Annotated in this window: 215 protein-coding genes, 1 tRNA gene and 4 pseudogenes (2 of these 220 only partly in view); 80 read left to right on the top strand and 140 right to left on the bottom strand. The window is 63.1% G+C overall.

Features of this window, described 5'->3' with window-relative positions; all coding sequences use genetic code 11:
• The 4 genes from AC0NIE_RS17585 to AC0NIE_RS17570 form a co-directional block, all read right to left on the bottom strand.
• Positions 1-226 carry the beginning of an N-acetylmuramoyl-L-alanine amidase gene (locus AC0NIE_RS17585; protein ID WP_473485238.1) on the bottom strand. The gene continues 536 nt to the left of window position 1, outside the view, so the window shows 226 of its 762 coding nt (coding positions 1-226); its start codon is at positions 224-226; its stop codon lies off the left edge, out of view.
• Positions 223-942, bottom strand: coding sequence for a TerB family tellurite resistance protein (locus AC0NIE_RS17580; protein ID WP_473485387.1), 720 nt, complete (start codon positions 940-942; stop codon positions 223-225). The genes AC0NIE_RS17585 and AC0NIE_RS17580 overlap by 4 nt, the downstream gene beginning before the upstream one ends.
• Before the next feature lie 214 nt (positions 943-1156).
• On the bottom strand, positions 1157-1390 hold the full coding sequence (locus AC0NIE_RS17575) for a hypothetical protein (protein ID WP_473485237.1): 234 nt from the start codon (positions 1388-1390) through the stop codon (positions 1157-1159).
• Between the two features lie 32 nt (positions 1391-1422).
• Positions 1423-1626, bottom strand: a complete 204-nt coding sequence (locus tag AC0NIE_RS17570) for a hypothetical protein (RefSeq protein ID WP_123151969.1) — start codon at positions 1624-1626, stop codon at positions 1423-1425.
• A gap of 179 nt (positions 1627-1805) precedes the next feature.
• Between AC0NIE_RS17570 and AC0NIE_RS17565 the strand changes: the two genes are divergently transcribed.
• The 6 genes and pseudogenes from AC0NIE_RS17565 to AC0NIE_RS17540 all read left to right on the top strand — a co-directional run bounded on the left by AC0NIE_RS17565 (position 1806) and on the right by AC0NIE_RS17540 (position 11746).
• Positions 1806-5681, top strand: a complete 3876-nt coding sequence (locus AC0NIE_RS17565; RefSeq protein WP_473485236.1) for a hydantoinase B/oxoprolinase family protein — start codon at positions 1806-1808, stop codon at positions 5679-5681.
• Between the two features lie 61 nt (positions 5682-5742).
• Positions 5743-6306, top strand: a complete 564-nt coding sequence (locus tag AC0NIE_RS17560; RefSeq protein ID WP_473485235.1) for a hypothetical protein — start codon at positions 5743-5745, stop codon at positions 6304-6306.
• Between the two features lie 125 nt (positions 6307-6431).
• Positions 6432-7679 carry a BtaA family protein gene (locus AC0NIE_RS17555; protein WP_473485234.1) on the top strand — a complete coding sequence of 416 codons (1248 nt, stop codon included), beginning with the start codon at positions 6432-6434 and terminating at the stop codon, positions 7677-7679.
• Positions 7676-8362 carry a class I SAM-dependent methyltransferase gene (locus tag AC0NIE_RS17550; RefSeq protein WP_473485233.1) on the top strand — a complete coding sequence of 229 codons (687 nt, stop codon included), beginning with the start codon at positions 7676-7678 and terminating at the stop codon, positions 8360-8362. The genes AC0NIE_RS17555 and AC0NIE_RS17550 overlap by 4 nt, the downstream gene beginning before the upstream one ends.
• A gap of 423 nt (positions 8363-8785) precedes the next feature.
• Positions 8786-10438 (top strand): alpha/beta hydrolase, encoded by a 1653-nt coding sequence (locus AC0NIE_RS17545; protein WP_473485232.1) that lies wholly within the window; start codon positions 8786-8788, stop codon positions 10436-10438.
• A 103-nt stretch (positions 10439-10541) separates the two neighbouring features.
• Positions 10542-11746 (top strand): annotated as a pseudogene (locus AC0NIE_RS17540) (M14 family metallopeptidase).
• A 272-nt stretch (positions 11747-12018) separates the two neighbouring features.
• Here AC0NIE_RS17540 and AC0NIE_RS17535 read toward each other — a convergent pair.
• Positions 12019-13398 (bottom strand): serine hydrolase domain-containing protein, encoded by a 1380-nt coding sequence (locus AC0NIE_RS17535; RefSeq protein ID WP_473485230.1) that lies wholly within the window; start codon positions 13396-13398, stop codon positions 12019-12021.
• Between the two features lie 331 nt (positions 13399-13729).
• Between AC0NIE_RS17535 and AC0NIE_RS17530 the strand changes: the two genes are divergently transcribed.
• A complete protein-coding gene (locus tag AC0NIE_RS17530) occupies positions 13730-14521 on the top strand; it encodes a glycoside hydrolase family 25 protein (protein ID WP_473485229.1) in 792 nt (263 codons plus the stop codon).
• Positions 14522-14601: 80 nt separating this feature from the next.
• Positions 14602-15792, top strand: coding sequence for a lytic murein transglycosylase (locus AC0NIE_RS17525; RefSeq protein ID WP_473485228.1), 1191 nt, complete (start codon positions 14602-14604; stop codon positions 15790-15792).
• A gap of 168 nt (positions 15793-15960) precedes the next feature.
• Here AC0NIE_RS17525 and AC0NIE_RS17520 read toward each other — a convergent pair whose 3' ends face one another.
• Both AC0NIE_RS17520 and AC0NIE_RS17515 read right to left on the bottom strand, forming a co-directional pair.
• Positions 15961-17703 carry an adenylate/guanylate cyclase domain-containing protein gene (locus AC0NIE_RS17520; protein WP_473485227.1) on the bottom strand — a complete coding sequence of 581 codons (1743 nt, stop codon included), beginning with the start codon at positions 17701-17703 and terminating at the stop codon, positions 15961-15963.
• A gap of 389 nt (positions 17704-18092) precedes the next feature.
• Positions 18093-18986, bottom strand: a complete 894-nt coding sequence (locus AC0NIE_RS17515) for a LysR family transcriptional regulator (RefSeq protein ID WP_473485226.1) — start codon at positions 18984-18986, stop codon at positions 18093-18095.
• Positions 18987-19108: 122 nt separating this feature from the next.
• On the opposite strand from AC0NIE_RS17515, the gene AC0NIE_RS17510 reads away from it, so the two are divergent.
• A complete protein-coding gene (locus tag AC0NIE_RS17510; protein ID WP_473485225.1) occupies positions 19109-19840 on the top strand; it encodes an SDR family oxidoreductase in 732 nt (243 codons plus the stop codon).
• Between the two features lie 191 nt (positions 19841-20031).
• Here AC0NIE_RS17510 and AC0NIE_RS17505 read toward each other — a convergent pair whose 3' ends face one another.
• Positions 20032-21579 carry an acyl-CoA synthetase gene (locus tag AC0NIE_RS17505; protein WP_473485224.1) on the bottom strand — a complete coding sequence of 516 codons (1548 nt, stop codon included), beginning with the start codon at positions 21577-21579 and terminating at the stop codon, positions 20032-20034.
• Between the two features lie 155 nt (positions 21580-21734).
• On the bottom strand, positions 21735-22955 hold the full coding sequence (locus AC0NIE_RS17500) for an alanine racemase (RefSeq protein WP_473485223.1): 1221 nt from the start codon (positions 22953-22955) through the stop codon (positions 21735-21737).
• A 231-nt stretch (positions 22956-23186) separates the two neighbouring features.
• Between AC0NIE_RS17500 and AC0NIE_RS17495 the strand changes: the two genes are divergently transcribed.
• A complete protein-coding gene (locus tag AC0NIE_RS17495; RefSeq protein WP_473485222.1) occupies positions 23187-24104 on the top strand; it encodes a DMT family transporter in 918 nt (305 codons plus the stop codon).
• A 529-nt stretch (positions 24105-24633) separates the two neighbouring features.
• On the opposite strand, the gene metF is transcribed toward AC0NIE_RS17495, so the two are convergent.
• Positions 24634-25551, bottom strand: a complete 918-nt coding sequence (metF, locus tag AC0NIE_RS17490; RefSeq protein ID WP_123151982.1) for a methylenetetrahydrofolate reductase [NAD(P)H] — start codon at positions 25549-25551, stop codon at positions 24634-24636.
• Complete coding sequence (locus tag AC0NIE_RS17485; RefSeq protein ID WP_473485221.1) at positions 25551-26573, bottom strand: ArsR/SmtB family transcription factor; 1023 nt, start codon at positions 26571-26573, stop codon at positions 25551-25553. The genes metF and AC0NIE_RS17485 overlap by 1 nt, the downstream gene beginning before the upstream one ends.
• Before the next feature lie 144 nt (positions 26574-26717).
• On the opposite strand from AC0NIE_RS17485, the gene tsaA reads away from it, so the two are divergent.
• The 4 genes from tsaA (at position 26718) to AC0NIE_RS17465 (ending at position 29663) form a co-directional block, all read left to right on the top strand.
• Positions 26718-27239, top strand: a complete 522-nt coding sequence (tsaA, locus tag AC0NIE_RS17480; RefSeq protein WP_473485220.1) for a tRNA (N6-threonylcarbamoyladenosine(37)-N6)-methyltransferase TrmO — start codon at positions 26718-26720, stop codon at positions 27237-27239.
• Complete coding sequence (locus AC0NIE_RS17475; RefSeq protein WP_123151985.1) at positions 27236-27547, top strand: DUF2293 domain-containing protein; 312 nt, start codon at positions 27236-27238, stop codon at positions 27545-27547. Before tsaA ends, AC0NIE_RS17475 begins: the two co-directional genes overlap by 4 nt.
• 108 nt (positions 27548-27655) lie before the next feature.
• Positions 27656-28615, top strand: a complete 960-nt coding sequence (locus tag AC0NIE_RS17470; RefSeq protein WP_473485219.1) for an aminotransferase class IV — start codon at positions 27656-27658, stop codon at positions 28613-28615.
• A gap of 205 nt (positions 28616-28820) precedes the next feature.
• A complete protein-coding gene (locus tag AC0NIE_RS17465) occupies positions 28821-29663 on the top strand; it encodes an SDR family oxidoreductase (protein ID WP_473485218.1) in 843 nt (280 codons plus the stop codon).
• Positions 29664-29719: 56 nt separating this feature from the next.
• Here AC0NIE_RS17465 and AC0NIE_RS17460 read toward each other — a convergent pair whose 3' ends face one another.
• From AC0NIE_RS17460 to AC0NIE_RS17440, 5 genes are all read right to left on the bottom strand, one after another.
• Entirely contained in the window at positions 29720-30337 is a 618-nt protein-coding gene (locus AC0NIE_RS17460) for an MOSC domain-containing protein (protein ID WP_473485217.1), read from the bottom strand.
• Positions 30338-30482: 145 nt separating this feature from the next.
• Positions 30483-31604, bottom strand: coding sequence for a beta-ketoacyl-ACP synthase III (locus tag AC0NIE_RS17455; protein ID WP_473485216.1), 1122 nt, complete (start codon positions 31602-31604; stop codon positions 30483-30485).
• A 200-nt stretch (positions 31605-31804) separates the two neighbouring features.
• The gene (tam, locus tag AC0NIE_RS17450; RefSeq protein ID WP_473485215.1) at positions 31805-32575 is read right to left on the bottom strand and encodes a trans-aconitate 2-methyltransferase; all 771 of its coding nucleotides are present in this window, start codon (positions 32573-32575) and stop codon (positions 31805-31807) included.
• A 44-nt stretch (positions 32576-32619) separates the two neighbouring features.
• Complete coding sequence (gene ettA, locus AC0NIE_RS17445) at positions 32620-34269, bottom strand: energy-dependent translational throttle protein EttA (RefSeq protein ID WP_473485214.1); 1650 nt, start codon at positions 34267-34269, stop codon at positions 32620-32622.
• Between the two features lie 106 nt (positions 34270-34375).
• Positions 34376-35395 (bottom strand): ribonuclease T2 family protein, encoded by a 1020-nt coding sequence (locus tag AC0NIE_RS17440; RefSeq protein ID WP_473485213.1) that lies wholly within the window; start codon positions 35393-35395, stop codon positions 34376-34378.
• Between the two features lie 196 nt (positions 35396-35591).
• Here AC0NIE_RS17440 and AC0NIE_RS17435 point away from each other — a divergent pair, with 196 nt between their 5' ends.
• The 3 genes from AC0NIE_RS17435 (at position 35592) to AC0NIE_RS17425 (ending at position 39507) form a co-directional block, all read left to right on the top strand.
• The gene (locus AC0NIE_RS17435) at positions 35592-36527 is read left to right on the top strand and encodes an alpha/beta fold hydrolase (protein ID WP_473485212.1); all 936 of its coding nucleotides are present in this window, start codon (positions 35592-35594) and stop codon (positions 36525-36527) included.
• A gap of 158 nt (positions 36528-36685) precedes the next feature.
• The gene (locus AC0NIE_RS17430) at positions 36686-37861 is read left to right on the top strand and encodes a CaiB/BaiF CoA transferase family protein (protein WP_473485211.1); all 1176 of its coding nucleotides are present in this window, start codon (positions 36686-36688) and stop codon (positions 37859-37861) included.
• Positions 37858-39507: a thiamine pyrophosphate-binding protein gene (locus AC0NIE_RS17425; RefSeq protein WP_473485209.1), complete on the top strand. Its 1650-nt coding sequence runs from the start codon at positions 37858-37860 to the stop codon at positions 39505-39507. The genes AC0NIE_RS17430 and AC0NIE_RS17425 overlap by 4 nt, the downstream gene beginning before the upstream one ends.
• 116 nt (positions 39508-39623) lie before the next feature.
• Here AC0NIE_RS17425 and AC0NIE_RS17420 read toward each other — a convergent pair whose 3' ends face one another.
• The 6 genes from AC0NIE_RS17420 to AC0NIE_RS17395 all read right to left on the bottom strand — a co-directional run bounded on the left by AC0NIE_RS17420 (position 39624) and on the right by AC0NIE_RS17395 (position 44600).
• Complete coding sequence (locus tag AC0NIE_RS17420; protein WP_473485208.1) at positions 39624-40073, bottom strand: CHRD domain-containing protein; 450 nt, start codon at positions 40071-40073, stop codon at positions 39624-39626.
• Positions 40074-40237: 164 nt separating this feature from the next.
• The gene (locus AC0NIE_RS17415) at positions 40238-41209 is read right to left on the bottom strand and encodes an ABC transporter substrate-binding protein (RefSeq protein WP_123151994.1); all 972 of its coding nucleotides are present in this window, start codon (positions 41207-41209) and stop codon (positions 40238-40240) included.
• An 80-nt stretch (positions 41210-41289) separates the two neighbouring features.
• A complete protein-coding gene (locus AC0NIE_RS17410) occupies positions 41290-42426 on the bottom strand; it encodes an ABC transporter permease (protein ID WP_473485207.1) in 1137 nt (378 codons plus the stop codon).
• Positions 42423-43301 carry an ABC transporter permease gene (locus tag AC0NIE_RS17405; protein WP_473485206.1) on the bottom strand — a complete coding sequence of 293 codons (879 nt, stop codon included), beginning with the start codon at positions 43299-43301 and terminating at the stop codon, positions 42423-42425. The genes AC0NIE_RS17410 and AC0NIE_RS17405 overlap by 4 nt, the downstream gene beginning before the upstream one ends.
• On the bottom strand, positions 43301-43819 hold the full coding sequence (locus tag AC0NIE_RS17400) for an endonuclease domain-containing protein (RefSeq protein ID WP_473485205.1): 519 nt from the start codon (positions 43817-43819) through the stop codon (positions 43301-43303). Before AC0NIE_RS17400 ends, AC0NIE_RS17405 begins: the two co-directional genes overlap by 1 nt.
• Positions 43809-44600: an ABC transporter ATP-binding protein gene (locus tag AC0NIE_RS17395; protein ID WP_473485203.1), complete on the bottom strand. Its 792-nt coding sequence runs from the start codon at positions 44598-44600 to the stop codon at positions 43809-43811. The genes AC0NIE_RS17400 and AC0NIE_RS17395 overlap by 11 nt, the downstream gene beginning before the upstream one ends.
• 110 nt (positions 44601-44710) lie before the next feature.
• Here AC0NIE_RS17395 and AC0NIE_RS17390 point away from each other — a divergent pair, with 110 nt between their 5' ends.
• On the top strand, positions 44711-45115 hold the full coding sequence (locus tag AC0NIE_RS17390) for a cupin domain-containing protein (protein WP_292191675.1): 405 nt from the start codon (positions 44711-44713) through the stop codon (positions 45113-45115).
• A gap of 364 nt (positions 45116-45479) precedes the next feature.
• Here AC0NIE_RS17390 and hydA read toward each other — a convergent pair whose 3' ends face one another.
• The 4 genes from hydA to aptA form a co-directional block, all read right to left on the bottom strand.
• Complete coding sequence (hydA, locus tag AC0NIE_RS17385) at positions 45480-46931, bottom strand: dihydropyrimidinase (protein WP_473485202.1); 1452 nt, start codon at positions 46929-46931, stop codon at positions 45480-45482.
• A 64-nt stretch (positions 46932-46995) separates the two neighbouring features.
• A complete protein-coding gene (locus AC0NIE_RS17380; protein ID WP_473485201.1) occupies positions 46996-48246 on the bottom strand; it encodes a Zn-dependent hydrolase in 1251 nt (416 codons plus the stop codon).
• Between the two features lie 12 nt (positions 48247-48258).
• The gene (locus AC0NIE_RS17375; protein WP_473485200.1) at positions 48259-48660 is read right to left on the bottom strand and encodes an endonuclease domain-containing protein; all 402 of its coding nucleotides are present in this window, start codon (positions 48658-48660) and stop codon (positions 48259-48261) included.
• 142 nt (positions 48661-48802) lie between these two features.
• Positions 48803-50131, bottom strand: coding sequence for an omega-aminotransferase AptA (aptA, locus tag AC0NIE_RS17370; protein ID WP_473485199.1), 1329 nt, complete (start codon positions 50129-50131; stop codon positions 48803-48805).
• A 254-nt stretch (positions 50132-50385) separates the two neighbouring features.
• Here aptA and AC0NIE_RS17365 point away from each other — a divergent pair, with 254 nt between their 5' ends.
• From AC0NIE_RS17365 to AC0NIE_RS17355, 3 genes are all read left to right on the top strand, one after another.
• A complete protein-coding gene (locus AC0NIE_RS17365) occupies positions 50386-51015 on the top strand; it encodes a TetR family transcriptional regulator C-terminal domain-containing protein (RefSeq protein WP_473485198.1) in 630 nt (209 codons plus the stop codon).
• 211 nt (positions 51016-51226) lie between these two features.
• Complete coding sequence (locus AC0NIE_RS17360) at positions 51227-52066, top strand: SDR family NAD(P)-dependent oxidoreductase (RefSeq protein ID WP_473485197.1); 840 nt, start codon at positions 51227-51229, stop codon at positions 52064-52066.
• On the top strand, positions 52063-52251 hold the full coding sequence (locus tag AC0NIE_RS17355; RefSeq protein ID WP_473485196.1) for a hypothetical protein: 189 nt from the start codon (positions 52063-52065) through the stop codon (positions 52249-52251). Before AC0NIE_RS17360 ends, AC0NIE_RS17355 begins: the two co-directional genes overlap by 4 nt.
• A 72-nt stretch (positions 52252-52323) precedes the next feature.
• On the opposite strand, the gene AC0NIE_RS17350 is transcribed toward AC0NIE_RS17355, so the two are convergent.
• The 7 genes from AC0NIE_RS17350 to AC0NIE_RS17320 form a co-directional block, all read right to left on the bottom strand.
• On the bottom strand, positions 52324-52818 hold the full coding sequence (locus AC0NIE_RS17350; protein ID WP_473485195.1) for a DUF3592 domain-containing protein: 495 nt from the start codon (positions 52816-52818) through the stop codon (positions 52324-52326).
• 103 nt (positions 52819-52921) lie between these two features.
• Positions 52922-53299, bottom strand: a complete 378-nt coding sequence (locus AC0NIE_RS17345) for a DoxX family protein (protein WP_473485194.1) — start codon at positions 53297-53299, stop codon at positions 52922-52924.
• Positions 53300-53357: 58 nt separating this feature from the next.
• Positions 53358-53816: a carboxymuconolactone decarboxylase family protein gene (locus AC0NIE_RS17340; RefSeq protein WP_473485193.1), complete on the bottom strand. Its 459-nt coding sequence runs from the start codon at positions 53814-53816 to the stop codon at positions 53358-53360.
• Positions 53817-53828: 12 nt separating this feature from the next.
• On the bottom strand, positions 53829-54347 hold the full coding sequence (locus AC0NIE_RS17335) for an RrF2 family transcriptional regulator (protein ID WP_473485192.1): 519 nt from the start codon (positions 54345-54347) through the stop codon (positions 53829-53831).
• A 370-nt stretch (positions 54348-54717) separates the two neighbouring features.
• Positions 54718-56031: an NAD-dependent dihydropyrimidine dehydrogenase subunit PreA gene (gene preA / locus AC0NIE_RS17330; RefSeq protein WP_473485191.1), complete on the bottom strand. Its 1314-nt coding sequence runs from the start codon at positions 56029-56031 to the stop codon at positions 54718-54720.
• A gap of 2 nt (positions 56032-56033) precedes the next feature.
• Complete coding sequence (locus AC0NIE_RS17325) at positions 56034-57398, bottom strand: NAD(P)-dependent oxidoreductase (protein WP_473485190.1); 1365 nt, start codon at positions 57396-57398, stop codon at positions 56034-56036.
• A gap of 140 nt (positions 57399-57538) precedes the next feature.
• On the bottom strand, positions 57539-58255 hold the full coding sequence (locus tag AC0NIE_RS17320; RefSeq protein ID WP_473485189.1) for a gamma-glutamylcyclotransferase: 717 nt from the start codon (positions 58253-58255) through the stop codon (positions 57539-57541).
• Between the two features lie 173 nt (positions 58256-58428).
• Between AC0NIE_RS17320 and AC0NIE_RS17315 the strand changes: the two genes are divergently transcribed.
• Entirely contained in the window at positions 58429-59205 is a 777-nt protein-coding gene (locus AC0NIE_RS17315; RefSeq protein ID WP_473485188.1) for a VOC family protein, read from the top strand.
• A gap of 201 nt (positions 59206-59406) precedes the next feature.
• Here AC0NIE_RS17315 and AC0NIE_RS17310 read toward each other — a convergent pair whose 3' ends face one another.
• Positions 59407-59895, bottom strand: coding sequence for a hypothetical protein (locus AC0NIE_RS17310; protein ID WP_473485187.1), 489 nt, complete (start codon positions 59893-59895; stop codon positions 59407-59409).
• Between the two features lie 188 nt (positions 59896-60083).
• Here AC0NIE_RS17310 and AC0NIE_RS17305 point away from each other — a divergent pair, with 188 nt between their 5' ends.
• Positions 60084-60476, top strand: a complete 393-nt coding sequence (locus AC0NIE_RS17305; RefSeq protein ID WP_473485186.1) for a DoxX family protein — start codon at positions 60084-60086, stop codon at positions 60474-60476.
• Positions 60477-60495: 19 nt separating this feature from the next.
• On the opposite strand, the gene AC0NIE_RS17300 is transcribed toward AC0NIE_RS17305, so the two are convergent.
• Positions 60496-62937 carry a GcvT family protein gene (locus AC0NIE_RS17300; RefSeq protein WP_473485185.1) on the bottom strand — a complete coding sequence of 814 codons (2442 nt, stop codon included), beginning with the start codon at positions 62935-62937 and terminating at the stop codon, positions 60496-60498.
• A gap of 87 nt (positions 62938-63024) precedes the next feature.
• A complete protein-coding gene (locus AC0NIE_RS17295; RefSeq protein ID WP_473485184.1) occupies positions 63025-64563 on the bottom strand; it encodes a trimethylamine methyltransferase family protein in 1539 nt (512 codons plus the stop codon).
• Positions 64564-64781: 218 nt separating this feature from the next.
• Here AC0NIE_RS17295 and AC0NIE_RS17290 point away from each other — a divergent pair, with 218 nt between their 5' ends.
• Positions 64782-65372: a transglycosylase SLT domain-containing protein gene (locus AC0NIE_RS17290; RefSeq protein ID WP_473485183.1), complete on the top strand. Its 591-nt coding sequence runs from the start codon at positions 64782-64784 to the stop codon at positions 65370-65372.
• A 13-nt stretch (positions 65373-65385) separates the two neighbouring features.
• Here AC0NIE_RS17290 and AC0NIE_RS17285 read toward each other — a convergent pair whose 3' ends face one another.
• The 6 genes from AC0NIE_RS17285 to AC0NIE_RS17260 form a co-directional block, all read right to left on the bottom strand.
• Positions 65386-67602, bottom strand: a complete 2217-nt coding sequence (locus AC0NIE_RS17285) for a dipeptide ABC transporter ATP-binding protein (RefSeq protein ID WP_473485182.1) — start codon at positions 67600-67602, stop codon at positions 65386-65388.
• A 48-nt stretch (positions 67603-67650) separates the two neighbouring features.
• The gene (locus tag AC0NIE_RS17280; RefSeq protein WP_473485181.1) at positions 67651-68808 is read right to left on the bottom strand and encodes an ABC transporter permease; all 1158 of its coding nucleotides are present in this window, start codon (positions 68806-68808) and stop codon (positions 67651-67653) included.
• Between the two features lie 12 nt (positions 68809-68820).
• Complete coding sequence (locus AC0NIE_RS17275; RefSeq protein ID WP_473485180.1) at positions 68821-69855, bottom strand: ABC transporter permease; 1035 nt, start codon at positions 69853-69855, stop codon at positions 68821-68823.
• A gap of 228 nt (positions 69856-70083) precedes the next feature.
• Entirely contained in the window at positions 70084-71736 is a 1653-nt protein-coding gene (locus tag AC0NIE_RS17270; protein WP_473485179.1) for an ABC transporter substrate-binding protein, read from the bottom strand.
• 399 nt (positions 71737-72135) lie between these two features.
• The gene (locus tag AC0NIE_RS17265; RefSeq protein ID WP_473485178.1) at positions 72136-80052 is read right to left on the bottom strand and encodes a translocation/assembly module TamB domain-containing protein; all 7917 of its coding nucleotides are present in this window, start codon (positions 80050-80052) and stop codon (positions 72136-72138) included.
• Positions 80052-81980, bottom strand: a complete 1929-nt coding sequence (locus AC0NIE_RS17260) for an autotransporter assembly complex protein TamA (RefSeq protein WP_473485177.1) — start codon at positions 81978-81980, stop codon at positions 80052-80054. Before AC0NIE_RS17260 ends, AC0NIE_RS17265 begins: the two co-directional genes overlap by 1 nt.
• Positions 81981-82267: 287 nt before the next feature.
• Between AC0NIE_RS17260 and AC0NIE_RS17255 the strand changes: the two genes are divergently transcribed.
• The 7 genes from AC0NIE_RS17255 to AC0NIE_RS17225 all read left to right on the top strand — a co-directional run bounded on the left by AC0NIE_RS17255 (position 82268) and on the right by AC0NIE_RS17225 (position 94863).
• The gene (locus AC0NIE_RS17255) at positions 82268-87748 is read left to right on the top strand and encodes an alpha-2-macroglobulin family protein (RefSeq protein ID WP_473485176.1); all 5481 of its coding nucleotides are present in this window, start codon (positions 82268-82270) and stop codon (positions 87746-87748) included.
• Between the two features lie 198 nt (positions 87749-87946).
• On the top strand, positions 87947-90052 hold the full coding sequence (pbpC, locus tag AC0NIE_RS17250; protein ID WP_473485175.1) for a penicillin-binding protein 1C: 2106 nt from the start codon (positions 87947-87949) through the stop codon (positions 90050-90052).
• Between the two features lie 67 nt (positions 90053-90119).
• A complete protein-coding gene (locus tag AC0NIE_RS17245) occupies positions 90120-90776 on the top strand; it encodes a M15 family metallopeptidase (RefSeq protein ID WP_473485174.1) in 657 nt (218 codons plus the stop codon).
• 241 nt (positions 90777-91017) lie between these two features.
• Positions 91018-92046 (top strand): sulfate ABC transporter substrate-binding protein, encoded by a 1029-nt coding sequence (locus AC0NIE_RS17240; RefSeq protein WP_473485173.1) that lies wholly within the window; start codon positions 91018-91020, stop codon positions 92044-92046.
• A gap of 32 nt (positions 92047-92078) precedes the next feature.
• Positions 92079-92930: a sulfate ABC transporter permease subunit CysT gene (gene cysT / locus AC0NIE_RS17235; protein ID WP_473485172.1), complete on the top strand. Its 852-nt coding sequence runs from the start codon at positions 92079-92081 to the stop codon at positions 92928-92930.
• Complete coding sequence (gene cysW, locus AC0NIE_RS17230) at positions 92923-93807, top strand: sulfate ABC transporter permease subunit CysW (protein ID WP_473485171.1); 885 nt, start codon at positions 92923-92925, stop codon at positions 93805-93807. The genes cysT and cysW overlap by 8 nt, the downstream gene beginning before the upstream one ends.
• 15 nt (positions 93808-93822) lie before the next feature.
• Complete coding sequence (locus tag AC0NIE_RS17225) at positions 93823-94863, top strand: sulfate/molybdate ABC transporter ATP-binding protein (RefSeq protein WP_473485170.1); 1041 nt, start codon at positions 93823-93825, stop codon at positions 94861-94863.
• 13 nt (positions 94864-94876) lie between these two features.
• Here AC0NIE_RS17225 and AC0NIE_RS17220 read toward each other — a convergent pair whose 3' ends face one another.
• Positions 94877-95272 carry a PIN domain-containing protein gene (locus tag AC0NIE_RS17220; protein ID WP_473485169.1) on the bottom strand — a complete coding sequence of 132 codons (396 nt, stop codon included), beginning with the start codon at positions 95270-95272 and terminating at the stop codon, positions 94877-94879.
• A complete protein-coding gene (locus tag AC0NIE_RS17215) occupies positions 95269-95544 on the bottom strand; it encodes an antitoxin (protein ID WP_123152028.1) in 276 nt (91 codons plus the stop codon). Before AC0NIE_RS17215 ends, AC0NIE_RS17220 begins: the two co-directional genes overlap by 4 nt.
• A 251-nt stretch (positions 95545-95795) precedes the next feature.
• Between AC0NIE_RS17215 and AC0NIE_RS17210 the strand changes: the two genes are divergently transcribed.
• Together AC0NIE_RS17210 and AC0NIE_RS17205 are read left to right on the top strand one after the other, a co-directional pair.
• Positions 95796-96782: a sulfate ABC transporter substrate-binding protein gene (locus AC0NIE_RS17210; protein WP_473485168.1), complete on the top strand. Its 987-nt coding sequence runs from the start codon at positions 95796-95798 to the stop codon at positions 96780-96782.
• A gap of 255 nt (positions 96783-97037) precedes the next feature.
• A complete protein-coding gene (locus AC0NIE_RS17205; protein ID WP_029351604.1) occupies positions 97038-97487 on the top strand; it encodes an RrF2 family transcriptional regulator in 450 nt (149 codons plus the stop codon).
• Between the two features lie 41 nt (positions 97488-97528).
• Here AC0NIE_RS17205 and AC0NIE_RS17200 read toward each other — a convergent pair whose 3' ends face one another.
• From AC0NIE_RS17200 to AC0NIE_RS17155, 10 genes are all read right to left on the bottom strand, one after another.
• Complete coding sequence (locus AC0NIE_RS17200) at positions 97529-98056, bottom strand: gluconokinase (protein ID WP_473485167.1); 528 nt, start codon at positions 98054-98056, stop codon at positions 97529-97531.
• Between the two features lie 26 nt (positions 98057-98082).
• Complete coding sequence (locus AC0NIE_RS17195; protein WP_095493095.1) at positions 98083-99069, bottom strand: ABC transporter permease; 987 nt, start codon at positions 99067-99069, stop codon at positions 98083-98085.
• Positions 99066-100046: an ABC transporter permease gene (locus AC0NIE_RS17190; RefSeq protein ID WP_352960493.1), complete on the bottom strand. Its 981-nt coding sequence runs from the start codon at positions 100044-100046 to the stop codon at positions 99066-99068. The genes AC0NIE_RS17195 and AC0NIE_RS17190 overlap by 4 nt, the downstream gene beginning before the upstream one ends.
• A complete protein-coding gene (locus AC0NIE_RS17185) occupies positions 100043-101611 on the bottom strand; it encodes a sugar ABC transporter ATP-binding protein (RefSeq protein ID WP_473485166.1) in 1569 nt (522 codons plus the stop codon). Before AC0NIE_RS17185 ends, AC0NIE_RS17190 begins: the two co-directional genes overlap by 4 nt.
• 69 nt (positions 101612-101680) lie before the next feature.
• Entirely contained in the window at positions 101681-102805 is a 1125-nt protein-coding gene (locus tag AC0NIE_RS17180; RefSeq protein ID WP_123152034.1) for a sugar ABC transporter substrate-binding protein, read from the bottom strand.
• 298 nt (positions 102806-103103) lie between these two features.
• On the bottom strand, positions 103104-104132 hold the full coding sequence (gene gntR / locus AC0NIE_RS17175; protein ID WP_473485165.1) for an HTH-type transcriptional regulator GntR: 1029 nt from the start codon (positions 104130-104132) through the stop codon (positions 103104-103106).
• A gap of 235 nt (positions 104133-104367) precedes the next feature.
• Complete coding sequence (locus tag AC0NIE_RS17170; RefSeq protein WP_027154326.1) at positions 104368-104589, bottom strand: hypothetical protein; 222 nt, start codon at positions 104587-104589, stop codon at positions 104368-104370.
• Between the two features lie 121 nt (positions 104590-104710).
• Complete coding sequence (locus AC0NIE_RS17165) at positions 104711-105121, bottom strand: SRPBCC family protein (protein WP_473485164.1); 411 nt, start codon at positions 105119-105121, stop codon at positions 104711-104713.
• Positions 105118-105441, bottom strand: coding sequence for an ArsR/SmtB family transcription factor (locus AC0NIE_RS17160; protein ID WP_473485163.1), 324 nt, complete (start codon positions 105439-105441; stop codon positions 105118-105120). The genes AC0NIE_RS17165 and AC0NIE_RS17160 overlap by 4 nt, the downstream gene beginning before the upstream one ends.
• Before the next feature lie 193 nt (positions 105442-105634).
• Positions 105635-106807: an MFS transporter gene (locus AC0NIE_RS17155; protein ID WP_473485386.1), complete on the bottom strand. Its 1173-nt coding sequence runs from the start codon at positions 106805-106807 to the stop codon at positions 105635-105637.
• A gap of 235 nt (positions 106808-107042) precedes the next feature.
• On the opposite strand from AC0NIE_RS17155, the gene AC0NIE_RS17150 reads away from it, so the two are divergent.
• A complete protein-coding gene (locus AC0NIE_RS17150; protein ID WP_473485385.1) occupies positions 107043-107330 on the top strand; it encodes a DUF3175 domain-containing protein in 288 nt (95 codons plus the stop codon).
• 10 nt (positions 107331-107340) lie between these two features.
• On the opposite strand, the gene AC0NIE_RS17145 is transcribed toward AC0NIE_RS17150, so the two are convergent.
• Together AC0NIE_RS17145 and AC0NIE_RS17140 are read right to left on the bottom strand one after the other, a co-directional pair.
• Positions 107341-108117 (bottom strand): FadR/GntR family transcriptional regulator, encoded by a 777-nt coding sequence (locus AC0NIE_RS17145; protein WP_473485162.1) that lies wholly within the window; start codon positions 108115-108117, stop codon positions 107341-107343.
• Between the two features lie 102 nt (positions 108118-108219).
• A complete protein-coding gene (locus AC0NIE_RS17140; protein ID WP_473485161.1) occupies positions 108220-109116 on the bottom strand; it encodes an NAD-dependent epimerase/dehydratase family protein in 897 nt (298 codons plus the stop codon).
• Between the two features lie 155 nt (positions 109117-109271).
• Between AC0NIE_RS17140 and AC0NIE_RS17135 the strand changes: the two genes are divergently transcribed.
• Complete coding sequence (locus AC0NIE_RS17135; protein WP_473485160.1) at positions 109272-110204, top strand: NAD(P)-dependent oxidoreductase; 933 nt, start codon at positions 109272-109274, stop codon at positions 110202-110204.
• Between the two features lie 357 nt (positions 110205-110561).
• On the opposite strand, the gene AC0NIE_RS17130 is transcribed toward AC0NIE_RS17135, so the two are convergent.
• From AC0NIE_RS17130 to AC0NIE_RS17115, 4 genes are all read right to left on the bottom strand, one after another.
• Positions 110562-113027 (bottom strand): PAS-domain containing protein, encoded by a 2466-nt coding sequence (locus AC0NIE_RS17130; RefSeq protein ID WP_473485159.1) that lies wholly within the window; start codon positions 113025-113027, stop codon positions 110562-110564.
• An 81-nt stretch (positions 113028-113108) separates the two neighbouring features.
• Positions 113109-114206 (bottom strand): branched-chain amino acid ABC transporter substrate-binding protein, encoded by a 1098-nt coding sequence (locus AC0NIE_RS17125; protein WP_473485158.1) that lies wholly within the window; start codon positions 114204-114206, stop codon positions 113109-113111.
• A gap of 366 nt (positions 114207-114572) precedes the next feature.
• Complete coding sequence (locus AC0NIE_RS17120) at positions 114573-115370, bottom strand: FadR/GntR family transcriptional regulator (protein ID WP_473485157.1); 798 nt, start codon at positions 115368-115370, stop codon at positions 114573-114575.
• A 134-nt stretch (positions 115371-115504) separates the two neighbouring features.
• Complete coding sequence (locus AC0NIE_RS17115; protein WP_473485156.1) at positions 115505-116494, bottom strand: sugar-binding protein; 990 nt, start codon at positions 116492-116494, stop codon at positions 115505-115507.
• Between the two features lie 426 nt (positions 116495-116920).
• Here AC0NIE_RS17115 and AC0NIE_RS17110 point away from each other — a divergent pair, with 426 nt between their 5' ends.
• The 12 genes and pseudogenes from AC0NIE_RS17110 (at position 116921) to AC0NIE_RS17055 (ending at position 128247) form a co-directional block, all read left to right on the top strand.
• Positions 116921-117661 carry an ATP-binding cassette domain-containing protein gene (locus tag AC0NIE_RS17110; protein ID WP_029351636.1) on the top strand — a complete coding sequence of 247 codons (741 nt, stop codon included), beginning with the start codon at positions 116921-116923 and terminating at the stop codon, positions 117659-117661.
• A gap of 40 nt (positions 117662-117701) precedes the next feature.
• Positions 117702-118700 carry an ABC transporter permease gene (locus AC0NIE_RS17105; RefSeq protein WP_473485155.1) on the top strand — a complete coding sequence of 333 codons (999 nt, stop codon included), beginning with the start codon at positions 117702-117704 and terminating at the stop codon, positions 118698-118700.
• Between the two features lie 175 nt (positions 118701-118875).
• Positions 118876-119703 (top strand): AraC family transcriptional regulator, encoded by an 828-nt coding sequence (locus AC0NIE_RS17100; RefSeq protein ID WP_473485154.1) that lies wholly within the window; start codon positions 118876-118878, stop codon positions 119701-119703.
• A 121-nt stretch (positions 119704-119824) separates the two neighbouring features.
• Positions 119825-120268, top strand: a complete 444-nt coding sequence (locus AC0NIE_RS17095) for an SRPBCC family protein (protein WP_473485153.1) — start codon at positions 119825-119827, stop codon at positions 120266-120268.
• A 31-nt stretch (positions 120269-120299) separates the two neighbouring features.
• On the top strand, positions 120300-121094 hold the full coding sequence (locus tag AC0NIE_RS17090; protein WP_473485152.1) for an FAD binding domain-containing protein: 795 nt from the start codon (positions 120300-120302) through the stop codon (positions 121092-121094).
• Between the two features lie 50 nt (positions 121095-121144).
• Positions 121145-121627, top strand: a complete 483-nt coding sequence (locus tag AC0NIE_RS17085; RefSeq protein WP_192359772.1) for a (2Fe-2S)-binding protein — start codon at positions 121145-121147, stop codon at positions 121625-121627.
• A 14-nt stretch (positions 121628-121641) separates the two neighbouring features.
• The gene (locus AC0NIE_RS17080; RefSeq protein ID WP_473485151.1) at positions 121642-123009 is read left to right on the top strand and encodes a xanthine dehydrogenase family protein molybdopterin-binding subunit; all 1368 of its coding nucleotides are present in this window, start codon (positions 121642-121644) and stop codon (positions 123007-123009) included.
• 1 nt (position 123010) lies between these two features.
• Positions 123011-124015 carry a xanthine dehydrogenase family protein molybdopterin-binding subunit gene (locus tag AC0NIE_RS17075; RefSeq protein ID WP_473485150.1) on the top strand — a complete coding sequence of 335 codons (1005 nt, stop codon included), beginning with the start codon at positions 123011-123013 and terminating at the stop codon, positions 124013-124015.
• 9 nt (positions 124016-124024) lie between these two features.
• Positions 124025-124906, top strand: coding sequence for an AAA family ATPase (locus AC0NIE_RS17070; RefSeq protein WP_473485149.1), 882 nt, complete (start codon positions 124025-124027; stop codon positions 124904-124906).
• Between the two features lie 92 nt (positions 124907-124998).
• Positions 124999-126135 (top strand): vWA domain-containing protein, encoded by a 1137-nt coding sequence (locus tag AC0NIE_RS17065; RefSeq protein WP_473485384.1) that lies wholly within the window; start codon positions 124999-125001, stop codon positions 126133-126135.
• A complete protein-coding gene (locus tag AC0NIE_RS17060; RefSeq protein WP_473485148.1) occupies positions 126132-127022 on the top strand; it encodes an amidohydrolase family protein in 891 nt (296 codons plus the stop codon). Before AC0NIE_RS17065 ends, AC0NIE_RS17060 begins: the two co-directional genes overlap by 4 nt.
• A gap of 104 nt (positions 127023-127126) precedes the next feature.
• A pseudogene (locus tag AC0NIE_RS17055) lies at positions 127127-128247 on the top strand (IS481 family transposase).
• A 258-nt stretch (positions 128248-128505) separates the two neighbouring features.
• On the opposite strand, the gene AC0NIE_RS17050 reads toward AC0NIE_RS17055, so the two are convergent.
• Entirely contained in the window at positions 128506-129948 is a 1443-nt protein-coding gene (locus tag AC0NIE_RS17050; protein WP_473488136.1) for a DHA2 family efflux MFS transporter permease subunit, read from the bottom strand.
• A gap of 243 nt (positions 129949-130191) precedes the next feature.
• Between AC0NIE_RS17050 and AC0NIE_RS17045 the strand changes: the two genes are divergently transcribed.
• Positions 130192-131193, top strand: coding sequence for an ornithine cyclodeaminase family protein (locus AC0NIE_RS17045; protein ID WP_473488137.1), 1002 nt, complete (start codon positions 130192-130194; stop codon positions 131191-131193).
• Entirely contained in the window at positions 131190-132671 is a 1482-nt protein-coding gene (locus AC0NIE_RS17040; RefSeq protein WP_473488138.1) for an HAL/PAL/TAL family ammonia-lyase, read from the top strand. Before AC0NIE_RS17045 ends, AC0NIE_RS17040 begins: the two co-directional genes overlap by 4 nt.
• 19 nt (positions 132672-132690) lie before the next feature.
• Here AC0NIE_RS17040 and AC0NIE_RS17035 read toward each other — a convergent pair whose 3' ends face one another.
• The 14 genes from AC0NIE_RS17035 to AC0NIE_RS16970 all read right to left on the bottom strand — a co-directional run bounded on the left by AC0NIE_RS17035 (position 132691) and on the right by AC0NIE_RS16970 (position 146943).
• Positions 132691-133494 carry a 3-methyl-2-oxobutanoate hydroxymethyltransferase gene (locus AC0NIE_RS17035; RefSeq protein WP_473488139.1) on the bottom strand — a complete coding sequence of 268 codons (804 nt, stop codon included), beginning with the start codon at positions 133492-133494 and terminating at the stop codon, positions 132691-132693.
• A gap of 95 nt (positions 133495-133589) precedes the next feature.
• On the bottom strand, positions 133590-133901 hold the full coding sequence (locus AC0NIE_RS17030; protein WP_473488140.1) for a MocE family 2Fe-2S type ferredoxin: 312 nt from the start codon (positions 133899-133901) through the stop codon (positions 133590-133592).
• Positions 133902-133945: 44 nt separating this feature from the next.
• Positions 133946-135022 carry a fatty acid desaturase family protein gene (locus AC0NIE_RS17025; protein WP_473488226.1) on the bottom strand — a complete coding sequence of 359 codons (1077 nt, stop codon included), beginning with the start codon at positions 135020-135022 and terminating at the stop codon, positions 133946-133948.
• Between the two features lie 103 nt (positions 135023-135125).
• On the bottom strand, positions 135126-136307 hold the full coding sequence (locus AC0NIE_RS17020; protein ID WP_473488141.1) for an aldose 1-epimerase family protein: 1182 nt from the start codon (positions 136305-136307) through the stop codon (positions 135126-135128).
• A gap of 16 nt (positions 136308-136323) precedes the next feature.
• A complete protein-coding gene (locus tag AC0NIE_RS17015; RefSeq protein WP_473488227.1) occupies positions 136324-137106 on the bottom strand; it encodes an ATP-binding cassette domain-containing protein in 783 nt (260 codons plus the stop codon).
• Positions 137103-138122, bottom strand: coding sequence for an ABC transporter permease (locus AC0NIE_RS17010; protein WP_473488142.1), 1020 nt, complete (start codon positions 138120-138122; stop codon positions 137103-137105). Before AC0NIE_RS17010 ends, AC0NIE_RS17015 begins: the two co-directional genes overlap by 4 nt.
• A gap of 46 nt (positions 138123-138168) precedes the next feature.
• Positions 138169-139104: a sugar ABC transporter substrate-binding protein gene (locus AC0NIE_RS17005; protein ID WP_473488143.1), complete on the bottom strand. Its 936-nt coding sequence runs from the start codon at positions 139102-139104 to the stop codon at positions 138169-138171.
• 63 nt (positions 139105-139167) lie between these two features.
• Positions 139168-140082 (bottom strand): sugar phosphate isomerase/epimerase family protein, encoded by a 915-nt coding sequence (locus AC0NIE_RS17000; protein WP_473488144.1) that lies wholly within the window; start codon positions 140080-140082, stop codon positions 139168-139170.
• A 26-nt stretch (positions 140083-140108) separates the two neighbouring features.
• Positions 140109-141221, bottom strand: coding sequence for a Gfo/Idh/MocA family protein (locus AC0NIE_RS16995; RefSeq protein WP_474047233.1), 1113 nt, complete (start codon positions 141219-141221; stop codon positions 140109-140111).
• A 35-nt stretch (positions 141222-141256) separates the two neighbouring features.
• Positions 141257-142348, bottom strand: coding sequence for an ABC transporter ATP-binding protein (locus AC0NIE_RS16990; protein ID WP_473488145.1), 1092 nt, complete (start codon positions 142346-142348; stop codon positions 141257-141259).
• A gap of 4 nt (positions 142349-142352) precedes the next feature.
• The gene (locus tag AC0NIE_RS16985) at positions 142353-143438 is read right to left on the bottom strand and encodes an ABC transporter ATP-binding protein (RefSeq protein ID WP_473488146.1); all 1086 of its coding nucleotides are present in this window, start codon (positions 143436-143438) and stop codon (positions 142353-142355) included.
• The gene (locus AC0NIE_RS16980; RefSeq protein ID WP_473488147.1) at positions 143435-144394 is read right to left on the bottom strand and encodes a carbohydrate ABC transporter permease; all 960 of its coding nucleotides are present in this window, start codon (positions 144392-144394) and stop codon (positions 143435-143437) included. Before AC0NIE_RS16980 ends, AC0NIE_RS16985 begins: the two co-directional genes overlap by 4 nt.
• Positions 144391-145251 (bottom strand): carbohydrate ABC transporter permease, encoded by an 861-nt coding sequence (locus tag AC0NIE_RS16975; protein ID WP_473488148.1) that lies wholly within the window; start codon positions 145249-145251, stop codon positions 144391-144393. The genes AC0NIE_RS16980 and AC0NIE_RS16975 overlap by 4 nt, the downstream gene beginning before the upstream one ends.
• A gap of 78 nt (positions 145252-145329) precedes the next feature.
• On the bottom strand, positions 145330-146943 hold the full coding sequence (locus tag AC0NIE_RS16970) for an extracellular solute-binding protein (RefSeq protein WP_473488149.1): 1614 nt from the start codon (positions 146941-146943) through the stop codon (positions 145330-145332).
• A gap of 370 nt (positions 146944-147313) precedes the next feature.
• On the opposite strand from AC0NIE_RS16970, the gene AC0NIE_RS16965 reads away from it, so the two are divergent.
• Positions 147314-148345 (top strand): LacI family DNA-binding transcriptional regulator, encoded by a 1032-nt coding sequence (locus AC0NIE_RS16965; RefSeq protein ID WP_473488150.1) that lies wholly within the window; start codon positions 147314-147316, stop codon positions 148343-148345.
• 135 nt (positions 148346-148480) lie between these two features.
• Positions 148481-148636 (top strand): SIP domain-containing protein, encoded by a 156-nt coding sequence (locus tag AC0NIE_RS16960; RefSeq protein WP_473488151.1) that lies wholly within the window; start codon positions 148481-148483, stop codon positions 148634-148636.
• On the opposite strand, the gene AC0NIE_RS16955 is transcribed toward AC0NIE_RS16960, so the two are convergent.
• The 9 genes from AC0NIE_RS16955 to AC0NIE_RS16915 all read right to left on the bottom strand — a co-directional run bounded on the left by AC0NIE_RS16955 (position 148633) and on the right by AC0NIE_RS16915 (position 157035).
• On the bottom strand, positions 148633-149070 hold the full coding sequence (locus AC0NIE_RS16955; RefSeq protein ID WP_473488152.1) for an aconitase X swivel domain-containing protein: 438 nt from the start codon (positions 149068-149070) through the stop codon (positions 148633-148635). The genes AC0NIE_RS16960 and AC0NIE_RS16955 overlap by 4 nt on opposite strands.
• Complete coding sequence (locus tag AC0NIE_RS16950; RefSeq protein ID WP_473488153.1) at positions 149067-150314, bottom strand: aconitase X; 1248 nt, start codon at positions 150312-150314, stop codon at positions 149067-149069. The genes AC0NIE_RS16955 and AC0NIE_RS16950 overlap by 4 nt, the downstream gene beginning before the upstream one ends.
• A gap of 98 nt (positions 150315-150412) precedes the next feature.
• Complete coding sequence (locus tag AC0NIE_RS16945; protein WP_473488154.1) at positions 150413-151477, bottom strand: ABC transporter ATP-binding protein; 1065 nt, start codon at positions 151475-151477, stop codon at positions 150413-150415.
• Entirely contained in the window at positions 151477-152265 is a 789-nt protein-coding gene (locus AC0NIE_RS16940) for an ABC transporter permease (protein WP_123152071.1), read from the bottom strand. Before AC0NIE_RS16940 ends, AC0NIE_RS16945 begins: the two co-directional genes overlap by 1 nt.
• Positions 152265-153134 carry an ABC transporter permease gene (locus AC0NIE_RS16935; protein ID WP_473488155.1) on the bottom strand — a complete coding sequence of 290 codons (870 nt, stop codon included), beginning with the start codon at positions 153132-153134 and terminating at the stop codon, positions 152265-152267. The genes AC0NIE_RS16940 and AC0NIE_RS16935 overlap by 1 nt, the downstream gene beginning before the upstream one ends.
• Before the next feature lie 41 nt (positions 153135-153175).
• Entirely contained in the window at positions 153176-154237 is a 1062-nt protein-coding gene (locus AC0NIE_RS16930; protein ID WP_473488156.1) for an ABC transporter substrate-binding protein, read from the bottom strand.
• A 55-nt stretch (positions 154238-154292) separates the two neighbouring features.
• On the bottom strand, positions 154293-155261 hold the full coding sequence (locus AC0NIE_RS16925) for a PfkB family carbohydrate kinase (RefSeq protein ID WP_473488157.1): 969 nt from the start codon (positions 155259-155261) through the stop codon (positions 154293-154295).
• A complete protein-coding gene (locus AC0NIE_RS16920) occupies positions 155258-156307 on the bottom strand; it encodes an ADP-ribosylglycohydrolase family protein (RefSeq protein WP_473488158.1) in 1050 nt (349 codons plus the stop codon). The genes AC0NIE_RS16925 and AC0NIE_RS16920 overlap by 4 nt, the downstream gene beginning before the upstream one ends.
• A 2-nt stretch (positions 156308-156309) precedes the next feature.
• Positions 156310-157035: a GntR family transcriptional regulator gene (locus AC0NIE_RS16915; RefSeq protein ID WP_473488159.1), complete on the bottom strand. Its 726-nt coding sequence runs from the start codon at positions 157033-157035 to the stop codon at positions 156310-156312.
• Between the two features lie 241 nt (positions 157036-157276).
• Between AC0NIE_RS16915 and AC0NIE_RS16910 the strand changes: the two genes are divergently transcribed.
• Positions 157277-157609, top strand: a complete 333-nt coding sequence (locus AC0NIE_RS16910) for a hypothetical protein (protein WP_473488160.1) — start codon at positions 157277-157279, stop codon at positions 157607-157609.
• Positions 157610-157683: 74 nt separating this feature from the next.
• Here AC0NIE_RS16910 and AC0NIE_RS16905 read toward each other — a convergent pair whose 3' ends face one another.
• The 4 genes from AC0NIE_RS16905 to AC0NIE_RS16890 all read right to left on the bottom strand — a co-directional run bounded on the left by AC0NIE_RS16905 (position 157684) and on the right by AC0NIE_RS16890 (position 159335).
• The gene (locus AC0NIE_RS16905; RefSeq protein WP_123152124.1) at positions 157684-157935 is read right to left on the bottom strand and encodes a DUF2934 domain-containing protein; all 252 of its coding nucleotides are present in this window, start codon (positions 157933-157935) and stop codon (positions 157684-157686) included.
• Positions 157936-158038: 103 nt separating this feature from the next.
• Positions 158039-158239 (bottom strand): hypothetical protein, encoded by a 201-nt coding sequence (locus tag AC0NIE_RS16900; protein ID WP_123152077.1) that lies wholly within the window; start codon positions 158237-158239, stop codon positions 158039-158041.
• A 99-nt stretch (positions 158240-158338) separates the two neighbouring features.
• Positions 158339-158644: a DUF1236 domain-containing protein gene (locus AC0NIE_RS16895; protein ID WP_473488161.1), complete on the bottom strand. Its 306-nt coding sequence runs from the start codon at positions 158642-158644 to the stop codon at positions 158339-158341.
• Between the two features lie 358 nt (positions 158645-159002).
• Positions 159003-159335: a hypothetical protein gene (locus tag AC0NIE_RS16890; protein WP_473488162.1), complete on the bottom strand. Its 333-nt coding sequence runs from the start codon at positions 159333-159335 to the stop codon at positions 159003-159005.
• A 223-nt stretch (positions 159336-159558) separates the two neighbouring features.
• Between AC0NIE_RS16890 and AC0NIE_RS16885 the strand changes: the two genes are divergently transcribed.
• A complete protein-coding gene (locus tag AC0NIE_RS16885; RefSeq protein ID WP_165848859.1) occupies positions 159559-159705 on the top strand; it encodes a hypothetical protein in 147 nt (48 codons plus the stop codon).
• Positions 159706-159909: 204 nt separating this feature from the next.
• On the opposite strand, the gene AC0NIE_RS16880 is transcribed toward AC0NIE_RS16885, so the two are convergent.
• From AC0NIE_RS16880 to AC0NIE_RS16845, 8 genes are all read right to left on the bottom strand, one after another.
• A complete protein-coding gene (locus AC0NIE_RS16880; protein ID WP_473488229.1) occupies positions 159910-160197 on the bottom strand; it encodes a GIY-YIG nuclease family protein in 288 nt (95 codons plus the stop codon).
• A gap of 122 nt (positions 160198-160319) precedes the next feature.
• The gene (locus AC0NIE_RS16875; RefSeq protein ID WP_473488163.1) at positions 160320-160613 is read right to left on the bottom strand and encodes a hypothetical protein; all 294 of its coding nucleotides are present in this window, start codon (positions 160611-160613) and stop codon (positions 160320-160322) included.
• Between the two features lie 269 nt (positions 160614-160882).
• Positions 160883-161173 carry a hypothetical protein gene (locus tag AC0NIE_RS16870; RefSeq protein WP_473488164.1) on the bottom strand — a complete coding sequence of 97 codons (291 nt, stop codon included), beginning with the start codon at positions 161171-161173 and terminating at the stop codon, positions 160883-160885.
• Positions 161174-161414: 241 nt separating this feature from the next.
• Positions 161415-161741 (bottom strand): hypothetical protein, encoded by a 327-nt coding sequence (locus tag AC0NIE_RS16865; protein ID WP_473488165.1) that lies wholly within the window; start codon positions 161739-161741, stop codon positions 161415-161417.
• The gene (locus AC0NIE_RS16860; protein ID WP_473488166.1) at positions 161738-161950 is read right to left on the bottom strand and encodes a hypothetical protein; all 213 of its coding nucleotides are present in this window, start codon (positions 161948-161950) and stop codon (positions 161738-161740) included. The genes AC0NIE_RS16865 and AC0NIE_RS16860 overlap by 4 nt, the downstream gene beginning before the upstream one ends.
• The gene (locus tag AC0NIE_RS16855) at positions 161935-162201 is read right to left on the bottom strand and encodes a hypothetical protein (protein ID WP_473488167.1); all 267 of its coding nucleotides are present in this window, start codon (positions 162199-162201) and stop codon (positions 161935-161937) included. The genes AC0NIE_RS16860 and AC0NIE_RS16855 overlap by 16 nt, the downstream gene beginning before the upstream one ends.
• A 1-nt stretch (position 162202) precedes the next feature.
• The gene (locus tag AC0NIE_RS16850; protein WP_473488168.1) at positions 162203-162421 is read right to left on the bottom strand and encodes a hypothetical protein; all 219 of its coding nucleotides are present in this window, start codon (positions 162419-162421) and stop codon (positions 162203-162205) included.
• Positions 162418-163215, bottom strand: coding sequence for an N-acetylmuramidase family protein (locus AC0NIE_RS16845; protein WP_473488169.1), 798 nt, complete (start codon positions 163213-163215; stop codon positions 162418-162420). The genes AC0NIE_RS16850 and AC0NIE_RS16845 overlap by 4 nt, the downstream gene beginning before the upstream one ends.
• Before the next feature lie 85 nt (positions 163216-163300).
• Between AC0NIE_RS16845 and AC0NIE_RS16840 the strand changes: the two genes are divergently transcribed.
• A complete protein-coding gene (locus AC0NIE_RS16840; protein ID WP_029351723.1) occupies positions 163301-163480 on the top strand; it encodes a hypothetical protein in 180 nt (59 codons plus the stop codon).
• A gap of 86 nt (positions 163481-163566) precedes the next feature.
• On the opposite strand, the gene AC0NIE_RS16835 is transcribed toward AC0NIE_RS16840, so the two are convergent.
• Positions 163567-163707 (bottom strand): hypothetical protein, encoded by a 141-nt coding sequence (locus AC0NIE_RS16835; RefSeq protein WP_473488170.1) that lies wholly within the window; start codon positions 163705-163707, stop codon positions 163567-163569.
• 498 nt (positions 163708-164205) lie between these two features.
• Between AC0NIE_RS16835 and AC0NIE_RS16830 the strand changes: the two genes are divergently transcribed.
• From AC0NIE_RS16830 to AC0NIE_RS16820, 3 genes are all read left to right on the top strand, one after another.
• Positions 164206-164436: a hypothetical protein gene (locus AC0NIE_RS16830; protein ID WP_473488171.1), complete on the top strand. Its 231-nt coding sequence runs from the start codon at positions 164206-164208 to the stop codon at positions 164434-164436.
• A 145-nt stretch (positions 164437-164581) separates the two neighbouring features.
• Complete coding sequence (locus tag AC0NIE_RS16825; RefSeq protein WP_473488172.1) at positions 164582-164752, top strand: hypothetical protein; 171 nt, start codon at positions 164582-164584, stop codon at positions 164750-164752.
• A 513-nt stretch (positions 164753-165265) separates the two neighbouring features.
• Entirely contained in the window at positions 165266-165814 is a 549-nt protein-coding gene (locus tag AC0NIE_RS16820; RefSeq protein WP_473488173.1) for an acyltransferase, read from the top strand.
• Here AC0NIE_RS16820 and AC0NIE_RS16815 read toward each other — a convergent pair.
• The 4 genes from AC0NIE_RS16815 to AC0NIE_RS16800 form a co-directional block, all read right to left on the bottom strand.
• The gene (locus AC0NIE_RS16815; RefSeq protein WP_473488174.1) at positions 165807-166520 is read right to left on the bottom strand and encodes a class I SAM-dependent methyltransferase; all 714 of its coding nucleotides are present in this window, start codon (positions 166518-166520) and stop codon (positions 165807-165809) included. The genes AC0NIE_RS16820 and AC0NIE_RS16815 overlap by 8 nt on opposite strands.
• Positions 166521-166592: 72 nt before the next feature.
• A complete protein-coding gene (locus AC0NIE_RS16810; RefSeq protein ID WP_473488175.1) occupies positions 166593-166775 on the bottom strand; it encodes a hypothetical protein in 183 nt (60 codons plus the stop codon).
• Positions 166776-166779: 4 nt separating this feature from the next.
• On the bottom strand, positions 166780-169962 hold the full coding sequence (locus tag AC0NIE_RS16805) for a hypothetical protein (RefSeq protein ID WP_473488176.1): 3183 nt from the start codon (positions 169960-169962) through the stop codon (positions 166780-166782).
• A gap of 157 nt (positions 169963-170119) precedes the next feature.
• A complete protein-coding gene (locus AC0NIE_RS16800) occupies positions 170120-170473 on the bottom strand; it encodes a VanZ family protein (RefSeq protein ID WP_473488177.1) in 354 nt (117 codons plus the stop codon).
• Between the two features lie 646 nt (positions 170474-171119).
• Between AC0NIE_RS16800 and AC0NIE_RS16795 the strand changes: the two genes are divergently transcribed.
• Positions 171120-171845, top strand: coding sequence for a hypothetical protein (locus tag AC0NIE_RS16795; RefSeq protein WP_473488178.1), 726 nt, complete (start codon positions 171120-171122; stop codon positions 171843-171845).
• 90 nt (positions 171846-171935) lie between these two features.
• Here AC0NIE_RS16795 and AC0NIE_RS16790 read toward each other — a convergent pair whose 3' ends face one another.
• The 8 genes from AC0NIE_RS16790 to AC0NIE_RS16755 all read right to left on the bottom strand — a co-directional run bounded on the left by AC0NIE_RS16790 (position 171936) and on the right by AC0NIE_RS16755 (position 180353).
• Positions 171936-172811 carry a hypothetical protein gene (locus tag AC0NIE_RS16790; RefSeq protein ID WP_473488179.1) on the bottom strand — a complete coding sequence of 292 codons (876 nt, stop codon included), beginning with the start codon at positions 172809-172811 and terminating at the stop codon, positions 171936-171938.
• On the bottom strand, positions 172811-173302 hold the full coding sequence (locus AC0NIE_RS16785) for a hypothetical protein (RefSeq protein WP_473488180.1): 492 nt from the start codon (positions 173300-173302) through the stop codon (positions 172811-172813). The genes AC0NIE_RS16790 and AC0NIE_RS16785 overlap by 1 nt, the downstream gene beginning before the upstream one ends.
• 2 nt (positions 173303-173304) lie before the next feature.
• Entirely contained in the window at positions 173305-173751 is a 447-nt protein-coding gene (locus tag AC0NIE_RS16780) for a hypothetical protein (RefSeq protein ID WP_473488181.1), read from the bottom strand.
• Positions 173752-174260: 509 nt separating this feature from the next.
• Entirely contained in the window at positions 174261-176702 is a 2442-nt protein-coding gene (locus AC0NIE_RS16775; protein WP_473488182.1) for a phage tail protein, read from the bottom strand.
• Complete coding sequence (locus AC0NIE_RS16770; RefSeq protein ID WP_473488183.1) at positions 176702-177295, bottom strand: phage connector family protein; 594 nt, start codon at positions 177293-177295, stop codon at positions 176702-176704. Before AC0NIE_RS16770 ends, AC0NIE_RS16775 begins: the two co-directional genes overlap by 1 nt.
• 630 nt (positions 177296-177925) lie before the next feature.
• Complete coding sequence (locus AC0NIE_RS16765; protein WP_473488184.1) at positions 177926-178180, bottom strand: hypothetical protein; 255 nt, start codon at positions 178178-178180, stop codon at positions 177926-177928.
• A gap of 215 nt (positions 178181-178395) precedes the next feature.
• Complete coding sequence (locus AC0NIE_RS16760; RefSeq protein ID WP_473488185.1) at positions 178396-179385, bottom strand: Coat protein; 990 nt, start codon at positions 179383-179385, stop codon at positions 178396-178398.
• A gap of 59 nt (positions 179386-179444) precedes the next feature.
• Positions 179445-180353 carry a hypothetical protein gene (locus tag AC0NIE_RS16755; RefSeq protein WP_473488186.1) on the bottom strand — a complete coding sequence of 303 codons (909 nt, stop codon included), beginning with the start codon at positions 180351-180353 and terminating at the stop codon, positions 179445-179447.
• 320 nt (positions 180354-180673) lie between these two features.
• Here AC0NIE_RS16755 and AC0NIE_RS16750 point away from each other — a divergent pair, with 320 nt between their 5' ends.
• Positions 180674-180988, top strand: coding sequence for a YMGG-like glycine zipper-containing protein (locus AC0NIE_RS16750; protein WP_095490674.1), 315 nt, complete (start codon positions 180674-180676; stop codon positions 180986-180988).
• Positions 180989-181226: 238 nt separating this feature from the next.
• Positions 181227-181592 (top strand): endonuclease domain-containing protein, encoded by a 366-nt coding sequence (locus AC0NIE_RS16745; RefSeq protein WP_473488230.1) that lies wholly within the window; start codon positions 181227-181229, stop codon positions 181590-181592.
• 98 nt (positions 181593-181690) lie between these two features.
• Here AC0NIE_RS16745 and AC0NIE_RS16740 read toward each other — a convergent pair whose 3' ends face one another.
• Positions 181691-182014: a Bbp19 family protein gene (locus AC0NIE_RS16740; protein ID WP_473488187.1), complete on the bottom strand. Its 324-nt coding sequence runs from the start codon at positions 182012-182014 to the stop codon at positions 181691-181693.
• Entirely contained in the window at positions 182011-183744 is a 1734-nt protein-coding gene (locus AC0NIE_RS16735) for a portal protein (protein ID WP_473488188.1), read from the bottom strand. The genes AC0NIE_RS16740 and AC0NIE_RS16735 overlap by 4 nt, the downstream gene beginning before the upstream one ends.
• A 125-nt stretch (positions 183745-183869) precedes the next feature.
• On the opposite strand from AC0NIE_RS16735, the gene AC0NIE_RS16730 reads away from it, so the two are divergent.
• On the top strand, positions 183870-184502 hold the full coding sequence (locus AC0NIE_RS16730; RefSeq protein WP_473488189.1) for a methyltransferase domain-containing protein: 633 nt from the start codon (positions 183870-183872) through the stop codon (positions 184500-184502).
• Between the two features lie 241 nt (positions 184503-184743).
• Here the strand turns inward: AC0NIE_RS16730 and AC0NIE_RS16725 are convergent, their stop codons facing one another.
• The 4 genes from AC0NIE_RS16725 to AC0NIE_RS16710 all read right to left on the bottom strand — a co-directional run bounded on the left by AC0NIE_RS16725 (position 184744) and on the right by AC0NIE_RS16710 (position 187927).
• Positions 184744-185313, bottom strand: a complete 570-nt coding sequence (locus AC0NIE_RS16725) for a hypothetical protein (RefSeq protein WP_473488190.1) — start codon at positions 185311-185313, stop codon at positions 184744-184746.
• A 31-nt stretch (positions 185314-185344) separates the two neighbouring features.
• Entirely contained in the window at positions 185345-186100 is a 756-nt protein-coding gene (locus AC0NIE_RS16720; protein ID WP_473488191.1) for a phage terminase large subunit family protein, read from the bottom strand.
• Between the two features lie 373 nt (positions 186101-186473).
• Positions 186474-187532, bottom strand: coding sequence for a terminase large subunit domain-containing protein (locus AC0NIE_RS16715; protein WP_473488192.1), 1059 nt, complete (start codon positions 187530-187532; stop codon positions 186474-186476).
• An 11-nt stretch (positions 187533-187543) separates the two neighbouring features.
• Positions 187544-187927, bottom strand: a complete 384-nt coding sequence (locus tag AC0NIE_RS16710) for a hypothetical protein (protein ID WP_473488193.1) — start codon at positions 187925-187927, stop codon at positions 187544-187546.
• A 503-nt stretch (positions 187928-188430) separates the two neighbouring features.
• Here AC0NIE_RS16710 and AC0NIE_RS16705 point away from each other — a divergent pair.
• On the top strand, positions 188431-188736 hold the full coding sequence (locus tag AC0NIE_RS16705) for a hypothetical protein (RefSeq protein ID WP_473488194.1): 306 nt from the start codon (positions 188431-188433) through the stop codon (positions 188734-188736).
• Positions 188737-188786: 50 nt separating this feature from the next.
• Here AC0NIE_RS16705 and AC0NIE_RS16700 read toward each other — a convergent pair whose 3' ends face one another.
• Both AC0NIE_RS16700 and AC0NIE_RS16695 read right to left on the bottom strand, forming a co-directional pair.
• Complete coding sequence (locus AC0NIE_RS16700) at positions 188787-189221, bottom strand: DoxX family protein (protein ID WP_473488195.1); 435 nt, start codon at positions 189219-189221, stop codon at positions 188787-188789.
• A 281-nt stretch (positions 189222-189502) separates the two neighbouring features.
• Positions 189503-190255 carry a tryptophan 2,3-dioxygenase family protein gene (locus AC0NIE_RS16695; protein WP_473488196.1) on the bottom strand — a complete coding sequence of 251 codons (753 nt, stop codon included), beginning with the start codon at positions 190253-190255 and terminating at the stop codon, positions 189503-189505.
• 160 nt (positions 190256-190415) lie between these two features.
• On the opposite strand from AC0NIE_RS16695, the gene AC0NIE_RS16690 reads away from it, so the two are divergent.
• Positions 190416-190886: an Lrp/AsnC family transcriptional regulator gene (locus AC0NIE_RS16690; protein ID WP_473488197.1), complete on the top strand. Its 471-nt coding sequence runs from the start codon at positions 190416-190418 to the stop codon at positions 190884-190886.
• A 79-nt stretch (positions 190887-190965) separates the two neighbouring features.
• Here the strand turns inward: AC0NIE_RS16690 and AC0NIE_RS16685 are convergent, their stop codons facing one another.
• Positions 190966-191439, bottom strand: a complete 474-nt coding sequence (locus AC0NIE_RS16685) for an Lrp/AsnC family transcriptional regulator (RefSeq protein WP_473488198.1) — start codon at positions 191437-191439, stop codon at positions 190966-190968.
• A gap of 112 nt (positions 191440-191551) precedes the next feature.
• On the opposite strand from AC0NIE_RS16685, the gene AC0NIE_RS16680 reads away from it, so the two are divergent.
• The 3 genes from AC0NIE_RS16680 to AC0NIE_RS16670 all read left to right on the top strand — a co-directional run bounded on the left by AC0NIE_RS16680 (position 191552) and on the right by AC0NIE_RS16670 (position 194002).
• A complete protein-coding gene (locus tag AC0NIE_RS16680; RefSeq protein WP_473488199.1) occupies positions 191552-192181 on the top strand; it encodes an RBBP9/YdeN family alpha/beta hydrolase in 630 nt (209 codons plus the stop codon).
• A 514-nt stretch (positions 192182-192695) separates the two neighbouring features.
• On the top strand, positions 192696-193205 hold the full coding sequence (locus AC0NIE_RS16675; RefSeq protein WP_473488200.1) for a hypothetical protein: 510 nt from the start codon (positions 192696-192698) through the stop codon (positions 193203-193205).
• 644 nt (positions 193206-193849) lie between these two features.
• Positions 193850-194002 carry a hypothetical protein gene (locus AC0NIE_RS16670; RefSeq protein WP_473488201.1) on the top strand — a complete coding sequence of 51 codons (153 nt, stop codon included), beginning with the start codon at positions 193850-193852 and terminating at the stop codon, positions 194000-194002.
• A 329-nt stretch (positions 194003-194331) separates the two neighbouring features.
• Here the strand turns inward: AC0NIE_RS16670 and AC0NIE_RS16665 are convergent, their stop codons facing one another.
• Positions 194332-194718, bottom strand: coding sequence for an ester cyclase (locus AC0NIE_RS16665; protein ID WP_473488202.1), 387 nt, complete (start codon positions 194716-194718; stop codon positions 194332-194334).
• A gap of 126 nt (positions 194719-194844) precedes the next feature.
• Here AC0NIE_RS16665 and AC0NIE_RS16660 point away from each other — a divergent pair.
• From AC0NIE_RS16660 to AC0NIE_RS16640, 5 genes are all read left to right on the top strand, one after another.
• Positions 194845-194918, top strand: a tRNA-Gln gene (locus AC0NIE_RS16660).
• 111 nt (positions 194919-195029) lie between these two features.
• Positions 195030-195212 (top strand): DUF3606 domain-containing protein, encoded by a 183-nt coding sequence (locus tag AC0NIE_RS16655; RefSeq protein ID WP_473488203.1) that lies wholly within the window; start codon positions 195030-195032, stop codon positions 195210-195212.
• A gap of 148 nt (positions 195213-195360) precedes the next feature.
• Positions 195361-195657 carry a type II toxin-antitoxin system HigB family toxin gene (locus AC0NIE_RS16650; protein WP_473488204.1) on the top strand — a complete coding sequence of 99 codons (297 nt, stop codon included), beginning with the start codon at positions 195361-195363 and terminating at the stop codon, positions 195655-195657.
• Positions 195657-196073, top strand: a complete 417-nt coding sequence (locus tag AC0NIE_RS16645; protein WP_473488205.1) for a helix-turn-helix domain-containing protein — start codon at positions 195657-195659, stop codon at positions 196071-196073. The genes AC0NIE_RS16650 and AC0NIE_RS16645 overlap by 1 nt, the downstream gene beginning before the upstream one ends.
• A gap of 254 nt (positions 196074-196327) precedes the next feature.
• A complete protein-coding gene (locus AC0NIE_RS16640) occupies positions 196328-196657 on the top strand; it encodes a GYD domain-containing protein (RefSeq protein WP_165848547.1) in 330 nt (109 codons plus the stop codon).
• Between the two features lie 127 nt (positions 196658-196784).
• Here the strand turns inward: AC0NIE_RS16640 and AC0NIE_RS16635 are convergent, their stop codons facing one another.
• The 4 genes from AC0NIE_RS16635 to AC0NIE_RS16620 all read right to left on the bottom strand — a co-directional run bounded on the left by AC0NIE_RS16635 (position 196785) and on the right by AC0NIE_RS16620 (position 201614).
• Positions 196785-198875 carry an EAL domain-containing protein gene (locus tag AC0NIE_RS16635; protein ID WP_473488206.1) on the bottom strand — a complete coding sequence of 697 codons (2091 nt, stop codon included), beginning with the start codon at positions 198873-198875 and terminating at the stop codon, positions 196785-196787.
• A gap of 318 nt (positions 198876-199193) precedes the next feature.
• Entirely contained in the window at positions 199194-200399 is a 1206-nt protein-coding gene (locus tag AC0NIE_RS16630; protein ID WP_473488207.1) for an NAD-dependent formate dehydrogenase, read from the bottom strand.
• A gap of 225 nt (positions 200400-200624) precedes the next feature.
• Positions 200625-201152 carry a hypothetical protein gene (locus tag AC0NIE_RS16625; RefSeq protein WP_473488208.1) on the bottom strand — a complete coding sequence of 176 codons (528 nt, stop codon included), beginning with the start codon at positions 201150-201152 and terminating at the stop codon, positions 200625-200627.
• A gap of 135 nt (positions 201153-201287) precedes the next feature.
• Entirely contained in the window at positions 201288-201614 is a 327-nt protein-coding gene (locus AC0NIE_RS16620; RefSeq protein ID WP_473488209.1) for a DUF1330 domain-containing protein, read from the bottom strand.
• Between the two features lie 178 nt (positions 201615-201792).
• Here AC0NIE_RS16620 and AC0NIE_RS16615 point away from each other — a divergent pair, with 178 nt between their 5' ends.
• Entirely contained in the window at positions 201793-202485 is a 693-nt protein-coding gene (locus AC0NIE_RS16615; RefSeq protein WP_473488210.1) for a winged helix-turn-helix transcriptional regulator, read from the top strand.
• A 75-nt stretch (positions 202486-202560) separates the two neighbouring features.
• On the opposite strand, the gene AC0NIE_RS16610 is transcribed toward AC0NIE_RS16615, so the two are convergent.
• On the bottom strand, positions 202561-203160 hold the full coding sequence (locus tag AC0NIE_RS16610) for a YdeI/OmpD-associated family protein (RefSeq protein WP_473488231.1): 600 nt from the start codon (positions 203158-203160) through the stop codon (positions 202561-202563).
• Between the two features lie 404 nt (positions 203161-203564).
• Here AC0NIE_RS16610 and AC0NIE_RS16605 point away from each other — a divergent pair, with 404 nt between their 5' ends.
• A complete protein-coding gene (locus AC0NIE_RS16605) occupies positions 203565-204176 on the top strand; it encodes a hypothetical protein (protein ID WP_473488211.1) in 612 nt (203 codons plus the stop codon).
• Positions 204177-204291: 115 nt separating this feature from the next.
• Positions 204292-205023, top strand: coding sequence for an SDR family oxidoreductase (locus tag AC0NIE_RS16600; protein ID WP_473488212.1), 732 nt, complete (start codon positions 204292-204294; stop codon positions 205021-205023).
• Here the strand turns inward: AC0NIE_RS16600 and AC0NIE_RS16595 are convergent.
• Entirely contained in the window at positions 204974-205921 is a 948-nt protein-coding gene (locus tag AC0NIE_RS16595; protein ID WP_473488213.1) for a LysR family transcriptional regulator, read from the bottom strand. The genes AC0NIE_RS16600 and AC0NIE_RS16595 overlap by 50 nt on opposite strands.
• Positions 205922-205943: 22 nt before the next feature.
• On the bottom strand, positions 205944-206846 hold the full coding sequence (locus AC0NIE_RS16590) for a S1C family serine protease (protein WP_095492299.1): 903 nt from the start codon (positions 206844-206846) through the stop codon (positions 205944-205946).
• Positions 206847-207108: 262 nt separating this feature from the next.
• On the opposite strand from AC0NIE_RS16590, the gene yghU reads away from it, so the two are divergent.
• Positions 207109-207975 carry a glutathione-dependent disulfide-bond oxidoreductase gene (gene yghU / locus AC0NIE_RS16585; protein WP_473488214.1) on the top strand — a complete coding sequence of 289 codons (867 nt, stop codon included), beginning with the start codon at positions 207109-207111 and terminating at the stop codon, positions 207973-207975.
• Between the two features lie 670 nt (positions 207976-208645).
• Here yghU and AC0NIE_RS16580 read toward each other — a convergent pair.
• Positions 208646-208876: a hypothetical protein gene (locus AC0NIE_RS16580; protein WP_473488215.1), complete on the bottom strand. Its 231-nt coding sequence runs from the start codon at positions 208874-208876 to the stop codon at positions 208646-208648.
• A 285-nt stretch (positions 208877-209161) separates the two neighbouring features.
• Between AC0NIE_RS16580 and AC0NIE_RS16575 the strand changes: the two are divergent.
• Positions 209162-209898: pseudogene (locus tag AC0NIE_RS16575) on the top strand (sulfotransferase family protein).
• Between the two features lie 350 nt (positions 209899-210248).
• Here the strand turns inward: AC0NIE_RS16575 and minE are convergent.
• The 4 genes from minE to AC0NIE_RS16555 all read right to left on the bottom strand — a co-directional run bounded on the left by minE (position 210249) and on the right by AC0NIE_RS16555 (position 212791).
• Entirely contained in the window at positions 210249-210521 is a 273-nt protein-coding gene (minE, locus tag AC0NIE_RS16570) for a cell division topological specificity factor MinE (protein ID WP_029351320.1), read from the bottom strand.
• On the bottom strand, positions 210518-211333 hold the full coding sequence (minD, locus tag AC0NIE_RS16565) for a septum site-determining protein MinD (RefSeq protein ID WP_095492283.1): 816 nt from the start codon (positions 211331-211333) through the stop codon (positions 210518-210520). The genes minE and minD overlap by 4 nt, the downstream gene beginning before the upstream one ends.
• 103 nt (positions 211334-211436) lie before the next feature.
• Complete coding sequence (minC, locus tag AC0NIE_RS16560) at positions 211437-212183, bottom strand: septum site-determining protein MinC (protein ID WP_473488216.1); 747 nt, start codon at positions 212181-212183, stop codon at positions 211437-211439.
• Between the two features lie 170 nt (positions 212184-212353).
• On the bottom strand, positions 212354-212791 hold the full coding sequence (locus AC0NIE_RS16555; RefSeq protein WP_473488217.1) for a hypothetical protein: 438 nt from the start codon (positions 212789-212791) through the stop codon (positions 212354-212356).
• 264 nt (positions 212792-213055) lie between these two features.
• Between AC0NIE_RS16555 and AC0NIE_RS16550 the strand changes: the two genes are divergently transcribed.
• Positions 213056-213769: an SOS response-associated peptidase gene (locus AC0NIE_RS16550; RefSeq protein WP_473488218.1), complete on the top strand. Its 714-nt coding sequence runs from the start codon at positions 213056-213058 to the stop codon at positions 213767-213769.
• Here AC0NIE_RS16550 and AC0NIE_RS16545 read toward each other — a convergent pair.
• Together AC0NIE_RS16545 and AC0NIE_RS16540 are read right to left on the bottom strand one after the other, a co-directional pair.
• Positions 213766-214026: a hypothetical protein gene (locus tag AC0NIE_RS16545; protein ID WP_292210749.1), complete on the bottom strand. Its 261-nt coding sequence runs from the start codon at positions 214024-214026 to the stop codon at positions 213766-213768. The two genes, AC0NIE_RS16550 and AC0NIE_RS16545, sit on opposite strands and share 4 nt — an antisense overlap.
• Positions 214027-214029: 3 nt before the next feature.
• Positions 214030-214290: a hypothetical protein gene (locus AC0NIE_RS16540; RefSeq protein ID WP_473488219.1), complete on the bottom strand. Its 261-nt coding sequence runs from the start codon at positions 214288-214290 to the stop codon at positions 214030-214032.
• Between the two features lie 137 nt (positions 214291-214427).
• Here AC0NIE_RS16540 and AC0NIE_RS16535 point away from each other — a divergent pair, with 137 nt between their 5' ends.
• Positions 214428-214607: a hypothetical protein gene (locus tag AC0NIE_RS16535; RefSeq protein WP_473488220.1), complete on the top strand. Its 180-nt coding sequence runs from the start codon at positions 214428-214430 to the stop codon at positions 214605-214607.
• 210 nt (positions 214608-214817) lie between these two features.
• Here AC0NIE_RS16535 and AC0NIE_RS16530 read toward each other — a convergent pair whose 3' ends face one another.
• Positions 214818-215699, bottom strand: a complete 882-nt coding sequence (locus AC0NIE_RS16530) for an AraC family transcriptional regulator (protein ID WP_473488221.1) — start codon at positions 215697-215699, stop codon at positions 214818-214820.
• Positions 215700-215901: 202 nt separating this feature from the next.
• Here AC0NIE_RS16530 and AC0NIE_RS16525 point away from each other — a divergent pair, with 202 nt between their 5' ends.
• Positions 215902-216657, top strand: coding sequence for an SDR family NAD(P)-dependent oxidoreductase (locus AC0NIE_RS16525; protein ID WP_473488222.1), 756 nt, complete (start codon positions 215902-215904; stop codon positions 216655-216657).
• A 431-nt stretch (positions 216658-217088) separates the two neighbouring features.
• On the opposite strand, the gene AC0NIE_RS16520 is transcribed toward AC0NIE_RS16525, so the two are convergent.
• Positions 217089-218813, bottom strand: a complete 1725-nt coding sequence (locus AC0NIE_RS16520; RefSeq protein WP_287177408.1) for an adenylate/guanylate cyclase domain-containing protein — start codon at positions 218811-218813, stop codon at positions 217089-217091.
• A 58-nt stretch (positions 218814-218871) separates the two neighbouring features.
• Between AC0NIE_RS16520 and AC0NIE_RS16515 the strand changes: the two genes are divergently transcribed.
• Entirely contained in the window at positions 218872-219102 is a 231-nt protein-coding gene (locus tag AC0NIE_RS16515; protein ID WP_473488223.1) for a hypothetical protein, read from the top strand.
• 155 nt (positions 219103-219257) lie between these two features.
• On the opposite strand, the pseudogene AC0NIE_RS16510 reads toward AC0NIE_RS16515, so the two are convergent.
• The 5 genes and pseudogenes from AC0NIE_RS16510 to AC0NIE_RS16490 all read right to left on the bottom strand — a co-directional run.
• A pseudogene (locus tag AC0NIE_RS16510) lies at positions 219258-219365 on the bottom strand (BA14K family protein); the annotation flags it as partial.
• A 395-nt stretch (positions 219366-219760) separates the two neighbouring features.
• A complete protein-coding gene (locus AC0NIE_RS16505; protein WP_023677295.1) occupies positions 219761-219910 on the bottom strand; it encodes a hypothetical protein in 150 nt (49 codons plus the stop codon).
• Between the two features lie 3 nt (positions 219911-219913).
• Positions 219914-220243 carry a DUF2934 domain-containing protein gene (locus AC0NIE_RS16500; protein WP_473488224.1) on the bottom strand — a complete coding sequence of 110 codons (330 nt, stop codon included), beginning with the start codon at positions 220241-220243 and terminating at the stop codon, positions 219914-219916.
• A 121-nt stretch (positions 220244-220364) separates the two neighbouring features.
• Complete coding sequence (locus tag AC0NIE_RS16495) at positions 220365-221036, bottom strand: BA14K family protein (protein ID WP_473488225.1); 672 nt, start codon at positions 221034-221036, stop codon at positions 220365-220367.
• Positions 221037-221425: 389 nt separating this feature from the next.
• Positions 221426-222228, bottom strand: the 3' portion of a protein-coding gene (locus AC0NIE_RS16490) for a KamA family radical SAM protein (RefSeq protein WP_473488232.1). The gene runs 301 nt beyond the window's last position; 803 of the gene's 1104 nt are visible here — the last part of the coding sequence; its start codon lies beyond the right edge, outside the window; its stop codon occupies positions 221426-221428.

The raw sequence follows: 222228 nt of genomic DNA, 5'->3' as shown, positions 1-222228 counted from the left end.
AGGCACGGTCGCTTTCCCTGACCATCTGGACGATGCGGCCGTCCTCATGGACGAGATAGTGCGACGAAACCTCGCTGGCCGGATCGCACAGCCATGCTTCGGCGCCGGCGCCGGTCTCCATGCCGGTGTAGTGCAGCACGACCATATCGGCGGTCCCGGGTCGTGGACCGAAATTCGGCGATACACTTACCTCGGCGCTCGGCTCGTCGGGCAGGAAGCCGCTCATGCGTGCCGCAGGCCTCGTTCGATCATCTCATAGGCCGCGTTGATTGCCGCTATCCTGCTGGTTGCAATCTTGATGAATTCCTGCGGCAGGCCGCGTGCGATCAGCCGGTCGGGATGGTTGTCCGAAACCAGCTTGCGATAACGCTTCCTGACCTCCTCGAACGTTCTTCCCCGCTCGATGCCAAGCACGACATAGGGATCGGCCGCACCCAGGTCGACGTGCCGGGCCAGAATGCTCTGGTAATGCGCCTCCTCGATCCGGAATATCTCGGCGATACGATGCAGGAACTGGCCTTCGCGCTCGTGGACCAGCCCGTCGGCCTTGGCGATATGGAACAGCCCGTCGAGAATGTCCTCCAGCATGACACAGTTTGAATGGCCAGAGCCGCAAAGCTGCGCCATGCGTTCGGCATAGGTCTCGAATCCGGCAATGTCGCGCTTGGCAAGATCGTAGAGCCGCGCGACATTGCGCGTCTGCTTCTTCGGCACTTCGAATATCTGCTGGAAGGCGCGCACCTCGTCCTGCGTGACGATGCCGTCGGCCTTGGCCATCTTGGCCGACAGCGCGATCATCGCCACCGAGAAGGCGACGCGCCGGCGCAGATCGGGATCGCCGGAGAAAACCGTACGCACGGCCTCGACGACGTCGGCGACACCCGACGAGGTTGAGGACGAAACGCGGGTGATGAAGTCGCCGAGGCGATCCCAAATCGACATGAGCATCTATTAGGGCTAACCGGCCACCGCTATCAAGCGAAGACAATGCCGCAGGGCCGGCCCAGCCGATTTCGTGGGATGCCTGAAGTAGGTGGCGCTAACCATCGATCATGGAAAACAAGCAGACGGCAGCCGCGACAGCGGCCATATCGCGAGAAAACCGCAGGCCTTGCGACATCTTGCCGTTCGTTGCCGCCCTGGCGGCGAGGTTCGGCTACGTCGTCTCGGGGAAACTGGCGCGGGAAATGCCGGGCAGGCAGGTGGTCTGCCAGGCGCTATCGCCCGCGTCAGCCAGGCATAATTGCTGCAAACCTTGGTTACCATTGCCATTTCGGCCCTTCTGCTGGGCGAAAAAGTGACGGGCGAAACCATACCATTCGCGCTTGCGGTGATGGCCATCGCCGCAAGGCGCGTGTCTTGAACCAGATGCTGGGAAGGCCGGCATCATGCCGGCCTTCCCTCAATCTTCAGTCAGATAAACTACTGCGCCGGCGCAGGAGCAGGCTCTGTCGGAGCCGGCTCGGCCGGCTTCGTGGCATCAGGAGCCGGCTGCATCGGCTGTTCAGCCGCCGGCGGATTGGTGCTCTGCGTGGTGGTGGCATCCCCGCCCGTGCCGCTGTCGCTGCAAGCCGCAACGCCAAGCAGGGCAAGCGCCGAAACCGACGCAAGAATGAGTTTCTTCATGACATCTCTCCTCTAATCACGCCCCCGCTACCGGTGACGATCGAGGGCAGAATGCACCAAGTGCCCTATGAGTTTCATAACGTTGCATTTCCGCGTGTAACATCATCTGCTTTTGCCGTTGCCGGTGAGGCTACTGCGAATTAACACATTGAATCAATAAAATGCCTGGGAGAGCTGCCGTGACTGCCAAATGGGATTTCTGGATCGACCGCGGCGGCACCTTCACCGATGTCATCGGCCGTGACCCGGAAGGCGGGCTGCACCCGCGCAAGCTGCTGTCCGAGAATCCTGAAGCCTATGCCGACGCCGCTATCCACGGCATTCGCGAGCTGCTGGACCTGAAATCCGGCGCTCCGATCCCGTCCGGCCTGATCGGCGACATCAAGATGGGCACCACCGTTGCCACCAACGCGCTTCTGGAGCGCAAGGGCGACCGTGTTCTGCTGCTCATCACCAGGGGATTTCGCGACGCGCTGAGGATCGCCTACCAGGCACGACCCGACATCTTCGCCAAGGAGATCATTCTTCCCGAGCAGCTCTACGAACGCGTCATCGAAGTCGACGAACGCGTGCGCGCCGACGGGAATGTCGAACGGCTGCTCGACATTGCCGCCTGCCGGCCGGCGATCGAACAAGCCAGGGCGGACGGCATCGACGCCGTGGCGATCGTCTTCATCCATGCCTGGAAATATCCCGATCACGAAAAGGCGGTTGCAAAGGTCTGCAGAAAACTAGGGTTTCGCCAAGTCTCGGTCAGCCACGAGGTCTCACCGCTCGTCAAGCTGGTCGGCCGCGGCGACACCACCGTGGTCGACGCCTATTTGTCACCGATTCTGGCAAGGTATGTGCAAAAAGTGGCGGGTGAACTGGGCGTTCTCTCCCCCCTCGAGGGGGAGATGGCCGCGCAGCGGCCAGAGGGGGTCGCCCAAGGCAGCGCGAGGCGTCAAGGAACGTCGAGCACTGCCGCAACGACCCCACCCGGCGGCTTCGCCGGCACCCTCCCCGCAAGGGGGAGGGAATCCCCCCGGCTCATGTTCATGATGTCGTCGGGCGGCCTCACCGCCGCCGACATGTTCCAGGGCAAGGACGCGTTGTTGTCCGGCCCGGCCGGCGGCGTCGTCGGCATGGTCGAGACAGCAAAACTCGCCGGTTTCGACAAGGTCATCGGCTTCGACATGGGCGGCACCTCGACTGACGTTGCCCATTATGACGGCGACTATGAGCGCGCCTTCGACACCGAGGTTGCCGGCGTGCGCATCCGTGCGCCGATGATGCGCATCCACACCGTCGCCGCCGGCGGCGGCTCGATCCTGCATTACGAGGCCGGCCGTTTCCGCGCCGGGCCGGATTCGGCCGGCGCCAATCCCGGCCCGGCCGCCTACCGGCGCGGCGGCCCGCTGGCCGTCACCGACGCCAATGTTATGCTGGGCAAGCTGCAGCCCGACTTCTTCCCGGCCATTTTTGGACCCCGCCAGAATGAACCGCTCGACGTGCAAACCGTGCGCGAGAAATTCGCAGCACTCGCCGCCGAAATCGGCGACGGCCGCTCACCGGAGGCGGTGGCCGAAGGGTTCGTCACCATCGCCGTCGAAAACATGGCCAACGCCATCAAGAAGATTTCCGTGCAGCGCGGCTACGACGTCACCGAATATCTCTTGAATTGTTTTGGCGGCGCCGGCGGCCAGCACGCCTGCCTCGTTGCCGACGCACTCGGCATGGAGGCGGTGCTGATCCATCCCTTCTCCGGCCTGCTGTCGGCCTATGGCATTGGATTGTCCTCGATTTTTTCGTCGCGCCAGCAGGCGCTGCTGAAACCGCTGGCGGAAGTGTCCAGGCCGGCAATCGACGAGCTCATCGCAACGTTGCGCAAAGCCGTCATCGACGAGCTTGCCGCGCAAGGCATTGCCGAGGACGCCGTCGCCTCCAAACCGGTGCTGCAGATCCGCTACGACGGCACCGACACCGCGCTGCCGGTGAATTTCGAGCACGGCTCGATCGCACGCGCCAAGGGCGATTTCGAAATGGCCCACAAGGCGCAGTTCGGCTTCGTCTATGACGACAAGCCGATGATCGTGGAATCGGTCGGCGTCGAAGGCATCGATACCGGCGGCACTGGCCGCGACGAAAGTGATTCAGCCGTTGAGGACATCGCCGCAAGCCCTTCGCAGAGTCGGAAAATCTTCGCCGACGGCACCTGGCGAGACGCCGGCATCTTCCGCCGCGAGGTACTCAAACCGGGGCACAAGGTTGTCGGCCCTGCCCTGGTCATCGAACCGAACCAGACCATCGTCGTCGAGCCGGGCTGGCAGGCCGGGATCACCGCCAAGAACCACGTGCTCTTGCTCCGCATCGAGAAAAAGCGCCGGCAGGCGGCGCTCGGCACCGAGGCCGATCCGGTCATGCTGGAGGTGTTCAACAACCTGTTCATGTCGATCGCCGAACAGATGGGCGTGACGCTGCAGAACACTGCCTATTCCGTCAACATCAAGGAACGGCTGGATTTCTCCTGCGCCGTCTTCGACCGCCATGGCGCGCTGGTCGCCAACGCGCCGCACATGCCGGTGCATCTCGGCTCCATGGACCGTTCAGTGGAAACCATCATCCGGCTGAACTCCGGCGACATCCACCCCGGCGACGTCTTTGCCCTCAACGCGCCCTACAATGGCGGCACGCATCTGCCTGATATCACGGTGGTGACGCCGGTCTTTTCCCTCCCCCTCGAGGGGAGGGTGGCCGCGAAGCGGCCGGGTGGGGTCACCGCAGACGGCACCGCAAGGGCGTCGAGCGCTGCCGCAGCGACCCCCACCGCCGCCTTCGGCGGCACCTCCCCCTCAAGGGGGGAGGAGATCCTCTTCTACGTTGCCTCACGCGGTCATCATGCCGACATCGGCGGCACCGCGCCCGGTTCAATGACGCCGCTCGCCACCGCGGTCGACGAGGAAGGCGTGCTGTTCGACAATTTCCGCATTGTCGATCGCGGCCGGTTCCGCGAGAAGGAACTGGAGACGCTGCTCACCGACCACCCTTATCCCGCGCGCAATCCGCACCAGAACATTGCCGACCTCAAGGCGCAGATTGCCGCCAACGAAAAGGGCGTTGCCGAACTGCGCAAGATGGTCGCGCATTTCGGCCTTGATGTCGTCGAGGCCTACATGGCTCACGTCCAGGACAATGCCGCCGAAAGCGTGCGCCGTGTACTGGAGCGGCTGCCCGACAGTTCCGTATACGAGTATCCGACCGACACCGGCCAAGTCATCAAGGTGAAGATCTCGGTCGGCCGGAAAAAGCGTGAGGCGACCGTCGACTTCAGCGGCACCTCGCCGGTCATGAAGAACAATTTTAACGCCCCCGAGCCGGTCGCCCGCGCAGCCGTGCTCTATGCCTTCCGCGTCATGGTCGAGGACATGATCCCGATGAATGCCGGCTGTCTGAGACCAATCAACATCATCATTCCCGAGGGTTGCATGCTGAAGCCGACCTACCCGGCCGCGGTCGTCGCCGGCAATGTCGAAACCTCGCAGCATGTCACCAATGCGCTGTTCGGCGCCATGGGCGCGATGGCCAATGCGCAAGGCACGATGAACAACCTCACCTTCGGCAACAAAAAGTACCAGTATTACGAGACGATCTGCTCCGGCTCGCCGGCAGGCCGGATGAACAACGGTCGCGGCTTTGCCGGCACCTCCGGCGTCCACACCCACATGACCAATTCGCGCCTGACCGACCCGGAAGTGCTGGAACTGCGGTTCCCCGTCCTGCTCGAGGATTTCCACATCCGCGAGGGCTCCGGCGGCAAAGGCAAATGGAGTGCCGGCGACGGCACCGAGCGCACCATCCGTTTCCTCGAAAAGATGGAATGCGCGATCCTGTCCTCACATCGCAACCGCCCGCCGCAAGGCCTGGACGGCGGCGGCGATGGCGAGGTCGGCTCGACCAAGGTCCGCCGCAAGGATGGCCGCATCGAAGTCCTCAAGGCTTGCGACCAGACGCTGCTCGAGGCCGGTGAAGCCGTCATCGTGACGACGCCGACGCCGGGTGGGTTTGGTAAACTGTAGGGTCAACCGAAAGATTGACAGGCCGCGTATGCACCATCAGGGTCATAGTTGGGGGCAAGCCATGTCGAATTCCGAAGAAGACGCTCAGAAAATGCGCTGGCGCGGCCGAGCGACACTCGCTGCTTTCTGTCTTTTGGTTGCTGCATCAGCGATGACTTGGCTTGTCATACCGCACCTGCCTACGGCCTACACATGTCCATTTCGCGATACTCCGGCCCTCCGCTGGCTATGGCCGGGAAATCAGGCGACATACAACCAGATCAGCCAATGGCACGGCACCCTCAATGATCAGTGCAATCTTTTCTCAACACGATCTATGCTGTCTGTATTTTTTGCCACGTTTAGTATCTTTTTTTATATAACTTCACTCTCGAAAGCTCAGATCACCATGAAGACAGGACCCGTGATCACCACGCTGGTGATGGCATTCATGATCGTAGGTCTTTTTTCAGGTGGCTTTAACGATCAGGCGACCGGTCGTGGCGCCTGGGCAGCATACCATACGACTGATTCGACCAACGTCCTTCTGTGGAAGACTTTGCCTCGCATGTTCGCCATCTACATTTTTGGTCCGGTCTGGATCACTCACTTGAGGGTTGCGTGGCTCCAGCAGTCTTCGGTGTAAGCTGCGGACGCATGGCTGGAGGTGCCAAATGATATTGCGAGCTACAGCAAGCCGGCTGCTGTCATCCATCTGTCATCGCTGAGCGCTACCCGCTTGCGGCAGAGCAAACGGGGAATCGCCTTGTCATGACGGATCTTTCCGGAGAACTGGTTTTTCGCCGCGGCAAGCAAGTTGGCAAGGCCGTCTACCAGAACCGCCCGCTGTCTAAGGCCGGCCTCTCCGAGCGGCTCTTCGCCTTGCTGTTTTCCGGCCTCGTCTATCCGCAAATCTGGGAAGACCCCGACGTCGACATGGAGGCGATGCAGCTTGGCCAGGGCCACCGCGTCGTCACCATCGCCTCGGGCGGCTGTAACATCCTTGCCTATCTCACCCGGTCACCCGAACGGATCGACGCCGTCGATCTCAACGCCGCCCATATCGCGCTGAACCGCATGAAGCTCGAAGCGGTGCGCCATCTGCCGTCGCAGGGCGACCTGTTCCGTTTCTTCGGCGCTGCCGAGACCCGTCACAATTCGCAAGCCTACGACCGTTTCATCGCGCCGCATCTCGACCCGGTCAGCCGCCATTACTGGGAATATCGCAACTGGCGCCGGCGCCGGCGCATCGCCGTCTTCGACCACAATTTCTACCAGACCGGCCTGCTCGGCCTGTTCATTGCCATGGGCCATCGCACCGCCAAATTCTTCGGCGTCGATCCGGCCGCCATCATGCAAGCCAAAAGCCTCGCCGACCAGCGCCGCTTCTTCGACGAGGAGCTGGCGCCGGTCTTCGAAAAGCCGCTGCTGAAATGGGCAACATCGCGAAAAGCCTCGCTGTTCGGCCTCGGCATTCCGCCGGCCCAGTACGATTCGCTGATCACCTCGGGCGACGGCACCATGGCCAGCGTGCTGAAGGCCCGGCTGGAAAAGCTCGCCTGCGATTTTCCGCTACAGAATAACTATTTCGCCTGGCAGGCTTTTGCCCGCCGCTATCCCAATCCCGGCGAGGCTGCGCTGCCCGCCTATCTTGAAAAGCGCAACTACGATACGATCCGCAACAATGTCGACCGCGTTGCCGTCCACCATACCAATCTGATCGAATTCCTCGCCGGCAAGGATGCCGGTTCGGTCGACCGCTTCGTCCTGCTCGACGCCCAGGACTGGATGACCGACGACCAGCTCAATGCGCTGTGGGCCGAGATCACCCGCACCGCGTCCACTCACGCCCGCGTCATCTTCCGTACCGCGGCCGAACCCAGCCTGCTACCCGGCCGGGTCTCGAATTCGCTGCTCGACCAGTGGAGCTATGCAGACGAGGCGTCGCGCGAATTCTCGGCCCGCGACCGTTCGGCCATCTATGGCGGCTTCCATCTTTATGTGAAGCAGTCCGCATGAGCACGACCGAACTGCCGGCAAGGCACGCCGAACCGCCGGCCAGCCATGCCGAACTGATGGACGGCGTCTATCGCTGGCAGCGCCATTTCTACGACCTGACCCGCAAATACTATCTGCTCGGCCGCGACCGGCTGATATCAGGGCTCGACGTGCCGGCCGGCGGCACGGTGCTCGAACTCGGCTGCGGCACCGGCCGCAACATCGTCCTTGCCGCCCGCCGCTATCCAGGCGCCCGTTTCTTCGGCCTCGATATTTCGGCCGAAATGCTGGAGACGGCCAGCGCCGCCATGGTCTGCGAAGGCCTGTCCGGCCGTGTCACGCTGGCACGCGGCGACGCCACTGATTTCGACGCAGAAGCGCTATTTTCTGTTGAAAGTTTCGACTGCATTTTTGTCTCGTATTCGCTGTCGATGATCCCCGGTTGGGAGAAGACGGTTTCCGCGGCACTTGCAGCCTTGTCGCCTGGCGGCTCGCTGCACGTCGTCGATTTCGGCCAGCAGGAAGCCCTGCCCCGCTGGTTCCGCACGCTGCTGCGCGGCTGGCTGAGAAAATTCCATGTCGAGCCGCGTGAAGCGTTGCGCGATGTCCTGGAATCGGAATCTGCAACAGTCGGCGCAAGCCTCCGATTCAGAACACTTTATCGCGGCTATGCATGGCTCGCCGTGGTCGGGCAGCGCAGCTAGTCAGGGTGTGTTGAAATTCAGGTCAAGCCGAGCCGGAGTCGAAGACGGGCAACTTCGCGCGTCAGGAGCGGATATTGCCATCCACCTCGCCACGCTCTTCACGAGAACGAACTCTGAATCGGATTAGACTAGACTTGGCGAACGCCGCTTGTGTCTTCCGGCGCGAAAGGCCAACGCTCAGCCGAGTATCCTCTTGACTCGTCCGGGCTTCCCGGTGCGGTCGCGCCATTTGCAAACATCGGCTCTCCAACAGCGACGGGGATTTTTGGCGATCGCAATGCAACTCAACCAGATATTGCGACTTGCCACACGGAGCAGCTGGAAATTTATCCTGCCCTCCTTCTACAAAACGCGAGAGCAAGCCATGATGGGCTAGTCGTATTCATCGCGAGACCGCTATCCCAGGAGATGCGAAGCGGCCAAATGCGTAACTGGGTGACAAAGTTCTGGCGCTCGCTTTCTGCCGGCGGCCTCGTCGCGGGCACGCTGTTCTTCGTAGCTTCTCTTACGCCGACCCTTGTTCCTCGAACCTATCTGACCCAGGGCGTGCTCTCCGGGGCATGTTTCGCCGCCGGATACGGCATCGGAGTCGCGTGGCGCTGGCTGTGGGCCTATATGGAGCTTCCGGAACCGCGTGAGCGGTTCCTGCTTGCTCTCAAGATCGCCGTCGCGGCCATTTGCGCAGCAATCGCCATCTTGTTTTTATGGTGGGCAGCGGAATGGCAAAATTCAATCCGTCAACTGATGCACCTCGAACCCGTGACGAGCGCGCATCCGCTTGAAGTCTGCGTCATCGCGATCGTCACGTTCCTGATGCTCATCGCGCTGGCCCGGCTCTTCAAACGCATCTCCCGTTTGATTTCAGAAAGGTCGGGCCGCTTCGTCCCCCGCAGGGTTTCGAATGTGATCGGTTTCACTGTCGCGATACTGTTGTTCTGGGCGGTCGCAAATGGCGTGCTCGTCCGCTACGCGCTCTACGTCGCCGATTCGTCCTTCGCAACGTTTGATGCCCTCGTCGAACCGGATCGAGCGCAGCCGACAGCTCCGCTCAAGACCGGCAGTGCCGCTTCCCTCGTCAGCTGGAAAGAACTTGGACGGGCAGGACGAGAGTTCATCGCGACGGGACCTACCGCTAGCGAGATAAGCACGTTCACGCAAAAGGATGCGCGCGAACCCATCCGGGTCTATGTGGGGCTTCGGGCGGCCGACACTGCCGAAGAGAGGGCGCAACTTGCCCTTGAGGAATCAAAGCGCGTCGGGGCCTTCGAACGCTCCGTACTGGTCGTCATCACGCCTACCGGAAGTGGCTGGATCGATCCCGCCTCGATGGATACGGTTGAATACCTCCACAATGGCGACGTGGCGAGTGTTGCCCAGCAGTACTCCTATCTGTCGAGCCCGCTATCGTTGCTGGTCGAGCCGGAATACGGCTCGGAAGCAGCAAGGGCTTTGTTTGCCGCAGTCTATGAATACTGGACGACGCTTCCCCACGACAGGCGACCCAAACTCTATCTGCATGGCCTGAGCCTCGGAGCGATGAACTCCGAGAGATCGGTGGAGCTTTTCGAGATCCTTGGTGACCCTGTCCACGGGGCGCTGTGGAGCGGTCCGCCCTTTGAGAGCAGAATTTGGCGCAGCATAACGGACCATCGCAATGCCGGTACGCCCGCTTGGTTGCCGCGGTTCCGGAACGGTTCGTTCGTCCGCTTCATGAACCAGAATGGCGAGACCGGTCCGGCGGACGCGCCTTGGGGTCCCATGCGCATTGTCTACCTCCAATATGCCAGCGATGCGATTACGTTTTTCGATTATCGCGACTTCTATCGTCGTCCCGAGTGGATGGACGCTCCACGCGGCCCGGACGTCTCGCCGGAACTGCGGTGGTATCCGGTGGTATCGATGCTGCAGTTGGCCCTTGACATGGCCGTCGCGACCAATACGCCGATGGGCTATGGTCATGTCTTTGCGCCCGAACACTACGTCGACGCGTGGCTCGCGGTGACTGATCCGCAGGGCTGGTCTGCCGACCAGATCGCGCGATTGAAGCAGTATCTTGCCGCTCGCGGCAGGATGTGATCGCCGCCTGCGACGAGTGCGTTATGCGAGCGGTTTGTTTACGAAAGTCTACACATTTGGCATTCGACTTTGGCTTTCCACACGACATAAGGAGATCCTCATCATGTCGGGCAAACCTAAAAAGGGCCTCGATCGCCGGGATCTAATTGTAGCATCCATTGCCTCGGTAGGCGCGGCGGCCGTCTTCGCGGCCAATGCTGGTTCTGCGAACGCCCAGGACTCAGCGGCTTCATCCGTTAGCCCGACACCGGGTGCGCCATCAGCAACGATCTATACCGGCGATGTGATCCAGGGGAAAAAAGTCGTCAGCGTGCTCGACGTCAAGGACCTGGAGCCCGGCAAGAAGCATTTTTTGTATTTTCAGGGCGTGCAGATGCCCACCGGACAGCACTGGTATGTGTCTGTGACGGTCGCTAGGGGGACAAAGCCGGGCAAGCGCGCTGTCCTGGTCAGTGGTGTGCATGGTGACGAGATGAGTTCTGTGCATACGGTCCAGACCGTGATGAACCAACTTGATCCGGCGGAGATGTCGGGCACAGTGATGGCGGTCACGGACGTGTCCCGTCCAGCCATGGAAAGCATGCAGCGCAGATGGCCCAATTCTGGCAGGGCATTGACCTGATCGACATGAATAGGGAATGGCCCGGCAACGAGAACGGTGCCAGTGCGGCCAGCCGCCACGCCGGTCTCCTGTTCAACCGGCTCCTTCGGCCGAACGCTGACGTCGCAATCGACTTCCATACCGGGACGACCGGATTCGATGCCTCCGCATTCAATATTGGCGACATGGATGTGCCCGAGATCAAGGCGATGCTGGAACTTTATCCAGTGGGCCAGATCTTCGACAATCCTGTGTATCCAAGCGTCCTTCATAACGCGTTTGTCGCCGCGGGTATCCCATCCTTTTGTCCGGAGGTTGGTGCTGCGCGTATCCTCGACCTTGAGATGATTCCCCTATTCGTTGAAGGCACGATGAACGTCCTCAAGCATCATGGCATCCTTGCCGGGCCAATGGGACGCACAGGCAAGGATGTGAATGTTTTTTGTCGGCAACAGTGCGTTCCCGATCCTTGCAACCCAGGCCGGGTTCGTCGAGCATCTGGTCAAGCTGAACGACAAGGTCGGACCCGGACAGAAAGTGGCCATTCAGCATACAGCTTCGGCGAGGTGGTTGCGGAGTACACCAGCAGCGTGGCTGGAGAGGTGGCGGGGCTGCGCAGCGATACGACGGCCGAGGCCGGCAATACCTTGGTATTTGTCCTTTTCCACAGGGCGGCGCCGGAGGGCGTCGAGACTTATCCCGAGTAGTTCACACCCTGCCGAGGCGGCTTAGGTGAACTGACGAGCGATCGCGGCAATCCAAACGCGTCGCCGAAGTGGTGCTCTATGGTGAAATTCGATATCGCCGGACTGGAGGCGGCGCCGACAGATTGAGCCTGACCGTGCTCGTAGGATCCGTACTCCAAAAACGACTAGCGATGGAGCGTCCGTTTCCCACCCAACTTGCGTCGTCCCGGCTCTCGGCGTCAAATGTCCGAGAAGGGTCCGAACTCGGTCGTTCAGGTGATTGGGTTTTGACCCTAATGCAGCGCCTTCGCCAGCGCCGCCACCATTGTCTGCGGCCGGTAGCCGAGCTTGGCCGGTGTCAGGCCGAGCCGCACCACCACCAGCTTCTCGGAGGGAATGATGGCGACCGTCTGCCCGTCATGGCCTTCCATCCAATAGGTATCCCGAGGCAGGCCAGCAGCGATGCCGGCGCCGGGGTTCTCCTCGTCGCCCGGCCCCTCGATCCACACCTGGCCCCTGCCGTAGACTTTCGAGGCGGGTGCAGCTTCCCGCATCCAGCCGACGAAACCGGCAGGCAGGATCTCCTTGCCGTTCCAGACGCCGTCCTGCAGCAGGAATTGGCCGAAGCGCGCCCAGTCGCGCGCGGTGGCGTAGAGATAAGACGAGCCGACGAAGGTGCCGTGCTCGTCGGCCTCCAGCACCGCGCTCTGCATGCCGAGCGGGTCGAACAGTGCGACCCGTGGCCACGCCAGCGCCTCGTCCTTATCTCCGATCGTATCCTGCCAGAGCCGCGACAGCATCACTGCCGTGCCGCTCGAATAGGAAAATACCTTGCCCACCTCGCCGGTCAGCGACTTGGATCCGGCAAAGCCCGCCATATCAGGCTCGAGGTAGAGCATCCGCGTCACGTCGGTAACGTCGCCATAATCCTCGTTGAACTCCAGCCCGCTCGACATCGCCATCATATCGGCGAGACTGATTGCAGCGCGGCCGTCGGCTTTCCAGGGTCCAAACAGGCCCTGGTTCGTCATCACCATCTTGCCGTCCTTCACCACCGTGCCGACGATCGCGGCATTTACCGTTTTGGTCATCGACCAGCCAAGCAGCGGCGTCTTCTCGGAAAAGCCGTTTCCATAGCGCTCGGCGATGAGGCGGCCGTTCTTGACCACTATCACCGCCCGCATACCGGCGCCGGTCATTGCAGGATCGTCGAGGATGTTCGCGATTTCGGGGTTCTGCGAGGCATCGACCTTGTCGCCCTCCGGCCAGAGTGCATCGAGCGGCGGCGCCGGTGTCAGCGCCGGCGCGGCGACTGCTTTGGCCGTGGCGATGTCGCCATCCGGAACCGAAGCACAGCCGAGCCCGTCTCGAATGACCGCGACGCTCTTGCCGAACACGCCGAACAGCCCCGCCCAAACCGTGCCCTGCTCCTTGTCGACGGAGACCCTCATCAGCCTGAGCAACGGATGGCCCGGCGCCTGCACGTCGACGGCGAGCACCTGGTCGGCATCGCGTCCGGCGAGAAAGACATTCGAGCAGACGATCTTGGCCGTATAACCCGAGCCGACGCGGATCAGTTCCGGCGGCGCGATGTAAAGCCAGGCGGCGAGTGCTGCGACCGCCAGCACGGCCAGCCCGAGCAGCCATTTCACTAGCCTCAGAACAATCCGCATTTTTCCAACTCCCCCGCACGCTCATCTATGTCATCGATTTGCCGCCATTGCTTCGGCAAAATCGCGGTTCTGGTCGAGCGCTGTCAACGGAATATCAACCATGATCGGCGATCACTGATGCATGTCACCCAAAAGCATGCCCCCGGGCCCGAACCGGGGGTGCGCAGCGGTTTTGGGATTACGACATGCATAACAAAGATTAAGGCGCGCCGAAGCGGCGCACTTTAAAAGATAGAGCGGTCCTGTGGGGCGATCGCTTGGGGGCACGGTCGAGGGACCACCTGCAGCAACAACCCATCAGCGGCCGGCTGAAACCGGTTCAGGAGTAGCGATGCGCCGTCTCGCGGCTTTCATCTTGCTGACGCTGCTGGGCGCTTGCTCGACCGTCGACGATCTTGCACCGTCGCTGCCGGGCGCCCCGACCGTTGCGGTGCGCGCACCCCGTTTTGACGACTCCGACCCGCATGAATGGGACAGCGGCGCGCCGTGGAGCTATGCCGTTCACGGCACCGACGTCTCCAAATACCAGACCTCGGTCGATTGGCCGGCGGCCAGGGCCAGCGGCATTTCCTTCGTTTTCATCAAGGCGACGGAAGGCGGCGATCGCTTCGACGCGTATTTCAACGAGCATTGGAGCCGCACGAAAGCCTCAGGAATCCCGCGCGCGGCCTATCATTTCTACTATTTTTGCACCCCGGCCGCCACGCAGGCGCGCTGGTTCATCCAGAACGTGCCCAAAGACCGCTCGGCGATGCCGCCGGTTCTCGACATGGAATGGAACCCGCAATCGCCGACCTGCAAGCTGCGCCCCAATGCGGCCACGGTGCGCAGCGAGATGAGCACATTCCTCGAAATCGTCGAAACCCACTACGGCAAGAAGCCGATCATCTACACTTCGATCGATTTCTTCGACGACAACGGCCTGTCGGTTTTCCGCGGCTATCCCTATTGGCTGCGTTCGGTGGCCGGCCACCCGCGCAAGAAATACGGCAGCCACCCCTTCACCTTCTGGCAGTACACCGGAACCGGTATTGTGCCGGGCATCCCAGGCCAGGCCGATATCAACGTTTTCAACGGCTCGGAAACAGCCTGGAACAAGTGGCTGCGGCAGAACACCCGTTGACACCGGGCCTGCCGCCTGCTTTTCGACACAGCCAAATGAAGGATGCTTGCAACCGCTGGTGATCTTCTTGGGGGATGGCGATGCGATTGCGCTTGGAAATTCTCGCGGCGCTGCTTCTGGCCGCTACGGCGGCGCCGGCGCTGGCACAGCAATGCGGCGGCGATTTCGAGGCATGGAAGCAGGGCGTAGCGGCGGAGGCCAGGAACGCCGGCGTCGGCACTGCCGGCCTTGAGGCGCTGGAAAAGGCCACCGCCGACAAAAAGGTGCTGGCGCGCGACCGCGCCCAGGGCGTCTTTACCCAGACCTTCATCGAGTTCTCGAACCGGATGATCTCGGCCTATCGGCTAAAGCAGGGCGCCGCCAATCTGAAAAAATACGCCGACGTCTTTGCCCGCGCCGACCAGGAATTCGGCGTCCAGCCGCCGATCATCGCCGCGTTCTGGGCGCTGGAAACGGATTTCGGCGCCGTGCAGGGCGATTTCCACACGCTGAACGCACTGGTCACGCTCTCGCATGACTGCCGCCGCCCGCAACTCTTTCGCCCGCAGATCACGCCGCTGCTGACCCTCATCGATCGCGGCGTCGTGCCGGCCGATGTCACCGGCGCCTGGGCGGGGGAAATCGGCCAGACACAGATGCTGCCGTCCGACTATCTCGGCCGCGGCGTCGACGGCGACGGCGACGGTCTGATCGACCTGCGCAGCAGCGCGCCGGATGTGATCATGACCACGGCCAACAAGATCATGTCGCGCGGCTGGAAACGTGACCAGCCCTGGATCGAGGAAGTCCGCGTGCCCGACGACATGCCATGGGACCAGACTGGCCGCACCAACAGGCTGCCGCTGACGCAGTGGGCTCAGTGGGGTGTCACCAACCCCAACGGCACGCCGCTTGTCGACAACGGCCTGAAGGCAGGTCTCGCGCTGCCCATGGGCCGCAAGGGTCCGGCCTTCCTCGTCTACGACAATTTCGACGTCTACCTCGAATGGAACCAGTCTTTCACCTATGCGCTGACCGCTGCAAATCTCGCCGCGCGGCTGGCGGGTGCGCCGCACTTCGACCCGCGCAATCCCGAACCCGGCCTCAACGGCGCCCAGATGAGGGCATTGCAGACAAAGCTCGAGGCCAAAGGCTATGACGTCGGAACGGTCGACGGCATCCTGGGCACCAACACCCGCGAGGCGATCCGCAAGGAGCAGATGCGGCTTGGCCTGCCGGTCGACGGCTGGCCGACGCCGGAGCTTTTGGCGAAGCTGCAGGTTAGTGAGTAGTGAGTGGTACTAGTGGTGAAAGCCTGACGCTTGGTACCCGACGCGCAGGGCAGTTCAGGGTGGAGAGTTCGCGTTGACGGTCTGAACGGGCAAGAAGCGACAGTTGCGGACGATCGGAAAGTCACGTCGTTTGTTGCGATGGTGATTTACCTACGAATGCCCATCGTTTCATTCCGGCAGGCCAGCGAGCCGCAACCCTTCGACGTATCGGGCAAGGAGAGCCTTATCCCGATATGGCGCGCGGGAGCTGTATCGCTCGATCGAGAATTCCGGATTGAGCTTGAGAAGTTCGCTAGCGGCGCGACGGGCGTCCTCCAAGCGACCAAGTTGGGCATATGTTGCCGCCAGCAAGCGGTAGGCGGAACCAAGGTCCGCCATCTTTTCCAAAAGGGACAGGGCTTCGAGGTAGTTTCCGGAAAGGTATTTGCTGGCCGCAATGTTCCAAAGGTACCAGTCGGGTCGGCTGGGATTGAGCCGTAAAGCCAGTTCTCCGATTCTGGTCGCGTCCTCGAGACGCCCGAGATAGCCCAAGGCATCGCAATATTCGGCGAGGAGATCGCAATTGTTGGGCGCAAGCTCGCGGCCGCGTTCGTAACAGCCTATTGCTCTTTCAGCTTCCCCCCGCCAGAGGTAAACGACGCCCAGCGCCCAGTGGACATTGGCGTCGTAGGGACTGAGTTCAAGGGCTTTGCTCGCCGAAGCGAATGCACTTGCCAGCGTGGTTTCCAGATCGACGCGCTCATTCCATTTCAGCCTGAGTATCTCGAGCCAGGCGAGTCCCAGGTATCCGCGCGCGTAGCCCGGATCGTCGTTGATCGCGGCGACGAACATCTCTCTGGCAAGTCTGAGGTCATCCGGATTCAAGCTCATCTCAAGATGCCTGCCGCGCAGGTAAAAGTCGTATGCCCTCAGTGCGGTTAGCGGTTTGCCGAGAACACGGTGGCGCTCGGCCTCCTCGATCTTGATGTTAAGGGCGGCCGGAATGGATTGGGACAGCTCGTCTTGGATGTAGAACACATCGACAAGGTCGAAATCGTATTTCTCCGCCCAGATGTGTTCATGTAACGCATTGGTCAGATTGGCATTGACCCGGACGCGATTGCCGAGCCGCCTCACGCTGCCCTCAAGAGTGTAATGCGTGGCCGGAGCATTCTGTTGCGGCTCTGAACGAGGCAAGCGAACGATCACGTTTAACCCGGAGAAGCGCGACAATGCGGCGACGATATCCTCGGTTATGCCGGCGGCGAAATACTCCTGGTCGGGATCGCCGCTCAAATTCACAAACCTCGAGACATAGAGAAGCGTTCTGTTCGACGCGATAGCAGGATTATTATCCTGAACGTTGAGCGACGGCGGTGCCATGAGGGCGGTGGGCGTGTGCTTGGATGGCGTGTCATCATCGATGATGACATTGAAAATCCGGAGCGGACGTTCAATGTTCTTCAACGCCTGCTCGCCCGCATCTTCGAAGCTGATATACAGGCGGTTGCCCACAGTATCGCGCACCGATGCCGAGACCGCGACGCCCCCAGGCCTGGCGATGCTCTCGATGCGCGCCGCCACGTTTACGCCGTCACCATAGACGTCTTCGTCTTCGAACAGGATGTCGCCGATATTAATGCCGATGCGAAATTCTATTTGCCGATCGCGACGGACGTTCGTGTTCCTCGTCCGCATCTCCCGTTGGATTTCGACCGCGCAGAGAACCGCTTCCTCGACGGCGCGGAACTCCACCAACATGCCATCGCCCATGAGCTTGATGATGCGGCCATGATGCAATGCGACCTTGACGTCCAATAGTTCCTGACGATGCTTCTTCAGGGCCGACAAAGTACCTTTCTCGTCAATTTCCATCAGCCGGCTGTAGCCGACTACGTCAGTGGCCATGATGACGGAGAGTTTCTGTTCCATCAGCGCTCCCCACTCCTACAAGCAACTAGATAACACATCCGCACCGCCGAAGCATCGAACTTGCGCGGCCGGAAATGGGAAGATGATTACACGATAGGTTCCTGAGGGCTGCGGAAATTTCGGCTGCCGGCATGGACAACTTATTGAAAGGCAATTCCGTTTTTGATTGTCGGCTTCGGGCTCAATCACGACCTTCCAGCAGAAGCATTTAAGGGCAGCACAGGGTCGGATCTTGCCGTTCATTGCGGGTACCAAGCGTTAGGCTTTCACCACTAGGTACTCACTGCTGACTACTGACTTATTCACTATTCACTATTCACTATTCACTAATCCGCCATCATCTCCAGGGCTGGCAAATCCCTGCGGCGCGTCACGTTCATCGAACAGCGTCACCGCCTGGCAAGCAGGAAGTCGATAAACACACGCAAGGCCGGCGGAACCTGCCGGGAGCTCGTATGATATAGATGAAAGCCCGGAAATCTGGGCGACCAGGCTTCGAGAAAACGGATGAGCTTGCCGGTTTCGATCCACGGCCGAACCTGGTAATCCAGCACGTAAGCCACGCCGATCCCATCCAGGGCCGCCCTGATCATCAGTTCCGTGTCGTTAACAGTCAGACCGCCGTTCACGGCTATTTCGAAAGCGCGCTGGCCTCGCGCGAACTCCCATCGATAGATGTTGCCGCCACCGGGCCACTGGAAATTGATGCATTGGTGATGGTGCAGGTCGGCGGGATGACGGGGCATGGGGTGATCCTCGAGATAGCTGGGCGCCGCCACCGCAGCCATCTCCATCTCGTCGCCGAGTTTCACCGCCACCATGTCCTTATGCAGCCGCTCACCAAGCCTGATTCCGGCATCGAATCGTCCCTCGACAATATCGGTCAGCATGTCGTCGACGATGATGGTGAGGGCAATATCGGGATAGGCACGGCGGAAATCGCCGAGGATGGGCACGATGAAACGCATGGCGGCGATGCGTGGAACATTGATGCGCAGCGAGCCTGCCGGTCGATCGCGTGATGCATGCGCGTCGGCGACAGCCCCTTCGAGTTCGCTGAATGCCGGAGCGAGGCGGGCAAACAGCGTTTCGCCTGCAGCGGTCGGCGACACGCTGCGGGTCGTGCGGTTGAGCAGCCGGACACCGACACGCTCCTCCAGCCCGCGTATCGTCTGGCTAAGCGCCGGCGGCGAAATCCTGAGCCTGGCCGCGGCGCGGACAAAGCTGCCTTCCTCGACGATCGTCGCGAACGCCTTCAGCTCGGAAAACTCGGTCCCTCGCATTATGTACCCCAGACTTAATAAGCCTGTTCGATCATAGGCCATTATCTGAGCAATAGCATGCCCCTAACTTCCACATGGAACCGCCGGTTGATTTGGAACGGCCGTAGCCAGACGAGACAGCTATGTATCATTCGCTTGAAGGCAAAATCGCGCTCGTGACCGGCAGTTCGCGCGGCATCGGCCGCGCCATCGCCGAGGGGCTCGCGACACACGGGGCGGCCGTGGTCGTCAATCATGTCGGTAACGAGAAAGCCGCTCAGGAAGCCGTTGCTGCGATCCGCGAGAATGGCGGCAAGGCCGTCGCCATTCAGGCCGATATCTCCAGCGTTTCCGACATAAGCCGGCTTTTCGATGAGACCGAAAAGCAGATGGGGGCGATTGACATCGTTGTCGCCAATGTCGGCGTCGCCGTCATAAAGCCGTTCGTCGAGGCCACCGAAGCCGACTTCGACCACGTCTTCGGCGCCAATGCCAAAGGCACCTTCTTCACGCTTCAGGAAGCGGCGCGCCGCGTGCGCGACGGTGGCCGTATCATCGCGGTTTCCACCGGTGGAACCAAGATGTTCTTCACCCAGACCGCCCTTTATCTCGGCAGCAAAGGAGCCGTCGAGCAGTTCGTCCGCGTCCTCTCGCGCGAGCTCGGACCGCGCTCCGTCACCGTGAATGCGCTTTCGCCGGGCTTTACCGACACCGACCTGCTCCCAGAGCGGGACCGGGCTGTGGCCGCCGGCATGTCGCCCTTTGGCAGGATCGGAGCGCCGCGCGACGTCGCCGATGTCGCGGTTTTCCTCGCCTCCGACGAGGCCCGCTGGCTGACCGGCGAAAACATCCAGGCCGGCGGCGGCGTGGCCTGACCGACCGCAGCCTATGCCCAAACCCACAAACGTTGTTCAGCGCGACGGCAAAAGCCGAGATCGAGATCGATCTCTGGTTACGGCAACCCGAGAACTATGCCGCCGCACTCAAACTCGTCGCAAAGCCCCGAACCAACGAGTATGACCCCGGAGCGGACGTCCGCCCGATTTCGACCGGGAGAATGATCGCGCTATGTTTGCGAATCCCCAGAGACAGCACTTCGGAACTGGTGCCGCAGAGTAGGCTTATGCACTTTGCCGACCGCGCTGCGGGGCAGAGCTTCCACGAACATCGCCGTGCGCGGAACCTTGTAGCGCGCCAAGGCGGTGGCGCAGTGTGCCAGCAGCTCGGCCTCTGTGACCGCCGCACCATTCTTTCTCACTACGATGGCGCAGCCCACCTCGCCCCAGCGCGAATCGGGCACACCTATCACTGCCGCCTCGGCCACCTCAGGATGGCTGTAGAGAACATTTTCGACTTCGGCTGGATAGACGTTCTCGCCACCGGAGACGTACATGTCCTTCCAGCGATCGACGATCGTGACAAAACCCTCCTCGTCGACCCGCACGGCATCGCCGGTGCGCAACCAGCCGCCCTCGGCGAAGGCGGCGCGCGTCGCTTCCGGCTGGTTCCAATAGCCCGGCGTGACGGCGGGACCACGGACCCAGAGCTCGCCGACCTCGCCCGGGGCGGCATCGCGCGCCGCATCGGCCACCACGCGCACTTCGACGTGCATGACGGGCTTGCCGGCCGAGTCCACCTTGCGCGCAGCATCCGCCGCCTCGAGATTGAGGATCAGCGGACCTGTCTCGGTCATGCCGTAGTTCTGTCTGAGTACTACACCTTTGCGCCGCCAGGTTTCGAGGAGCGGGACGGGAACGGGTGCCGCGCCGACGAAGGCACCCACGACGTTGGAGAGGTCAGCCGCAGCGAAATCCGCGTCCGCCGCCATGGCCTGGTAATGCGCCGGCACGCCGTGCAGATGCGTCACGCCAAGCATCGGATCGGCCAGCTGCCGCAGCGCCTCGCCGGCATCGAAGCGCCGTGTCACCGCGACAGTGCCGCCGGCATAGAAGGTGGGATTTGCGTAGATGTTGAGGCCAGCCGCGTGAAATAATGGCAGGACGCAGAGCAGCACGGTCTGCGGCGACAGCACGGCCACGCCAATGCAGTTCACTGCATTCCAGAAGTTCATGCCGTGGGTCGCGATGGAGCCCTTGGCCACGCCTGTCGTGCCGGAGGTGTAGAGTATCGTGCAGACGTCGTCATGCATGAGCCGGTGCGGCGCTGCGAGCGGCTGCGCCGCGGCGATGGCGCGCTCGTAGGGGCTCTCCTCAGGACCGCGCAGCAGGCGATGCACGATGCCGTGGCGGCGCGTCAGCTCATCGGCAACACCGGCAAACTCGGGGTCGTAGATGAGCACAGCGGGCGTGCAATCGGCTATGATGGCGTCCAGTTCGGGAAGCGCCAGCCGCCAGTTCAGCGGGACAAAAATGGCGCCGAGACGGAAGCAGGCGAATTGTAGCTCAAACGTGTCGGTCGAATTGTGCGCCAGCAGCGCTACGCGCACGCTGGGCGAGACGGCGCAGGCCTCCTGCAGGTGCCGCGCCAGGGTCGCGATGCGCCGATCAAACATGCGGTAGGTGAGGCGGCGGCCGTCTTCCAGATTTACCGCCGCGAGCGCCTCCGGCCGACGGGCGGCATGATGGGCGATCCAGTCATGGTGGCATGTGGACATTCTGGGCTATGTTGCACATGGGCTTAGGTTCGACAACGTGTCTGCATTTAGCACTTCCGCGACATGGAGGCAGTCGTGAAGAAGAAGCATCTTCAAATCGAAAGCAGACTTCCGTACGCGGCTGGGCCGTGCCGGTTTATGAGTTCACGAACTAACTAATCCGCCATCGTCTCCAGGCTGGCAAACCCCTGCGGCGCGTCGCCTTCGTCGAACGGCGTCGTCACCTCGACGAACGTGTCGGGATAGAAGCCGTTGAACCGTGTCCTCAGCGACAGCGAATAGGCGCCGATATGGCCGATCTCGATCCAATCGCCGGTATCGACCGTTTCCGGCAGCCAAAACGGCCGCGACAGGATGTCGACGGAATCGCAGGTTGCGCCGCAGACCTTGAACGGCACGATGGTCTTCTCCTCGCCATTGCGCGAGCGAATCGCCGGGTCTGGAATGAAGCGCGCCGGCAGCGTGATCTTGCCGGTCCACGAATCCGACAGCGACGCCCAGATGCCGTCATTGATGTAGAGCCGCTTGCCCTTGCGCAGCAGCACGCGAACGATCAGCGACAGGCAACGCGCCACGATCACCCTGCCCGGCTCCGCCACCAGCGGCATCTGGTCGAACTGGTATTCCTTCAAATCGCCGGACAGCCGCGACATGATCTGGCCGAGCGATGGCATCTCGATCTGCTTGCGGTTGGGATCATGGCCGTATTCGGCGGGAAAGCCGCCACCGACGTCGAGCCCGGCAATGTCGAAGCTGACGCGGTTGCGCACCCAGTCGGCCGAGGCCAGCGCCCGCTCATAGGTGTCGGGATCCTCGATCTGGCTGCCGACATGGAAGCACAGGCCGACCTTGTAGCCGGTCCGGTTCAGCCGTTCGGCCAGATCGACGGCATTGGCCGGCCCGGCGCCGAATTTCTTCGACAGTTCGTAGGCGGCCGATCCTTTGGTCTGGATGCGCACGAACACGGTGATCGCACCCGGATCGATATCGAGCGCCCGCACCACGCGGGTCAGCTTGGTGATCTCGTCCTCATGATCGAGCGAGATGACGCGGATGCCGTATTTCTCCAGCGCCAGCTTGATGTCCGACTGTGCCTTGACCGGATGCATGTAGAGCATCTCGGCGTCGGGCGAGACGGCGCGCACGGCGGCGAATTCGCCGGGCGAGGCCACGTCAAAGGCATTGACGCCAGCCTCGGCCAGCGCGTTCAGCACGATCTGCTCGCCGTTGGTCTTGACCGCATAGGCGGTCTTGCCGGGAAACATACCCATGAACTGCCTGGCGTCCGCCTTCAGCACCTGCGGGCGGAAGCAATAGATCGGATCGTCCGGGCGAAGCGCCAGCGCCGCTTCGCGCGCATTTTCGAATCGCTGCATGGACGAATCCCTTGACCTAGACTGCGCACAATTAATCCAACCTATGCGTGAATGAAAACAATTCTATGTCTCGCGGCCCAGACGCTGCGGCGCTACGCCAGATGACAGGCCAGACAACAGGAAAAGCTAGCCTACCGATCTGGTTTCGGGTGGCCCTTGCCGTCGAACAGGATATGGCCTGAACAGACGCCTGATTGGCTTGGCATTCAGAGCCATCTGGGAGGACGATCCATGGCGATCACAACCACGACTGCAATGCGCGGACCCATGGCCCTGAAAGACTGGGCACAGCTTCTGCTGCTCGGTGCGATCTGGGGTGGCTCGTTCTTCTTTGCCCGCCTTGCGGTTGCCGAGATTCCGCCGTTGGTGCTGGTGCTGTTTCGCGTCGCCATTGCGGCGCTGGCACTGCATCTCTATCTCGGCCTGCGCGGTCCGTCCTTCCGCCTCGCCTTGCCGCATGCCGGCCTGTTCTTTCTGCTGGCGCTCGTCAACAACGTCATTCCCTTCTCGCTGATCTTCGCCGGCCAGACTGAGCTTGGTGCCGGTGTCGCCTCGGTGCTCAATTCGACGACGCCGTTCTGGACGCTGGTCCTCGCCAACGCGCTGACATCAGACGAAAAGCTCTCCTGGAACAAGCTTGCCGGGATCGCGCTCGGCATCGTCGGCACGGCGGTGATGATCGGTCCCGGCCTGCTTGCCGGGCTGGGCGGGCCGGTCTGGGCGAAATTCGCGCTGGTCGGCGCGTCGCTGTCCTATGCGGTGGCCCTGATGATTGCCCGCCACTTGAAGGGCGTGCCGTCACCGGTCATCGCCACCGGACAATTAACCGCCTCGACCATCATCATGATCCCGGTCGTGCTGCTTGGCCACGGCACTGCCAACCTGTTTTCGGCCTCGCTGCCGGTCTGGGCAGCGGTGTTGGCGCTGGCCCTGCTGTCCACCGCCTTCGCCTACATTCTCTATTTCAACCTCGTCGCCTCGGCCGGTGCCACCAACGCCTCGCTGGTCACGCTGATCGTGCCGGCCAGCGCCATCCTGCTCGGTTGTCTGTTCCTGGGCGAGCGGCTCGAATTGTTCGAACTCGGCGGCATGGCGCTGATCGCGCTCGGCCTCGTCACCATCGACGGGCGCCTGTTCGGCCGACGTTAATGCATGTCGCCCAAAAGCACGCCCTCGGGCTTGAACCGAGGGTGCGCAGCGCCTTTGCGATAACGCGCAAACGACGCTCTAACTCGTTGAATCTTCGCATCGACTCGAAAATCGATTCCGATTCTCGGCGGCGGTAGCGCTGTCATATGCATTCTTGCCCCAGCTTCGTCACATTTTATGCACAGGTCCGAAGCGGGATTTTGCCGAAGAGTTTCAATACCTAACGGCAAATGGCCGGTCGTAAATTCCACAATGTCGTCGCATTGCAGCATATTTTCCGCTTGCCTGTGGCACAAATGACCCTAGACTCTGGCCATAGCTCTTTAAGAGGAGGCTATGACGTGGGACTCACGAGGCCAATCAACGCATTGATGATCTGTGCTGCTTTTGCATTCATCGGAGCCCTGATAATGGGCTTTCTTCCGTAGACCCGCCAAAGCAACGGAAGATCAGCACCGAATAGTCCAAGTCATCGAAAAGGCCGGGTTTTTACCCGGCCTTTTTGCATTTCCAGAGACTTGGCCGAGACTTACGCCGCAGCAGACCCCGCAGCTTCAGCCTCATGCGAGCGGATGCCGATCATGTGGCAGACGGCGAAGACCAGATCGGCCCGGTTCATCGTGTAGAAATGGAAATCGCCGACGCCGCGCTCGACAAGGTCCAGCACCTGCTCGGCCGCCACCGCGGATGCCACCAGCGCATGCGTCTGCGGGTCCGTCTGCAGCCCGTCGAAGCGCTCGGCCATCCACGCCGGCACCAGCGCGCCGCAGCGCGCCGAGAAATTGGCGACCTGGGTGAAATTGTGGACCGGCAATATGCCCGGCACGATCGGTATGTAGATTCCGGCCCGCCGTGCCCGCTCGACATAGCGCTCGTAGAGATCATTGTCGAAGAAGAACTGGGTGATCGCCCGTGTCGCGCCATTGTCGACCTTGCGCTTCAGCATGTCGATGTCGGTGGCGAAATCCGGGCTCTCCGGATGCTTTTCCGGATAGGCGGAGACCGAGATGTCGAAATCGCCGACACCTTTCAGCGCCCCCACCAGTTCGGCGCCATTGGCATAGCCGTCCGGATGCGGACGGTAGGCGGCGCCGACGCCCTCGGCCGGATCGCCGCGCAAGGCGACGAAGCGGGTGACACCCATGTCGGCGAATTCCTGAATGACTTCATCGACCTGGTGACGCGCCGCATCGACGCACGTCATGTGCGCCGCCGGCGTCAGCGCCGTTTCGTTGAGGATGCGCTTGACCGTGCGCGCCGTGCGCTCGCGCGTCGAGCCGCCGGCGCCATAGGTGACGGAGACGAATTTCGGCTTGAGCGGCTGCAGCCGGGTGACTGTGTCCCACAGCCTTGCTTCCATCTCGTCGCTCTTCGGCGGGAAGAACTCGAACGAAACTCTGACCTTGTCGCCAATGTCAGGGCGGCGGGAAAAGCGGAACTGGTTCATCAGGCGGTTTCCCCTATCGGATAGGCATTGGCCGGTTGTGCGTGGTTGGAAGGATCGGCGATCAGCATGCGCTGGTCACGGCCGAGCCACAGTTTGACGGTGAGCCTGGCCTCGTTGCCGCCGCGCGGCTCGAATTCCTGGCTGTCCTCGAGATCGAGCCCGGCCTCGGAAAACCACTCGGTGATCTGCCGGTCGGAAAAGCCGAGCCGCACATGCGCATGCACGTCGCGCAGGAATTCCAGTGCGTGCGGAGCGAAATCGACGATCACCAGCCGGCCTGCCGGGCGCAGCAGCCTTGCTGCCTCGCGGATGGCGCGGGCGGGATCGTCGAGATAGTGCAGCACCTGGTGGATGGTGACGAGATCGAAGGCGTCGCGCTCGACCGGTGGCGCAAAAATATCGCCCTGGCGCACCTGAGCATTCGAAATGCCGGCTTTGTCGAGATTGGCGCGCGCCACCGTCAGCATCTCGCGCGACATGTCGATGCCGATGCCGCGCCGGTAGAGCGGCGAAAAAATCTCGAGCAGCCGCCCGGTGCCGGTGCCAAGATCGAGCATCGACTGGAACGGCCGTTTGCCGACGAGCTTGAGCAGCGCCGCCTCTACGGCACGGTCCGGCACATGCAGCGAGCGGATATGATCCCAGCTTGCGGCGTTTACGGAGAAATATTCGGCGGCGCGATCCTGCCGCTTGCGCTTGACCGCTGCCAACCGCTCGAGGTCACGCTCGACCTGCGGATCGGCATCCCGGATGCCGGAGACCAGCCTGAGCACGAAATCCCGCGCCGCATCCGAATCCGACAGCCGGAAGAAGGCCCATGAGCCCTCCTGATAGCGGCCGATCAACCCCGCCTCCAGCAGCAGCTTCAGGTGGCGCGAGACACGCGGCTGTGACTGGCCGAGGATTTCGGTGAGATCGGAGACGGTCAGGTCGCCGCGCGACAGCAACGCCAGGATGCGCAACCGGCTGGATTCGGCCGCCGCCTTCAATGTATCTACCATGGTGTCGAGAGCGACATGCATGCGAGCATTCTCTTTGAAAAAGATATAAACATATGTTTATGTCGATTTTGATAGCCTTGCAAGCGCTATGTCGCTTCCGGACAAGAAAATGGCGCATGCGTGACGGATCGCGCAAAGCCGGAAGCAGGATCGGGGCGAAAATCCATGTTCGAGACGCGCAGCGGCGAAAAGCTTCTGGAAACCGATCCGGCCGATATGCCGCCGGACGGCCATGTCGTCTTCATAGGCCGCATTGCCTCGCCTTGGACCGCGCGGGAAACTTGCCCCAAGAACATGAAAGCCGCGCGGGAAACCGGACAGCAGGCGGTTCTCACGATCGACCAGCGCTATCGTAGCGGCCTGCTTGGGCTGGAGCGGGCCAGCCACGTCATCATCCTGTCCTGGCTGCACCACGCGCCGCGGACCCTGATTGTTCAGAAACCCCGCCATGCGACTGAACCGAAAGGCGTTTTTTCGCTGCGCTCCCCGGCCCGGCCGAACCCGATCGGGTTGCATATCGCCAGGCTCGTCGCCCTCGACATCGATACGGGCCGTATCGATATCGATGCCATCGACGTGCTCGACGGCACGCCGGTCATCGACATCAAGCCTTATTTCGCATCGACCGACGCCTTTGCCGAGGCGACCATTGCCGGACGGGACGGGCCGGGACGGGATGGGCAATGAGCGCGCCGACCGGCCGCCGCCGCGCCATCGCCAAGGCGCTGACAGCGCTTTTGCCGCTGGCGCCCTATGCCGACATGGAAAAGATCCGCGCCGACGCCGGCGCGGTGCATATGAAGAGCTTGCCGCCGACGATCGCGGTGTGGCTGGCGACCATCGCCCATATCCGACATGTGCACACCGACTACGAAAAACTGCTGGCCGAAGGCTACGACCGAGACTCGGCGCGCTTCTTCGTCATGGAACAGACCAACATCGTGCTGACCCGCTGGCGCGCCACGCGTCTGCTCGACGACGAGGAGGAAGAATAACAAGTTCCTCGATGGCCCAGCGGCAGGACCAGCCTGTGTCTTGTACCACCCGCCGTGCCGCTCTATCCCGCTATCTGGTCGGCGAAAAACGACCTGACGGAGGACGTGATGAGCAACTCGATCGATCCACATGCCAAACCACTGCCCTCGATCTCCGCCCATCACATAGACCCGCACTCCTATCCGGACGGCGTTGCCTTCCTGGACGGGCAATATCTGCCGATGTCGCAGGCCAAGATCTCGGTGCTGGATTGGGGCTTCCTGCATTCCGACGCCACCTACGACACGGTGCATGTCTGGGCCGGTCGCTTCTTCCGCCTCGACCTGCATCTCGATCGCTTCTTCGGCGGACTGGAAAAGCTGCGCATGACGATCCCGTTCGACCGCGATGGCGTGGCCGAGATCCTCGAAAATTGCGTGGCGCTGTCGGGTCATCGCGCCGCTTATGTCGAGATGCTGTGCACGCGCGGCACCTCGCCGACCTTCAGCCGCGACCCGCGCGACGCGGTCAACCGTTTCATGGCGTTCGCTGTTCCCTTCGGCTCGGTCGCCAATGCCGAGCAATTGCAGCGCGGCCTGCATGTGGCGATCAGCGACAAGGTGCGCATCCCACCGGCTTCGATCGACCCGGCGATCAAGAACTATCATTGGCTCGACCTGGTGCGAGGCCTCTACGACGCCTATGACCGCGGCGCCGAGACCGCGCTGCTCCTCGATTTCAACGGCAATGTCGCGGAAGGCCCCGGCTTCAACGTCTTTTGCGTGGATGACGGTAAACTGTCGACGCCGGCTGCCGGCGTGCTGCCCGGCATCACCCGTCGCACCGTCTTCGATCTCTGCGCGGAGGCAGGGCTTGCCGTTGCAGCGGCCGATGTCAGCGTCGCTGCGCTGCGTCGGTCCGACGAGGTCTTCATCACCTCGACCGCCGGCGGCATCATGCCGGTAACGATGATCGACGGTGTTCCGGTCGCGGACGGCAAGGTCGGCGCGATTACCAGGCGCCTTATGGCGATCTATTGGCAAATGCACGAAGACCCGGCCTGGTCGAGCCCGGTACGCTATCCCTGACCCATCCCTGGCCGACTGTTATGGCGCAGGCTCTCATCAACAAAACGTGCTCAACCTTGATAGGTCCGGAATGCTCCGTATATGCTGGAACGGAGTAGCCTCCGTTTAGACCATGATCCCCGAAAGTGGAATCCGGTTTTCGCTGGAGATCATGGTCAAGCAAGAACTCAAAATCAAAGCCCGCAAGGGCAAGAATTGGTGGATCATGACACACAAGGTTTGGTTTATTACCGGATCGTCGAAGGGTTTCGGCCGCGTCTGGGCAGAAGCAGCACTCGCCCGCGGCGACCGCGTCGCGGCAACGGCCCGCGATGCCGGCACGCTTGCCGACTTGGTCGACAAATATGGCGACCATATCGCCGCGATTAAGCTAGACGTCACCGACAAGACGGCCGTCGATGCCGCCATTGCCGAAGCGCATAACCGCTTCGGCCGGCTCGACGTCGTCATTAACAATGCCGGCTATGGCCATTTCGGGGCCATCGAGGAAGTCAGCGAACAGGAGGCCCGCGATCAGATCGAGACCAACGTGTTCGGCGCTCTCTGGGTGACCCAGGCCGCCCTGCCGATCCTGCGGGCGCAGAGGTCCGGCCACATCATCCAGATCTCGTCGATCGGCGGCGTCAACGCCTTCGCCATGATCGGTCTCTACCACGCCTCGAAATGGGCGCTGGAAGCCTTTAGCCAGTCGCTTAGCCTGGAGGTCGCGGAGTTCGGCATCCACGTGACGCTTGTCGAGCCGGGCGGTTTCTCCACCGACTGGGCCGGACCGTCCGCCAAGGTTTCGAAGCCGATCGCTGCCTATGAGCCGGCTCGTGCCGCGATGGCGGAGCGCCGCAAGCGCTCGGTGGCCGGTGATCCCGCCGCCACCGGACCGGCAATGCTTGAAATCGTCGATGCGGCCGAACCGCCGCTTAGGGTGTTCTTCGGCGATGGCGGCCTGCCGATGGCCAACCAGGAATATGCCAATCGCATCGCGCTGTGGGAAAAGTGGGATCACCTGTCCATCATGGCGCAGGGCGCGAACAAGAACCGCAAGGCCGCCTAAGACCGATCCGGAAATCGCTACGCCGCCATGGCGGCGTAGCCCCAGCCTCACCCGCCCTAAGCCCGGTAAATCCACTGCTCGGGCACACGCACCGAAATCTCCTCGCCGGTCGTGATGCGGCCTGGTTTTTCGACCCAGGCGACGAGGCCGCGCAACCGCTTTGCCGCCTTCGGGAACAGCAGCGCGCCGGCCTCGTGGTCGGCCATTCCGGCATTTTCGGCGACCGATCGCCCGGCGATGCGGCAAGGTCCGTTCTGCGCGTCGACCTTGATGGTGACGCCTCCCCTGAAGAACAGCAGCGTGCCGGACGGCAGCATGGAGAGATGCGGCAGGCCTTCGATCAACAGATTGGCGCCGATCCACTCCGGCTTGATCTCGGCGATGCCCATCCGCCGGGCAACGATCGCCAGCTCGTCCGCCGCCACAACAGACAGCTGCCGCTCGTTGCGCATCTCGGTGCCGCGTGGATACCAGGGCTCGCGCCCGCCGGAGCGCCGCGTCGCGCCGGCGTGGAAATCGCCGTCAATGCCGTCGAAGCCGAGCCGTAGTTCATCCACCGCGCGTGTCTCGAAATGATCTGATGGCGCGACGTAAACCGCGACCACCTGCGCGGCAAGCTTCCGCGCCGGGATGATTTCGACCGGGTTGTCGGTCTCGGGGAAGAGATCCGGCATAGGCTTCGCTCCTTGCGTGATGCCAAGCAATTAGCCGCAGTGAGCTCATCAGGTCCAGTCTAAAGCGCTGATGCCCCAATCAAGCAGACTGATGCGATTACACACCGGCGCCCGCTAATGCTGGTGCCGTTCGCGCCAAGACCGATCAGAGCATGCGCAATAGCGCCCCGCCAATCGAATAGCCGGCGCCGAAGGCGCAGAGCAGGCCGTAGTCGCCCGCCTTCATGTCGGCGTGGTTCTCCGACAGGGCGACGATCGCGCCGGCGCCGGCGGTGTTGCCGAGGCGCTCCAGCACCATCGGCGCGCGGTCATGGCCGACCTCGTGGCCGAACGACAGCTTCAGGATCATGGCGTTCATCCGGGCATTGGCCTGATGCAGCCAGAAGCGCCGGATCGCCTGCGGCGTCAGCCCGTGCTCGGCCAGGAACTCGACGATGAACTTGTGCCCGGCGACGGTGACTTCCTTGAACACCTTGTTGCCGACCTGCTTGATCAGGTTGCCTTCCAGATTGATCATATACGGATCGTCCTGGGCGGTGCGTGTGTAGTAGCCAAGATTGGTGCGGATGTTGTTGGACATCTGCGTCCAGGTGCGCGTGTCGAGCACCTCGAAGCGTCCCGGTCGCTTATCGCCCTGGGCAAGCCCCTCGACGACCATCGAGACCGAAGCATCGCCGAAGATGAAATGCGTCTGCCGGTCGCGGAAGTTGAGATGGCCGGTAATGATCTCGGGCGTCGTCACCAGCACGCGCCTGTGTGCGCCCGCCCGCACCAGATTGACCGCAATATGCAATGCCGCCGCCGCCGATGAGCAGCCAAGGCCCATGTCGAAACCAGCGCCCTTCGTGCCCATCGCCTGCTGCATCTCGATAGCGATCGCCGGATAGGGCCGCTGGTGATGCGAGGCCGAGCAGATCACCAGGTCGATATCCCCAGGCTCCAGGCCGGCATGGTCGAGCGCTTTCCTGGCCGACGCGATGCCGAACTCGGCTTCGAGCGACAGCGCATCGTCGGGCCGCACCGGAATCCGCGGCGCCATGCGGGTCGGGTCGAGAATGCCTTCCCGCTCGATCACATGGCGGGTCTGTACGCCCGAAGCATGGACGATGAAGGCACTGTCCGACTTCTGCAGCAGCGTCTCGCCCGAAGCCTCGCGGCGGACATTCTCCGTGTCGACCCAGGCATTGAAGCTGTCGACCAGTTCTTCATTGGTGATCGAAGGCTCGGGGATTTCAACGCCGATACCGCTGATGATGACGCGATGCATTTCCACCCCATGCGCAGGCGTTGCGGCTCTCATTTGGGCGCCGCGAAGGTTGGGCGCAACTGTTTTTCGTACCTGGTGGGTGTTTACGCCGGCTTAAATCAAATGCCTGAGGCAAAAGACCACAACCTTGCGTTGCCGAAATGCGCATGGTGCGGATCAAGCGCCGCCAGGCACTGCCTCTCTCGGTGTGGCTACCGTTTCTAAGCGGATCGCCGCGCGACTATGAACAGGCGCGGAAAACGCAGCAGCACCTTGCCGTTTGCCGTCTTCGAATAGGCTTGGGTTATTCTGGCAGTGTAGCGATTGAGGAAAAGCCGGCGCTCGTCCTCGTCGAGCGGATCGAGGAACGGCTTCAGCCCGGTCGACTTCAGCCATTCGACAATGGCTTCGGCACCGGCAAGCGGATGATTGTAGGCGGTGTGCCAGATGTCGAGCCGGTCGGAGAACGGCGACAAAAGATCGTAGTAGAACGACACCGGCGGCAGCGGCCCGCCCGCAGCACCCCTAAGCTTTTCGGCAAACGGCATTTCGGCCGCCGTCTCCCGCATCAGCCGGTGCGAGGGTTCGCTCATATTGTCGGGCATCTGCACGGCAAGCGCGCCGCCGGGCGCCAGAAATCCCATCAGCCGCTGGAAGATCGCCGGATGCTCCGGCAGCCACTGGAATACCGCATTGGCGAAGATCACATCGACCGGCTGTTCGGGCAGCCACGCCGCCGCATCCGCCAGCTCGAAGGTTACTTCAGGCAGACGCGCCCTCGCCTTCTCGATCATGTCAGGCGAGGTGTCGAAACCGCTGACCTGCGCGCTCGGCCAGCGCGCGACCAGCAATTCGGTAGAATTCCCCGGCCCGCAACCGATGTCGACCACCCGGCGCGGTGCCTCCACCGGCACCTGCGCGACAAGATCGCGCGACGGCCGCGTGCGCTCGTCCTCGAATTTGAGATATTGGGCGGCGGACCAGTCGGCCATTTCAGCTCCTCAGATCATTTGAGAATTCGCCGCCCCAAAAAAACCTACCGCGTCAGCCGCTTGTACGTCATGCGGTGCGGATTGACGGCATCGGGGCCGAGCCGGCGGATCTTGTCCTGCTCGTAATCCTCGAAATTGCCCTCGAACCATTCGACATGGCTGTCGCCCTCGAATGCCAGGATGTGCGTCGCCAGCCGGTCGAGGAACATGCGATCGTGCGAGATGATGACAGCGCAGCCGGCGAAGTTTTCCAGCGCGTCTTCGAGTGCCGCCAGGGTTTCCGTATCGAGATCGTTGGTCGGTTCGTCGAGCAGCAGCACGTTGCCGCCGGTCTTCAGCATCTTGGCCAGGTGCACGCGGTTGCGCTGGCCGCCGGACAGATTGCCGACCTTCTGCTGCTGATCGCCGCCACGAAAATTGAACGACGCGCAATAGGCGCGGGTGTTGGCCTCGAACTTGCCGAGCTTGACCACTTCGGCGCCGCCCGAGATTTCTTCCCACACGGTCTTGGTGGGGTCGAGCGCGTCGCGGCTCTGGTCGACGTAACCGAGCTTGACGGTCTCGCCGACGCGGATCGTGCCGGCATCCGGCTTTTCCTGGCCGGTGATCATGCGAAACAGCGTCGTCTTGCCGGCGCCGTTCGGGCCGATGACGCCGACGATGCCGCCGGGCGGCAGCTTGAAGTCGAAATCGTCGATCAGCAGCGTGTCGCCAAAGCCCTTCGACAGGCCCTCGACCTCGATCACCACATTGCCGAGCCGCTCGCCATGCGGAATGACGATCTGGCTGTCGCTCGGACGCCGCTTGTCGGCCGCATCCAACAGATCCTGGAACGCCTGGATGCGCGCCTTCGACTTGGTCTGCCGGGCTTTCGGGCTGGACTGGATCCACTCGCGCTCGCGGCCGATCGCCCGCTGGCGCGCGTCGTCCTCGCGGCCCTCCTGCTTGAGCCGCTTGGCCTTGGCTTCGAGATATTTGGTGTAGTTGCCCTCATAGGGAATGCCGCGGCCACGGTCGAGCTCGAGGATCCAGCCGGTGACGTTGTCGAGGAAGTAGCGATCGTGGGTGATGATCATCACCGCGCCCGGATAGGCGCGCAGATGCTTTTCCAGCCAAGCCGTCGTCTCGGCGTCGAGATGGTTGGTCGGTTCGTCGAGCAGCAGAAGGTCGGGCTGCCGCAGCAGCAACTGGCAGAGTGCTACGCGGCGGCGCTCGCCGCCCGACAGCTTGGTGACGTCGGCTTCCTTGGGCGGGCAGCCCAGCGCTTCCATCGCCATCTCGACCTGCTGTTCGAGATCCCACAGGTTCAGCCGGTCCATCTCGTCCTGGAGCTTGGCCGACTCGTCGGCCGTCTCGTCGGAATAGTTCATCATCAATTCGTTGTAGCGCTCGATGATCGCGGTCTTGGCGACGACGCCTTCCATGACGTTCTCGAACACGGTCTTGTTCGCATCGAGTGCCGGTTCTTGCGCCAGGTAACCGACGGTGGCGCCTTCGGCCAGCCATGCCTCCCCGCTCCACTCCTTGTCGATGCCGGCCATGATCTTGAGGATGGTCGACTTGCCGGCGCCGTTCGGCCCGAGGATGCCGATCTTGGCGTCGGGGTAAAAGGAGAGATGGATGTTCTCGAGCACCTTCTTGGTGCCATAGGCCTTGTTGAGGCCGGCCATGTGATAGATGAACTGGCGTGCCACGCGCGCTTTCCCTGAAAAGTCGACTGGATGTCGGATTGAATGGAAGTTGCGCGGTATGTAGGCGATGCCGCGCCGAACGGCAAACTGTTTTGGCATTTCGAACGTGTCACTGGAACTCGATCGGATCGACGGTGCCTTTCGGACAACCCGCATTGTTCGTCGGCACTGATGCCAGCAACAGCTCACTGAGCGAAGAGTTCGGACCGATCGGGCCGGTCAGGCCGAGCGTCAGTTCGCCGATCAGCCGCCTGCCGCTCGAATGGTCGTTCAAACAGGAGACGCGAACCCGCTCGCCCGCGCCGGGACCGAAAGCACTGTCGAAGGCGGCGCGGATCTGGTCGGAGGTCAGATCCCGGCCAATTTTTTGCGTGAAAAGATCGCGCACCGGTGAAGCATTCACCGCGCGCGTCAGGTTCAGCGCATCGGAAAAATACTCTTGCTGGCTCTTGCCGTAACAGGTGCCATGCTTGATCCACTCATGCCTGTCGAGAGCGGATGCGGTGCCTGGCATCACCTGATTGAGCTCCGACCGCGTGTTCGGCTCGAGCTCGACCGGCGGCAAATCCTGCCAGTGCGCCGGATTGTCGTTCGCCTTATCGGCCGCTGCCACCTGGCAATAGAAATTTTCGTTCGGCTGCGGCCACAGCCCATGCAAGGTGAAATGCGTCGCGTCAAAACCGGCCACGGTCTGTGCCTTGCATTCGGTCTTGCCGGGCCTGGTTTCGCAAAAGGCCGGCTGCCAGCTCAGCGCGAGGACATATTCGGGCTTTCCCGAAGCGGGCGCAACAGACCTCTCCCGGTCGGCTGGCGCGGGTGCTGTCGGCATCGTTGACGCGCCCGAGCCATGGCCGCAATCGACCTTCACCCAGCGGCGCTCCGGATCGGCCCCCGGCACGCGGATCAGATAGTGCGTGGGAGCATCCTTGTTGCCAGCCAGAAGCTCGTAGCTCTGTCCTGCATCGGTCGCGATATTTCCGGGGTTCTTGCCGCTCTTGATGGCCTGCGTCGCTGGACAGGTGGCGTCGGCCACGAAGGAGCCGCTCATCTTCACCTCGGCCCGCGCAGCACCCGTTAGCAACGCGGCGACAAGTGCCAATCCAAAAACAAGGCCTGTCAGCGTACGCATGGGTACTCTCCGGTTGCAAAATGCCGCGGCAACAAACCGCCGCCCTCTCTCGGTAGCAAATTCTCGATGTCAGAATTGCGATACCCCGCGTCGCGACACAAGAACGGCGCTGCGGAAAACACGGATTGACGCAAAACCGGCGTCGGCGCACACAAACGTCCGCAGGCGCAAAAGACGCGTTGGAGACGAAGCGAGAATGTCATTCAGCCAGCAGCGCGTGATGCGATCACCGACCGGCGCCGAGCTCAACCTTTATGTGAAACGCGCCGAGGGCCGCCCGCGCGCAGTCGTCCAGATTAATCACGGACTGGCCGAACACGCGGCGCGCTATGTCCGCTTCGCTACCTTTCTGGGCGAGCGCGGCTACCACGTCTACGCCCATGACCATCGCGGCCATGGCGCCACCAAGGCGCCAGATGCGCCACTCGGCCAGTTCGCTCAATCGGATGGCGGCGCCAAGGTCATCGCCGATGTCGCCGCCGTGCACGATCTGATCGCCGCCGAACATCCCGGCCTGCCCGTCATCGTCTTCGGCCATTCCATGGGCGGCCTCGTCGCGCTGAATTTCATGCTTCACCATTCGAACCGGCTGCACGCCGCCGCCATCTGGAACGCCAATTTTTCCGCCGGGCTGGCCGGCCGTGCCGCGCGAATCATCCTGGCCTGGGAAAAGTTCCGGCTCGGCTCCGACATGCCGTCGCGCATGCTGCCTAGACTGACCTTCCAAGCCTGGGGCAATGCCGTCCCCGATCACCGGACGCCGTTCGACTGGCTGTCGCGCGACGCAGCCGAAGTCGACAAGTACATCGCCGATCCGCTGTGCGGCTGGGATGCCTCGGTGTCGATGTGGCGCGACCTGTTCGGCTTTGTCTTCGACGGTGCCGACGACACTAACTTTTCCGGCGTCCGCAAGACCCTTCCGATCTGCCTGGTCGGCGGCGAAAAGGACCCCGCCACCGACGGCGGCAAGGCGGTCGCCCAGCTCGCTGGCCGCCTGCACAGGATGGGCTTTTCGAATCTCGTTTCAAAGGTTTACGCCGAGACCCGCCATGAAAGCCTGAACGAGGTGAATCGAGATATCATCATGAACGATTTCGCCGCATGGGCCGATAGGGTGCTGAAACAAGCGTGATCGACATTGGCATGGTCGGGTTGGCCCATTGCAAGAACCGTGACAGCAGCACGCGGGATTGATAGTGCATGTTGCCCAAAAGTGCGCAGCGGTTTTGGGATAACGACATGCATAAAAAGAAAACTAGAGCCTGCGTTCCCGATCAATCACGGTGATCCATGACCGAGCCTCCGCTGAAAGGCATCCGCGTAATCGAACTCGCCCGCATCCTGGCCGGGCCGTGGGCCGGGCAGCTGCTCGCCGATCTCGGCGCCGACGTGATCAAGGTCGAGAGCCCTGATGGCGGCGACGACACCCGCAATTGGGGTCCGCCCTTCGTCATGAGCCATGACGGCGAAAACCTTTCGGCCGCCTACTACCATTCCTGCAATCGCGGCAAGCGCTCCATCGCCATCGATTTCTCGACGCCCGGAGGTGCCGAGACCGTGCGCCGGCTGGTCGCGACATCAGATGTGCTGATCGAGAACTTCAAGCTCGGCGGCCTGAAGAAATATGGCCTCGACTGTGACAGCTTGCGCAAAATCAACCCGCGGTTGATCTATTGCTCGATCACCGGCTTCGGCCAAGACGGGCCCTATGCGCCGCGCGCCGGCTATGACTTCATCATCCAGGGCATGGCCGGCATGATGTCGATCACCGGCGAAGCCGGCCGCGAGCCGCAAAAGGCCGGTGTCGCCATATCGGACATTTTCACCGGCCTCTATTCGGTGATCGCCATCCAGGCCGCACTTCGCCACGCCGAGAAGACCGGCGAAGGCCAGCATATCGACATGGCGCTCTACGACAGCCAGATCTCGGCGCTCGGCAACCAGAACCTCAACTATCTGGTCTCGGGAAAATCGCCGGTGCAGATGGGCAATGCGCATATGAACATCGCGCCCTACGAAGTGGTGCCGGTGAAGGACGGCCACATCATCCTGGCGATCGGCAATGACGGCCAGTTCGCCAAATTCTGCGCCGCCGTCGGATTGGACGACCTGCCATCGAACCCCGATTTCGCCACCAACCCCGCCCGGGTCGCCAACCGAGCGAAGCTGCGCGAGCATATAATCGAGGCGCTGAAGACCTTCGATCGCGATCCGCTGCTGGCCAAGCTGGAGGCGGCAGGAGTGCCTGCCAGCCCGATCAACACGATCGGCGAGATGTTCGCCGACCCGCAGACCATCGCGCGCGGCATGCGGCTCGACCTCGACGACGGCCATGGCAATCTGTTGCCCTCGGTGCGCGCGCCGATGATCATGTCGGGCACGCCGCTGGTCTATGAGCGGCCCTCGCCGCGCCTCGGCGAACACACCAAAGAAATCCTTGCCGAACTGGAGAGGTCAGGAAAATGAAGACCGGCGGACAACTGATCGTCGATGCGCTCGAAGCCAATGGAACGGACCGTATCTATTGCGTGCCCGGCGAATCCTACCTTGCGGTGCTCGACGCGCTGCACGATTCGCCGATCCGCACCATCGTCTGCCGCCAGGAAGGCGGTGCCGCGATGATGGCCGACTGCCATGGCCGCCTGACCGGCAAGCCCGGCATCTGCTTCGTCACCCGCGGCCCCGGCGCCACCAACGCCTCGGCCGGCATCCACATTGCCATGCAGGATTCGGTTCCCGTCATCCTGTTCATCGGCCAGGTCGCCAGCCACGCCAAGCAGCGCGAGGCCTTCCAGGAGGTCGACTACGTCAGGTTCTTCGGCGATATCGCCAAATGGGTGGTCGAGATCGACGACGCCGCGCGCATTCCCGAATTCGTCACGCGCGCCTTCGCGGTGGCGACGTCCGGCCGTCCCGGCCCGGTCGTCATCTCGCTGCCGGAAGACATGCTGACCAGCTTGGCCGAAGCGCCGGAAGTCCTGCCCCACACGCCGGTCGAAACGCGGCCAGGCGAGGCCGAGATCGATGCACTGGAAAAGCTGCTCGGCAAGGCAAAGCGCCCCTTTGTCATCCTCGGCGGCACGCGCTGGGATGCGGCGGCCGTCGCGCGAATGCGGACGATCGCCGAAGCCTGGTCGCTGCCGGTCGGCTGCTCCTTCCGCCGCCAGATGCTGTTCGATCATCTTCACCCGAACTACGCCGGCGATGTCGGCATCGGCATCAACCCGAAGCTGGCCACCGCCATCAAGCAGGCCGACCTCGTGCTGCTGATCGGCGGCCGCATGGGCGAGATGCCGTCCTCCGACTACACGCTGCTCAAGAGCCCCTACCCCGACCAGACGCTGGTCCATGTCCATGCCGACGCCGGCGAGCTCGGCCGTGTCTATCGGCCGACGCTGGCGATCAACGCCTCGCCGTCCGCTTTCGTCGAAGCCTTTGCCGGGCGCAAGCCGGCCGCCACGCCGGCATGGGCTGATGAAACACCGAAGCTGCACGCAGCCTATCTCGACTGGTCGACACCACCCGAAAGCGGCCCCGGCGCCGTCCAGATGGGCCCGATCATGAACTATCTCGAAAAAATGCTGCCCGACGACGCGATCCTCACCAACGGCGCCGGCAACTACGCCACCTGGGTGCACCGCTTCCACCGTTCCCGCCGCTTTGCCACGCAGGCAGCGCCAACCTCCGGCTCGATGGGCTACGGCACGCCGGCAGCGGTCGCCGCCAAGGAATTGTTTCCCGAGCGCGACGTGATCGCCTTTGCCGGCGACGGCTGCTTCCTGATGAACGGGCAGGAGTTCGCCACCGCCGTGCAGTACGATCTGCCGATCATCGTCGTCGTCGTCAACAACGGCATCTACGGCACCATCCGCATGCACCAGGAACGCGAGTATCCGGGCCGTGTCGTCGCCACCGACCTAAAGAATCCCGACTTCGCGGCGCTCGCCCGCGCCTATGGCGGCCATGGCGAAACGGTCGAGAAGACGGCCGACTTCGCGCCGGCCTTCGAACGCGCCCGTGCCAGCGGCAAGCCGTCGATTGTCGAGATCAGGCTCGACCCCGAGGCGATCACGCCGACCCGGACGATGACCCAGATACGGGACAGGGCCTGAGCGCCAACGGCGTAGGCCGAGTTGCTTCGCGCCCCCCTCTGTCCTGCAGGCAGAGGGGGGGCGCTGTCCCGCAAACTTCGACAGGCTAATGCAGCGCTCCTTCGGGCGACGTTGCGCTACATCGCCGCTGCCTTCTCGATCTGCCCGCGGATCTCGCCATCCTTGTGGGCCGCCGTATGGATGTTGATGTAATATTTCCCGGCCATCAGGTCGGCAGCCTGCGCGTCGGTCAGGATCGCCGCCCCCTTGAACGGGCTTTTCGGAGCGCCCTTGAACGGGATGGCGACGCCGGCATTTTCACCCTTTGCTGCCGGACCGTGAATATGTCCGGCCGTCGCCGGTCCACTTAGACCAGAATACGTCACGTTCCAGGTCAGCTGTTTCGTGGCGGTGTTGAAGCCGAGATCGGCCTCGCCTTTGCCCTCTGTGGTGATGGGCGGATTCTCCTGAGCACCATCGAGCGTCGCCTTCATCTTCATCATGTCGGCCATGGCCGGTGAAGCGCACAGGAAGGAAGCCGAAACGGCCAGCGCCGAAAGCATCGGCGAGAAGGATTGCATGCGCATGGAAATCTCCGTTGTGGCGATGACATCCGCTGAGGCTGGATGCACCGCAACAACGGTTGTGGCGAGCGGATGTTTCCACCGGTAACGGCTATTTTACACCCCAAGCAAAAAGGGGCGGTCGCCCGCCCCTTTTCGAATTACAGCCCCCGAGGCGGTGATCGCCTCTACTTGATCGCCTTGTCGGTGATGGCGGTCGTGTAGGCGCCGGTCGGCTCCTTGGTAATGATCTTCTGGTCGAGCAGCGCCTTGGCGGTGCGCGCGTAGGTCGCCGGGTCGAGCTTGCCGTCGGCATTGTCGATCAGCTTGGCGACTTCGCCCATCATGCGCTTCTGGTGATTCTCGTCCTGGCCGCCATTGTCCATGACGATTTCGGCCGCCTCGTCGGAATTGTCGACAGCGTATTTCCAGCCCTTCATTGAGGCGCGCACGAAACGCACCATCTTGTCCTCGAAGGCCGGATCCTTGAGCTTGTCCTCCAAGGCATAGAGCCCGTCCTCAAGCAGGTCGTTGCCCATGGCCGAGTAGTTGAACACGATCAGCTCTTCCGGCTTGTAGCCGGCATCGATGAGCTGCCAATATTCGTTGTAGGTCATGACCGAAATACAGTCCGCCTGCTTCTGGATCAGCGGCTGCACGTCGAAACTCTGCTTCAGCACGGTGACGCCGTCCGGGCCGCCGTCGGTCTTCAGGCCGAGCTTGTTCATCCAGGCGTAGAACGGATACTCGTTGCCGAAGAACCAGACGCCGAGTGTGCGGCCCTTGAAGTCGGCTTCGGTCTTGACCGGGCCATCCTTGGGACAGACCAGCTGCATGCCGGCCTTCTTGAACGGCTGGGCGATATTGACCAGCGGCACACCCTTTTCGCGCGCGGCCAGCGCGCCGCCCATCCAGTCGACGATGACGTCGGCGCCGCCGCCGGCGATCACCTGCTCGGGCGCGATATCGGGACCGCCCGGCTTGATCTCGACGTCGAGGCCCTCGGCCTCGTAGAACCCCTTGTCCTTGGCGACGTAGTAGCCAGCGAACTGGGCCTGTGTGACCCATTTCAGCTGCAGTGTCACCTTGTCGGCGGCCATCGCCTGAAACGCGGCAAGCGACATCGCGCCGGCCAGCATCGAAACCACAAGTCTTTTCATGTTTTACCCTCTGAAGTTAAGTGTTCACCCTTTTAGAATCAGAACCTTCAATGCGCCCTGATTCCAAACCCGCCACCGCCCTATCCACCACGGACGGAGGGATGCCAAAACGTGACTGCTCTCTCGAAAAGAGCGACCACGCCATAAAAGACCGAACCCGCAAGTGCTGCAACTGCGATTTCGGCCCAGACCATGTCGATGTTCATTCGTCCGACTTCGGTCGAAATTCGGAATCCCATGCCGACGACCGGCGTGCCGAAGAACTCCGCAACGATGGCGCCGATCAGCGCCAGCGTCGAATTGATCTTCAGCGCGTTGAAGATGAAGGGCGCCGCCGCCGGCAGCCGCAGCTTGAACAGCGTCTGCCAGTAGCTCGACGCATAGGTGCGCATCAGGTCGCGCTCCATATGGCCGGAGGCGGCAAGCCCGGCGACGGTATTCACCAGCATCGGGAAGAAGGTCATGATGATGACGACCGCGGCCTTCGACTGCCAGTCGAAGCCGAACCACATGACCATGATCGGCGCCACGCCGATGATCGGCAGCGCCGAGACCATGTTGCCGATCGGCAAAAGCCCGCGGCGCAGGAACGGCACGCGGTCGGCCGCGATGGCGGCGAGGAAACCGGCGCCGCTACCGACGACGTAGCCAAAGATCACCGCCTTGAAGATGGTCTGCCGCACGTCGGCGGCCAGCACCGGCAGCGAATTGGCGATGCGCACGCCGATCGCGCTTGGCGGCGGCAGCAGGATGAAAGGAATGCCCGCGCCGCGCGTCACCGCTTCCCAGATAATCAGGATCCAGGCGCCGAAGATCGCCGGGATGATCAGCCGCAAAGCGGTCGCCGCCCAGCGCGAGGCCGGGCGAAGCGCGGACAGGACCGTCACGCAGCGCCAGGCCAGAAGCCATGCCGCGGCAAGCAGCAGATAAAACGATGCGCGAGCGGTGCCTTCGTTGCCGGTAATGCCGGCGAGCAGCAGCCACGCCGCGCCATGCGCGCCGAGGAAAAGGAATACTGCACTAGCTACGGGCGGAAAATGGTCAAACTGAATTGCGAGGAGTAGCAGGAAGAAAATCAAAACACCGGTCGTCACATCGTAACCGGGAGTGGCAGTGACAGGCGGCCAAAGAAGCAGCGCTCCGGCAAGAAGCGCAAGCGCTGCATACCCTTGCCACGAGCGGGGCGTGATCGACGAAAGGCTGAGGAGATCGCTCATGCCGGCCTCCCGCCCATGGCACGGTCGACGATGCGCCCGGCAATGCCGACCACCATAACCAGCAGCGCCGCCACCACTGAGCCGGCAACCAGCGCCGACCAGATGTCGATGGTCTGGCTGTAGTAGGCGCCGGCGAGCAGCTTGGCGCCGATCCCGGCGACGGCACCGGTCGGCAGTTCACCGACGATGGCGCCGACCAGGCTGGCGGCGACCGCCACCTTCATCGAGGTGAACAGGAACGGCACCGACGCCGGCACGCGCAGTTTCCAGAAGGTCTGCGACGGACTGGCATTGTAGGTGTGCATCAGGTCGAGATGGGTGAGTTCCGGCGAGCGCAGGCCCTTGACCATGCCGACGGCCACCGGGAAGAACGACAGATAGGTCGAGATCAGCGCCTTCGGAATCAGCCCGGTGACGCCGATCGCCGCCAGCACAACGATGATCATCGGCGCCACCGCCAGGATAGGAATCGTCTGCGAAGCGATGATCCACGGCATCAGGCTGCGGTCGAGCGTCGCCACATGAACGATGCCGACGGCAATGACGATGCCGAGCGCCGTGCCGAAGGCGAAGCCGAGCAGCGTCGAGGACAACGTCACCCAGGCATTGTAGACAAGGCTGCGGTTGCTGGTGACTTTGCGCAGAAACGTGTTCTCGAAGAAATTCACAGCCACCTGATGCGGCGCCGGCAGCGTCGGCTTCGGCTGCGACATCGTCTTGCCGATGAATTCCACAACCCCCGGCGTCTCGCCGGCACGGCGGTCGAGATCGCGCTGGAACGATGCGTTGAGGATGACAGCGAAAACATACCAGACGACCACAACGCCAGCGAGGATCGAGGTCACCGGAACGATCTTGTCGCGAAAGGAGTCCATCAGCGAAGCTCCCCTCCTCTCCCCAGCGGGGAGAGGGTGGCCGGAGCGAAGCGGAGGCCGGGTGAGGGGGTAGAAATCTTTCCGTCGAGGCAAGCTAAGACCGTATCAAGGACCGCTCGGCGTTCGGCCAAAACTTCATGGTTCCAGAACCGAAGAACGGAATAGCCGTGGTCATTCAGCCAAGCAGTTCTCGCGGCATCGGTTGGAGAATCGGCGTGCTGGCTGCCGTCGATTTCCACAATCAGCGCTCTCTCGCGACAGACGAAATCTGCAAAGAAAGGCCCAAGCGGCACTTGCCTCACAAATTTATAGCCGTTGAGATGGCGTCCTCTTAGTTCCCCCCAAAGTCTGTATTCAGCCTCTGTCTCGTCAACCCGCAGTTTTCGAGCGCGATTGGTTGCGCCCGCCTTTCTTTTGGTCGGATCTTTCGGCGCCGCCCCCTCACCCGACCTCCGCTTCGCTCCGGCCACCCTCTCCCCGTCGGGGAGAGGAGGGAGCCCATCCCGCTCAATCCTCATAGCTGTGCCCTGCCCTGAGCCCGTCGCGCACCCGCGCCGCTATCGCCAGGAACTCCGGCGTCTCGCGGATGTCGAGCGGCCGCTTTTTCGGCAGCGTCGATTCGATGACGTCGCTGACACGGCCCGGACGCGGCGACATGACAATGATCCGCGTCGAGAGGTAGACCGCCTCGGGAATGGAGTGGGTGACGAAGCAGATGGTCTTGTTGGTCCGCTCCCAAAGTTCCAGCAGCTGTTCGTTGAGATGGTCGCGCACGATCTCGTCCAGCGCGCCGAACGGCTCGTCCATCAACAGAAGATCGGCGTCGAAGGCCAGCGCTCTTGCGATTGAGGCACGCTGCTGCATCCCGCCGGAAAGCTGCCACGGATATTTCTGTTCGAAGCCGCCCAGGTTGACGAGGTCGAGCGTGCGCTTGATACGCGCCGCCTGCTCTGCCTTCGAGAGGCCCATGATCTCCAGCGGCAGCGCCACGTTGCGCTCGATCGTGCGCCACGGATAAAGTGCGGCCGCCTGGAAGACATAGCCATAGGCGCGGCTCTGGCGCGCCTGCTCGGGCGTCATGCCGTTGACGGAGATGGTTCCCGAGGTCGGTTTCTCCAGGTCGGCGATGACGCGCAGCAAGGTCGTCTTGCCGCAGCCGGACGGCCCGATGAAGGAGACGAATTCGCCCTTGCCGATGGTCAGGTCGACATTCGACAGCGCCTGCACCGGACCGTCATTGGTCTGGAAGGTCAGGCCGAGCTTGCTTGCCGAAACGACGGCTGGCGATGTTCCCGTCATAGGCCGCAGCCTGCCTTTTTGCGCCGCTGCCGCGCCGGGCGGAATCCGGTTGATTTTGCCACAATGCTGCTTTCCACTCGTCTTGTCCCACTCGATCGAGAGTTTGCCAGATGCCGCCCAAACCCACTTGTCATCTTATCCGCCCTGAAAGCTCTTATGAAGGCAAGCAGGGACTGAGTTATTTCACCGGCATCGCCACTGAGACGGTCGGCTCTACCGGCATCTGCATGCACCTGCTCACCATGCCGCCCGGTGCCCGCGCCAAGGCACATATGCACGAAAGCCATGAAACGGCGATCTATGTGCTCTCCGGCGAAGTCCATACCTGGTATGGCGACCGGCTTGAACAGCAGATCGTGGTCAAGGCCGGCGACCTCTTCTACATACCCGCCGGCGTGCCGCATCTGCCGGCCAATCTGAGCGACAGCCCGGCCTCGGCGGTCATCGCCCGCACCGATCCCAACGAACAGGAAAGCGTCGTCCTGCTGCCGGAACTGGATGGGCTGGTCGCCTGAGGCCGGCTTTGATGGGCGGGCTACCCGCCGGTCGATCGGCATAATACATGAAGACAGCGCAATCGCTTCAGGTTTGCGCTGCCCCTCATCGCCCTGCCGGGCACTTCTCCCCGTATAGAGACGGGGAGAAGGACGCCTTCGCAAAGGATTTCGCCAATCTCCAACGTCGCCAGAAAGAGCGCCGAGGTTGCGCTCAGCCCCCTTCTCCCCGTCTCTATACGGGGAGAAGGTGCCGGCAGGCGGATGAGGGGCAGCGCCGACTTCGACAATCACCGGCACCAGGATGCTTCCCCAGGGACAGTGCCGTCCGCGGCAGCCGCCAATGCGGCCGATGCCGCGGCAAACAGGCGAAAACCGCGCAAGCTCACACCCCGGTCGCCGGAATGCCTGACCGTTCCACCTTGCGCGGCGCGGAAATTTCCTTCCAGGTCGACAGCGCCCGGTTGACCGCCGCATTCGGCTCGCGAGCGACGAACTCGCCATGGCCGGGCTTCGCCTTGACCTCAGCCTCCTGAATCGACAGTTCGCCGCGCGAGAAGACGAAGCGTGGCAGGCCGGTGACCTCGAAACCTTCGAAGACGTTGTAGTCGATCACCGACTGCTGCTTCTTGGAGGTGATCGTCTTCTTGCGCTTCGGGTCCCAGACGACGATATCGGCGTCGGCGCCTTCGACGATGGCGCCCTTCTTAGGATACATGTTGAGGATCTTGGCGATGTTGGTCGAGGTCACCGCGACGAACTCGTTCATCGTCAACCGGCCGGTGTTGACGCCGGTGGTCCACAGCACCGGCAAGCGGTCTTCGAGCCCGCCGGTGCCGTTCGGGATCTTGGTGAAATCGCCGATGCCGTTACGCTTCTGGCTGGTGGTGAAGGCGCAATGGTCGGTCGCCACCACTTGCAGCGATCCGGCCTGCAGGCCGGCCCACAGCGAATCCTGGTGCAGTTTGTTGCGGAAGGGCGGGCTCATCACCCGGCGCGCCGCATGGTCCCAGTCCTTGTTGAAATATTCGCTCTCGTCGAGCGTCAGATGCTGGATCAGCGGCTCGCCGAACACCCGCATGCCTTTCTGCCGCGCCCGGCGAATGGCTTCGTGGGCCTGCTCGCAGGAGACATGCACGACATAGAGCGGGACGCCGGCCATATCGGCGATCATGATGGCGCGGTTGGTCGCCTCGCCTTCCACTTCCGGCGGGCGCGAATAGGCGTGCCCTTCGGGGCCGTTATTGCCGGCGGCCAGCAGCTTCTGCGACAGGGCGGCAACCACGTCGCCGTTCTCGGCATGAACCAGCGGCAGCGCGCCAAGGTCGGCGCAGCGCTGGAACGACGAATACATCTCGTCGTCGTCGACCATCAGCGCGCCCTTGTAGGCCATGAAGTGTTTGAACGAGGTGATGCCCTTGTCGACCACGGTGGCCATCTCGTCGAACACCTGCTTGCCCCACCAGGTGATCGCCATGTGGAAGGAATAGTCGCAGGACGCCTTAGAGGTCTTGTTGTCCCACATCTGCAAGGCCTCGAGCAGCGACTGCTGCGGTGACGGCAGGCAGAAATCGACAACCATCGTGGTGCCGCCGGCAAGGGCGGCGCGCGTGCCGCTCTCGAAATCGTCGGCCGAATAAGTGCCCATGAACGGCATTTCGAGGTGGGTGTGCGGATCGATGCCGCCCGGCATCACATAGCAGCCAGTGGCGTCGAACTCGTGGTCGCCATGCAGGTCCGGGCCGATGGCGATGATCTTGCCGTGCTTGAACAGCACGTCGGCCTTCCAGCTGCGGTCGGCGGTGACGATGGTGCCGTTCTTGATGACTTTGGACATTTTTTTGTTCCCTTGTTTTTCTCGCGCTTCTTGGTGAGCGGCGTTCGGATTCTTGGTTTCTAGTTCACTCCACGATCACAGCCGTCTCGACCACCGCGTGGAACAGCACGTCGGCGCCGGCCGCCGCCCATTCCTTGGAGATCTCTTCGGCCTCATTGTGCGACAGCCCGTCTACGCAGGGGCACATCACCATCGCAGTCGGTGCGACGCGGTTGATCCAGCACGCGTCATGGCCTGCGCCGGAGACGATATTGCGATGCGAGTAGCCAAGCCGTTCAGCGGCGTCTCGGATCGCCTTGACGCAGCCCGCGTCGAAGGTGACTGGATCGAAATGGCCGACCTGATCGATCGCGTATTGGATGTCGAGCGCCTCGCAGATCGTGTCGATGCCTTCGCGGATGCGGCCATCCATGGCATCGAGCACCTCCTTTTCCGGCGAGCGGATATCGATGGTGAACACGGTCCGTCCAGCGATAATGTTGCGCGAGTTCGGATAGACTTCCATGTGGCCGACCGCGCCGACGGCGTCGGGCTGGTAGTCCATGGCGATCTCGTGCACCAGCTCGATCACCCGCGCCATGCCGAGCCCGGCGTTGCGGCGCTTGGGCATCGGCGTCGAGCCGGTATGCGCCTCCTTGCCGGTCAGTGTCACCTGCAGCCATTTCAGTCCCTGGCCATGGGTGACGACACCGATGTCGATGCCCTCGTCCTCGAGGATCGGGCCTTGCTCGATATGCAGCTCGAAGAAGGCATGGATCTTGCGATCGCCGACTTTCTCGGTGCCTTTCCAGCCGATGCGTTCGAGCTCCTCGCCGAACTTCTTGCCGTCCTTGTCGACATGCTCGTACACGTCGGCCTGGTCGAGGACGCCGGCGAAGACGCCGGACGCCATCATGGCCGGCGCAAAGCGCGCGCCTTCCTCATTCGTCCAGTTGGTGACGACGATCGGATGTTTTGTCTTGATGCCGAGCTCGTTGAGCGAGCGAACGATCTCCAAGCCGCCGAGCACGCCAAGCACGCCGTCATACTTGCCGCCGGTCGGCTGGGTGTCGAGATGGCTGCCGACATAGACCGGCGGCAGATCAGGATCGGTGCCTTCACGGCGGGCAAACATCGTACCCATCTCGTCGAGGCCCATTTCGAGCCCCGCCGCCTCGCACCAGCGCTTGAACAGATGCCGCCCCTCGCCGTCCGCGTCGGTCAACGTCTGGCGATTGTTGCCGCCAGCAATGCCGGGGCCGATCTTCGCCATCTCCATTATCGAATCCCACAAACGGTCTGAATTGATTCGCAGATTCTCGCCGGGAGCGGCCATTCAAAACCTCATCTATTGCGCGGCGTCCCCCTCCCCCTCGAGGGGAGGGTGGCCGCGAAGCGGTCGGGTGGGGTCGCCGAACATGCGCGCGACCTTCTCCTTGACCACCTGCGCCACCTGCCATGCGCTGTTTATGACATCGGGCTCGTCAACGCGAAATATATCGAATCCGAGCGATCGCAGATAGGCGTCACGGACAACATCGTGCCGTTTGCCTCGTTCCTGTTCGTGCAAATCACCATCCACTTCGACGACCAGCTTTACCGCGAGGCAGGCAAAGTCGACGATATAAAGCCCAATCGGACACTGGCGGCGGAACTTGATGCCGGCTGATTTCAATTCGCGCAGTTCATACCACAGCAGGGATTCGCCTTTGGTCGCATGAACTCGAAGCGCGCGCGCCTTTTGGCGCATTTCGAAGCTCACGCGGGTACGGGGTATCAGAAACAACCTCGCAGCAAGAGGTCAGGTCGGCGCGCGGCGCCACCGACCCCACCCGACCGCCTTGCGGCGGCCACCCTCCCCTCAAGGGGGAGGGAAAGCTGCGCCGCGTCTCTCAATCCACCGCCCTCAGCACTTCACGCACATGGTCGATCAATTCGTTGATCTGGCCCTTGGTGATGATCAGCGGCGGCGACAGCGCGATGATGTCGCCGGTGGTGCGGATCAGCGCGCCGCGCTCGAATGCCTTGACGAACGCCGAGAAGGCACGCTTGGTCGGACTGCCGGGAATGGGCGCCAGCTCGATCGCGCCGATCAGGCCGATGTTTCTGATGTCGATGACGTTCGGCTCGCCCTTCAGCGAATGCAGCGCGTCTTCCCAATACGGCGCCAGTTCCTCGCCGCGGGTCAGCAGGCCCTCTTCCTTGTAGGTGTCGAGCGTGCCGAGGGCTGCCGCACAGGCGATCGGATTGCCCGAATAGGTGTAGCCGTGGAAGAACTCGATCATATGCTCGGGGCCGGTCATGAAAGCGTCGTGGATTTCCTTCTTGACGAACACCGCGCCCATCGGGATGACGCCGTTGGAGACGCCCTTGGCGGTCGTCATGATATCGGGCGTGACGCCGAAATAGTCGGCGGCGAACGGCGTGCCGAGGCGGCCGAAGCCGGTGATGACCTCGTCGAATATCAGCAGGATGCCGTGCTTGGTGCAGATATCGCGCAGCCTCTCGAGATAGCCCTTCGGCGGCAGGATGACGCCAGTGGAACCGGCCACCGGCTCGACGATGACGGCCGCAATGGTCGAGGCATCATGCAGCGCGACGATGCGCTCCAGCTCATTGGCCAATTCCGCGCCATGCTCCGGCACACCCTTGGTGAACGAGTTCTTCTCGGGCAGATGCGTGTGCGGCATGTGGTCGACGCCGCCGAGCAGCGTGCCGAACATCTTGCGATTGGTAACGATGCCGCCGACCGAGATGCCGCCGAAATTGACGCCGTGATAGCCGCGCTCGCGGCCGATCAGGCGCGTGCGTGAGCCCTCGCCTTTGGCGCGGTGATAGGCGATCGCCATCTTCAGCGCGGTCTCGACCGATTCCGATCCGGAATTGGTGAAGAACACATGGTCCATGCCCTTCGGCGCCAGGTCGACCAAACGGTTCGCCAGTTCGAAGACGATCGGGTGGCCCATCTGGAACGCCGGCGCATAGTCGAGCTCGGCGGCCTGTTGCTGGATCGCCTCGGTGATCTTCGGCCGACAGTGGCCGGCATTGACGCACCACAGGCCAGCGGTGCCGTCGAGAACCTTGCGCCCGTCGCTCGTCGTGTAATGCATGTCCCTGGCGGACACCATCATGCGAGGCGCCTGTTTGAACTGCCGGTTTGCCGTGAACGGCATCCAGAATGCGCTGAGATCGTTCGGCGTGACTTTCAGCCGGTTGGACATGACCAAGACTTCCCCTTGTAACCTGTTTCGGTGCGGCTAACGCTTGGTCTTCCCGACACTTGGTCTCTGCTGCGTTTTCGTGCTACGCAAATTTTGACCGATTGGACAAACGTTAGCACCGCCCTGCCGGCGGTCAAGGGATTACTAGCGGAAATGCGGCAGCTGAAGCGCGCTCCACAGACCGGAGAAAAACTGGTCCAGAGAATTGGTCCAGATGACCCTCGCGGCAACGTCCTGCGGGGATGACGACAGGCATGGACACCCCTGCCCCTCGCCGCACCCGCATTCAGCAGGAAAAACGCGAGCTGATCCTGGAGGCGGCGCTCGAAGTGTTCTCAACCAACGGCTTTCGCGGCTCGACCATCGACCAGATCGCCGAAGCCGCCGGCATGTCGAAGCCGAACCTGCTCTACTATTTCCGCCGCAAGGAGGACATCCACGAGACGCTGATGAAGCGGCTTCTGGACACATGGCTGGCGCCGCTGCGCGAGCTCGACGACATCGGCGATCCCTTGACTGAATTGCGCAGCTACATCAGGCGCAAGCTCGAAATGGCGCGCGCTTTCCCTAGGGAAAGCCGCCTGTTCGCCAACGAGATCCTGCAGGGCGCGCCGCGCATCATGCCGATGCTGGAAGGCGAGTTGAAGACGCTGGTCGATGAGAAGGCCGCCGTCATCAAAGGCTGGATGCGCGCCGGCAAGATCGCCCGCACCGACCCCTGGCACCTGATCTTCTCGATCTGGGCGACGACACAGCACTATGCCGATTTCGACGTTCAGGTCCGCGCCGTGCTCGGCCCCGACCGCGGCGGAGACGGCCGCTTCGAGGACGCGGCAAGGTTTCTCGAGCAATTGTTCATCGACGGGCTGAAACCAAAGGGCTAACTCTCGTTTCGTCATCCTGGGGTCTGCGCTGCGTCGCTCCGCTCCTTGCTGCGCCTGAGGATGACGAGCCTGACGGGCTGCGGCCAGCATCGGCTGAATGCGTCGGGGGACCCATCGGCGTATAGGCAGAATCGAGGATAAAGTTTGACCTGTTTGACCGGTGCCGGACGTCCCATCTTCCACTCAGAGCAATGACATGGAGGCTCCGAGCATGGAACTGAAAGACAAGACCGTCCTCATCACCGGGTCGACCGACGGCGTCGGCCGCGTCGTCGCGCAAAGGCTCGGCGCCGACGGCGCGCGGGTCCTGGTGCATGGTCGCGATGCGAGACGGGGCAAGGCGACGGTCGCCGAGATCGAAGCCGCCGGCGGCAAGGCCGAGCTTCTCGTCGCCGACCTCTCGTCCCTGGCCGAGGTCCACCGTCTCGCCGAGGCTGTTCGCGCCCGTACGGGCCGACTCGATATTCTCATCAACAACGCCGGCATTGGCACCGCGGGCACCAAACGACAGGTCAGCGCCGACGGCTACGAACTACGCTTTGCCGTCAACTATCTCGCCGGCTTCCTGCTCACATCAGAGCTTCTGCCGCTGCTCAAGGCGAGCGCGCCGGCGCGCATCGTCAACGTCGCCTCGGCCGGCCAGCAGGCGATCGATTTCGACGACGTCATGCTGACCCGCAACTACGACGGCGTCCGCGCCTACTGCCAGAGCAAGCTGGCGCAGATCATGTTCACCATCGACCTGGCGCAGGAAGTGAAGAACATGGGCGTCACCGTCAACAGCCTGCATCCGGCGAGCTACATGAACACGACCATGGTCCGGCAGGCAGGCATCACACCTTGGAACTCGGTCGAGGCCGGCGCCGATGCCATTCTCAACCTTGCCACGTCGCCGGCGCTCGAAGGGCGGAGCGGCCTCTATTTCGACGGCCAGAATGAATCTCGCGCCAACGCGCAAGCCTATGACGCAAAGGCAAGGCAGCAATTGCGGACATTGAGCCTTGACCTCGTCGGGCGCCCCTCCCCGATATCGAAGGAACGGCATTCATGACTGAGAAAATCCAACATGCCGTGATCGTCGGCGGCTCGTCCGGCATCAGCCTCCGCGCGGAAGCTGCTTGGCCCGGGTATGAAGGTGACCATCACCGGCTCAAGGTGCATGGCACAGCCTTGGCGGGGCCGGGCTGCGATTTGCCGGATAGTGCATGTCACCCAAAACCTGCCGTCGGTCTTTGACCCGAGGGTGCGCAGCGGTTTGGGAGAACGACATGCATAAAACGAGTGGTATGGCACGCTGTTCGAAAAGGCTCAATCGGACGTCAGGCCAGGCCAGAAGGCCAGCGCCATTAGCCCGACGATAATGGCATACCATACCGCCGTATGGGCTGCCTTCATGATCGGCCGCCCCACTTCCCGTGCCCGGTTCGGATGCAGCGGGTCATACATGACCTTTACCGCCGCTCCGACCGAACCGGTCATGTTATTGACCGGCAAATGCGATTCAAAGCGCCAGATCTTGCCGAGGCGATCGGCGAATTCGATGGTCGGCGTCCTGGGCGAGTCGTCCGACATCTTTATCTCCACCACCTTGCCTGTCACATAGACGCGACGGTGCCGAAGCACGAGATCGCCATAGGTGTGGGGAACGACAAGCACTAGGAAAAAGAGACCGCAGACGAAGCACCAGAGTTGGATATCGCTCGGAAAATAGCCGAATGTTTCGGCAAGCGCCCGAAGCGGCGAGAGCGCGAGGTGAAAGGCCTGCGAAACGCTTTCCCAGAAGCTATTCCAGCTTTGCTCCATAAAGGCTCCGACAAGCGAAACTGAGCCAATCATACGAGGCATTCGCAACGGAGCGATTAATGCGCAGATGACAATTCATACCATATCGGCTGCGCGATTCCTCTTAAAGCGCCTGGCCCACCAGCGCTAGGAATCCCCCGGTCAGCGCGACATTGCCGACAAAGCCGTTGATGCGGGACGCGCGCTCGGGCCCCTGATGATCCCAGAAATTGTGGAACATCGGGGTGGCGACAATTAGGAACAGTACCAGGCACAGAGCCGCGGCAGCGGTCCAGACACCTGATATCACCAGCGCTCCGGAAACGATCTGCAGCACGATCCCCAGCCACAGCATCAGCCGCGCCTGCGGCACGCCACGCGTCGTCATCAGCTGAGTCAGGAAGTCCACGTTCTGGATGTTGCGCAGGCCGGCAAAGACAAAGGCGCCGCCAAGCAGCAGGTGTGCGGTAAACAGAATCTCATTCTCAAAATTCGACAACATGGTCTTGATCCCGAAGCAAAGGGACGCGGCGTAAAGGCCGCGCGTCAGGTCCGTCCGCTCAAGCTGCCTTGGCTGCCGCTACCGGATGAATGGCGTGAAAGGAGACGCAGAGCCGGTTCCAGATGTTGATCATGCCGATCGCCACCGTCAGCTTGGCCAGTTCCTCTTCCAAAAAGTGTTCAAGCGTTTTTGCGTAGAGATCGTCCGGCACGCCGCTGTCCGCGATCTTCGTCACCGCGTCGGTCCAGGCGAAGGCAGCGCGTTCGCGCTCGGAAAACAGCGGCGATTCCTTCCAGGCGGAGACGAGATATAGCCGCTGTTCGGTCTCGCCGTCATGGCGCGCCTCGCGGCTGTGCATCTCGACGCAGTACGAACAGCCATTGATCTGCGACGCCCGCAGCTTGATCAGATGCAGCAGGCTTGCCTCCAGCCCGCACCCGTCGACTGCCTTGTTGAGCGCCGATACCGCTTTCATGATTTCCGGCGCCGCGCCGAAGAATTGCAGCCTCTGCTTCATCGTCATTACCTTTCACGCTTGCTTGGTTGAACTGGATTTCTGCGGTCGCTGATGGCGCTCGACAAAGGCGCAGTTCGCGGCGACCGAACGGGGATCGGCATCGCTCACGTACTCCGCCACGATGTTGGACAGCCGGGCCTCGGCAAGAGCGGCGCGATAGGCGCGTTCGGCCTTCAGCATCGCGACTCTGATGCCGCAGGGTTTGACGTAAACCGACGCATCGAGCCTGGCCGGCCCGCGCTGACGGATTTCGCCGCAGCGGAAGGCCGGTTCGTCTCCTTCCACGGCGAGCACGATGTCGAGCAGCGTTATGCGCTCGGCCGGCCGCGCCAGCCGGTAACCGCCCGATGGCCCGGGCACCGATTCCAGGATGCCCAAGGCCGTTAGTGCGTTGAGATGCTTGAGGAGATAGCTCGGCGACAGGCCGAAAGCTTCCGCCATGGCAGCACCCGGCATGGTCGCCGCGCCTTCGACGCCGGCAAGCATCGCGGCGCAGTGGATGGCCGCTTCGACGCCCTCACCCAGCTTCATCGTGCTGATCTCCAATTCATGGATATGATTTATCGTGGATAATTTTTATCCGCAATAGGAAATTAAGAGTCTCGACTCTGGATGGGATGGCTGCCCTGCCGGCGATTTTATCCGATCGATGGCGCCGCCCCTCATTGCCCTGCCGGGCATTTCTCCCCGTAGAACGGAGAGAAAGACGCCGGCATCGAAGTTTTCGCCAATCTCCAGCGTTGCAGAATTGAGAGCCAAGGCCGCGGCCAGCGGGCTTCTCCCCGTTTACGGGGAGAAGGTGCCGGCAGGCGGATGAGGGGCAGCGCCGACCTCAACGGCTGCACAGCTAAAGCGCTCCCGCACGGTGTGAGAGATAAGACAGGCCGATCCTCGTCCGTCCCTATTCCGCCGCCACCTTGGCCATCGGGTTGTTCGGATGCGTCGTCCAGTTGGCGTAGACCGGCGACACCGGTCTGCCGGTGCGCTGGTCGATTACGCCGGCCGCCAGCGGTTCCATGGTGATGCAGTTCTCGACCGGGCAGACATTGACGCAGAGGTTGCAGCCGACGCATTCGGCCTCGATCACCTCGAAATGCCTGACGCCATCGACGATTGCGGTGATCGCCTGGTGCGAGGTGTCCTCGCAGGCGATGTGGCAGCGGCCGCATTTGATGCAGGCCTCCTGGTCGATATGCGCCTTGGCGACGTAGTTGAGGTTGAGATACTGCCAGTCGGTGACGTTGGGAGTGGCGCGGCCGACGATGTCGTCGAGCGAGGCATGGCCCTTCTCGTCCATCCAGTTTTCCAGGCCGGCGATCATCTCCTGCACGATCTTGAAGCCATAGGTCATCGCCGCCGTGCACACCTGCACATTGCCGGCGCCGAGCGCCATGAATTCGGCAGCGTCGCGCCACGTGGTGATGCCGCCGATACCGGAGATCGGCAAGCCATGCGTTTCCGGATCGCGGGCGATCTCGGCCACCATGTTCATGGCGATCGGCTTCACCGCCGGGCCGCAATAGCCGCCATGCGAACCCTTGCCGTCAATCGTCGGCTCCGGCGCGAAACTATCGAGATTGACGCCGGTGATCGAATTGATGGTGTTGATCAGCGACACCGCGTCTGTGCCGCCGGCAAGGGCGGCCCGCGCCGGCTTGCGTATGTCGGTGATGTTGGGCGTCAGCTTGGTGATAACAGGCATGCGGGTGTTGGCCTTGCACCAGCGCACCACCATTTCGATGTATTCCGGCACCTGGCCGACGGCAGCACCCATGCCGCGTTCCGACATGCCGTGCGGGCAGCCGAAATTGAGCTCGATGCCGTCGGCCCCCGTCTCCTCGACCCCCGGCAGAATCGCCTTCCACGCATGCTCCTCGCAAGGCACCATCAGCGAGACGACGATGGCGCGGTCGGGCCAGTCCATCTTGACCTGCTTTATCTCGCGCAGATTGACCTGCAGGTCGCGGTCGGTGATCAGCTCGATATTGTTCAAACCGAGCAGGCGGCGATCGGCGCCCCAGATCGCGCCGTAACGCGGACCGTTGACGTTGACCACCGGCGGACCTTCTTCGCCGAGCGTCTTCCACACCACGCCGCCCCAGCCCGCCTTAAAGGCGCGGATGACGTTGTAGGCCTTGTCGGTCGGCGGCGCCGAAGCAAGCCAGAACGGATTCGGCGATTTGATGCCGACGAAATTGTTGCGAATGTCTGCCATGCTCATGCCCTCCCGTTCGAGGTCAGTGCCCGGTGGATCGATTCGGCCGCGTCGCGGCCCTGTGCGACGGCGGAGACTGTCAGGTCGTCGCCGCCAAAGATGCAGTCGCCGCCGGCCCAGACATTGGCCAGCGAGGTGCGGCCTTCGGCATCGACCTTGATGCGGCCAGCTTCCAAAGCAAGCAAGGCACCGCTGCCGTTGAGCGCAGCCGGGACAAAACTCTGGCCGATCGCCTTGAACACCTGGTCGGCGGTAAGCGTCAGCCGCTCGCCGGTGCCGACGAGCTTGTCGCCATCCATCGCCGTATATTCGAGCTCGATGCCCGACACCTTGCCGCCTTCGGCAATGACCCGCTTCGGCTGCAGCCAGTGACGGATGATGACGCCGTTGGCGGCAGCCAGATCCTGCTCGAATTCCGAGGCGTTCATGTGCTCCTGGCCGCGCCGGTAGCAGATCGTCACCTCTTCGGCGCCGAGCAGCTTCGATTGCACCGCCGCGTCGATCGCCGTCATGCCGCCGCCGATGACGACGACGCGCCGGCCGACCGGCAGGCTGGCAAGATCGCTCGCCTGGCGAAGCTCCGCAATGAACTCCACCGCATTGGTGACGCCCTGCGCCTCCTCGCCGTCGGCGCGTAGCGCGTTGACGCCGCCAAGCCCCATGCCGAGAAACACCGCGTCGTAGTTCCTGGTCAGGTCCGAGAGTTGGTAGTCACGGCCGAGCGCCTTGCCGTTCTGGATGTCGATGCCGCCGATCGACTGGATATAGTCGACCTCGGCCTGGGCGAAATTGTCGATGCTCTTGTAGGCGGCGATGCCGTATTCATTGAGGCCGCCGGCTTTCGGACGGGCTTCCAGGATGGTCACGTCGTGACCGTGGCGGGCGAGCCGATGAGCGGCGGCAAGCCCGGCCGGTCCGGCGCCGACGACGGCGACCGTCTTGCCGGTCGGGGCGGCGCGCGGGTAAAACTGCTTATTCTCAGCCATGGCGACATCGGTGGCGTAGCGCTGCAGTCGGCCGATCTGCACCGGCTTGCCTTCCGCCACTTCGCGCACGCAGACTTCCTCGCACAGCGTCTCGGTCGGGCAGACGCGGGCACACATGCCGCCCAAAATGTTCTGGTCGAAAATCGTCTTTGCCGAGCCGATCGGATTGCCTGTCGAGATCTGGCGGATGAACAGCGGGATGTCGATCGAGGTCGGGCATGCGTTCATGCACGGCGCGTCATAACAGAAATAGCAGCGATCGGACTCGACCAGCGCCTCGTGATGATCGAGCGGCGGATGCAGGTCGGAAAAATTATCCGCATATTGTTCAGGCGAAAGCCGGCCGCCGGCAATGCCCTGCTTGAAATGACCAGTCGCCATTCCGCTTCCCCATTCTTGTGGTTTTGCCGAAGGCTAACACGTTTTGTTTTTTTATCAATTGGTCAATTTTCAGCCAAGTTGCTGAAAACGCTTAATAAAAATATGATAATTGTAGTCATGTTTTCGAGGTGTACGAGCGATCACGACGCAGACAGGAGGCCCATTCCGGAGGCACGGCCATGGATAGACCTGATCTCGTTCGCGACAAGTTCCTGCAGCCGCCACAGGTTGCGGTCGCGAATGCCGAATTCTTCCAGATGATAGACGGTGTTGTAGAGATATTCGGCGCCCGACCCGACATGCCCGCACGCCCGCGCCAGCACTTGCGCTACCCTCTCCAGCGGCTGTTTGAGCGACGTCCCCCTGCCGGTCACACCGACCCAGAAGCCCAGCGCCCGCAGTGAACCTTGAGCCGTACGCACCGGAAGCCATCTGACCGAGCCGACGCTCTCGTGATCGTCGATCTCGCGCCGCAACAGTCTTTCGATCTGCAGCGGCTTTTCTCCCTCCGGCAAGCGGTAGATCACACCATCGCATCGCCCACCTCGTTCGAGCGCCATCATTAGTCCCGGTTGCGCAGCGCTGCCGCGCCAGCGAGCGATGTCGAGGCAGAAGGACCGATGCCAGCCGAAAGCGGTGGCGCGCTGTCGTTCGACGGACTCGAAAGCCGGCTTCCAGATCAGCGAGCCATAGGCGTACACCCACAAGGGGCCTGCGTCTGCTTCATCAGAAAGCCGCGACGCGAGGGTTTGGAAATCCTCATCGTTCAGTTGCGTCCAACTGCCATCGGGACCGGGATCGGCCTCCTCCCGATGGCATAGCGCGACAAGCTCCGGCGTAAGCGACATTAGGCGCATGAATCGACACCCCCTTACGCAGCAAAGTCGAAAACCGAGACACGCGCAAGATTGCGAATGAGGCGCACCTTGCCGTCATCGATTTCTGGCCCAGATGTCGGATTTCCGTCGCCAAGATCGTCCTAGGATGGATCAAACCACAATCCACAACTGGAAACGCAAGGAGCACGACAATGCCAAAGTCCCCGATGCCCTTCTTCTGGTACGAACTGATGACCACCGACCTCGACGCCGCCGAGGCCTTCTATACAATTGTGGTCGGCTGGACGGCGCAGCCCTTCGATGGCGCGCCAGGCATGCCGCGTTATATCGTCATGAATGTCGGCGAGCGCGGCGTTGGCGGGCTGATGGCGCAGCCGGACGAAGTGCGCAAGATGGGTATGCCGCCGGCCTGGGTCGGTTACATCCACACCAGGGATGTCGATGCCTCGACAAAATCGTTGAAGGAAGCTGGCGGTACGGTTCACCGCGAACCCGATGACATTCCGGGCGTCGGCCGCTTTGCCGTCGTCGCTGATCCGCAAAGCGCGGCCTTCAACTTCCTGCAGCCGATTGGCCCCGACCAGCCGCCGCTACCATCGACGACACCCGGCAACATTGGCTGGCATGAGCTCTACACGTCCGACTGGAAGGCGGCGCTCGATTTCTATTCCAGCCAGTTCGGCTGGACCAAGGGCGACGCCATGGACATGGGTCCGATGGGCACATACCAGCTCTTTGCCTTCGACGGCGAACCTATCGGCGGCATGATGAACAAGCCCGAGCAGATTCCCGTGCCGGTCTGGCAGTTCTATTTCAACGTTCCGGCCATCGACGCAGCGGCCAAGCGCGTGACCGATAATGGCGGCAAGATCCTGATGGGCCCGATGGAGGTCCCCGGCGGCGGCTGGATCGTGCAGTGCACGGATCCGCAAGGCGCTCATTTCGCGCTGATGGCGCCGGTGCGGTAGGCGTCCTGACCGACCGAGTGCTGCCGCTGGATCATTCCAGCGTCAGCACCGCAACTTTGAGACCGGGCGCCGCTGAGTTGGACGGTCGCGGCACCCGCCGCAAGCTTGAAACGCACGCTTTTGCAAATGCCAGGACAGGTTTTCACGCCGCTGAAATCGACCGAGCGAACGGCATGGCCTGAATTGCCTCAGGGCGCAAAGTCATTCCGGCGCCAGCACGGCAATCTTAACGGTCTCTTTCTTGGCGCCGCTCAGCTGGATGGTCGCCGGGCCGGCGGCCAGCTTGAAGCGCACGCTCTTGCGGATCCCCGGACAGGTCTTCATACCGCTGAAAGCCGCCAACTTCACGGCTTTGCCGTCCTGAACGACATCGATCCAAGCCTCATCAGACAGGCTGATCTGGAGCTCTCCCTCAGGGGGCACGGCCACGCTTGCCGTCGCGCCGAATGTACCGGCTGCCGGCGCGCGTTCCGGCGGAACGGTGAAGCTGATCGTGTCGACCGGCGCCAACGCCACATCTGCAGCCTCGCCGACCGAAAGGTCAGCCCCGGGCTGCGCGGCGGGCGCTGCCGCAAACAGGGCCTCCTCGCGCGTCACCGGCCATTTGAAAGCAGCACAGCCGGCGTCGTCGGCCATGGCGACGCTGGTGCCTGCAAGGGTGGCGAACAGGCTGACGAGGACTTTTCTCATGGCAAACGGAACCCACATGGTTTGGAGTGTCTGGCTATCAATACAACTATAGAGATCTGAATGCAACCCTAGCGAGAATAGATACGAGGAGCATTCTAATCACCGATTGTTGATGGCAGGCCATGCGAAGTGAATGGTCCCTTGCCGGGCGATAATCTATGGCCGGTTCGGGGTAAAATGGCGTTTGGATGAAGCTTTTCGACGGCCTTGCCAGATATCAGCCGCAGGCGCTGGGCGTTCTGCGCATCATGACCGCGTTGCAGTTCATCGAGCACGGCACACAGAAATTGTTCAATTTCCCGGTCAGCGAACACGCCGGCACCCTGAGCGGCCTATCGCTGACCGCGGGCATCCTCGAATTCGTCGGCGGCATCCTGCTGGTATTGGGCCTTTTCACCAGGCCGGTCGCATTTCTTCTCAGCGGCGAAATGGCGATCGCCTATTTCATGGCGCACATGCCGCGCGATTTCTTCCCGGTCAACAATGGCGGCGACGCGGCAATCTCCTTCTGTTTCATCTTTCTCTATCTGGTGTTTGCCGGTCCCGGCGCCTTGGCGCTGGACAACCGCCGCAGCGCCTGAGCCGCCACCAGCGGCGCCTTTACCCCCGCATCCGCTCGAGATTCGCGTCGAACAGCGGTGTCGGCTGCACGCGCGCGGGATAGCGCTTACCCAAGAGCTCGATCTCGAAACCGTCGGCCTCGTCGGCGATTTCCTTCGGCACGTAGCCCATAGCCACGGACGTCTTCGAATGATGTGCGTAGCCGCCTGACGTCACCCAGCCGCGCACGGCGCCGTCGAACCAGATCGGTTCGTCGCCGATGACGTCGGCGTCTGCCGTATCAACGACAAAGGCGCGCAGCCGCAGCTTGCCGCCTTGCTGGCGCTCAGCCAGTGCAGCCTGCTTGCCGATGAAATCGGTTTCTTTCCCGTAGGCGACGAAACGGTCGAGCCCGGCCTCAAGCGGACCATAGGTCGGCCGGTATTCGCGCGCCCACGAGCCGTAGTTCTTCTCCAGCCGCAGCGCATTGAGCGCGCGCGAGCCGAACAGACCGATGCCGAATTCTTCGCCAGCCGCCATCAGGGTCTGGTACGCGGCACGCTGATATTCCGGCGCCACCCAGATCTCGTAGCCGAGATCGCCGGTGTAGCTGACTCGGCCGACCAGGCACGGCGCCATGCCGATATCCACCTTGCGGATGGCCATGAATGGAAACGCCGCATTCGACACATCCGCCCGCGTGACTTTTGCCAGCACGTCCCGTGCCCTCGGCCCGGCAATCGACAGGCCAGTCAGTCTCGCCCCCAGCGCCTCGATATGGACCGAGCCATCTTGCGGCAGATGCGCCTCGAACCAGCGCATGTGATACTCCTCGGCAATGCCGGAACCGGCGAGGAACCAGCCCTCCCCGTTGGAATTGGGGCTGCCGAGATTGGCCAGCGAGAAATCGCCGATCAGCCTGCCGTCTTCTTTCAGCATCGGCGCCAGCGTCATGCGGCCGGGCTTTGGCAGCTTGCAGGCAAGCAGGCGGTCGAGCCAGGCCGCCGCACCCTCGCCTGTCACCCTGTATTTGGCGAAGGACGAAATTTCCGACAGGCCGACACTTGTCCGCACCGTCTTCACCTCTTTTGCGACATGCTCGAAATCGCTTGAGCGCCGCCACGAGAACTCGTCCCTGACGCCCTCGGGCGCATACCACAGCGGCACTTCCAGCCCGTAGGCCACGCCCCATTGCGCGCCCTTAGCCGACAATAGGTCGTAGACCGGCGTGGTCTTGAGCGGCCGCCCGGCAGGCAGCTCCTCATTGGGGAAGCGGATGGAAAAACGCCGCGAATAATTCTCGCGCACCTTGGCGTTGGTGTAGGCCATCGTTGCCCAGTCGCCGTAGCGCGAGACATCCATCGCCCAGATGTCGGCGCCGGGATCGCCTTCGATCATCCAGTTCGACAGCGCCAGGCCAACACCGCCGCCCTGCGAAAAGCCGGCCATGACGCCGCAGGCGACCCAGAAGCCCGGCAGGCCGCGCACCGGCCCGACCAGCGGGTTGCCGTCGGGCGCGAAGGTGAAGGGGCCGTTGATGATCTGCTTGATGCCGGTGTTCTGGAAGGCCGGAAAATGGCGGAAGCCGACTTCCAGCGATGGCGCGATGCGGTCGATGTCAGGCTCCAGCAGTTCGTGGCCGAAATTCCAGGGCGTGGAAAATTCGGACCATGGCTTGTTGGCCTTCTCATAGGTACCCATCAGCATGCCGCCGCGCTCCTGGCGCAGATAGAGTTCGCCGTCGAAATCGACCGCATGGATGATCTCCGTGCCAGTCTTCTGGTTCCAGGCGGCAACCTCCGGCATGTCCTCGGTGATCAGGTACATGTGCTCCATGGCCAGCACCGGCAATTCCAGCCCGACCATGCGGCCGACCTCGCGCGCCCACAGGCCGCCGGCGTTGACGACATGCTCGGCGATCACCTCGCCCTTGTTGGTGATGACGCGCCACAGCCCGTCGGCGCGGCGCACGATGTCCTCGACCTTGGTGAAGCGTTCAACCTCGGCGCCGAGCTTCCTCGCGGCCTTTGCATAGGCGTGGGTGACCCCCGATGGATCGAGATGGCCATCCTCCTTGTTGCGGACGGCGCCGACGAACTGCTTCGGGTCGAGCAGCGGCATCAGCTCGGCCGCCTCATCAGGCGAAATCTCCTCGAGGTCGATGCCGAGATAGCGTCCCTTGGCGACGACGCCGCGCAACCAGTCGAGCCGCGCCTCGGTCGCCGCCAGAAGCACGCCGCCGGTCAGGTGGACGCCGGTCGCCTGGCCGGACAGCTGCTCGATCTCCTTGTACAGCGAGATCGTGTATTTCTGTAGCTTGGCGACATTGGGGTCGCCATTGATCGTGTGCATGCCGCCGGCCGCATGCCAGGTCGAACCGGAGGTCAGCTCGTCACGCTCCAGAAGCACGATGTCGGTCCAGCCGTGACGGGCGAGATGGAACAGCACGGAACAGCCGACGACGCCTCCGCCAATGACCACGACCTTTGCATGCGATTTCATGGGTTTTCTCGTTATTTCAGGGAGTTGGAGGGGAACGATGAATCGGGGCGGGAGGAGCCAAGCCACACGAGCGCAAGCCTTCGACCATCATGGCTCGCCTTGCCCGATCGCTTCCTTGCGCCTGGCCACATACACCTCCAGCGCCTCGCGCACGGAAATATCCATCGCCGGTTCGACATGATCTTCCAGCGCTTTCTTCCACAGCCGCGTCGCCCGCGCCGTGGCGTCGAGCCCGCCGGTCTCCTGCCACGCCTCGTAGTTCTGCCAGTTGGAGAGCATCGGCTGGTAGAAGGCGGTGGCGTAGCGCTCCAGCGTGTGCGGCTCGCCGAAGAAATGGCCGCCGGTCGGCACCGCCCCCAGCGCCTCGACGGCGAGTTCCGCCTCGTTGACTTCGATTGGGCGCAAAAACTCCATCATGTGCTGGATCATCTCGACGTCGATGATGAACTTTTCGAACGACGCGGTCAGCCCGCCTTCCTGCCAGCCGGCAGCGTGGTAGACGAGGTTGCCGTGGCCGAGCACCGCGCCCCACAGCGCCATCAGCGTCTCATAGGCGCCTTGCGCGTCGGCGGCGTTGGAGGCCGAGCCCGGCGTCGTCCGGTACGGCAGTCCATAGCGCCGTGCCAACTGCCCGGAGGCGATGTTGGCCTTGGTGTTCTCCGGCGTGCCGAAGGCCGGCGCGCCCGACTTCATGTCGACATTGGAGGTGAAGGCGCCATACATGACCGGGGCGCCAGGGCGGACAAGCTGCGTCAAGACCACGCCGAACAGTGCCTCGGCGTTCTGTTGCGCGAGCGCGCCGGCAAGCGTCACCGGGCTCATCGCCCCCATCAGCGTGAACGGCGTTACCGCGACCGATTGGCCGAACTCGGCCATGGTCATCAGCCCTTCGGCCATCATCTCGTCGAAGCGGCGCGGCGAGTTAACCGAGATGATGGTGGTGACGCCGGGATCGTCGCGCATCTCATCAAGCGTCAACCCTCGCGAAATCGCCATCATTTCGATGCCGTCCAGCGCCCTGCCGCGGCCGATCGCCGAGACGTGAAAACTTTTGTCGGTCAGCGTCAGATTGGCGAAATAGGTGTCGAGGTGGCGGGAATTGGCCGGCAGTTCCACCGGGGCGCAGACCTGGTTGCCGAGCATGTGGATGCAGTTGAAATGCTGCGCCAGCCGGGTGAGATCACAATAGTCGCGCAAATTGCCGGCGCGGCGGCCGCGTTCCATGTCGTGCACGTTGGGAGGTCCGGCGACGAGCGTAAAATTGATGGTGTTGCCGCCGAGATGAACGGCACGGACCGGGTTGCGCGGCGTCAGCGTATAGCTCGACCGCGTCGCCCCCAGTGCCTGATCGACCATGCCGCGGTCGATGCGGACAGTCATCGACGTATGATCGACCTTGGCCCCAGCCTTCTCGAACAGCGAAAGCGCCCGCGGGCTCATCACCTCGATGCCGAAATTCTCCAGGATGTGCATCGACGCCTGATGGATCGCCTCGATCTGGTCGGCCGAGAGCATCGCCATTGGCGGATAGGGATTCGTCACGCGCCGCAGCGGCAGTTGCGGGATGGCGGCCGGCCCCCTGTTGCTAGTTCGCTCAGCGCCGCGCTTGCGTCTCGGTTCGGTCATGCGGCGCATCAAAGCGCCGGCACGACGACCGGGCTGTCGGAAATCCGCCACCAACGGGCGTGATTTTAGCCAAGGCGGCATTTTGGTAGCTTCATGCCGACAAAAGCGACGGAAAACGTCGGAATATCTATCCTCGTTCTGAACCGACCAAAGCGGCCGATGGGTCGTTAAGGAACGCAGCAAGATTCCTTTTATGTTTTCGGCCTAATCCTCCTCCAATGGGTAGGTCGAGTTTTAGTAAAATTGTAGCTGTTACCGTGCTGCTGGCGCTGTCGGCCTGCGCGACGCCGCCGAACCATATCAACGATGTCTGCGCCGTGTTCGACCAGAATGACGGTTGGTTCGACAACTGGCAGGCGGCGGCCGAACGCGCCGAACAGAAGCACGGCGTGCCGGTTCCCGTGCTGATGGCGACTGTGCGCAAGGAATCCGGCTTCAAGAGCAACGCCAGGCCGCCGCGCACCAAGCTTCTCGGCTTCATTCCCTGGAAACGTGTCTCCAGCGCCTCCGGCTTCTCGCAGGCGCTTGACGGCACCTGGGCGCAGTATCAAAGCGAGACGGGAAGTTGGGCGGCGCGCCGCACCAGGTTCGCCGATGCCGTCGATTTCGTCGGCTGGTATCATTCCAAGACCGCCGAAACGCTCGGCGTCGCCCGAAACGACACCTACAATCTCTATCTGGCCTATTATCTCGGCTGGACGGCCTATGGCCGCGGGAACCGCGGCGATGCCGGGGTGCAGCGCTATGCGCGGGCCACCGAGCAGATGGCTCGGGACTACGCCGCGCAGCTACGCCAATGCGCGCCTTGACGGCGTCTCGGACCTAGCCATCCGTCAGCTTCGGCCTTTTGCCGCGTGGACGCTTGGGCGGAACGCCGGCAAAGCCCGGACCGACGCCGTGCGGCGCGTCGTCCGGCACGCCTTCATTGGCGGCATGCTCCTTGTCGAACTTGATCACCGGCTCCATTTTCGCCAGCACGTCGTCGGCAAGCCAGCACAGGCTCATATGACCGTCGCCGAGATTCTTCACTGGCGGCACCTGCGTCTCACAAAGATTGTCCGGCACCAGCTTCTTGTAGCCGCAGCGCGTCTGGAACGGACAGCCGGTTGGCGGGTTCATCGCCGACGGAATGTCGCCTTCCAGCACGATGTGCTTCTTGATCACGCTGGTGTCGGCGATCGGAATCGCCGACAGCAGCGCTTCGGTATAGGGATGATAGGGCGGCGAAAAGATCTGGTCGGTCGTGCCCTGCTCGACGATATAACCGAGATACATGACGACGACGCGGTCGGCGATGTAGCGCACCACCGACAGGTCGTGGCTGATGAACAGCATCGTCGTCTTGTTCTTGCGCTGGATGTCCATCAGGAGCTCAGTCACCGCCGCCTGCACCGACACGTCGAGCGCCGAGACCGGCTCGTCGGCCACCACCACCTTGGCGTCGCCGGCAAAGGCCCGCGCCACGCCGATGCGCTGCTTCTGGCCGCCGGAAAGCTGGCGCGGCTTGCGGGTCTCGAACGCCCGCGGCAACTTCACCAGGTCGAGCAGCTCCAGCATGCGCTTGCGGCGGTCGGCGACGGTGTTGCCGACATTGAACTTTTCCAGCGTGCGGATGATCTGCGAGCCGACCGTGTGGCTGGGGTTGAGCGTGTCGAACGGATTCTGGAACACCATCTGGATCGACGACACCGTCTCGACGCTGCGCTTCTCGACGCCGGTCGACTGGATCTGTTGGTTGCCGAGCGTCACGCTGCCGGAGCTTGCTGTCTCCAGTCCGAGCAGCACCTTGGCCAGCGTCGACTTTCCGCAACCGGACTCGCCGACGATGGCGACGGTCTCGGATTCGCGTGCCATGAAGGAGATCGTCTCGTTGGCCTTGACGACGCGGCCCTCGCTCGAGCCGAACACTTCGCTGCCGCCGACCTTGTAGTACTTTTTGAGATCCTCGATCTTGAGCACCGGCGCGCCGGGCTCGACGCGCTCGTTGACCTTCTTGGCGCCGGGCGGCAGCGCCTCCCAGTCGATCTCGTTGAAGCGCACGCAGCGCGAAAAATGGCCTTCGTGGCCGTCGACCGCGATCATCGGGATTTCGGCGGCGTTGCAGACACCCTCGACGAAATGGTGGCAGCGGGGGCCGAAATTGCAGCCCTTCGGCCGCTCGTGCGGCAGCGGCAATTGCCCCGGGATGGAGATCAGAGGCCGCGAATTCTTGTCGGCGCCGGGCAGCGGGATCGAGCGGAACAAGCCTTGCGTGTAGGGATGGCGCATCCGGTCGAAGACGTCCTTGATCTTGCCGGTCTCCACCGCTTCGCCCGAATACATCACCGTGATGCGGTCGCAGGTTTCCAGGATCAGGCCGAGATTGTGCGACACGAAGATCATCGAGGTGCCGAACTTCTCGCCGAGCCCTTTGACCAGGTCGACGATGCCGGCTTCCACCGTCACGTCGAGCGCCGTCGTTGGCTCATCGAGCAGGAGCAGCGCCGGCTTCGACAGCAGCGCCATGGCGATGACGATACGCTGTTGCTGGCCACCGGAAAGCTGGTGCGGAAAGGAGCGCATCATGCGCTCGGGATCGGGCAGCCTGACCGAGCGCACCATTTCCAGCGCGCGCCTATAAGCCTCTTCCTTCGACACCTTGTCGTGGATCAGCGGCACTTCCATCAGTTGCTGGCCGACCTTCATCGCCGGGTTCAGGCTGGCCATCGGCTCCTGGTAGATCATCGCGATCTTGTTGCCGCGGATGGCGCGCAGTTCCTCGTCGGACAGCTCGCCCATGTCCTTGCCCTGGAACTTTATCCGGCCGCCGACGATCTTTCCGATGTTGGAGAGATCGCGCATGATGCCGAGCGACACGGTCGACTTGCCGCAGCCGGATTCACCGACGATGCCCATCGCTTCGCCAGGCATGACCGTGCAGGAGAAGTCCATAACGGCCGGTATCTCACCCTTGCGGGTGAAGAAGGAGATCGACAGGTTCTCGATCTCGATGATCGGCCCATTGGTCGGCTCGGCGGGATTTCGAACTGCCTCATTCATGGGTCGCTCCAATCCTTGTTCTTCTAAATAGGGTCGAAGACCCGTCCATCAATCTTTCATCGATTGTTCACGCAGCGAGTCGGCCAAAAGGTTCAGCCCCAGCACGAACGACATCAGCGCGATCGTCGGCGGCAGCGCCGGATGGATGAAGGAGCGCAGCAGCCGGCTGGCATCCTTGATCGCGGTGCCCCAGTCCGGGCTCTCGGGCGCCAGCCCCAAGCCGAAATAGCCGAGCGTGCCGAGCAGGATCGTGGTGTAGCCGATGCGCAGGCAGGCGTCGACGATCAGCGGCCCGCGCGCATTGGGCAGGATCTCCCAAAGCATGATGTACCAAGGCGATTCACCGCGCGTCTGCGCCGCCGCAACATAGTCGCGCGTCTTGATGTCCATGGTGAGGCCGCGCACGATACGGAACACGCCCGGGCTGGAGGCGAACACCACCGCCACGAAGATGTTGAGCTGGTTGGGATCGATGTGGATGATCCTGAACGGGTCGGCGTCGAAGACCAGGCCGGCATAGACCCAGCCGCCAATGATCAGCGTCAGTCCCAAGAGGATGTAGAGGCGGTCGGACCGTTTCTTGTAGCGCGTCCAGAACAGCACGCTGAAGAAGATGATCGGGAACAGGAAGAACAGGCCGGCCATCGCATAGGGAATCGGCGTGTCCATGATGCCCGGCGTCACCAGCAGGTAGAACAGGAGGATCACCGGGAAGGCGAGCACCAGGTTGGCGAGGAAGGACAGCACCGTATCGATCTTGCCGCCATAGTAGCCGGCCGGCAGGCCAAGCGTGATGCCGACCATCAGCGCGAAACCGGTCGCCGCCGGCGCGATGATCAGCACGATCTGGCTGCCATAGACCATGCGGCTGAACACGTCGCGGGCGAGCTTGTCGCCGCCGAAGAGGTAGACAAGTCCCGATTGCGGCTCGATCGCGCCCGGCAGCGCATCCTTCATGATCGCCACCTGGGCAAGCGGATTGAAGGGCGAGATGGTCGACGCGAAGATCGCTGTGAACAGCCAGAACAGGCAGATGCCGACGCCGACGATGCCGACGCTGCTGTCGAAGAGCTGACCGTAGAGGCCAAGCCGCTTCTTGTAGGCGAAGCTCGCCCCCATCACCAGGACGAGGGCGATCCAGACCGGCCAGAAACGCGCAAGCACGCCAAGCACCACATTGAAGGCGCCGATATATTCAAGCAGCATCCGCCCGATCCCCTATTGAACTCTGATACGCGGATTGAGAAACGCGTAGCCGACATCGGAAATGAGCTGTGTGATCAGGACGATGAGCACCGAGACCAGCGAGCAGCCGAGCAGAAGATCGATGTCGTTGTTGCCGGCCGCCTCGACCAGCGTGTAGCCGAAGCCCTGATAGCGGAACATCACCTCGACGATGACGACGCCGGTGAGCAGCCAGGGAAATTGCAGCATGATGACCGTGAACGGCGCGATCAGCGCGTTGCGCAGCGCATGCTTGACCACGACGCTGCCGAAGGAGAGGCCCTTCAGCCGCGCGGTGCGGATATATTGCTGCGTCATCACCTCGACCATCGAGGCGCGGGTCATTCTTGCGATGTAGCCGATGCCGTAGATCGCCAGCGTCATCACCGGCAAGGTGAAGTTGTAGAAGGTGATGCCCCGGCTGGCCGAAGCCGCCGAACCGTTCAGCAGGCCGAGCCATGAGGCGAAGATGACGGTAAAAATGACGCCCGACACATATTCGGGCGTCGCCGTCGAGGCGATCGAGGCGACGGACAATGTCCGATCGGTGCGCGAGCCCTCGCGCATGCCGGCGAGGATCCCGATCAGAAGCGAGATCGGCACCATCACCACAAGCACCCAGAACATCAGGATGCCGGTGGCGCCGAGCGCCGGGAAAAGCTTCGATGCCACCGTCGTCTTGAACTTGGTCGAGCAGCCGAAGTCACCCTGCAGCACGCCGGAGAACGTCGGCTCGACAGGATCGTTGCAGAAGGAAAAACGTCGCGCGGGTTTGCCCGTTGCCGGGTCTGTGACCGGCTGTTTGGGCACGATACCCAGCCATTGGCCATAACGGGAGAAGAAATTCTGGCGGTAGCCATGATTGACCAGCCAGCTTTCGAGCTGCTCGGCCGAGGTGTGCATTTCAGTCTGGCTGATCGCCAGCTTTTTCAGGTTGGGGTCGAGATTGATCAGGAAGAACACGACCATCGTCAGGCACAGCATCGTCAATGCCATGGTGCCGAGGCGTCGAAGGATGAAAGAAAGCATGGCGGTCCCCCTGCCGGTCTGGTTGGGGTTGAGGCCGGCTTGGAGCCAACTCAGCCGCTATCGGCAGAGCTGGCTGTCAAACGGACCCTCAGAATGCGATCAACCCTGTCTTATTGCACGCCCCTATCCGAAGAGTCCGCGCTTTTCTTTGCTGCGCCTACTTTCGGTTGTGGAATCATGCATGGCGTGGGTGGAAGGGGCGAACCGCCCCTTCCACGATCGATCCGATCAGGCCTCGTCGAGCCAGACCTTGCCGTAGTCGCGCTCGAAGGTCGGGTGCATGGCGTAGTTCTTAACACCAGCCACCGAGTGACTGTAGAGCTTGCGCCAGTAGGGCTGGATGATGATGCCGGAATCCTGCAGGATCTGCTCAATGTCCTTCATCATCTCCTTGCGCTTGGCGGCGTCGGCGACCGAAAGCGCGGCGTTGAGCTTGGCATCCCATTCGGGATTCGACCAGGCGGTTTCGTTCCAGGCTTCGCCGGTGCGGTAGCCGATCGCCAGAACCTGGACGCCGAGCGGCCGCATGTTCCAGTTGGTCATCGACAGCGGATACTTCGTCCAGTCGTTCCAGAACGTCGAACCCGGCAGCACCGTGCGCTTCACCTTGATGCCGGCGTCGCGCATCTGCGCGGCGATCGCATCGCCGGTATTCTTGTGCCAGTCTTCGTCGACCGTGATCAGCTCGTGCTCGAAATCGGCCTGACCGGCTTCCTCCATCAGCGCCTTCGCCTTGGCCGGATCGCGGGCAATCTTTGGCAGCTCGTAGTATTCCGGATGGACCGGGCTGACATGGTGGTTTTCGGCGACAGTGCCGGCATTGCCGTTGCCGAGCTGGAGCACGACAGCGTTGTCTACCGCGAGCTGCAGCGCGTTGCGGACCTTCTGATCGTCATAAGGCTTGTTGGCCACATTGGTGCGGCAGACGATGGTCGCTGCGGTGACCACCTCGTACTTGACCAGGTCGACACCGTCGAGGATCGACACATAGTCGGCCGACGTCTCGAAATTGGTATGGACCTCTCCGGATTCGAAGGCGCTGACCGTGGCCGCCGGATCGGTGCCGTAGTCGATGAACTCGATGCCGTCGAGAAAGACCTCGCCGTCCCACCACTTGTTGTCTTCGCGGCGCTTGTAGACGACTTTTTGGCCGACATCGTAGGAGACGAGTTCGAACGGGCCGGTGCCGATCGGGCAGGCTTTGAAATCACCACCCTTTTCGTCGAAGGTCTTGTGGACGATGAGACCGGGATAGTCGCACACATTGGGGATGAGCGCGATATCCGGCGTGCTGAGCTTCAGCTTGACCGTCAAATCGTCGACCTTGGTGACTGCGCTCTCATCCAGCTTGTCGTCCTTGACCAGCGAGCCGAGACGACCGGGCATGGAATTGCCTTCGGCCTTCTTGTCGGCCCAACGCTTGAAGTTGAAGATGACGTCGTCCGCGGTGAACGGATCGCCGTTGTTCCAGGTGACGCCCTTGCGCACATGCAGGGTGTACTCGGTGGCATCGTCGTTGACGTCCCAGCTCTCGAGCAGGTAGGGGCGGAACGTGTATTCGGTTGTGTACTTGACCAACGGCTCGAGTGCCTGGCGCTCGGCATTGGCGATTTCCGACCAGTCGGCCTTGCGCGGATCCTTCGCATCCTTGATCCACATAGCGACCTTCAGTATGCCGCCCTTCTTGCCCTGTACGTCCTGCGCTCTCGCTGGCGTCGGGTCGGCGAGGCCGAGCATACCATAGGCCATCGCCGTAGACGCGCCGAAGACGCTGGCCAAAGCGAGAAACTCGCGGCGATCGACACGTCCGGCCCTGGCTTCTTCGGCCATTGCATGGATGTGATCCGGAACGCGATCGCCATTACTCTTGTAGATTGTCATCACGAACTCCCATTGTTGGCTTTCTGCCTTTTACCATTCCGCATCCGGGCCATGATGTCAAAAACGGCACGGGTTGGGAACATGCCAAGGAATGTGCAACTTTGGAAGGGAAGCAGTTCGCGTGATAACGACAGTCTTGGCGCAAAATTGCTATTGCCCGGCAGATTTCGTTCGAATCTCCGGCATCGATTAAACTGAGACATTCACGACAGCGCCGCGCGTCCTGCTGGGCGCGCAAAGGACGCTGTAGCACTTTGATTTGCGCATAATTCCTAACCGAAAATCGATTCCGATTTTCGGCGTCATGCGCGAAACTTTGCACAGCGCCAGCCGATCCCGGACAGGGTGCCAGAACGGCGACGACTGTCGGATTGCCAGACCCTTTCGCGTCGGCCGGCTTCAGTACTCGCGCTCGTAGAAAACGCCGCCCTTGGCTTCGCCGGCGTCGGTGGCCTCGCCGCGCAATTTGACGCCGCGCCCGACGTCGAGATCGATCGCCGCCTTGCCCGAACCCGGCTTGTCGCCCTTCTGGATCGTCACATAGGTGCGGTCGTTGAGGTATTTGCCCGCCGACACCGCGGTGCCGCCCTCTTCGTCGGTGATGACGTCGAGATCGTCGACGCCGATCGCGCTGCGCAAGTTCTGGAGCAGCGAGGTCGAGCCGCCGACACCGGCCAGCTGCGCGGCGGCTTCGGCAAGCTGAGCGATCTGCAGCGGCGACAGGTTCGACATCGAGCGGCCGAAAATCAACTGCGCCAGGACCTCGTCTTCCGGCAGCGCCGGCACCGACGAGAAGTTGAATTTCGGATTGGTCGCCTCGCCCGATACCACGATGGTGACGGTGGCGCTGCTCGTCGTCGATGTCGCCGTGAGGTTGAGATAAGGCACCAGCGAGCCTGAAAAGCCGACCGTGCCTTCGGTGAAGGTCAGCCGCTTGGCGAGGATCGTCAGCCGCCCGCGCTGCAAGGTGAAGGTGCCGACGGCTTGCGGCGACGATGCCGGGCCGGTCAGCCGCAGCGAACCGCCAAGCTCGGCATCGACACCCCTGCCCTGGATAAATATCTGGCTCGGCGCGTTGACCGTGACATCGAGGTTGAGGCCGCCGCCACCGCTGCTGCCGCTCGCCGTCGCCGGGCGCAACGCTTTGTCTTGTGCGCGCACGGCAGCCGGTGCGTTCCTGTGCTTGACGTTGAGCGCCGCCAGCGAGCCCGGCAGCTTTTCGGGAACGGTGATGACGGTTTTGGCCAGGTTGATCGTACCCGAGATCACCGGCGCCGACGCGAGCGGCCCCTTGATGGTCAGGTCGCCACTGAGATTGGCGGTGACCACCCTGCCGTCGGTGTAGCGGCCGTCGACGAGCTTGACCGACAGATCGGCCGGAAAACCTTGCGCCGGATTGATGCCGACCGTGCCGCTGGCCGACAGGCTGCCGCGCGTCGACAAATTGCCGGTCAAGCGGTTGATCCTGGCCACGCCACCGCCGATCGCCACATCGGCGGTGATATCGTTGATCGCAAGTCCCGAGCGTGCATCGATCAGGCGGGCACCCGACGTGCGGACCGTGCCTGTGATCACCGGCGACGTCGCCGGGCCGCGCACCTTCAAATTGACGTCGGCCGTGCCGCTCAACGACAGGCCTTGCGCGGCGAGTGTCCGAGTGAGGAAAGCGAACGGCACCTTGCCGGAAAAGTCGAGATCAAGGGTGGGCGTGCCTGATGTCGTCATCGTGCCGCCGCCCTTGAGGCCGAGACCGGCGGCATCGCTCATGCTGGCGTCGAAGGTCAGTCTGTTGCCCGAATACGTGCCGGAGGACGAAACGCCCATACCGCCGAAACCGGCACCGCGGGTCTGCGACGTCTGGACGCCTGCGGCGTCGATCTTGAAGGCGACGGCCGGATTGGCCGGCGCGCCCGTCACCTTCACCGTGCCCGAGATCGAGCCGGCGGCATCGAGGCCCGGCGAGAAACTGTTGGCGAGCGACATCGGCACCCGCGCCAGCGTCGCGTTGAGATTGAGCGCCTCCCCGACCTTGCCCGAAACCGTCGCCGTGCCGCCGCCGAGGTTGAGCGCGAGCCGATCCAGGCTGGTGGTGCCGTTGGCGATGGTGATGGTCGAGGCCTGCGCGATCGCCGCTTTGATGCCGCGCATGGTCGCCTGGCCGGAGGTGAGCTCGACCGTCGTCGTGCCATTGGCGATCCTGACGCGGCCGGCGGCCCTGGCGGGAATGTCCTTGACGTTGGCGCCGCCGGAAAAGCCTGTCCAGTCGCCGTCACGCTTGAGATCGACATCGATGCCGCGAATGACGGTGCCGCCGGAGGTGACGCTGTCGGCACGGATCTTTCCGGAGATCACCGGTGCCGCGAGATAGTTGGCGATCGATGCATCGATGGTGACCGTCTTTGCCGCAACATCGCCGCGTGAAATCGAAGCCGTCGAAGCCTTGATGGTGACCTCAGGCACATTGCCGGTCTTCGAGAAGACGATCGTGCCACGCACGTCGCCTTCCGCCTTTTCCAGCGCAAGGGCTGCGAGCGGTCCGATATCAGGCAGGTCGAGCGCCACGGTGCCATCAGGCACGAACGCCTCGTCAAGTGCCAGGTCGCCTGATACCCGGTTCTTGCCGAGTGACAGCAAAAGCCCGTTGATGGCGCGCTTGCCGTCGGACGTCGCCAGCACGGCACTGCCTTGCAGGGGCTGGCCCGCGACATTTCCGGTCAGTTGGACATTGGCCGCCGGGTTGGCGGCATCGGCCTTGCCGGTGGCGGTGAGCCTCAGCCCGGTGATCTCACGTTCGGCCACCGAGAGCCGGTCGCTGTTGACCGTCAGCGACAGGTCGGGCGCGGTGCCGGCGCCTTGCACGTTAAGCGCGAAAGCGATGGCGCCCCTGGCATCCCCGGACAGAAGCGAGATGTCGGTCAGCGCGCCCTTGATGTCGGCGGCGAGTTGGTTGTCGGCAAGGCTGGCCTGCCCGTCGGCGGTCAGCGCGCCGGACACCAGCCTGATCGCGTTGGCGGTGACATTGCCATTGGCGTCACGCTTCAACGCGGCACTGAGTTCTGTCCGCTCCGCGAGCACACCGCGCGCTGCCGCCGGCAGCGCTGCGGAAGCCGCATCCGCCCTGAGGTTGAGATCGATGGCGCCGTCGGCCAGCGAGACCCTTCCGTCGAAGCCGGTGTTCAGCGCGTCGCCCGTCACCGACCCGCTGTCGATCACGATGGTGTCAGTCGCGAGGCTGCCGGCGACCTTGGCGGTGATCCTGCCGGCGATCAGCGGCGCGATGGTTGGATTGTCCAGGCCGATCTTGTCCGCCGTCACCGTGCCGGAAATTGGCCCTGTCCGGCTTTTCACGTCGAAGGCGTCCGAGTGCAATGCCAGGGTGAGCCCCTCGACCTTAGCTAGATTGGTGGCGGCCGAAGGCAGAACAGCGGAGATATCAAGCTTCGGCTGCGTGCCCTGCCCTGCAGCCTTTACCGAAAGCGCCTGCAGCTCGAGCTTGATCGGGCTCTCGGTGCTGCCAAGCGCCAGCGGCAGGCTCGGGCCGGTCGAGGCCAGGTCGAGCGCAAAATCGCTGGCGCCGTTCGGATTGATGGTGCCGGCGGCCTTGCCGGAAATTTTGTTACCGGTAAGCGTCGCGTGATCGATGGCAACGCCGCCGGCGGCCGAAAAGCTGCCTGCCGCATCGAGGTTGAGCGAGCCGAGCCCCGCCTGGCGGGTCTGGCTGGTCTCGGCGCCGCTGAGCTGCGCACTGAAACGAATGTCGGGGGCTGCCGACGGTCCCATCACTTGCGCCGTTCCGCCGAGCGTGCCCGCAGCGTCGAGGCCCGGTGAAAAATCATTGGCAAGGGCTGCCGGCAGCGCGGAAAACTCTGCCGCGATGTCGAGTGTCGGGCCGGCGGTGCCGGACACGGTCACCGATCCGCCGCCGACATCGAGCATCAGCTTCTCAATGCTGGCCGTGCCATTGGCGATGTTTAAGCTCGACGGCTGCGCGATCGCCGCCTTGATGCCGCGAATGGTCGCTTCGCCCGAGGCGATCTCGACGCTTGTCGTGCCGTCGGCGATCTTCACCCTGCCTTCGGCCCTGGCCGGAATGTCCTTGACGGTGGCGCCGCCGGAAAAGCCTGTCCAGTCGCCGTCACGCTTGAGATCGACATCGATGCCGCGAATGACGGTGCCGCCGGAGGTGACGCTGTCGGCACGGATTTTTCCGGAGATCACCGGTGCCGCGAGATAGTTAGCAATCAGCGCATCGATGGTGACCGTCTTTGCCGAAACATCGCCGCGTGAAATCGAAGCCGTCGAAGCCTTGATGGTGACCTCAGGCGCATTGCCGGTCTTCGAGAAGGCGATCGTGCCACGCACGTCGCCGTTAGCTTTTTCCAGCGCCAGGGCTGCGAGCGGACTGATATCGGGTAGATCCAGCGCCACCGTGCCGAGCGGCAGGAATCTATCGTCGAGAGCAAGGTCGCCCGAAACTTTGTTGTCGCCCAGCGACAGGCTTAGTCCGTCTATGGACCGCTTTCCCTGGCGCGTTACCAGCGACGCCTTGAAATCGAGTGGCTCGTCATTGACGGATCCGGTGAGCGAGATATCGGCCGCAGGGCTGGCGATGTCGCCCTTCCCCGTCGCGGTGAGCCTCAACCCGGTGATTTCTCGCGCCGCCACCGAAAGCCGGTCGCTATCGACTGTCAGCGACAGGTCCGGCGCTGTACCGGCGCCCTGCGCCTTCAGCGCGAACGTTATGGCGCCCTTGGCATCCCCGGACAGAAGCGAGATGTCGGCCAGCGCGCCCTTGACGTCGGCGCTGACCTTGTTGTCGGCGAGGCTGGCCTGCCCGTCGGCGCTGAATGCACCTGATACCAGCCTGATGGCGTTGGCGGTAACATTGCCGTTGGCGTCGCGCTTCAGTGCCGCGCTGAGCTGCGTCCGCTCGGCGAGCACACCGCGCACAGCCGCCGGCAGTGCTGCGGAAGCCGCATCCGCCCTGAGGTTGAAATCGATGGCGCCATCGGCCAGCGAGACCCTTCCATTAAAGCCGCTGTCCAGTGCCTCGCTCGTCACCGAGCCGCTGTCGATGACGATGGTGTCGGTCGCGAGGCTGCCAGCGACTTGTGCCGTGATCCTGCCGGCGAGCAGCGGCGCGATGGTCGGATTGTCCAGGCCGATCTTGTCCGCCGTCACCGTGCCGGAAATCGGCCCTGTCCGGCCCTTCAGATCGAAGGCGTCGGAATGGAGCGCAAGCGCGATGCCTTCGGCCTTGGCTAGGTTGGTTGCGACCGACGGCAGTGTCGCGGAGATATTCAGCGTCGATTGCATGCCCTGCCCCGCGACCTCCACCGACAGCGCCTGCAACTCTAGATTGATCGGGCTCTCGGTACTGCCAAGCGCCAGCGGCAGGCTCGGGCCGGTCGAGGCCAGGTCGAGCGCAAAATCGCTGGCGCCGTTCGGGTTGATGGTGCCGGCGGCCTTGCCGGAAATTTTGTCACCGGCAAGCGTCGCGTGGTCGATGGCAATGCCGCCGGCGGACGAGAAACTGCCTGCCGCATCGAAGGTGAGCGGCCCGAGCCCCGCCTGGCGGGTCTGGCTGGTCTCGGCGCCGCTGAGCTGCGCACTGAAACGAATGTCGGGGGCTGCCGACGGTCCGGTCACTTGCGCCGTTCCACCGAGCGTACCCGCGGCGATGAGGCCGGGTGAAAAATCATTGGCAAGGGCGGCCGGCAGTGCGGAAAACTCCGCCGCGAGGTCGAGCGTCGGGCCGGCGGTGCCGGACACGGTCACCGATCCGCCGCCGACATCGAGCAGCAGCTTTTCGATGCTGGCCGTGCCATTGGCGATGCTCAGGGTCGACGGCTGCGCGATCGCCGCCTTGATGCCGCGAATGGTCGCTTCGCCGGAAGCGATCTCGACACTTGTCGTGCCGTCCGCGATCTTCACCCTGCCTTCGACCATGGCCGGAATGCCGGCGACGGTGGCGCCGCCGGAAAACCCGGTCCAGTCGCCGTCGCGCTTCAAATCGACACCGATGCCGCTGATCACGGTGGCCCCCGATGTGACCGTATCAGCCTTGATCGTGCCGGAGATCACCGGTGCGGCGAGATAGTTGGCGATCAGCGCGTTAACGGCGATGGTCTTTGCCGCCAGATCGCCGCGCGAAATAGACCCGCTCGTCAGATCGATCGCGACCGTCGGCGCGCCACCATCACTCGAGAGGCGGATGCTGCCCTGCACGTCGCCTGCCGCCGTCTGCCCGGCAAGTGCGGCCAGCGGCCCGATATCGGGCGCTTCGAGTGTCAGCGTGCCGAGTGGCAGCAAGCTGTCGTCGAGAGCGAGATCGCCCGAGACCTTGTTGTCGGCCAGCGACAGGCTAAGCCCGTTAATGGAACGCTTTCCGTCGCTCGTCACCAACGATGCCCTAAGATCGAGCGGCTGGTCGTCGACGGACCCTGTCAGTGCGACATCGGCGGCGGGATTGGCGATGTCGGCCTTCCCCGTCGCAGTCAGCTTGATCGTCTTGACCGTGCGGCCCGACGCGGTCAGGCTGTCGCTGTCGGCCGAGACTGAGAAATCCGGCGCCGTGCGCGCGCCGCTCGCCGTCAGCGCGAAATCGACGGCCCCGCCCACCGGTACGCCAACCATCGGCGACAGCACCGAAACGTCACCGAGCGTACCCCTGATATCGGCCTGGATGTCGGTGCCCGTCGCGCTGGCGGTGCCGCTGGCGCTGAGCGAGCCCGAAGTGAATTGCAGTGCATTGGCGGCAAACAAGCCTTGCGGGTCGCGGGTCGCGGTCGCCGAGAATGTCACACGCTCGCCGAGAACCGGGCGGATCTGCGGCGGCAGCGCTGTCGAGACGGCATCGGCATTCATCTTGAGCGTCATCGCCAAATCGGCCAGCGTCACCCTGGACGTCACCGAGGCATTGAGCGCGTCGCTGCGCAGCGTGCCTTGATCGACGACGATCTCGTCCTTGCTCACCGACCCGGCGAGGTCGGCGGTCACCCTGCCGGTCACCAGCGGCGCCAGCGTCGCCACGTCGGTGTTGAGGCCACCGGCCGCAAGCTTGATGGTGAGCGGTCCGCTGCGGTCCTGGATGTCGAAGCCGTCGGAATGGATCTCAGCCGCCAGATCGTCCACCCGCGTGCCGCCCGCAACCACCGAGACCAGCGACGCGCCGATGTCGACTATCGGCGCCTTGCCGCCGCCGAACGCGCGCGCCGTGGCGCCGGTGATCGCGACGGTCACCGGCTGCGCCGTGGTGCCGAGACTGAGCACGATTGGTGGACCCTTAGCGGCGAGCTCCACCGAAAGGTCGCTGGCGCCATTGGGGTCGATGATGCCCGCGGCCGTGCCATGCACGGCATCGCTGTCGATGCTGGCGCGTTCGACCTCGACGCCGCCGGTCACGATCGCGGTTCCGGCGAGGTCGAAGCTGGTCTTGCCGGCAAACAAGGACTTCAGATTGTCGGGCATGAAGCGCTGGAAGTCGCCGTCGCCCTTGGCCTCGACATAGTTGCCCTTGTCGGTGAGCTGATGACGGCCGGTGAGCTGGGTGGCGATCTGGCCGTCGACGACGAAGGTACCGATGCCGCTCCAGTTGGCGACCGGCCCGGTGCCGGTGACGACGATGTTGACTGGCGGCGCATCCGGCAAATTGAGCAGATTGGCGATGATGCCGCCGGCCGGCTCGGATGCCTTCAGATCGAGGTCGAGCTTGTTGTCGGCGGGCGCGAAATGGATGTTGGCGTCGACCTTGCCTTGCTTGCCGTCGTGGCGGGTGATGTTGAGGCTGGTTTCGAGCGCCAACGGCGCCGCGTCGGCCTTGAATGACCCCTTGGCCGCGAGCTCTGCGATGCCGCTGCCGGCCAGGGCCTGCCCGAGCGCGATTTCCGGCAGGTCGATCTGCTTGATGTCGAGCGACACCGGCAGCGTGGTGGCGCCACCTTGGCTCGGCTGGGTGCCGGCCACCGGCAGCCGCGCCATTTCGATGCGATCGGCGGCGATGCGGCCGGCGCTGAAGTTTTTCGACAGAAGCGCCAGCGGCGACCAGTCGACGGCCACCTTGCGCGCCACCAGCCAGGCGCCCTGGCGATCCTCCAGCACCACATGATTGACAGTCAGCGCGCCGGACCAGATGCCGTCGATGCCGCTTACCCTGACCTTCTGGTCATCGGTCGACGCCATGGTCGAGATGATGCCGGCGAGATTGTCGCGGCCGCGCTCGGTCTTGGTCAGCACGACGAGCGCACCGACCACCGCCGCCACCACGATGAGCAGCGCGAAAAGGACAATGCGGAGGATGCGCTTGACCATTGTCATCAGAACGCCTGCCCGATGCCGGCATAGATGCCGAAATGCGGGTCATCGGGACCCCGGTTGAGCGGCACCGCCGCATCGATGCGCAGCGGTCCGAACGGCGTAATATAGCGCAAGCCGACGCCGGCGCCGACCTTCATGCCAGAAAAATCTGGGAATTGCCTGGTCGAGACGGTGCCGGCATCGACGAACGGCACGAAGCCGATCGTGTCGGTGATGGCGATGCGCATCTCGACCGAGGTCTCGAACAACGAAAGCCCGCCGATCGGCTGTCCGTCGGCGTCCTTCGGACCGATGCCCTGATAGGCATAACCGCGCACCGAGCCGCCGCCGCCTGAATAGAAGCGCTGGTCGGCCGGAACTTCCTGAAGGCCGGCACCGATGATCGAGCCGATGGCGACGCGTTCGGCCAGGATGAATTTCGAAGCCGTGTCGAGCGACTGATAGGTCGATCCTTCGCCCCTCAGCTTGACGAAGGCCGCACCGTTCAAAATCTCGTAGCTCGGCTCGGCATAGGCCAGCGCCCTGAATCCCGTCGTCGGGTTCAGCCGGTTGTCGCGGTTGTCATAGACATATCGCAGCGGAACGCTGGCAATCAGATAGGTGTGCTTGCCGAAAGAATCGGTGATCTTCGAATAGTCGAGCGCGACTTCCGCGGAAACCGTCTGCTGCTTGTCGAGTTCATAAGACAGGCCGGTGTTGCCCTTGACCGAGAAATTGTCGTAGGCGTCGGGATGCTCTAATACGGTGCTGACGCCGGCGAAGAATTTCGACGCCGGACCGACGACTCCTGGCTTTTCGAACATGATGCCGGCATTGTAGTTGAGCTCGGTAAACTCATTGCTGCCGATACCGCTGATTGCGCCCTCGATGCGCAGCTTTTCGGCACGGCCGAACAGGTTGCGGTGGCCCCAATAGCCTTCGAGGCCGAGCCCTTCGGTGTTGGAGAAGGTGCCGCCAAGGCCGAAATAGCGCGGCTTGCGCTCACTCACTTCGACGCCGATCGGGATGTTGCCGTCGGCGTCGAGACCGTCGGCCTCCTTCAGCGTCACGCTGTTGAAGACTTCCAGCCCGAGCAGACGGTCGCGCGCTTCGTCGATCTCTTCCGGCGAATATTGGCGGCCTCGCTTCAGGCCGGTCATATATTCGGTGAAATCGCGGTCGACCTTTTCGGTGCCCTCGACCGTGGTGTCGCCGTAGCCGGCAGCCGGCCCGGCCGCCACGGTCAGCGTTACGTCGAGCGTCGAGGTGGCGTGGTCGGCGACAATCTCGCGGTCCGTCACCTTGGCCAGCGGCCTGCCTTCCTCTTTGAGCGCCCGCACGATCGACGCCTCGGCCTTGAGCACGGCACCGGAACCGGCATCGCCGCCGGCGATCAGGCCGAAATCGGCGTCCGCCAGCCCCGCCGCATCGCCCTCCAGCCTGATGTCGCCAAGCGTGAATTTCGGCCCGGTCGCAATGTTGATCACCACCGGGATCGGCTGCGGACCCGAAAATTCGGCGTCGGGCGGCAAATCGTCGAGCGGCTTGCCTTCGATGGTGATGGTGACGACGCCCTCATAGCGGGCGTCCGCGTAAAGTGCGGCGACAAGCTGATCGCGGTCGCCACGCGCCTTGGCCAGCAGGCCGAGCGAACCAGAGACTGGACGTTCTTCGTCGTCCTTCAGCGCCGAGGCGTTTTCGAGCTTCTCGGCGAGGTCCTCGTCGGCGTCGGGCGCCTCGATGGTCACCGCATAGCGCAGCGGATCGACGATGTCGGCGTCTTCGTCCTCTGACGATCCCCACAGCTTGATGCCGAAGATCTCGAAAGCGGCCGCATTTCCGCTCGCGGCAACCAATGCAGTCGAGCACAGCAAGGCGAAAAGCAGGGCGTGCGAAAGCACACGCCGTGGCGCGGTTCCTCCCGACATCTGCCTTTCATACGCCGACATTACAACTCTACACTAGCTGCCAAAGCTAAAATTGGAATGAAGTTCTGAATTGCTCGTAAAGGAGCCACAATCCAATTGTCTGAAATGGACAGGGCTTGGAATTCACACCTTCTGCGTCGCCGCAAGAATGCGTGATCCCTGTCCTATGGAGGTACTACCGGTCATCGGCCGGAAAGGAAACCGTTGGCAGGCGGAACCTGCCGCGTCCTCGTGTTGACAAGCGTGACTGAGCTTGAACATGTCTGGACGAAACGTAGACGTAACGTAAGCAGTGTCTGGAGGGTGTTATGGCAATGCGCGCGGCTCGTGGTCTGTCGATCTTTTTTCTTCTCTTTTTCGCCTGGAGCAGTGTCGCGCAAGCGGCCGAAGCGCGCCGGGTGGTGACATCGGGCAATTCCGATTATTTCGGTTTCGATCTCAGATCCGACCAGAATGTCAGCCTCGACCAGTGCAAGACGACATGTCTCGGCGATCCCGCCTGCCGCGCCTTCACCTATAACCCCAAAGTCAAATGGTGCTTTCTCAAATCCGACTATAACACGCTGAAGCCCTTCAACGGCGCCGTCGCCGGCAAGGTCGTCAACGTCGATGGCGACCCCGATATCGGCGCGCCGCCGGACCTCGCCTTCTTCCCCGCCTGGATGGCCGACCAGGCCCAGCAATACCGCAACAGGCTCACGGGCCTGGCCTACACCAAGCCCACCGAAGGGCTGACGGCGCTGCGGGAGGCGGCAAAACAAGCGTCGCAGACCGGCGACCACCGCTTGGCCATCCAAAAATACGAGGCTTTGGTTTCGGTATTGCCCGAAGATGGCCAGCTCTGGCTCGAACTGGCGCGGGAAACGCTCGCCGTGCAGCCGATCGCCAACAGCGCGGAGGCGTCCTCCCTGCCGGCGAACGCCACTTCCGCCGGCTTCAACGCCTACAAATTGCTGCGCACCACAAAAACGCGCGCCGAAGCGCTGGCGCTGCTTGGCGACGGGCTCGACCGCCGCGACCTCCCCCGGCCGGCCCTGCAGGCCTACGAAGCGAGCCTCGCGCTGGTAAGTTCGCCTTGGGTCACGGCCGCCTATCAGGACCTCAAGGCCCGCAAGGGCTTCCGCGTCGTCGATCACACGGTCGACGCCGACACCAGCGCGCCGCGCATCTGCGCCCAGTTTTCCGAGGACCTGATCAAGACCGGCGTCGACTATTCGCAATTCGTCACCGTCGACAACGCCGCCCCCAAGGGTGTCGAGGCCAAGGACAAGCAGATCTGCGTCGAGGGGCTCGAGCACGGCCAGCATTACGACGTGACCTTCCGCCCCGGCCTGCCGGCCGCCATCGGCGAGGTGATCACCACCCCGGTGGTGCTGTCGATCTATGTGCAGGACCGCGCTCCGTCCGCCCGTTTCACCGGCGACAGCTTCGTGCTGCCTGCCGGCGCGCGCCGCGGCATCCCGGTCGTCACCGTCAACATGAACGTCGCCGAAATGAAGCTCTACCGCATCGGCGACCGCTCGCTGACCCAGCTTCTGTCCGGCTATCAGTTCCTGCGCCAGCTTGACGGCTACGACATCTCCAACATTTCCGATCAGATGGGCGAGCCGGTCTGGCAAGGCCAGCTCGACATCGCCAACGACCTGAACAAGGAAGTCACCACCTCCTTCCCGGTCAACGAAGCGCTGCCGCAGCGCAAGCCCGGCGTCTATGTGCTGACCGCGCAGCCGGTCGATGAGAATGACAACGACTATGATTCGCGCGCCACGCAATGGTTCGTCGTCTCCGATATCGGCCTGTCGACCTATACCGGGCAGGATGGGCTGAACGTCTTTGCCCGTTCGCTCGGAACCGCCAAGCCGATATCAGGTGCTGAACTGACGCTGCTGGCAAGGAACAATGAAATCCTTGGCACCGCAACCACGGACGCGGAAGGCCGCGCCGTCTTCAACCCTGGACTGACGCGCGGCGACGGCGGCATGGTCCCAGCCGTGCTGACAGCCAAGCAGGGTGACAGCGACTTCGTCTTCCTCGACATGGGCCGCGCCGGCTTCGATCTTTCCGATCGTGGCGTCACCGGGCGTCCGGCGCCGGGCGCGCTCGACGTCTATGCCTGGACCGAACGCGGCATCTACCGCGCCGGCGAGGACGTCCATGTCGCGGCGCTTGCCCGTGATGGCGCGGCCAAGGCGGTCGAGAACCTGCCGCTGACCTTCATCTTCACCCGTCCCGACGGCGTCGAGAACCGCCGCATCGTCAGCGATGGCGTGTCGGCCGGCGGCCATGCCGTGGACCTGCCGCTCGACCCCAATGCCATGCGCGGCACCTGGACGGTGGCGATCCACACCGACCCCAAGCAGGCGGCGGTCGCTAGCCAGATGTTCCTGGTCGAGGATTTCGTGCCGGATCGCATCGAGTTCGACCTGTCCTCCGACAAGCCGGAGATCGCGCAGGGCGAAACTGCCATCGTCACCGTCGACGGCCGCTTCCTTTATGGCGCGCCGGCCGCGGGGCTGGCGCTCGAAGGCGAACTGACGCTGTCGACCATCCGCGACTGGGACCGCTTCAAGGGCTATTCCTTCGGCCTCGCCGACGAGCAGTCGGCGGAACCGTCAGTCACGCCGTTCACCGGCCTGCCGGTGGTCGGTGAAGACGGCAAGGCAACCTTCCCGGTTTCCGTCGACCAGTTGCCCTCGACCACCAAACTGGTCGATGCCAAGGTTACGGTCAGGATGCGCGAAACCGGCGGCCGCGCCGTCGAGCGCTCGCTCAACATCGGCATCCGGCCGCAAGGCCACATGATCGGCATCCGCCCGGATTTCGACGGTGACGAGGTGCCGCAAGGCGGCACGGCAAAGTTCAGCCTGATAGCCGTTGACCCCGACGGCAAGCGCGAGGCGTTGCAGGGCGCGCAATGGTCGCTGGTCAAGGTCGAACGCAATTACCAATGGTACCGCTCGAGCAATTCCTGGAACTATGAGCCGGTCACTTTCACCAAGTCGGTGGCCAATGGCCAGGTCGACCTGACCGCTAACGGCGAGGCCACCGTCTCGCTGCCGGTCGACTGGGGCCGCTATCGGCTCGAAATCGAGACCTCGGACCCGGAAGGCCCGGCGACCAGCTACGAATTCGACGCCGGCTGGTATGTCAGCTCCACCACAACCGAAACGCCTGACGGCCTGGAAATCGCCCTCGACAAGGACAACTACGCGGCGGGCGAAGTGGCCAAGCTCAAAGTGTCGCCGCATTTTGCCGGCGAGCTGCTCGTCAGCATCGGCGCCGACAAACTCTTGAAGACCGTCACAGCCAGCGTGCCGGCCGGCGGTAGCACCATCGACATCCCGGTCGGCAACGACTGGGGCGCCGGCGCCTATGTCACGGCAACGCTGTTCAGGCCGGGCGATGCGCAGGAAACCCGCATGCCGGCGCGCGCCATAGGCGTCAAATGGCTGAAGGTCGATCCGGGCTCGAAGAAGCTCGCCGTCACCTTGGCGCCGCCGGACAAGACCATGCCACGCCAGCAGCTGTCGATCCCGGTCTCCGTGGCCGGCGTGCAGCCGGGCGCCAACGCCTATGTCATGGTCGCGGCCGTCGATGTCGGCATTCTCAATCTGACCAATTACAAGGTGCCGGATCCGGAGACCTGGTTCTTCGGCCAGCGCATGCTCGGCCTTGAAGTACGCGACCTCTACGGCCGCCTGATCGACGGCTCGCTGGGCACGTCAGGCAAGCTGCGCACCGGCGGCGACGGCGCCAACATACAGTCGCAAGGCAACCCGCCGACCGAAAAGCTGGTCGCCTTCTTCTCCGGTCCGGTCCAGCTCGATGCCGACGGCAAGGCGCGGATCGACTTCGACATCCCGCAGTTCAACGGCACCGTGCGCGTCATGGCCGTCGCCTGGACCGAGGACGGGGTCGGCCATGCCCAGTCCGACGTGATCGTGCGCGATCCGGTGGTGATCACCGCCGGCTTGCCGCGCTTCCTGGCGCCCGACGATTCGGCCGTCATGCGGCTCGATGTCACCTACACCGACGGTCCGGAGGGCGACTATGCACTGTCGATAGATACCACCGGCAATCTTTCGACCGGCAGTGCCGCCCTGCCCGAAAAGCTGACGCTCGCCAAGGGCAAGCGGCAGACGCTGACCGTGCCGCTGATCGCTGAAACGCCGGGTGACGCCTCGATCACCATCAAGCTCGCCCATGCCGACGGCACCGCTGTCGAGCAGACGCTCTATGTGCCGGTGCGCCCGGCGCAATTGCCGGTGACCACCCGCATGGTGGTCGACCTCAAGGGCAATGGCGGGTCGCTGCGCGTCGACAAGGAGCTGCTGGCGGCAAGCCTGCTCGACGGCGCTTCGGTCAGCGTCGGCGTTTCGCAGGCGGCGGCCTTCGACGTGCCGTCGCTCCTGATGACGCTCGACCGCTACCCCTATGGCTGCGCCGAGCAGACCACCAGCCGCGCCATGCCGCTGTTGTATGTCAACGAGATGGCCTCGGGCGTCGGCATGGCCAGCGACGCCGACCTGCATGGCCGCATCCAGGACGCCATCTACAAGGTGCTGAGCTACCAGGCCTCGGCCGGCAGCTTCGGCCTGTGGGGTCCAGGCTCCGGCGACCTGTGGCTCGACGCCTATGTCACCGACTTCCTGACCCGGGCGCGCGAGCAGAAATACGACGTGCCGGCCCAGGCAATGAACCAGGCGCTGAGCAATCTGCAAAACGCGATCGGCTACGACCAGGACGTCAAGGATCGCGGTAGTGAGATCGCCTATGCGCTCTATGTGCTGGCCCGCAACAAGAAGGCCTCGATCGGCGATCTGCGCTACTATGCCGACACACAGCTCGAAGCCTTTTCCAGCCCGATGGCCGTCGCCCAATTGGCGGCGGGCCTGGCGCTCTACGGCGACACGCAGCGCTCGGAAGCCGCCTTCCAGGCCGCCCTGCAACTGGCCCAGTCGACCTCCGCATACGACTACTACAGGTCCGACTATGGCTCGCCGCTGCGTGACGGCGCGGCGATGCTGGCGCTCGCCGCCGAATCGAAGCCGGTACCGACGATCGTGCCGGCGCTGATCAAGCGGGTGACGCAGGAACGCGCCGCCGTCAGATGGACCAGCACGCAGGACGAGTCCTGGATGCTGCTGGCGGCCCGCGCACTGAAGGCCGGCAACGATTCGATCGCGCTGACCATCAACGGCGCGCCGCATGCCGGCGCCTATTCGGACCAGATCGCCGGCAGCGACCTTGCCGACAGTCCACTGACCGTCGCCAACACCGGCAGCAACCCGCTGCAGGCAGTCGTCACCACGGTGGCCTCGCCGATCCAGCCGCTGCCGGCCAGCGGCAACGGCTTCACCATCGGCCGCACCTACTACAAGCTCGACGGCACCGAAGCCAATGTCACGGAGGCGACCCAGAACGAACGCTATGTCGTCGTGCTCAAGGTCTACGAGCAGAACAAATGGCCGTCGCGGCTGGTGATCACCGATCTGCTGCCGGCCGGCTTCGAGATCGACAATCCGGGCCTGGTTTCCAGCGCCCAGTTATCGAACTTCTCCTGGCTGGCCCAGACCGACGCCGCCCATCTCGAATTCCGCGACGATCGTTTCGTCGCGGCCTTCAATCCGAACGATGGCGACGGCGACCGCAACATCACGCTCGCCTATGTCGTGCGCGCGGTGACGCCGGGCACCTTTGCCCATCCGGCGGCAACTGTCGACGACATGTACCGGCCGCAATATTCGGCACGCACCGCGACCGGCATGATGGAGGTCAAGGCGCCGTAAGGCAAAGATGGCGAACAGGAACATGGCGATGGCGCTGCCCCCCATTGCCCTGCCGGGCATTTCTCCCCGTAAGGAGACGGGGAGAAAGAAGCTTGCGCCGAAGTTTTCGCCAGCCTCGAACGTCGCAGAAAAGCCGCCAAGGGTCGCGACAGCCCCCTTCTCCCCGTCACTATACGGGGAGAAGGTGCCGGCAGGCGGATGAGGGGCAGCGCCGTGCTCTCCAAAAAATTCCTGCGCCGAGCAGCCATCGCCGCCGCCTCCCTCGCCGGCTTCCTCGTCCTGTCCGCCGCCACCCTTTGGCAGCTCGACCGCGCCTTTCCGCCGCCGCTGCCGGCCGAACTCACGGTGTCGACCGAAGTGCAGGACCGCGACGGCCAGCTGTTGCGGGCCTTCGCCACGCCGGACGGCTATTGGCGGCTCTCGACCCGCCTCGATCAGGTCGACAGGCAGTTCGTCGACATGCTGGTCACTTATGAGGACAAGCGCTTCTGGGGCCATCAAGGCGTCGACGTGCTGGCGCTGGCCCGCGCCGCCGGCCAGTTCGTGGCCAATGGCCGTATCGTCTCCGGCGGCTCGACACTGTCGATGCAACTCGCCAGGCTGACCGAACCGCGCGACAGCCGCAGCCTTGGCTCGAAGGTCAAGCAGATGCTGCGCGCCCTACAGGTCGAGCGGCGGCTCACCAAGCGCGAGATCCTCGAACGCTATTTGACGCTGGCCCCCTATGGCGGCAATCTCGAAGGTGTGCGCGCCGCCTCGCTCGCCTATTTCGGCAAGGAGCCGAAGCGGCTGACGGTCTCGGAGGCGGCCCTGCTCGTCGCATTGCCGCAATTGCCGGAAAAGCGCCGGCCCGACCGCAACCTTTCAATCGCCCACGCCGCCCGCGACCGGGTGCTGATGCGGATGGTTTCGTCAGGCCTGCTCGGCGAGCGCGAGGCCGCACGCGCCGCGCTCGACGACGTTTCCGCCATCCGCCGCACGCTGCCGGCGCTCGCCGCCCATGCCTCCAATGCGATGCTGCCCAGGGCCGTTCCTGGCCAGAAGCTGCGACTGACGATCCGCAAGAGCGTCCAGGAAGGGCTGGAACAGGTGGCCAGGGATGCCGCAATCAGGCTTGGCCCCCGCCTCTCCGTCGCCATGGTGCTGGCCGACGCCCGCACCGGTGAGATCCTCGGCGAAGTCGGCTCTGCCAACTATTTCGACGCCAGCCGCTCCGGCTGGATCGACATGACCAGGATCGTCCGCTCGCCCGGTTCGACGCTGAAACCGTTCATCTACGGGCTCGCCTTCGAACAGGGATTGGTCGCGCAGGAAACACTGATCGACGACAGGCCGACCGATTTTTCCGGCTACCGGCCGAAGAATTTCGACATGGACTACCAGGGCGACGTCAGCATTCGGCAGGCGCTGCAACTGTCGCTCAACGTGCCGGCGATCAGTGTGCTCGACGCGGTCGGGCCGGCGCGGCTGCTCGCGCGCTTCCGCCAAGTCGGCGTCGCGCCGATATTGCCCATCAACAAGGCGCCGGGTCTCGCCATCGGCCTTGGCGGCGTCGGCGTGACGCTGCGCGACCTCGTCCAGCTCTATGCCGGGCTTGCCAATGGCGGCAAGGCGCACACGCTGCATGACGGCACCGAGCCGGCGAATGCCGAACGCTCCACCGCTTCCATCCTCGACGATCAGGCGAACTGGCAGATCACCGACATATTGTCGGGCGTCAAGCCGCCCGAGGGTGCCGCCCGGCGCGGCATCGCCTACAAGACCGGCACCTCCTACGGCTACCGTGATGCCTGGTCGGTCGGCTTCGACGGGCGCTACGTGCTGGGCGTCTGGGTCGGCCGTCCTGATGCCGGCACGGTGCCTGGCCTGTCCGGCTATGTCTCGGCCGCACCGATCCTGTTCGAGGGCTTTGTCCGCTCCGGCCTGGCTACCGTGCCGCTGCCAAGCCAGCCGGCCGGCGTCGCCAGACCCAGGCGCGACGAACTGCCGGTGACATTGGCGCGCTTCGGTTCTGGCGCCGACGGGTTGGTCCAGGCGACGTCGACCGAGCCCGCGCCGACGATCATTTTTCCGCCCGACGGCGCCCGCGTCGATCTCGGCACCACTGCCGCCGACGCCACGCCGCTTGTGCTGAAGCTGCAAGGCGGCCGCGCCCCGTTCCGCTGGCTGGCCAATGGCAAGCCGCTGGTCGGCATCGACCGGCGGCGCACCGCGACCTGGCAGCCGGACGGCGCCGGCTATTCGACCCTGACCGTGATCGACGCGGCCGGGCGCGCGGCCAGCGTGAAAGTGTTCGTTGAATAGAATGCGCCAAGCGATTCAGCGCATTGCGTTTTGCGCCCTGCTGTCGGCTGCCGGTACCGCCCCTGTCTTGTCCGCAGACCTCCCCGCCGGCTTCGTTCGGCTGGCCGACATCGATCGCACCATCCGGCAGGACATCCGCTACGCCCGCACAGATAATTTCCTGCACCGCAAGGCAGCCGGCTACGACGCGCCGGTATGCATCCTCACCGGGCGAGCGGCGGAAGCGCTTTCCGGAGTCCAGAAAGCGATTGCCGCCGAGGGGCTGACGCTGGTCGTGTTCGACTGCTACCGCCCGGCGCGCGCCGTCTCCGACATGGGCGAATGGACTGGGGAAGGCGGACCACCCGACCCGCAATGGTATCCGACGGTCAAGCGCAAGGACCTCATCACCAAAGGCTATGTCGGCGAACTATCGACGCATTCGCGCGGCTCGACCGTCGATGTCGCCATCGCGCGAGCCGACCGCAAAACCGCTCCGAAACAGGCCTGCGGTGTATCAGATGCCGAAACGCTTGATTTCGGCACCGGCTTCGACTGTTTCGACCCGATGAGCGAAACGGCGCACCGTCCGCTCGCCGGGGAAGCAACCGCAAATCGCAAGAGGCTTGTCGAGGCCATGCGCGCCGGCGGCTTCAGGAATTATGCGCGCGAATGGTGGCACTTCACGCTGGAAAACGAGCCATTTCCAAAGCAGCGCTTCGATTTTCCCGTGACCGCCGACTAAACGCTGGCCGCTGCGAAGGCAATTCGCGCTCGCACCACATCCAGCCATTGCCGAGACGCGACCTGTCTCTAGATAGATCGCTTCATGAGCCCGAATCCGCACCGCAGCGTTGCGAGGAAAGAATTTCCTCATGAGGCCAAAGGTCGGCGAAAAATTGCTTCACAAGGCCAAAAAAAGCAACATTGAATGCATCTAATTTCTACCAATTCAGTAGATTGAGGTGATCTCAACGGAGGCGGAAATGACCAATCCTCGTTTCAGGAAACTGCTCGGCGCACTGGTTGCCACATCTGTCCAGTTCGGCACGCTCGGTTTCGCGTTTGCCGATACCACCATACTCAACGTGTCCTATGACCCGACACGTGAGTTGTACAAGCAATTCGACGAGGCTTTTGCCGCCCACTGGAAGGCCGAGACCGGTGAGACGGTAACCGTCCAGCAGTCACATGGCGGGTCGGGCGCGCAGGCCCGCGCCGTGATCGACGGCCTCGACGCCGACGTGGTGACGCTAGCGCTCGAAGGCGACATCAACGCCATCGTAGAGAAATCGAAGACGATCAATCCCGACTGGCGGACCAAGTTCGAAAACAATTCGGCACCCTACACCTCGACCATCATCTTCCTCGTCCGCAAGGGCAACCCGAAAGGCATCCACGACTGGGGCGATCTGGTCAAGGATGACGTCCAGGTGATCACGCCGAACCCCAAGACTTCGGGCGGCGCACGCTGGAACTATCTCGCCGCCTGGGCCTATGCCAACGCCAAGGATGGCGGTGACGAGGCCAAGACCAAGGAATTCGTCGGCAACCTGTACGCCCATGTTCCGGTGCTCGACACCGGTGCGCGCGGTGCGACGGTGACCTTCGCGCAAAAAGGCCTGGGCGACGTGCTGCTGGCCTGGGAAAACGAGGCCTATCTGGCGCTCGACGAATTCGGCGCCGACAATTTCGATATCGTCTACCCGCCGACCTCGATCCTGGCCGAGCCGCCGGTCGCCGTGGTCGACGCCAATGTCGATGCCAAGGGCACGCGAAAAGTCGCTGAAGCCTATCTAGGCTATCTCTACTCCAAGGAAGGCCAGACGCTGATTGCCAAGAACCACTATCGCCCGTCGAAGCCCGATTTGGTACCGGCGGAGGACCTCGCCAAACTGCCTGAGATCAAGCTGATTACCATCGACGATCCGCTTTTTGGCGGTTGGAAGAAAGCACAGCCTTACCATTTCGGCGACGGTGGTATATTCGACCAGATCTACAAGCCGGCCCAGTAGACCCAGTAAGCTAGATTCTAGATCAGGACGACATGACCACAGCACCCGCCAAGGCGGGGTGGCGGTTCAGACAGCCGAGCGTCATTCCGGGTTTCGGATTGACGCTCGGCTTCTCGCTTGCCTACCTCACGCTCATCATCCTCATTCCCCTGTCGGGGCTGATCTGGCGATCGGCCGCGCTCGGCTGGGCCGATTTCTGGGCGATCGCCACCGACCGCCGCACCATCAATGCGCTTGAAATCAGCTTCGGCACCGCCTTCTTTGCCGCCGTGGTCAATGTCGTCTTCGGCACGATCGTCGCCTGGGTGCTGGTGCGCTACAGCTTTCCTGGCCGCCGAATCGTCGATGCCATGGTCGACCTGCCCTTCGCGCTGCCGACGGCGGTGGCCGGCATCGCACTGACCACGCTCTACGCGCCGAATGGCTGGCTCGGCAGCCTGCTGGCGCCGCTCGGCATCAAGGTCGCCTACACGCCGCTCGGCATCGTCATCGCGCTGATCTTCATCGGCCTGCCCTTCGTCGTGCGCACCGTCCAGCCGATTATGGAGGAGATCGACAAGGAGGTGGAGGAAGTGGCCGCCACGCTCGGCGCCAATCGCTTCCAGACCATCGCCCGGGTTCTGCTTCCGGGCCTGGCGCCGGCCATCGTCACCGGTTTTGCGCTGGCTTTCGCGCGCGGTGTCGGCGAGTATGGCTCCGTCATCTTCATCGCCGGCAATCTGCCCTACAAATCCGAGATCGCGCCGCTTTTGATCGTCATCCGCCTGGAGGAATACAATTATGCGGCGGCGACCGCGATCGCGGCGATCATGCTCGCTTTGTCGTTCGTGATGCTTCTGGTCATCAATCTGGTGCAGACGTGGAGCCGCAAGCGCTATGGCTGATCCGGAGATCAAATCCTACACACCGCACCACGAAAGCCAGTCGGCGGCAGTAACCGAAAGCCGCCCGGCGAAAGCCGTGCTGATGATCGTGACCTTTGCCTTCCTCGGCATTTTCCTGCTGTTGCCGCTGATCGTCGTCTTCAACGAAGCCTTCGCAAAGGGCCTCAGTGCCTATACGGAGGCGCTGACCAACCTCGACACGCGCTCGGCGATCCACCTGACACTGCTGGTGGCGGCGATCTCGGTGCCGCTCAACATCGTCTTCGGCATCTCCGCCGCCTGGGCGATCGCCAAGTTCGAGTTCAAGGGCAAGGCCTTCCTAACCACGCTCATCGACCTGCCGTTTTCGGTCTCGCCGGTCATTTCCGGGCTGGTCTATGTGCTGTTGTTCGGCGCGCAAGGCCTGCTCGGCGCCTGGCTGAAGTCGCATGGCATCGTCATCCTCTTTGCCGTGCCGGGCATCGTGCTCGCCACCATCTTCGTCACCTTTCCCTTCGTCGCCCGCGAACTGATCCCCTTGATGCAGGAACAGGGCAATGGCGACGAGGAGGCGGCGCTGTCGCTCGGCGCCAATGGCTGGCAGGCGTTCTGGTACGTGACGCTGCCCAACGTCAAATGGGGGCTGCTCTACGGCGTCTTGTTGTGCAATGCCCGCGCCATGGGCGAGTTCGGCGCGGTGTCGGTGGTGTCGGGCCACATACGCGGGCTGACCAACACCATGCCGCTGCATGTCGAAATCCTCTATAACGAGTACAATGCCGCCGCCGCCTTCGCCGTCGCCTCGCTGCTTGCGGGCCTGGCGCTCGTCACGCTGGTCTTGAAAACACTTCTCGAAATGCGCTACGGCGCCGAGATCGCCGCGACGCGCGGACACTGAAAAAAGGGACGGTTGATGGAAGTTCGCGTTGCCAACGTGCGCAAGGAGTTTGAACGGTTTCCGGCCCTCCACGACGTTTCACTCGACATCAAGTCCGGCGAGTTGATCGCGCTGCTCGGGCCTTCCGGCTCCGGCAAGACAACGCTGCTCAGGCTGATAGCCGGGCTGGAGCGGCCGACGAAAGGAAAGATCTTCTTCGGCGAGGAGGATGCGTCGCAAAAGTCGATCCAGGAGCGCAATGTCGGCTTCGTTTTCCAGCATTATGCGCTGTTTCGCCATATGACGGTGGCCGACAATATCGGCTTTGGCTTAAAAGTTCGGCACGGGCCGTCGCGGCCGTCGGCGCAGGAAATCCGCCGCCGTGCCTCCGAGCTTCTCGACCTTGTCCAGCTTTCCGGCTTGGAGAAGCGTTATCCGGCACAGCTTTCCGGCGGCCAGCGCCAGCGTGTGGCGCTTGCCCGCGCCATGGCGATCGAACCGGCCGTGCTTTTGCTCGACGAGCCGTTCGGCGCGCTCGATGCCCAAGTCCGCCGCGAACTGCGCCGCTGGCTGCGCGACATCCACGACGCCACCGGCCACACCACGGTCTTCGTCACCCATGACCAGGAAGAAGCGCTCGAGCTCGCCGACCGCGTCGTGGTGATGAGCCAAGGCAGCATCGAGCAGGTCGGCACCGCCGATGAAATCTACGACACGCCGAACTCGCCCTTCGTCTACGGCTTCATCGGTGAATCGAGCGCGCTTCCCGTCAAGGTCGAGGACGGCCAGGTCTGGATCGCCGACCGCCCGATCGGGCTGTCCGCGCCGCATGCACCGCAAGGCGAAGCGACGCTGTTCTTCCGCCCGCACGATGTCGAACTGGTGGAGGAATGCAATGGCTGCATCGCCGGCACGGTCGCCGCCAGCCGCCGCGTCGCCGGCACCAGACGGGTGGAACTCGAAATCGGCGGCGAGCGTCAGCGGGTCGAGATCGAGCTGCCCGTCGACCATCCGGCGGCGCAGAAAAGCCGGGTGGCGTTCAGGCCGCGGCGCTGGAAGCTTTTTCCGGCTGCTTGATCCTCTATCCGGCCTACACCAGCCAGTTCTCGACCTTCAGGTCTTTGATCCGGTTGAACTCTGCCGTGTTGGCCGTCACCAGGGTAGTGCCCAGTGCGTAGGCGTGGGCAGCAATAAAAAGGTCGTTTTGGCCAATGGTCTGGCCGATGCGTTCCAACTCGGCGCGAATCGCGCCGTACTCGACATCCACCGGCACATCGAGCGGCAAGACAGGAATCTCAGCCAGCAATTCCTCGACTTTCTTGAGCATGACCGATCCTTTCCTGACGCAGCCATATCGCAGTTCCGAGGCGACGACGATGCTGGTACACACGGCGGCGTCTCCCACGCGCAGGATGGCGCTGGCGGCTCTGCCTGCCGGGTTTCGGATCATGTCGCTGATAATGTTCGTGTCCAGCATGAACCTCATTTAAAAAAATCCTCGGATTTGACAGGCATATCGTCGATCTCGGGGAAGTCCTCCTCGGGACCGAGCCGCGGCTCTTTCGCCCACTGCGCGAGCAGCCCCGTGAGGCCAGGTTTGCGGACCGGCTCGATGACCAAGCGGTCGCCTTCACGGCTGATCAAGACCTTTTCGCCGGGGAGCTCGAACTCGACAGGAATGCGCACCGCTTGGCTGCGATTGTTGCGAAACAGCTTCGCCTCTTTCGGTGGCGTTGTTGAATGGCGGCGCTGGGGCATGGCGACGGCTCCTTTGTATATACCATTTGTATATGCCAGATTACGCCATGACGCAATCGTCTTGCAGCACATGGGCACCGCTGCCCAGGTGAGCCTCGAACGCCCTGCGTGAAAGAAAATCCTAGCGACGGCCCGGAATGGGAACATTTTTCTCGCGATGATGTGGCGAAGCCGTTCTACGTGTCTCGTCGCCCATCATGCCTTGCCGCTATGGTTGGGTAATAAGCGCACTGCGTTGGAGGCCTGTTTTCATGAAGCGATTTTTGCTTGGCGTCGCCACATTGGCCGGCCTGTTCCTGGCATCCTCCCAAGCCTGGTCGGCCGACAGACTGCTGAATGCGTCCTATGATGTAGGCCGCGAATTGTTTGCGCAGGTCAACAAGGCCTTCATATCAGAGCACCCCGGCGTGGCCATCGATCAGTCGCATGCCGGGACGTCGGCGCAAGCGCGCGCCATTGCCGAGGGCCTCGGCGCCGATGTCGTCACCTTCAACCAGGTCATCGACATCGACTTCCTGGTCTCGAAGGGTCTTATCTCCGCCGACTGGCAGAAGGACTTCCCCGACAACGCCTCGCCTTTCTATTCGCTGCCGTCCTTTTTGGTGCGCGCCGGCAATCCGAAAAACATCAAGGATTGGAACGATCTCGTGCGCGACGACGTCCAGGTGATCTTCCCCAACCCGAAAACATCCGGCAATGCGCGCTACACCTATCTGGCGGCCACCGCCTACGCCAAGGAGGCCTTCAAGGATGACGACGCCAAGGTGAAGGAATTCGTCACCAAGTTGTTCAACAACGTCCCGATCTTCGACTCCGGCGGACGCGCCGCCACCACCACCTTCGTGCAGCGCGAGATCGGCGACGTGCTGATCACCTTCGAGTCGGAAACGCGCGGCGTCCGCAGGGAGTATGGCGATGACAAGTTCGAGCAGGTGACACCCTCGGTCAGCCTGCTGGCGGAGTTTCCGGTGGCGATCGTCGATACGGTCGCCGACGAGCATGGCACGCGTGACCTCGCCAAGACCTATCTCGACTTCCTCTACACGCCGCAGGGCCAGGACATCGCCGCCCGCAACGGCCTGCGGACTCGCGACGCGGCGGTCGCCGCCAAATACAAGGCCGAGTTTCCCGATGTCCGCCTGCTGACGGTGGAGGACGTCTTCGGCGGCTGGGCCAAGGTCAAGGTCGAGCATTTCGCAGCCGGCGGACTGCTCGACCAGACCTATGGTAGCCGCTGAAGCAAGCAATCTTCGAACGTGATAAGAAAGCCGGCTTTTGCCGGCCTTCTTCGTTTTCGCGGTCCGGAAAGGTGATTTCGCGCATTTTCGGGGCGGACCATCCAAAACGTCACGAAGAATCAACGTGTTTGTGCCTACCGTTCCATCGGACGGCTTGTTTTCGCGAAACTGCATCGCGCGACCAAAACGTCATGATTTACACACAAACAACCGCCAGATGCGGGGCGGTTGGGGTTTTCATGAACTGAATCGGGCATGCTTACCAAAAAAGGCAAATACGGCCTCAAGGCCCTCGTGCATCTGTCAGGCTTGCCGGTCGGCCAGCTCGCATTCGTCAACGACATTGCCGTCGCCAACAACATCCCGAAGAAATTCCTGGATGCCATTCTGGGCGAATTGCGCAATGCCGGCTTCGTCCAGAGCCGCAAGGGCAAGGAAGGCGGCTATCGCCTCGCCCGGCCGGCCTCCGAGATCAAGATCGGCCATGTCGTGCGTGTCCTCGACGGGCCGCTGGCGCCAATCCCTTGCGCCAGCCGCACCCAGTATCAGCGCTGCGAGGATTGCGACGAAGCGACATGCCAGGTCCGGAACATGATGCTGGAGGTGCGCCAGGCGATCGCCGAGGTGCTGGATAATCGCAGCCTCGCCGCGATGCGCGACGCCGACAATGACGATTTTCCAGTCGAACTGACGTCGCAGATCTAATCAGCCGCCGCTAAAGCGGGATCCGCGCCGGCGAAGCCGGCTCATGAATTCGCCTCAAACAGGCTCAAGACATCGCCGACGATGTCGGCGACCGGGCGCGTCGCATCGAGCGTCAATGCGTTCTCGTCGGCTGCCGGCGCTTCGAGCGTGGCGAACTGGCTGTCGACCAGGCTTGCCGGCATGAAATGGCCCTGGCGGGAGCCGACACGCTGCTTTGCGGTCGCGGGATCGATTTCCAGATAGAGGAAAACGATGTCTTGGCAAAAACCGCGCAGACGTTCGCGGTAGCTGCGCTTCAGCGCCGAACAGGCGGCGACCACGCCTTGCCCTTCGCCGATCGATCCCGCAATGCGCCGGCCGATCGCGTCGAGCCAGCCTTCGCGCAATGCGTCGGTCAGCGGCTCGCCTCTTGCCATACGCGCGACGTTTTCCGGCGGATGCAGCCGGTCGCCCTCGACGAAGATGGCACCCAACGCTGCGGCCAGCGCTTCGCCGACGGCCGACTTGCCACAACCGGCGACGCCCATCACCACGACGGCCGGTGCGGACCGGACGGCATCCCTCTGCATTTGTGCCTTTTCGTCCACGATGCGGGTCAGCGGCTGGCCGGCGCGCGGCCGTAAAGCAGGAGCATGGCGACGATGACGACGCCGTAGATGATCTGCCGGCCCGCCTCCGGCATCTGCATGACCGAAAGAATGGATTGCAAAAGCGTGATCAGGATGACGCCAGCGACCGTGCCGAGATAGGAGCCGCGGCCGCCGAGGATCGAGGTGCCGCCAAGCACGACCGCTGCGATCGACGGCAGGAGATAGGCGTCGCCCATCGACTGCGCCGCCTTGGAGGCATAGCCGGCCAGAAGCACGCCGCCGAAGGCGGAGAGCCCGCCGGACACGGCGAAGGCGATCAGCACCACGCGCCGCGTGTCGATGCCGGAGAGGTAGGCGGCGCGCTCGCGGTTGCCGATGCCGTAGACCGTGCGGCCGAAGCCGGTGCGGGTCAGCACGAAAACCATCGCAGCACCGATCAGCGCCCAGATGACGACCGCGTTGGGCACGCCCGGAATGGCAAAGCCGGTCGCCAGATAGCGCATCGCCGGGGTTGCCGAATCCTGCGGCGAGAAACCGCCCGTATAGACCACCATCAGCCCTTGCGCGACGGCATTGGTGGCGAGCGTGATGATCATCGAGGGAATGCGCAGGTAAGCGACGCCGATGCCGTTGACGATGCCGATCGCGACACCGCAGAAAATGCCGAACGGGATCGCCAGCGCCACGCCAACCGGGCCGTAGGCGGCCGCCGCACAGGCCATCATCGCGCCCGCCGCCACCGACCACGGCACCGACAGGTCGATCTGGCCGAGCAGGATGACCAGCATCATGCCGGTGGCGATGACGCCGAGAAACGAGGCCACCTTGAGCTGCTGCAGCAGATATTCCGGCGACAGGAAGCTGCGCGAATAGAGGCTGCCCACAAACAGCAGCAGCACGATGCAGGCAAAGGCGGTCAGCACCGCGGGGTCGGCGCGGCGGATGAATTTCGGCATGCGGCCAGCGATGCCACCAACGGTCGTTTCGCTCACAGGAACCACTCCAGCCGGTTGCGGACCCTGAACAGGGCGAAGGCGCCGAGGCTGACCGCGATCAGCAGGATGACGCCCTGGAACAGCGGCTGCCAGAGCGGATCGAAATCGAAAACGAAGAGCAGGTCGCCGATGGTGCGGAAGGCGAGCGCCCCGAAAATCGCGCCGATGGCGCTGCCCTTGCCGCCGAACAGTGAGACGCCGCCAAGCACCACGGCGGCGATCGAGAACAGCGTATAGGCATTGCCACTGGCATAGGCCGCCTCGCCCGTATAGGTGAAGAAGGTCAGGAACAGCCCGCCGATCGCGGCCAGCAGGCCGGCCAGCGCATAGGCGGCAAACTTGCCGCGGCGGATCGGCACGCCGGACATGTAGGCCGCCATCTCCGACGATCCCGCAGCATAGGCCGCGCGGCCGAGCACCGACCGGCTGAACGGCACCCAGACGACGAGCACGACGGCCAGCAGCACCACCAGGCTCGCCGGCACCACGCCGAACAGCCGCCCGGTCATCGCGTCGGCGAGATCCTCGTTGACCGAGCCGCCCGGGAAGGGTCTCAAAAGCAGCGCAATGCCGAAATAGACCGCGCCGGTGGCGATCGTTGTGACGATCGGCTGCAGCCGTCCGTAGATGACGATGGCGCCGTTGATCGCCCCGCACAGCAGCCCGGTGCCGAGCACCGCGACGACGCCGAGCGCGGTCTCGATGCCGGTGCCGATGACCAGCCATGAGGCCAGGCAGTTGGTCAGCAGGAAGATCATGCCGACGGAAAGGTCGATGCCGGCGGTGATCACCACCAGCGTCTGCGCCATGGCGACGAAGGCAAGCAGCACGCCCTTGTTGGAAGCCGTCTGCACGACATTGGCGGTAAAGCCGGCCGGATGGTTCGAGGTGTAGATCGTAAACATCACGATGAAGATGCCGAACGCCAGCAGCGTTCCGCGTTGTTCGGCAAGCCAATAGCGCCAATCCTTCACGCGTCCGCTCCTCGGGCTGGCGTCTTCGCCATGCCTCTAACAGGCATCTCTTCGCCATGGATGTTGAGCGCGCTGGCGATCAGCGCCCGCTCGGTGATCTCGGCGCCGACCAGCTCGCGCTTGACCGCTCCGTCATAGAGCACCAGCACCCGGTCGCAGCAGCCGATCAGCTCGTCATAATCGGTCGAGTAAAACAGGATCGCCGCGCCTTGGTCGGCAAGCTTGCGCATCAATTGATACAGTTCCTGCTTGGTGCCGACATCGATGCCCCGCGTCGGGTCGTTGAGCAGGATGATGCGCGGCTGCCGCATCAGCCATTTGGCGATGACGACCTTCTGCTGGTTGCCGCCGGACAGCGCGCCGACCGGAATGTCGAGGCCTGCCGTCTTGATCGCCAGCAGACCCACCATGTCGTCGATCAGCCGCTGCTCGGCGGCACGGTCGATGATGCCGGCCCTGGACAGCCGGTCGAGCGCGGCGAAGGAGAGGTTTTCGCGCACCGTCATAGGCAGCATCAGACCTTCCGTCTTGCGATCCTCCGGGATCAGCGCCATGCCGACCCGGTCATCCCGCGCCTTGGCCGGGCTGGCGATCGCCATCGGCTTGCCATCGATCAATATCTGGCCGCTGAGGCCGCGCAGCACGCCGAAGAAGGCCAGCAGCAATTCACGTTGGCCCTGGCCATCGAGGCCGCCGAGGCCGACGACCTCGCCTGCGTCGACCGTGAGCGAGATATTGTCCAGCCTGTCGGTCCAGGACAGTTTTCGCGCCTCCAGTACCGGAGCGGTGATAGCCGGCGCGCGCACCGGCTTCGTTGGGAAAATATGGCTGTATTCGCGGCCGATCATCAGCTCGACGACTTCATTGTCGCTCTTCGTGCCTGCCGCGTAGCTGGCGACGTTGCGGCCGTTGCGGAACACCGTGCACTGGTCGGCTAGCTCGGCGATCTCGTTCATCCGATGCGAGATGTAGAGCAGCGCCAGCCCTTCCGAGCGCAGCCGCTTCAAGACGCCGAAAATCTTCGCGACGTCGGCCGCGGTGAGCGCCGAGGTCGCCTCGTCGAGGATCAGGATGCGCGGCTTGCGTGCCAGCGCCTTGGCGATCTCGACCATCTGCCTTCTTGAAAGAGGAAGATCCTTGACCAGCGCCAGCGGATGGATGTCGGCAGCGCCGGCTCGAGCGAGGGCCTCTTCTGCTATGCGGCGCTGCGCCTTGCGGTCGATCATGCCGAAACGCCTGGGGGGATCGGAAATGACGATGTTGTCGGCGACGCTGAGTTCGGGGACGAGCGACAGTTCCTGGAAGATGCAGACGATGCCGGCCTGGTTGGCCGCGGCCGGCGACGCGAAGGTCACTTCGCTTCCGTCCAGCATCATGCGGCCTTCGTCAGGCGCGACGACGCCGGCCATGACCTTGATCAGCGTCGATTTGCCGGCGCCGTTTTCGCCGAGAATGGCGTGAATGCTGCCTGGTGTAACCGAAAGCTCGGCCTTTTCCAGCGCCCGCACACCGCCATAGCGCTTGGATATGCCCTCCATGCGGAAGAGCGGAACCGCACCGTCCATCGGCCCCTCCCAAGGCGCTTGTTCGTTAGGACCGGCGCCGCGGGATATCCCGCGACGCCGAGCGACAGTCTACTGGTTTTCCTTGCTCTGGCCCATGATTTCCTGCGCGGTGAAGTTGATGCCGCAGGTCGGGAAGGAGTTGCCGACGAAGAAATTGTCGGATTGGTCGGGGAAATAGTCCTCGCCTTCCTTGAAGTTCGGATCCTCGACGATCGCCAGCGGCAGCTTCACCGCTTGCGGGACGACCTGGCCTTCGAGCGCGGCAATCGCCGTCTTGATGGCGACCGCTACCTGGGCCGGGCCGGTTCCGGCCGACGAGCATTTCAGCCCCTCTGCGGCAAACTTCGCGCAGAATTTGCGAAAGCCATTCTCCGTTTCGCCGCCGAACGGCACGAACGGATGCTTGGCATCGATCATCGCCTGAACGATGCCGGTGTCGCCGCCCTGCCCGGTGATGCCGTCGAAGGGACCGTTGGTGGCGATCGCGTCGGCCGTAGCCTTTTGCGCCACGCCATCGTCCCATTTGCCGATGACTTCGGTGACCTCCCACTTCTTGCCGGAAGCGTTGAAAACCTCGTGGATGCCGTTATGGCGGTCGGTGTCGACCGACGTGCCGGCAACGCCGCGCACCTCAAGGATCTTGCCACCATTGGGCACATGCTTGACCAGCCAGTTGGCCCACAACTCGCCAAGGCCTTTCTGGTCGACATTGACGTTGATGGCGTCCTTGGTGTCGAGAATGTTGTCGAAGGCGACCAGCACGACGCCGGCTTCCTTGGCGCGCTTGATGACCGGTCCGAACGCTGTCGGATTCTGCGCGTTGACGACGATCGCGTCATAACCGGAATCGATGAAGTTGTTGATCGCCGAAATCTGCGCCGGCACATCTTCGCCGGTCGACACGACCTTGAATTCCTTCAGTTTCGCCGCGACCTCCGGCTGCGCCGCATAGGCCTTCGCCGTCTGCACCATCTGGATGCGCCAGGTGTTGGCGATGTAGCCATTGGCGAGCGCGATGCGGTACGGGCCTTCCTTCTTGGGGAACTTGAAGAACTGCGTGTCGGCCGCCCACGGCGCGAAGCAGTCCGGCTCGGCGGACGGGCCTTTGACGATTTCGGCTTCGGCGAGCGCCGACGAGCTCAGCATGACGAATGCAGTGGCGGCAACGATGCCACCAACAAGTGACTTGAACATCGATATTCCTCCCAGTTGCAGTTTTTGATTGCTCTTACGCATGTCGCGCGTCCGGCCCGGCACCTCCCGCCTTGCCCCTCGCGCCTTTCAGGCGGCCGAATGCCGACCCGATCTCCTCCCTTGTCGCTCGGCTAACCGAAGTAAAAACTATCATATTATACATAATAAACAAGCATGAGCTGTCGCTTATATATAATAAACAGACTTCGGCTTTGCCGCGTGCTTCCTCCCAAAGGCAGATGGTAGCGCTACCCATGACGCCGTGTAAAGCGTCATTTCGCGATGCCTGGAAGTGCTTTCAGCGGGCAGTGCTCTCGCGGCACCTGAGCTCGAAGCCGAGGTCGACGACCGGCTCTTGCGGCCGCTTGCCTGCAATCGCCGCGAGCGCCATCGCGACCGACAGCCGGCCGATCTCGTAGCGAGGCGTCCGGACGCTGGTGATGGATGGAAAAGCCACTTCCATCATGTCGAGATCGTTGAAGCCTGTGATGCCGATCGTCTTCGGCACGGCGATCGAGGCGCGGTGGCACTCAAACAGTACGCCGAGCGCAATGTCGTCATTGTTGCAGAAAACTCCGTCCAGCGTCGGCACCTTGGCCAGCGCGTCACGAAACAGTTCGCGCCCGAGCGTCACGCTGGACGGCACCGGCGTGGTGGTGATCAGCCGCGCGTCGAACAGACCGGCCGCCTCCATCGCCGCGCGATAGCCGGCCAGTCGACGCTGCGAGCGTGGGTCCATGCGCGCGCCGATGAAGCCGATGCGGCGATAGCCCGTTTCGATCATGTGCTCCGTCGCCGCCTTGCCGCCGTCGAAATGCGAGAAGCCGACCATCATGTCGACCGGATCGGGCCCGGTCTCCATGACCTGCACCACCGGACAGCCGGCCGTCTCGAGCAGTCTTCGCGACGTTGGCGTCTGGTCGATGCCCGCCACGATCAGCGCCGCCGGGCGCTGCGGGCCGAACACCTGCAGCAGCCGTTCCTCCTCGAGGCCGGAATAATGGGTATTGCCGAGCTGGATGCGGTAGGAACTGTCGGACAGGCTGTCATAGATGCCGCGCAGCACTTCGGCAAAGACGCTGTTGGTGAGCGACGGCACCAGCACGCCAAAGACCTCGGCGCGCGCCGAAGCCAATGCTCGCGCATTCGGGTCGGGCAGATAGCCGAGTTCATCGACGGCCGCCTGGATCTGGCGGCGCAGATCCTCCGAAACACGCCCCGGCTCGCGCAAGGCGCGGGAAACCGTGATGGCGCCGACGCCGGCCATACGCGCGACATCGGCAATCGTCGGACGGCCGCCGCCGCGGCGCGAGCGCGGTTTGGTCATAGCCTTGTCCCGAACGCGGCGCCTTCGCCGAAGCGCGGCCGCGAAATGCTGTTCAGCGTCTTTGCCACTGTCGCCATGCCAACCCGACTTGCCGCACCCGTCTGGCGTCGCGCAGCCTTACCCCATTGTCAAGCGAACCGGCCAGGACAGCTACCCGAACTCGGGTAGCGCCACAGTTGGAATTTCGGCTGTGGGTGGGTTCGCGGGCGTCTTGTCGTCCACCGTGCTCAGGCTTCTACGCCGTGCGTCGTCCGCTGCGCCACCTCGTGGCATAGGGCAACGCGAACAAGTAGAGACCGCTGAGCATGAGCAAGCCGAGCGGGATCAGCGGCATGAGGTACACCCAGTAGGCGGGCTCGACACCTACGCCCAAGGTGATGAAGATGGCAGCGACGACCGCCGTAAAAATGATCGACAGCCAGCGGTGGAATTGCCGAATCCACGTGTTCCAGTTCATGAGCACCTCCTCTGAAGACGAGCTGAAGCGGATCGGGTGACCCGCTTGGCGCCAGCCTTCTTTGCAAGCTTGTTTGATTTGATGACGTCTCGTTGGCCATGCCCGTTGGCGCCGGCACGCCTTACTCTATCCGCGCCAGGACCTGCTCCAGGTTCGCTAGGAACCGCTGCCATCCGTATTGGGCACCCTGGTAGTACTGCTGCTGATCCGGCCGGAAGCCCAACTGCTCCATGCGCAGATGGGTCCCCGTGCTCGTAGGGGTGAGCGTCCACGTGACGACACTTTTGAGATCCTTGGTATCCCACGTGTAAGACAGCGTCTTGTTGGGCTCGACTGCCTGGACCTGACAGTCGACCGCGCCCCAGTCCGCGCTAAGATTGAAACGGTGACCCTCATCTGGCTTGAAATCGTTCTTCATCAGCCACTCCTCGATCAGGTGTGATTGCGTGAGCGCGCGCCAGATCTTTTCCGGCGGAAAAGCGACCTCCCGTTCGACGACGACGGCGCGCGTTTTGGTCTCAGTATTGGTCATTGGTCCATCCTTTTGAGCAAATCTTCGAGGTTGTCGAACCGGCTTCGCCAGAACCCAGCCATTTGGTTCGTCCAGTCTATCAGCGGCGCCAAGGCGCCGAGCTCCGCGCTATAATGCGTGTTGCGGCCTTCATGACGGTCGCGCACCAACCCGGCCTGCTTCAGCACCCCAAGATGCTTTGACACGGCCGGTTGCGAGACGCCGGCCCGAGCGGTCAGGGCCGCGACGGTCTGGTCTCCGTCGCGACACAGCCGCTCGAAGATGGCCCGTCGCGTCGGATCGGCAAGCGTTTTAAAGAGGATCTCGTGGGGCTGTGGCATCGTGATCGATAACTCGTTGGCTATTTATAAACCAATAACCACCGAGATATGTGTAAGTCAAGCAGGAACGTGGACCGGAATCCGCGTCTCAGGAGCCACCGCCCATGTCTTGCTACCACCGATTGCGGACTGTCATCGACTAGTCAGCGAATTTCCGCTCGGGGTCGTGAGCCGAAATTCAAAGGGTCAGTGCTCAGGCCATCGCCGCGGCGCTGCGCCGCGCTTTCCACAGCAACAGCACCATGGCCGCTATGTTCAGCAGGTTCCAGGCGATGCCGTTGAGGAACGCGGCGGCGTAGGAGCCGGTCAGATCGTAGATCCAGCCCGACATCCAGCCACCGATCGCCATGCCGAAGATGGTTGCCATCATGACGATGCCGACGCGCTGGCCGGCCTCCTTGGCGGGCATGTATTCGCGCACGATGATGGCATAGCAAGGCACGATGCCACCCTGCGACAGGCCGAAGACCAGCGAGACGACGTAAAGCGACGCTAGCCCGTCGAAGCGGATGTAGAACAACAGCGACAGGGCTTGCAGCACCGAGCCGATCAACAGGGTTTTCACGCCGCCGATGCGATCGGCAAGGAAGCCGGACGCCAGCCGGCTGACGACGCCCGCCGCCAGCATGATCGACAGCATGTCGGCGCCACGCGCCACGCCGTAGCCGAGGTCCATGCAATAGGCGACGATATGGACCTGCGGCATCGACATCGCCACGCAGCAGCCAAGGCCGGCGACGACGAGCAGCACCTGCAGGGCTGCCGGTGACAGTGAGATCGGCTGGACGGGCCGGCTGCCGGGAGAACCGGGAACGGCGGCATGTGGTGCGCCGCGCCTGAGCAGCAGGATCAGCGGCACCATGGTCGCGAGGCAGACGACGCCGATCCCGGCATAGGTGAAACGCCAGCCTTCGGCCTGCATGACAAAGGGCATCGCCAACGGCCAGATCGCCCCGGCGAGATAGTTGCCGGCGGCGGCAGCCGTCACCGCGACGCCGCGGCGGCGGTTGAACCAGTGCGAGATGTCGGCGATCAGCGGCCCGAAAATCGCCGAGGTGCCGACGCCGATCAAAAGTCCCTGGACAAGAGTGAACTGCAGGATCGAAGTGGTCAGCGACGCCAGCAGGAAACCGGTACCGAGCGCCACCGAGGCAATGAGCGCCGGGATCCAGTAGCCCATGCGGTCGATGGCGCGGCCGACCAGCACATTGCCGGCGGCGAAACCGACCATGGTCGCGGTATAGGGCATCGACGCGGCGGCGCGATCGACGCCGAATTCCGCCTGCACGGCGGGCAGCACCACGACCACCGCCCACATGCCGACGCCGCCGATCGTCGCCAGCAGCACGGAAATGCCGAGCCGCATCCAGGCATAGGCGCTGTCGATGCCGCGGCTGCTTGCCTGGCTGGAGACGGTTGTGGTCAAGGCGTTTCCTGTCCGCGATTCTGCAAAATCGACCGGTTCGACACCACTATCGGTGCATTGGCGGCGCCGTGCAGCGCCACGACAGGCAAATCCGTGGCTCCAGGGATTCGAGCTGCGGTGGAACAGTGGCTGCCGTCCCGGAGTTTTATCAACGCACCAATGGAAGGAGTTTGTCATGACCGCGAAAAGGAAATGGTCGGCCGAGGTCACCGAGCACAGCGACGCGCTGGACCTCGAGGAACATATCTTCGAATCCCACGATCCCAAGAAGATCGCAGCCTCGCTGAAGCGATCGGCCGAACACAGCGAGCGGCGCAAGGCCGAGCCGTTCCAGTCCGCCATGTCAATGCTGAATTTCTACATCAACCGTGCCGGCAAAAACCTGCCGGCCGAGCAGAAGAGAGTGCTGGAGGACGCCAAGGACGAGCTGCGCGCCGCGTTCGGGCGCCCGAAACAAGATTAGAGGATCGACTTTACCTCGACTTGATGACGCCGTCGGTGTTGGCCAGGAGCTTGCGTACCGCGTTGCGCGCCGCATCCGGCCGCTGCAGGCGGATGTTCTTTTCGATCGCTTCGTGCAGCTTCTGCGCGTGCTGCAAATCGTCCAGTTCCCGCGTCGTATAGGCGAACAGATGATCGAACGCCGATTCGATCAGCACGCCGAGCGGCACCAGAAGATCGTTGCCGGATGCACGCAGGATGGCCAGATGAAAACGCGTATCGGCGCGCGTGCGCTCCTGCAGCGTCGTCGCCTCCCCCATCTCCCGGCAGGCCTGGCTGATCTCGGCCATCTGCTCGTCTGTGCGCCGCATGGCGGCAAAGGCGGTCGCTTCCGGCTCGATGATGTGGCGGAACTCCTGCACCGTTTTCAGGAACACCTCGCGGTCGGGCGATGTCGCGTACCAGGCGAGCACATCGCGATCGAGCAGGTTCCAGCGCTCTTTCGGCTCGACCCAGCTGCCGATCTTCGGGCGCGAGGCCAGCAGGCTCTTGGCCATCAGCATCTTGATCGCTTCGCGCACCGCCGAGCGGCTGACGTCGAAGGTCTCGGACCATTTGGCTTCATTGGGCAGGATGGTTCCCGGCGGATAGTCGCCGCGCACGATCCTGAGACCGATTTCGTTGGCCAGCGACGCATGCACGCTCGACCCAGGCATACGCGCCGCGTCGGCGCGACGCACGACTGCCGGGCGCTCGGCGGACGCCGCCTTGGCCGGTGTTTTTCTCTTATTCGGCTTGCCGTCCCGCATGCGTTCACAAAGTCCGGATTCCGAAAGCTGTCAAGCACGGGGAAAGCCTCGGGCTGCAATGCCTGCTTCTGTGCACAGATCAGCCCGGATGCATCGACCTCGTCATGTCGTCTTGACGTATTTCCGCCAGCTGTGTTCCGGGCGGAATCCGAGCATATCCCGCGCCTTGCGGTTGGAGAGCAGCGTTTCGTATTCACCAAGTTCGCCCTTGACCGGCACGCCGGGATAAAACCGCTTCAGCAATTCGGCCGTCGGCAGGTCGGACGAGGTGTCGTCATTGGCGGCATTGAACACCTGATAGCCGAGCCCGTCCTTTTCGATGGCGCGCAACGTGATCTGGCCGAGGTCGCGCGCATCGACATAACTCCAGGCGATCCGCTTGCGGAAACCCGGATCGGCGAACCATTTCGGAAACAGCGAATATTCATGCGGCTCGATGACGTTGCCGATGCGCAAAGCGTAGATGTCAATGCCGCTGCGCAGCGCGAAGGCGCGCGCCGTCTTCTCGTTGACGATCTTCGACAGCGCGTAGCTATCCATCGGATCGACATCGTACTCCTCGTCGAGCGGGAAATGTGTCGGGTCGCGCGGCTCGTTGGCGAAGACCAGCCCATAGGTCGTCTCGCTGGAAGCGATCACCACCTTGCGGATGCCGAGCTTCACCGCCGCCTCGATGACATTGTAGGTGCCGAGCGCGTTGATGCGGAACACCTCGTTGTCGGGCGTGATCATGATGCGCGGGATCGCCGCGAAGTGCACCACGGCATCGACCGGCTGCGCCCGCAACGACGGGTCGAATTCATGCAGGCCCATATAGCTCGACAGCGCATTGAACACCTGCCCGCTGTCGGTGATGTCGGTGACCAGCGTGCGCACCTTGGGATTGTCGAGCGGCTTGGTGTCGATGTTGAGCACCTGACAGCCCTGCTCGACCAGATACTGCACGACATGACGCCCAGCCTTGCCGCTGCCGCCGGTGAACATGATCCGCTTCGTCATTTTGCTCTCCACATTCCCTGGAATACATGTGTATTGTCAGACAATATGGCATTCCGCAATCGCCTGCCAACCGCCTGCGGCGAAAACCGGCTTCAACAATTCGCCTGCCAAAGTGCAGCGCCGTCATCGATATCAGCAACACAGGACGACACGACATGAATACGACTGCCGCGAGCGAAAAGATCGGCTTCATCGGACTTGGCTTGATGGGCCACGGGATCGCGAAGAACATCGTCGATAAGGGCTATTCCCTGACGTTTCTCGGCCGCAAGAACCGCGCGCCGGCGGAAGACCTGCTTGGCCGGGGTGCGGAGGAAGCCGCGACCTCGCGCGACGTGGCAGTGGCATCTGATATCGTCTTCATCTGCGTCACCGGCTCGCGCGAGGTCGAAGCTATCATACGCGGGCCCGGCGGCCTCAAGGAAGGCCTGAAGAAGGGTTCGGTGGTCGTCGATTGCTCGACCTCGGATCCGACCTCGACGGTAACGCTTGCCGCCGAACTCAAGGCGCTCGGCGTCGACTATGTCGATGCCCCGCTGAGCCGCACGCCGAAGGAGGCGTGGGAAGGCACGCTCGACGCCATGGTCGGCGCGTCGGACGCGGTCTTTGCCCGGCTGAAGCCGGTGCTCGACACCTGGGCCGGACGTATCGTCCATATCGGCGACACCGGCGACGGCCACCGTATGAAGCTGCTCAACAATTTCATCTCGCTGGGCTATGCGGCGATCTATTCCGAGGCGCTGGCGCTGGCGCAGAAGGTCGGCATCTCGCCGCCGCGCTTCGACAGCGTCATCCGCAACGGCCGCATGGATTGCGGCTTCTACCAGACCTTTATGCGCTGGACGCTGGAAGGCGACCGCGATGCGCACAAATTCACCATCGCCAACGCCTTTAAGGATCTCACTTATCTCGAATCGATGGCGGGTGCCGCAGGCATCGCCAACCCGCTCGGTAATGCCACCAAGAACGCCTTCGCCGGCGCATTCGCCGCCGGGCCGGCCGATCAATATGTGCCGATGCTCGCCACGCATATCGGCAAGATCAACGGCGTCGACCTGACGCCGCCTACAGCGCCACGCGGACGATAAGACGCGCAATGAAGGCTGCAGAGCCGACATGGAATTTTCATGAGCCCAAAGCCTGATTCATTGCAATAGAACCAGGCGCTATGCTCCTGTTTGATCATCATCTTCCGAACCGAACCTTTAGGACTATCATCTATGGGCAAACCCGATCAGCCAGCGCAAATGGCCAAGATGGGTAGAATGTTGCCATTCATCTCGACGATGAGAACGAGCAAGTGGCGCCAATTGCCGACCTTGCCAGCGACGCCGGGAAGGTAAAGTCTCGGCCCCAAGGAGGCGCTGGCGAAGGAACCATCCCTGCGTTGGTCGACAAGGTGAGCGCTGTGGAAGGCGACGAACCGGGTGCGGGCGCGAAGCCTGCTACCCGGGCTTGTGACAAAGTCGATCGAGCACGTCGCGAAGCGCAGTCGCGGCTTCCTCTCGCTCCCCAGCAGACATCAGCTCGGGTTCAGCCTCCAGGCTGAGATGCGGCAGCACGGTTCGAACGGCGCTGCGGGCGGCGACCATATTGGCCTTCAGATCGAGGACGCGATAGGTGGCGACGGGATAGGCGATGCCCCTGACCTGGATGTGTCCCAGTTCCACGCAGGCGATAGTGTCCTTCACTTGCGCAAATGTCTCATAGGAAATGAGCACGGCGCCCGGCGGCGCCTCCTGCTCGAGGCGTGAGGCGAGATTCACGGCGCCGCCGATGATCGTGTAGTCCATCCGGTCTTCGCTGCCGAAGTTGCCGACGGTGCAGTAGTCGGTATGGATGCCGATGCGGCAGCGCAGCGGCGTTTCGATGCCGATGTCACGCCAGATTTCGGCAAGGTCGGTCATCCGCTTCTGCATGGCGAGGGCCATCTCGACGCAGGCGAGCGCGTCCTCCTTGACACCGCGAGTCTCCGGATCGCCGAAAAACATCAAAATCGCGTCACCGACATACTTATCGATCGTCGCGCCGTGATCCGAAGCAATTTTCGACATTTCCGTCAGATAGTGGTTGAGGAGCTGGGTGAGATCCTCGGACTCCATCTTGTCAGTGGTCTCGGTAAAGCCAGCGATGTCTGAGAAGCATATGGTCAGCTTCTTGCGCTGGCTGGCGATCCTGACGTCCTGACGGCCGGAAAATATCGATTTGTACACCTGCGGCGCGAGATACTTGGCCAGCTTGTTGGAAAGCGCCTCGAGAGCCGCGGACTTCTCGGCGAGGTTTTCCTCCCGTTGCTTCAGCTCCGTGATGTCCGAGTAGACGGCGACCGTTCCGCCGCCGGTGATCCGCCGCTCGCCTATCATGATCCATCGTCCATCGCCGCGCCGTTGCACCCAGGGGTCGCCAGGGTTGCGGTGCCGGGAGAGCCGCTCGGCGACCCATTCCTCGACCCGCCCCTCGGCATCCTTGATGTAGCCGCGCTCAGCGGACCGGCGGATGATCTGCTCGAATATCGTGCCGGGCGTCATTTCCTCCAGGCCGGCGTAGAGCAGTTCGCGATAGCGGCTGTTGCTGAGGACGAGCCGGTCCTCCCGGTCATACAGCGCGAAACCCTCAGAGATGCTCTCGATGGCGTCGACGAGCCGCTGGCGCGCCTCGGCGACCTCGCGCAGGTTCTTTTCCTCGACCTCGACCGCGGTGTCCCGGAACAGCCTGAGCGCCTCGGCCATGCGGCCGATTTCGTCTCGGCCGGCGGCAGGTAGGTGCGCTCGAAGATTGCCGCCAGCGATCGCGAACATGCCTTGGCTCACCGCCCCCAGCCGGGCGAGAAGGCTTCGGTCAACATAGAGCCAGACCACCAGAACCGAACTCAGAAGGCTGAGGAAGGCGGAGCCAAGGACAACTCCGGTGCCGTAGCGCTGGACGACCGCGGCTTCGAGACCGGACGCGGTGATCTCGCGGTCCGCCGCGACGACCAGCCGATCAACGGCAGCGGTGAGGCTGCGCGACAGCCGATTGTTTTCGCCGAGAAGCTTTTCGCCCTGCGCCAGGACGGCGAGCTCGTCCTGGCGGGCCTTGGGGATGCTCTTTTCGCCATCGATCAGCGCCTTAAACTCGTCCACCCGTTGTCGGAAGCGGACCTGCAGCTTCTCGTCGATCTCGGCTGAGATCGTTTCCAGAGCGGCAAGGGACCGGCGCAGCGGAAACAGGATCAACGCCAGATCGCCCGGAGTCGACGCGTCCGCCGTCCTGATCAGAGCGTCGTTGACCGCCGACATCTCCTGGTGCGCCCTCTGTTGGGGGACGTAGGCTGCAATCGCCTGGACGAGATCGGCCATGACCGCCGCGCTTCGATCCGGCGCGAGCGATGCGTCGGCCGCGGCCGCCCGCCACTGCGCGAGCCTGGAATTCATCACCAGGATGCCGGGGGCCACGAGACGCTGGCCTGCAATTGTCGTCGCCGACAAGCGGCGCAGCAGCTCTTCCTTGCGCGCGACCACGGCGAGGCGCGTGGCAACAAGGTCGTCGAGAGCGTCGAGGTTGCGCCTGAGACCGAGCACCGCAGCCTCGATCTCAGCCACCGCTGGCGTTCCAAGCGCGGCACCCTTGAGCGCGGCCAGCAGCTCCTCGAGTCGCGTCATCTCGACCCCGATCGCGGCCGAGACTTCGTTGTGCCGGGCTTTGCTAGTCGACGTCAGCACGGCCGGCGCAATGGCCGCGACCCGCTCGGCCTGGCGCGACAGCTGGAGGGAGGCAAGCGCCGACGGCACCCGATCCCTGGTGATGCGGTCGACGACGTCGCCGACCTGGAGAAAGGCATACAGGGCAGCCGCTGTTGCCAGCACTGCGAAGGCGCTGATCCCGAAAAAAGCCAGCAGCAGGCGGCCGCGTATGCCGAGGCGTTCAAGCATCGCGGCAACGCTTTGATCCGAATGAACCCGCTAACGTGGTCTGCATCAGATATCTCAAGCGGCGCACCGTCGAATTGGCCCTTACTCGACCGGCACGTACTCTCCACTTCGCCAGACGTACCATACCCAGTTCTGGGTCGAGAGATCGCCCTTGTCGTCGAAATCGATCGAGCCCAGGACAGTGTCGAACTCCTGCCCGCGCAGGGTCGCGATGACCGTCGCCAGCTCCAGCGAACCTGCCTTCTCGACCGCCTGCGCCCAGACCTGGACGGCAGCGTAGCTCAGCAGCGTGTAGCCTGCGGGCTCGAAGTTTTCGGCACGGAATCGCTCCACTACCGGAGCCGCTTCGGGGTTTCGCCGTGGGTCCGCGGAGAACGTGAAGAGGGTCCCCTCGGCCGCGGGGCCGGCGATCAGGGCAAATTCCTCGGTCGCCAGGGCATCGCCGGAGATGATCTGAACCGCGTAGCCGCGGTCGCGTGCGGCGCGAACAATCAGCGCAACCTCGGCATGATACCCACCGACATACAGCACGGCGATGCCAGCGGCCTGTAGTGCAGCGACCTCGGCCGAATAGTCGTCCTTGCCTGGGGTGTACGCGTCGTAGACAGCTTCGGTCACGCCCCGCTTGTTCAGCTGCTTTCTGGTCTCATCGGCGAGACCTTTCCCATATGTCGTGCTGTCGTGAAGGATCGCGACCTTCTTGTCGCTCCAGTGATCGGCTAGGTGGTTGCCGGCCACGATTCCTTGCGTATCGTCGCGACCAATGACGCGGAAGACGTTGGCCCGACCCTGTTCGGTCAGCTGCGGATTGGTCGATCCCGGCGAAATCTGCAGAACTCCCGCCGCCTCGTACACCTTCGATGCCGGGATCGAGGCTCCGGAGCAGTAGTGACCGATGACGAGCACCACGCCATCAGCGACCAGCTTCCGGGCTGCCACCACCGCCTGTTCGGGATCGCAGAAATCGTCGACCGCGATTAACCCCACCTGCTGGCCGAGAACGCCGCCCGCCGCATTGAAGTCGGCAACAGCCATCTCTGCCCCACGCTGCCCCTGCTCGCCAATCCAGGCGAGCCGCCCCGTCATCGCGGCCGAAACCCCGACCAATACCTCCGCCCGCGCGGGGCAGATGAACAACGCCGCGAGCGCCACAAAAGCCACTGTGATGATACGGTGCATGGATGACACCCCAAGCGTGTAGTTTACGCCAATCTCGTCAACGCCGACAGTCCTTTCCGCGAACGTGGATATCTTGGCTGTTCCTGCAGCGCACTCGTCTCGTCGTTGATTAGGCTTCTACCTGGATTTGCCATATCCCTGCGCGGGTTAGTTGACGGCTAAAGCGCTCGCGCTTGCCGAGGTTCTCAACAAAATCGGGCCTAAGCGGTTGTTGCCATCGCGTGCTACGAAGTGGATTGCCCCCTTTGCAGACATTCCGGCCCGACCTACGAACGTCGCCTTCGGGTCATGGGCGGGAGTTCGGCCGAGCGCGAACGAGTTTCCGCTTAGAGCCGAACTTTCCGTTCAGAGCGATTGGGTTTGACCTTACCGCCGCGACCGCCCGATAACGTCGTCGGTGTTGGCGAGCAGTCTGTGCACCGCGGTGCGGGCTGCAGCCGGCCGCTGGAGCCGGATGTTCTTCTCGATCGCCTCGTGCAGTGACTGTGCCCGCCGCTGATCGCTGGTCTCGCGGGTGACGAAGACGAACAGGTGGTCGAGCGCGGATTCGATCAGCACGCCGAGCGGCACCAGGAGGTCGTTGCCCGACGCCCGCAGGATGGCGAGATGAAATCGCGTATCGGCGCGGGTGCGCTCGGGCAGCGTCGCCGCCTCGCCCATCTCCCGGCAGGCCTGGCTGATCTCGGCCATCTGCTCGTCTGTGCGCCGCATCGCGGCAAAGGCGCTGGCTTCCGGCTCGATGATGTGGCGGAATTCCTGGACGGTGCGCAGGAACATTTCGCGATCGGGCGCCGTCGCGTACCAGGCGAGCACGTCGCGATCGAGCAGGTTCCAGCGCTCCTTCGGCTCGACCCAGCTGCCGATTTTGGGGCGTGATGCCAGCAGGCTCTTGGCCATAAGCATTTTGATCGCTTCGCGAACCGCCGAGCGGCTGACGTTGAAAGTCTCGGACCATTTGGCCTCGTTGGGCAGGATGGTTCCCGGCGGATAGTCGCCACGCACGATCCTGAGGCCGATTTCGTTGGCCAGCGACGCATGCACGCTCGATCCGGGGATCAGCGCCGCGTCGGTACGGCGCGCGCCGGGCGGACGGGCAGCCTGTGCCTTGACCTTGGCCCGTGCCTTGACCGTTGTAGGTCGCTTTTTCAATCTTGCGTCCGACATCCATGTTCCCCGGCACAGGCTGAACTCAAGGCGCGGCAAAGCAGGAGCGGTTCGCCCCAGCACTGTCACCTCGCACGTTTCGTGAACCGGTGTGACGGGGCGCCCGGCCAGCGGACGCCCCGAAACCTGCGAACCTACTTCTGGATGCAGGTATCGACCGTATCCTTGGTGCACTCGTCGAGACCGGTGAAGACCGGATCGGCGACCGGCTTGCCTTCGATCAGGTCGATCATCACCGAGGGTGCCTTGTAGCCCATCTCGAACGGCCGCTGGCCGACCAGTGCGGTCACCAGACCCTCCTTGGCAATGGCCACCTCGTCACCGATCGTATCGGCCGCGCCGATGACGAACTCGTTGCTGGCGATCTTCTCGGCCATCGGCTTGAACAGGTCGCGATAGGGCTGCGGCGCACCGAACAGCGGCCAGCCGCCCATGATGCCGAAGGCGTCGAGATCGGGATTGGCGGCGAGGATATCGGTCATCGCCTGCACGCCCTTGGCGCCGTCGTCGTTGGTGAACACCGGGCAGCCGGCGACCTCGGTCCAGCCGCCCTCGCCGGCGAGCGCCGGGAGATCCTTCTGGCCTGTAAGCGCGTCGCGCATGCCCTGAGCGCGGCGCAGGATGTTGTCGGCCGCCGGATTGCCTTCGATGGTGCAGATCTTGCCGCCGTCCGGCTTGGCCTTCTTGATATACTCGCCGATCTTGTAGCCCATCAGATAGTTGTCGGTGCCGAGATAGGTCTTGCGCAGCGCCGCATCTTCCTTGCTGAGGTCGGCGTCGAGCGTCATGATCGGGATCGACGGATTGGCGCTTTTGATCGTCTGCGCGATCAGCGGCGCGTTGGACGGCGAAATGGCCATCGCCACCGTGTCTGGCTTGCTCAGCATGTCCTGAACGATCTGGGCTTCGCCGGCCTCGTCCGAAGTCGACGCCGGACCGGTGTAGAAGCATTCATATTCCGAGTTGGCGTTTTCCGAGTTCCATTTCTGGCAACCCTGGTTAATGGCCTCGAAGAACGGATTGTCGAGCCCCTTCACCACGATGACGAGCTGTTTCTTGGCCATAGCCGGCCCGGCGCCCAACGCCAGCATGGCGACGGCAGCGAGCAATAGTGATTTCCTCATTTCAGTCCTCCCTTGAAACAGACGGACACGGCGTGCCCGCCACACAGACCAGCCCGGATGCGCGATGACAGAGGTTCGTTTCGCGAGCGCTCGTGTCGCCAAGCCGGGCCGATAAGTATTTCCAGATGCGATCACAGACCAGCGCGATATGGACGCTGCCAGATCCTCGACCGATAAACCTCCGCCTACTTCGCCCCGGCGCGCCGGGGCAGGAGATCGGCATAATCTCCTCCGGCGCTTAGCTAATATCGGCTTGCTACGGACGTCAATTGCTATTTGTCCTACAAAACGGATTTTTCGAAAGAAGCCGCTGTTGACGGCAAGGGGGCATATGCGTAAATGGGCGAAAGCGCGGTTCCCGGGAGGAGCTGGGAAGAGCGAGGCCGCGGCAGGACCACAGGCCGAAAGCACGGAGGAAGCAGTCTGGTGTCGGTTCTCGAACTCGCCAACATCTCAAAACATTTCGGCGCCATCCAGGCCGTCAACGACGTTTCGCTGTCGATCGAGGCCGGACAGGTGGTCGGGCTGATGGGCGACAACGGCGCCGGCAAGTCGACGCTGGTCAAGATGATCGCCGGCAATTTCCGCCCGAGCCATGGCACGATGCAAATGGACGGCAAGGAGCTGATCCTGCACAAGCCGGTGGAGGCGCGCCAGCACGGCATCGAGATCGTCCATCAGGATCTGGCGCTTTGCAACAATCTGACGGCTGCCGCCAATGTCTATCTCGGCCGCGAGCTGCGCCGCGGCGTCGGGCCGTTTCGCATCCTCGACTACGCCGCGATGTACAAGCGCGCCGGCCAGATTTTTGCCGTGCTGAAATCCGAAACCCGCCCGCGCGATCTGGTCAAGCAGATGTCGGGCGGCCAGCGGCAGGCGGTGGCGATCGCCCGCACCATGCTTTCGCAAGCCAAGATCGTGCTGATGGACGAGCCGACGGCGGCGATCTCGGTCCGGCAGGTCGCCGAGGTGCTGAACCTGATCCGCCATCTGCGCGACCAGGGCATAGCGGTCGTGCTGATCAGTCACCGCATGCCCGACGTTTTTGACGTTGCCGACCGCGTCATCGTCATGCGACGCGGCCGCAAGGTCGCCGATAAGACGATCGCGTCGAGTTCGCCCGAGGAAGTCACCGGGCTTATCACTGGCGCCATCGAACAGGTTTGATGCCAGCCGGTTTCACCACGCAAGCAGATAAAGGTCGACGATGGCAGTAACTCTTGACCAGACGATCGCGCAGAAACAGCACACTTTGCTGACCAGGGTGTTTGCCAGCCAGACCTTCTGGGTGGTGATCGCCGTCATCCTCGCCTGCCTGTTCTTGTCCGTGGCAACCGATTCCTTCGCCACGTCGAAGAACCTCTATAACATCACGCGCAATGTCACCTTCGTCGCGATCGTCGCGCTCGGCATGACCTTCGTCATCATCACCGGCGGCATCGACCTTTCGGTCGGCTCGGTGCTTTGCCTGTGTTCGATGGTGCTGGCCGTGACCATGCATGCCGGCTACGGCATCGAGGTCGGCATTGCCGCTGCGATCGCGACGGCGCTGATCATCGGCGCCTTCAACGGCATCCTGATCGCCTATCTCGGCTTTCCGCCGTTCGTGGTGACGCTCGGCATGCTATCGATCGCGCGCAGCCTGGCCATGGTCGCCTCCAACAACACCGTCGTCTTCCAGTTCGGGCCCGACCACGACAAGCTTCTGGCGCTGGGTGGCGGCGCCTTTGTGTTCGGCATCGCCAATCCGGTGCTCTACATGATCGTGCTGGCGCTGATCACCGGCTTCGTCCTGCGCTGGACGAAATTCGGCCGGCACATCTTCGCCATCGGCGGCAACGAGCATGCGGCGACGCTGACCGGCGTTCCGGTGCGCCAGATCAAGGTCGTTGTCTACATGATCTCGGCGCTGGCGGCGGGCCTTGCCGGCATCATCCAGACCGGCTGGCTGGGCGCCGTCACCACCAATCTCGGCAACGGCATGGAGCTCCAGGTCATCGCCGCCACCGTCATCGGCGGCGCCAACCTCGCCGGCGGCATGGGCACAGCCTTTGGCGCCGTCGTCGGCGCGGCGCTGATCGAAGTGATCCGCAACAGCCTCGGCCTGCTCGGCATCAACGCCTTCTGGCAGGGAGTGTTCATCGGCGGCGCCATTCTGCTGGCCGTTCTGTTCGATCGGCTCCGCAATTTCAGGCGCAACGAATAGACCGCAGGTCACAAGCGCTATTCGTTTCCCTTGCAATCGCTCAGTCTGAAAATCGGTCGGCACGGTCCATAGCGGGCGCCAGGCGTGCGCATGTACCTTGACGCAGGCCCGGAACGAGCCGCACTATCCCCATTGCAGGCGAAGGGAGGCCAGTCGCCTGCGGGAGGATATACCCATGACGGAAGCGATCAGGCTCTACTGGGGCCGGTTCGGACATGTTTCTGTCCTGAACGTCGCCAGCGACTTCGTCACCCATGCCCATGTCGAGGCGCATATCATCATCTGGCTGGAAGGCACGGCCGGCGAGATGACCATCGGCCGCGAGACGGTGCGGCTTGGACCCGGCACCGCCGCCGGCATCAATTCCTTCCAGCCGCACAGCCACGCTTTGTCCCGCGACGGCCGCCCCGGCCTGTTCCTCGCCTTCTACATCGATCCGGACTGGGCGCGACGGCGCCGAGATCTGCCGTCCGCTGCACCACTGTTCTCGACACCAGCGATCGTGCTGGAGCCGTGGCTGCACAAGGCGGCGGCCAACCTTCTCGATCATCTCAGCGACAATGAGAGCATCGACGACATCGCCAATTACGAGATCGAGCGCTTCATCGACAGCGTGCTCGACGCCGCCGACGCCTCGGCACCGCAAGTGGCACGCGCCCGCGTCCACACCATGCAGGACTTCCGTGTCCGCAAGGCGATCCAGCTGATGAAGGCTAATGTCTGCGAACGCATCTGCTTCGATGATGTGGCGCGCAGCGTCGGCCTGTCGCGGCCGCATTTCTTCGCGCTGTTCAAGGAGCAGACCAATCTGACGCCCAACGTCTACTGGAACACGCTGCGCATGGAGGAAGCAGTGCGGCAGTTGCAATGGTCACAGGAGCCGCTGATCTCGGTCGCCTGCAATCTCGGCTTCACCACGCAGGGCAATTTCTCGCGCTTCTTCCGCGACCATGTCGGCGTTCCGCCGACACTCTATCGCGAGGCGGCGCGGGCCATCTCCTGAAGCCATTTTCAGACTGCCCGTTTTTTCAGACTTATTGATAGGCATTCAAGACGCATTGATAAGCGCCGTCGGGCTCGCCGCCCTACCCTCGCGACACAGATATTTGCAAGGGAACGATCATATGGCGAAAGTCACCATCTCCAGCGTCATCGACGCACCGATCGAAAAGGTCTGGGCGCGCATACGCGACTTCAACGGTCTGCCGAGCTGGCACCCGCGCATGGTCGAAAGCCATATCGAGGACGGCAAGGATGCCGGCACGATCGGCTGCGTGCGCAATTTCGAGCTCGCCAGCGGCGCCCGCATCCGCGAAAAGCTGCTCGACTTCTCCGACGACAATTTCCTCGTCAGCTACTCCATCCTGGAGACGCCGCAACCGCTCACCAACCACAAGGCGACGCTGCAGCTGCGGCGGGTGACCGATGGCGACCGCACCTATGCCGAATGGACCGCCAGCTTCGACGCTGCTCCCGAGGAAGCCGACAAGCTGGCCGAAGGCATGGGCGCCAACGTCTTCCAGGGCGGCTTCAACGCTTTGAAAAATCATTTCGCCGACCAAGGTTGAACTGAATGGGGCTGACAAACAGGAGCGTTCCATGGCGCTTGCATTGCAGACTTTCTCGACGGTGAAGGACGCGACCGCGGCGCTGAAAGCCGCCGGCACCCGCTATCTCGGCGGCGGCACGCTGGCCGTGCGCGCCGCCAATGAAGGCGATGTCTCGGTCTCCAGTCTTATCAGGTCGACCGAACCGGCGCTGTCGGCCATCACTGTTTCCGGCAGTGAGGTTCGCATCGGCGCCTCGGTGACCATGGCGGCGATCACCCGTCACCTGGATCTCGCTCCGCTTGCCGGCGCCGCGCGCGCCGTCGGCAGCCCGGCGATCCGCAACATGGCGACGATCGGCGGCAATCTCTTCGCCCCGGCGCCCTATGGCGATTTCACCGTGGCGCTGCTGGCGCTGGACGCAACAGTCAGCATCGATGGCGGCGAGATGCCGATCGAAACCTTCCTGGCAAAGCGCGAAAGCAATCACGCCATCGTCACTTCGGTCGGCTTCAGCTTGCCAGTGGAAGGCGGCTTTCGCTTCCTGAAAGTGTCGCGGATCAAGCCGAAGGGCGTCTCGGTGCTGAGCATCGCCGCCGTGCTGGAACAGGCGCCGGACGGCACCGTGTCTTCGGCGCGGATCGCGCTTGGCTGCATGGCCGACCGTCCGATGCGCGCGACGGCGGCGGAGAAGGCGCTGCTCGGCAGAATACTCAGCAGCGACGGCATCGCGCCGGCGCTGGCCGTTGCGAGCGACGGCACCGCGCCGATCACCGATCCGATCGCCAGTGCCTGGTATCGCAACGAAGTCCTGCCGGTCCATCTCGGCCGGCTTTTGCTCGCCTGAAAGCCAATGGCGGGTAAGTCCGCCTGACTGCGGCGCAAGGAGTAGAAAAGATGGCAAAGGTCCCGGTTCAGTTCACGCTCAACGGCGCGGAGAAGGCCGAATTCATCGACAGCGGCACGACGCTGCTTCATGCGCTGCGCGACAAGATCGGCGACACCTCGCCGAAGGGCGGCTGCCATCAGGGCACATGCGGCGCCTGCTCGGTCATCATCGACGGCGAGCTGCGGCTTTCCTGCCTGACGCTGGCCGAGACCTGCAGCGGCGCCGCCATCACCACGACGTCAGGTCTCTCGGAAGGCGGCGTGCTGCACCCTTTGCAGCGCGCCTTCCTCGACGCCTTCGCCACCCAATGCGGCTTCTGCACGCCGGGCATGATCATGGCCGCCAAGGTGCTGCTCGACCACACGCCGAACCCCAGCCGCGACGAGGTGGTCGAGGCGCTGTCGGGCAATATCTGCCGCTGCACCGGCTACGAGCCGATCATCCAGGCGGTGCTGACCGCCGCGCGGTCCAATTCGCAGAATGCGGCCTGACGGGAGTCAAAAAGATGGAACTCCGCAAGAGCTATTTCGCCGACCAGCGCAAGGACGATCTGCACGAGATCGGCCAACCGCGGCCGCGTTCGGATTCACCCGGTCACGTCACCGGCAAGACCGCTTATTTCGCCGACCGCAATTTCCCCGGCATGCTGCATCTGAAGATGGTGCGCAGCCCGCATCATCACGCCCGCATCCGCGGCATCGACATTTCAGAGGCCGAGAAGCATCCGGGCGTGGTGAAAATCCTGACCGCCAAGGACGTGCCGCACAATGTCTACACCATCCTGATCCTGATCCAGATCGGGCCGGAGGACGAGACGGTGCTGGCCGACGGCAAGGTGCGTTGGAAGGGCGAGGCGGTGGTGGCGGTGCTGGCAGAGACCGAGCGCGCCGCCCAGGAAGCGGCGGCCAAGGTCAAGGTCGACTACGAGGTGCTACCGGCAGTCTTCGACATGGAGGAAGCGCTGAAACCCGGCGCGCCGATCATCAACGAATATCACGGCCAGAATTTTTACCTCTATGACAGCGGTGAATGCCGCAAGGTGCGCTTCGGCGATGTCGAGGCCGGCTTCGCCAGCGCCGATCACGTGCTCGAACAGACCTACCAATCGTCGCCGATCGAGCATGCGCCGACCGAGACGACCGGCTGCATCGTCGCCCCTGAGGGCAACGATCGCTTCACCTGCTACACCAACACGCAGGCGATGTTCTTCACGCTCGATAATGCCTCGATCATCCTGCAGATGCCCGGCAACAGACTGCATTTCGTCGGCGGTACAGTCGGCGGCGGTTTTGGCGGCAAGGTCGACGTCATTGTCGAGCCGATTGCGATCCTCGGCGCCAAGCTGACCGGGCGTCCGGTCTCCTTCATCTACAGCCGCGCGGAGGAGATGCAGATCTCCTCGCCGCGCGCAGCGGAAAAGGTCGTCATCAAGGACGGCGTCATGAAGGACGGTCGCATCGTCGCCCGCAAGGTCACCGGTTATACCGATGCCGGCGCCTATTCGCGCCACTCGCCCTACGGCGCGCAGAAGGGCGCCGGCCACTATCCCGGCCCCTACACGATCCCAAATGTCTGGATCGACACCTACTGCGTCTACACCAACCGCACCCCCTCCTCCGCCATGCGCGGCTTCGGTGTCACCATCGGCGATTTCGCGCTGGAAGTGCAGATGGACAAGCTCGCCCGGCTGATCGGCATGGACCCGCTCGAATTCCGCTTCATCAACGCCTACCGCGACGGCGACATGAAGGCGCACCGCCAGCCGACCGAAGGAGCCGCGCTGATCGAGTGCATGCAGGAAGCTTCGCGCGCCGCCAACTGGCCGGTGGCGGAGAAGTTCATGGCGATGTCGTCCTACGCGAAGGGAGCTTGAGATGGCGATCAGGCGCGGACGCGGCGTCGCCGCGATCAATTATCCGACCGGCATGAATCTCGGCGGCGACCCGACCCAGGCGTTGGTCCATTCGACGCCGACCGGCAATTTCATGGTGACGCTGTCGAGCGTCGATCTCGGCCAGGGCATGAAGCAGATCATGGCGCAGATCTGCGCCGAGACGATCGGCGTGCCGACCGACCGCGTCGTCGTCGACACCGCCGACACCGACACCGGCCCGCACTGCATGGGCACCTTCGCCTCGCGCGGCACGCACCGCGCCGGCAACGCGGTCATCCAGGCGGCCAGGGAAGCCCGCCAGGTGATGCTGGAAGTGGCGGCCGAGGAGCTGGAAGTGAGTGCCTCGGACCTCGAGACCGACGGCCAGGGCAACATCCTGGTCAAGGGCGCCCCGCAAAAATCGATCTCGATCTTCGATGTCGCGCTGTCGGCGCATTTCAAGCGCGGCCGCTCGATTTCCGGCCGCGGCATGTTTTTGATCCCGCGCTCATATCCCGAGAAAGAAACCGGCGCGATGAAACCGTCGACCTGCTATGCGCACGCCTGCACCGTGGCCGAGGTCGAGGTCGATGACGAAACCGGCGAGGTCACCGTGCTGACGGTGAAGAATGTCTTCGAGATTGGCCGCGCGCTGAACCCGAAAATGGTCGAGCAGCAGCTCGTCGGCGGCTCGTGGATGGGCATCAGCCACGCACTCTACGAGACGACCGAACCCTACTACCCCAACCGCAATCATGGCGGCACCGACTTCAACCAATATCTGATGCCGGGACCTGGCGATCTTGCGCAAACTGAGATCATCGTGCTGGAGCGACCCTCGGCCGACGGCCCGTACGGCGCCAAGGGGCCAGGCGAAATGTGCGCCAACCCACAGATTCCCGCGGTCGCCAATGCCGTCTTCGACGCCGTCGGCGTGCGCATCGACACGCTGCCGATCACGCCGGAACGCATCCTGCGCGCGTTGAGGGCGCAAGCTTCGAACTGAGTGCTGGAAATGCCCAAGAGAAGCGCCGAGACTGTCGCGACCTCGCCGGAGGCGGTGGCATCCCGCCTCGCCGCCTCGCGCTATCTGGCCGATGAGAGCCTGGCCACCGCCATCTTCCTGGCGATAAGGCTTGGCAAGCCGCTTCTGCTCGAAGGCGCGCCCGGTGTCGGCAAGACGGAGGCCGCAAAAGCAATCGCCGAAGTGCTCGGGCGCGACCTGGTACGGCTGCAATGCTATGAGGGGATCGACGCAGCGCATGCGCTCTACGAATGGAACTATCAGCGCCAGTTGCTCGCCATCCGCCATGCCGGCGAGCATGAGGTCGACATCTATGACGACCGTTTCCTGATCGCGCGGCCGCTGCTGCAGGTGCTGAAGGCGCCGGAAAAGCGCGTGCTGCTGGTCGACGAGATCGACCGTTCGGATCATGAGTTCGAAGCGCTGCTCCTAGAATTCCTGTCCGATTTCCAGATCAGCATTCCCGAGCGCGGCACTATTCGCACCAAATCGCAGCCGATCGTCATCCTGACCTCGAACCGCACCCGCGAACTGGCCGAGGCGCTGCGGCGCCGCTGCGTCTACCACTGGATTACCTACCCCGACGCCGAGCGCGAGGCCGCCATCATCATGCTGCGCGCCGGTGACGTCGCCGAGGCGACCGCACGCGCCGTGGCGTCTGCCGTGCGCGACATCCGCGCCCGGCCGCTGGCGAAGCCGCCCGGCATTGCCGAGGCGGTCGAATGGGCCAATGCCGCGACGATCCTCGAAAAGGGCGGCAGCCCGTGGCCGGAAGCTTTTCGCCGCGCCATCGGCGTGCTGATCAAGGACGAAGAGGACCTGTCCTATATCGCCCCCGAGCTTGGTCGGATCGTCGAGGAGGCATTGGTGTGACACGCGACGTCAACGACCCCTTCGCCCCGTTCACAGCGGGGCGGCCGAATACGGATCGACCTCACCGCTGGCGGGACGGCACCCGCGAAGGAATGATGCGGGGAGAAAGCTTGCCCCGGGCGGCTGCGCCCTTGCTCGGCTTTGGCCGGCTGCTGCGCCGCTATGGCTTCCCGGTGGCGCCCGAGCAGGTATCGGGCTTCATGCAGGCGGTGACGCTACTTGGACCGCGCTCGATGATTGACATCCACGAGGCAGCGCTTGCCACGCTGGCGCCGCCGCCCGACCGCCGCGACGAGTTCGAGGCGCATTTCCAAAGCCATTTCTACGGCAACACGGCTGCCCTCGTCGAGGGCGAGGCCGACGAGGAAACCCGCATCAAGGACGATGGCGGCACCAGCCAAGAAGAAATCGAGGTGACGCGCCAGGAGGAAGGCGGCGAGCTATCGTCCGGCGCCGAACGGTTGAGCGCCCGCGACTTTCAGCGCGACGGCGACCGGCTTGCCGCCTTCCGCCGCAAGCTCGCTGCCGCCTTGCCCGTCCGCCGCTCCTTCCGCACCGTGCGAACGCACGCGCGCGGCAAGCTCGATCTGCGCCGTTCGCTGCGCGAAATCGTCAGCGCCGATGGCGATGTGCCGTCGCCGCTGCTGCGCCGCAGGCAGACCGTGCCGCGCAAGCTGCTGATCCTGATCGATGTGTCAGGCTCGATGAAGCTGCACACGTCGGACTACCTCAAACTGGCGCATGCGGCGGTGCAAGGCGCGGACCGGGCCGAAATTTTCACCTTCGGCACGCGGCTGACCCGCATCACCGCGGCGCTGCGCATTCGCGACCGCGACCAGGCGCTGGCCCGCGTGGCAGCACTGGTCGACGACTGGGACGGCGGCACCCGCATGGGACCGACGCTGCTCGCCCTCCTGTCAGTGCCGCGCTTCTCCGCTTTCGCGCGCGGCGCTGCGGTCGTCATCCTGTCGGATGCGTTGGAGCGCGGCGACCATGCCGAGCTGGAAATGGCGATGCGCCGGCTGAGCGCACGCGCCTTCCGGCTTTCGCTGGCGACGCCTCTGGCCGGCGACCCGCGCTTTCTGCCGGCGACGGCAGCTCTTCGCGCCATCCTGCCGGTGCTCGACGATCTCGTCGATGGCTCGTCGATCTCGGGCCTCACCGATTTCATCCTGTCGCTCGCCCGCCCCGCCCCCGCGGCTGCAGCAATCTGGAAGAGGGTTTCATGACCCAAAAGGCGATCGACGCGCATTTCCACATCTGGCGCCGAGAAGATCAACCCTGGTTGCGCGGGCCGATGGTGCCGCGCATCTTCGGACCCTACGAGCCGATCCGCCGCGACTATCCGATCGAGGAATTCCTCGCCGACCAGCAAGGCTCTGGCGTCGAGAAGGCGGTCTATGTGCAGACCAACTGGGCGAAGGAGGATTTCGAGACCGAGGTCGCCTTCCTGCAGAAGACGGCTAACGAAACCGGCTGGCCGCATGCCATCGTCGGCTATGCCGACATGACGGTGGACGATATCAGGCCGCAGATCGACCGGCTGGTAAAATACAAGCTGCTGCGCGGCGTGCGCATGCAGCTCCACTGGCACGAAACGCCGGCGTTTCGCTTCGCCGCCGCGCCCGATCAGGTCATCGACTCGAAGGTGCGGGCTAATGTGGCGCGGCTGAAGGACTACGGCCTGTCTTTCGACCTGCAGCTTTTCCCGGCTCAGATGAAGGACGGGCTGACGCTTGTCGGCGAGAATCCTGAGACCAATTTCATCCTCACGCATGCCGGCATGCTGACCGACATGTCGGAGGAAACTACGCAAGCCTGGAAAGCCGGCCTGCGCACGCTTTCGGAGGCGCCCAACCTCTATGCCAAGCTGTCCGGCCTCGGCACCTTCACCCACCGCAACGACCCGGCGCTGATCGCCTACATCGTCGACAACGCCATCGACATCCTCGGCAGCGACCGTCTGATATTCGGCTCGAACTTCCCGATCGAGAAACTGTGGACCAGCCACGCCGAGCTGATCAAGGCGCACCGCGACGCGGTGGCGAAGCATGGCGCGGCCGCCGAGGCGGGCATTTTTTGGAACACGGCGGAGCGCGTGTATCGGCCGGTGTGACGCGCTGACCTCCCTTCTCCCCTTTGTTTGGACTGGGGACATCGCGAACAGGTGTGCGAGGACATCGCGAACAGTTTTGCGCATTGTGCGCGAGGGGGTTCGGGATGCCGTTCAAGGACAGAAGCGCGATTAAGCAGAAGTTGGAGTTCGTGAGGCTGGCCTCGGCGGAGGGGTCGAATGTGAGCGCGTTGTGTCGGCGCTTCGGCATCGGACGGACGTGCGGCCACAAGCTGCTTTCGCGCTACCGGAGCGAGGGCGAGGCAGGACTGGCCGAGCAGTCGCGGCGGCCGCGATCGAGCCCGGCGCAGTGCGCGCCGGAGGTGGAAACGGCTGCGCTTTCGGTGCGCGCAGCGCATCCGGCTTGGGGTGGACGCAAGGTCGCGCGCGTCATCGCCCGCGATGGCATCGGCACGCCCGCGGCCTCGACGGTGACCGGCATCCTGCGCCGCAACGGCATCGCGCTGGGCGGCGGGGCGCAGCCCTTCATCCGCTTCGAGCACGAAGCTCCCAACGATCTGTGGCAGATGGATTTCAAGGGCCACGTCGCCTTGCATGGCGGTCGGCTGCATCCGCTCACTGTGCTCGACGACCATTCGCGCTTCTCGATCGCGCTGTCGGCCTGCGCCGATCAGACCACCGCAACCGTGAAGGCCCGGCTGATCGCCGCCTTCCGCCGCTACGGCCTGCCGTGGCGTATCGCCACCGACAACGGCCCGCCCTGGGGCGACGGCGGCCGCAACAACTTCACGCTGCTCACCGTCTGGCTGATCGAGGCTGGCGTCGCCGTCAGCCACTCCAGGCCTGCCACCCGCAGACGCTCGGCAAGGACGAGCGCTTCCATCGCTCGCTCAAAGCCGAAGCGCTGCAGGGACCGCCCTTTGCCGATCTCCCCAAGGCCCAGGACGCCTTCGATCGCTGGCGTCACGTCTACAACACCGTGCGTCCGCACGACGCGCTTGGCGGCGCCGTGCCGCTCGACCGCTACCGCGTCTCGCAGCGCCAGTATCGCGAAATCGTCGAGCCGTTCGACTATGCCAAGGACGATCTCGTCCGCCGCGTTCAGCAGCATGGCTTCGTCTCCATCCTCGGCCACACCATGCGCCTGTGCAGGGCCTTCGCCGGCAAATCCGTCGCCTTCCGCCCAACCGCTGCCGACGGCGTCTTCGACGCCTGGTTCAGACACCAGAAAATAGAAACCATCGACCTCAATGCCCTGGCTCGATAGGATGGCAAACTGTTCGCGATGTCCTCGCACACCTGTTCGCGATGTCCCCAGTCCAAACAGCCTTGTGGGAGAAGGTGGCCTCGCGAAGCGAGGTCGGATGAGGGGTGCTGGAAGGATCGTTGCATAGAAGCATAGAAGATGTAAGCGCTTCAAATCGTTTTATATTTGCGCGCCGCGTTTCTTCCAGCACCCCTCATCCGTCTCGGCGCTACGCGCCGATCCACCTTCTCCCACAAGGGGAGAAGGTCAAGCCCGACCTCAGTTCCGCGGAAAGTGGCCCGAAACCTCGGCGCCCGCCGTCGGCGGCAGCGCCAAAAAGCGGAACGAGGCCGCGAGCCCGATAGCGCCGATCGCCAGGAAGGCGAGGCGGAAGTCGAAGAGGTCGAGCACCGGCCCGCTTCTCGCGATCTGCGACAAGTTGAGCAGCGCCGCGGCGACCGCTACGCCGAACAGCATCGCCACTTGCTGCAGCATGCTGGACAACGTCGCTGCCGAGCTCCGCTGCGGTGAGGCCACATCGGCGAAGGCCAGCGTGTTGAGCGCGGTGAACTGCATCGAACGCGACAGCCCGGCAATCAGCATCAGCGCCACCACCAGCGCTTGCGGGGTCTGCGGCGATATCGCCGCACAGGCCATGATCGACAGCGATGCGATCACCCCGTTGACGACCAGCACCGAACGGAAACCGAAGCGCTTCAGCGTCGGTGTCGTCACCGTCTTCATGCCGAGATTGCCCAGAAAATAGGCCAGGATCAGCATGCCGGCATCGACGGGTCTCAGGCCGAATCCGACCTGGAACAGCAGCGGCAGCAGAAACGGCGTGGCGTTGATGGCGACCCGGAAAATGGTGCCGGCCGACAGCGTCGAGATGGCGAAAGTCTGTACCTTGAATGCCGTGAGGTCGAGCAGCGGATTTTTTGCGCGCGCCAGATGCCGCACGGCCAGCCAGCCGACCAAGGTGCCGGCGACAAGCAGCGCTACGGTCGGCATGGCGCCGTCTTCCGGATGGGCGATGCGCTCGAGGCCGTAGAGCATTGACGCGAGCCCGACCGAGGTCAGAAGGAAGCCCGGCCAGTCGAGCGGCCTGGTTTCGGAGTCGCGGTCGCCGGGAATGAAGCGGGCGACCAGCGCTAGTCCCGCTGCGCCGAGCGGAATGTTGATGAAGAAATTCCAGTGCCAGGAGAGATACGTGGTGATAAAGCCGCCAAGCACCGGCCCGATCACCGGCGCGAACAGCGGCGGCCAGGTGATCAGCGCGGTGGCGTTGAGCAGCTCGGACTTCGAGGCGTTGCGCAGCACCAGGATTCGGCCGACCGGCGTCATCAGCGCACTACCCAGGCCCTGCACGGCACGCGCGGCGACGAACTGAGTCAGGTTCTGCGAGATGCCGCAGGCGATCGAGGCCAGCGTGAACAGCGCGATCGCCACGAGGAAGATGTTGCGCGCGCCGAAACGGTCGGCGAGCCAGCCCGACAGCGGCACGAACACCGCCATGGTCAGCATATAGACGGTGATGCCGATGCTCATCGCCACCGCCGGCACGCCGAAGGATTCTCCCATCTGCGGCAGCGATGTCGAGATGATCGTCGAATCCAGAAGCTGCATGAAGAAGGCGACGGCGACGATCAGCGCCACGCGCCGCGCCTGCCGCGCCGTCGTCGCGGTCTCGACCAAGGCTTTGTTTTCGGGAATGGCGGTCATGCGCAGAACTGTACGAAAGTTTTTCCCGCGCCACTGGGAACCAGGCAATTGTCCGGCAAATCGATGACGCACCGGTTTGAACAGCATTTGGGCGGCGCCGTCCAGACATGGACCAACAAACTTTCGTGTCGTATCGCAACCTGTTATGCGATGACTGAACCTCGCCATCGAACTTTGACGCTTCGCGATTTCGTTTCGGCTCTTCTGACTAGGAACGCCCCCTTCATCAGGACCAATCTGCGCATGAAGCCCATCTACATCGATTATCTCAACGCCCTCGACATCGAAGCGCTTGATATGACCGATGCCGAAATCATCGAAGCGGTCGAGGCCGGCCTGATGGCGCAGGGCAACGGCCAGACGGTGATCGAGCCGCGCGTCCATCTCGAGCCGAACCCGTCCTTCAACGGCCATTTCAATGTCCTGCGCGGCTACGTCGCGCCGCTCGATGCGGCCGGCGTCAAGATTGTCGGTGACTATGTCGACAATTACCTGCACGGCCTGCCATCAGAATTCGGCATCCTCAATCTCTTCGATCCGCGCACCGGCACGCCGCGCGGTATTCTCGACGCCACTGGGATCACCGACATGCGCACCGGTGCCGTCACTGCCATCGGCGCAAAACATCTGGCGAAAAAGACGTCGAAGATCCTCGGCCATATCGGCGCGCGCGGCACCGCCTACTGGAACGTGCGCCTCCTCGACCACCTTTTCGACTTTGACGAGATCCGCGTGCATTCGCGCCGGCCGGAAAGCCGTGACGGCTTTGCCGCCAAGCTGTCCACCGATCTCGGCAAGAAGGTCACGGCGGTCGCCGACTGGCGCGCTTGCGTCGAGGGCGCCGACATCGTCGTCGAGGCCTCGCGGCTGCCGGAACCGCAGCCGCTGCTGAAGACCGAATGGATCAGGCCCGGCGCGCTGGTGATGCCCTACGGGACGATGAGCGCGGTGGAGCTGTCGTTGACCGACATCATGCAAAAGATCGTCGTCGACGACTGGGGCCAGTGCAAGGCCGGCAAATTCGGCTCGCTGCGCGCCCATGTCGAGACCGGACGCCTGAGCGAACAGACGCTGCACGCCGAACTTGGCCAGATCGCCGCCGGTCTAAAGCCAGGACGCCAGAGCGACGACGAGACGATCCTGTTCTGGCATCGCGGCCTGTCGCTCTCCGATATCGCGCTGGGCAAGGCGATGCTGGCCAAGGCGCAGGCCCAAGGCATCGGCCAGCGGCTGCGCTTCGCATGAGTGCGCTCGTCCTCACCGGGGCCGGCATTCGCGTCGAGGATGTCGCGGCGGTTGCCCGCGACGGACGCAGGGTGGAAGTAGCCCCCGCGGTCATGGAGAGGCTGGACAGGGCGCGAAAAGTGCTCGACCGCGCCGCCGCTTCTGGGCAGCCAATCTATGGGGTCAACACCGGTCTCGGCGCCAATCTCGGCACGTCGGTCAGCGGCGACGCCAGCGCCTTCCAGCGCCAGTTGCTCGAAGGGCGCAGCGGCGCGGTGGGTGACGCGCTGCCGCAAGACATCGTGCGCGCGACGATGCTTGCCCGTGCGGCGATGCTTTCGGCCGGTGGGTCGGGCATTTCGTCAGAGGTTTTCGTCGCACTCATCGACGCGCTCAATGCCGGCGTGCATCCGGTGATGCCGTCGCTGGGCTCGATCGGCGACAGCGACCTGCTGCTGATGGCAACGCTCGGTCGCATGCTGACCGGCGACGGCGAAGCCGACTTTCAGGGCCGGCGCATGCCGGCGGCCAGGGCGCTGGCATTGGCGCGCCTTGCGCCTGTCAGCCTCGCCCCCAAGGACGGGCTGTCGCTTATAAGCGCCTCGGCGGTGTCCGCCGGCAGCGGCGCGCTGGCGGTGGCCGACGCACTGACCGCCTTCGCGCAACAACAGCAGGCGGGCGCGCTGACCATGGAAGGCATCGGCGCCAACCAAACGATCCTCGACCCACGCTTGCAGGCGGCGCGACCAGCAACCGGCCAGCAGCAGGCGGCAAAAGGCTTGCGCGATCTGCTGGCACGCGACAAGGCGCCGTCACCGACGACCTTGCAGGACCCGCTGTCGATCCGCTGCATGCCGTCGATCCATGGTGCGCTGCTGCAGGCAATCGATCAGGCCAGGCAAGCCGTCGAGATCGAGCTCAACGCCGCCGCCGACAACCCGCTGGTGCTGGGCGACGAAGACATGGTGCTGTCGACCGGCAATTTCCACACCCCTTCGCTGTCGCTGGCCTTCGAGACGCTTGGCCTTGCCATAGCTCAATGTGCGGCTGCCTGTGCCGCCCGCTTCATCCAGCTCACCGGCTCAGGCCGCAACGGCCTGCCCAAATATCTGTCGCCGGTCGGCGGCGCTTCGGCCGGCTTCGTGCCGCTGCAAAAGACAGTGAGCGCGATTCTCGCCGCCATCCGCCACAAGGCAAACCCGGTGATGCTCGACTTCCTAGCCGTCTCGGAAGGCGTCGAGGACCATGCGACCCAGGCACCACTGGCCGTCTCGAAATGCGCCGACATGATCGAGCTGTGGCAGCGGCTGATTGCCTTCGAGCTGATAGCGGCCGCACAGGCCGTCGACCTGCGCGATGGGCTGACGCTGGCGCCGGCGACCGCCGCGATTCATGCCGCGGTGCGCGCGCTCGTCCTGCCGCTCAGGGAGGACAGGCCCCAGGGCATCGACGCCGAGGCGCTCTACGCCGCACTCGCTGGTGGAAGCTGGCAGGCCTAGCTAGTTTGCGCCGCCCTGCTCAAGCCGCGCTGTCGACCCTTTTCATGAACAGACCGAGTTGGTCCGGGTCCATGTGCACCACATGCTTGTCTTCGGGATAGGCCAGGCTGTTCACGTCGGCGACATATTCGGAAAAGGCGGCAACGCGTTCCGCCTGCAGGCGGTCATATTCGGCGGCAAAATTGCGGTAGACCTTGGAATGGCGGGGCATGTGGCCGCGGTTCTGCCCAAGGATATCGTCGGCGAATAGATATTGCGCGTCACAGCCGGTGCCCGCCCCCATCGACAGCATGATCAGCGAGGTCCGTTCCGAAATTGCCTTGGCCACCTCGACCGGCACGACTTCGATCTCGGCACCGATCGCGCCGGCGGCCTCGTACTGTTTGACCGCTTCGAAAATCTGCATGGCGCTGTCGGCGGTTTTGCCGACGGCCTTGAAGCCGCCGGTCCAGGTGGCGCGCGATGGGATCAGGCCGACATGGCCGATCACTGGGATCGCGTCGTCGGCAAGGCGCTTGACGGTGGCGAAGCCGGCGCTGCAATAGACCGCGTCGGCGCTTGCCTTGTAAAGCCGGAATGCCCAGCGCACGAAATCGTCGGCTGTGCCGATCTCATAGAAATTGTCGCCCGGCATGGTGAACAGGCTGGGTGCGGCATCGCGGTATTGCGGGTTGAGCACGAGCTCCGGCGGTACCGAGACGATGTCCACCCCGGCTCTTTCGGCGGCCTCGGCCTCATCCATCGTCAACACGCGCAGCATGGTCAGCTGCCGCTTGCCCTTCATGGCGCGCAGGTCGGCGATCGTGGGTCTTTTACGGCTCATCGATTTTGGTTCCTTGTTGCGTATACGGCAGGCCAGTCAGGATTCAATTTGCATGATATTTCCGAAAACCGGGTCCCACTTTTCGGGATCATGCTTTAGATCTGGATCATCACGTTGCCAGCTTCGACCTTGACCGGATAGGTCTGCAGATTGACACAGACGGGAGCCCCTTTGGCCTGGCCGGTCTTGTAATTGAAGCGGCCATTGTGCTTGGGGCATTCGATGATGTCGTCCATGACAAGCCCGTCGGCCAGGTGGGCCTTCTCATGCGTGCAAAACCCGTCGGTGGCAAAGAATTCGTCATCAGGGGAACGATAGATCGCGAAGGTGCGGCCGCCATGGTCGAAGCGGATGACATCCTCTTCGTCGACGTCGTCCGCGGCGCACGCTTCGACCCAATCGGCCATCTCTGTTTCTCCCGAAATTCCTGCATTGCGGCGGCGCGCGGTGCCTATTCAGCTGCTGCCGACATGTTCACTTCGTGGAACTCGCCGCGATAGGGCCGTGCCGTCGGAGGCAGTTCGCGCTTGAGGAAATAGTCCTCGTATTTGAGTTGCCTGAGCAGGACCGGCCAGACCTCGCGATAGGCATGCCACATCGACGGGTTCGGCTCCGGCAAATCGTGCTTGATCAGTTCGTGCAGCCTGGGCAGCGCGTGATAGGGCACCATCGGGAACATGTGATGCTCGACGTGGTAGTTCATATTCCAATAGATGAACCGGCTGATCCGATTCATGTAGACGGTCCGGCTGTTGAGCCGATGATCGACCACATTGTCGGCGAGACCGATGTGCTGCAGCAGCCCTGTCAGCACCATGTGCCAGGTGCCGTAGAGGCGCGGTACGCCGATGAGCACCAGCGGCACCCATGACCGCATAGTGAGGGCGAGCGCAATCGTGGCGACGTAGATGGCGACATGCCAGCGCGCGGCGATGACGGCCTTGTGCTGTTCCATCTCGGGAACGTAGCTTTTCTCGTCGGGCGTCAGCTTGCCGAACGCTTGACGTACCAGCGCCGGAAGCGAATAGCGAAAATCAAGGATGCCGGTGAAAGCGAGCGCCGCACGCAAAAGGTCCGGCGGGCGCATCACGGCGATCTCGGCATCGCGTCCGACGATGATGGTGTCGGTGTGGTGGCGGGCATGGCTCCAGCGCCAAGTCACCGGATTGCGCATCAGCATGAAGCTGGCGATTTGGTAGACCACATCATTCATCCAGCGCGTCCGGAAGGCGGTGCCATGGCCGCATTCGTGCCAGCGCGAGTCGCTGGAGGAGCCGTAGAGCACGCCATAGACGAAGAAGAACGGCACGCACCACCAGGTGCCCCAGAAATAAACGCCGCCGGCAGCGGAACCCAGGATGGCGGCGATCCAGATGATCGTGTCGCGGATCGCCGGGCCGTCGGAACGTTGCATCAACTCCTTGATGACCTTGCGCGGGACGTCGGTATGGTACCATTCGGCCGAGGCCAGTCCCGTCTCGATCGCCCTGCGCGTGCTTTCGCCAACCAGGCTGTAGTCGCGCTTCATTGTGCCAGCCAATGTGACCTCCAATTCCTGGTGGGCCGCGAACCCTCCCCGCTCCAACCGGAGCGAGCCTCCCAACTGGTGCTTCGCGTCGTCCTCGCCATCATCACGATCTGCCTCCGAGCACCGGAAAATTGCCTGACGGCCGCGGATAATCCTGCTGCGGCTGCCTGGCGATGTCAGCGATCCGGCTTTCAGCGGCGGCGATGTCGCCGGCGCCGTCGAGAACCCGGAACACCGCATTGTAGGAGCGGCTTTCGCCATGCTCCAGCCAGATCATCTCGCCGCGCTCGCGCGCCGACAGATTGCCGAGCACGTGATGCGTCGACGGCTCTATGCCCAGCGCATACTGTCCCGCCTGGAAATTCTGCCATTCATAGGCGCAAGGCAGTTGGTCTTTGCGCGTGACGACTTCCAGGCCAAGGCCAAGACGGTCGTTGACCACGGCCACCGGCACCTCACCCTTGGCGTCGGCGCCGAGTTCGTGCTGCCAGACCTGTTCCATGAAACCCAGTTGCGGCGCCGGCACTGTGCGATAGCCGACCTTTTGCGCCTCGTAGCGCTCGCCGGCATGGCCCGCCCAGACAACGTCGCGAATCGGCGCCAGATAGCGCGAGCCTTCGTCGAGCACCGGATGGCTGACGTTGATGTGATAAAAGTACATATGCGGCGTGCGGTTGAAGCCGTGATTGACGACACGGTCCGACAGCCGGATCTCGTTGCCGCCGACATCGGCCTCGATCCGCCGCAGCAGATGCAGATCCTCGCCGAACACCGTCGATTGCTGGACGATCGCCTCGGCCCACAGCACACAGCGGTCGCTGTCCCACGCTTCGCCGTAGCCGACCAACCGCGCCGGGATGGTGCTGACGCGGCCATGCAGCGAATGGCGCACCGTCTTTTTCGGCGGATAGTTGTAGCTGTCGGCCGGAACCTCGTCCATGAACAGGATATGGTCGAGGCCGCAGGTCAGCAGCAGGCCCGAAAACGACCGTGCCCAGGCCAGCCCCTCCTCGCCTTCATACTCGTGCAGGCCGGGATGGCGAAAGCCGCTCGGCGAATGCCAGCCGATCGCCTGGCCCTTGAAGTCGCAATCGGCGACATCAAGCGCCCGGTCGACCAGCGCGGTGAAACGCAGGCCGGAGCCGGTGCGGAATTCGAGCATCCGTATGCCGCGCTCCACCCCGTCGCCAAGCGTCATCAGCCGCACGCCGGCGAATTGCGACAGCATGCCGGACCGCTCCGAGACCTGCCGGCGCGAAAGCGTCTTGCCGTAAAGCTCTACCATGTGACGGCCAGTTCCTTCACTTTGCTCTCGTCTCCTTGAGCAGGGCCGACATGTCGGCGCCGGTGATGATGCTCTCCACCGTCAGCAGGTCGGTATCGGCGACCGTCTGCTCGGCGACGATCTCGCCGCGGCGCATGACGATGATGCGGTCGGCGACCTGAAAGACGTGATGGATGTTGTGGGTGATCAAAAGCACGGAATGACCGGCGGCGCGCACCTCCTTGACGAAGCGCAGCACGCCGTGTGTTTCCTCGACGCCGAGATTGTTGGTCGGCTCGTCGAGGATGATGACCTTGGCGGCGAACTGCATGGCGCGCGAAATGGCAATCGACTGGCGCTCACCACCCGACAGCGTGCTGACCAGCGCATCGGCATCGAGCTTTTTCGAGATGCCGACGCGCTTCAAAAGTGCCGCGGCGGCATCGCGCAGCTTGGCGAGGTCGAGCGGCGCGAACACGCCCAGCCATTTCAAGTTGACCGGCTCGCGACCGAGAAAGAGATTGCGCGCGATGCTGAGGTCCGGCGCCAGCGACGTATCCTGGTGAATGGTCTCGATGCCGAGATCCATGGCGTCGCGCGTCGAGCGGATCGAGACTTTTTGGCCGCGCACATAGATGTCGCCGCGGTCGACGGGAAACACGCCGGAGATCGCCTTGATCAGCGTGGATTTGCCGGCGCCATTGTCGCCGAGCAAGGCCACCACTTCGCCCTCATTAAGTGTGAAGGAGGCGCTCTTCAGGGCGCGGACGCTGCCGAAGGACTTTTGCAGGTTCTGAAGCCGAAGCACTTCCATGGTCAGCTCCTGGCGGCGTTCTTCTGCAGCAACGCGTGCAGGATGAGCATGGCGAGGATGATGACGCCGACGAAGATGTTGTAGGCGAGCCCGGGCACGCCGATCAGCACGATGCCGTTGCGGATGCTGCGCAGCATCAGCGCACCGACGATCGTGCCCAGGATGGTGCCGCGCCCGCCGGTCAGCGCCGTGCCGCCAACCACCACCATTGCGATCACTTCGAGCTCGTAGCCGGTGCCGGCCACCGGCGAGGCGGCAGAGATGCGGAAGGCGCTGATCATGCCGGCCAGACCAGCCAGCACCGAGGTCAGGATGAACAGCCAGATCTTGACCGCATCGGCCGGCACGCCGCGCGCCACCGCGGCGTTGCGGTTGGAGCCGATGGCGCTGATCCAGTTGCCGAGCTTGGCGTAGTGCAGCACGTAGATCGCCAGCAGCGACAGGGCGATGAACCACCACAAGGACGTATAGAAACGGAACGTTCCGATATTGAAGCTGCCGGCCAGCAGCGTCACGAAAAAGCCTGGCTGGTCCCAGGATTTTAGCGGAAAGCCTTGCGTGATGTAGAGCGCAGCACCCCGCACGACGAGCAGCATCGACAGCGTCACCAGGAAGGAGGAGATGCCAATCTTGGTGACGATCAGCCCGTTGATGGCGCCGATCGCCACGCACTGCAGCAGCCCGGCAAGCAGCGCCACACCGATATCAACCTGGCCGCTCTGCACCAGCAGCATGACGATGACCGGCGCCAGCCCGAAAACGGCGCCGACCGAAAGGTCGAACTCGCCTGCTGTCAAAAGCAGCGTCATGCCGAGCGCGATGATGCCGAGCTCGGGCAGGAAGGCCATCATGTTGGAGATGTTGAGCGGCGACAGGAAGTTGGCGTCGGCGATGGCGAACACCGCCAGCAGCACCATAAGGATGACGAGCGAGGAGAATTGCGGTGAGCGAATCAGGCTCGACCTGCGTTTCACGTCAGGCATTTCCTCTTCTGCGGCAATTGTCATGACGGATCGGACCATACTTCAAGGCGGCGCCCGCCGCCTGCGCGGCGGGCGTCAGTTTCCATCACTTGTCGTAGAGTTTCAGGATCGGCTCGACGCTTGTCGCGTCGTAGAGGCTGAAGGTGTGAATGTCGTAGCCGATCGGTTCACCCGAGGCGGCAAGCCCGAGCAGCGCCACCGGCATGAAGCCTTGCGCCGACGGGAACTGCCAGGCAGCCGCGTTGACGAAGCCGGCCTTGACGGCTTCGGCGGTTTCCCGGGAATTCCCCCAGCCGACGACCGGGATCTTGCCGGCCGGCACGCCGGCGCCGTCGAACACCCGCTTGATGCTGGCCGCGACGGAATCGCCGAGCGCGATGATCGCCGGCGGATTGTTGGCGACCATATAGTCGGTCATCTTGGCGATGATGCCGGCCGGATCGGTGCCGCAATCGACCACATCATATTTGATGCCGAGCGGATCGAAGACGCTGGCGATGCCTTCGGTCTCGAGCTGCTGGTAGCTGGCTCCAGGCACTTCCACCGGCAGGAACACCTTGTCGCCCTGCTTCACCATCTTGTGGTCGACCAGGTACTTGGCCCAGATGGCACCGGCCTCCTTGAGATCGGCGCCGACATAGGCCTGCCGCCCGGTTGCCGGATCGTCGGTGTTGAAGAACACGATCGGGATGCCGGCCGCCTTGGCCGCCTTCACCTCTTCCGTCCACAGCCCGGGCTGGGCCGAGGTGGTGGCGATCCCGTCCGGCTTGGCGGCGAGTGCTGAGCTGAAAGCTTCCTTCTGCGCCGCCATGTCGCCGCCGCTGAAGGAGATCTTGCAGGTCACCTTGAGCTGGTCGCAGGCCTTGGTGGCACCGGCATTCCAGTCGAGCCAGAATGCATCGGACGGGCCGCCATGCGACAGCAGATAGAACGTCTTCTCCTGCGCCAATGCCTGCGAGCTGAATGCGAGACCGGCGAGCACCGTCGCGGCCGCCGCCAGTTTCAATCCGAATTTCAACATTTCTCTTCCTCCATTATATTTCCTCCCGGCGGAAAGCGCCGCCGCGGCGACGCAGGACTCCTGTCAGAGCCCGTTGGCGCGGAACTTGCCGTCGAGGAATTTCTTGGCCCGCGGCACGTCATCTTCCGAGAGATGCTCGATGATGACCGGGATGTTCGGGTGCTTTTCGGCAAGCCGCTTGAGATAGAGATCGTAGTTCAGCGAACCGAGGCCGGGCGCCGGCAGCTCGATCTCGCCTACACCGCGGAAAGTGTGGCTCTCCAGCGCGTCCTCGTCGCCGATGTCGGCGTGCTTCTCCGACTTATCACCGCCCGAGCGCTTGACGTCCTTGGCGTGGGCTATTTTGATCTTGTCGGTCAGCGTGTCGAATACCTGGTTGAGGATCTGGTCCATCCTGTCGATGTTGTGCGTCTCGAAATAGTTGGTCGGGTCCATCAAAAGGCCGAGGCCCGGATGGTCGACCTGCGCGAACATCTTCACCGTCTCCTCGACCGAGCCGACGACGTTGTTGACATAGGTTTCGAGCAGGAAGACCGCGCCATGGTCGTAGGCCGTCTGGGCAAGGTCGGCGATGACCTTGCGGCATTCCTCGAAACCTTCCTCGGTCTTGTTCTTCGGATGGTGCACCCAGTCGGACTCGGTGTTGTAGGTGCCGGTTTCCGAGATCACGTAAGGCGTGCCGAAATGGCGCGCATTGCGGATGATCTCCTTCAGATAGCCGACGCGCCTCTCGCGCTCGCCCATGTCGGGATGGATGATGTTGGTGTAGCCCGACACGCAGCACACCGGCAGATTGTGATCGCGGAAGGTGTCGCGAACAGTCCTGGCTTTTTCCTTGGTGATCTGCCCGGCCGACAGGTCAACATCCCTAAAATGGAGGTCGAGCTGCACCGTGTTGAAATCGAGCGCGCGGATCTTTTGCGCAGTTTCCTTGAGGCCGTACGGGAAATAGCCCGTGAAGATACCTGCCTGCATCATGATGTGAAGTCCTCCCTGTAAGCGATTCAGTTGATTGAATTTGTCGAGATTTCGGAGAGCTTGACCGTGCGACCCTCATCGATCGAGCGATAGCCCGCTTCGATCAGCGCCATAGTCTTGACGTTGTCGGCGACGGAAAGTGCGGGCGGCTCACCCGTCTTCACTGCGTGCTGGAGCTGCTCCATCACGCCGATGAAGGCATGCGGGAACCACATTGTCTCCCAGGTGGGTGTCACCCATTCGCCGCCGGTGGTCGCGGTCGAGGCATAGGTCAGCGTCGAGGCAGAACCCGTCGGCCAGCCGATCGTGCCCTTGGCGACGCCCTTGGTGCCGTCGACGCGCCAGTTGATGTGCTGGTCGTCCTTGTAACCCTCCTGGCGCGGGCCGGACCAGACATCCTCCAGCGACACTGCGAGCACCCCGGACGGAAACCGCAGCGTCGAAACGGTGATGCCGTCGGAATGGTCGAACTTCGTGCGCGGATCCTTACGCGTCAGCGTCGTAATCTCGTCGGGATCACCGAACAGGAAGCGCAGCACGTCGAGATGGTGGACGCTCATATTGGCAAGCGTCAGCCGGTCATAGTCCTCGAGGAATGTCTGCCAGTGCGGGATCGCATGCATGTCGATCTGCGCGAAGACGATGTCACCGAGCGCGCCGCTATCCATGATCTGCTTCAGCACGCGCATCGACTGGTCGTAGCGCATGTTCTGGTTGACCGAGAGGATCTTGCCGGCCCTGGCCGCCTCGTCGCGCAACTCGATCGCATCCTTGAGCGACAGCGCCAGCGGCTTCTGCGCCAGGATCGCCTTGATGTGCTTCTGCTTAAGCGCATGGCGGATCAGCGCCGGCTGCTGGTCGGGCGGAAAGGCAAGGTCGATGATCTCGACATTTTCGTCGTCGATCAGTTGCTCGGGCGTGTCGTGGACGGTCGGGATCTCCCAGCGCTTGGCGACCTTCTCGGCGCTGGCCCTGGTCCTAGAGGCGATCGCCACCACCGGAAAACCAGCTTCGTGATAGGCGGCAAGATGGCATTCGGCCATGATCATGCCGGCGCCGACGCAGCCGATCCTGAATTCCCTGGTGCGGACTTTAACGTCCGGCTCGAAGCCGTTGCCCGCTATTACTCCGCTTGCCATATATTCCTCCCGAAGCTCGTTCCTTGCGGTCGCCGTCATCTTGCCAGCGCTCCCCCGCTTTGACCGAAATAATGCACGCGGCCGGGCTCGCAGGATATCGCCACCATCGCGTCCGGCCTGATATCAGGCTGGCCGCGCAGCAGCGCCCTCAGGCGCGCCTGCCCGGCAGCGAGTGTCACGACGGTATAGCCGCCGAGCGGCTCGACCTCGAACACTCGCGCCGGGCGGCCCGCACGCCCATCCGACGTTCCATCATCCGATATTTCCCCATCCAGCCAGGGCCGGACCTTGATGTCTTCAGGCCTGAGCCCGATCTCGACGGCATCGGCCGGCGCGGCCTTATCCGCGATGCGGATCGTGCCTTCGGCTGCCTCGACGCCGCCCTCGCCGCGTAGCAACTTCAAGATGTTCATCATCGGCGAACCGAGCAGCCGCGCCACATAGGTGCTGGCCGGCCGGTCATAGATCTCGGCCGGCGCGCCGATCTGCCTGATCTTGCCATTCTCCAGGATGGCAATACGGTCGGCGACCGACATCGCCTCTTCCTGGTCGTGCGTGACATAGATCAGCGTCTTGCCGAGCTCACGCTGGATACGTTTCAGCTCGACGCGCGTCTCCTCGCGCAGTCTGGCGTCGAGCGCCGAGATTGGATCGTCCATTAGATAGGCATTGGGGTCGCGCACCAGCGCCCGAGCGATCGCCACGCGCTGCCGCTCGCCGCCCGAAAGCTGCGCCGGCGGCTTATGCAGGATGTGGCCGATATGCAGCTTGGCCGCGACGTCTGCGACACGCTTTTCGATTTCGGCCTCGGCGACCCGGCGTTCGACCAGGGGAAAGCGGACATTGTCGCGCGCGCTCATATGCGGAAACAGCGCCAGGTTCTGGAATACCATGGCGACATTGCGCTCGGCTGGCGACACCGTATTGACCGGCCTGCCGCCGATCAGGATTTCGCCGGCGTCCGGCGTCTCCAGCCCGAGCACCAGACGCAGCACCGTCGACTTACCCGATAGCGGCGGGCCGAAGAAGCAGAAGAACTCATTGTCGTTGACAGTGAACGAGGCGTCGTCGACGGCGAGCGTGTCGCCATAGCGTTTCGTCACATTGCGGAAGACGATATCGGCCATGGTCTCAGCCCGCCTTCATGGCAAGGCCGGTGGCGGCGTCGAACACACGCACGGACGCCTGGGCCGGCGCGACAACCGCTGTCTGCCCGATCGCCAGCCCGACGTCATTGTCGAACACCGCCTTCACCGTGCTCTCGCCCTGGCCGAAATGGACGATGGTGCGCGCGCCGATGCGCTCGACGAAGGTTACCGGCATCGACAGGCCGCGGTCTGAGAGAATCACCTGCTCAGGCCGAAAGCCGTAGAGCACATCTTCGCGCGCGGCCCTCACCGCCGGGGCGAGATTGTCCGGCAGCGGCGGCGTGACACCGAGCGGCCCGAGATCGATGACCAGGCCACGATCGCTTTCCGCCGGCCTGCCCTTGAGCAGGTTCATGCCCGGCGCACCGATGAAGCGGGCGACAAAGACGTTGGCCGGATCGTTGTAGACCTCGAGCGGCGTGCCGACCTGCTGCAGCACGCCATGGTCCATCACCGCGATGCGATCGGCCATGGTCATCGCTTCGAGCTGGTCGTGGGTGACATAGACCATGGTCTGCCGGAACTGACGCTGCAGCTGTTTCAATTCGGTCCGCATCACCGCCCGGAAGGCGGCGTCGACATTGGACAGCGGCTCGTCGAGCAGGAAAATCGCCGGCTCCGTGATCGCCGAACGGCCGATCGCCACGCGCTGCAATATGTTGACCGACAGCCTGTCGGCCTTGCGGCCGAGCAGCGGCGTCAGCTGCAGTATCTCGGCGATCGCGCCGACGCGGCGGTCGATCTCGGCCCTCGGCGCGCCGCGCATTTTTGGGCCGTAGGCGAGGTTCTGCCGCACGCTCATATGGGTGAAGATCGCATAGTTCTGGAAGACGAAGCCGACGCCGCGCCGTCCCATCGGCACGCCGGCCATGTCGCGCTCGCCGAACAGGATCCTGCCGCTGGTCGGCTCTTCCATGCCGGCGATCATGTTCATCGTCGTCGACTTGCCGCAGCCCGACGGCCCAAGCAGCGCCATGAACTCGCCGTCGGCGATGGCAAGATCCATCGTCTTCAGCGCGGTGAAGTCGCCGAACTTCTTGACCAGGTTCTGCAGATGGATCGCGCTCATGCCGGCACCTCGCGTACCCGGGCCATGCGCTTCATCGCAAACACCGCGGCGATGGACAGCACGATCAGGATGGCCAGCGCGATCGCCGCGACATAGCCCCAGATCAGGTCCTGGGTGGTGAGCTTGTAGATGTAGACGGAGATGGTCTCGGTGGCGACGCCGGGACCGCCGCCCGTCATGATGTAGAGCGTGTCGAAGATCTTGAAGTTCTCGATGACCCTGATTGCCAGTGCGATGATGATGATCGTCTTCATCTTCGGCAGCACGATGGTGACGAAGCGCTGCCAGGGATTGGCGCCAAGCAGCGTCGCCGCTTTGATCTGGTCCTCGGGCACGCCGACCAGGCCGGCAAGCAGGATGAGGAACATCAGCGGCGTCCATTGCCAGATGTCGGCGAGCATGACGGCGATGAGCGCCAGCGTCGGGTCCGACAGCCAGGCGATGGTGACGGGAAAGCCTGATAGCGCCGACAGGATGTCGTTGACCGGTCCGCCTGACTGGAACAGCATGAAGAACATGTAGCCGGCCACCGCCGGCACCACCATCATCGGCATCAGCAGGATCGAATAGAAGATCCGCTTGCCCGGGAACTCGTCGGCAAACAGCGTGGCGAGTGCCAAGCCGAGCAGGAATTCCGCCGGCACGCAGACGATCATGACGATGGCCGTTCTCTTGAGCGCGCTCCAGAAGCGCGCGTCGGCGGCAAGGTCGGTGTAGTTGGCGAAGTTGTTCCACAGCGACCAGGCGCTCCACCAGCCGAGGCCGGACAGCGGCGACCAGTCGGTCAGGCTGATATAGAGCTGCATCAACAGCGGAAACACCGCGATGAACAGCACCAGGATCTGCGCCGGCAGTGTCAGCCGGAAACCGAGCTTTACCCCTTCGTCCCGAAGGGTCGGCTTTGCCTGGACGGTTTTCATCACGTCCTCCGGAATCGTGGCAGTGACCGCGCTCATTGCTTGAGCGCCCCGAAGGTCAGCCCGCGCACCAGATGGCGCTGGATCGCGATGCCCATGATGACAGGCGGCACCGCCGCGATCAGGCCGAGTGCCGCCTTGGCACCGTAGAGCTGGCCGGTCATCGAAGACGACAGCGAGGCCATGTAGACCGGCACCGTCACCCATTCGCGTGTCGTCAAAAGCAGCGCGATCAGATAGTCCGACCAGTTGAGGATGAAGACGAACAGCGCGGCACTGGCCAGCGGCGCGCGCATCATCGGCAGCGTGATGCGGGTGAAAACGCGCAATCGCGAGCAGCCCTCGACCAGCGCCGCTTCCTCGATCTCGCGCGGCATGTCGTCGAAGAACGTCTTCATCAGCCAGAATGCAAAGGGCAGCGTGACGATGCCGTAGATCAGCGACAGCCCCCACCAGCTGTCGGTAAAGTTGAGAAAGGCCCACATGATCATCACCGGGGTCATCACCGCCATCGGCGGAAACAGGCGGAGCTGGATCAGCGCCAGCGGCAGGTTCTGGCCCGAGCCGAAGCGCGACAGCCCGTAGGCCGCCGCGGTGCCCGCCGACATGGCGATCGCCGTTCCGAACACCGCCGACAGCAGCGATGACAGGATCGGTTTCAGGGCGGTACGGTCGAGCGCGACGATCAGGTTGTTGGTCGATTCACCGAAGACGAAGCGGAAATTGCTGAGCGTCGGGTTCTTCGGCCACCAGGTCAGGTCGGCGCCGGTCGCCGACCATTCGGCGATCGGCTTGAAGGCCATCGAGACCATCCACAGGATCGGCACCAGCGTCACCGCCATAGCAGCAAGGATCGCTGCATAGCGGTATATTTCGAAAGGAACGGAACGCTTCATTTTGCAGCTTTGCTGGTACCATCGTTTGCGGAGGGGAAGAGCAAACTCCTCCCCTCCATTCGTATGCTGGGAGGAGGATCAGCTGATCGGATCGAGAACGGTGGGCCAGGCCTCCTTGTTGGTCTTGATGGCTTCGAGAAGCTTCTCCTCGCCGGTGCGGCGGGCGATCTTCTTCCATTCGGCCTCGGTGTCGACCATCGCCTGCTCGGCGGTCTTGGCCTTGGTCAGCGCGGCAACGAGGTTCTCGTCCAGCGCATTGTGGAAGGCGGTGGCGCCGGGATAGTTGATGGTCGGCACGGTGCGGGCGACCGTCTCTCGCACCACATCCATGTGATAGGCGTGATAGGTCTGGCGGACCAGCGGGTCGGAGAAATCCGACAGCCGGAACGGATCGAAATAGCCGCCCGGATTGGCGGTCATCCAAGCATAGATGCGGCTCGATCCGAGCCACTGCAGGAACAGGTAGCAGGCCTCCGGATTCTTGGCCTGCGAGGAGACCGAAGCCGATAAATTGAGCCACAGCACCGAACGGCTGATCAGCTTGCCGTCGATCTCGCGGCCCGGCGGCAGCATCGAGCCGATCTTGCCGGTGACAGCTGAATCCTTATTGCCGGCATTGTCGAGGAATTTCGGCAGGTTGGAGAAGGCGCAAGTCATGGCGGCGCCGCCCTTGGCGAAGTTGCCGTACTGCTCCGGCCAGCCCCAGGAGATCGCATCCGGCGAATGATGGGCCAGCGAGGCGATGTACTCGTTGGTCGCGGCTATGCCTTGCTCCGAATTGATCAGCGGCTTGCCGGTATCGTCGAACAGGAACTGATTGGGCGAAGCCATTGAGACATAACGCTGATACCAGTTGGTGTAGCCCCAGCCCTGGTTGCGCAGATCGGTTGAGCCGAACAGGCCCTTGTCGGGGCGCTGGAAGAAGGCCGCGATCTCGTCATGCTGCTTCCAGGTCCTTGGCGGCGCCAGTTCGTAGTCATGCTTGTCGGAGAAGGCTTTCTTCTCGGCCGCGTCGCCGAACAGATCGGTGCGATAGACCCAGGTCTGGAAATCGCCATCCAGCGACACGCCATAGGTCGAGCCGCGATACTGGTTGAGCAGCGAGACGCCCTTGGCGCCGTTGACATAGCCGCGCTCGGGATCGTCCCATTCCGGCTTGTACTGGGCGACGAAGTCGTCGAGCTTCAGGATGCCGCCGGTTTCGGCTAGGTCGCCGAGACGGTTCCATTCGACCGCGTAGATGTCATAGGCTCCACCCTTGGTGGAGATGTCCTGCATCGTCTTGGTGAATTCCTGACCGTTCGGCACACCGACGATCTCGAGCGGAATGCCGGTTTCCTTCTCCCACAGATCCTTGATCGAAGGCGCACCGGCGGGAAACGGCTGCGTCAGCTGGCCGATCGAGCCATCGGACAGGCCGAGCACGATCTTGGCCGGCGCCTTGCCGGCACCCTTCATCGCCTTGGCCGCCTCGATGGCGCGGCCTTCCGGCGTGTCGGCGCCATATTGATAGCGCTCCGAGCCGTCGAAGCCGGTCGGGCCGCCGATCATGCCCGGCGCCAGGGCGTCGGCCGCATAGGCGCGGCTGGGACGGATGAATTTCGGTGCGATACCTGCGGCGGCAACAAGCACGGCCGCCTTTCCACCGGACGCCAGCAAACGGCGCCGCGACATGCGGATCATATCAGACATTGGAAGTCCTCCCTCGAGAGCCTTGTTCCTCCACGGCCCTCATGATGGATATTGACGGCACTATGGGAAGGCTGTCAACATCATAAATAATCAAAACACGTCATAACATCGCAAATGAGGGAGAGGATGCAGTCCAGCGAGGTCAGCCCACGGCACCTAGTGCTTGAATTTGAGGGAACCGAGCGCCGCGCCGATCATTTCGGCCCGGCTCGACGATTTGGTGTAGCGCGCCGGCTTGCGCATCGGCTAAGGCCGGATACATCATTTCCCATCAGAATCGCGGATGACAATGAAATCGTCGTCCGCCATCCGATCCGCTAATCCGCGATTTTGATGCGCCTGTAGCGCACCAGCAATGAGGTGATCGACTGTGCGGTCCACTCTGACAGACATAGCCCGGGAAGCCGGCGTTTCAGCCGCGACGGTCGACCGTGTGCTCAACAACCGCGCCGGGGTCAGGGCGCGCACCCGCGAGGTCGTGCTGGAAACGGCGCAGCGGCTAGGCTACATCGCTGAAAATTCGAACGGCCCGACCCCGCGCAATGCGCTGCGCGGCGATGTCATACGGCTCGACTTCGCCCTGCCCGCCGGCACCAATTCCTTCATCAAGATGCTGCACCGGCACATCGAGGCGCAGGCGCAGTCAAGACCGGACCTCGATGTGCGCGTTGCCACGATCGAAGGCTTCAATCCCGACCGGCTTGCCCGCCTGCTGCAGGAATTGCGCGGCCAGACGCAAGGCGTCGGCGTCATCGCGCTCGACCATCCGACGGTCCGCGAGGCGATCCGCTCGCTATCGGCCAGCGGCGTCAAGGTCGTCACCATCGCATCCGATATCCTGCACGTGCCGAGGGTCGCCTATATCGGCATCGACAACCGCGCCGCCGGCCGGCTCGCCGGCTACCTGCTCAACCGCTTCATGGCCGCCGATCGTCCGGGCAAGGTCGCGCTGTTCGCCGGCTCGCTCTCCTATCGCGGCCATGAGGAGCGCGAGATGGGCTTCCGCCACATCCTGACGGAAGACTCGCCCAATCTGCAGATCGTTGAGATGCGCGAGATGCTCGACGACCGGGAAAAGGCCTATTTGGAGGCCTCCGCTCTGCTGGACCGGCACCCGGACCTGGCCGCGATCTACAATGTCGGCGCCGGCAACACCGGCATCGCTCGCGCACTTAAGGAGCGAGGCCGGGCGCTGTCGACCGTGTTTCTCGGCCACGAAGTGACGGAAGGCACCAAGGACCTTTTACTCGACGGCACGCTCGACGCGGTCATCGACCAGAACCCGCGCGTCGAGGCCCGCGAAGCGCTCAACACCTTGAGCCACGCGATCAGGGACTTGCCCTACGAGTTGCACCAGCCGAGGCTGCAGGTAATCTTCAGGGAAAGCATCCCGGAGATCTGAACGGAAGCTCCCGGGATTAAGAGAGGCCGCGCCAGCAAGCGCGGGCTTTGGCGCTCCGGCGATCAGGGTAATCTTGAGCTCGATGCCATGCGGGCTGTTGTCTTCGGGGACGAGGACGACCGGGATCGCCTCCGCATGCGAAACGATTCGGCATTCGGCTGGTTCGCGGCGGAAGCGGCTGCCGCGAGGATCGTTCGCGAATACTGGCGCGGCACGCTCGGGCTTGGCCGCGGCGAGACGCTGGCTGCGGCCTATTGGCGACTGGGCGCGGCGGGACTGATGGCCGGCTAGATCTTGCTTACCATCGCTTGCGCGTCCTCGCCAATGCCGATCGCGATCCGGTCGCCGGAGACAATGCCTGATATGTCGCAGACGACCAGCGGCATGCTGACATCGTAGAGGAACTCGGCGACGATGGCGCCGACGGCCAGGATCGGGTCGGGCCGCTCCAGGATGATGCCGGCCGGCGCCGTGCCCCTGCGGATCGCCTCGGCCAGAACCGAAGACGAGGACGACGAGCCGCGCCCGGATGTCATCACCAGGATCTTGCCGGCGACATTACCGCCCGCATCCGGATGCGAACGATCGATAATGTCGCCTGTATCGACATCGACACCGCCCCAGAAGCTGAGCGCTTGCGGCAGCACCAGCGCCGAGCCTTGCGCCTCGCCGGCAAGCTGGAACGTGCCAACTCTCTTCAAGACCGACTTTTTCAACCCTTTCATCGCGCGCCCCGCACGACATGGCCGGCCGCTGCCGAGCGGACGCAATCTTCGATGTCGCCGAACGCCACCGACACGCCGATATTGCCGGGCGCGTAATGCGCCCATTTACCGGAATTGGTCATCACCACGCCGTCGAGACGCTCGAGGATCGAGGTGACATAAGTGCAGGTATCCGTAACCGGAATGAGGTTGAACTTTTCCGCATCGTCCAGTTGGCCCTCGTCCTGCAATCTCTTCAAGGTGGCGCGCCCGGTGTTGACATAGATGGGGATGCCGCCGGCCGGCGCGATATGGCGTAGCAGCGGCAACAGGCGCATCCACTCGTCATGCGAGAAATGCGGCGTGCCGAGCGACACCGCCGCTAGCGGCGCGCCGTCGGGCACGCTCGACAGTTTTGCCAGCGCATGGTCGATGTTGGCGCGCGTGATGCGGATCGTCTCGTCCGGCGCCATGCCGTGAAACACCTCGTTGAGCGTGTTCGCTTCCGGCGTGATGCCGACCGCATGGAACAGCGCCACCGCGCCCGTCGTCGCCGCCGCTGCACCCAGCGCCTTCAGCTGGTCCTCGTCGCGCGGATGCGGCAGGCCCGATATGACCGGAATGCGGTCGCCACTCGCCTGCCCGATGATCAGCCCGACGCCAACGAACAGGGCGTCGGTAGGCTCGGAAGAACCGGTCAGCTCGAACAGGATTTGGCCGCGTCGATTATCGCTGAGATGCAACCCCCAGGCCGGCGCGCGCCCGGTCATCGCGCAGCACAGGTCGATGAAATCGCCATAGCGGTTGGTCCGCGCGCCGATCACTGAATTGGCGAAGACGATCGCGTTGGACTCGCCCCAGGCGATCTGCTCGCCGAAAGCCGGGCGGAACCGGGTCTGATAGGGCGCGCAGGTGAAGGTCGCCTGGCAGCCGAGTTCCAGATGCGCCTTCATCAGTCGGCGCGCCGGCACTTCTTCGGCGGCCGGCATCTTCACCAGCCCGGGATGGATGAGGTCGAACGAGCCGACATTGAGTGTTGTCGGCACCCGAACGCGGCCGCCGCCCTCGACCAGCCTTTCGACGAAATCGAGGCTGGCTTGGCCGTGATAGAGGCAGCCATCGATATGGGCTCCTGCAATGTCCAACAGCTTGCGCGCGCCGACTGCGTTGGAAAAGGCGACCAGGATCTTCATCGCTGCGGCCACGGCCGGGCCCTGCTCGCCATCGAGCATGGACTGATCCTCGGTCGTCAATTCCAGCATCATCGGTATGCTCCGGCGCCCCACTATGCCCGACAGATGGAGGGACAGCACCCCCTCTGCCCGGCAGGGCAGAGGGGTGGGAAGGATCGCCAACTTTCGAGTTAGCTCCCAGCGATCAGCACCGTGCTCTCCGGCGACCAGCGCAGCACCACTTTTTGCCCCTCCGCCAACCTTTCAATGCCGGTGTTCTGCACGATGACCTTGAGCGTCTGCCCGCCGCGATCGACGAAATAAGTGCTGTTGTTGCCGGCGAAGATACGCTTGGAAACCTGCCCCCGGAGCATATTGGCGTTCGGATCAGACGTCCCTGAATCGGTGGCGATGCGGATGCGTTCGGGCCGCACCGCGCAGCTCGCCCTGGCGCCGGCGGCAAGCGCCGCGCCTGCCCCGGCGGCGATCGCCGTGCCGTCGGGCAAGCGGATGCCGGTGCCGGTGGTCTCGCCGCGAAAGATGTTGGCGTCGCCGAGGAAGGTGGCGGCGAACTCGCTCTTCGGGCTGTCGTAGATCTCCTCCGGCGGTCCTTCCTGCACCAGCCGACCGTCGCGCAGGATGCCGATGCGGTCGCTCATCGTCAGCGCTTCTTCCTGGTCGTGGGTGACGAAGATGGTGGTGATGCCGATCTCGCGCTGGATGCGTTTCAGCTCGATCTGCATGTCGACCCGCAGCGCTTTGTCGAGCGCGCCCAGCGGCTCGTCGAGCAAAAGCACGCGCGGCTTGGTGACGATGGCGCGCGCCAGTGCGACGCGCTGGCGCTGGCCGCCGGACAGCTGATGCGGCCGGCGGCTACCGAGCTTGCCGAGCTGCACCAGGTCAAGCGCATGCTGCACCTCGCTGGCTATCGTTGCCCTGGCTTCGCCACGCACCGACAGGCCGAAGGCGACATTGTCACCCACGTTCATATTGGGAAACAGCGCATAGTTCTGGAACACCATGCCGATGCGCCGCTTCTCGACCGGCACCCGCTCGACGCTCTCGCCGCCGATGGCGATTCGGCCGGAGTCGGGAAAATCGAAACCGGCAATCTGCCGCAGCAGCGTGGTCTTGCCGCTGCCCGACGGCCCAAGCAGTGCATAGAAACCACCGTCGGCGAAATCGATGGACACGTCGTCCAGCGCCTTGTGCGCGCCGAAGCTGCGCGACAAATTCGATACCTGCACGCCGGCCATTATTTCTCTCCGCCGAATTTGAAGAACCGTGCCGTAAGCAACATCAGCGCCATTGAGACGACGATGATGATCGTCGAGACGGCATTGATCTCCGGCGTAAAACCTTTGCGGATCGCGGCGTAGATTTCGACCGGCAACGTCGTCTGGCCCGGCGTCGACAGGAAGTAGGAGACCACGAACTGGTCGAACGACACGGCAAAGGCGAACAGCCCGCCGGCGATGACGCCCGGCATGATCCAGGGCAGCGTCACGCGAGAAGTCACCTGCCACTGGTTGGCGCCGAGCGAACGCGCCGCCTCTTCCAGCTCCGGCGCAAATGTCTGCAGCCGGGCCGAGACGACGACGATGACATAGGGCAGCGCCAGCGCGACATGGCCGAGCAGGATCGCAAACAGGCCACGCCCGATGCCGACGCCGAAGAAGAAGATCAGCATCGCCGTGCCGGTGATCAGCCACGGAATGGCGATCGGTGGAAACAGCAGCGCTTGCAGGACTTTCTTGCCGCGGAATTCATAGCGGTAGAGCGCCAGCGAAGCCGCCGAGCCGAGCACCGTGGAGATGATGGTGGTGATGATGGCGATCTCTATGCTGTTCCAGGTGGCGGAGATCAGTTGATCGTTCTGCCACAACGAAGCGTACCACTCCGTCGTCCATTCGAACGGCAACTGGTAGAAGGGCGAGACGTTGAACGACATCAGCGCCATGATGATAACAGGCAGGTAGAGGAAGGCGAGCAGCAGCCAGATGTAGAGGCGGCCACACCATTCCAGGATACGCGTCGTTGCCATCACGCAGGCCTCCGCAGCACCGGTGACGCCAACGCCAGGATGACCAGGACGACGGCCAGCAGGATGAACGACAAGGCAGCGCCGAGCGGCCAGTTGAAGACGGCGACGAACTGATCCTCGATGATCGTGCCGTAAAAAGTGCCGGTGCGCCCGCCGAGGATGCGCGGTTCCATGAACGAGCCGACGACGGGAACGAAGATCAGCGCCGCACCGGCGACCAGCCCTGGCATGGACAGAGGGATGATCACCCGCCTCAACATCTGCAGTCTTGAGGCGCCGAGCGAGCGCCCTGCCTCGATCAGCGAGTCATCGATGGCCTGCAGCGTCAGATAACAGGTCAGCACCATGTAGGGCACATAGGAGTGCACCAGCCCGATGATGACGGCCGGATAGGAATACATCAGGTCGATGTTAATCTTGAACGGCAGCACGGCGTTGAGCGCGCTGTCGAGAATGCCGCCTTCGCGCAGCACCATCGCCCAGGAGAAGATGCGCACCAGCCCGTTCGACCAGAACGGCAGGATGACGAGCAGGAAGATCGCCTCGCGGCTGCGCCCCTTCAGCACCTTGGCCAGCACATAGGCCGCGGGATAGCCGATGACGACGCACCACAGCGTTACCTCGAGCCCGAGCCTGAGCGACGCCAGCAGCAGCGTCAAATACAGCCGCTCTGAGAAGAAGGTGGCGTAGTTGTCGAGCGTGAACGCCCACACCTTCCCCGCCAGGGGCAATTCGGTCATGAAGGAGAAGAAGACCATGGCCGACAGCGGCAAAAAGATCGCCACCGTCAGCCAGAGATAGGCAGGCAGGAGCAACGGCAACGCCGATCGCAATCCGCTCCTCGAACCGGTCGCGACCTGTCCAGCCATATGCTCCTCCCGAAAAGCTTGCCGTTACTTCACCCCGCCCGTTACTTCACATTGACCTTGATCTCCTGCCACAGCGCCAGATAGGCCTCGCGCTGCGCATCGGTGATCGGCGCCTGGAACTGGATGCGTTTGGCGACATCAGGGTCGCCCATCACCTTGCGGTTGAACGCATCTTCGGGAAGCGCGGCAACCGCCTTGGTGTTGGCCGAGACCGGCGCGCCGACCTTGGTGACCCATTCAACGTAGAAGCCGGGATCAATCATGTAGTTGATGAAGGCCTCGGCGCCGGCGACGTTCTTGGCACCGACCGGAATGGAAAAAGCGTCGAGCCAGGCGACGGCGCCTTCCCTTGGGATGACCAGCGCGACCGGCAGCTTGAAATGCGTCTTGGCCCGGTCGGCCGAACCGCTCCAATAGGTGCCGATGTCGATCTGGTTGGAGGCGACCATCTGGTTCCAGTCGTTTTCCGAGCTCCAGAATGTCTTGATCTGCGGCATCAGCGAGGTCAGCTTCGCCTTGACCGCTTCCATATCCTTGATGTCGTTTATGTTCTGGCCGGTGGCGATGGCGCCGAACTGGACCGCTTCGACGGCATCGTCGCGAATGACTACGCGGCCCTTATGCGCCTCGTTCCACATCTCGGTGATGCTGGTCGGCGGCGTCTCGAAGGATTTCTCGTTGATGGCGAGCGCGGTCAAGCCCCACACCCATGGCACGCCATAGACCTTGCCATCGCGGGCGAGCATCGGCGAGCCTGCCTTGTCCGGGCTGATGTCGGCATAGTTGGGAATCTTCGAGACGTCGATCGGCTGGATCAGCTTTTCCGCCATCGCCTGGTCGTTGAAGGCCGCGTTGATCATGACGACGTCGTAGAGGCCGGGATTGGTCCTCAGCTTGGTCAGCATTTCCTGTTCGGAATTGAAGAAGTCGTTGACGACCTTGTTGCCGGTCGCCTTCTCGAAGGCGGCAATGGCCCAGGGCTCGTCGGCGCCGTAGCCCTTCCAGTTGAGCACATGCACCTCGTCGGCCCTGGCGGCCAGCGTGAGTGCCGAAGCGAAGACGGCGGTTGCTGTCACAAATGCAGTCAATTTTGGCATGCGCATGTTCGTTCCTCTCATTGTTTGCCCGGTTGGCGGGCTTGTTGCGTCATTTATTCTGTCATAAATGGGCCTTTTGCTTCCGGCCGTGCACGGATCGATCGTCATGGCTGAGGAATGTCTGGATCTCCTCGTCGGTCGGCGCCGACGACCCGCCATGGCGGGTGACCGAGAGCGCCGCCGCCGCATTGGCGTAACTTGCCGCTTCGAAGGGCGGCACGCCGCGCGACAGCGCGCTGACGAAGGCGCCGATATGCGTGTCGCCGGCGCCGTTGGTATCGACGGCGGCAACCTTGAAACCGGGCACGGCCTGCGCGGTGCCGTCAGCCAGCCGCACGAAGCAGCCTTTCGCCCCGGCGCGGATGATGACCCCCTCGGCGGTCGGGCAGTGATTGGAAAGAAGCCGGGCAGCAATGGCCTCGACAGCGCCGGGGCCGGCAATCTCGGCCGCTTCCGTTGTGTTGCAGCTCAGCCAGTTCGTGCGCGCCAGCACCCGGTCGAGAATGGCGCGCGGAATCTCCGATATGACAGGCGTCGGATCGAAGACGAAGGGAATTTCCGCCGGCAGCGCCTCGATCCAGTCGGCCAGCGCGTCGCGGCTCCCGACATAGCTCAGCGTATAGCCGGAGACGAACACCCAATCCCCCGGCGCAACCCGGACGGGCGCCATCATGCCGAGGCTGAGCACACTCTCGGCACCAGGCCATGACACGAAGGTGCGCTCGGCGTCGCCGCTGATCATGGCGACGCAATTGCCGCTGTCCATCACGGGTGATGGCGGGGTCAGCGTTGCGATGCCCTCGGCGGCCAAGGCGGCGCGCAGGAAGTCGCCATTCGGTCCGCTGCCGAGCTGGCCGCCGAAGACGACCTTCATGCCGGTGCGGCTGGCCGCGACCATCATGTTGAAGCCGCCGCCGGCGACCTGGGCAAAGCTCGATGCGGTCTTTTCGGTGCCGGGCGCCGGCAAGGCGTCGATGCGGTAGACATAGTCGACCACCGCGCTGCCGATATGGACGAGACGCCCGCTCATGCCGCCGCATCCTTGCCTGAACCGCGTTTCGCCATCCGCACCGCGACCAGATCGGCGGCGAGCGCGCGCACCTGCGCCATGTCGAGCCCTTGGAGCCGGGCGATGTGTTCCTGCGGCAATCGGGAAAAGCCGGTGCAGGCGCCTGCCATGCCGGCGGCAATGGCGCCGATCGTGTCGGTGTCGCCGCCGAGATTGGCGCTGATGACGGCCGCCTGCCAGGGATCGCCACCGGCTATTTCCAGCACCGCGAAGGCCGCCGGAATCGATTCCTGGCTGGCGACGCCGGTGCCGACCAGGTCGATGATCAGCCGGATGCCGTCAGTGACAGCCTTGCCGCGGGCGAGGCTCCTCGCCCAGTCGATCCGCGCGGCGATATCGCCGCCGGTGACCCAGTGTCCGAGTGCCGCCCCTTGCCTTGCCGCCACAACCGCACGGTCCGAGGCTGCTCGCCAATCGCCGCCGGCAACACCGCAGCTGACGGCGGCAGCGACGGCTGCGGCCGAGGCAATGGCGATCGAGGTGTTGTGCGTGGCGCGGCAGGTTTCCGCCACCTTGGCGACCAACCCGTCGAGCGGCTCCAGCGGCATCATGATGCCGACCGGCGCGATGCGCATCGCCGCGCCATTGGTATCGCCGCTGCGTCCCGCTTCCGCGGCCGGCACGCCGTCATTGATGGCGTCGATGGCGCGCTTGGTCGACGGGCCGAGCAGGTCATAGCTGCCGCGCGCCTTGACCTCGCGCTCCCAGTCGAGCAGCGCGTTGACCCAGCGCGCATGATCGAAGTTGTCGCCTGAAACAACCAGGACACGACCGAGCAGCAGCGCCTGTTCGGTGTCGTCGGTAACAGTGCCGGCGACCAGGCCCTTCGACACCGGATGATCGGCGACGGGCGCGACGAAATCCTCGACCTGGCCGTAGAGCTCGGCGATGCGGGCCGGCGACAAAAGCTGCGTCGGCATGCCGAGCGCATCGCCCAGCGCACCGCCGATAAGCGCACCCATCGCCCGGTCGATCGCCTCGCCCGTCTCCATTCTCAGCGTGTCCATGCTCAGAACTCCAGGTGCAGCGCGAAATGCGCCGGATTGAGCAGGCTGGTGACAAATTCGATGGCGCGGCCGTCGGCGGCGCGCGTCAGGCGCCGCGTGCGCAGGAACGGCGCGCCGGGCGCGCAGTCGAGTATGGCCGCGTCCGCGGCGCTCAGCATCTCGATGTCGGCCCACTCCTCGCCGTGATCGGGGACGAGCCCCGCCGCGCGCAGCGTCTGGTGCAGCGAGCCCTCGCGCAGGCCGCGCAGCGGCACGTCCTCCAGCTCCGGCGACAGCGGCAGGCGGCTGCGCTCGATCGAGATTGCATGGCCGTCATCGGCGTTGGAGCGCACCCGGTCGACGGCTATGAAGAACGGGCTTTCGACGCCCAGCCTGGCAGCGAGCTCGGCATCCTGCATGACTTCGAGCCTGAGCGTGCGCGTGTCGGCATTGGCGCCGGCATTGGCCAGCGCCCGCGACCAGCCGACGGCGTCGTCGACCGGCATGCCGTCGAAGGTGACGAACGAGCCGATGCCGACCTTGGTGGTGATCAGCCCGCGGCTCGACAGTTCCTCGAGGCCCTTGCGGATGGTGTTGCGGCTGACGGAGAAGCGCTGGACGAGCTCGTTCTCGCTCTGCAGGCGGTCGCCGAAGCCGAGCACGCCGGAGCGTATCTCGTGTTCGAGGACGGTGGCGATCCGTTCGGGCTTGCCCGTTCCGGGAGACGACGGAGTCGTGCGACGCGCCATGGAATACCTGTTCAGTAAACCTGTATAGTCCTGTTCAATATCGTGACATGGCACGCATGTCAACGGCTCGCTGCCAGCACGCTTTTGAGTTCCCGGCATTTGCCGGGCAAGATTGCCCTGCTGATCACGACGGTTCGTCGCAGACTGGAATTTTATGGGAACCTTCACCACCCCCGAGCGGTTTTTTCTGTAGTCGCGATGCGGCGACAACCGAAAAAATGGAGACAAATGGAGGCAAACCATGCTTACGAAGATTCTCGCGGCGTCCGTACTCGCCGCTGGTCTGGCTACGTCTGCGATGGCCCAGACTGCCAGCGACCCCGACGCTGAAATGGGTACCGGCAGCGACAGAAGCGTCGTAATCGACCCGGCCCCGATCGATCCGAACCTGGCCGATGAGCCGGATGCTGTCGATCGCGGGATTACCGGTAGCATTATTGCAGGCCCTGACGGCACGAATTCCAGTGCCGATCGGAACTGCCCTATAGGCCCGCAGGGCGCGCTGCCTGATGCCACGCACAAGGCTCCCGGCACGGTCTCACCGACCGTCAACGACAGGCACTGCGGCATGTAGCCGAGATCGATTTCGGGAACTCACGCTTTCGGCCGCGGGGCAGAGCTTCGTCCCGCGGCCGAAGCGTTATTGTTCTAGCTCGCTGAACCTTTGCGCGGCCGAGCAGTCTTTGGCTTGGTGTCCTTTGGCTTAGTGTCCTTGGGCTTGGCCTTGGCGGCCGCCGGCTCCTTCGGTCGAGCCGCTTTGGCTTTCGGCCTGCTCTCCTCACCGTCGACCTCGGCAGTGGCCTGGTCCCAGTGCTGCTGATGCGCGCCGTCGGGCCGGCCGGCCTGTTCCCAGATCGCGTGAGCCCGCCGGCGAATGCGTTCCTGCCTGTCGTCCGTCACTGTTGCCTCCATCGGTTCGGTTCAGGGCCTTGGGCAACAGCTGTCTTAGCCCAAGTTCGGATCGACGTCATGAGTCGGATCGACGCTTTGGGCGGCTTCAACCCTATTCGGACAGGACCGCGACACCGAGGAGTGCCGCCTTCTTGGTGATCAGCCCCGCCAGATCCGCGTCCGAGCGCTCCGTTCCAGTTTGCTCACGCACCGCTGCAATCAACTCCTTCATCGACAACAGGGCAGTGCCCCGTTCAGCAAGCAGCTTGTCGACAGATGCGGCCACATTGCGTGACTCGACATGCGGCAACATGAAAATGGCTCCTTCCCGCGACAAGACGATCAACAGCCGGCTGCCTGCCGGCGAGCCGCCGCTGCTCTCGCGTCTTCCCGAGAGAGCGGCGGGTGAAGGTCAGTCAATGACCTGCACGATCCTGCGGGTGCCGGGATCGACCAGCACGGTGCGATCGTCGACGACCACGTATCTGTATTTGACGTCGGGAACGTCGATCGGGTGAAGCTCAACCGTGTCGGGCACGGTGGAACCGATGTTGAGTTCCACTCCCAGAAGGCTGATCGACGCCAGCGGGTGCCTGTCCACATATTCGCGGATGACTGTCTGCTGCTCGGGCTTGACAATCACCTGGTCTGCGGTGGCCACGCCGACACCGGTGAGCAGAACCAGCCCGGCGGCGGCAGGAACAAGGTGGATCTTCATCGTCTTCTCCTGTTCTTGTTGGCGGACTTCGCCTTCCACGGGTGGCAACAATAGATCACAATCGGGACGGCGGGCCCTCTTTGGAAACGCTCACGCAACCTTCTTGTTCCGTGAGCGGCGGCTAATCGATCGCCGTATTGGCGCCGCTCTGGTGCGTTGCCGCGAGCCGCCGCAGTGGCCCGCGTTCCTTTCGCAGGCACGCGGGCCGATCGGATTGCCCGATCAGCAGCGATACCGGAGGGGGTGATATCGACTGCTTCGAAAGGAACATTTAGCGAGAACTAATGTTCCGCCCCCCAGCAAAAAAGCCTGCCGGCGTCGGGCTCCCGTCAGGCGCCGAGACGGCAAATGCCCCAACCTATTGTTTCGGCGGCTGCGCCGGCACCTCGCCGGGTTTGAGCACCGGTGTCCTGCCTTCGTCCGGCGGCGGTGCGGCCATGCCCTGATCGCCGGTCGGCGGCGGCAGCAGCACGCCGTTGCAGGGATCAAGCGTGTCGGTCAGGCTGTCGCCGGCACCGTTGTTGGCGGGCGGCTCCTGCTGCTGGCCGTTCTGCGGCTGGGCCTGGCAGGGGCCGGCAGGCGCCTGGTCTTGTGTCTGGTCATCCGTCTGGGCGGCAGCCGGCGCCGCCAACGCCAGTGCGCCGAGCACGCCGATGATCAACGCGCTCGGCAGGAATGCGAAAGGTTTCATGTCGAACTCCTTTCCCGCGAACCTCCTTGCCAAAGCAGGTGGGCGGCGATTGGTTCCCGCATGCTGCGACGCGCCCGGCTCCATGCAGGTTCAATCGACCGGCACGACAGTTTTGGGCGGCAAGGGGGCGACTTCCGTTGAACACGCAAAAAACCGCCCCGTTTCCGGGGCGGGCGCAGCATGTTGGTGAATCGTTAATCAGCGGTTGCTACTATATTGGACCATGACCAAAAATCTCGGAAACGCCGAAAGGAATGCCCCAAAGGAACCGGCAAGGCGTTCCGTCTTCAGCCAGCTGGCGCCGGCCCTGTTTCCCCTGGTGATCGTCGCGCTTGGCTATCTGGTCGGCTGGCAATTCTTCGGCTTTTAGAGCATCGGCCGCCTCGGTGCCGCGCGAAGAGACCTGGATCAGGCGCCGCTGCTTCTAGCACCAATCTCCAACTTTTGCGATTAGCCGTAAGCCCCCTGCGCCTTCGTCATCCTAGGGCGGAGCAAGGAGCGAAGCGACGCGGCGCAGACCCTAGGATCCATGCCGTTACCCAAGCCGAAGAATGCAGCGGCCCAGAACCGAACGCTACCACCCCGTTCCGCGAAAGAGCTCGAACCACTCCGGATTGGTCTTCTCGATCAGCTCGATCTTCCACTGGCGCGGCCAGCGCTTCAGCGACTTCTCGCGCTGGATGGCGTCACGAATGTCGAAATGTTCCTCGTACCAGACCAGACGCTGCACGCCATAGCGGCTGGTGAAGCGCGAGCCCTGGCCGGATTTGTGCTCCGGCATGCGGCGGCCGAGATCGTTGGTGACACCGATGTAGATCGTGCCGCGCTTCCGGCTCGCGGTCATGGTGGCATAACCGGTCAGGGTGGAAGGGTAGCTGGCGCCGTTGCGGGTGTGGTGGCCTCCGGCAAATCGCCAGCGTTTGTTTGGCGGCTGCGGTCTGGTCGGGCAGCGACCATCGCATTCCCTTTCTCTGCACAGAGGAACTAGTCCGGGAAATCGAAAACCGGGTCCTCGCATCGATGGACCCGGCATTGACCGTCAAGCGTCCTGATGTAGGAGGTGACGGGCACTTCGGGCCAGTCGCACTCATTGCCGTATTGGCGGACATATCGATCATAGGTGTTGCGGCCGGTGGTCAGGACGATCGCGCGCCGGCTCTGGATCAGCTGCTGCGCCTCGTCGCATGTCATGGTGCGCGCATCCGGCCGGCCGTAAGCCATGCTTGTGGCGGCGAGCAGGATCGCTGCAGCTGTCGAGACGATTGGGCGAGCTGGCATAATAGATCCTCTCAAGGGTCGTGCCCAACGCGCACCTTCGCCCGTGGTTCCGCAACCTTCGGCTTTTAGCGCATCGGCCCACCTTGGTGGTCGCGCGAAGAGACGTCGCGGGAAGAGACCTTGGATCAGGCGTCGGCTGCTTCTAGCACCAATCTCCAACGCTGGCGATTAGCCATACGCTACTACACCTTCGTCATCCTGGGGCGAAGCAAGGAGCGAAGCGACGCGGCGCAGACCCTAGGTGTTTGATCCCGGACTTTAATGGCGCATCATCGCAATCCGAGAACCGGTTCCTCGCATCGATGGACCCGACATTGACCGTCAAGCGTCCTGATGTGGGAGGTGACGGGCGCTTCGGGCCAGTCGCACTCATTGCCGTATTGGCGGACATATCGATCATAGGTGTTGCGGCCGGTGGACAGGACGACGGCGCGTCGGCTCTGGATCAGCTGCTGCGTCTGTTCGCATGTCATGGTGCGCGCATCCGGCCGGCCGTAAGCCATGCTTGTGGCGGCGAGCAGGATCGCTGCGGCTGTCGAGACGATTGGGCGAGCTGGCATGGTAGATCCTCTCAAGGGTCGTGCCTAACGCGCATCTCCGCCCGTGGTTCCGCAACCTTCACCCGGTCTCCCGCAAGAGGCTGTCGCTGCGGCGCAATAATGCATGTCGCGCAAAAGCATGCCCTCGGGCTTGAACCGAGGGTGTGCAGCGGTTTTGCGATAACGACATGCATAAAACAACAACCTAAAGCGCGTCGCATGAGGCCGGTCAAACGCGACGCGCTTTAAGACGGGCGCGATCTCACTCCTCCTTCTCCGGCTTGAACCGCCTCACCACCACCTCGAAGACGATGTCCGAGATCCACATCGCCGAGACACCGATGAGGAACGCCGCGGCCAGCGTCGTGGTGCCGTCGTCGGGCGACGGTATCGGCACGCCGGTAGCGCGGAAGTAATGCACCACCGGCAATGTCAGGTAGGCCGCCGCCAGCGCGCCGCAGATCGGCGACGCCACCATCTCGCGGACCTTGTAGCGGTGGCGCGACAAGGCGCGCAAAATGCCGCCGGAAAGGCCGGCGACCACCACCGGCGCCTTGACGCCGAGAGCATCGAGAAGCTCCTGTATCATGGCCGCCACCCGCACCATCTGGCGCCCTTCGCGTTGTAGGCATTCACCTCGTCGAGCTCGGGCCGCGTCATGGCGGCGACGACGGCCACGGAGGGACGGCGCGCCTGGTTGTGGTCGCACCAGACCTGACGCGCCGGCGAAACCGGCGTTGTGCATCCGGCGAGCAACACGCCCCCGAGCAGCAGACCGATCATCAGTGCCTTGCCCATCGCATCGCCTCCCGCCGTGCGGCTTCGTCCGGCAGGTCGCGCGCCGCGCGTTCGGCATCGGTCGCCTCGCGGTCCATTTCGAGGCGCTCCTCGACGGCGGCGAGTTTTTCCGCCGCTCGCCTGGCCGCATCCTTGTTGGCCCGGCTGATGCCGCCGGCAACAAACAGGCCGATGCCGCCGGCCAGCGCGGCAAGGATCGCCATGATCGTCGTATTGCCGGCGAGCGCGCCCAGCATGGAAAGCACCCACATCTCAATTGCCCTCCACGGCAGGCTGTCGTCTGACGAGGCCGGCAACGCCGTCGCGGACGACATTCATCAGGATCTTGAGCAGGGTCAGCACCCCGGTGATCTTGAGCGCCAGGGCAGCGTCGATGCCGAACAGCGTCCAGTCGAAGCCGACCAGGCCGGTGAGCAGCAGGATCAGCACATTGATCAGATTGTGCGCGGCATTGGTATTGAACCACGTCATGGCTTTACCTTTCGAAACAAGGACAGGATTGCGGCGACCAACGGAGCCAGGACTGCGGCCCAGAATCCGGGCAATGGTCCGGGCCGCACTCCAGCCTCGCCCGGCTCGTGCTTTGGCCCTGAAGACGCAAGAATGTCGGGTTGCGGAGCCTGCGGGATCGGAACAGGCGCTGGAGGCTGCGCTGGGGCAGCGGCCGGCGTGTCCTTGATCCCGGACCATTTGCGGAACGCCTCGGCAAGCCTGATATCGTAGGCGTTTTTCCCATAGGATGCGCCGTTGTAACCCTTGGCAAAGCCGGCCCAATCATGCTTGCGCAATTTGCCGTCGAGCCGGTTGGCGGCGATGAAATTGACCGCCGCCGCCAGTTGCAGCGCCTCGTCCTCCATCATGGCTTCGACCATGGCCTGTACGGTGAGGAAGCCGGCCGCCTTGAAATTCTCGCCGAGGACCTGGCCGAGGCCCCACGACGCCGATCTGAGCGCCGCCGTCTCGTCGATGGCGCAGGCGGCTTTCAGGCGCGGATAGCTGTCCCGGGGATAAGGCTTTTCGCCCCACCTGGCATAGGCAAGGCCGGCCGCGACAGCTTGCGCCCGCTTCGCCCCCGACAGGTTGCGGAAAAAGACATGCGGCTCGAACAGGATGATTGGCCGGCCATGGGCGTCGAAGCCATGCCCGCTGGTTTCGACATCGAGAAAGGCGTGGATCTCGTCCTCGCCGACGCCGATCCTGGCGCCAAGTTTTGGCAGATCGAGGTCGTCCAGGCGCCTGGCGGCGCCCTTGAACGTCATGTCCATGGTCGTGTCCTTTCCGCCCTCGCGGGCCGGTTGATGTTTGCAAGCGATTGTGTGAAATGAACCCCAAAGGGGAGGACAGCGGCCGATGTCGCAAGATGAAGGAACGGCGCGCTGGACGGTGAAGGCCGAGCTGTGCGCGGTCGGCCGCGACAAGCCGCTGCTTGTGGCGCTGGCAGCGATCCTGTGCCTCTATTGCGGGCTGGTCGCCGGGCCGATCCTCTATGCGTTCCTGGCCATCCAGGGCATGGCGGATTTCTTCAAGTGATCGTGCTGACCGCTTGAGAAGCTCGATCCGTCCTGCCACCTGGACCGAAATTGGGATGAGACTGTTTCGAAATTCGCTCTGGCGAGTCATATGGTGGTGGTTTCGAGAACCGGCGCGCAGCGGATATTTGAGCGCTGCGCGTCCAATTGGACGCGCAAAGGACGCTCTAACACTTTGCATTTGCGCATGACCCTTTCCGGGAAACCGAAATCGGTTTCCGGGGTCATGCGCTGGTCCGTGAGCACCGGCCTACGCCGGCCGTAGCTTTAACTGCCACGACCGCTCATGAGTGCTTCGGCCGGCGAAGGCCGGAAGCGCAGAAAACGCCATCAGATGGCCGCCCGAGTAGAGTTTCCAAACGGTCTCTTAGCCGGGATGAAACTGCTGCCAGGAACCGTTCATACCCCGAGGACACCGGGTGCGGGAGGGCACGTGACAATAAGGATCAGGCTTCCGGGCGGGACACTGAAGATCAAGAAAAAGGACGAGCTGCGCCGCCGCGAGCAGAAGCGCCAAGTCCCGGTCTGGCGGGTCGGAGACTACTTCATCGTCTGGTGGCCGAGCAGCATGTCCGGGCGCCCGCCAAATCGATGATCCCGAGCCTGCGCCCGGGGCCCTTCTGGAAACAGTCCCAGAAATAGTCCCAGAAATAGTCAATGACCGGTTGTTGACTTTTACGCTACGGAAGCTCTCTAGTTGCTGCGCTGCACAATGGGGTTGGGCTGATGGCGGTTCGGATCAAGTTGCCGGGCGGCACCTTGAAGATGAAGGTGTATCGGGAATTGCGCGGGCGCGAACGCAGCCGCCGCATTCCTGTCGTCAAGATAGGTTCGGTCTATTTCACCTGGTGGTCGAACCGGTGGTGGTCGAACCGGTGGTGGTCGAACCGGCCGCGTCCTTTTATCGGCCGGCCGGGTGCACCGGACGATCCGGACCAACTCCAGGCAACGCGTTGACGCCCTGACCGTCATCGGGCGCCTGTGCCTCGAACCCTTCCCGGGAAGAGTCAAAAAAACCATCGGCTGTTGACTCTTCCCCGGGGGAAGTTCTCTAATTGCTGCATCGCACATCATCATTGCCTTACCGGCGGGAGTTGAACCGATGGCAGTGCGTATCAAATTGCCGGGCGGCACCCTGAAGATGAAGGTCTATCGCGAATTGCGGGTGCGCGAACGCGAGCGCCGCGTGCCGGTCATGAAGATAGGTTCGCTGTATTTTATCTGGTGGTCGAACAGCCAGCCTCACGACAAGCCGCAAGACAGCCGTCATTAGTCTTTGCAGTCTTTCGCGCCATTCGCCTGCGCGGCGGCGCGGGCTACGGCGTGTCTTTTGGACGCGCAAGCCGGCCAGCCGGCAGCCAGACGCCGCCGAAATTATCTAACCACAAGATCACTCGGTACAAGTCTATCTGCGGTTGGCGAAATGCTACCTGCACTGGCTCGTTGCTAGGGGCCGTGTCGAGCCAAACGAACTAGAGCGTGAACTACCTCACGATCACGCTTGCAAAGCGGAGGTGCTTGCCGCAAATGATGACCGCCCAACGGATCTGCCCCTGACGATGCGAACTAACCTGCCGGTGGCACAAACCCTCAAGCGCTTTTCGGTCCAAGCAATCGATGGCCGACATATCCCTGCGCCAACGGTGGAAGCCGACGACGAGCACGATGCGCAGGCAGCATTTGAAGGAGCTTAGTACGCGAATGCCACAACGGCACCTCATGCTCTGCGACGGTTTGCAGGTTATCGCCGAGAGGCAGCAACAAACACGATACGGAAGACACTGACATGCCTTTTGTGCCGCCCTTCCTGCAACGCCTAGCGGGAGTCAATGTCGGCGCTGGCACGAAGATGGCCATTCAGAGTGTCCGCACTGCCCGCCGTGGCCATCACTCGATCGGCGAGGACGGGATCATCAACTGCTACTTCTCGTTTGATCGACCAGAAGCGCGGATCACGATCGGACGGCGCTGCTACATCGGCAAGAGCCACCTAGTCGCTGCAGAACACATCACTATTGGCGATGATGTCGTTATCTCATGGGGTACGACGATCGTTGACCATAACTCGCACTCGCTGGATTGGAAGCAGCGCACAAGCGACGTCGCCGAGTGGCATCAAGGCAAAAAGAACTGGTCGGGTGTCGGCATCGCGCCGGTCACAATCGATGAGAATGTCTGGATCGGCTTTGGCGTGACAATCCTGAAAGGTGTCACGATCGGCAAGGGCGCGGTCGTCGGCGCAGCGTCTGTCGTCACCAAGGACGTAGAGCCCTTCACGATCGTTGCCGGAGTTCCGGCTAAAAAGGTCCGCGACCTTTCAGAATCAACTACTTAGTGCTGCATAGCGCTCCGGCCATGTACGCCATGTTCCGCACCGCAGCCTTGGGCGCGACCTTGAGAAATTCGGTCCGCAACTTGTATTTCACCCATCCTTTGTACCGCCCGGCCAGGTGCTGTTCATAAGCGAGATCGTGAGCAAACGTCATCAGCCTATCGACCTTGAGCCCGGAAGTATTGAGCAGATTTTCGAACGTCAGCGGCGTGTAGAAATTGATATGCCCATACGGCCCGGACATCCGAATGGCGCGATTGAGGTTTCTCGTATGCTCCAGCGGCACCTCGATGTAGAGCTTCTTGCAGACCCTCGCCGCCTCCATCAAAAACATCCGTTCGTGCTCGACGTGTTCGACGACGTGGATGGCCAACCCAAGGTCGAACGACTTGTCGGAGTGCGGAATGTGGTAGCCATCAAAAACATCGAGGCTCTTCAGACCAGGGATTTTCCGTGCCTTGATGGCCTCAATACCCGAGGTCGAAATCTCGACGGCCCCGAGTGTCTTTGCCAGATTTCGCTTGTTGAGCTTGTCCAGCACAGCCCCTTCACCAGCCCCGATATCAAGGACCTTTTCGAAGGTCTCCCCCGGGAGGATCGCTTCTATATGGCCGACTGATTGCTGCGAAGCAATTTCGCGTTTCGCGGCTACTTTGCCATCTGCGTAATAGTCATCATAGATTGCTATAATGCTTCCGGCGTCCGCCATAGAGAAATCCTCCTAAGGATCGCCCCCGCCAAGCCAACCGTGCCATAGTGCGCGAACCGCGTCCAGTACGGACTAGGCGCCTCCCAGCCACACTTCGACGAGCCCTTCGGCATCGTCCTTAGGCACTGTGATTTCTCGACTATAAGTCGGGTCATTGGGCTTCGTAATCAGGATCTTCTTGCCGACGATCACCCATTCCTCACCCTCTTCAAGCGTCGCGATCACTTCACCCTTGCGATGAACTGCGAATGGCATGGTCTTATCCCCTTTCCGCGACGTATTCGATGAAGCGCAGCGCATTGCTGTCGTGGCCGGCATCGTTGTAGTGCAGGCCCTCTTGATAGGCCCCCGAGTTGACATAATCGAACCCGTCAATCGGGACCGTCAGCACATCGCGCGACCGATAGGTTTGACGTATCGCACCAAGCGCTGCGTCGTAGGTGCGACCGCCTGTATAGCTGCTATCCCAAGCGGATGATGGCCGTGTTGGCGGCATGGCCATCATGCGAGGAGCGCCGGCCGCCTCCAGCGTGTTGATGATCGACGTGATATTGGCCGAAATCGTCGCCGGCGGCGTGCTAAAGCTGTCATTGATGCCCAGGGCGAGGACCGGCACAATTTTGCCGCCAGCATAGCCGCATTGTGCGACCGCAGAAGCAAGGCGCGGCGCGTTGAAGGATGCGAACGTATAGCTTCCGTGCGCAGCGCGCAGCGTCCGCAGGCGCGGACGCGAGCCGGCCGCCTTGATGCCGAGACGGATAAGCCCAGTGATCTCCACCGGTCCGCCTACGGCCGTAAGGGTATAGTTTCCGCTCGCCGCCTGCGCTGTCAGGGACGGGCCGGAATATTGATCCAGCGCCAGAGCGCCGGCAGCGTTCACAGTCTTGTAGGCCGCGCCACCGTTGAAGGCGAACGCGAGCGAGCCTTGACCGGCGTCCTGGGTGTAATGGACGTCGACCTGCTCATAGGCGCCCGTGAACGTCAGCGACGCGCCATCCGCAAGGATGATGCTTTCGCCGAGCGGCCCGCGCGTTCCCGTCGACACGGTTCCGCCGGACGTGACGCCATAGAAGGCGGGCGTATAGGTGGAACTAGGCCGCAACGCCGTCATGCCAGGCTCATCATCCGCAATGCCGAGATTGGCGAACTGCGTAACTCGATTGAACCAGTGGGCCGAGCCATTGCTGGCCAGAGCCCAATGACCGATGCTGTCGGCGATCAGGCAAAGCACATCGTTGCTGGCGATGTGCTCCGCCATCTTGGCCCGGAAGTCATCAGAAAGATTGAACAGCGACGGGCGAGCCGGAACGAAAAACCTCCTGCCACCGACAAACGGCTTTCCAGGCCCCCAAAAGCCGTCGCCAGACTTAGGCATGGCCGTCAGCGCGAAGCTGCCGGGCGGGACGTAGGGATTTGGGTGAGCGGCCCCGGCCGAAGCAAAGATCGCGGTCGCGTCAATGACGCCATTCGGGTCGGCGTCTGCCAGCAGGTTCATGCCGGTGTTCTGCGCGCCGCCGTTCAAGGCCCTTGCTGCATCCGCTATAAGACCGGTCTTGATCGTGAAGCGGACCTCATAGCGGTGCTGGGTCGAATTCGATACGCTGGCGCCGTTCGACAGCGTCCCGTTCCTGAGCCAAACGGGAATGCCTTCCGGATTGACGCTGTTCTGAAACTTGTAGCCGCCGCCGCTGATCGCCGGATATTGTCCGGCCGCAATCGGGATCGAGAGAGGGATAGGGGGAACGCCATTTGCAAGAGTGATTGGCGTGGTGCTGATCACGTTGACGGTTGGTCCTGCCAAGACCTCGACAACATGGATCAGTGCAGCACCCGCGCCGCTCGCCCCGACATCGACCTGAGTGATGAAGCCAGCGGCGGGAGCCGGCGTTTGCATGACAATGCTGTAGTTCGCGGGCGTGTTCGCACCGGTGTTGACCAGCGACGGCCACCCGGTATCCAATTCCGAACCGACAACATCGACAAGACCGTTTGCGGTATCGTAGGCGGCGCGCGCCTTTGTGCCGACTTCACCCGTGAAAGTTGCTTTCCATTGCGGGCCGTTTGTAAAGCCGATGGTCTTGGCGGTGTGCGAGGTCGGCACCGCCGCCGTAAACCACTCGCTTTCGCCGTTCGGAATTGCCCCGGCCGTATAGTACCAGGTGCCCACGCCTGTCCGCTGTAAGCCCATGACGCTGCCGGCCGGCTTCAGGATCGAGAGCCCCGAGTTGACGGAGGACGGGCCGGTAACGACAGGGGTAGTTTGTTCAGAGACCAGAGTTAACGTGCCATCGTCCTCGACGTGGGCAAAGACGATATGAATTGTTCCCGGCCCAGCGCCGAAGCCGAGTTCTACACTCGACAGAAATTCATCGACCGTCGATAGTGACCCCGGCCAGTAATAGATGCTGCTGTTGGAGACCACCGTGCCGCCGACCGAACCACTGATCGCAACCGGCCCGACCGTCCTCGATCCGATCAAGGCGATGACTTCCGCCGCAGAAGCACGAACGCCCGTGTCGACGGCAACCGGTCCGGCCGCCACAGTGTACATTCCAAGGATGCCGGTCGAGACTTCGGTCCAGAAGTATTCACCAACCTCAACATTCCGGGCGAGGACCGCCGAAGCGCTCGCCCCGGCAAGCCCAGCCGAAGCCGCAAAGCTGAAAGCTGGCGCCACCGTGTAGGAGCCGCGCGCAGTGATCAGGATCTGCGTCAGGGCGCCGCCCGCGACCACGAAGCGGCCGGCGGCACCCGAACCGGCGCCGCCGGTAAACGCCAGGTCGAACGTGCCGTTGGTGCCACCGGCGCCCGCGGTGATCGCACCGCTGCCGACGACACCAAAACCGATCGCCGCCGCGACCGTCGGGAAAATGCCCTTGCCATACAGGGACGCGTCGCGCGCCGCCTGCGCGCTCGCCAGATTGACTGCGGTGGTGACGACATCGGCGGCGGTTTGTCCGGCATTGGCGGCGGAGCTGGCAGCGCTGGCGGCTGCCTGGCCGGCACTGGCCTCGGTGGCGACCCTCAGCACCTGCGTCTCGTCGCGCAGCGATTCGACATCCTCGACCACCTCCGCAATGTCGGGCGGCACGAACGGCGCAATGGTGATGGCATTGCTGCCCACCACCGGCTCGTCGGCGCTAAATTCAAACACCCGCCCGGCATTGATTGTCCCGACCTGGGTGTGAACCGTCGTTCCCTTCTGCAAGGTGCGGGCGGTGCGGGCGTCGGCGGCGCGGAACCATTCGCCCTCGCTCACCGTGTAGATGCCGTTCTGTCTCTGGTCGGCCTGGTCCTTGACCAGCACGCGGTCGCCAACCTCGCACGGCACGCCGTCGATGGCCTGCAGGCCACGAAGGAGGATGTCGGCCGTGGTCGCCAGGCGCACGGGTTCGCGTTCGCCGGTCAGAAGTCGAACGGCGGCAGTTGCAGGTCGAGCCATCAGGCTTCTCCATGAAAAAGCCCCGCGAAAGCGAGGCTTGAAAGTGCTCTATGATTTCAGCGTGCGCTTACGGGACGCGCGGTCCATGGCACATCTGGCGGCGGCGCGGCTGGTTTAGCTGGCCTTGAGAAAAAAGGCGCCCAAAACCCGCTGCGGCCTATGGCAACCCGCCAACGCGCCTCTTTGTCCAGCCGGCGATTGTCAGCCCGCACGCCATGCCGGCGCAGTCGGCAACCCAGTCGAACCCATCCAGATCGCGCCCTATCAGTTGCGAGCCCTGAAGAACCTCGATCGCCGCGCCGGTGAAGGCGAGGACAACAACCAGCCTTGCCTTGTGTTCCGGCCAGCCGAGGCTTCCCAACGCCGCCAGCACGGCGAAGGCGATGGCGTGATGCAACTTGTCATCGTGAAGCGTGACGGCCGTGCCGAAATCCGGCAAGAACCGCGCCGGCAGAAGAGTGAGCAGGAGAACGCCGGCCAACGTAACCGGAAAAACGATCCTTGCCAGCATCCGATAAGACTCTAAGCGCCACAAGGTAGGGTCAGTCCTTCATCTGAAAAGCCGGGATGGGCCAGGTGGATTTCCGTTCCAATGATCGCATCAGCGCTTGGGAATTTCAAATCCGAAAACCACAAGCCTGTGTTGTAAGAAAGGCTGCCGTCGCTCTTAGAGACTGTTTCGAAATTCGCTCTGGCGAGTCATATGGTGGTGGTTTCGAGAACCGGCGCGCAGCGGACATTAGAGCGCTGCGCGTCCATTGGACGCGCAAAGGACGCTCTAACCCTTTGCATTTGCGCATGATCCTTTTCCGGAAACCGAAATCGGTTTCCGGGGTCATGCGCTGGTCCGTGAGCACCGGAAGCGCAGAAAACGCCATCAGATGGCCGCCAGAGTAGAGTTTCCAAACATTCTCTTATCGCCCTGGAAACGACCACATACCTGCGTGCATTGCCAGCAGAGACTTCAGGAACTTTGGGTTTTCCCATGAAAAAGCCTGCGGCCAAAGCAACAGGGGCAGGTAACGCGAAGATCTAGTGGTCAAAATCTGACACTTGGTACCCGGCTGGGAAGTCGGTTCAGGGTGGTTGGCGGATTTCTGGCCTGAGTGGAGCGCGGAGCAACGCGACTTCGCGGCGGCGTGGCGGAGCCATGCGAAGTGGATCGTGCCGGAACGGGTCTGCGGTTTACGCGTTTGCAGGATGGAGATGACGGTGGGCGTGCATCACGACGCGCTGGAGGGTCCCGTCCAATCGTTGCCGCGACCGGGCATCTGAAGCGCGCCGCAGTCATCGAAGTAACACCGATACTCGTCATGTCCGCGGCGACGGGACTGCTGGCGCGACGTCGATCCAAAGGAAAGTACATGCGGACCTCTTTACTTTCATCTGACGGAAAACTTGCGACAACAGCGAGCGAGACGTCGTCCAAAAATGATTTCGATTATTTGATAGGCCACTGGAACATCAGAAATCGTACATTGAAAGAACAGCTGGCCGGCAGCGACGAATGGCAGGAATTTGACGCGACCCAGGAGTGCCGCCCGATCTTGCTGGGCCTGGGTGACTTCGATATTTTTCGTACGGAGTTGGGCGGAAAGCCATTCGAAGGTCTCACTGTGCGATTGTTCGACCCGCAGACGCGTCTGTGGACGATCTACTGGGCCGACAGCAACGCAATGAAACTCGACGGTGGAAAGGTAGGCTCGTTCGATGGCGACATAGGTGAATTCTTCGGCCGTGAGGTTGTCGCCGGCAAAGACGTTATCGTGAAATTCCACTGGGACAAGCGTAACCCGAAGGCCCCGATTTATAGCCGCGCGTTCTCCGCTGATGCAGGCAGAACGTGGGAATGGAATTGGTACTCGAACTTTTCACCACGGTGATTGACTGAGTCGGCGCAACGCGCAGCCAAAGGGAATTCCCGAGCCGGACTCTTGTGTCAGGCGGGAACCACTAGCGCCTGGTTGCGGACATCAGTTTTGCGCCACCGAGGCGCCGGCCAGCCGGGCGAGCGCAGCCCTGTCGTCGGGGCTAAGATCAGCAAGGCGGTCATCGCCCGAAGCGGACCAATTCGGGTTTTTCGCCGACAGATCGGTGCCGCCCGCAGCGCCGGTGGTTTCACCGTTGATCGCGCCGTCGGAGGCCTTGGGCTCGGCGCCAATCAGTTCAACAGCGCGGCCCGGATCCTTGGCGATCATCGCCTGGGCGAGCGCCTGTGCCGTATTGCTGCGCCAGGCCGTTTCGGCCACTTGCCTGGCGACCGGGTTGCCCATCTTGGCGATGAAGTCGAACCCGCTCTGCCTGATCGCCTCGAACGCTGCGGTGTCGTCCGGATCGCTCTGCGCGATGGCGCTTGTGTAGGAGTCCTGCGCCTTGGACCATTCGGTCTGCTCATACTCCTGGCGGCGCGCATATTGCTGTGCGGCCAGGCGTGCCGAGCCGGCCAGCCTCAAAACCTCTTTTTTCCTGATGAAGTCGGCGCGCTCGCTCTCCGGCACTTTCGGCACGATGCTGTCGAATATCTTGTCGAACAGGCCGAACTTGACGACGCCGTTGGTGCGGGGATCGACCTGGCCATAGATGCTGTCATGCAGGCCGCGACCGTCGGCCGGCGCATTCTGGATCGCCTCGTTTTCGGCCTGGGCGATCTGCCCGCTCAGCTCGCGGCCGATGACCTCGGCGTCGAAGGCGTCCTGCTGCTGCTTCTGTTGCCTGAACCGCTCGGCGACAGCCGAGAGCTCGTCGCCAAAGCCTTGCATGGCGGCGCCGACCGGCGAGCCGCCGGGATAGGAAACCACATTGCCGGTGTCGAGCCGGCGCTGGGCAAGCTGGAGGGGGATGGTCGCCATTAGTAAAGCCCTCCGCCCGGCGCCGGCGGAAAGGCGCTCTTGCCGAATGTCACCGCCTTGCTCGGGTCGTAGAGGCCGGAAAGGCCGGACACGAGGTTGCCGCCAGCCCTAAAGATCGAGGCCGCCGCCGACTGCTTGCCGGAAAAACGCGAGATCGCCGCCTGCGTGGTGAGATTGTTCTGGCGCAGCTGCGAGCCGTACTGGATCGCCTTGATGTCGAGCTGGCCCTGCCTGGCGTTGGCCGCCAGCACCTCAGTCGGCGAGCCTGCCATGGCGACGCCCGACGCGCCGGCCTGGGCGCGCGCCTGCGACAGCAACAGATCCTGCTTGTGGCGCTCCTGGCCCTGTTCGAAGGCCGCGGCTTGCGCGTCGGCCCGCGCCTGCTGTTCATAGGCCCTGGCCTGGTAGTCGGCCATCTGCCTCGACTGCTGGCCTTCGACCAGAGCGCCGCCGACCGAGAGAGCCGTGCCGATAAGGGCAAGTGTGCACATGGTCAGCCGCGGCCCCGGCCACGAAGCGAAAATCTGCCCGTGATGCCTCCAGCCGGCGCGCCAAGCGCCGGGCGCGGGTCGAGCGCGCCGCCGGGGCTGAGGAGGGACAGAAGCATCTTGTCGGCCTGGATCGCTGCCGCGCTGAGACGAGCGGGTGCTGCCGCTCGCCGCCCGGCAATGGCGGCGCGCCGGATGGCAGTCGGGTTGATTTTCAGGCTGGCAACGCCGGCGGCGTCGAACTGGCTGTTGGCGGTGGCGACGGCGCGGCGCAAGGCATCGGCGTCGAACAATTGCTGGCGCAGCTGTTCGATCAGCCATTGGGCCATGCGCCAGCGCTCGTCGAGGGAAGCGGCGTTTGCCCTGATCTCGTCGGCAAGTGATGCGATGTCGACGCAGGCTTCACTTTGCGCGGCGGCGGCGCGGCGCTTGTCATCGGGGATTGGGGTCACGGGAGGGTCCTTTTAGGAGGGTGATGGGCGGTTCACGCAGCTGCCGATCTCCCCCCTCGGGGGGAGATGCCCGGCAGGGCAGAGGGGGCGCGAAGGAACGCGGCCTTGGGTTTAACGTTTGATCAGCCGAGAATTGGCGCGAGGAAGCAATTGCGGTTGATTGATAGGCCGGCGGAACAGCGCCGCCCTCTGTCCTGCCGGACATCTCTCCCTTGAGGCAGGGCTATCGCAGGTGGAAAGCCGAGGCTTTCGCTCTACGATGCACCCCCGCCCCTAACCCCTCCCCACAAGGGGGAGGGAGACTTCCGTTGGCGCCGACCTCGGCAGATTGCCTGCCCTTCAGCGCCAAATGGGAAATTAAAGGCGCGCGGCAGCGTTCCCTCCCCCTTGTGGGGAGGGTTAGGGTGGGGGTCCACCTTCGCAAGAATCCATATGCGATCGCCCTGCCTCAAGGCGGGAGATGTCCGGCAGGACAGAGGGCGGGAACGCTACGTTTGGTGTTTGAGGGTCTACGCCTCACTGTCGAACACCGGCGTGAACGCCCGGATGGTGCACGGCGTCGGGTTGGTGTGCCTTATCCGCACTCTGCCCTGCCCTTCCCAGCTGTCGTCGATCGGCACCTCGACATTGCCAGTGAACAGATTGGCCATGCCGTCGGGCGAGACGATCGAGGGGATACGAACCGGCTCCCACCGACCGCGCATCAACGACGTGATTTCCAGCCCGGTCGTGTCTGTTTCCAGCACGGAGAGGATGACCTTGGCGACCTTCTTTCGACGCCCGACGATCGATCCGTCCTTGCCGCCGACATCAAGTTCCAGGGTTTCGGCGCCGGCCTCATAGGGTAGCCCGACCTGCCATTTGGCCGCCGTTACCCCGCCGGGCAAGGAAACCGCTCCGGCAGCCACGACAAGGCCCTTGTAAACCTTGCCATCCGCCAGAGCGTCGACGGTTTCGCCTTCGAGGTGACCCAGGCCTGTGACCATCCCCACGGCCGCGCCGCTGTAGGACAGGCCGCAGTCGACCTCAAATGCGTCGGCGACCTCGCCATATTCGAATGGCACAGTCTTGATTTCGATAGTGCGCTTCGTCGCCCCGTCGATGGTGCGCTTGACGATCAGCCACAGATCATCATTGCCGTCCTGCCCCGGCGTCACCACGGCGCTCTCAACGACGCCCCAGCCCGAACCCGAGAAAGAACCGGCGATGCGATGCCGGTGCATGCCGCGGACTTCCTGGGAAGGCTGGTGCGTGTAGCCGCCGAGTTCTCCGTTATCCAGTGGGAACCACAGCAGCGGATCGGGATCGGTCTGGAATGCCAGTTCGACGACGCCCTTCTTCGGAATATGCTCGGAAATCTGTCCGACATCATCCGACGTGAAGCGGCCGGTGGCGCTCTGGGTCAGTTCGGCGATCGATTTGCGGGAGCGCGTCACGTAAAGGAACGACTGACCGGCATCCACCGGACGGACCTTGGCGCAGCCGAACGTGCGGGACCGACGGTTTTTGAAGGACGACGGCGTCAACGCCTCGTCGATGCCCGAACCCGACAGCGCGCGGACGCCGCCAAGCGTTCCGATCAGCAGAGCCCCATCGGATTCCGCAATCCAGGTGATATCGTTGGCCTGGCCGCCGCCGGCCTGGACGAACTCCAGCGCGTCGTCATCCTCCTCGCCGAGCGCGAAATTGTCGAAGTCGCCGGTTGCGGATGCGTAGACGGAGAATTTTCGGCTGAAGGCCAGCCGCTCCTCGTACAGCGAACCGCTTTCGACATACTTGCCGGGAACGAAAGTGCCGAGACGCCAGCGCGCGATCGGGCTGAGATTGGGAAGCGCATGCCCATACAGCCTGACTTTGACCACAGTCGCGCTGGTGCGGCTCGTGATGCGCGCCCAGCGCCAGATGGCATCCGAGCCGAGCAGCCGGATGGCGCGGCCGACATCGCTGGTCTGGAAACCGGTGCCGTCATTGATGCCGACGATCGAGGACGCCGTGAGATCGAATGGCGTCTGTGTATCGCCATCCTCATGCCATCCCATTTCCGCGATCGTAACATTGGTGTCGTCCTCCGAGCCGGTGATGGTCAGCCGATAGGACTGGTAGGCCGTCTCATTCTGGAATTCGTAGAAGCGCACCTCGCCGCGCGACCAACCGGTTTCCGCTGTCCGGCTGTCAAGCGAGATCCAGTTCGTGCCGTCAAAACCTTGGAAATCCCAGGCGACCGGTGCCCTTGTGCCACCGATGGATTGCGCGCGAAGCCAGTAGCCGTCACAAACCTTGGTCCCGGCGAAGCCATAGGACACGAAGCCGGTGGTCGTGCCGAGCGAAAGGTTTGACCCATTGTTCCGGTCGAACACCTTGTAGGCGTCGGCGGCGCCGCTGCTGTCCGCAGCAGCGCCGCCTGGAGTGGTATTGCTGGTCATAAGAGGATGGACGGCGCCGGTCTCGGCGGGGGCCATCGTGGTCGCGGTTGTGTTGATGTCGTCATAGGGGCCGTCGAGAAAGACGAACTCGGCCAGCGTCCATGTGGTGTGCGCCGTGCGGGTGAGAACCTGCGGCGGGTAGTCCGCGTGGGTGATCCACATCTGGTCGGCGGATTGGACGAATTGCAGGTCGAACAGATCGGCTTCGAGATAGGGTGTCGCCACTTCCACCGTGCCGACGCGGGCGCCATAGGCATAGACGCGGATGTAGAGGTCGCCGAACTCAAGCATATAGGCCTGGTCTGCCGAGAAGATGAACGGTATGCCGCGCGTCTTCTTCGACGAATCCTTGGCCTCGCCGACGAAATACGACCCGCCGCGCTTGCGGATACCGCCATGCGGCAAGGTGACGAAGTTCTCGCACCGGGAAAGCGCTGCCCGATAGAGATCGAGCGACGCGCGGGCGTGTAGCCGCGGCGAGATCTCGCCACGAACGAATGTGTCCTGGACCGGATAGAGCGTCGTCATCAGCGCACAAACCCGCCGCGCTGGATCGTCCAGGACGTCGTCGAAAACCTGCCGCCACGCTGGATGGCGTTGGACTGGAACGCCGCGTCGAGCGCCCGGTCATAGGCACCGCGGGCGATATCGATCATGCCCGCCTTGTGGGTCAGCGGATGCGCGATCTTGATGGCAAGGGCCGCGACCAGCACTTCCGTGAACAGCGCGTCCCAGTCATTCGGATCGGTCAGGTTGGCGATGTAGCGGATGAGGCGTGGGCTGGACTGGTCCGAGTAGATCAATCCGGCTTCCTGGCGCCACGAGATCGGCACCCCATCCGGCTCGCCATTGTGGGTCAGCGGCAAAGGCCGCAGGCAGTCCACGGGCAATTCATAGGCAAAGTTCAGCGTGCCCGCGCCACTGCCGGTATCGGACCCGACGACGGCGGCCGCCAGGATTGCGAACACCCAGGCATGTTTCGTCAGCTCCGCCTCGCGGGTCAGGTCGAAATGCAGATTGAGCAGGCGGGCTGCTTTGACGTCCTGGTCGAGGCTGTCGATCGGCGCCTCGTCGAGAACGCCAAGCGCCATGTTGGCGATGTCGAGCGGAGTGATGGCCATGGTTTTAGGCTCCGTCAGTGTGGATCGGGAAAAGAGGGCCTAGGCCCACAGCAAAAAGCCGCTTCGCGTAGCGGCTGGGATTTTTGGGGGATGATTAATGATGGGGCCGCGTTCCTTCGCGCCCCCTCTGTCCTGCCCTCTTTGCCAGCACTTGGCATCTCCCCCACTTGGGGCAGGGCAATCGCATTTGGATTCTTGCGAAGGTGGACCCCCACCCTAACCCTCCCCACAAGGGGGAGGGAACGCTGCCGCGCGCCTTTACTTCCCCTTTGGCGCCGAAAGGCAGGCAATTTGCCGAGGTCAGCGCCACCGGAAGTCTCCCTCCCCCCTGTGGGGAGGGGTTAGGGGTGGGGGTACATCGTAGAGCGAAAAGCTTCGGCTTTCCACCTGCGGTAGCTCTGCACTTGGGGGGAGATCGGCGGTTTTAGCGCTCCGCCAGTCCTGCTATGTTGAAGGTTGGCGAAAGCGGCGGTGACAGCCAATCTCCCCACTCGTGGGGGAGATGTCCGGCAGGACAGAGGGGGGCGCGACGGAACGCAACCGCTGGAAAACTGGTGACGGGCGCCACGTGATAATATTGTTGCTATTGCAAGAACGCGGCGATGAGTTGCGGCCTGAATTCCTGCGGCTTCAGCCGAGGCGTGCGCTTGTCGAGCCCCGCCGCCGCCCTGTTTCGGCCGGCTTGGCAAAGCCACTTGCTCGCAACCTTCCGGCACCTTTCGCCATCGCCAAACCCCTATCCCGGGCTTCCTGAAGACTTGTCGTGTAGTAGGCGGTGTTTTCCAGACCGCTTAAGAAGTTTATGCGGTGAAGTTCGCCCTTTTTGCTTATGACAACGCCCGATTTTCGAAGCACTTCCTGAACTGCCTTGTATGTCATTTTCATGGTTACCCCCTTGCCAAGACAAGGCAGCATCGTCCTTGTTTGTAACGGTTTGGTGACGGCGATTCATTAACGTGCAACAACAACAATGTGGCCAGACCCAAAAACTCATATCAGTTTAATGCAGCACAGCGCGTGAATTTGGGATTCGCCACATTGGCCCACCGAGCGTCCAGAAAGGGCGGGAGTTCTTCACCCCCGCCCTAACCTTGGCCTTATCAGGCTTCGGTCGTCTTCAGCGCGATGAACGTCATGTTCTTGACGCTCGACGCCGTGCGGTCCCAGTTCGCCGCCAGCGCCAGCTCGGCATCGGTGGCGAATTCGCCGGCCGAGGAGGCGTCGAGGAAGCGGGTGCCGGGCACATGCGGGACAAAATGCCGGCGGCCGACCATTTCGGTGACGCCGCCGCCATGGCCCTGGCGCGGCTTGCGGTCGAACTCCAGCGGCCCGCCTTCGGTATTGACCGGCAGCTCGTTCCACAGGATCGCCTTGTCCTTGAACATGAAGGCCGTATAGACGCCAGCTGCGACCGGGATGTCGTCGTCGACGACGGCCCGCAGCCCCATGTAATAGGGGATCAGCGGCCCGCCCTGCTCCGACGGCGGCACATAGTCGATGAGGTCGGCGAGCTTCAGCGCCTTCATCTGCTTGGAGTGCATCCAGATCGTCTTGAACTTGTCGGCGCGGTCGCCCATCAGATAGGCAGCCTCGATGATGTCGGTGTCGACGATGGACGCGCCGGTGACGCGCACCAGATCGCCGGCATCATTGGCGATGTTGTCGGCCACCACGCCCCTCAGGATGCCGAGCAGCGTCAGCTTGTTGGCGCGCTGCCAGTAGTCGGTCTGGCGACGGACAATGATTTTCTGCGGGTCGTCGCCGGCCAGGATCGAGGTCAGGTCCGGAATACCCCACGCCTGGGCGCGGACATTGCGGGCGGCGACCTCGCGGCGCGCGCCGATCTTCTTCAATTCGATCGAGTCGGCCGGATCGTCATTGACCGGCTCGGACGGGTCGTTGCCGAGATCCTTCCAGCCGGGCATGTCGACCGAACGCCCGCCCATGGAGAGCTTCGAGGCGATGGCCGGGTCGGAAAACAGGATCCCGGCCTGGTAGATCTCGAGCGACTGGACGTGCTCCTCGAACGAGTATTGTGCATAGACGGACGGAACGATCGCGTCCGCGATACGGGTGTAGGCGTCTGCCATTTTTGTCTTCCTTCAGGTTTGCGGCCGGATGAGGGGCATTCGGATGTAGCTGCCCTGCCTCACAAGGGGTTATTCGGTATCCACAGGTCGGGGTTTTCGCCGGCCTCGCGTGCCAGCCGCCGGGCGCGGGCGGGATCGCTTTTGACGAGGGCTGAGATATCGGTCAGGTTGCGTTCGCCGGCGGCGTTGCGCTTGAACGGATTGCCTCCGCTCAAAACCGCACCACCGTCGATCGTGTCTTCCCTGAACATCGCCTCGCCGACGGCGTGAAACGCCTTGGCGATCTGCGGATCGGTCAAGGCCCCGTCAGGCAGGAGGATGCCCTTTGCCTTGTAGGCATCGATCAGGCCGAGCTTTTTCATCGCCCGGTTGGCGACCTCCAATCTCCTACGAAAGCCGTCGCTGTCGGTCGGTCCCCAATCCCTGACCAGGTCGTCGTGAGTGGCCTCGACCGAACGGGCAAGGGCGATCTGCTGCACCTTGGCCTGCTCGGCCATGTAGCCGACGAAGCGGTCGTGATAGGCCTGCGCCACCTTCGGCGTGGCGCCGGCCTCGACCGCCCAGGCCTTGGACGCATTGGCGAGCTCGTCCGAATAGGCGAAGTCTTCGGGAAGCCCGTCGGGGCGCCTGTACTCGACCTTGTCGGGCGATGTCAGCGGACGCATCGCCTCAGGCAACCGGGCATGGAACCTGTCCCAGTCTTCCTCAGGCGCGTCCGCCGCGGGAATGCGCAGGCTTTCGCCCTGCTGCCGTTCCAGCTCCGCATAGGATGTGAAAACCCGATCGAGGCTTTCAGGCTTGGTCCAGCCCTTGGTTTCAGCGAGCTTGCGGTTGCCTTCGGAAAGACCGTCAAACCAACTTTCTGCAGCCGGCGGGACGGACCCATTGTCCCCGGCGGCCGGTGGCCGTGCAAGGTTGCCCGCCGGTGGCGAAGCCACCACGGACCCGGCGTCTGCCAGATCTGTCATGAGAAATATTCCTTTTGTTGTTTGGAAATGGAAAGACACCGGTTCAGCCCGGCTTTTTTGCTTTTGGATCTGAGGGATCGGCTGGGCGGGTCGAATCGTTGCGGCCGCAGCCTGATTCATTTCGACAGAGCCTGACTCCATCGACTTGTTTGACTATGATCTTTCCGAGTCGGAAGCACTCGCCGTCAAGACGAAAGAAACCATGTCGCATTTCGTGACAAGTGGTTGCCGCTGTTCCGCCGCAATGCGACCGCACTTGGCAAACACTTGGCAAAACCAGCCAGTGTATTAGTTCATAGGCTTCAACGGAGTATCAGACGATGACCATGTACAAAGCCATTGCCGCCCTGCTTGTGACTGCCGCGCTGGCAGGATGTGCCCAGACCGAAGGGCAGCAAAGAGCGACCACGGGGGCCCTGGTCGGCGGCGCTGGCGGCGCTCTCGTCGGTCAGGCCCTGGGCCGCGACACCAAGAGCACGGTTATCGGTGCAGCCAGCGGCGCCCTGCTGGGGGCGGTCGTCGGCAGCGCAACCACGCCGCAGCGGCGCGGCGAACAGCTTTGCCGCTATCAGGATCGCTACGGCCGCATCTACACCGCACCTTGCGACGACCGCTACTACCGCGGCGATTATTGAGAGATAGCGGACTGCAAACTACGGCAAGGCCGGCGGGACAGCGCCCCCCTCTGTCCTGCCGGACATCTCCCCCACAAGGGGGGAGATTGGCAGTTCCGCCGACAGCGCCTCTTTTCGAGGTTGGCGATTAGCGAAATCAGGGATGACGGCCGATCTCCCCCCAAGTGGGGGAGATGTCCGGCAGGACAGAGGGGGGCGCCGTAGAGCGCCAACCTCAATAAGTGACCGAGCATTGACAATGCCTCACACGCCACTGCCTCCGCGAAATCGCGCAAATGCCAAATCGATGCGGAAGGCGATGACCGGTGCTGAGCTGAAGCTCTGGAACGAGCTTCGCGCGCATCGGCTGATGGGGCTTGGCTTCCGCCGACAATTTCCGATTGCCGGTTACATTGTCGACTTCGCTTGCCCGGACAAGAAGCTCGTCATCGAAGTCGATGGTTCACAGCATGCCGACGCCAATGCAGGCGATGAGGCAAGAACAAAGCGTCTTGAACAAGACGGCTGGACCATCCTGCGCTTCTGGAACGACGACGTCATTCGCGACATCGACAATGTCTGCCAGCACATTGTGATCGAGGCAGGGCTCGCAGGTGCGATTTGATACGCCGGCGGGACAGCGCCCCCCTCTGTCCTGCCGGACATCTCCCCCACAAGGGGGGAGATTGGCGGCTTCACCGACACCGCACTCCTTCTTAACCCCTACCTCCCCTCCAATCTTGCCGCCTGCTCCAGCGCCGCCAGCCGCTCAGCGTCCAGCGTCAGGAACCCCATGATGTGCTGCACCACTTCGGCGCGCGCATTGCTCAGTGCGCTGTGCAGTTCGAAGCCGTTCGGCGTCTTCGTCTTGGCCAGCCACTCGCCATAGGACGGGCGGCGGTAATAGCCGGTCGCCGCCGTCAGGTCGGCCAGCACCATCTCGCCGTCCTGGCCTGAAAACACCCTGAGATAGGCCTTGGTCAGCGCGTCCTGCGCCTTGGCCGGGCCGCCGGCCTGGCTCGAATGGGCGAAACGTTTGCCGCTCATGCGCCGCCGCTCTCGCCGCCCTGCGGCATCAGCCCGCTGAGACTGTCGACCAGGCCGCTGTCACGCGCCTGCACGGCGGCGGGCACGGCATCCCTGGCCACCTTGCCGGCGGCGGCGATCGCCGCCATGCCGGCCTGCGCGGCTTGAGCCTTGGCTCGGGCATCGCGGATATCAGCCACCTCGTCCTGGCGGCGAAAGATGCGCTGCGGGCTACGGCCGGCGCTCTGCACGATCTTGAGCGCCTCGTCGCCGTCGATATTGTCCATCACGCCGGGATCGAACTGCGCCATCTGCATGGCCGTGGTGACGACCTGGATGGTGTCGCGCGCCTCGGCCGAGCGGCGCAGCACGTCGAGCGGCCCGGTGAAGGTCGGCCGCACCGCCTTGCCGGCAAGGCTCGCCGGCGGCAGGAACCGGCTGTCTTCCTCATATAATCCTTTGTCCTCGAGGATACCGAGCTCGCGGTCGAGATTCGCGGCAAAGCCGGCCTGGATGATCGAGCCGGAGGGCCCGAGCAGCGCGCCCTTCTCCTCCTGCCGGATCAGCGCTTCCGTGGCCGTCATTTGCGGGTTCTGCACCAGCGTCTGGAACAGGTTTACGAACATCATGTCGCGGATCTCCTCGGCCCGGCTTTCCGCGTAGTCGAATGCATAGGTCGGGTTCTGGCCCACAGCGATCGGCGCAATCAGCGGCCGGCCATTGTCGTCGATCAGGCCCGGATAGTTCTCGCCGGGATTGAGCACCGGCACATAGTCGAGCCGTGCCTTCGACGCGGTCGCCGGATCGGTGATCTGCTGCAGCGCCCTGAGGCCCGAGCGGCGCACGGCGTTTTCCTCGCGCACGGTGGTCAGCGCCTCGATGGTCGGCGAGATGCCATAGGGGTCGCCCTCATAGCGGCGCCAGTTGAAGCACGACACCGGGAAGGAGCGGAAACCGCTCTCCCTGACGATGACCTCCTCGTCCTCGATGACGTGATAGGAAGCGAAGGCCGTGTCGAGATACTGATAGGATCCGCCCAACCGGTACATCTTGCGCTCGTCGCGCGGCTGGATGCACTGGATCAGCGAAATTTTGGTCTCGCATTTGGCCGGGTCGTCGACCAGCATCTTGATCCGCGCCGGCAGTTTCTCATAGCCGAGCAGCTGCGCGGCCTGGCGCGCCGTGCGCTCGTAGCGGCGGTGGAAAATGTCGACCTGACCCCAGCGGTTGCGGCAGAGATAGCCCTCGACCACCGGGATCGAGGCATAGCGGATCAGCGCGCCGCCAAAGCCCTCCTCGGCGTAGAGATAGGCCGGGCCGTAGCGCACGACATTGCGCAGGCAGGCCTGCGTCGCCGGCACGAAATTCGAATTGGCGGAATAGCGCAGCGCAAACAGGAAATCGCGAAGCGCCTCCGCCCACTCCTTCTCCTCGTCGGTCTCCTCGTCATTCATGGCCGCGGTCGACAGCCCGTGCCATTTTTCCGACTGCGGGATGATCAGGCTTTCCAGCCCGGCGGCCAGCCGGTTGGCGGCCGAGTTGATGGTGTTGGCGTAGACGCGGGCGCCGCGCCGCGCCTGCCGCTCGGCCTGCGTCGCCGCGCCGGATTGCCGGCGCCCGCTCCAGACGTCGGGCGCGTCGGGGTCGCAGAATTCCGACACCGCCTCCCAGACAGCCTCATACTGGCTGCGCTCTGTCTCGAGTTCCGCCTGTCGCGACAGGATATCGTGGGCGCGGGAATCGCTCGTCATGGCATTCTTTCTTCGGTGGTATCAGCCTGTTCGAAGCCCAGATATTGCCAAGGCCACGTCGAATTTTGTTCGCTTTTGCCATGTTCAACGGGGCGCGGCGGGGATTTAAGGAGATCGATTTGACAATGACGGAAAGCCTACCCGGCGCCCTGAAGAGGCGAAGCAAGCAGGTTGCAAAGCGGCTGCTCGGCTACGACTCTCGCAACTGGCTGCGCATCAGGCAGATCGAGGCGTTCACCGCGTTTCTTGAGGCGGACAGCCGCAAATCATCAGACGTGATCGAGATCTCGCCCGGCTGGAACCGCCATTGGAAGACGATGTGTTCCAACTATACCTCGGTCGATTTCCCCGACTTTGACATCTGCAAGGACCGCACCGACCGGCAATTTTCCGTCGTCATTGCCGACCAGGTGCTGGAACATGTGCAGCAGCCGCTCGCCGCGGCACAGAATATCCACGCCATGACCCGGCCAGGCGGCTGGGCGATGGTGGCGACGCCGTTCCTGTTCAGGGTGCATGCCAGGCCGCACGATTACAACCGCTGGACCGCCGCCGGCCTGAAGCAGGTGCTGGTCGAAGGCGGCTTCCCCCAAGCGGAAATCCAGGTGTTCAGCTGGGGCAACAAGGCCTGCGCAAAAGCCCATATCGGCGGCCCAGTGCGCGCCTACGGCCTATGGCGCGACCTCAGCAACGACGAGGAATACCCGCTGATGGTGTGGGCGTTCGCACGCAAGCCGGAGCGTAATCTCCCCCCTTGAGGGGGAGATGTCGCCGAAGGCGACAGAGGGGGTCGGCGCGACCGGACGCGGCCTCCTGCGGCAGATCAAAGTTGGCGCTTTACGCGAGACGACCCCCTCTGGCCTGCCGGCCATCTCCCCCTCAAGGGGGGAGATTACGCACCCACATCATACCCCCAGCAGCACGCGGCGGTGGCCGGTGAGTTCGCTCGGCGACAGGTCGGTCTTGACTGTGCTCAGCGTTCCCTGGCGCTGCTCGAGTTCAGCCCTGAGTGCGGCTTCGCGCGCCTGCACGTCCTTGTCGGCAATGGTCGGTGTCGGTGGCAGCGGCTTCAGCGCCGGCGGCTTTTGAAAAAGGCACATGGTTCCAGCTTTCTCTTGTCCAGTCGTAGAGCAAAAAATCTTCGCCGTTGCGGCCGTAACCCGGCAGGCGGCAGCGTTGCGTGGCGCCAAGCCGGGCGAGCCAGCGCAACGCCAATTCATTGGCAGCGAGCGCCCGCGCCTCGACCCGCCAGGCCCGGCGCGCGGCCACGTCAGGCCCGAGCACGGCGTGAAAGAACGCCGTGATCCCAGGCACGCAGCGCTTCATGCGGCGCGTGCCCCAGCTCCAGGCAATCCACAACCCGCCGCGCTGTTCGGCGGCGCCAAAGCCGGCTTCCGGATTGCCGTTTAGCGCGGCGACATAGGCAAACCCCTGCAGCGCCGTCAGCGCCAGCAGCGCCGGCGACCAGTCGTCGAACTGGCAGTCGATCTCAGCCCGGTCTTCGGGCCGCAGGTTGGCGGCGATGTAGGAAAGGTCGCGCAACGTGGCGGGGATGATGCGGACGGTCATGAGGCGATCATGGTATGTGGTTGCCTTCGAGTCACCGAAACGCCCCCAGCGGATCACTCTGCCCCGCCTTTCGCCGCACCGTCTTGAACTCCGCCGGGTCGACCACGGCTTCCCTTAGCATCATCACGCCGTAGCGTGTCGCGGCCATCAGATCGTCGCGCAGCTTCACCACCTGGCCGTCCCTGCGGTGATAGAGACGGAACTCCTCGAACCAAGGCAAAAGCGTCGAAAACACCTTGAAGCGGCCGCTCTGCATGCGGTCGAGCATCTCCATCAGCCCGGCCTCGACCGACACCGAACCGTCGGCGAACTGCGCATGGCTGGTCAGCATGTTGAGCCCATGCGCCGCGTATTGCCGGGCAAGTGCCACGCCCGCACCTTCCAGCGTCTCGCGGCGGCCGTCGCGCGGCCATGCCCAGGGCAACCATTCGCCCCACGGTTTTAAGGTCAGCGCCTGCATCGCCGGCGTTTGCTGCGACGCCCGGCAGGCTTTGACGACGTAGACGACATCGGCCTCGGTATCCCAGGCGAGCTCGACCGCTGCAGACGGATGGTCCCAGCCGAAATCCAGCGCGCCGAGCCGCGGCCAGTAGCGCGGCAGCCGGAACGGCTCGCAGGCGATCAGCTCTTCCGGCACCGGAAAGATGCGGCCGGAGCCGAGCACCGGAATGCCCTTGGCCCGCGCCTCGCGCTCATGCTCCGGATAAGCAGCGATGATCGCGGCGCGCTGCTCAGGCGAATAGTGCCCGGCATCGTCGATGGTCATGAAGGTGACGCGTCGAGACATATTAGAGTTCCGTAATTAACTTGCCGCGGCGAGCGACTGCCATTGATAATACTGTCCATCAGTGCAAAGCTGCTGGCAACTTGGGGGAAATACATGATTCGTATAGTAATCGTCGTGGCCATTGCAGCCAGTGCGTCAGCATGCCAGTCGAACGTGCCTTATGACACGAGCAAGCAGACCTGCAGGATGTACATGCTCAGGGGATTCAAACACGAAGTTTGTACCCCGGACACACCAAATAAAGTATGCAATGTCTGGTACAATCAGATTACAGGGGATGAAAGGATATGGTGTCAACCGCTTACCCGGAAAGCAACCGATCCTAATGCCCGCGCCAGACAGCTTGCGGGCAGCAAATACCCTTGATTCGACTTCATCCGCTGGCTTTTGCCTTCCTATCCACCTCCCCCGCCGACAGGAACAACAACACCACCTCCGACATGCCGAGCAGCGGCGTGAAGGTGACGATGGTGATGCCGCCGGTCGCATTGGTGCGGGTCAGGCCTTCCGAATAGATGTCGAGCGGCGGCTCCTCGTCGAACCAGACGCCGTGCAGCGTCTCGCCCTGCCATTTCTCGCGGCCCTTCTCATAGCTCTTGAACGACAGCACCGATTCATCAGCCTGGACATCGCCGCCGCCGCCATGGCGCACCACGACGCTGTCCAGCCCATGCGGCGCGCCGCGCCCCATGATGGTGCTGAGAATAGCGTCGGCCGGGATCATGCCGGTGCCCCACGCCGCCGGCTGCTGCGGCGGGCCGATCAGGACGCGCTGCGGGTTGTCGCGCGTGCCCTCGGCGGTGACGCCGGCCGCCCATAGCCGCACGGCCGTGTCGAAAACCTTGCCTTGCCACCACTCGGGATAGCGGCCGGTGAGATGCATTGCCCATTCGGCGCCGCCGGCCCTTGTCTTGCCGAGCTGGTTGCCGGCCATGAACAGCCGCTCACGGTTGGTCGCGCCCGCCGCATGGAATTCGGCCTGCCTGAGATAAGGCCGGTAGGCGGCAAGCTGGTTAGTGCGGCGTCTACGGTCCAGTTCCCTGAGCAGGCTCAGATACTCGGTCTTTGCCGCGGCCTGGCTTTTCGAGGCCGAGCTTTGCGAGGCTCGGCTTTTCGAGGTCAGGCTTTTGGAGGAATGGCCGAAGGACGGCTTCGAGGCCGCGGATGCGCTGCCTGATTCCTCATCGCTCAATGCTTCCAGACTGTTGATGTTGACGTGCAAATCCTTGGGCAGCACCGACAGCACGATCTTCAGATACTGGTCGGGCTTTTCGGTGCGAACCTCGGCGATGACGCCGGCGCCATGCGCCCGGAAATCGGCGCGGATGGCTTCCAGAAAACCATCGGCCAGCGTCTTCTTCGCCCGCCTCGGTCGGCCGGACGGCCGTTCCGTCACATCAGGCGGTTCGTCGCTGAAAGAATCCTCGGCCATGCCCTACCCCATCATCCCGCCGCCGGCTTCGCTGTTTTCTTGGCCGGGCGCTTAGGTTTCTTGCGCGCCCGCTTGCCGGGCTTTGCAGGCGTTGGCTTCCGCGGCCGGCTTGCCGCATCGCCCTTTGCCCCAGCCGCGCTGCCGGACTTGCCGGCGCCTGACGCGGCTTTGAGCGCCGCCCTGGCGATGCTCACCGCACCGGCGCTGACGCCCGCTTGCGGAAACCCAAAGCCGCCGGCCGCGTCGACGTCCCGAACCATGCCGATCCGCACACCGGCGGCGACCGGCTCGACCCGGCCGTGGCGCGCAGGTGCGGCGCCCTCGAACTCGCCAATGGCGCTGACGACCTCGCGGCCGTCATCGTCGGTGATGATGGTGGCGTAACGCTTGGACATGGGGGGCTCTGGTGGTGGTGTGCGATGCGGGAGGATACTTTGACGAAAGTCAGTGCGTGAAACCGATGACCACACGCGTCGCGATCCTTCGCGCCCCCCTCTGGCCTGCCGGCCATCTCCCCCTCGAGGGGGAAGATCAGCTGCTTCACTCGCCGCGTTCTTCCTGCAAAGGCAGGCGATTGGCGAAACGATGCACCAGCCAATCTCCCCCCTTGTGGGGGAGATGTCCGGCAGGACAGAGGGGGGTGCTGTCCCGCCGACATTTGATATCGGCAACACAGGCACAAACGTTCGAAAGGGGCTAAAAACAAAAACCCGCCTCGGCGGGCGGGTCGTTGGCGCAAATCAGCACCATGAATATATTCCTAGCATAGCTGCCGTCACAAAGCAAGCGAAATCTCGCGGGCCGGCCTAAAATTCGGCCGCCCGCCGCGATATGGTGCAGTTGTCCGGATCGGAACCGGCTTTCGCGCGTTTGCAATTTTGCCAATGGGAGCAAAGCCATGAATGTCGCCAATCTGCAACTCGAGGGCCTGCTGATGGCCGTCGCAGCGATCAATCAGATCCTTGTCCGCAAGGGCGTGCTGACGGTCGAAGAGATAGACATCGCCTTGCGCAAGGCCGAAGCCAGCGAGACCAGCGAGGAGCGCTCCGAAGGCATGTCGGCGTCGAGCCGCGATGCCGTCAACTTCCCGATCCGGCTGCTGGAACTGGCCAATCAGTGCCAGCCGGAGGCGGACATGCCGTCGTTCTCGAAACTGGCGCGCATGGTCGGCCAGATGAAGGAACCCTACAATGACCAGATGTGACGTTGCGATCGCCTCCCGTATCGGAACGCCGCTTGCCAGCCGAGGTGCGATCAGCTGCCCGATACTGGCTTCCAGGTCAGCACGCGGCCCGGCCCATGCACGGCGGCAAACAGCAGCCCGGCCAGGAAAGTAAAATGATCGACGAAAAACCCGAACTCGGCCTGGTTACCGGCCCAGTGCGACGGGCCATGGAAGGCAAAGGCGAGGAAGATGACATAGACGGCGGCAACGAGGGCGGCCGGTGTGAAGAAAGCGCCGGTCAGGAAGCACAGCACGAGGACGACCTCGAGCAGGGCCGCGCACCAGGCCAGAAACAACGGGAACGGAAATCCGGCGGCGGCGATGTAGCCCGCGGTGGCGCCCATGTCGATGAACTTGAAGGTCACCGCCATCAGGAAGACGGCCGCGAAGATCAGGCGGCCAATGAGGATTGCCGCGGTTTGCCACGGCGTTTGAACGGGTGATTGAGCGGATTCCAACGACATGATGTCCTCCGGGGTTGCGACGGGTTTCGCCCCAAGGACGATACACGAGCCGCAAACCCGACATCAGGATTCAAAATAGCTTTGACTCAAAGGGCGCAAGCTTCCAGGACTATGGATGTCGCGCAAAAGTGTGCAGCGGTTTTGCGATAACGATATGCATGAAAACAAGAACCTAAAGCGCGTCGCATGAGGCCGGTCGACCGCGACGCGCTTTAGAGTCCTCGAGGTTCGCGCGGCGCCTCCCCTCCCCTTGTGGGAGAAGGGATCGCGGCATCTATGCCTTATCCTACCTTCGCCTCCGGGTGGCTGATCGGATCCCGTACCGTCCCATACTGGCTGCCCCAGCGGTCGGTCATGTCGCAGCGTATGTCCCACAGCTCCGGGAAGAAGCGATGAAGGGCGCCGGCCTGCAGCAGTTCGACCGGCCGGCCCTTCAGCGATTTCGAGCCCAGCCCGATCGAACGGTGGATGAGGTAGAGATGGTTGGCTCGGAATTTCTGGAACAGCTCGTCGAACTCGATCAGCGCCTCGGCGACGACATAGCTGTCGCCGTGATCGTACCTGGTATCGTAGACATCCTCGACCGAGAGCCCGCGAGCATCGAGATAGGACGCCTTGAAGGCTTGCCACAGGTCCGGCGGCATGCGCAGCAAGAGCTTGAAGCCTGGCGATTCCTGGCCGCTGCCATTGCCGAGCTGCAGGCGAATCTCCTGGTATTCCTTGGGCGACATGGTTTCGAGCAGGTCGAGCTGCACCGTCATCATGCGCATCAGCCGATGCACGCGCCCCATCAGCGTGACGACGCGATGCGTGTTCTGCTGTTCGAGGAAGTCTAAGACATCGACCAGCGTGTAGGTGATGAGCTTCATCCACAGCTCCTCGACCTGATGCACGATCTGGAACTGCAGCTCGTCGGCATTGACCATCTCGGCCAGCGGCTTCTGGCAGGCGAGAAGCTTGTCGCATTGGAGGTAGACGCCGTAGTCGCGCATATCGGGCGCTTCGATGCGGGCGTAATAATCCGGCTTGTGCATGGCAGCTGCTCCTTTGCCCGGCCCGTCGGTTCAGGGCATCTGTTCGGTCCGAGGCTGGAGAATAAGCGCTCTTGGCTTGAATATTGTTCCCTTCTGTTATTCAAATAGCGAGAATTGAAGGACGAAATTCCATTCATGGCGCCGTCCTGGAGAACGTTTGATGCTGGATGCCCTCGACCGGAAGATCGTCGCAGCGCTGGAACGCGACGCGCGTACCTCCTTCGCGGTGCTCGCCGACGTGGTCGGCTTAAGCAAGACGCCGTGCTGGAAGCGGGTCAAGGCGCTGGAGGACGCCGGCATCATCCGCGGCTACTCGACACGGATCGACCCGGCAAAGCTCGGCTTCGGCATCGAAGCCTTCATCCAGGTGTCGATCGATTTCGAGCTTTCCGAAGCCTTCGAGGCCGCAGTCCAGGCGCACCCGCTGATCCGGCGCTGCCACGCCACGACAGGCGAGGCCGACTATCTCCTGCAGATCGTGACGGTCGACATGATGGCGCTGGACAGGATGCTGCGCGTCGAGCTCAGCCGCCTGCCCGGCGTGCGTCGGACGATCACCTCGATGGCCATGCGCGAGATCAAGGGTGACATTTCTTTCGCCAATGCGGTTGGTCATACGCAAAAGCGATAACGGGCCGACAGCGGAGGCCGCCTGCCCTAACGAAATCCGTCCAGGGCTCCTTTTTCGGAGCTCTGTCGGATGGCAGCGGTCACGGCCTCGTCATCAGCTCGCGCCCCAGCCGTTTCGGTGGCTCGGCGCGCAGCACCACATTTGTCGTCACCGCGCCGTACCGGCCGATTGTGTCGACGATGCTTTCAAGGTCGGGCGGCGACGGGACCACGACTTTGACCAGAAAACAATCCTCGCCGGTCACTCGCAGCACTTCGATCACCTCAGGCAATTGCGCGAATTTTTTCAGGCAGGCCTGGATGTGCTCATGCGTGGTGCGCAGGCGGATGACGGCTGTGGTGCTGAGCCCCAGCGCTGCCGGATCGATCACCGCCTTGTAGCCGGCAATGATGCCGCGTTCCTCCAGCCGCTTGACCCGCTCCGAGGTGGCGGGCTGGGACAGGCCGACGCGCCGGCCGAGCTCCGAAATGCCGATCCGGCCGTCCTCCTGCAGGGCTTCGACGATCGCCACATCGGTGGGATCAAGTTTTGGACGATAAATGCCGTTCTGCATCGAAACCTTCAATCCATCGGAATTCGCCGCTCTTTTCCGATGATCTCTCATTCCACCGGCCAAGGAAAGACCTAGAATCCGAGCGAGTATTCCACGAGAAACAAGGATTCCCATGACTGATTTCATCATCGTGCCGGGCATTGGCGGGTCGGGCGAGGCCCATTGGCAGACCCGCTGGCAGCGGGTGAACCCGACCATGCGGCGGTTCACACCGGTGAGCTGGGACCTGCCCGATTTCGACGACTGGGTCGCTGCCTTGGAAACTGCGGTGTCCGAGGCCAAAGCGCCGCCCGTACTCGTCGCTCACAGCCTCGGCTGTCTGCTGGTCGCGCACTGGCAGCGCATTTCGGGCCGCGACGTCGGCGGTGCATTCCTGGTCGCGGTTCCCGATCCGGCGGCGTCAGCCTTTCCCTCGGTCGCGCACCGCTTCGCCGGCACACCGCAACAGCGGCTTCGCTTTCCCTCGCTGGTCGTTGCCAGCACCAACGATCCCTATGGCTCGCTGGACTCTGTCAGGGCCAAAGCCGGTCAATGGGGCAGCGAACTCCATGTCGCCGGACCGCTCGGCCACATCAATGGCGACAGCGGCCTCGGCGAATGGACAACAGGAATGGAACTGCTGGGGGCCTTCGTGGAACAGACGGAACGAGACGGCCAAAGCCTGCTTCGCCAAGGTGAGCGATCCAGCGGACGCTCGCTTCCTAAGACCGCAGCCGGCCTAGGCGCGCAAGGTCCGGGCTAGCAGACGGTAGACGATGATTTGCGCAAGCCGGCGAAGCTGAAGCGCTCTGTCCGCTGAGTGCGGCGAGGCGCCTCGCTCTCTGCTGTACGGCGTCAGCTTTCCACTTCGGGCAGTTCTCGTAGTCATGGTCGCGCCCGCCGCAATAAGCGCAGCATTTTGCAGGGATATCGGGGCGAAACATCGTCATGCACTGAAATGCACGTGGCGGGTCTGGTTGCGTGGAACCGTTACTTTTCGCTTACATTAGGGATTTGGGCGCTAAGTCAGAGGCTTTAAGGCGTGTAGCCCAGCGCGGCCAGGGCCGACAGCCCTGCAACCAGGCCAATTGCAATAACAATGCCGAAATGCCGTTCCAGGAATTTGCGCCCCTGCCAGTCGTATCGCATATCTGAAACTCCGCCGCGTAATCTGGGGCAGCGTGTTCAGGCGTCAAGGCCGGGTCCTTGACAGGCGGTAGTCAGGCAGCTGCCATTGTTCATATCGTGGTTCATTTCGGAACGTGGAACGACACCTCATGGCCGAGCACTCTTCATCGGTGGGAGAAAACCAGCCCGCTGCGGCATCTGACCCCCGCCTGGCCTTTCTTTATGCCGAGGCGGTGCGAGGTCTTCTGCATCAGCAGAACGTGGTGGAGAGCCTCAATACGCGAGCGGGCAATCTGATCTTTGCAACCGCGTTCGTAAGTTCTCTCCTCGGCGGCAGAGCCCTCCTGGATGGGCTGGGGCTGTGGGACCGGCTGGCGCTGGCGCTGCTTTTCCTGATCGGGCTGCTGGTCGTGATCATGTTGTGGCCCTACTACGCCTATTCGTTCCGCTTCGATCCAGAGCGCCTGCTCCAGGACTTTGTCGATAAAAACCCTTCCGGAACCATGGGTGTGATGCACCGCGCGCTTGCGCTCCGCATCAAAACCGACATGGCCAGCAACTGGCGGATCATTCAGCGCCTGCGCATGTCGCTACAGCTTGCCCTGTTTCTATTGTTGCTGGAACTTCTGGCGTGGCTGTTGGCGATAACACGAGTCTAGGTCGTGAACCCATGATCAGGAAGTACCGAGGCTTGTGTTCAGCGGTTGCTTCGCCCCCTGCGGAACAGAAGCGCTGCCCAGGCTATAAAGGGCCCGGCTACCGCCATCGCCGACGCTAGGTATGCGTGAACGAAATACGTATCGCCCAGCTCGCGTCGTATTGCTGGCCCGACAAAGGGGTCGTGCAGTTCATCGATTTGCCCCCAAGCGCACAACAAAGATACAGGCAGAAGAAGAAGCGCGAACGAAGGCCGCTTCGTCGCCAATATGAAACCAACAGCGGTGATAACTGCCGGAACTAACCATAGCTGAACGGTTGTGGGTTCCTTGTCGGCCACCTCCGCCAAGGCTGGTGATGAAAAGGATATAGAAACGCCGATGAGTAGGAGCCGATTTCTCAATGAGGATGGTGGAGCGATTTCGGCCATGCCACATTTACCGCCAGCACCGCGATGTTCGCAAGTGGGTTACCGATTGGCCGCTTCCATATCGCGCCGGGTTATGAGTCTACGATTTGAAGTAGCCACCTCACGGCCATCGATACAAAAACTCAGACCGTCTTTGTTCCACACGATTACCACTTGTTAGTAACGCCTAATACGACTACGACTAATGCGCAGATGCGGGGGCATACGAAATTCACCATGATCGACCTGCCACCGGGCTTCGAGCCCGCCGACTACGCTCGCCTCCTCATGGACCAGCAGGACCCCAGGATCGACGACAAGTGGGGTCCAACTGGCTGCCTCGACCTCGGTGGCGGCCAGTACTACTTCTTTGCGTGGGCGTCGACATGAAGACGCTAGTCGTCGCGGCCATTCTCCTCGTCTGCATCCTCGTGCTGGATGACATGCGAGGATCGCGGACCAAGTGCTACACCCGGGGGAACCTCCGGATCGGAGGCGTCGTCCAGCCCTGGGTATGCGTCGGGCCGGATGGAGTGGCGTATGGGCCATGAATAGAGGGAGACAGACATGACCAAGGTCGTGCTCAAGCGCCTTCCGCGACAAGGCACTGACAGTGTGCTTACGTCGCAACGATTGGCCCGATAGAGCCCTACGCTCAGGGGCTATTAAGCCAGCAGGTGAAGAATGCTTCGAGATAAGTTACGTGAAAATCCCTCGTGCTAAAGCTGAGCTTCGATAGCCGCCTTGTCTATAACGGACCATACTTGTACAATATTTTTGTCCCGAAATTCATAGATAACATTCTCGGCAAAGGAAACTCTCCTCCCGCTTATAGGGAGGCCGAGGAATGTTCCTTTCGGGGTACAATCGAAATCAAGCCGGCTCGCTATATAAGGCGGATCGGAAATCAACATCCGGACGTTGAAATAAAGGTCCGGGATTTCAGCAAAGTCTCTCTCCAGCATTTCGCGATAACCTGACAAGCCGAGCCGCCGGCCGTTGTGGATCACCTCATCATCAACGAACTGTCCCAGCTTCTCCCAGTCCTGCTTATTCAGGCAGGCAATGTAGTCTCGGTAGACGTCGGAGAGGTCGGTTTTAATCATCGCGACTGACCCTATCTTCTAACGGGTCCTGCTGAAAAGGCGGTATTCTCGCGCTCACGCAGATGACGGCATGAAGCGGCTTCATGCGCGGATGAGAAAGTGTTAGACAGCGTCCACTTCCTCTATTCCCGCTTCGTCTAATGGTAGGACAGCGCCCTTTGAAGGCGTGAATCGTGGTTCGAGTCCATGAGCGGGAACCAGCATCGCCCGCGCCAGGCAACCGATCGGACCGGTGTGCCGTCCTTTTCAACTGGCAAGGTGGTCGGACCGACCAAGGAGCACTATAACCACCTGACGTGACGGAGGACGACATGGCCGACGACAAATCCAAGACCAAGCAGGACCGCAAACCGGCCTCCGGTGAGGAGCCTTACGACGTTGCGGCTTTTGCGAAAAAATACGGCCTACCGCCAAGCGAGGCCGCGACCATCATCAAGCGGTACGGGCCTTCGAGAAGGAAGCTCGATGCGCATATGGCGAGCCGCAACGCCTGATCCGCATCCGGCGGCGTCGACCCGGATCATCACCGCGGCCGGATCATAACTGCGGCCCGATCGTCACTACGGCTTGACCATGCCCTCGGTTCCTGTTTTGGGAACTCGCCCACCTTGTTCCCGCTTTGGGAACTTGCTATATCAACGCGTGCAGATCGTCAGCAGAAAGACCCTTGTCGCCTTCTGGACCAGGCACCCCCAGGCGAAGGGGCCGCTGACCGCCTGGTATCTGGCGGTCGACAAGGTCGAATGGAAGACCTCCGCTGACATCAAGAATCAGTTTGGCGCGAACGTGGACTTCGTCAGTGATATCAGTGCGATTTTCGACATCGCCGGCAACAAATACTGGGTCATCCTTCATGTCAGCTACACGTACAAGCGGGTGCTGATCAAGTTCGTCGGCACCCATACCGAATACGATAAGATAGATGCGGAAACCGTGTGATGAAAAACATTCGCCCCCTCAAAACCGAAGCTGACTATGACTGGGCCATCGCTGAGATCGCCCGATATTTCGACAACGAGCCCGAGATCGGTTCTCCCGACGGCGACCGTTTCGATGTGCTCGCCGACCTCATCGAAGCCTATGAGACCAGGCATTATCCGATCGAGGCGCCGGACCCTGTCACGGCCATTCGCGCACATATGGAAATGGCCGGCCTGAAGCAGGTGGCCCTTGCCGAAGTCATCGGCTCGGCTTCACGAGCCTCGGAAATCTTGAACAGAAAGCGCTTGCTGACGATGGATATGGTGCACCAGATCCACAAGAATTGGCACATTCCGGCGGAAGTGCTTATCCAGCCTTACCACCTTTCAGGTGATCAGAAGACCGAACGGCGCCGGCCGGCGCGCAGCATTTGAAGCGATGGCAAGACATTTCGTGTATTGCCAATTGGCGAAGACCTGCTTGCAATGCCTAAAGTCCTGACAGCTTGGAAACCCTGCCCTCAAGATCGGCCTGATCGACCTCGGAGCGCGGATTCATAGGTGTTGCGCTTAAATTAGCTTGAGCGCATATTTTGTCAGCCGGTGAACTACCCAACCGGTCAGGCTCGGCGCCAGTCCCCCCTCGATCCCTCGACGCCGAGCCGCTGGGGTCGGCCTGGAGGCGAACCATGCCCATGTATCTCTCACGATTCAGCTATACGCCCGAGACCTGGGCGCGCCTGATCGAAAACCCCGAGGATAGACGCGAGGCAGCCCGCACCTACATCGAGTCGGTCGGCGGAAAGCTGCACGGGTTCTGGTACGCCTTCGGAGAGCACGACGGTTGGAATCTGTGGGAGGCGCCAGACAACGTTTCGATGGCATCTGTCGCGCTTGCCATTGGTGCGGGAGGCGCGCTCAGCTCGTACGAGACCACCGTTCTCCTAAGCGTCGAAGAAACGATGCAAGCCCTCGGCAAGGCGAAGTCGGTCCGGTATCGCCCGCCGGGAAAGCCCTGACCAACTCGCGCGGTGTGAGCGCCGGAACTGTTTCCAGACTTTCTCGCGGCCGTTAATCATGTCGCCCAAAAGCATGCCCTCAGGCTTGATCCGAGGGTCCTGCAGCCTCGCATCCGGCCAGCGAATGCTACGCTCGCCGTCCAGCTGGCAAAGCCGCTCGCGCGCTCGCCCGCGTAACGATCGCTTGCAGCGGCTCCGGCTGGTGCAGCAGAAATCCCTGGCCGAAGGCAACGCCCATATCCCTGAGGATGTCGAGCGCATCCTGCTCTTCGATCTTCTCCGCCACCACGGAGCAGTCGAGGCTTCTGGCTATGCCCGATATGGCTGAGACGATCTCGCGGTCGAAACGGCTCTCCGCAATATGCTCGATGAAGGAACCGTCGATCTTGATCGTGTCGACGGGAAAGCGGCGGAGATATTCGAACGAGCTCATGCCCGCCCCGAAATCATCGAGGCTGACGCGGCAGCGCCGCTCGCGCGCCTTGCGGACGAACTCTTCGGCAGCAGTGAAATTGGTGACCGCGGCGGTTTCCGTGATCTCGAAGCCGATGCCGGAATGCGGCACCCCGGTCTCATCGATGACGGCGTCGACGAAATCCCAAAGCTGCGGATCGCTCAGCGTCTGTGCCGACAGGTTGAAGCCGAGCGTGAGCGCCCCTGACTTCAGCGCCGGACCATGCAGCGAGAGCGCCGTCCTGATGATCCAGCGATCGAGCCGCGAGGCAATGCCGAACCGCTCCGCCGCCGGGATGAACTCGCCCGGCGGGATCAGCCGCCCGTTGCGCCCGGCGAGCCGCGCCAGGACCTCGACATGGCGGTTCTCTTGCCAGGGTTGTCCGAGGCGATGGATTTCCTGGCCGAACAGTTTCAGCCTTCCGTCTTCCATGGCATCGACGGTGTCGGCCGCCAGCCGCGCCGCATTGAGGCCCCCGGATGTTGTCTCAGGGGAGAACACCGCGAAGCGATTGCGCCCGGCGGCCTTGGCCGCATAGCAGGCGTCGTCGGCGCAGGCGAGCGCGTCGGCCACTGCGGTATTCTCATCGGCGACAAAGGCGATGCCGATGCTGGCCGCGAGCTTGCGCGACGCCGCCGTCGAGCCGAGGTCGGCATCGCGAACCGCCGCGAGAACGGCGCCGGCGAGACGCTCGGCTTGCGCTGCGCCGCAGTCAGGCACCAGCAGCGCGAACTCGTCGCCGCCGAGGCGCGCGGCATGCACCGACGGCGGCAGACAGCCCAGAATGCGCTCGGCGACGCGCTTAAGTGCAAGGTCGCCGGCGGCGTGACCGGCGAAGTCGTTCAAGGCCTTGAAGTAGTCGAGGTCGACGTAGAACACCGCGAGCGGGCGCGCTGTTGCGATATGCTGGGCCAGCAGCCGGTCGAATGCGGCGCGGTTCAAAAGGCCGGTCAGGGCGTCATGGCGGGCCGCATGGGCAAGTTCCTGGTCGCGTTGCTTGGCCTCGGTGATGTCGCGCACCGTGCCCAGGATCTGGCCCGACGACTGGGCGTCGGCGATGAACCGTATCAGCGATTCGACATGTCTGATGTCGCCGTCCCGCTTGATGATGCGGTATTGCACGGCGACGACCTTTTGGGTTTGCAGCGGCGCCAGGTGGGCCTGCTCGGCGTCGGCCCTGTCGTCCGGATGCAGATAGCTGTGCCAGAGGTCTTGCGACACCTCGTCGGTTTCGGCGACAAGCCCGAAGATTTCCCGCGTGCGCTCGTCCCAGTAGCTTTTGCGTGCGGCAAGATCGTGATGCCAGATGCCGGTGCCGCTGGCGGCCAATGCCAGGCGAAACCGGACATTGACCTGTTCGAGCTCTGCTTCCGCTTGCTTCTGCTTGCTGATGTCGGTCTGGACGCCCATCAGCCGGACCGGCCGGCCTTCGACATCGCGTTCGACCACCCCGCCGCGATCGAGAACCCATACCCAGTGACCGGATTTGTGTTTCAGCCTGAGCTCGGTCTCGATCGAATCGGTCAGGCCGGTAATGTGGCGTTCGCCGCTGGCCACCGCCCGCTCGCGATCGTCGGGATGCGTCAGCTGCAGCCAGAGATCGCTCGCCTCGACGAGCTCACCCTCGCCATAGCCGAGCATTTGCGACCACATCGCCGAGTAAAAACAGTCGCCGCTCCTGAGATCCCAATCCCAGACGCCAAGATGCGCGCGTTCGAGCGCCAGCTCCCAAAACTCTCCGTTGCGATTCTTCTTGTCAGCCATGCCCTGGACTTCGCCTGCCCCGTCGCGGCCATTGTGCGGCAAAAGCAAAGAAGAAACCGTTACTGCGTAGCGGCTGGGGTGGACGGCCAATCTCCCCACTTGGCAGGGCAATCGCATATGGCTTCTTGCGAAGAGGACCCCACCCTAACCCCTCCCCACAAGGGGGAGGAGACTTCCGTTGGCGCTGACCTCGGCAAATTGCCTGCCTTCCGGCGCGCCAAAAGGAAAGTAAAGGCGCGCGGCAGCGTTCCCTCCCCCTTGTGGGGAGGGTTAGGGTGGGGGGTACGCGCCGGGCAAATGCCTCAAACTTCTGTCGGATCACGCCTTGGCCTTGAAGCGCGCCGCCTCTTCCGAACCGCTTGTGGCGTCGCCCGCACTATAGGAATGCGCGCCGGCACCGGCCAGCTTGCCGCCGTCGACGATCAGGTAGTCCTCGCGGATCGGCCGGCCTTCGAACCAGCACTCCAGGATTTCGCGCGTGCCGGCGGCATAGCGTGCCTGGGCCGAGAGCGACGATCCCGAGATATGCGGTGTCATGCCGTGATGTGGCATCGATCGCCACGGATGGTCCTTGGGAGCCGGCTGCGGGAACCAGACATCGCCGGCATAGCCTGCGAGCTGGCCGCTCTCCAGCGCCCGGGCGACGGCGTCGCGATTGCAGATCTTGCCGCGCGCCGTGTTCACCAGATAGGCGCCGCGTTTCATCCTGGCGATCATCGCCTCGTCGAACAGGTTTTCCGTCTCCGGATGCAGCGGGGCATTGATTGTCACCACGTCGCAGATGCCGACCATGGACGCGGCGTCTGGGTGGAAGGTGACGCCGAGGTCCTTCTCGACTGCCTCGGGCAGGCGGTGGCGGTCGGTGTAGTGCAGTGTGACGTCGAACGGCCGCAGCCGGCGCAGCACCGCGCTGCCGATACGGCCGGCGCCGACGGTTCCGATCTGCATGCCTTCGACATCATAGGAGCGCGCGACACAGTCGGCGATATTCCAGCCGCCCTTGATGACCCACTGGTAGGAGGGGATGTAGTTTCGCACCAGCGCCAGGATCATCATCACCACATGCTCGGACACGCTGATCGAGTTGCAGTAGGTCACCTCGGCGACGGTGATGCCGCGGTCCATCGCGGCCTGCAGATCGACATGATCGGACCCGATGCCGGCGGTGATCGCAAGCTTCAGTTGGTTTGCCTTGGCGATCCGTTCCTTGGTCAGATAGGCCGGCCAGAACGGCTGCGAGATGACGATTTCGGCGTCACCGAGCTCGCGTTCGAAAACGCTGTCGGGACCGTCCTTGTCCGAGGTCACGACCAGGCTGTGCCCGGCGCTTTCCAGATATGGCCGCAGGCCGAGTTCGCCCGACACGCTGCCGAGCAGAACGCCCGGTTCGAAGTCGATGGCCTTCGGCGTGGGAAGCGTCTGGCCGCCGGGATAGCGGTCGAGCTTTGGCAGCCCATCCCGTGCGTAATTTGACGGGTAACCGTCAACCGGATCGTCATAGAGGACGCAAACGACCTTTGCCATTTTTGGTTCTCCCTTCGTCTGACAACGAGGAAGACGCTCGATTGTTAAGGCTGCCCGCCAAAACCGAACGGGCGGCCACTCTGGTTTGTCGGAGGCCAGCAACTCCTGGCGCTTCCTCGGAAAGTTGCGCTATTGCGAACTAAATGGAGGAGCCGGACGTGGCTTCAAGGCCAGCGGGAGGAGACCGAACGGCCAGGCGGCAGTAGCGCCGCCCGGCCTGACCGCCTACTGGCTTGGGGCGACCGTCGGGTCGCACGACACGTTCGGGTTCATGTCGGCGAAAGTGCCGGTCGGGTTGCCCTTCCAGGCCCAGACATGCAGTTCGTAGAAAGCACCCAGGCCGTAGCGATTGGGCGCGCCGTTGAAGTTGAACAGATGCCCGTCCAGCGAGGCCGGGCCTTTCGAGGTGATATACTCGACCGCCACCAGCTTCAGCGTTCCATCGGCCATCGGTTCGTACATGACGGCTTCAGGGCGGGCGAGATCGATCTTGTCGTCCTTCAAGTATTCGGCGTTGACATAGTGGATGCCCATGGCGCCGCCGGTGATGCCGCTGGCGCAGGGAATGGGCGAATAGCCCTCGGCGACGGCGACCGAAACATCGAGAAAACGGCTGTCGGCGGCACGCACCTTGTCGGCCAGCGGATTGGCGCCAGGCAACGTACCGGCCTCCTGATGAGCCTGCGCGAATGCGGTGCAGACCGACAGGACGGCGCCGGCCATGAGAAGCTTATTGCAAAGATAGTTTGTCATATTCATTCCGTTCTTGTGATCAAAGCACAGAGCCTGGCCTGAATTTGGCCGGAAAAACCTGCGACTTCTTCTTGCTGGTTGGTTCGGAATTCGACGCATCGAATGCCGGCAAAGCTCGTCGTCCCGCAAAGCTCGTCATCCCTTCGGCAGATAGGAAATCGTGCCAGCCAGATCGGTGTCGTCGATCAACTGGAAACGGCTGTCACTGCCGCGCTGACGGGCCGACACGAAGGACGCGTAGGCAGGATCGTTGGTGAAGGCGCGAGCCGCCGCCTCGGATGGAAACGCCATTAAGGCAATCAGGGTCGTGTCGAGCGGCTTGCCTTCGAGCGTCTTCACATTGCCGCTGCGCGACAGGTATCTGCCGCCATGATTGTGAACGAGGTCGTGGACTGAAGCGGCGTAGGCCGGCATCCACTGCGGGTCCTTCACCTTGATGTCTGCAATGATGTAAGCGGTCATGGGTCATGTCTCCTGGTTAGGCGCACAGGGCTATCCCGTGCACCGGCCAAAGGGCTCGCATGACAAGGCCCGCGCCAGCCAGTCCGCGAACTGAACTGGGCTGATACAGTTTCTGTACTCGCCGCGCTGTCAGGGAAGGCCTATGGTCCGGGCCTAGTTGGAGGGAGAGACCGCAATCATGGCCCAGTCCGGATACAAACAGTTCTGCCCGCTGTCGATGGCCGCCGAGGTGCTGTGCACCCGCTGGACCATGGTGCTGCTTCGCGAACTGGTGGCGGGATCGACCCGCTTCAACGACTTGCGCCGCGGCGTCCCCAAAATGTCGCCGACCCTTCTGTCGCAACGGCTCAAGGAACTCGAGCTGGCGGGGATCGTCGAGCGCAAGGAGGTGCGCCGCGAGAAGGGCATCTTCGAATACCAGATGACGGAGGCGGGCAGAGATTTGCGTTCCGTCGTCGATGCGATGGGTTTCTGGGGGCAGAAATGGGTCGAGTCCCGGCTATCCCTGAAAAACCTCGATCCTTCGCTGCTGATGTGGGATATGCGGCGCAATCTGAACCCCTCCCCGCTGCCAGACGGGCGAACAGTGATACAATTTCTGTATCAGGAGCTACCGGCGTCCAAGCGCTCGTGGTGGCTGATCATCGAAAAGCACGGCGAGGTCGATCTGTGCTGGTACGATCCGGGGTTCGATGTCGACCTGTACGTCTCGACCGACCTGCACACGATGACCGAAATCTGGATGGGGCTGATCACGGTCGAGCGGGCCGGAGCGAAGCTCGCCTTGACAGGCAACCAGGACATCGCAAGGAAGATGCAGGCCTGGCTGGGGCTCAGCCCGTTTGCGATCGAACCGAAGCGAGCGGCCTGACGGCGGCGATTGCTCCCCGGTGACCGTGCGCTATCAGGCGGTCCATCGGGCAGGCGGCGCCTAATCGCCAATAAGCTAGTTCTTCCCTTGCGGGTAGATCGTCTCGCCGCGCTTCAGCATCTCGACGAACGCTGCGATCTTCTTCTTGCGGCCGGCTTCGGTCTTCATGTTATGGATGCGGAAGGCGAGCGCGAAACGGTTTTGCGCGCTGAGCGTTGCCAGCATCGCCTTGGCCTTGGGCTCGCCGTCTATTGCCGCCTGGAGATCGTCGGGGATTTTCATGTCCTTGCCGCTTCCATAGGCGCGCGCCCAGCGGCCGTCGGCCTTCGCCGCCTCGACTTGTTTGAGCCCATGCTCGGTCATCCGGCCCTCCTCGATCAGCCGGGCGACGTTGTCGACGTTGATCTGGCTCCATGTGCTCTTCCTGCCGCGCGGCGTGTAGCGCTGCAAATAGCTCTTGTCGTCGAGCCCCTTGCGCACGGCATCGATCCAGCCCCAGCACAGCACGACGTCGATAGCCTCCTTGGGCGTGATCGAAGGCAGCCCCGAACCGACCTTGTGGATCTTGATCCAGACTTCTGTCTCGGTGTCGTGGTGCTGGCCGAGCCAGGTGTAGAAGCTTTCGGCATCCCCGAATTCGCGCACCTTGGCAGGATCGACCTTAACCGGCGCCATCAGCGGGCCTGCCTTTTTGCGGTCGTCATCGGTTTCCTCCTTGTCGCGCTCAGCTCCGATCGAATGGAGCAACAGTGGCCTTGTTGCAAGGCTGGCGGGACAGCGAAGCTGCCAATCTCCCCCTTGTGGGGGAGATGTCCGGCAGGACAGAGGGGGGGCGCGAAGGATCGCCATCGTCTCGTTACCTCATGACCAACCGAGAATTGACATGAGGTGCAGTTGCAAAGGGTTGAAGGCCGGCGGGACAGCGCCCCCCTCTGCCCTGCCGGGCATCTCCCCCACGAGGGGGGAGATTGGCAGCGTCGCTGTCCCGCGGCGCCCTTGGCGGACCTTCGCATCGTGATGTAATAACCCGGCGACGGTCCCGCTCTAGACACGGCGGGCGTCAACTGGGGGATATTGCCATGCGAGCAATGATGTTCGGCCTGATGCTGCTGGCGCCAACCATGGCCCTGGCGGAACCGATCGAAACCCAGAAGGTCATCACCGCGCTGACCGGCGACTGGAATGGCGACGGCGCCGTCGATCTGGTGATGATCGTCGAGACCAAGCCCAGCGACCCGATGGACATGTACTTCTTCCTCAGGGACCGCGAGGCCAATTTTCTCAAACCTGCCGGCATCGTGCGTGAGCAGATCTACGGGGAGTGGAACGGTTACGACAGGCCGGGCTACGAGGCTTCCGACACCGAGCCGGAGCTGACCGCACTGCCCAACGGCTCGATCAAACTGTATCTGCCGGCAATGCCGGTCGGCAGCAAGCGGACCAACCAGACGCTGACGCTCACTTACCGCGACGGCGCCTTCATCGTCGCCGGCTTTGCCTATGACTATCACGACTACCTTGAGGACAATGTCGCAAGTGACTGCGACTACAATGTTTTGACCGGCAAGGGCAAAAGCAGCAAGATGCGGCCGGACGGCACCACCGAGCACGCGACGGTGTCTGTCGAAGGGAAAATCATCCCCTTCGCGGAGTGGAACCCCGGAACCGGCTTCAGCGCCTGCGGCGAGTGAGGCAGCGTCCCGTCGTGCATCGGATTTTCCGATGGCACTATCGATTTCTTCCGTTTCCACTTCGAGCCCAGGCCTGCGACTTACCCGCCGAAGTGGTCGTCTGTGGAAACGAAGGATGGCGGATATGACAAACAGCAAAGTTCTGGTCGTCGGCGGCAGCTCGGGAATGGGTCTGGCGCTGGCAAGGCGGTGTCTCGCGGCTGGCGCCAAGGTCGTCATCGCCGGGCGCAATGAGGACCGGCTGAAGTGCGCCCGCGAGGAGTTGGGCAACCCTGCCGCGCTGAACACCGTCGCGGTCGATATCGCCAGGGAGGACCAGGTCGCCGCTTTGTTCAGACGGATCGGCCGGCTCGACCATATCGTCAGCACCGCAGCCGATATCGAAGGCGCCTATGAGCTGTTGCCCGCGCTCGAGCTGAAGGCGGCCCAGAGGGTCGTTGAAAGCAAGTTCTACGGGCCGTTGCTCTTGGCCAAACATGGCGCGCCGATGCTCTCAGCCACGGGCTCCCTCACCTTCACGTCCGGCATTGCGGCCTACCGGCCGGCGGCGCGAGGCTCGGTCGTCGCCGCCGTCAACGCGGCGCTGGAGGGGCTCGTGCGGGCGCTCGCCATCGAACTGGCGCCCATCCGGGTCAACGCGGTGTCGCCTGGCTGGGTCGACACGCCGATCTGGAATTTCGTTGCCGGCGACAAGAAGGATGACACGCTGAGTGCGATGGCAGACCGGCTGCCGGTTGGGCGGGTCGGACAACCGGACGATATCGCCGACGCTATCTGCTTTTTGATAGGCAACGCTTTCACGACAGGGACGACACTGCATGTCGAGGGTGGGCACCGGCTGGTCTGATCGGCGCGAATTTGTCGCCCGCGGCCGCCAGCAGCAGTTTCAACGCTGGTGGCTGGACCCGCCTGCGGCGCCAGATCATGACGAGGCATGCCGTCCGGACCGCACCCGGCCAGGGCATTTCGATGATCTCGCCACGATCGAGCGCGTCGACCACCGCCAGACGAGGAACCAGACCAAGGCCAGCACCAGCCGACACCAGGCGCGCGATCGTGTCGATGCTGCCGACTTCGGCGGCAAGCTTTGGCGATGCAAGGCCTGCCTCGGCAAAAGCCTTGTCGAACAGGTGGCGATAGACGCATCCAGCTTCGGTGACCACGAAGCGCATGCTGCCGAGTGCCGCAAGGTCGCCTCTCATCGCTGCCTCCGCCGGTGGGACGACAAGGATCAATGGTTCCACCGAAATAGTCCGCCTGGCGAGGCGTTCGTCGAGGGCGCCCTTCTCGAAACCATCCCTGTCGAAGCAGAAGGCGACATCGATCTCGTCGTCTTCCAGCTTCCGCAGCAGATCGCCGCTGCCCGCGACCTTCAGCCGAAGATTGATGTCGGGATGTGAGGCCTGGAAATCCGGAAGCCATTGCGCAAGCTTCGCCGAGGCGATCGTCTCCAGCGCGCCGATCGTCATTGATCCGGCAGCGTGTCCGGCACTGGCGTCCACGGCAGCCCGTGCCTCTTCGGCCAGCATCAGAATCTCTTCGGCGTAGGGCTTCAGCGTGTCGCCTGCCAGCGTCAGTTGCAGGCCTTGCCTCGACCGCGTGAACAGGGCCGTGCCAAGCTCGGTTTCAAGCGTCTGGATCTGATCGCTCACGCTCGATTGCGCGAGGTGGATCTCCTCGGCCGCACGGGTGATGTTTCGACACCGCGCAACCGCGAGGAATGTCTTGAGCAGTCTTGGATGCATCAGGTGACCCGAATCGACTGCTTCACTGCAGCTGCGGTTTCTTGAGAAAGCTGTTGCGGTCGGCCGACTTGACGCGCAGCCAGGTTTCGCGGCCGTCGCGCACAACCCGCAACGGGATCTCGGCGCCCGCCGGGTTCTGCCACAACTTGCGGTAGAAATCGGCGAGCCCGTCGACTTCGCCGTCGCGGACATCCGAGATGATGTCGCCCTGGCGCAGGCCGGCTTCGGCGGCCGGGCTGCCTTCGGCGACGCTCATCACCACAACCTCGCCATTGCTTTCGGCGGAGAAGGCTCCGAGCCATGGGCGCGGTGGCTTGGCAACCTGGCCGCGTGTCAGGAGATCGTCGAGAATGGGCGGCAGAAGGTCGATCGGCACCACCATGTTGATATCGGCGATCTCGCCGGCGCGGCTCATCTGCAGGCGCAGCGAACCGATGCCGAGCAGCCTGCCATCCTGCCCGATAAGTGCCGCACCTCCCCATGACGGATGGGCGGGCGCGGTGAAGATCGCTTCGTCCAGGAGATACTCCCAATAGCCGGCGAATTCCTGCTTGGTGACGATATGCGCGCTGACCGCCTGGCCGATGCCGTCGGCGAGCACCACCGGGTCGCCGGCCATCGCCCTGGCCGCGTCGCCAAAGGCCACCGCAGGCAGGCCGAGCGGCGCCAGCGCCTGCACCAGGCCGAAGCCCGATTCCTGGTCGTAGGCGAGCGCGTGCGCGGGAACCACGCGCCCGTTGTGGTCGGTCAGCCAGACTTCTTCCGCCTCGGTGATGAGATAGCCGATGGTGAGCACCAGCCCGTTATCGCGAATGACCACGCCGCTGCCTTCCCGGCTCGTGCCCAGCGCATTGGCGGTGAAGGCATCGTCCGGGATCGATGCGCGCACCGCCACGATGGACCGCAAAATCGTATCGATGGTCATGCTCTCAATCCCGGTAAGCGATGCGTGGGCCGGCAAAGGCCCGATATGCCTATAGGTATGGCGCACGTGACGAGGCGCAAGGGCATCGGTGAGCCCTTCTCCCCTGGGAGAATCGGCATGCGGCCTCGACAATAGTTCAATATAAGTTGAACTTCCTGCTGCCCGAACTACCTATATCTATGTGTAGATGAACCTGCCCGACGAATCTCCCGCTTCCATGCGCAAGCTGACCCTCCCCGCTCACATCACAAGGCCTCCCGAGATGAACCAATACACACCGCCGAAAGTATGGACCTGGAACAAGGAAAATGGCGGCGCCTTCGCCCGCATCAACCGGCCGATCGCGGGCCCGACGCATGACAGGGAGTTGCCGGTCGGCAAGCATCCGCTGCAGCTTTACTCGCAGGCGACACCGAACGGCGTCAAGGTGACGATCATGCTGGAGGAGCTCTTGGCGCTCGGCCACAAAGGCGCCGAATATGACGCCTGGCTGATCAGGATCAACGACGGCGACCAGTTCGGCAGCGGCTTCGTCGAGGTCAACCCCAACTCCAAGATCCCGGCGCTGATGGACCGCAGCGGGCCAAAGCCGATCCGCGTCTTCGAATCCGGCTCGATCCTGGTGCATCTGGCCGAAAAATTCGGCGAATTCCTGCCGGCCGAGCAGCCGGCGCGCGCAGAAACCCTGTCGTGGCTGTTCTGGCAGATGGGCTCGGCGCCCTATCTCGGCGGCGGCTTCGGCCATTTCTATACCTATGCGCCGGAAAAGATCGAATATGCCATCGACCGCTTCGCCATGGAGACCAAGCGCCAGATGGACGTGCTCGACCGGCGCCTCGCTGAAAGCGAATATCTCGGCGGCGACGCCTACACGATTGCCGATATCGCCGTGTGGCCCTGGTATGGCGGGCTGGCCAAGGGCCGCATGTATAACGATGCCGGCGAGTTCCTGTCGGTCACGGAGTACAGACACGTGCAGCGCTGGGCCGACGCGATCGACGCGCGGCCGGCGGTGCAGCGCGGGCGCATGGTCAACCGCACCTTCGGCGAGCCGGCGATGCAGCTGCACGAGCGCCACGACGCCAGCGATTTCGACACCAAGACGCAGGACAAGCTGGCGGCGGAGTGAGCTGAGCAGATGACGCGTGGCGCCGGAGGGTTCCGGCGTCCGGAGGGACGGTCACTTGCTGCGCTGCTGTTCAACTCGACCACTGTAACGGCATGGATCCTAGGGTCTCCGCAACGTCGCTTCGCTCCTGCTCCGCCCTAGGATGACGAAGGCATGGTGGCTTGAGGCCAATCGCTGATGGTGAAAATTGGCAATTGCGTCGCCGCGTAGCGGTGGCGGTTGATGCCAAGCGCAAACCTCTAGGATTGGCTGAAACGACACTCCCCGTTCGTCATCCTGGGGCGAAGCGAACGCGAAGCGGAGCGCAGACCTAGGATCCATGCCGTTACGGTGACCGAGAAGTGCAGCGATCCAGTGCTGGCCCCTACGGTCAGCCTGAATCTCAACAAACCTTAGCCTCAACCGAGCAGCATCGATAGAGGCAGGAAGCACTTGGGAGTTCAGGATTGCACAAGCCGCAGGCAGGCTTCCGCGCTGCCCAATCCAGGCATATGTATCCGCAAATATATACTGGTTGGCTAAAGTAACGGAACGTCCAATGCACATTCCCAGAACCGAACAAGTCCGCTTTCAAACGGCTTAGACCATGCTGTCTATCTTATAAACATTATGGTCTAGGCATGTTGATATTGGTGCTGGCCTGACCTGGATCTCGAAACCGCAGACCGTCTCAATGGTCCAGCACTCGCGGGTCGCGGATTACCTGTGTGTCTTTCGCCCGGTTCCATAGATCAGCCGGATGACCAACACAAAATATCCAACCTGCGAAACGATCAAGGTAAGAACCGTCCAGCCCAGCGCCTTCCAGATCGAACCCGTTGCCAAAAAAGTCGAGAACGCCACGACGAGTGACGCGGTGGCCATCCCCACCAGGAACTGTGGAAAATTCATCGTTTTTCACGGCCGTCCCGGAGCTTCTAACAGCCGCGACGACCACCCTTGCCCATTTACCCCACACCAACGTTTTCACCCTTTTAATGGTTGCGCAAGTGGCAAATGGATCAGAAGTGTGTGCATGATTAATGCATCCTATGGTTGAGACGCTTCGTGGCTGATGCTGTCCATTCAAAAGAGCTGATCTGGTGAGGGAAGGCACGACGGAAATTTGTTGCGTGCCGGGCGCTCCGGGCGCAACGTAGGCGCTACGGACTGCGACAAAACAAGAAGATCAGTCCAGGGAGAATGCATGGCGCTCAAGGTAATCGGCGCGGGGTTCGGACGCACGGGCACATGGTCGACCTTTGCCGCGCTGAACAGGCTCGGCCTTCCCTGCTATCACATGCAGGAAGTGATCCTCAACAAGGCCAACAAGGGCCACCTCGACTTCTGGCGCAAGGTAGCGAACAGCAAGCCCGGCACGCCGCTCGACTGGGACCGGGTGTTTGCCAACTACACGGCGACGGTCGACAATCCCGGCTGCTGCGTGTAGCGGGAGCTGCTGGCCGAATACCCTGACGCCAAGGTGCTGCTGACGCTCCACCCGCGCGGTGCCGAAGGCTGGTACGACAGCACGATCGACACGATCTACTTCACCGAGAATCTCTGGCAGTTCAAGATTTTGGAGTGGCTGACGCCGTTCGGCCGAAAATTCGGCGACATGTCGCGCAAGCTGATCTGGGGCCGCGTGCTGGCCGGCGTGATGGACGACCGCGAGCGGGCGCCCGCTACAACGCCTACACCGAGGAGGTGAAGGCAGCCGTTCCGCCGGAAAAGCTCCTGGTGTTCACGGTGACCGAAGGCTGGGGGCCGCTGTGCCGCTTTCTCGGCGTGGCGGAACCGCAGGAGCCGTTCCCGACCCTCAATGACCGCTCAAGCGTCAAGAAGGTGATCCGCGACGTCATCAAGGGATCCTACATCATGCTCGGGCTGTCGATCGCGGGGGTGGTGGCGGTGCTGGGCGGGGTTTTGTGGTGGCTGGGGTAGTGGCCAGGAGATCACGCCAGGCAATCGCTTCAGACAAACCGGGTGTTGGGATGACCACTGTCGATGTCGGCGCCGCCCCTCATTGCCCTGCCGGGCATTTCTCCCCGTATAGTGAGGGGAGAAAGACACCTTCGGCGAGGATTTCGCCAGTCTCCAGCGTTGCAGAAAACGTGCCGAGGTTGCGGCCAGCCCCTTCTCCCCGTCACTATACGGGGAGAAGATGCCGGCAGGCAGATGAGGGGCAGCGCAAAGCGGAAGGGATTGCCCTGGGTAAAACCCACCAGCGCTGGACAGCCGCGCTCAACTCATGGAGCCAGTTTCCGGCGCTTCTCTGGCCGCAACACTGCCGCTCAGGCCGACATGGCCAGCGGCCTTGCGCTCTTGTTGGGGATCTGGATGTCGATCTCCAGCGTCGACATCGTCTCGCCGCGATCCATCGAGACCTGCAGATAGTCCTGGTCGATCTGCACATGTCTGGCGATGACGGCCATGATCTCCTCGCGCAGCACCGAGACGAGATCGGGCTGGCTGCGGTTGCGGCGCTCATAGGCGAGCAGCACCTGCAGCCGCTCGCGCGCCACCGGCGCGCTGCCGCGCCGCTTGAAGAGGTCTAACAGGTTCATGCTGCCCTCCTTCCAAAAAGCCGGTCGAGAAAGCCCTTGCGCTCGAACGGCACGACGACCGGCAGGTCCTCGCCCTCGAGCCGTTTGGCCGCCTCGATATAGGCGCGGGCGGCGGAATTGGTCGGATCGCTGAGCGTCACCGGCGAACCGAGGTTGGAGGCCTTGAGCACGTCCTGGCTCTCGGGAATGATGCCCAGGAGCGGCGTCGACAGGATCTCCAGAACGTCGTCGATCGAGAGCATTTCGCCGCGCGCCGCCCGGGCGGCATCGTACCGCGTCACCAGCACGTGCTTGGCGATCTGCTCACCCCGCTCGGCCTTGACGGTCCTGGCATCGAGCAGGCCGATGATCCGATCGGAATCGCGCACCGAGCTGACTTCGGGATTGGTGACGATGACCGCCTCGTCGGCAAAGCGCATGGCAAGCTGCGCGCCGCGCTCGATGCCGGCCGGGCTGTCGCAGAAGACGTAGTCGAACACCGAGCGCAGCTTGTCGATCACCTCGCCGACGCCCTCCTCGGTCAGCGCATCCTTGTCGCGCGTCTGCGAGGCCGGCAGCAGGAACAGCGTCTCGACCCGCTTGTCGCGGATCAGCGCCTGCGAGAGCTTGGCCGTTCCCTGGATGACGTTGACCAGGTCGAACACCACCCGCCGCTCGGCGCCCATGATCAGATCGAGATTCCTTAAGCCGACGTCGAAGTCGACCAGAGCCACCTTCTTGCCGGTTCTCGCGACCGCAGCGCCAAGGGCGGCCGTCGAGGTCGTCTTGCCGACGCCCCCCTTGCCGGAGGTGACCACCACTACCTTGCCCATCTATGCCTCCATTATTGTTGGTATTGTTAAGCGTCTGAATTATGCGATGCGCTTAAGTCTTTGTTTTTATTCAAAAACCGCTGCGTACTTTCGGGCGACTGCATTAGCTGAACGGCGCGATGCGCAGTGTGTCTTTTTCGAGAAATGCCTGGACGGCTTTTCCACGCAAGGACGGCTCCATCTCCTCGGCGGTGCAATACCAGCCGTCGACCGACAGCAGCTCGGCCTCGTTCCTGCGGCAGAAGATGCGCGCCGCCGAATGGCCTAGCACACCGGCCGACGCCCGCCCGCGCAGTGCGCCGTAGACGTGGATGGAGCCGGCGGCGACGATCTCGGACCCGGAGGCGACGGAACCGAGCACGATGACGTCGCCATGCGCATGAAAGACCGACTGTCCCGAGCGGATCGGCGTTTTCACCATCAGCGTGGCCGGCGCTTCCGGCGGCCTGTCTTCCGGCTGCTTGCCCTGTTCCGCCCTGCCCGTCTCTTCCGGCCTGCCCTTGCTGTCGGCCTGCATCAGCAGGCCGGCGGTGGCCTCCTTCGCGCCGATCAGCACCGGCGGCAGATTGGCCTCAAGCGCCGTGCTGCCGTCGAGCTCGATGGCATAAATGCGGATGCCGCGCAGGCCAAGCTCGGCGACCAGCGCTTCGATCTCGCCGACCTCGGGTTTCAACGTATTGAGGTTGAGCACCACCGGCCGGCCGGCGAAATAGCCGGGAGAATTGCCGATCCAGCGATCGAGGCTCTCCAGCCACTCCGAAAGCGGCGCCTCCGGCGTGAGCGTGAAGGCGACGAACGAGCGGGCGCGAAAGCGAATGGATTTGGTCTCGACGGGGGCGGCGAAGGTCACGGACAGCGATTCCTTACTGATAGGTAAACGCTAGCCAGCCATGGTTAACGAAAGGTTAACGGAGGGGGTGTTCGCGACATTAAGAAAGCCATTTCTGACAGGCTTGACCGTGTCAGCAGCCGAGCGGCCAGCGCGGGAAATTGCCAGCCCTTTCCTCGACACCTTGCTGGTTAAGTGCCCTTCGCTGCGTCCTCGATCAGCTCCGCTAGCAAGGTAGAGAACCGCTCGTCAGTCCTTTCCCCTATGTTTCCCACTTCTCTCGCCACCATCCCGGGCGAAGAGACTGACACTTGCCCACTCAGCTGAACGTTGACCGTGAACGTCCTTCCGACTGCCTCCTTCTCCATGCCTCGCTTTCTGTAGACTTTGAACCGAATGGATGGTGTTGACGCTTTGGCTTGGCGGCGTGGCGCGGTGTCCATCTCGACAGTCACCTCGCCGGCCACCTCAGCCTTGGCCGCTTCCAACGAGGCAACCACGACGTCGTTTAGCCAGGCCCTGGCTTGCGCGCCGAAGTCCACCACACCTCCCTTCTCATTGCGGACCTTCCCCTCTTGCTCACGGGCTTCCTTCCCGCGCTCAAGGGCTTCTTTGAACTTAGACATCATGGTTTGCCTCCGATTGTGAGCGCATGAGACCAGCCGTCACATCGCTCCTAATGGGTAGAACGCGCACAATCGGCGTCCGTTGCGTAAGCGGAGCCCGTGGTTCGCCGCTGCGCACGGTAGTGTCCTTCTGGGGCGGTCGATCGCCCGGGTGGCGGCGGTGATCGCGCTGTGGTGGCTGGGGTAGCGTGTCAGCAGCCGAGCGGACAGCGCTGGAAATTGCCTGCCCTTTCCCACAAGATGCCTGAACATCCCTGAGGGCTCGACATGTGCAACCTCTACAACATCACCACCAGCCAGGAAGCGATCCGCCAGTGGACCCGCGCCTTGCGCGACATCCTCGGCAATCTCGAGCCCTCCATCGATATCTACCCCAACCAGCCCGGCCCGGTGGTGCGCAACGCGCCGGATGGGACGCGCGAACTGGCCAACCTGCTGTGGGGCATGCCGACGCCGATTGAGCGGGTGAAGGGCAAGGCCGACTACGGCACCACCAACATCCGCAACCCGCAATACGGCCACTGGCAGCAATATCTCGGCCTCGACAACCGCTGCGTGGTGCCGCTCACCAGTTTTGCCGAGCCGAGCCCGACGCCCGGCGACAAGGACCCGGATACCGGTATCCAGAAAAACTACTGGTTCGCGCTGAACGAGGAGCGGCCACTGTTCTTCTTCGCCGGCCTGTGGACGCGCTGGCAGGGCGTGCGCAAGGTCAAGGACGGCCCCGGCGACTTCGAGCTCTACGGTTTTCTGACCACCAAGCCAAACGCCCTGATCGCGCCGATCCATGAGAAGGCCATGCCCGTCATCCTGACCACACAGGAGGAAACCGAGACCTGGCTGACCGCGTCGTGGTCGGAGGCCAGGCACCTGCAGCGCACCGCACCCGACGACGCGCTGGTGATCGTCGACAAGCCGGCGACGCAGATCAAGTTTCCGCCGCAGCTCCCGCAGGCGCCGGTACAGGGTTCGCTGTTCTAAAGCTTGAACTTCTGCAGCACCCAGATATAGCCCTTCGGCGGATGGTCCTGGTCGATGAACTGGGTCTTTACCGTCGTGTTCGTTCGGCTGCACCGCTTGCACTTGAACCGGATGGTCTCCAGCGGCTTGTTCCAGCCCACCACCTTGGCCACGTCGTTGGCCCGAAAACGGCCAACATGGTAGCAGTGGCCGCACTCCACGATCAGCAGCATGTTGGCCTTCGCGGCACGTCCAACGCTGTCCATCGGCCCGGCCATGGCTCATTTCCGAGTCAAATAGTCGTCGGGAAGCGGGAGCAGGCCAAGATCCGGCATCCGGAAATCGGGCTCCTTCTCCGCTACGCTGGCCATCACCTCATGCAATTTTTCGACAAGCCCGCAAAGCTGCCAAAACAGCTCGCCATGCGCTTTCAGATGCAGTTGCGACGAAAGCACCGTCCTGCGCAGGCTGAGAGCATCCCTGATGATCGCCTCGGCATGCCTCGCTGACAGCCTGTCAAACCGGCTTTTTCGTCTGCCCATCGCAGGCTCTCCCCAGTTTGTGAGCAACCGGCCCACCTACTGACAAATAGGAAGGCATTCCTCGCGGAGTCAATTCACCCTTGACATTTTTGTTCCCGTTTTGTTCAATTTGAACAGGAACTGTCGGAGGCATCGCCATGGACCACATCGTGACGCTGGACAGCCGCCAGGAGGCCGCCCTTCAGGCAGTCACCGACAATTTCATCGCCCAGCACAAGGGCGATGCGGTGAAGGCGCTCAAGGAAATGATCGTGCTGAATGGGCATCTGCAGGAGCGGCTTGATGCCCTGTCGTCACCACGCCGAGCGACGCGCTAAGCGCCCAGAGATGAGGGCAGCAGGACGCGTGTTCAATCGTGCCGTTCGAAGGTCGGCTTAGCGCCATAAGCCGCCGTTCCCGACGGTTCTCCGAACGGGACGTTCACGCTCCGGCAGGTGTCGACCCTTTCCGGTCCTCGGCGGCGGACGCGACGAACGGCTCAATTGAGCCCACAGCGGACGCTCGCTTTCTTCTGAAGCAGAGTCAGACTACGCATCCATCTGTGCCTGTCGTATGTCGCGGGCCGGTGGTTTGCCGAACAGACGGCCATATTCGCGGGTGAACTGAGGCACGCTCTCATAGCCCACCGCATAAGCCACCGAACTCACGCTCATGCCATCGGCCAGCATCTGGCGCCGAGCCTCGATCAGGCGCAACTGCTTCTGGAATTGCAAGGGAGACAGCGTGGTGGTCTGGCGGAAATGCTGGTGGAAGGACGAGGTGCTCATCCCCGCGGCCTCGGCCAGTTCCTCGATGCGGATCGGCCGTGCATAGCTTTCGCGGATCATAGCGACCGCACGGGCGATGCGTTGTGCATGGCCATCGGCCCCGCCGAGGCTGCGGAGGGCCGATCCGTGCCGTCCCGCCAGAAGCCAGAAATGAATCTCGCGCAGCAACGGCCCTTGCAGGACCGGGAGGGCAGAGGGACGGTCCAGAAGCCGCATCAGGCGCAGGGCCACATCGGCGACATCTGCGTCGGTCGGCTCCACTCGGACAGGCTTGCACGGATCGCCCGGGACCGCCGCCATCTCGACCGCGAGTTCCCGCATAAGGACGGGGTCGAGTTCCAGCACCAGCGAATAGTAGGGCGCGCCGAGGCTTGCCTGCGTGATCTGGCTGACCGTGGGCACATCGGCCGAGATCAGCAGCGACTCGCCCGGACCGAATTCCAATGTCTCGGCCCCTATCGTGACCCGCTTGACACCTTGTAACAGCATGGCCACCAGCGGCCGATTGACAGCCACCTGCAATTCGCCGGGCTGCGTGGCGCGGATCGCGGTCAGGCCGGGAATAGGCGTCGACGCCGCCCCGAAACGGTCGGCATGAGTGTCGGCAAAGCTGCGCACAAGGTCGAGAAGCGTTCGGCTCATGGGGGCAAGTTGAAGGGTGGTGGCGTTTCAGGCAAGAACTAAAGAAGGATCAGGCAAGAAATCCGGACATTCTGGCAAATCCTGTGCGGCAAGGCCGATCCAGATTTGCAGGAACAGGCAAGACTACGCGAGGAATCGGCAACAACTGGAGACGCTCTTGCCGCATGTTGTCCCCATCGCTTCGGATGAAAGGACTTCCCGCATGACCAAGATCGCACTTGTCACCGGCGCCAACCGCGGCCTCGGCCGCAACACCGCTGTCAGCATCGCGCAGCATGGCCGCGACGTGATCGTCACCTATCGCGGCAACGCATCTCAGGCTCGCGAGGTTGTGGCCGAGATCGAAGCCCTGGGCCGTAAGGCGGTTGCCCTGCAGCTCGATCTCCGCGAGGTCGCCAGCTTCGCGGCCTTTGCCGAGACCCTGCGCGCGGCGCTGAAAGAGACCTGGGGCCGCGACAGCTTCGATTACCTGATCAACAATGCCGGACACGGCGAATTCACCATGATCGGCGATACCACCGAGGCGCAGTTCGACGGTCTGTTCGACGTCCATGTGAAGGGCGTTTTCTTCCTCGTGCAGGCGCTTCTGCCGCTCATCGCAGATGGCGGGCGGATCGTGAACTTTTCTTCGGGCCTGACCCGCGTGTCCTATCCGGGCTTCTCGGCCTATGCGGCCGCCAAGGGGGCGGTCGAAATCTTGACCGTCTATATGGCAAAAGAGCTGGGTGCGCGCGGGATCACAGTGAACACGGTCGCGCCCGGAGCGATCGAGACCGATTTCGGTGGCGGGCTGGTGCGCGACAATGCCGAAGTCAACGCGCAGTTCGCAGGGATGACCGCGCTTGGCCGCGTGGGGCTGCCCGACGACATCGGGCCGATGGTGGCAAGCCTTCTGGGCGAGGATAACCGTTGGGTTACGGCACAGCGGATCGAGGTTTCGGGTGGTCAGGCGATCTGATCAGTCGGACCCCCGACAACTGAAGCGCGCGGCCGTATAGCCGCGCGCATTGTCATTCCGCCGTCGGGAAAAGCCTCCTTTGGCCGTCGACTGAAGCTGAAAGACCGGAATGTCCGGCAACCACGTCGATCCGAGAGCCACACTTGAAGGGCGGTCCTCCACCCAACGGCGACGTAGAACGCTCCGCGGCTGTACGGCAGAGCCGAATCCTACCGCCGGCTCGGTCGCGCCATCTTTGGGTGCATTCACGATACGAACGCGAAACGCCGCATTCGTCACCCACTCCTCGCGTAGCCTACGGCCGGGGCAAGAGGCGCGGTGTTTCGCAACCTCAAGGGACGAACTATCGTTTGCGACCGCGAAGCCATCCGCATGCGTTCCGGTGAACTCGCCGCGTGGTGTAAATTTTCAATGTCCCATTGGCGGCCTACTTACTCCGGCAATCCGGCGTTGCGCAGGCCATCGAGCAGAGGTTTGAGCGCATCTCGGTGAGCATAAGGATTCACAGCGATCAGTTCCCGCGATGAGATGCTGGGTCTAAGTTCGCGAGCCTTCGCCAGCGCATGCGCAGCGAGAGCGGCATGGCCGAGATGGTCATGGGCGGCCGCCAGTGTGAGCCAAGCGGGGTGATCCTTTTTTGGCATGTTGTCCAAGGCCGCTACGACTTCGCCATATCTCCTCAGTTCCAACAAAATTTTGGCGCGAATTACCCAGAACCAGTGTGGTGGAAACGGGGTTCTCTTCAGCGCGTCGTCGATTGAAGCCAGAGCTTCCTCCGGCCGGCCGGCGTATCGCAACCAATTCGCTCGGTCCGCGCGAATTTGCGCATCGGCCGGATTGAGAGCGACGGCGCGGTCGAAATGGACGCCGGCCCGTTCGTATTCGCGGAGCCACACCATGACCATGCCGTTGGCGTGGTGGACCGTCGGATCGTTGCTGTCCAACTCCATGGCTCTTTGTGCGGCAAGTGACGCTTCGTGCAGCGTTCGTGGATCGGTGTCGAACCAGTAGCGGCCGAGGAGAGCGATCGCCAGCCAGGCGTGAGCGTGCGCAAAATCGGGATCGATCGCCGTCGCGCGGGAAAAAAGCGGAACGGCCTCCTTCTCCATGTTGGCGTCGGCCAGCTCCCGGCCCTGCAGGAAAAAGTCATAGGCCGTCCAGCTCGACGTTGGCCGCTTGCGCACCTGAAGAGCAGCAGCGGCCACCATTCGCCCCTCGAGCGTCGTCACGATTGCTGCCACGACTTCGTCCTGCACAGCAAAAATGTCGTCGCATTCGCGATCATACCGCTCCGCCCAGACGTGGTTGCCTGTCCTTGCGTCGATCAACTGTGCAGTAATGCGAATCCGCTCGCCCGCCTTCCGCACACTACCTTCGATGACGTAGTTCGCGCCCAGATCGCGGGCGGCCTGCATTGGGTTGATGCCCATCCTGGCAAGATGGAACGAAGCGTGACGCGCCGCGACGGTAAGATTTCTGAACCGCGACAACTCGGTGGTGATGTCCTCCGTGATGCCGTCCGAAAGGTATTGTTGACTGGGATCGCCGCTCAGATTGTCGAATGGCAAAACGGCAATGGAGGGCCTGGCAGCAGACGTCGTTGCGGCCCGCCCGCCCACTTGACCAGTACTCGTTTCCACACGGTAAACCCGCACCGGTCTGACGATATTCTTGAGCGCCACCTCGCCCATGTCCTCGAAGGCAGCGTTGCCTTTGCCTCGCAATTCCTCATGAACCTTGGCCGAGACGCAGACCCCGCCTGGCTCTGCCAAGGCTTCGAGGCGAGCCGCAACGTTCACACCGTCGCCATAGATGTCCGAGCCCTCACCGATCACGTCGCCCAGGTTGATGCCGATACGCAGCAATATGCGGCGGTGCTCGGTGACGGATTGGTTGGCCTCCGCCATTTTGGCCTGTAGTTCGACTGCAGCCTCGACCGCGTTCACCGCGCTGGTGAACTCCATCAGCACGCCGTCGCCCATAAGCTTGACGATCCGCCCGCCGCGATCGCGAACGATCGGCTCCAGGATCGCCTTGCGCCGCTCCTTCAGTGCCGCCAGCGTACCCGCCTCATCCGCCTCCATCATTCGGCTGTAGCCGACCACGTCGGCCACAGCGATGGCGGCAAGACGGCGCTTGACGCGTTCATCAGCCATTAAGTGATCGCCTCACTGGTTGGATCGATTGTATTTGCGCCGCACGGAGGAGTCCATCGTGGCCAGCAACGAGAACGGCTACCTGGGTGGAATGATGGTCTCCTACCCCTTTCGGGACATTGAGCCTTCAACAGTCAATGACTGCTTCGGGTCGCGAGTGCTGGTTCCGGCCAATGTCGGCTTTCAAGAAGGGAATTCGACTCCGGAAGGTCTCGAAAGGGTCAAAACAGGCCGTTCACGGATATCCGATTTCTCTGCATGCCGTGGCTTGAATAAAGACAGTCCTTAACCGAGGCATTTCTTCTCGATCTCGCGAATCCGCCACGCCTCACCGTCCCGCGCCTCGACATAGCACGGCCCGAGCGGCGCCTTCCCTCCGCCTTCCGGCAAGTCCAGCACGTAGTTTGCCTATGCCCGACAGGCGCGCGAGGCGCCTGCGCCTGCCTACTCGCACTGCCTGCGCGGGCCGCCGGAATAGGGATGGTAGCTGTTGTCTTCCGGCCGATAGGAGCGGTAGCGGCTGAAGCAATATTGCACGTGGTCGGGCGGAAGCTAAGCGGCGCCGGTTTCATCCGACGGGACGTCGCCACCCATTGGCCACGTGTCGCTCGCCTCGACATAGCTGGCGCCATGGTCGGGAGCGGCGCGGTGATGCATTTAGAGAGTACAATAGTCCGCTTGGCCACGTCGCAAGCGAACGCTTCGTCACTGAAAGGTTGATGCCGCTTGCGCGAGGTGCATCAGGTACGGTTCTGAACAAATTGCGTACCGTGCTAAAATCCGCGGGCGAGCGCCATAGGCGTCGCTACCTGCTTTCGGACTAAGGCTTGGTGGACGCACCATGTTCTCGTAAAGTGTCGGCGCAGAGATGCGTGGCCGCCGTCTTCGCAGGCTCAGGTTCCGCCAGTCATCCGGCGCGGCTGCCTGGCAAGCGACGGCACGCCGCCTCAATGCCTCTTGAAATACTGCACCTCGCGTTCGTGCTTCTCCGCAGCCTCGCGGGTGTCAAACGTCCCGAGATTGCGGCGCTTGCCGGTCTTTTCGTCCTTCTTGCGCGAATAGAGGCGGTATTTTCCGTCTTTGAGCTTTCTGATCATCTGTCACTCCCCGAGGCGCTGGTTCCCCTTGAGGTTGCGCGCGGCTTGTTCGATCGCCGCCCGGTCGTTTCCCAGCCTGTCGATCAGCTCCTGCGCCTGTTCGCCCGATATGCCGGTGCGCACCGCCAGGGCCTCCACCGTCAAGACGTCGGAGCTCGCGACCTCGCGGGTTTCCGGCAGGGCATCGCCTGCCGTCAGCGGCAGGGCTGCCTCCCTGTCGATCTCGGCCTCGGCCCGGTGCCAGTGCCGCTCGGGATCGCCATGGATCCCACCTTCGCGTTCCCAGATCTGGTATGCGCGCTCACGAATCTTGTCTTCCCGATCGTCGGCCATGTTGATTCCTCCTTTGGTATCGGATGAACGCCGTGCCAACCCGAACGATCCAAGAAATCTGCGTGATCGGCGGTCGCACAAGGCGCCATGCACTGCGGCGGCCCGCCACCCGCCCCCTGCCCTACTCGCACTGTCGGCGCGGGCCGCCGGAGTAGGGCTGGTAGCTGTTGTCTTCCGGTCGATAGGAGCGGTAGCGGCTGAAGCAATAGTCCACGTGGTCGGGCGGAAGCTGGGCGGCGTCCCAATACGATGCGCCCTCATCCGACGGGACGTCGCCATCCATTGGCCACGTGTCGGTCGCCTCGACATAGCTGGCGCCATCGTCGGGAGGTTGTGCGGCGGGCTCGGCCGCGCCGGCATCGAGATAGGGCGAGATGCAGGGACGCTGCTCTCCGCTGTAGGATGTGTAGTGGTCGTCGCTTGGCCTGTAGGAGCGGTAGCGGCTTGCGCACCATTCCACATGGGCGGCGGGCATGACCTGCTGCTCATCCGTCGCCGGCTTGATAGAGCCGGTTACGGTGGGTTCGGGCGCCGGAGCTGCGGTATCGGCAGGTTTCGAGGTGCGATCAACCGGGACCTCGCGTGGGACCTCGCGGGCGGGAAGGCGCTCAAGACGCTGCGAAGCGGGGTTCACCTTCCGCGGCTCCCTCGGCCACAGTTCGGCGACGCTGGAGGTCGGGGCGGCCTGCCGCACCGGCTCGGCGGAAAGAATCCAGACGGCGAACGCCAACCCGCTGGCGAAAACCGCCAGCGTCAGCACGAAGCCGCCAAGTACCGCCGATAAGGCTTTCACGCCACGCTCCTTTATCCGCCATCTTTAAACTGCGAGGCATTGGATCCGGTTCCACCAGGCGCGGCAGCAGAAGCTTCCGGCGCTGAAAGGAAGGCCCCTCTCCGGCCGCTTCGCCGAGCCACCTCTCCGCCGCTTCACGGCAGGGCTATCGCAAATGGCCCCCTCACCCGGATTGCCAACCGAATTGCGAAGGGCAATTCGGGACAATCCGACCTCTCCCCAAGGGGAAAGGAGCCAGGGCTGACGCTTCTCTCTTCTCCCCGCCGGGGAGAAGGTGGCCGCCCACGGGTCTTGCCTCCGGCAAGCCCGAGGACAGGCTCCGCGGCCGGATGAGGGGGCAGTTCTGATATGCGATGCCCTGCCCGCTTGCGGGGGCGAGAACCAAGGTTTCAGAGGTCGCCGATAAGCTCCGTATAGGTCCTCAGCTCGCCATCCTGCCCGCGAATCCGCCACGTCTCGCCGTCCTGCGCCTCGACATAGCACGGGCCGAGCGGCACTTTGCCGCCGCCATCCGGCAGGTCCAGCACATAGACGGGATTGCAGATGCCCGACAGGCGCGCGCGGAGCGCGCTGGCCAGCGCCTGTCCCTGGTGGATAGTGGTGCGCCGGTGCGCCATGCCGCGCGCGAGGTCGCCATGGTGCAGGTAATAGGGTTTGACGCCGAGGCGGTACATCAGCTCCCGGAACAGCTCCTCCAGCACCTCGACCGTGTCGTTGATGCCTTTCAGCAGAACGCTCTGGTTCAACAGCACAAAGCCGCCTTGCCGCAACGCGCGACAGGCCTGCTCGGCGGCATCAGTGATCTCCCGCGCGTGGTTGAAATGGGTGACGACCGTGACCATCAGCCGGCCCTGCAGGGAGCGAACCAGCCCCGATGTGACGCGCGAGGGCAGAGCCACGGGCACACGCGTGTGGATGCGTAAGAGCCGCACATGCGCAACCGCCTCGAGGCGGGCGCGGATTTCCGCCAGCGCCCTGTCCGGCAGCGACAGCGGGTCGCCGCCGGTCAGGATCACCTCGCGGATTTCGGGGTGTTCCTCGATATAGGCAAAGGCCGGCTCCAGCGCCTCGCGCGAAAAACCGCGGCCGATCGAGGTCAGCGACTCCTTGCGGAAGCAGAACCGGCAATAGACCGCGCACTGATAGGTCGGGAACAACAGCACCCGGTCGGCATGGCGATGTGTCAGTCGCG

The organism is Mesorhizobium sp. WSM4842 (genome assembly GCF_055901575.1).
Note: the sequence above shows the minus strand (reverse complement) of the source record. Positions and strands in the feature narration are given on the sequence as shown.

What these genes read in the sequence shown, in the direction of transcription:
- AC0NIE_RS17580 (WP_473485387.1), bottom strand. Translation starts at nt 942, where the DNA reads ATGTCGATTTGGGATCGCCTCGGCGACTTCATCACCCGCGTTTCGTCC.
- AC0NIE_RS17575 (WP_473485237.1), bottom strand. Translation starts at nt 1,390, where the DNA reads ATGATGCCGGCCTTCCCAGCATCTGGTTCAAGACACGCGCCTTGCGGC.
- AC0NIE_RS17570 (WP_123151969.1), bottom strand. Translation starts at nt 1,626, where the DNA reads ATGAAGAAACTCATTCTTGCGTCGGTTTCGGCGCTTGCCCTGCTTGGC.
- AC0NIE_RS17560 (WP_473485235.1), top strand. Translation starts at nt 5,743, where the DNA reads ATGTCGAATTCCGAAGAAGACGCTCAGAAAATGCGCTGGCGCGGCCGA.
- AC0NIE_RS17555 (WP_473485234.1), top strand. Translation starts at nt 6,432, where the DNA reads ATGACGGATCTTTCCGGAGAACTGGTTTTTCGCCGCGGCAAGCAAGTT.
- AC0NIE_RS17550 (WP_473485233.1), top strand. Translation starts at nt 7,676, where the DNA reads ATGAGCACGACCGAACTGCCGGCAAGGCACGCCGAACCGCCGGCCAGC.
- AC0NIE_RS17545 (WP_473485232.1), top strand. Translation starts at nt 8,786, where the DNA reads ATGCGTAACTGGGTGACAAAGTTCTGGCGCTCGCTTTCTGCCGGCGGC.
- AC0NIE_RS17535 (WP_473485230.1), bottom strand. Translation starts at nt 13,398, where the DNA reads ATGCGGATTGTTCTGAGGCTAGTGAAATGGCTGCTCGGGCTGGCCGTG.
- AC0NIE_RS17530 (WP_473485229.1), top strand. Translation starts at nt 13,730, where the DNA reads ATGCGCCGTCTCGCGGCTTTCATCTTGCTGACGCTGCTGGGCGCTTGC.
- AC0NIE_RS17525 (WP_473485228.1), top strand. Translation starts at nt 14,602, where the DNA reads ATGCGATTGCGCTTGGAAATTCTCGCGGCGCTGCTTCTGGCCGCTACG.
- AC0NIE_RS17520 (WP_473485227.1), bottom strand. Translation starts at nt 17,703, where the DNA reads ATGGAACAGAAACTCTCCGTCATCATGGCCACTGACGTAGTCGGCTAC.
- AC0NIE_RS17515 (WP_473485226.1), bottom strand. Translation starts at nt 18,986, where the DNA reads ATGCGAGGGACCGAGTTTTCCGAGCTGAAGGCGTTCGCGACGATCGTC.
- AC0NIE_RS17510 (WP_473485225.1), top strand. Translation starts at nt 19,109, where the DNA reads ATGTATCATTCGCTTGAAGGCAAAATCGCGCTCGTGACCGGCAGTTCG.
- AC0NIE_RS17505 (WP_473485224.1), bottom strand. Translation starts at nt 21,579, where the DNA reads ATGTCCACATGCCACCATGACTGGATCGCCCATCATGCCGCCCGTCGG.
- AC0NIE_RS17500 (WP_473485223.1), bottom strand. Translation starts at nt 22,955, where the DNA reads ATGCAGCGATTCGAAAATGCGCGCGAAGCGGCGCTGGCGCTTCGCCCG.
- AC0NIE_RS17495 (WP_473485222.1), top strand. Translation starts at nt 23,187, where the DNA reads ATGGCGATCACAACCACGACTGCAATGCGCGGACCCATGGCCCTGAAA.
- metF (WP_123151982.1), bottom strand. Translation starts at nt 25,551, where the DNA reads ATGAACCAGTTCCGCTTTTCCCGCCGCCCTGACATTGGCGACAAGGTC.
- AC0NIE_RS17485 (WP_473485221.1), bottom strand. Translation starts at nt 26,573, where the DNA reads ATGCATGTCGCTCTCGACACCATGGTAGATACATTGAAGGCGGCGGCC.
- tsaA (WP_473485220.1), top strand. Translation starts at nt 26,718, where the DNA reads ATGTTCGAGACGCGCAGCGGCGAAAAGCTTCTGGAAACCGATCCGGCC.
- AC0NIE_RS17475 (WP_123151985.1), top strand. Translation starts at nt 27,236, where the DNA reads ATGAGCGCGCCGACCGGCCGCCGCCGCGCCATCGCCAAGGCGCTGACA.
- AC0NIE_RS17470 (WP_473485219.1), top strand. Translation starts at nt 27,656, where the DNA reads ATGAGCAACTCGATCGATCCACATGCCAAACCACTGCCCTCGATCTCC.
- AC0NIE_RS17465 (WP_473485218.1), top strand. Translation starts at nt 28,821, where the DNA reads ATGACACACAAGGTTTGGTTTATTACCGGATCGTCGAAGGGTTTCGGC.
- AC0NIE_RS17460 (WP_473485217.1), bottom strand. Translation starts at nt 30,337, where the DNA reads ATGCCGGATCTCTTCCCCGAGACCGACAACCCGGTCGAAATCATCCCG.
- AC0NIE_RS17455 (WP_473485216.1), bottom strand. Translation starts at nt 31,604, where the DNA reads ATGCATCGCGTCATCATCAGCGGTATCGGCGTTGAAATCCCCGAGCCT.
- tam (WP_473485215.1), bottom strand. Translation starts at nt 32,575, where the DNA reads ATGGCCGACTGGTCCGCCGCCCAATATCTCAAATTCGAGGACGAGCGC.
- AC0NIE_RS17440 (WP_473485213.1), bottom strand. Translation starts at nt 35,395, where the DNA reads ATGCGTACGCTGACAGGCCTTGTTTTTGGATTGGCACTTGTCGCCGCG.
- AC0NIE_RS17435 (WP_473485212.1), top strand. Translation starts at nt 35,592, where the DNA reads ATGTCATTCAGCCAGCAGCGCGTGATGCGATCACCGACCGGCGCCGAG.
- AC0NIE_RS17430 (WP_473485211.1), top strand. Translation starts at nt 36,686, where the DNA reads ATGACCGAGCCTCCGCTGAAAGGCATCCGCGTAATCGAACTCGCCCGC.
- AC0NIE_RS17425 (WP_473485209.1), top strand. Translation starts at nt 37,858, where the DNA reads ATGAAGACCGGCGGACAACTGATCGTCGATGCGCTCGAAGCCAATGGA.
- AC0NIE_RS17420 (WP_473485208.1), bottom strand. Translation starts at nt 40,073, where the DNA reads ATGCGCATGCAATCCTTCTCGCCGATGCTTTCGGCGCTGGCCGTTTCG.
- AC0NIE_RS17415 (WP_123151994.1), bottom strand. Translation starts at nt 41,209, where the DNA reads ATGAAAAGACTTGTGGTTTCGATGCTGGCCGGCGCGATGTCGCTTGCC.
- AC0NIE_RS17410 (WP_473485207.1), bottom strand. Translation starts at nt 42,426, where the DNA reads ATGAGCGATCTCCTCAGCCTTTCGTCGATCACGCCCCGCTCGTGGCAA.
- AC0NIE_RS17405 (WP_473485206.1), bottom strand. Translation starts at nt 43,301, where the DNA reads ATGGACTCCTTTCGCGACAAGATCGTTCCGGTGACCTCGATCCTCGCT.
- AC0NIE_RS17400 (WP_473485205.1), bottom strand. Translation starts at nt 43,819, where the DNA reads ATGAGGATTGAGCGGGATGGGCTCCCTCCTCTCCCCGACGGGGAGAGG.
- AC0NIE_RS17395 (WP_473485203.1), bottom strand. Translation starts at nt 44,600, where the DNA reads ATGACGGGAACATCGCCAGCCGTCGTTTCGGCAAGCAAGCTCGGCCTG.
- AC0NIE_RS17390 (WP_292191675.1), top strand. Translation starts at nt 44,711, where the DNA reads ATGCCGCCCAAACCCACTTGTCATCTTATCCGCCCTGAAAGCTCTTAT.
- hydA (WP_473485202.1), bottom strand. Translation starts at nt 46,931, where the DNA reads ATGTCCAAAGTCATCAAGAACGGCACCATCGTCACCGCCGACCGCAGC.
- AC0NIE_RS17380 (WP_473485201.1), bottom strand. Translation starts at nt 48,246, where the DNA reads ATGGCCGCTCCCGGCGAGAATCTGCGAATCAATTCAGACCGTTTGTGG.
- AC0NIE_RS17375 (WP_473485200.1), bottom strand. Translation starts at nt 48,660, where the DNA reads ATGCGCCAAAAGGCGCGCGCGCTTCGAGTTCATGCGACCAAAGGCGAA.
- aptA (WP_473485199.1), bottom strand. Translation starts at nt 50,131, where the DNA reads ATGTCCAACCGGCTGAAAGTCACGCCGAACGATCTCAGCGCATTCTGG.
- AC0NIE_RS17365 (WP_473485198.1), top strand. Translation starts at nt 50,386, where the DNA reads ATGGACACCCCTGCCCCTCGCCGCACCCGCATTCAGCAGGAAAAACGC.
- AC0NIE_RS17360 (WP_473485197.1), top strand. Translation starts at nt 51,227, where the DNA reads ATGGAACTGAAAGACAAGACCGTCCTCATCACCGGGTCGACCGACGGC.
- AC0NIE_RS17355 (WP_473485196.1), top strand. Translation starts at nt 52,063, where the DNA reads ATGACTGAGAAAATCCAACATGCCGTGATCGTCGGCGGCTCGTCCGGC.
- AC0NIE_RS17350 (WP_473485195.1), bottom strand. Translation starts at nt 52,818, where the DNA reads ATGGAGCAAAGCTGGAATAGCTTCTGGGAAAGCGTTTCGCAGGCCTTT.
- AC0NIE_RS17345 (WP_473485194.1), bottom strand. Translation starts at nt 53,299, where the DNA reads ATGTTGTCGAATTTTGAGAATGAGATTCTGTTTACCGCACACCTGCTG.
- AC0NIE_RS17340 (WP_473485193.1), bottom strand. Translation starts at nt 53,816, where the DNA reads ATGAAGCAGAGGCTGCAATTCTTCGGCGCGGCGCCGGAAATCATGAAA.
- AC0NIE_RS17335 (WP_473485192.1), bottom strand. Translation starts at nt 54,347, where the DNA reads ATGAAGCTGGGTGAGGGCGTCGAAGCGGCCATCCACTGCGCCGCGATG.
- preA (WP_473485191.1), bottom strand. Translation starts at nt 56,031, where the DNA reads ATGGCAGACATTCGCAACAATTTCGTCGGCATCAAATCGCCGAATCCG.
- AC0NIE_RS17325 (WP_473485190.1), bottom strand. Translation starts at nt 57,398, where the DNA reads ATGGCGACTGGTCATTTCAAGCAGGGCATTGCCGGCGGCCGGCTTTCG.
- AC0NIE_RS17320 (WP_473485189.1), bottom strand. Translation starts at nt 58,255, where the DNA reads ATGCGCCTAATGTCGCTTACGCCGGAGCTTGTCGCGCTATGCCATCGG.
- AC0NIE_RS17315 (WP_473485188.1), top strand. Translation starts at nt 58,429, where the DNA reads ATGCCAAAGTCCCCGATGCCCTTCTTCTGGTACGAACTGATGACCACC.
- AC0NIE_RS17310 (WP_473485187.1), bottom strand. Translation starts at nt 59,895, where the DNA reads ATGAGAAAAGTCCTCGTCAGCCTGTTCGCCACCCTTGCAGGCACCAGC.
- AC0NIE_RS17305 (WP_473485186.1), top strand. Translation starts at nt 60,084, where the DNA reads ATGAAGCTTTTCGACGGCCTTGCCAGATATCAGCCGCAGGCGCTGGGC.
- AC0NIE_RS17300 (WP_473485185.1), bottom strand. Translation starts at nt 62,937, where the DNA reads ATGAAATCGCATGCAAAGGTCGTGGTCATTGGCGGAGGCGTCGTCGGC.
- AC0NIE_RS17295 (WP_473485184.1), bottom strand. Translation starts at nt 64,563, where the DNA reads ATGACCGAACCGAGACGCAAGCGCGGCGCTGAGCGAACTAGCAACAGG.
- AC0NIE_RS17290 (WP_473485183.1), top strand. Translation starts at nt 64,782, where the DNA reads ATGGGTAGGTCGAGTTTTAGTAAAATTGTAGCTGTTACCGTGCTGCTG.
- AC0NIE_RS17285 (WP_473485182.1), bottom strand. Translation starts at nt 67,602, where the DNA reads ATGAATGAGGCAGTTCGAAATCCCGCCGAGCCGACCAATGGGCCGATC.
- AC0NIE_RS17280 (WP_473485181.1), bottom strand. Translation starts at nt 68,808, where the DNA reads ATGCTGCTTGAATATATCGGCGCCTTCAATGTGGTGCTTGGCGTGCTT.
- AC0NIE_RS17275 (WP_473485180.1), bottom strand. Translation starts at nt 69,855, where the DNA reads ATGCTTTCTTTCATCCTTCGACGCCTCGGCACCATGGCATTGACGATG.
- AC0NIE_RS17270 (WP_473485179.1), bottom strand. Translation starts at nt 71,736, where the DNA reads ATGACAATCTACAAGAGTAATGGCGATCGCGTTCCGGATCACATCCAT.
- AC0NIE_RS17265 (WP_473485178.1), bottom strand. Translation starts at nt 80,052, where the DNA reads ATGACAATGGTCAAGCGCATCCTCCGCATTGTCCTTTTCGCGCTGCTC.
- AC0NIE_RS17260 (WP_473485177.1), bottom strand. Translation starts at nt 81,980, where the DNA reads ATGTCGGCGTATGAAAGGCAGATGTCGGGAGGAACCGCGCCACGGCGT.
- AC0NIE_RS17255 (WP_473485176.1), top strand. Translation starts at nt 82,268, where the DNA reads ATGGCAATGCGCGCGGCTCGTGGTCTGTCGATCTTTTTTCTTCTCTTT.
- pbpC (WP_473485175.1), top strand. Translation starts at nt 87,947, where the DNA reads ATGAGGGGCAGCGCCGTGCTCTCCAAAAAATTCCTGCGCCGAGCAGCC.
- AC0NIE_RS17240 (WP_473485173.1), top strand. Translation starts at nt 91,018, where the DNA reads ATGACCAATCCTCGTTTCAGGAAACTGCTCGGCGCACTGGTTGCCACA.
- cysT (WP_473485172.1), top strand. Translation starts at nt 92,079, where the DNA reads ATGACCACAGCACCCGCCAAGGCGGGGTGGCGGTTCAGACAGCCGAGC.
- cysW (WP_473485171.1), top strand. Translation starts at nt 92,923, where the DNA reads ATGGCTGATCCGGAGATCAAATCCTACACACCGCACCACGAAAGCCAG.
- AC0NIE_RS17225 (WP_473485170.1), top strand. Translation starts at nt 93,823, where the DNA reads ATGGAAGTTCGCGTTGCCAACGTGCGCAAGGAGTTTGAACGGTTTCCG.
- AC0NIE_RS17220 (WP_473485169.1), bottom strand. Translation starts at nt 95,272, where the DNA reads ATGAGGTTCATGCTGGACACGAACATTATCAGCGACATGATCCGAAAC.
- AC0NIE_RS17215 (WP_123152028.1), bottom strand. Translation starts at nt 95,544, where the DNA reads ATGCCCCAGCGCCGCCATTCAACAACGCCACCGAAAGAGGCGAAGCTG.
- AC0NIE_RS17210 (WP_473485168.1), top strand. Translation starts at nt 95,796, where the DNA reads ATGAAGCGATTTTTGCTTGGCGTCGCCACATTGGCCGGCCTGTTCCTG.
- AC0NIE_RS17205 (WP_029351604.1), top strand. Translation starts at nt 97,038, where the DNA reads ATGCTTACCAAAAAAGGCAAATACGGCCTCAAGGCCCTCGTGCATCTG.
- AC0NIE_RS17200 (WP_473485167.1), bottom strand. Translation starts at nt 98,056, where the DNA reads ATGCAGAGGGATGCCGTCCGGTCCGCACCGGCCGTCGTGGTGATGGGC.
- AC0NIE_RS17185 (WP_473485166.1), bottom strand. Translation starts at nt 101,611, where the DNA reads ATGGACGGTGCGGTTCCGCTCTTCCGCATGGAGGGCATATCCAAGCGC.
- AC0NIE_RS17180 (WP_123152034.1), bottom strand. Translation starts at nt 102,805, where the DNA reads ATGTTCAAGTCACTTGTTGGTGGCATCGTTGCCGCCACTGCATTCGTC.
- gntR (WP_473485165.1), bottom strand. Translation starts at nt 104,132, where the DNA reads ATGACCAAACCGCGCTCGCGCCGCGGCGGCGGCCGTCCGACGATTGCC.
- AC0NIE_RS17170 (WP_027154326.1), bottom strand. Translation starts at nt 104,589, where the DNA reads ATGAACTGGAACACGTGGATTCGGCAATTCCACCGCTGGCTGTCGATC.
- AC0NIE_RS17165 (WP_473485164.1), bottom strand. Translation starts at nt 105,121, where the DNA reads ATGACCAATACTGAGACCAAAACGCGCGCCGTCGTCGTCGAACGGGAG.
- AC0NIE_RS17160 (WP_473485163.1), bottom strand. Translation starts at nt 105,441, where the DNA reads ATGCCACAGCCCCACGAGATCCTCTTTAAAACGCTTGCCGATCCGACG.
- AC0NIE_RS17155 (WP_473485386.1), bottom strand. Translation starts at nt 106,807, where the DNA reads ATGCGGCTCGGCATTTCCGTGCTGCTGGCGACGATCGGCGGCGTCGGC.
- AC0NIE_RS17150 (WP_473485385.1), top strand. Translation starts at nt 107,043, where the DNA reads ATGACCGCGAAAAGGAAATGGTCGGCCGAGGTCACCGAGCACAGCGAC.
- AC0NIE_RS17145 (WP_473485162.1), bottom strand. Translation starts at nt 108,117, where the DNA reads ATGCGGGACGGCAAGCCGAATAAGAGAAAAACACCGGCCAAGGCGGCG.
- AC0NIE_RS17140 (WP_473485161.1), bottom strand. Translation starts at nt 109,116, where the DNA reads ATGACGAAGCGGATCATGTTCACCGGCGGCAGCGGCAAGGCTGGGCGT.
- AC0NIE_RS17135 (WP_473485160.1), top strand. Translation starts at nt 109,272, where the DNA reads ATGAATACGACTGCCGCGAGCGAAAAGATCGGCTTCATCGGACTTGGC.
- AC0NIE_RS17130 (WP_473485159.1), bottom strand. Translation starts at nt 113,027, where the DNA reads ATGCTTGAACGCCTCGGCATACGCGGCCGCCTGCTGCTGGCTTTTTTC.
- AC0NIE_RS17125 (WP_473485158.1), bottom strand. Translation starts at nt 114,206, where the DNA reads ATGCACCGTATCATCACAGTGGCTTTTGTGGCGCTCGCGGCGTTGTTC.
- AC0NIE_RS17120 (WP_473485157.1), bottom strand. Translation starts at nt 115,370, where the DNA reads ATGTCGGACGCAAGATTGAAAAAGCGACCTACAACGGTCAAGGCACGG.
- AC0NIE_RS17115 (WP_473485156.1), bottom strand. Translation starts at nt 116,494, where the DNA reads ATGAGGAAATCACTATTGCTCGCTGCCGTCGCCATGCTGGCGTTGGGC.
- AC0NIE_RS17105 (WP_473485155.1), top strand. Translation starts at nt 117,702, where the DNA reads ATGGCAGTAACTCTTGACCAGACGATCGCGCAGAAACAGCACACTTTG.
- AC0NIE_RS17100 (WP_473485154.1), top strand. Translation starts at nt 118,876, where the DNA reads ATGACGGAAGCGATCAGGCTCTACTGGGGCCGGTTCGGACATGTTTCT.
- AC0NIE_RS17095 (WP_473485153.1), top strand. Translation starts at nt 119,825, where the DNA reads ATGGCGAAAGTCACCATCTCCAGCGTCATCGACGCACCGATCGAAAAG.
- AC0NIE_RS17090 (WP_473485152.1), top strand. Translation starts at nt 120,300, where the DNA reads ATGGCGCTTGCATTGCAGACTTTCTCGACGGTGAAGGACGCGACCGCG.
- AC0NIE_RS17085 (WP_192359772.1), top strand. Translation starts at nt 121,145, where the DNA reads ATGGCAAAGGTCCCGGTTCAGTTCACGCTCAACGGCGCGGAGAAGGCC.
- AC0NIE_RS17080 (WP_473485151.1), top strand. Translation starts at nt 121,642, where the DNA reads ATGGAACTCCGCAAGAGCTATTTCGCCGACCAGCGCAAGGACGATCTG.
- AC0NIE_RS17075 (WP_473485150.1), top strand. Translation starts at nt 123,011, where the DNA reads ATGGCGATCAGGCGCGGACGCGGCGTCGCCGCGATCAATTATCCGACC.
- AC0NIE_RS17070 (WP_473485149.1), top strand. Translation starts at nt 124,025, where the DNA reads ATGCCCAAGAGAAGCGCCGAGACTGTCGCGACCTCGCCGGAGGCGGTG.
- AC0NIE_RS17065 (WP_473485384.1), top strand. Translation starts at nt 124,999, where the DNA reads ATGATGCGGGGAGAAAGCTTGCCCCGGGCGGCTGCGCCCTTGCTCGGC.
- AC0NIE_RS17060 (WP_473485148.1), top strand. Translation starts at nt 126,132, where the DNA reads ATGACCCAAAAGGCGATCGACGCGCATTTCCACATCTGGCGCCGAGAA.
- AC0NIE_RS17050 (WP_473488136.1), bottom strand. Translation starts at nt 129,948, where the DNA reads ATGACCGCCATTCCCGAAAACAAAGCCTTGGTCGAGACCGCGACGACG.
- AC0NIE_RS17045 (WP_473488137.1), top strand. Translation starts at nt 130,192, where the DNA reads ATGAAGCCCATCTACATCGATTATCTCAACGCCCTCGACATCGAAGCG.
- AC0NIE_RS17040 (WP_473488138.1), top strand. Translation starts at nt 131,190, where the DNA reads ATGAGTGCGCTCGTCCTCACCGGGGCCGGCATTCGCGTCGAGGATGTC.
- AC0NIE_RS17035 (WP_473488139.1), bottom strand. Translation starts at nt 133,494, where the DNA reads ATGAGCCGTAAAAGACCCACGATCGCCGACCTGCGCGCCATGAAGGGC.
- AC0NIE_RS17030 (WP_473488140.1), bottom strand. Translation starts at nt 133,901, where the DNA reads ATGGCCGATTGGGTCGAAGCGTGCGCCGCGGACGACGTCGACGAAGAG.
- AC0NIE_RS17025 (WP_473488226.1), bottom strand. Translation starts at nt 135,022, where the DNA reads ATGAAGCGCGACTACAGCCTGGTTGGCGAAAGCACGCGCAGGGCGATC.
- AC0NIE_RS17020 (WP_473488141.1), bottom strand. Translation starts at nt 136,307, where the DNA reads ATGGTAGAGCTTTACGGCAAGACGCTTTCGCGCCGGCAGGTCTCGGAG.
- AC0NIE_RS17010 (WP_473488142.1), bottom strand. Translation starts at nt 138,122, where the DNA reads ATGGTCCGATCCGTCATGACAATTGCCGCAGAAGAGGAAATGCCTGAC.
- AC0NIE_RS17005 (WP_473488143.1), bottom strand. Translation starts at nt 139,104, where the DNA reads ATGTTGAAATTCGGATTGAAACTGGCGGCGGCCGCGACGGTGCTCGCC.
- AC0NIE_RS17000 (WP_473488144.1), bottom strand. Translation starts at nt 140,082, where the DNA reads ATGATGCAGGCAGGTATCTTCACGGGCTATTTCCCGTACGGCCTCAAG.
- AC0NIE_RS16995 (WP_474047233.1), bottom strand. Translation starts at nt 141,221, where the DNA reads ATGGCAAGCGGAGTAATAGCGGGCAACGGCTTCGAGCCGGACGTTAAA.
- AC0NIE_RS16990 (WP_473488145.1), bottom strand. Translation starts at nt 142,348, where the DNA reads ATGGCCGATATCGTCTTCCGCAATGTGACGAAACGCTATGGCGACACG.
- AC0NIE_RS16985 (WP_473488146.1), bottom strand. Translation starts at nt 143,438, where the DNA reads ATGAGCGCGATCCATCTGCAGAACCTGGTCAAGAAGTTCGGCGACTTC.
- AC0NIE_RS16980 (WP_473488147.1), bottom strand. Translation starts at nt 144,394, where the DNA reads ATGAGCGCGGTCACTGCCACGATTCCGGAGGACGTGATGAAAACCGTC.
- AC0NIE_RS16975 (WP_473488148.1), bottom strand. Translation starts at nt 145,251, where the DNA reads ATGAAGCGTTCCGTTCCTTTCGAAATATACCGCTATGCAGCGATCCTT.
- AC0NIE_RS16970 (WP_473488149.1), bottom strand. Translation starts at nt 146,943, where the DNA reads ATGTCTGATATGATCCGCATGTCGCGGCGCCGTTTGCTGGCGTCCGGT.
- AC0NIE_RS16960 (WP_473488151.1), top strand. Translation starts at nt 148,481, where the DNA reads ATGCGAAACGATTCGGCATTCGGCTGGTTCGCGGCGGAAGCGGCTGCC.
- AC0NIE_RS16955 (WP_473488152.1), bottom strand. Translation starts at nt 149,070, where the DNA reads ATGAAAGGGTTGAAAAAGTCGGTCTTGAAGAGAGTTGGCACGTTCCAG.
- AC0NIE_RS16950 (WP_473488153.1), bottom strand. Translation starts at nt 150,314, where the DNA reads ATGATGCTGGAATTGACGACCGAGGATCAGTCCATGCTCGATGGCGAG.
- AC0NIE_RS16945 (WP_473488154.1), bottom strand. Translation starts at nt 151,477, where the DNA reads ATGGCCGGCGTGCAGGTATCGAATTTGTCGCGCAGCTTCGGCGCGCAC.
- AC0NIE_RS16940 (WP_123152071.1), bottom strand. Translation starts at nt 152,265, where the DNA reads ATGGCAACGACGCGTATCCTGGAATGGTGTGGCCGCCTCTACATCTGG.
- AC0NIE_RS16935 (WP_473488155.1), bottom strand. Translation starts at nt 153,134, where the DNA reads ATGGCTGGACAGGTCGCGACCGGTTCGAGGAGCGGATTGCGATCGGCG.
- AC0NIE_RS16930 (WP_473488156.1), bottom strand. Translation starts at nt 154,237, where the DNA reads ATGCGCATGCCAAAATTGACTGCATTTGTGACAGCAACCGCCGTCTTC.
- AC0NIE_RS16925 (WP_473488157.1), bottom strand. Translation starts at nt 155,261, where the DNA reads ATGAGCGGGCGTCTCGTCCATATCGGCAGCGCGGTGGTCGACTATGTC.
- AC0NIE_RS16920 (WP_473488158.1), bottom strand. Translation starts at nt 156,307, where the DNA reads ATGGACACGCTGAGAATGGAGACGGGCGAGGCGATCGACCGGGCGATG.
- AC0NIE_RS16915 (WP_473488159.1), bottom strand. Translation starts at nt 157,035, where the DNA reads ATGGCGCGTCGCACGACTCCGTCGTCTCCCGGAACGGGCAAGCCCGAA.
- AC0NIE_RS16910 (WP_473488160.1), top strand. Translation starts at nt 157,277, where the DNA reads ATGCTTACGAAGATTCTCGCGGCGTCCGTACTCGCCGCTGGTCTGGCT.
- AC0NIE_RS16900 (WP_123152077.1), bottom strand. Translation starts at nt 158,239, where the DNA reads ATGTTGCCGCATGTCGAGTCACGCAATGTGGCCGCATCTGTCGACAAG.
- AC0NIE_RS16895 (WP_473488161.1), bottom strand. Translation starts at nt 158,644, where the DNA reads ATGAAGATCCACCTTGTTCCTGCCGCCGCCGGGCTGGTTCTGCTCACC.
- AC0NIE_RS16890 (WP_473488162.1), bottom strand. Translation starts at nt 159,335, where the DNA reads ATGAAACCTTTCGCATTCCTGCCGAGCGCGTTGATCATCGGCGTGCTC.
- AC0NIE_RS16885 (WP_165848859.1), top strand. Translation starts at nt 159,559, where the DNA reads ATGACCAAAAATCTCGGAAACGCCGAAAGGAATGCCCCAAAGGAACCG.
- AC0NIE_RS16875 (WP_473488163.1), bottom strand. Translation starts at nt 160,613, where the DNA reads ATGCCAGCTCGCCCAATCGTCTCGACAGCTGCAGCGATCCTGCTCGCC.
- AC0NIE_RS16870 (WP_473488164.1), bottom strand. Translation starts at nt 161,173, where the DNA reads ATGCCAGCTCGCCCAATCGTCTCGACAGCCGCAGCGATCCTGCTCGCC.
- AC0NIE_RS16865 (WP_473488165.1), bottom strand. Translation starts at nt 161,741, where the DNA reads ATGATACAGGAGCTTCTCGATGCTCTCGGCGTCAAGGCGCCGGTGGTG.
- AC0NIE_RS16860 (WP_473488166.1), bottom strand. Translation starts at nt 161,950, where the DNA reads ATGGGCAAGGCACTGATGATCGGTCTGCTGCTCGGGGGCGTGTTGCTC.
- AC0NIE_RS16855 (WP_473488167.1), bottom strand. Translation starts at nt 162,201, where the DNA reads ATGTGGGTGCTTTCCATGCTGGGCGCGCTCGCCGGCAATACGACGATC.
- AC0NIE_RS16850 (WP_473488168.1), bottom strand. Translation starts at nt 162,421, where the DNA reads ATGACGTGGTTCAATACCAATGCCGCGCACAATCTGATCAATGTGCTG.
- AC0NIE_RS16845 (WP_473488169.1), bottom strand. Translation starts at nt 163,215, where the DNA reads ATGGACATGACGTTCAAGGGCGCCGCCAGGCGCCTGGACGACCTCGAT.
- AC0NIE_RS16840 (WP_029351723.1), top strand. Translation starts at nt 163,301, where the DNA reads ATGTCGCAAGATGAAGGAACGGCGCGCTGGACGGTGAAGGCCGAGCTG.
- AC0NIE_RS16835 (WP_473488170.1), bottom strand. Translation starts at nt 163,707, where the DNA reads ATGACCCCGGAAACCGATTTCGGTTTCCCGGAAAGGGTCATGCGCAAA.
- AC0NIE_RS16830 (WP_473488171.1), top strand. Translation starts at nt 164,206, where the DNA reads ATGGCGGTTCGGATCAAGTTGCCGGGCGGCACCTTGAAGATGAAGGTG.
- AC0NIE_RS16825 (WP_473488172.1), top strand. Translation starts at nt 164,582, where the DNA reads ATGGCAGTGCGTATCAAATTGCCGGGCGGCACCCTGAAGATGAAGGTC.
- AC0NIE_RS16820 (WP_473488173.1), top strand. Translation starts at nt 165,266, where the DNA reads ATGCCTTTTGTGCCGCCCTTCCTGCAACGCCTAGCGGGAGTCAATGTC.
- AC0NIE_RS16815 (WP_473488174.1), bottom strand. Translation starts at nt 166,520, where the DNA reads ATGGCGGACGCCGGAAGCATTATAGCAATCTATGATGACTATTACGCA.
- AC0NIE_RS16810 (WP_473488175.1), bottom strand. Translation starts at nt 166,775, where the DNA reads ATGCCATTCGCAGTTCATCGCAAGGGTGAAGTGATCGCGACGCTTGAA.
- AC0NIE_RS16805 (WP_473488176.1), bottom strand. Translation starts at nt 169,962, where the DNA reads ATGGCTCGACCTGCAACTGCCGCCGTTCGACTTCTGACCGGCGAACGC.
- AC0NIE_RS16800 (WP_473488177.1), bottom strand. Translation starts at nt 170,473, where the DNA reads ATGCTGGCAAGGATCGTTTTTCCGGTTACGTTGGCCGGCGTTCTCCTG.
- AC0NIE_RS16790 (WP_473488179.1), bottom strand. Translation starts at nt 172,811, where the DNA reads ATGGCGACCATCCCCCTCCAGCTTGCCCAGCGCCGGCTCGACACCGGC.
- AC0NIE_RS16785 (WP_473488180.1), bottom strand. Translation starts at nt 173,302, where the DNA reads ATGTGCACACTTGCCCTTATCGGCACGGCTCTCTCGGTCGGCGGCGCT.
- AC0NIE_RS16775 (WP_473488182.1), bottom strand. Translation starts at nt 176,702, where the DNA reads ATGACGACGCTCTATCCGGTCCAGGACACATTCGTTCGTGGCGAGATC.
- AC0NIE_RS16770 (WP_473488183.1), bottom strand. Translation starts at nt 177,295, where the DNA reads ATGGCCATCACTCCGCTCGACATCGCCAACATGGCGCTTGGCGTTCTC.
- AC0NIE_RS16765 (WP_473488184.1), bottom strand. Translation starts at nt 178,180, where the DNA reads ATGAAAATGACATACAAGGCAGTTCAGGAAGTGCTTCGAAAATCGGGC.
- AC0NIE_RS16760 (WP_473488185.1), bottom strand. Translation starts at nt 179,385, where the DNA reads ATGGCAGACGCCTACACCCGTATCGCGGACGCGATCGTTCCGTCCGTC.
- AC0NIE_RS16755 (WP_473488186.1), bottom strand. Translation starts at nt 180,353, where the DNA reads ATGACAGATCTGGCAGACGCCGGGTCCGTGGTGGCTTCGCCACCGGCG.
- AC0NIE_RS16750 (WP_095490674.1), top strand. Translation starts at nt 180,674, where the DNA reads ATGACCATGTACAAAGCCATTGCCGCCCTGCTTGTGACTGCCGCGCTG.
- AC0NIE_RS16745 (WP_473488230.1), top strand. Translation starts at nt 181,227, where the DNA reads ATGCCTCACACGCCACTGCCTCCGCGAAATCGCGCAAATGCCAAATCG.
- AC0NIE_RS16740 (WP_473488187.1), bottom strand. Translation starts at nt 182,014, where the DNA reads ATGAGCGGCAAACGTTTCGCCCATTCGAGCCAGGCCGGCGGCCCGGCC.
- AC0NIE_RS16735 (WP_473488188.1), bottom strand. Translation starts at nt 183,744, where the DNA reads ATGACGAGCGATTCCCGCGCCCACGATATCCTGTCGCGACAGGCGGAA.
- AC0NIE_RS16730 (WP_473488189.1), top strand. Translation starts at nt 183,870, where the DNA reads ATGACGGAAAGCCTACCCGGCGCCCTGAAGAGGCGAAGCAAGCAGGTT.
- AC0NIE_RS16725 (WP_473488190.1), bottom strand. Translation starts at nt 185,313, where the DNA reads ATGACCGTCCGCATCATCCCCGCCACGTTGCGCGACCTTTCCTACATC.
- AC0NIE_RS16720 (WP_473488191.1), bottom strand. Translation starts at nt 186,100, where the DNA reads ATGTCTCGACGCGTCACCTTCATGACCATCGACGATGCCGGGCACTAT.
- AC0NIE_RS16715 (WP_473488192.1), bottom strand. Translation starts at nt 187,532, where the DNA reads ATGGCCGAGGATTCTTTCAGCGACGAACCGCCTGATGTGACGGAACGG.
- AC0NIE_RS16710 (WP_473488193.1), bottom strand. Translation starts at nt 187,927, where the DNA reads ATGTCCAAGCGTTACGCCACCATCATCACCGACGATGACGGCCGCGAG.
- AC0NIE_RS16705 (WP_473488194.1), top strand. Translation starts at nt 188,431, where the DNA reads ATGAATGTCGCCAATCTGCAACTCGAGGGCCTGCTGATGGCCGTCGCA.
- AC0NIE_RS16700 (WP_473488195.1), bottom strand. Translation starts at nt 189,221, where the DNA reads ATGTCGTTGGAATCCGCTCAATCACCCGTTCAAACGCCGTGGCAAACC.
- AC0NIE_RS16695 (WP_473488196.1), bottom strand. Translation starts at nt 190,255, where the DNA reads ATGCACAAGCCGGATTATTACGCCCGCATCGAAGCGCCCGATATGCGC.
- AC0NIE_RS16690 (WP_473488197.1), top strand. Translation starts at nt 190,416, where the DNA reads ATGCTGGATGCCCTCGACCGGAAGATCGTCGCAGCGCTGGAACGCGAC.
- AC0NIE_RS16685 (WP_473488198.1), bottom strand. Translation starts at nt 191,439, where the DNA reads ATGCAGAACGGCATTTATCGTCCAAAACTTGATCCCACCGATGTGGCG.
- AC0NIE_RS16680 (WP_473488199.1), top strand. Translation starts at nt 191,552, where the DNA reads ATGACTGATTTCATCATCGTGCCGGGCATTGGCGGGTCGGGCGAGGCC.
- AC0NIE_RS16675 (WP_473488200.1), top strand. Translation starts at nt 192,696, where the DNA reads ATGGCCGAGCACTCTTCATCGGTGGGAGAAAACCAGCCCGCTGCGGCA.
- AC0NIE_RS16670 (WP_473488201.1), top strand. Translation starts at nt 193,850, where the DNA reads ATGATCGACCTGCCACCGGGCTTCGAGCCCGCCGACTACGCTCGCCTC.
- AC0NIE_RS16665 (WP_473488202.1), bottom strand. Translation starts at nt 194,718, where the DNA reads ATGATTAAAACCGACCTCTCCGACGTCTACCGAGACTACATTGCCTGC.
- AC0NIE_RS16655 (WP_473488203.1), top strand. Translation starts at nt 195,030, where the DNA reads ATGGCCGACGACAAATCCAAGACCAAGCAGGACCGCAAACCGGCCTCC.
- AC0NIE_RS16645 (WP_473488205.1), top strand. Translation starts at nt 195,657, where the DNA reads ATGAAAAACATTCGCCCCCTCAAAACCGAAGCTGACTATGACTGGGCC.
- AC0NIE_RS16640 (WP_165848547.1), top strand. Translation starts at nt 196,328, where the DNA reads ATGCCCATGTATCTCTCACGATTCAGCTATACGCCCGAGACCTGGGCG.
- AC0NIE_RS16635 (WP_473488206.1), bottom strand. Translation starts at nt 198,875, where the DNA reads ATGGCTGACAAGAAGAATCGCAACGGAGAGTTTTGGGAGCTGGCGCTC.
- AC0NIE_RS16630 (WP_473488207.1), bottom strand. Translation starts at nt 200,399, where the DNA reads ATGGCAAAGGTCGTTTGCGTCCTCTATGACGATCCGGTTGACGGTTAC.
- AC0NIE_RS16625 (WP_473488208.1), bottom strand. Translation starts at nt 201,152, where the DNA reads ATGACAAACTATCTTTGCAATAAGCTTCTCATGGCCGGCGCCGTCCTG.
- AC0NIE_RS16620 (WP_473488209.1), bottom strand. Translation starts at nt 201,614, where the DNA reads ATGACCGCTTACATCATTGCAGACATCAAGGTGAAGGACCCGCAGTGG.
- AC0NIE_RS16615 (WP_473488210.1), top strand. Translation starts at nt 201,793, where the DNA reads ATGGCCCAGTCCGGATACAAACAGTTCTGCCCGCTGTCGATGGCCGCC.
- AC0NIE_RS16610 (WP_473488231.1), bottom strand. Translation starts at nt 203,160, where the DNA reads ATGGCGCCGGTTAAGGTCGATCCTGCCAAGGTGCGCGAATTCGGGGAT.
- AC0NIE_RS16605 (WP_473488211.1), top strand. Translation starts at nt 203,565, where the DNA reads ATGCGAGCAATGATGTTCGGCCTGATGCTGCTGGCGCCAACCATGGCC.
- AC0NIE_RS16600 (WP_473488212.1), top strand. Translation starts at nt 204,292, where the DNA reads ATGGCGGATATGACAAACAGCAAAGTTCTGGTCGTCGGCGGCAGCTCG.
- AC0NIE_RS16595 (WP_473488213.1), bottom strand. Translation starts at nt 205,921, where the DNA reads ATGCATCCAAGACTGCTCAAGACATTCCTCGCGGTTGCGCGGTGTCGA.
- AC0NIE_RS16590 (WP_095492299.1), bottom strand. Translation starts at nt 206,846, where the DNA reads ATGACCATCGATACGATTTTGCGGTCCATCGTGGCGGTGCGCGCATCG.
- yghU (WP_473488214.1), top strand. Translation starts at nt 207,109, where the DNA reads ATGAACCAATACACACCGCCGAAAGTATGGACCTGGAACAAGGAAAAT.
- minE (WP_029351320.1), bottom strand. Translation starts at nt 210,521, where the DNA reads ATGAACCTGTTAGACCTCTTCAAGCGGCGCGGCAGCGCGCCGGTGGCG.
- minD (WP_095492283.1), bottom strand. Translation starts at nt 211,333, where the DNA reads ATGGGCAAGGTAGTGGTGGTCACCTCCGGCAAGGGGGGCGTCGGCAAG.
- AC0NIE_RS16555 (WP_473488217.1), bottom strand. Translation starts at nt 212,791, where the DNA reads ATGATGTCTAAGTTCAAAGAAGCCCTTGAGCGCGGGAAGGAAGCCCGT.
- AC0NIE_RS16550 (WP_473488218.1), top strand. Translation starts at nt 213,056, where the DNA reads ATGTGCAACCTCTACAACATCACCACCAGCCAGGAAGCGATCCGCCAG.
- AC0NIE_RS16545 (WP_292210749.1), bottom strand. Translation starts at nt 214,026, where the DNA reads ATGGCCGGGCCGATGGACAGCGTTGGACGTGCCGCGAAGGCCAACATG.
- AC0NIE_RS16540 (WP_473488219.1), bottom strand. Translation starts at nt 214,290, where the DNA reads ATGGGCAGACGAAAAAGCCGGTTTGACAGGCTGTCAGCGAGGCATGCC.
- AC0NIE_RS16535 (WP_473488220.1), top strand. Translation starts at nt 214,428, where the DNA reads ATGGACCACATCGTGACGCTGGACAGCCGCCAGGAGGCCGCCCTTCAG.
- AC0NIE_RS16530 (WP_473488221.1), bottom strand. Translation starts at nt 215,699, where the DNA reads ATGAGCCGAACGCTTCTCGACCTTGTGCGCAGCTTTGCCGACACTCAT.
- AC0NIE_RS16525 (WP_473488222.1), top strand. Translation starts at nt 215,902, where the DNA reads ATGACCAAGATCGCACTTGTCACCGGCGCCAACCGCGGCCTCGGCCGC.
- AC0NIE_RS16520 (WP_287177408.1), bottom strand. Translation starts at nt 218,813, where the DNA reads ATGGCTGATGAACGCGTCAAGCGCCGTCTTGCCGCCATCGCTGTGGCC.
- AC0NIE_RS16505 (WP_023677295.1), bottom strand. Translation starts at nt 219,910, where the DNA reads ATGATCAGAAAGCTCAAAGACGGAAAATACCGCCTCTATTCGCGCAAG.
- AC0NIE_RS16500 (WP_473488224.1), bottom strand. Translation starts at nt 220,243, where the DNA reads ATGGCCGACGATCGGGAAGACAAGATTCGTGAGCGCGCATACCAGATC.